209 protein-coding genes, 1 tRNA gene and 1 riboswitch (2 of these 211 cut by a window edge) are annotated in these 230,686 nt (G+C 59.9%); of the genes, 94 read left to right on the forward strand and 116 right to left on the reverse strand.

Annotation, left to right across the window (positions count from 1 at the left end; translation table 11 throughout):
- The 4 genes from gpmA to AWB64_RS03985 all read left to right on the forward strand — a co-directional run.
- Window positions 1-663, forward strand: partial view of a 2,3-diphosphoglycerate-dependent phosphoglycerate mutase gene (gene gpmA / locus AWB64_RS03970; RefSeq protein ID WP_060817333.1) — the 3' portion only. Its footprint begins 84 nt before the window's first position; 663 of the gene's 747 nt are visible here — the last part of the coding sequence; its start codon lies off the left edge, out of view; its stop codon occupies window positions 661-663.
- A 440-nt stretch (window positions 664-1,103) separates the two neighbouring features.
- Window positions 1,104-2,681, forward strand: a complete 1,578-nt coding sequence (locus AWB64_RS03975; protein ID WP_060817334.1) for a S41 family peptidase — start codon at window positions 1,104-1,106, stop codon at window positions 2,679-2,681.
- Between the two features lie 132 nt (window positions 2,682-2,813).
- Window positions 2,814-3,572: a HesA/MoeB/ThiF family protein gene (locus AWB64_RS03980; RefSeq protein WP_060817335.1), complete on the forward strand. Its 759-nt coding sequence runs from the start codon at window positions 2,814-2,816 to the stop codon at window positions 3,570-3,572.
- Window positions 3,573-3,687: 115 nt separating this feature from the next.
- Window positions 3,688-4,914, forward strand: coding sequence for an autotransporter strand-loop-strand O-heptosyltransferase (locus AWB64_RS03985; RefSeq protein WP_060817336.1), 1,227 nt, complete (start codon window positions 3,688-3,690; stop codon window positions 4,912-4,914).
- Here the strand turns inward: AWB64_RS03985 and ptsP are convergent.
- The 7 genes from ptsP to AWB64_RS04025 form a co-directional block, all read right to left on the reverse strand.
- On the reverse strand, window positions 4,902-6,662 hold the full coding sequence (gene ptsP, locus AWB64_RS03990) for a phosphoenolpyruvate--protein phosphotransferase (protein WP_208603240.1): 1,761 nt from the start codon (window positions 6,660-6,662) through the stop codon (window positions 4,902-4,904). The two genes, AWB64_RS03985 and ptsP, sit on opposite strands and share 13 nt — an antisense overlap.
- A gap of 209 nt (window positions 6,663-6,871) precedes the next feature.
- Window positions 6,872-7,141, reverse strand: coding sequence for an HPr family phosphocarrier protein (locus tag AWB64_RS03995; RefSeq protein ID WP_060817338.1), 270 nt, complete (start codon window positions 7,139-7,141; stop codon window positions 6,872-6,874).
- Window positions 7,142-7,193: 52 nt separating this feature from the next.
- A complete protein-coding gene (locus tag AWB64_RS04000) occupies window positions 7,194-7,682 on the reverse strand; it encodes a PTS sugar transporter subunit IIA (protein ID WP_060817339.1) in 489 nt (162 codons plus the stop codon).
- 300 nt (window positions 7,683-7,982) lie between these two features.
- Window positions 7,983-8,957, reverse strand: a complete 975-nt coding sequence (gshB, locus tag AWB64_RS04005; protein ID WP_060817340.1) for a glutathione synthase — start codon at window positions 8,955-8,957, stop codon at window positions 7,983-7,985.
- A gap of 159 nt (window positions 8,958-9,116) precedes the next feature.
- Entirely contained in the window at window positions 9,117-10,406 is a 1,290-nt protein-coding gene (gshA, locus tag AWB64_RS04015) for a glutamate--cysteine ligase (protein WP_060817342.1), read from the reverse strand.
- Between the two features lie 286 nt (window positions 10,407-10,692).
- Window positions 10,693-12,180, reverse strand: coding sequence for an ammonium transporter (locus AWB64_RS04020; protein WP_060817343.1), 1,488 nt, complete (start codon window positions 12,178-12,180; stop codon window positions 10,693-10,695).
- Window positions 12,181-12,215: 35 nt separating this feature from the next.
- Window positions 12,216-12,554, reverse strand: coding sequence for a P-II family nitrogen regulator (locus AWB64_RS04025; RefSeq protein WP_031364354.1), 339 nt, complete (start codon window positions 12,552-12,554; stop codon window positions 12,216-12,218).
- A gap of 469 nt (window positions 12,555-13,023) precedes the next feature.
- On the opposite strand from AWB64_RS04025, the gene AWB64_RS04030 reads away from it, so the two are divergent.
- Both AWB64_RS04030 and AWB64_RS04035 read left to right on the forward strand, forming a co-directional pair.
- Window positions 13,024-13,290 carry an accessory factor UbiK family protein gene (locus AWB64_RS04030; protein ID WP_060817344.1) on the forward strand — a complete coding sequence of 89 codons (267 nt, stop codon included), beginning with the start codon at window positions 13,024-13,026 and terminating at the stop codon, window positions 13,288-13,290.
- Between the two features lie 104 nt (window positions 13,291-13,394).
- Complete coding sequence (locus AWB64_RS04035; protein WP_060817345.1) at window positions 13,395-14,972, forward strand: YifB family Mg chelatase-like AAA ATPase; 1,578 nt, start codon at window positions 13,395-13,397, stop codon at window positions 14,970-14,972.
- Between the two features lie 377 nt (window positions 14,973-15,349).
- Here AWB64_RS04035 and AWB64_RS04040 read toward each other — a convergent pair whose 3' ends face one another.
- A complete protein-coding gene (locus tag AWB64_RS04040; RefSeq protein WP_244163923.1) occupies window positions 15,350-15,865 on the reverse strand; it encodes a hypothetical protein in 516 nt (171 codons plus the stop codon).
- Between the two features lie 292 nt (window positions 15,866-16,157).
- Between AWB64_RS04040 and AWB64_RS04045 the strand changes: the two genes are divergently transcribed.
- Window positions 16,158-16,694 (forward strand): peroxiredoxin family protein, encoded by a 537-nt coding sequence (locus AWB64_RS04045; protein ID WP_060817347.1) that lies wholly within the window; start codon window positions 16,158-16,160, stop codon window positions 16,692-16,694.
- Between the two features lie 107 nt (window positions 16,695-16,801).
- Here AWB64_RS04045 and AWB64_RS04050 read toward each other — a convergent pair whose 3' ends face one another.
- From AWB64_RS04050 to AWB64_RS04075, 6 genes are all read right to left on the reverse strand, one after another.
- Complete coding sequence (locus AWB64_RS04050; protein ID WP_060817348.1) at window positions 16,802-18,142, reverse strand: sigma-54-dependent transcriptional regulator; 1,341 nt, start codon at window positions 18,140-18,142, stop codon at window positions 16,802-16,804.
- A 24-nt stretch (window positions 18,143-18,166) separates the two neighbouring features.
- Entirely contained in the window at window positions 18,167-20,200 is a 2,034-nt protein-coding gene (locus AWB64_RS04055) for a sensor histidine kinase (protein ID WP_082850360.1), read from the reverse strand.
- A gap of 46 nt (window positions 20,201-20,246) precedes the next feature.
- Entirely contained in the window at window positions 20,247-21,539 is a 1,293-nt protein-coding gene (locus AWB64_RS04060) for a dicarboxylate/amino acid:cation symporter (RefSeq protein ID WP_244163924.1), read from the reverse strand.
- 460 nt (window positions 21,540-21,999) lie between these two features.
- Window positions 22,000-23,001: a lipoyl synthase gene (gene lipA / locus AWB64_RS04065; RefSeq protein WP_060817350.1), complete on the reverse strand. Its 1,002-nt coding sequence runs from the start codon at window positions 22,999-23,001 to the stop codon at window positions 22,000-22,002.
- Between the two features lie 13 nt (window positions 23,002-23,014).
- The gene (gene lipB, locus AWB64_RS04070) at window positions 23,015-23,788 is read right to left on the reverse strand and encodes a lipoyl(octanoyl) transferase LipB (protein ID WP_060817351.1); all 774 of its coding nucleotides are present in this window, start codon (window positions 23,786-23,788) and stop codon (window positions 23,015-23,017) included.
- 61 nt (window positions 23,789-23,849) lie between these two features.
- Window positions 23,850-24,176, reverse strand: coding sequence for a DUF2917 domain-containing protein (locus tag AWB64_RS04075; RefSeq protein ID WP_060817352.1), 327 nt, complete (start codon window positions 24,174-24,176; stop codon window positions 23,850-23,852).
- A gap of 125 nt (window positions 24,177-24,301) precedes the next feature.
- On the opposite strand from AWB64_RS04075, the gene AWB64_RS04080 reads away from it, so the two are divergent.
- The gene (locus AWB64_RS04080) at window positions 24,302-25,288 is read left to right on the forward strand and encodes a transcriptional regulator GcvA (RefSeq protein WP_060817749.1); all 987 of its coding nucleotides are present in this window, start codon (window positions 24,302-24,304) and stop codon (window positions 25,286-25,288) included.
- On the opposite strand, the gene AWB64_RS04085 is transcribed toward AWB64_RS04080, so the two are convergent.
- The 9 genes from AWB64_RS04085 to AWB64_RS04125 all read right to left on the reverse strand — a co-directional run bounded on the left by AWB64_RS04085 (window position 25,272) and on the right by AWB64_RS04125 (window position 33,305).
- Window positions 25,272-25,544: a DUF493 family protein gene (locus AWB64_RS04085; protein WP_060817353.1), complete on the reverse strand. Its 273-nt coding sequence runs from the start codon at window positions 25,542-25,544 to the stop codon at window positions 25,272-25,274. The two genes, AWB64_RS04080 and AWB64_RS04085, sit on opposite strands and share 17 nt — an antisense overlap.
- A gap of 96 nt (window positions 25,545-25,640) precedes the next feature.
- Window positions 25,641-26,852 (reverse strand): D-alanyl-D-alanine carboxypeptidase family protein, encoded by a 1,212-nt coding sequence (locus AWB64_RS04090; RefSeq protein WP_060817354.1) that lies wholly within the window; start codon window positions 26,850-26,852, stop codon window positions 25,641-25,643.
- A gap of 434 nt (window positions 26,853-27,286) precedes the next feature.
- Window positions 27,287-27,919 (reverse strand): alpha/beta hydrolase, encoded by a 633-nt coding sequence (locus AWB64_RS04095; RefSeq protein WP_060817355.1) that lies wholly within the window; start codon window positions 27,917-27,919, stop codon window positions 27,287-27,289.
- Between the two features lie 10 nt (window positions 27,920-27,929).
- Window positions 27,930-28,262 carry a (2Fe-2S) ferredoxin domain-containing protein gene (locus AWB64_RS04100; protein ID WP_060817356.1) on the reverse strand — a complete coding sequence of 111 codons (333 nt, stop codon included), beginning with the start codon at window positions 28,260-28,262 and terminating at the stop codon, window positions 27,930-27,932.
- Window positions 28,263-28,328: 66 nt separating this feature from the next.
- Window positions 28,329-29,495, reverse strand: a complete 1,167-nt coding sequence (locus AWB64_RS04105) for a VanZ family protein (RefSeq protein WP_060817357.1) — start codon at window positions 29,493-29,495, stop codon at window positions 28,329-28,331.
- A 46-nt stretch (window positions 29,496-29,541) separates the two neighbouring features.
- Window positions 29,542-30,180, reverse strand: coding sequence for an ABC-type transport auxiliary lipoprotein family protein (locus AWB64_RS04110; protein ID WP_060817750.1), 639 nt, complete (start codon window positions 30,178-30,180; stop codon window positions 29,542-29,544).
- Between the two features lie 90 nt (window positions 30,181-30,270).
- Window positions 30,271-31,230, reverse strand: a complete 960-nt coding sequence (locus AWB64_RS04115) for an MlaD family protein (RefSeq protein ID WP_060817358.1) — start codon at window positions 31,228-31,230, stop codon at window positions 30,271-30,273.
- A gap of 63 nt (window positions 31,231-31,293) precedes the next feature.
- On the reverse strand, window positions 31,294-32,172 hold the full coding sequence (locus AWB64_RS04120; protein ID WP_060817359.1) for an ABC transporter ATP-binding protein: 879 nt from the start codon (window positions 32,170-32,172) through the stop codon (window positions 31,294-31,296).
- Complete coding sequence (locus AWB64_RS04125; RefSeq protein ID WP_060817360.1) at window positions 32,172-33,305, reverse strand: MlaE family ABC transporter permease; 1,134 nt, start codon at window positions 33,303-33,305, stop codon at window positions 32,172-32,174. The genes AWB64_RS04120 and AWB64_RS04125 overlap by 1 nt, the downstream gene beginning before the upstream one ends.
- Window positions 33,306-33,488: 183 nt before the next feature.
- Here AWB64_RS04125 and AWB64_RS04130 point away from each other — a divergent pair, with 183 nt between their 5' ends.
- From AWB64_RS04130 to AWB64_RS04140, 3 genes are read left to right on the forward strand one after another with little or no spacing between them, the layout of a single operon-like run.
- Complete coding sequence (locus AWB64_RS04130) at window positions 33,489-34,436, forward strand: biotin--[acetyl-CoA-carboxylase] ligase (protein ID WP_060817361.1); 948 nt, start codon at window positions 33,489-33,491, stop codon at window positions 34,434-34,436.
- Window positions 34,433-35,236, forward strand: coding sequence for a type III pantothenate kinase (locus AWB64_RS04135; protein WP_060817362.1), 804 nt, complete (start codon window positions 34,433-34,435; stop codon window positions 35,234-35,236). Before AWB64_RS04130 ends, AWB64_RS04135 begins: the two co-directional genes overlap by 4 nt.
- 35 nt (window positions 35,237-35,271) lie before the next feature.
- Entirely contained in the window at window positions 35,272-35,511 is a 240-nt protein-coding gene (locus AWB64_RS04140) for a hypothetical protein (RefSeq protein WP_060817363.1), read from the forward strand.
- A 12-nt stretch (window positions 35,512-35,523) separates the two neighbouring features.
- Here the strand turns inward: AWB64_RS04140 and rfaE2 are convergent, their stop codons facing one another.
- The 3 genes from rfaE2 to AWB64_RS04155 all read right to left on the reverse strand — a co-directional run bounded on the left by rfaE2 (window position 35,524) and on the right by AWB64_RS04155 (window position 38,484).
- Window positions 35,524-36,006: a D-glycero-beta-D-manno-heptose 1-phosphate adenylyltransferase gene (rfaE2, locus tag AWB64_RS04145; protein WP_060817364.1), complete on the reverse strand. Its 483-nt coding sequence runs from the start codon at window positions 36,004-36,006 to the stop codon at window positions 35,524-35,526.
- Between the two features lie 141 nt (window positions 36,007-36,147).
- A complete protein-coding gene (locus AWB64_RS04150; protein ID WP_060817365.1) occupies window positions 36,148-37,020 on the reverse strand; it encodes a ferritin family protein in 873 nt (290 codons plus the stop codon).
- Window positions 37,021-37,482: 462 nt separating this feature from the next.
- Window positions 37,483-38,484, reverse strand: a complete 1,002-nt coding sequence (locus tag AWB64_RS04155; protein WP_060817366.1) for a MerR family transcriptional regulator — start codon at window positions 38,482-38,484, stop codon at window positions 37,483-37,485.
- A 290-nt stretch (window positions 38,485-38,774) separates the two neighbouring features.
- Here AWB64_RS04155 and AWB64_RS04160 point away from each other — a divergent pair, with 290 nt between their 5' ends.
- From AWB64_RS04160 to AWB64_RS04175, 4 genes are read left to right on the forward strand one after another with little or no spacing between them, the layout of a single operon-like run.
- Entirely contained in the window at window positions 38,775-40,067 is a 1,293-nt protein-coding gene (locus AWB64_RS04160; RefSeq protein WP_060817367.1) for an NAD(P)/FAD-dependent oxidoreductase, read from the forward strand.
- Between the two features lie 17 nt (window positions 40,068-40,084).
- Window positions 40,085-40,930 (forward strand): DUF1365 domain-containing protein, encoded by an 846-nt coding sequence (locus tag AWB64_RS04165; RefSeq protein WP_244163925.1) that lies wholly within the window; start codon window positions 40,085-40,087, stop codon window positions 40,928-40,930.
- Window positions 40,931-40,937: 7 nt separating this feature from the next.
- Entirely contained in the window at window positions 40,938-42,227 is a 1,290-nt protein-coding gene (locus tag AWB64_RS04170) for an SAM-dependent methyltransferase (RefSeq protein ID WP_082850361.1), read from the forward strand.
- Between the two features lie 50 nt (window positions 42,228-42,277).
- Window positions 42,278-42,784, forward strand: a complete 507-nt coding sequence (locus AWB64_RS04175; protein WP_060817368.1) for a chalcone isomerase family protein — start codon at window positions 42,278-42,280, stop codon at window positions 42,782-42,784.
- 39 nt (window positions 42,785-42,823) lie between these two features.
- On the opposite strand, the gene AWB64_RS04180 is transcribed toward AWB64_RS04175, so the two are convergent.
- The 4 genes from AWB64_RS04180 to AWB64_RS04195 form a co-directional block, all read right to left on the reverse strand.
- Window positions 42,824-43,492, reverse strand: a complete 669-nt coding sequence (locus tag AWB64_RS04180) for a PhaM family polyhydroxyalkanoate granule multifunctional regulatory protein (protein ID WP_060817369.1) — start codon at window positions 43,490-43,492, stop codon at window positions 42,824-42,826.
- A gap of 47 nt (window positions 43,493-43,539) precedes the next feature.
- Complete coding sequence (locus tag AWB64_RS04185; RefSeq protein ID WP_060817370.1) at window positions 43,540-44,367, reverse strand: enoyl-CoA hydratase/isomerase family protein; 828 nt, start codon at window positions 44,365-44,367, stop codon at window positions 43,540-43,542.
- 22 nt (window positions 44,368-44,389) lie between these two features.
- Window positions 44,390-45,571, reverse strand: a complete 1,182-nt coding sequence (locus AWB64_RS04190; RefSeq protein ID WP_082850363.1) for an ABC transporter substrate-binding protein — start codon at window positions 45,569-45,571, stop codon at window positions 44,390-44,392.
- Window positions 45,572-45,660: 89 nt separating this feature from the next.
- Window positions 45,661-46,659, reverse strand: coding sequence for a fumarylacetoacetate hydrolase family protein (locus AWB64_RS04195; protein ID WP_060817371.1), 999 nt, complete (start codon window positions 46,657-46,659; stop codon window positions 45,661-45,663).
- Window positions 46,660-46,764: 105 nt separating this feature from the next.
- Here AWB64_RS04195 and AWB64_RS04200 point away from each other — a divergent pair, with 105 nt between their 5' ends.
- The 6 genes from AWB64_RS04200 to AWB64_RS04225 all read left to right on the forward strand — a co-directional run bounded on the left by AWB64_RS04200 (window position 46,765) and on the right by AWB64_RS04225 (window position 54,216).
- Complete coding sequence (locus AWB64_RS04200) at window positions 46,765-47,619, forward strand: IclR family transcriptional regulator (protein ID WP_060817372.1); 855 nt, start codon at window positions 46,765-46,767, stop codon at window positions 47,617-47,619.
- 212 nt (window positions 47,620-47,831) lie between these two features.
- On the forward strand, window positions 47,832-49,040 hold the full coding sequence (locus tag AWB64_RS04205) for a DUF3108 domain-containing protein (protein WP_060817373.1): 1,209 nt from the start codon (window positions 47,832-47,834) through the stop codon (window positions 49,038-49,040).
- Window positions 49,041-49,577: 537 nt separating this feature from the next.
- On the forward strand, window positions 49,578-49,835 hold the full coding sequence (locus tag AWB64_RS04210; RefSeq protein WP_056358215.1) for a BTH_I0359 family protein: 258 nt from the start codon (window positions 49,578-49,580) through the stop codon (window positions 49,833-49,835).
- 161 nt (window positions 49,836-49,996) lie between these two features.
- Window positions 49,997-51,094: a homocysteine S-methyltransferase family protein gene (locus AWB64_RS04215; RefSeq protein WP_060817754.1), complete on the forward strand. Its 1,098-nt coding sequence runs from the start codon at window positions 49,997-49,999 to the stop codon at window positions 51,092-51,094.
- A gap of 49 nt (window positions 51,095-51,143) precedes the next feature.
- Window positions 51,144-53,861 (forward strand): methionine synthase, encoded by a 2,718-nt coding sequence (gene metH, locus AWB64_RS04220; protein WP_060817374.1) that lies wholly within the window; start codon window positions 51,144-51,146, stop codon window positions 53,859-53,861.
- Between the two features lie 139 nt (window positions 53,862-54,000).
- Window positions 54,001-54,216, forward strand: coding sequence for a hypothetical protein (locus tag AWB64_RS04225; protein WP_060817375.1), 216 nt, complete (start codon window positions 54,001-54,003; stop codon window positions 54,214-54,216).
- Between the two features lie 99 nt (window positions 54,217-54,315).
- On the opposite strand, the gene AWB64_RS04230 is transcribed toward AWB64_RS04225, so the two are convergent.
- A complete protein-coding gene (locus AWB64_RS04230; protein ID WP_060817376.1) occupies window positions 54,316-54,642 on the reverse strand; it encodes a DUF1840 domain-containing protein in 327 nt (108 codons plus the stop codon).
- Between the two features lie 378 nt (window positions 54,643-55,020).
- Here AWB64_RS04230 and argS point away from each other — a divergent pair, with 378 nt between their 5' ends.
- From argS to AWB64_RS04250, 4 genes are all read left to right on the forward strand, one after another.
- Entirely contained in the window at window positions 55,021-56,805 is a 1,785-nt protein-coding gene (gene argS, locus AWB64_RS04235) for an arginine--tRNA ligase (RefSeq protein WP_060817377.1), read from the forward strand.
- 117 nt (window positions 56,806-56,922) lie between these two features.
- Window positions 56,923-57,681 (forward strand): SPOR domain-containing protein, encoded by a 759-nt coding sequence (locus AWB64_RS04240; protein ID WP_060817755.1) that lies wholly within the window; start codon window positions 56,923-56,925, stop codon window positions 57,679-57,681.
- Window positions 57,682-57,831: 150 nt separating this feature from the next.
- Complete coding sequence (locus tag AWB64_RS04245; protein WP_060817378.1) at window positions 57,832-58,485, forward strand: thiol:disulfide interchange protein DsbA/DsbL; 654 nt, start codon at window positions 57,832-57,834, stop codon at window positions 58,483-58,485.
- Between the two features lie 4 nt (window positions 58,486-58,489).
- The gene (locus AWB64_RS04250) at window positions 58,490-59,281 is read left to right on the forward strand and encodes an SDR family oxidoreductase (protein ID WP_060817379.1); all 792 of its coding nucleotides are present in this window, start codon (window positions 58,490-58,492) and stop codon (window positions 59,279-59,281) included.
- A 48-nt stretch (window positions 59,282-59,329) separates the two neighbouring features.
- Here AWB64_RS04250 and AWB64_RS04255 read toward each other — a convergent pair whose 3' ends face one another.
- Genes AWB64_RS04255 through AWB64_RS04270 form a run of 4 tightly spaced genes read right to left on the reverse strand, consistent with a single transcriptional unit; the run spans window position 59,330 to window position 62,978 of the window.
- Window positions 59,330-60,259 (reverse strand): PLP-dependent cysteine synthase family protein, encoded by a 930-nt coding sequence (locus tag AWB64_RS04255; RefSeq protein ID WP_060817380.1) that lies wholly within the window; start codon window positions 60,257-60,259, stop codon window positions 59,330-59,332.
- Window positions 60,256-61,470 (reverse strand): MFS transporter, encoded by a 1,215-nt coding sequence (locus AWB64_RS04260; RefSeq protein WP_060817381.1) that lies wholly within the window; start codon window positions 61,468-61,470, stop codon window positions 60,256-60,258. The genes AWB64_RS04255 and AWB64_RS04260 overlap by 4 nt, the downstream gene beginning before the upstream one ends.
- A 25-nt stretch (window positions 61,471-61,495) precedes the next feature.
- On the reverse strand, window positions 61,496-62,275 hold the full coding sequence (locus AWB64_RS04265) for an alanyl-tRNA editing protein (protein ID WP_060817382.1): 780 nt from the start codon (window positions 62,273-62,275) through the stop codon (window positions 61,496-61,498).
- A 4-nt stretch (window positions 62,276-62,279) separates the two neighbouring features.
- Window positions 62,280-62,978: a serine O-acetyltransferase gene (locus tag AWB64_RS04270; RefSeq protein WP_060817383.1), complete on the reverse strand. Its 699-nt coding sequence runs from the start codon at window positions 62,976-62,978 to the stop codon at window positions 62,280-62,282.
- A 547-nt stretch (window positions 62,979-63,525) separates the two neighbouring features.
- Between AWB64_RS04270 and AWB64_RS04275 the strand changes: the two genes are divergently transcribed.
- Window positions 63,526-64,140, forward strand: coding sequence for a helix-turn-helix domain-containing protein (locus tag AWB64_RS04275; protein ID WP_208603241.1), 615 nt, complete (start codon window positions 63,526-63,528; stop codon window positions 64,138-64,140).
- 120 nt (window positions 64,141-64,260) lie between these two features.
- Here the strand turns inward: AWB64_RS04275 and AWB64_RS04280 are convergent, their stop codons facing one another.
- The 13 genes from AWB64_RS04280 to motA form a co-directional block, all read right to left on the reverse strand.
- Entirely contained in the window at window positions 64,261-65,547 is a 1,287-nt protein-coding gene (locus tag AWB64_RS04280) for a DUF3443 family protein (protein ID WP_060817756.1), read from the reverse strand.
- A 27-nt stretch (window positions 65,548-65,574) separates the two neighbouring features.
- Window positions 65,575-66,105: a DUF2844 domain-containing protein gene (locus AWB64_RS04285; RefSeq protein ID WP_374728602.1), complete on the reverse strand. Its 531-nt coding sequence runs from the start codon at window positions 66,103-66,105 to the stop codon at window positions 65,575-65,577.
- Between the two features lie 235 nt (window positions 66,106-66,340).
- Window positions 66,341-67,039: a protein phosphatase CheZ gene (cheZ, locus tag AWB64_RS04290; protein ID WP_060817385.1), complete on the reverse strand. Its 699-nt coding sequence runs from the start codon at window positions 67,037-67,039 to the stop codon at window positions 66,341-66,343.
- 12 nt (window positions 67,040-67,051) lie between these two features.
- Window positions 67,052-67,447, reverse strand: coding sequence for a chemotaxis response regulator CheY (gene cheY, locus AWB64_RS04295; RefSeq protein WP_060817386.1), 396 nt, complete (start codon window positions 67,445-67,447; stop codon window positions 67,052-67,054).
- Window positions 67,448-67,526: 79 nt separating this feature from the next.
- The gene (locus tag AWB64_RS04300; RefSeq protein ID WP_060817387.1) at window positions 67,527-68,636 is read right to left on the reverse strand and encodes a protein-glutamate methylesterase/protein-glutamine glutaminase; all 1,110 of its coding nucleotides are present in this window, start codon (window positions 68,634-68,636) and stop codon (window positions 67,527-67,529) included.
- Between the two features lie 2 nt (window positions 68,637-68,638).
- Window positions 68,639-69,358 carry a chemoreceptor glutamine deamidase CheD gene (gene cheD, locus AWB64_RS04305; RefSeq protein WP_060817388.1) on the reverse strand — a complete coding sequence of 240 codons (720 nt, stop codon included), beginning with the start codon at window positions 69,356-69,358 and terminating at the stop codon, window positions 68,639-68,641.
- Window positions 69,355-70,281 (reverse strand): CheR family methyltransferase, encoded by a 927-nt coding sequence (locus AWB64_RS04310; RefSeq protein ID WP_060817389.1) that lies wholly within the window; start codon window positions 70,279-70,281, stop codon window positions 69,355-69,357. Before AWB64_RS04310 ends, cheD begins: the two co-directional genes overlap by 4 nt.
- A gap of 57 nt (window positions 70,282-70,338) precedes the next feature.
- On the reverse strand, window positions 70,339-72,135 hold the full coding sequence (locus tag AWB64_RS04315; protein WP_060817390.1) for a methyl-accepting chemotaxis protein: 1,797 nt from the start codon (window positions 72,133-72,135) through the stop codon (window positions 70,339-70,341).
- Window positions 72,136-72,185: 50 nt separating this feature from the next.
- Entirely contained in the window at window positions 72,186-72,716 is a 531-nt protein-coding gene (cheW, locus tag AWB64_RS04320; RefSeq protein WP_060817391.1) for a chemotaxis protein CheW, read from the reverse strand.
- A 44-nt stretch (window positions 72,717-72,760) separates the two neighbouring features.
- Window positions 72,761-74,995 carry a chemotaxis protein CheA gene (gene cheA / locus AWB64_RS04325; protein WP_060817392.1) on the reverse strand — a complete coding sequence of 745 codons (2,235 nt, stop codon included), beginning with the start codon at window positions 74,993-74,995 and terminating at the stop codon, window positions 72,761-72,763.
- An 85-nt stretch (window positions 74,996-75,080) separates the two neighbouring features.
- On the reverse strand, window positions 75,081-75,461 hold the full coding sequence (locus AWB64_RS04330; RefSeq protein WP_060817393.1) for a response regulator: 381 nt from the start codon (window positions 75,459-75,461) through the stop codon (window positions 75,081-75,083).
- A gap of 48 nt (window positions 75,462-75,509) precedes the next feature.
- The gene (gene motB, locus AWB64_RS04335; RefSeq protein WP_060817394.1) at window positions 75,510-76,481 is read right to left on the reverse strand and encodes a flagellar motor protein MotB; all 972 of its coding nucleotides are present in this window, start codon (window positions 76,479-76,481) and stop codon (window positions 75,510-75,512) included.
- Between the two features lie 42 nt (window positions 76,482-76,523).
- A complete protein-coding gene (gene motA / locus AWB64_RS04340) occupies window positions 76,524-77,384 on the reverse strand; it encodes a flagellar motor stator protein MotA (protein WP_060817395.1) in 861 nt (286 codons plus the stop codon).
- Between the two features lie 699 nt (window positions 77,385-78,083).
- Between motA and AWB64_RS04345 the strand changes: the two genes are divergently transcribed.
- Window positions 78,084-79,148: a glycosyltransferase family 4 protein gene (locus AWB64_RS04345; RefSeq protein WP_060817396.1), complete on the forward strand. Its 1,065-nt coding sequence runs from the start codon at window positions 78,084-78,086 to the stop codon at window positions 79,146-79,148.
- A gap of 193 nt (window positions 79,149-79,341) precedes the next feature.
- Here the strand turns inward: AWB64_RS04345 and AWB64_RS04350 are convergent, their stop codons facing one another.
- On the reverse strand, window positions 79,342-79,647 hold the full coding sequence (locus AWB64_RS04350; protein ID WP_060817397.1) for an H-NS histone family protein: 306 nt from the start codon (window positions 79,645-79,647) through the stop codon (window positions 79,342-79,344).
- Between the two features lie 293 nt (window positions 79,648-79,940).
- Here AWB64_RS04350 and aqpZ point away from each other — a divergent pair, with 293 nt between their 5' ends.
- Window positions 79,941-80,660: an aquaporin Z gene (gene aqpZ, locus AWB64_RS04355; RefSeq protein ID WP_060817398.1), complete on the forward strand. Its 720-nt coding sequence runs from the start codon at window positions 79,941-79,943 to the stop codon at window positions 80,658-80,660.
- A 349-nt stretch (window positions 80,661-81,009) separates the two neighbouring features.
- Entirely contained in the window at window positions 81,010-81,294 is a 285-nt protein-coding gene (locus tag AWB64_RS04360; protein WP_060817399.1) for a PXPV repeat protein, read from the forward strand.
- Between the two features lie 110 nt (window positions 81,295-81,404).
- Here AWB64_RS04360 and AWB64_RS04365 read toward each other — a convergent pair whose 3' ends face one another.
- Both AWB64_RS04365 and AWB64_RS04370 read right to left on the reverse strand, forming a co-directional pair.
- Complete coding sequence (locus tag AWB64_RS04365) at window positions 81,405-82,211, reverse strand: Cof-type HAD-IIB family hydrolase (RefSeq protein ID WP_060817400.1); 807 nt, start codon at window positions 82,209-82,211, stop codon at window positions 81,405-81,407.
- Between the two features lie 40 nt (window positions 82,212-82,251).
- On the reverse strand, window positions 82,252-83,154 hold the full coding sequence (locus AWB64_RS04370) for a glucosamine kinase nucleotide-binding domain-containing protein (protein ID WP_060817401.1): 903 nt from the start codon (window positions 83,152-83,154) through the stop codon (window positions 82,252-82,254).
- Between the two features lie 172 nt (window positions 83,155-83,326).
- Between AWB64_RS04370 and AWB64_RS04375 the strand changes: the two genes are divergently transcribed.
- From AWB64_RS04375 to AWB64_RS04385, 3 genes are all read left to right on the forward strand, one after another.
- Complete coding sequence (locus AWB64_RS04375) at window positions 83,327-83,974, forward strand: DNA-3-methyladenine glycosylase I (RefSeq protein ID WP_060817402.1); 648 nt, start codon at window positions 83,327-83,329, stop codon at window positions 83,972-83,974.
- 471 nt (window positions 83,975-84,445) lie between these two features.
- Window positions 84,446-84,871 carry a hypothetical protein gene (locus AWB64_RS04380; RefSeq protein WP_060817403.1) on the forward strand — a complete coding sequence of 142 codons (426 nt, stop codon included), beginning with the start codon at window positions 84,446-84,448 and terminating at the stop codon, window positions 84,869-84,871.
- A 111-nt stretch (window positions 84,872-84,982) separates the two neighbouring features.
- Complete coding sequence (locus tag AWB64_RS04385; RefSeq protein WP_060817404.1) at window positions 84,983-85,342, forward strand: hypothetical protein; 360 nt, start codon at window positions 84,983-84,985, stop codon at window positions 85,340-85,342.
- Window positions 85,343-85,497: 155 nt separating this feature from the next.
- Here AWB64_RS04385 and rpsU read toward each other — a convergent pair whose 3' ends face one another.
- Together rpsU and AWB64_RS04395 are read right to left on the reverse strand one after the other, a co-directional pair.
- Window positions 85,498-85,710: a 30S ribosomal protein S21 gene (rpsU, locus tag AWB64_RS04390; RefSeq protein ID WP_031357080.1), complete on the reverse strand. Its 213-nt coding sequence runs from the start codon at window positions 85,708-85,710 to the stop codon at window positions 85,498-85,500.
- A 363-nt stretch (window positions 85,711-86,073) separates the two neighbouring features.
- Window positions 86,074-87,021, reverse strand: a complete 948-nt coding sequence (locus AWB64_RS04395; protein ID WP_060817405.1) for an aldo/keto reductase — start codon at window positions 87,019-87,021, stop codon at window positions 86,074-86,076.
- Window positions 87,022-87,306: 285 nt separating this feature from the next.
- Between AWB64_RS04395 and AWB64_RS04400 the strand changes: the two genes are divergently transcribed.
- From AWB64_RS04400 to AWB64_RS04410, 3 genes are all read left to right on the forward strand, one after another.
- Complete coding sequence (locus AWB64_RS04400; protein ID WP_060817406.1) at window positions 87,307-88,521, forward strand: flagellin; 1,215 nt, start codon at window positions 87,307-87,309, stop codon at window positions 88,519-88,521.
- Window positions 88,522-88,703: 182 nt separating this feature from the next.
- Window positions 88,704-90,233 carry a flagellar filament capping protein FliD gene (fliD, locus tag AWB64_RS04405; RefSeq protein WP_060817407.1) on the forward strand — a complete coding sequence of 510 codons (1,530 nt, stop codon included), beginning with the start codon at window positions 88,704-88,706 and terminating at the stop codon, window positions 90,231-90,233.
- A 12-nt stretch (window positions 90,234-90,245) separates the two neighbouring features.
- Window positions 90,246-90,545 carry a flagellar protein FliT gene (locus tag AWB64_RS04410; RefSeq protein WP_060817408.1) on the forward strand — a complete coding sequence of 100 codons (300 nt, stop codon included), beginning with the start codon at window positions 90,246-90,248 and terminating at the stop codon, window positions 90,543-90,545.
- A gap of 108 nt (window positions 90,546-90,653) precedes the next feature.
- Here AWB64_RS04410 and AWB64_RS04415 read toward each other — a convergent pair whose 3' ends face one another.
- Window positions 90,654-91,664, reverse strand: a complete 1,011-nt coding sequence (locus AWB64_RS04415; RefSeq protein WP_060817409.1) for a sodium:calcium antiporter — start codon at window positions 91,662-91,664, stop codon at window positions 90,654-90,656.
- Between the two features lie 97 nt (window positions 91,665-91,761).
- A riboswitch (yybP-ykoY riboswitch) is annotated at window positions 91,762-91,937 on the reverse strand.
- A gap of 247 nt (window positions 91,938-92,184) precedes the next feature.
- On the opposite strand from AWB64_RS04415, the gene AWB64_RS04420 reads away from it, so the two are divergent.
- A complete protein-coding gene (locus AWB64_RS04420) occupies window positions 92,185-93,771 on the forward strand; it encodes an ABC transporter substrate-binding protein (RefSeq protein WP_060817758.1) in 1,587 nt (528 codons plus the stop codon).
- Window positions 93,772-93,820: 49 nt separating this feature from the next.
- On the opposite strand, the gene AWB64_RS04425 is transcribed toward AWB64_RS04420, so the two are convergent.
- Window positions 93,821-94,900, reverse strand: a complete 1,080-nt coding sequence (locus tag AWB64_RS04425) for an MBL fold metallo-hydrolase (protein ID WP_060817410.1) — start codon at window positions 94,898-94,900, stop codon at window positions 93,821-93,823.
- 111 nt (window positions 94,901-95,011) lie between these two features.
- Here AWB64_RS04425 and AWB64_RS04430 point away from each other — a divergent pair, with 111 nt between their 5' ends.
- The 15 genes from AWB64_RS04430 to bioB all read left to right on the forward strand — a co-directional run bounded on the left by AWB64_RS04430 (window position 95,012) and on the right by bioB (window position 110,713).
- A complete protein-coding gene (locus tag AWB64_RS04430) occupies window positions 95,012-95,464 on the forward strand; it encodes a MerR family transcriptional regulator (RefSeq protein WP_060817411.1) in 453 nt (150 codons plus the stop codon).
- A gap of 111 nt (window positions 95,465-95,575) precedes the next feature.
- Window positions 95,576-97,399, forward strand: a complete 1,824-nt coding sequence (gene aceK / locus AWB64_RS04435) for a bifunctional isocitrate dehydrogenase kinase/phosphatase (protein WP_060817412.1) — start codon at window positions 95,576-95,578, stop codon at window positions 97,397-97,399.
- Between the two features lie 5 nt (window positions 97,400-97,404).
- Window positions 97,405-98,190: a carbonate dehydratase gene (gene can, locus AWB64_RS04440; protein WP_060817413.1), complete on the forward strand. Its 786-nt coding sequence runs from the start codon at window positions 97,405-97,407 to the stop codon at window positions 98,188-98,190.
- On the forward strand, window positions 98,183-99,376 hold the full coding sequence (locus AWB64_RS04445; RefSeq protein ID WP_060817414.1) for an acetyl-CoA C-acetyltransferase: 1,194 nt from the start codon (window positions 98,183-98,185) through the stop codon (window positions 99,374-99,376). Before can ends, AWB64_RS04445 begins: the two co-directional genes overlap by 8 nt.
- A gap of 10 nt (window positions 99,377-99,386) precedes the next feature.
- Window positions 99,387-100,064: an SDR family oxidoreductase gene (locus AWB64_RS04450; RefSeq protein WP_060817415.1), complete on the forward strand. Its 678-nt coding sequence runs from the start codon at window positions 99,387-99,389 to the stop codon at window positions 100,062-100,064.
- Between the two features lie 48 nt (window positions 100,065-100,112).
- Window positions 100,113-100,721 carry a glutathione S-transferase family protein gene (locus tag AWB64_RS04455; protein ID WP_060817416.1) on the forward strand — a complete coding sequence of 203 codons (609 nt, stop codon included), beginning with the start codon at window positions 100,113-100,115 and terminating at the stop codon, window positions 100,719-100,721.
- Window positions 100,718-101,137, forward strand: a complete 420-nt coding sequence (locus AWB64_RS04460; protein WP_060817417.1) for a YchJ family protein — start codon at window positions 100,718-100,720, stop codon at window positions 101,135-101,137. The genes AWB64_RS04455 and AWB64_RS04460 overlap by 4 nt, the downstream gene beginning before the upstream one ends.
- Window positions 101,138-101,504: 367 nt before the next feature.
- Complete coding sequence (locus AWB64_RS04465) at window positions 101,505-102,758, forward strand: dienelactone hydrolase family protein (protein ID WP_060817418.1); 1,254 nt, start codon at window positions 101,505-101,507, stop codon at window positions 102,756-102,758.
- 1,190 nt (window positions 102,759-103,948) lie between these two features.
- The gene (locus AWB64_RS04470; protein ID WP_060817419.1) at window positions 103,949-104,845 is read left to right on the forward strand and encodes a hypothetical protein; all 897 of its coding nucleotides are present in this window, start codon (window positions 103,949-103,951) and stop codon (window positions 104,843-104,845) included.
- Window positions 104,846-104,871: 26 nt separating this feature from the next.
- A complete protein-coding gene (locus AWB64_RS04475) occupies window positions 104,872-105,123 on the forward strand; it encodes a hypothetical protein (protein WP_157766583.1) in 252 nt (83 codons plus the stop codon).
- 340 nt (window positions 105,124-105,463) lie between these two features.
- A complete protein-coding gene (locus tag AWB64_RS04480; RefSeq protein WP_060817759.1) occupies window positions 105,464-106,249 on the forward strand; it encodes an enoyl-CoA hydratase/isomerase family protein in 786 nt (261 codons plus the stop codon).
- Between the two features lie 48 nt (window positions 106,250-106,297).
- Window positions 106,298-107,689 carry an adenosylmethionine--8-amino-7-oxononanoate transaminase gene (gene bioA / locus AWB64_RS04485; protein ID WP_060817421.1) on the forward strand — a complete coding sequence of 464 codons (1,392 nt, stop codon included), beginning with the start codon at window positions 106,298-106,300 and terminating at the stop codon, window positions 107,687-107,689.
- On the forward strand, window positions 107,686-108,906 hold the full coding sequence (gene bioF, locus AWB64_RS04490) for an 8-amino-7-oxononanoate synthase (RefSeq protein ID WP_060817422.1): 1,221 nt from the start codon (window positions 107,686-107,688) through the stop codon (window positions 108,904-108,906). The genes bioA and bioF overlap by 4 nt, the downstream gene beginning before the upstream one ends.
- Window positions 108,903-109,628 carry a dethiobiotin synthase gene (gene bioD, locus AWB64_RS04495; protein ID WP_060817423.1) on the forward strand — a complete coding sequence of 242 codons (726 nt, stop codon included), beginning with the start codon at window positions 108,903-108,905 and terminating at the stop codon, window positions 109,626-109,628. The genes bioF and bioD overlap by 4 nt, the downstream gene beginning before the upstream one ends.
- Before the next feature lie 35 nt (window positions 109,629-109,663).
- On the forward strand, window positions 109,664-110,713 hold the full coding sequence (gene bioB, locus AWB64_RS04500) for a biotin synthase BioB (RefSeq protein ID WP_060817424.1): 1,050 nt from the start codon (window positions 109,664-109,666) through the stop codon (window positions 110,711-110,713).
- 77 nt (window positions 110,714-110,790) lie between these two features.
- Here the strand turns inward: bioB and AWB64_RS04505 are convergent, their stop codons facing one another.
- Window positions 110,791-111,789 (reverse strand): sulfate ABC transporter substrate-binding protein, encoded by a 999-nt coding sequence (locus AWB64_RS04505; RefSeq protein WP_060817760.1) that lies wholly within the window; start codon window positions 111,787-111,789, stop codon window positions 110,791-110,793.
- 92 nt (window positions 111,790-111,881) lie between these two features.
- Entirely contained in the window at window positions 111,882-112,502 is a 621-nt protein-coding gene (locus AWB64_RS04510; RefSeq protein WP_060817761.1) for an RBBP9/YdeN family alpha/beta hydrolase, read from the reverse strand.
- 223 nt (window positions 112,503-112,725) lie between these two features.
- Between AWB64_RS04510 and AWB64_RS04515 the strand changes: the two genes are divergently transcribed.
- Genes AWB64_RS04515 through AWB64_RS04535 form a run of 5 tightly spaced genes read left to right on the forward strand, consistent with a single transcriptional unit; the run spans window position 112,726 to window position 116,679 of the window.
- Window positions 112,726-113,667 (forward strand): 2-hydroxyacid dehydrogenase, encoded by a 942-nt coding sequence (locus AWB64_RS04515; RefSeq protein ID WP_060817425.1) that lies wholly within the window; start codon window positions 112,726-112,728, stop codon window positions 113,665-113,667.
- A gap of 23 nt (window positions 113,668-113,690) precedes the next feature.
- Complete coding sequence (locus AWB64_RS04520; protein WP_060817426.1) at window positions 113,691-114,614, forward strand: hydroxymethylglutaryl-CoA lyase; 924 nt, start codon at window positions 113,691-113,693, stop codon at window positions 114,612-114,614.
- A 57-nt stretch (window positions 114,615-114,671) separates the two neighbouring features.
- A complete protein-coding gene (locus AWB64_RS04525; protein ID WP_060817427.1) occupies window positions 114,672-115,172 on the forward strand; it encodes a YbaK/EbsC family protein in 501 nt (166 codons plus the stop codon).
- On the forward strand, window positions 115,172-115,774 hold the full coding sequence (locus AWB64_RS04530) for a DUF1289 domain-containing protein (RefSeq protein WP_075643248.1): 603 nt from the start codon (window positions 115,172-115,174) through the stop codon (window positions 115,772-115,774). Before AWB64_RS04525 ends, AWB64_RS04530 begins: the two co-directional genes overlap by 1 nt.
- A complete protein-coding gene (locus AWB64_RS04535; RefSeq protein ID WP_060817428.1) occupies window positions 115,771-116,679 on the forward strand; it encodes an MBL fold metallo-hydrolase in 909 nt (302 codons plus the stop codon). Before AWB64_RS04530 ends, AWB64_RS04535 begins: the two co-directional genes overlap by 4 nt.
- A 197-nt stretch (window positions 116,680-116,876) precedes the next feature.
- Here the strand turns inward: AWB64_RS04535 and AWB64_RS04540 are convergent, their stop codons facing one another.
- Complete coding sequence (locus AWB64_RS04540) at window positions 116,877-117,770, reverse strand: alpha/beta fold hydrolase (protein WP_060817429.1); 894 nt, start codon at window positions 117,768-117,770, stop codon at window positions 116,877-116,879.
- Window positions 117,771-117,965: 195 nt separating this feature from the next.
- On the opposite strand from AWB64_RS04540, the gene AWB64_RS04545 reads away from it, so the two are divergent.
- Entirely contained in the window at window positions 117,966-118,931 is a 966-nt protein-coding gene (locus AWB64_RS04545; RefSeq protein WP_060817430.1) for an NAD(P)H-dependent flavin oxidoreductase, read from the forward strand.
- 88 nt (window positions 118,932-119,019) lie between these two features.
- Here the strand turns inward: AWB64_RS04545 and AWB64_RS04550 are convergent, their stop codons facing one another.
- Both AWB64_RS04550 and AWB64_RS04555 read right to left on the reverse strand, forming a co-directional pair.
- Entirely contained in the window at window positions 119,020-120,042 is a 1,023-nt protein-coding gene (locus AWB64_RS04550) for a porin (protein WP_244163945.1), read from the reverse strand.
- 779 nt (window positions 120,043-120,821) lie between these two features.
- Complete coding sequence (locus AWB64_RS04555; protein ID WP_157766584.1) at window positions 120,822-121,268, reverse strand: hypothetical protein; 447 nt, start codon at window positions 121,266-121,268, stop codon at window positions 120,822-120,824.
- 511 nt (window positions 121,269-121,779) lie between these two features.
- Between AWB64_RS04555 and AWB64_RS04560 the strand changes: the two genes are divergently transcribed.
- From AWB64_RS04560 to AWB64_RS04600, 9 genes are all read left to right on the forward strand, one after another.
- The gene (locus tag AWB64_RS04560) at window positions 121,780-122,799 is read left to right on the forward strand and encodes a bile acid:sodium symporter family protein (RefSeq protein WP_060817433.1); all 1,020 of its coding nucleotides are present in this window, start codon (window positions 121,780-121,782) and stop codon (window positions 122,797-122,799) included.
- Window positions 122,800-123,120: 321 nt separating this feature from the next.
- Complete coding sequence (locus AWB64_RS04565; RefSeq protein ID WP_244163927.1) at window positions 123,121-124,170, forward strand: acyl-CoA dehydrogenase family protein; 1,050 nt, start codon at window positions 123,121-123,123, stop codon at window positions 124,168-124,170.
- Window positions 124,158-124,946, forward strand: coding sequence for a PIG-L deacetylase family protein (locus AWB64_RS04570; protein WP_060817435.1), 789 nt, complete (start codon window positions 124,158-124,160; stop codon window positions 124,944-124,946). Before AWB64_RS04565 ends, AWB64_RS04570 begins: the two co-directional genes overlap by 13 nt.
- On the forward strand, window positions 124,943-125,548 hold the full coding sequence (locus tag AWB64_RS04575; protein WP_060817436.1) for a class I SAM-dependent DNA methyltransferase: 606 nt from the start codon (window positions 124,943-124,945) through the stop codon (window positions 125,546-125,548). Before AWB64_RS04570 ends, AWB64_RS04575 begins: the two co-directional genes overlap by 4 nt.
- Before the next feature lie 201 nt (window positions 125,549-125,749).
- Window positions 125,750-126,781, forward strand: a complete 1,032-nt coding sequence (locus AWB64_RS04580; protein ID WP_060817437.1) for a LacI family DNA-binding transcriptional regulator — start codon at window positions 125,750-125,752, stop codon at window positions 126,779-126,781.
- Window positions 126,778-128,052 carry an AGE family epimerase/isomerase gene (locus AWB64_RS04585; RefSeq protein ID WP_060817438.1) on the forward strand — a complete coding sequence of 425 codons (1,275 nt, stop codon included), beginning with the start codon at window positions 126,778-126,780 and terminating at the stop codon, window positions 128,050-128,052. Before AWB64_RS04580 ends, AWB64_RS04585 begins: the two co-directional genes overlap by 4 nt.
- Window positions 128,049-128,969: a carbohydrate kinase family protein gene (locus AWB64_RS04590; protein ID WP_060817439.1), complete on the forward strand. Its 921-nt coding sequence runs from the start codon at window positions 128,049-128,051 to the stop codon at window positions 128,967-128,969. Before AWB64_RS04585 ends, AWB64_RS04590 begins: the two co-directional genes overlap by 4 nt.
- Before the next feature lie 91 nt (window positions 128,970-129,060).
- The gene (locus AWB64_RS04595; RefSeq protein WP_060817440.1) at window positions 129,061-129,291 is read left to right on the forward strand and encodes a hypothetical protein; all 231 of its coding nucleotides are present in this window, start codon (window positions 129,061-129,063) and stop codon (window positions 129,289-129,291) included.
- A gap of 109 nt (window positions 129,292-129,400) precedes the next feature.
- A complete protein-coding gene (locus AWB64_RS04600; RefSeq protein WP_060817441.1) occupies window positions 129,401-129,646 on the forward strand; it encodes a hypothetical protein in 246 nt (81 codons plus the stop codon).
- Here the strand turns inward: AWB64_RS04600 and AWB64_RS04605 are convergent.
- Window positions 129,643-130,266, reverse strand: a complete 624-nt coding sequence (locus AWB64_RS04605; RefSeq protein WP_060817763.1) for a glutathione S-transferase family protein — start codon at window positions 130,264-130,266, stop codon at window positions 129,643-129,645. The two genes, AWB64_RS04600 and AWB64_RS04605, sit on opposite strands and share 4 nt — an antisense overlap.
- A 255-nt stretch (window positions 130,267-130,521) precedes the next feature.
- Between AWB64_RS04605 and AWB64_RS04610 the strand changes: the two genes are divergently transcribed.
- Window positions 130,522-134,091 carry an indolepyruvate ferredoxin oxidoreductase family protein gene (locus AWB64_RS04610; protein WP_060817442.1) on the forward strand — a complete coding sequence of 1,190 codons (3,570 nt, stop codon included), beginning with the start codon at window positions 130,522-130,524 and terminating at the stop codon, window positions 134,089-134,091.
- An 89-nt stretch (window positions 134,092-134,180) separates the two neighbouring features.
- Here the strand turns inward: AWB64_RS04610 and AWB64_RS04615 are convergent, their stop codons facing one another.
- The gene (locus AWB64_RS04615) at window positions 134,181-135,500 is read right to left on the reverse strand and encodes a sensor domain-containing phosphodiesterase (RefSeq protein ID WP_060817764.1); all 1,320 of its coding nucleotides are present in this window, start codon (window positions 135,498-135,500) and stop codon (window positions 134,181-134,183) included.
- A gap of 430 nt (window positions 135,501-135,930) precedes the next feature.
- On the opposite strand from AWB64_RS04615, the gene AWB64_RS04620 reads away from it, so the two are divergent.
- Window positions 135,931-137,610 carry a Na+/H+ antiporter gene (locus AWB64_RS04620; protein WP_060817443.1) on the forward strand — a complete coding sequence of 560 codons (1,680 nt, stop codon included), beginning with the start codon at window positions 135,931-135,933 and terminating at the stop codon, window positions 137,608-137,610.
- A 276-nt stretch (window positions 137,611-137,886) separates the two neighbouring features.
- Here AWB64_RS04620 and AWB64_RS04625 read toward each other — a convergent pair whose 3' ends face one another.
- From AWB64_RS04625 to AWB64_RS04695, 14 genes are all read right to left on the reverse strand, one after another.
- Complete coding sequence (locus AWB64_RS04625; RefSeq protein ID WP_060817765.1) at window positions 137,887-138,207, reverse strand: hypothetical protein; 321 nt, start codon at window positions 138,205-138,207, stop codon at window positions 137,887-137,889.
- Between the two features lie 1,069 nt (window positions 138,208-139,276).
- Entirely contained in the window at window positions 139,277-143,731 is a 4,455-nt protein-coding gene (locus AWB64_RS04630; protein ID WP_082850365.1) for a DEAD/DEAH box helicase, read from the reverse strand.
- Window positions 143,721-145,754, reverse strand: a complete 2,034-nt coding sequence (locus AWB64_RS04635; protein ID WP_060817445.1) for a phospholipase D-like domain-containing protein — start codon at window positions 145,752-145,754, stop codon at window positions 143,721-143,723. Before AWB64_RS04635 ends, AWB64_RS04630 begins: the two co-directional genes overlap by 11 nt.
- On the reverse strand, window positions 145,751-147,157 hold the full coding sequence (locus tag AWB64_RS04640; protein WP_157766585.1) for a hypothetical protein: 1,407 nt from the start codon (window positions 147,155-147,157) through the stop codon (window positions 145,751-145,753). Before AWB64_RS04640 ends, AWB64_RS04635 begins: the two co-directional genes overlap by 4 nt.
- A 116-nt stretch (window positions 147,158-147,273) precedes the next feature.
- Window positions 147,274-147,906 carry an OmpA/MotB family protein gene (locus tag AWB64_RS04645; RefSeq protein WP_060817447.1) on the reverse strand — a complete coding sequence of 211 codons (633 nt, stop codon included), beginning with the start codon at window positions 147,904-147,906 and terminating at the stop codon, window positions 147,274-147,276.
- Entirely contained in the window at window positions 147,903-149,606 is a 1,704-nt protein-coding gene (locus tag AWB64_RS04650; RefSeq protein ID WP_060817448.1) for a hypothetical protein, read from the reverse strand. Before AWB64_RS04650 ends, AWB64_RS04645 begins: the two co-directional genes overlap by 4 nt.
- On the reverse strand, window positions 149,606-150,868 hold the full coding sequence (locus AWB64_RS04655) for a hypothetical protein (protein WP_060817449.1): 1,263 nt from the start codon (window positions 150,866-150,868) through the stop codon (window positions 149,606-149,608). Before AWB64_RS04655 ends, AWB64_RS04650 begins: the two co-directional genes overlap by 1 nt.
- Before the next feature lie 28 nt (window positions 150,869-150,896).
- Entirely contained in the window at window positions 150,897-151,805 is a 909-nt protein-coding gene (locus AWB64_RS04660; RefSeq protein WP_082850378.1) for an ATP-binding protein, read from the reverse strand.
- Window positions 151,806-152,382: 577 nt separating this feature from the next.
- Window positions 152,383-153,672 (reverse strand): glycosyltransferase family 2 protein, encoded by a 1,290-nt coding sequence (locus tag AWB64_RS04665; RefSeq protein ID WP_167353897.1) that lies wholly within the window; start codon window positions 153,670-153,672, stop codon window positions 152,383-152,385.
- The gene (locus tag AWB64_RS04670) at window positions 153,597-154,274 is read right to left on the reverse strand and encodes a glycoside hydrolase family 16 protein (protein WP_157766587.1); all 678 of its coding nucleotides are present in this window, start codon (window positions 154,272-154,274) and stop codon (window positions 153,597-153,599) included. Before AWB64_RS04670 ends, AWB64_RS04665 begins: the two co-directional genes overlap by 76 nt.
- 22 nt (window positions 154,275-154,296) lie before the next feature.
- Window positions 154,297-155,598 (reverse strand): nucleotide sugar dehydrogenase, encoded by a 1,302-nt coding sequence (locus AWB64_RS04675; protein ID WP_060817452.1) that lies wholly within the window; start codon window positions 155,596-155,598, stop codon window positions 154,297-154,299.
- Window positions 155,582-156,667, reverse strand: coding sequence for an efflux transporter outer membrane subunit (locus AWB64_RS04680; RefSeq protein WP_060817453.1), 1,086 nt, complete (start codon window positions 156,665-156,667; stop codon window positions 155,582-155,584). Before AWB64_RS04680 ends, AWB64_RS04675 begins: the two co-directional genes overlap by 17 nt.
- Before the next feature lie 66 nt (window positions 156,668-156,733).
- Window positions 156,734-157,741, reverse strand: coding sequence for a hypothetical protein (locus AWB64_RS04685; RefSeq protein WP_167353898.1), 1,008 nt, complete (start codon window positions 157,739-157,741; stop codon window positions 156,734-156,736).
- A 556-nt stretch (window positions 157,742-158,297) separates the two neighbouring features.
- Entirely contained in the window at window positions 158,298-159,542 is a 1,245-nt protein-coding gene (locus AWB64_RS04695; protein ID WP_060817456.1) for an EAL domain-containing protein, read from the reverse strand.
- Between the two features lie 251 nt (window positions 159,543-159,793).
- On the opposite strand from AWB64_RS04695, the gene AWB64_RS04700 reads away from it, so the two are divergent.
- A complete protein-coding gene (locus AWB64_RS04700; protein ID WP_060817457.1) occupies window positions 159,794-160,384 on the forward strand; it encodes a recombinase family protein in 591 nt (196 codons plus the stop codon).
- Window positions 160,385-160,386: 2 nt separating this feature from the next.
- Here AWB64_RS04700 and AWB64_RS04705 read toward each other — a convergent pair whose 3' ends face one another.
- Window positions 160,387-160,959: a recombinase family protein gene (locus tag AWB64_RS04705; RefSeq protein WP_060817458.1), complete on the reverse strand. Its 573-nt coding sequence runs from the start codon at window positions 160,957-160,959 to the stop codon at window positions 160,387-160,389.
- Between the two features lie 295 nt (window positions 160,960-161,254).
- Here AWB64_RS04705 and AWB64_RS04710 point away from each other — a divergent pair, with 295 nt between their 5' ends.
- On the forward strand, window positions 161,255-161,773 hold the full coding sequence (locus AWB64_RS04710; RefSeq protein ID WP_060817459.1) for a hypothetical protein: 519 nt from the start codon (window positions 161,255-161,257) through the stop codon (window positions 161,771-161,773).
- 8 nt (window positions 161,774-161,781) lie between these two features.
- On the opposite strand, the gene AWB64_RS04715 is transcribed toward AWB64_RS04710, so the two are convergent.
- The 17 genes from AWB64_RS04715 to AWB64_RS30760 all read right to left on the reverse strand — a co-directional run bounded on the left by AWB64_RS04715 (window position 161,782) and on the right by AWB64_RS30760 (window position 183,071).
- Window positions 161,782-163,416 (reverse strand): ATP-binding domain-containing protein, encoded by a 1,635-nt coding sequence (locus AWB64_RS04715; RefSeq protein ID WP_060817460.1) that lies wholly within the window; start codon window positions 163,414-163,416, stop codon window positions 161,782-161,784.
- 24 nt (window positions 163,417-163,440) lie between these two features.
- Window positions 163,441-164,460, reverse strand: a complete 1,020-nt coding sequence (locus tag AWB64_RS04720) for a WYL domain-containing transcriptional regulator (protein ID WP_060817461.1) — start codon at window positions 164,458-164,460, stop codon at window positions 163,441-163,443.
- Window positions 164,461-164,635: 175 nt separating this feature from the next.
- The gene (locus AWB64_RS32170; RefSeq protein ID WP_244163928.1) at window positions 164,636-164,992 is read right to left on the reverse strand and encodes an SIR2 family NAD-dependent protein deacylase; all 357 of its coding nucleotides are present in this window, start codon (window positions 164,990-164,992) and stop codon (window positions 164,636-164,638) included.
- Window positions 164,992-165,459 carry an SIR2 family NAD-dependent protein deacylase gene (locus AWB64_RS32175; RefSeq protein WP_244163929.1) on the reverse strand — a complete coding sequence of 156 codons (468 nt, stop codon included), beginning with the start codon at window positions 165,457-165,459 and terminating at the stop codon, window positions 164,992-164,994. The genes AWB64_RS32170 and AWB64_RS32175 overlap by 1 nt, the downstream gene beginning before the upstream one ends.
- A 13-nt stretch (window positions 165,460-165,472) precedes the next feature.
- Window positions 165,473-165,886, reverse strand: a complete 414-nt coding sequence (locus AWB64_RS04730; protein ID WP_060817462.1) for a hypothetical protein — start codon at window positions 165,884-165,886, stop codon at window positions 165,473-165,475.
- A gap of 77 nt (window positions 165,887-165,963) precedes the next feature.
- Window positions 165,964-167,514 (reverse strand): hypothetical protein, encoded by a 1,551-nt coding sequence (locus tag AWB64_RS04735; protein ID WP_157766588.1) that lies wholly within the window; start codon window positions 167,512-167,514, stop codon window positions 165,964-165,966.
- A gap of 34 nt (window positions 167,515-167,548) precedes the next feature.
- The gene (recD, locus tag AWB64_RS04740) at window positions 167,549-169,693 is read right to left on the reverse strand and encodes an exodeoxyribonuclease V subunit alpha (protein ID WP_082850367.1); all 2,145 of its coding nucleotides are present in this window, start codon (window positions 169,691-169,693) and stop codon (window positions 167,549-167,551) included.
- A complete protein-coding gene (recB, locus tag AWB64_RS04745; protein ID WP_060817464.1) occupies window positions 169,690-173,523 on the reverse strand; it encodes an exodeoxyribonuclease V subunit beta in 3,834 nt (1,277 codons plus the stop codon). The genes recD and recB overlap by 4 nt, the downstream gene beginning before the upstream one ends.
- Window positions 173,520-177,128, reverse strand: a complete 3,609-nt coding sequence (recC, locus tag AWB64_RS04750) for an exodeoxyribonuclease V subunit gamma (RefSeq protein ID WP_244163930.1) — start codon at window positions 177,126-177,128, stop codon at window positions 173,520-173,522. Before recC ends, recB begins: the two co-directional genes overlap by 4 nt.
- A gap of 200 nt (window positions 177,129-177,328) precedes the next feature.
- On the reverse strand, window positions 177,329-178,162 hold the full coding sequence (locus AWB64_RS04755) for an SIR2 family NAD-dependent protein deacylase (RefSeq protein WP_060817466.1): 834 nt from the start codon (window positions 178,160-178,162) through the stop codon (window positions 177,329-177,331).
- 88 nt (window positions 178,163-178,250) lie between these two features.
- The gene (locus AWB64_RS04760) at window positions 178,251-178,433 is read right to left on the reverse strand and encodes a hypothetical protein (protein WP_060817467.1); all 183 of its coding nucleotides are present in this window, start codon (window positions 178,431-178,433) and stop codon (window positions 178,251-178,253) included.
- 67 nt (window positions 178,434-178,500) lie between these two features.
- The gene (locus AWB64_RS31860; RefSeq protein ID WP_167353899.1) at window positions 178,501-178,644 is read right to left on the reverse strand and encodes a hypothetical protein; all 144 of its coding nucleotides are present in this window, start codon (window positions 178,642-178,644) and stop codon (window positions 178,501-178,503) included.
- A gap of 248 nt (window positions 178,645-178,892) precedes the next feature.
- A complete protein-coding gene (locus tag AWB64_RS04765; RefSeq protein WP_060817468.1) occupies window positions 178,893-179,099 on the reverse strand; it encodes a hypothetical protein in 207 nt (68 codons plus the stop codon).
- Window positions 179,100-180,007: 908 nt separating this feature from the next.
- Entirely contained in the window at window positions 180,008-180,292 is a 285-nt protein-coding gene (locus AWB64_RS31265) for a dynamin family protein (protein WP_208603242.1), read from the reverse strand.
- Window positions 180,293-180,510: 218 nt separating this feature from the next.
- A complete protein-coding gene (locus AWB64_RS04775) occupies window positions 180,511-181,164 on the reverse strand; it encodes an EcsC family protein (RefSeq protein WP_060817470.1) in 654 nt (217 codons plus the stop codon).
- Between the two features lie 351 nt (window positions 181,165-181,515).
- A complete protein-coding gene (locus tag AWB64_RS04780) occupies window positions 181,516-181,971 on the reverse strand; it encodes a hypothetical protein (protein ID WP_060817471.1) in 456 nt (151 codons plus the stop codon).
- A 731-nt stretch (window positions 181,972-182,702) separates the two neighbouring features.
- Window positions 182,703-183,071 (reverse strand): ADP-ribosylglycohydrolase family protein, encoded by a 369-nt coding sequence (locus AWB64_RS30760; RefSeq protein WP_082850381.1) that lies wholly within the window; start codon window positions 183,069-183,071, stop codon window positions 182,703-182,705.
- A gap of 685 nt (window positions 183,072-183,756) precedes the next feature.
- Here AWB64_RS30760 and AWB64_RS04795 point away from each other — a divergent pair.
- On the forward strand, window positions 183,757-184,215 hold the full coding sequence (locus AWB64_RS04795; protein WP_060817474.1) for a hypothetical protein: 459 nt from the start codon (window positions 183,757-183,759) through the stop codon (window positions 184,213-184,215).
- A gap of 254 nt (window positions 184,216-184,469) precedes the next feature.
- Here AWB64_RS04795 and AWB64_RS04800 read toward each other — a convergent pair whose 3' ends face one another.
- The 6 genes from AWB64_RS04800 to AWB64_RS04825 all read right to left on the reverse strand — a co-directional run bounded on the left by AWB64_RS04800 (window position 184,470) and on the right by AWB64_RS04825 (window position 188,390).
- On the reverse strand, window positions 184,470-185,684 hold the full coding sequence (locus tag AWB64_RS04800) for a tyrosine-type recombinase/integrase (RefSeq protein WP_060817475.1): 1,215 nt from the start codon (window positions 185,682-185,684) through the stop codon (window positions 184,470-184,472).
- A gap of 191 nt (window positions 185,685-185,875) precedes the next feature.
- Window positions 185,876-185,951: transfer RNA gene (locus AWB64_RS04805), tRNA-Ala, on the reverse strand.
- Between the two features lie 68 nt (window positions 185,952-186,019).
- A complete protein-coding gene (locus AWB64_RS04810; RefSeq protein WP_060817476.1) occupies window positions 186,020-186,382 on the reverse strand; it encodes a c-type cytochrome in 363 nt (120 codons plus the stop codon).
- The gene (locus AWB64_RS04815) at window positions 186,379-187,185 is read right to left on the reverse strand and encodes a BON domain-containing protein (RefSeq protein WP_060817768.1); all 807 of its coding nucleotides are present in this window, start codon (window positions 187,183-187,185) and stop codon (window positions 186,379-186,381) included. Before AWB64_RS04815 ends, AWB64_RS04810 begins: the two co-directional genes overlap by 4 nt.
- A gap of 19 nt (window positions 187,186-187,204) precedes the next feature.
- Entirely contained in the window at window positions 187,205-187,792 is a 588-nt protein-coding gene (locus tag AWB64_RS04820) for an SIS domain-containing protein (protein ID WP_060817477.1), read from the reverse strand.
- 169 nt (window positions 187,793-187,961) lie between these two features.
- Window positions 187,962-188,390, reverse strand: a complete 429-nt coding sequence (locus tag AWB64_RS04825) for a YraN family protein (protein ID WP_060817478.1) — start codon at window positions 188,388-188,390, stop codon at window positions 187,962-187,964.
- On the opposite strand from AWB64_RS04825, the gene rsmI reads away from it, so the two are divergent.
- The gene (rsmI, locus tag AWB64_RS04830) at window positions 188,389-189,288 is read left to right on the forward strand and encodes a 16S rRNA (cytidine(1402)-2'-O)-methyltransferase (RefSeq protein ID WP_060817479.1); all 900 of its coding nucleotides are present in this window, start codon (window positions 188,389-188,391) and stop codon (window positions 189,286-189,288) included. The two genes, AWB64_RS04825 and rsmI, sit on opposite strands and share 2 nt — an antisense overlap.
- A 78-nt stretch (window positions 189,289-189,366) precedes the next feature.
- Here rsmI and AWB64_RS04835 read toward each other — a convergent pair whose 3' ends face one another.
- A complete protein-coding gene (locus AWB64_RS04835) occupies window positions 189,367-189,996 on the reverse strand; it encodes a septal ring lytic transglycosylase RlpA family protein (protein WP_060817480.1) in 630 nt (209 codons plus the stop codon).
- A gap of 673 nt (window positions 189,997-190,669) precedes the next feature.
- On the opposite strand from AWB64_RS04835, the gene AWB64_RS04840 reads away from it, so the two are divergent.
- The 3 genes from AWB64_RS04840 (at window position 190,670) to AWB64_RS04850 (ending at window position 192,514) form a co-directional block, all read left to right on the forward strand.
- Window positions 190,670-191,314 (forward strand): MBL fold metallo-hydrolase, encoded by a 645-nt coding sequence (locus tag AWB64_RS04840; protein ID WP_060817481.1) that lies wholly within the window; start codon window positions 190,670-190,672, stop codon window positions 191,312-191,314.
- Window positions 191,311-191,961 carry a 3'-5' exonuclease family protein gene (locus tag AWB64_RS04845; protein ID WP_060817482.1) on the forward strand — a complete coding sequence of 217 codons (651 nt, stop codon included), beginning with the start codon at window positions 191,311-191,313 and terminating at the stop codon, window positions 191,959-191,961. The genes AWB64_RS04840 and AWB64_RS04845 overlap by 4 nt, the downstream gene beginning before the upstream one ends.
- 94 nt (window positions 191,962-192,055) lie before the next feature.
- On the forward strand, window positions 192,056-192,514 hold the full coding sequence (locus AWB64_RS04850; protein WP_031357026.1) for an Lrp/AsnC family transcriptional regulator: 459 nt from the start codon (window positions 192,056-192,058) through the stop codon (window positions 192,512-192,514).
- Between the two features lie 67 nt (window positions 192,515-192,581).
- Here AWB64_RS04850 and AWB64_RS04855 read toward each other — a convergent pair whose 3' ends face one another.
- The 3 genes from AWB64_RS04855 to AWB64_RS04865 form a co-directional block, all read right to left on the reverse strand.
- Entirely contained in the window at window positions 192,582-193,775 is a 1,194-nt protein-coding gene (locus tag AWB64_RS04855) for a cation diffusion facilitator family transporter (RefSeq protein WP_060817483.1), read from the reverse strand.
- A 215-nt stretch (window positions 193,776-193,990) separates the two neighbouring features.
- On the reverse strand, window positions 193,991-194,296 hold the full coding sequence (locus AWB64_RS04860; protein WP_060817484.1) for an H-NS histone family protein: 306 nt from the start codon (window positions 194,294-194,296) through the stop codon (window positions 193,991-193,993).
- Window positions 194,297-194,670: 374 nt separating this feature from the next.
- Window positions 194,671-195,336: a HugZ family pyridoxamine 5'-phosphate oxidase gene (locus AWB64_RS04865; protein ID WP_060817485.1), complete on the reverse strand. Its 666-nt coding sequence runs from the start codon at window positions 195,334-195,336 to the stop codon at window positions 194,671-194,673.
- Between the two features lie 180 nt (window positions 195,337-195,516).
- On the opposite strand from AWB64_RS04865, the gene AWB64_RS04870 reads away from it, so the two are divergent.
- Window positions 195,517-196,740, forward strand: coding sequence for an MFS transporter (locus AWB64_RS04870; RefSeq protein ID WP_060817486.1), 1,224 nt, complete (start codon window positions 195,517-195,519; stop codon window positions 196,738-196,740).
- Window positions 196,741-196,841: 101 nt separating this feature from the next.
- On the opposite strand, the gene AWB64_RS04875 is transcribed toward AWB64_RS04870, so the two are convergent.
- Window positions 196,842-197,987, reverse strand: coding sequence for a branched-chain amino acid ABC transporter substrate-binding protein (locus AWB64_RS04875; protein WP_060817487.1), 1,146 nt, complete (start codon window positions 197,985-197,987; stop codon window positions 196,842-196,844).
- 612 nt (window positions 197,988-198,599) lie between these two features.
- Between AWB64_RS04875 and AWB64_RS04880 the strand changes: the two genes are divergently transcribed.
- Together AWB64_RS04880 and AWB64_RS04885 are read left to right on the forward strand one after the other, a co-directional pair.
- Window positions 198,600-199,295 carry a dienelactone hydrolase family protein gene (locus tag AWB64_RS04880; RefSeq protein WP_060817488.1) on the forward strand — a complete coding sequence of 232 codons (696 nt, stop codon included), beginning with the start codon at window positions 198,600-198,602 and terminating at the stop codon, window positions 199,293-199,295.
- Between the two features lie 71 nt (window positions 199,296-199,366).
- Entirely contained in the window at window positions 199,367-200,839 is a 1,473-nt protein-coding gene (locus tag AWB64_RS04885) for an amidase (protein WP_060817489.1), read from the forward strand.
- On the opposite strand, the gene AWB64_RS04890 is transcribed toward AWB64_RS04885, so the two are convergent.
- The 4 genes from AWB64_RS04890 to AWB64_RS04905 form a co-directional block, all read right to left on the reverse strand.
- The gene (locus tag AWB64_RS04890; protein WP_060817490.1) at window positions 200,805-201,956 is read right to left on the reverse strand and encodes an SAM-dependent methyltransferase; all 1,152 of its coding nucleotides are present in this window, start codon (window positions 201,954-201,956) and stop codon (window positions 200,805-200,807) included. The two genes, AWB64_RS04885 and AWB64_RS04890, sit on opposite strands and share 35 nt — an antisense overlap.
- 23 nt (window positions 201,957-201,979) lie before the next feature.
- On the reverse strand, window positions 201,980-202,762 hold the full coding sequence (locus AWB64_RS04895; RefSeq protein WP_060817491.1) for a DUF1295 domain-containing protein: 783 nt from the start codon (window positions 202,760-202,762) through the stop codon (window positions 201,980-201,982).
- Between the two features lie 296 nt (window positions 202,763-203,058).
- A complete protein-coding gene (locus AWB64_RS04900) occupies window positions 203,059-203,244 on the reverse strand; it encodes a hypothetical protein (RefSeq protein ID WP_047895389.1) in 186 nt (61 codons plus the stop codon).
- A gap of 235 nt (window positions 203,245-203,479) precedes the next feature.
- The gene (locus AWB64_RS04905) at window positions 203,480-204,715 is read right to left on the reverse strand and encodes an MFS transporter (protein WP_060817769.1); all 1,236 of its coding nucleotides are present in this window, start codon (window positions 204,713-204,715) and stop codon (window positions 203,480-203,482) included.
- Between the two features lie 340 nt (window positions 204,716-205,055).
- On the opposite strand from AWB64_RS04905, the gene AWB64_RS04910 reads away from it, so the two are divergent.
- From AWB64_RS04910 to AWB64_RS04920, 3 genes are all read left to right on the forward strand, one after another.
- Window positions 205,056-205,268 carry a hypothetical protein gene (locus AWB64_RS04910; protein ID WP_060817770.1) on the forward strand — a complete coding sequence of 71 codons (213 nt, stop codon included), beginning with the start codon at window positions 205,056-205,058 and terminating at the stop codon, window positions 205,266-205,268.
- A gap of 86 nt (window positions 205,269-205,354) precedes the next feature.
- Window positions 205,355-206,446 (forward strand): serine/threonine protein kinase, encoded by a 1,092-nt coding sequence (locus tag AWB64_RS04915; RefSeq protein ID WP_060817492.1) that lies wholly within the window; start codon window positions 205,355-205,357, stop codon window positions 206,444-206,446.
- Between the two features lie 171 nt (window positions 206,447-206,617).
- Window positions 206,618-207,343: a PepSY-associated TM helix domain-containing protein gene (locus tag AWB64_RS04920; protein WP_060817493.1), complete on the forward strand. Its 726-nt coding sequence runs from the start codon at window positions 206,618-206,620 to the stop codon at window positions 207,341-207,343.
- Between the two features lie 69 nt (window positions 207,344-207,412).
- Here AWB64_RS04920 and AWB64_RS04925 read toward each other — a convergent pair whose 3' ends face one another.
- Window positions 207,413-208,534 (reverse strand): PepSY-associated TM helix domain-containing protein, encoded by a 1,122-nt coding sequence (locus tag AWB64_RS04925; protein WP_075643237.1) that lies wholly within the window; start codon window positions 208,532-208,534, stop codon window positions 207,413-207,415.
- Between the two features lie 637 nt (window positions 208,535-209,171).
- Between AWB64_RS04925 and AWB64_RS30765 the strand changes: the two genes are divergently transcribed.
- The 5 genes from AWB64_RS30765 to AWB64_RS04965 all read left to right on the forward strand — a co-directional run bounded on the left by AWB64_RS30765 (window position 209,172) and on the right by AWB64_RS04965 (window position 215,519).
- On the forward strand, window positions 209,172-210,497 hold the full coding sequence (locus tag AWB64_RS30765) for a CRISPR-associated endonuclease Cas3'' (protein ID WP_075643238.1): 1,326 nt from the start codon (window positions 209,172-209,174) through the stop codon (window positions 210,495-210,497).
- Between the two features lie 100 nt (window positions 210,498-210,597).
- A complete protein-coding gene (cas5c, locus tag AWB64_RS04945; RefSeq protein WP_060817498.1) occupies window positions 210,598-211,272 on the forward strand; it encodes a type I-C CRISPR-associated protein Cas5c in 675 nt (224 codons plus the stop codon).
- Window positions 211,269-213,080, forward strand: a complete 1,812-nt coding sequence (gene cas8c / locus AWB64_RS04950) for a type I-C CRISPR-associated protein Cas8c/Csd1 (protein ID WP_060817499.1) — start codon at window positions 211,269-211,271, stop codon at window positions 213,078-213,080. Before cas5c ends, cas8c begins: the two co-directional genes overlap by 4 nt.
- Entirely contained in the window at window positions 213,080-213,952 is an 873-nt protein-coding gene (gene cas7c / locus AWB64_RS04955; protein ID WP_060817500.1) for a type I-C CRISPR-associated protein Cas7/Csd2, read from the forward strand. The genes cas8c and cas7c overlap by 1 nt, the downstream gene beginning before the upstream one ends.
- Before the next feature lie 811 nt (window positions 213,953-214,763).
- Window positions 214,764-215,519 carry a glycosyltransferase family 2 protein gene (locus AWB64_RS04965; RefSeq protein ID WP_060817502.1) on the forward strand — a complete coding sequence of 252 codons (756 nt, stop codon included), beginning with the start codon at window positions 214,764-214,766 and terminating at the stop codon, window positions 215,517-215,519.
- A 67-nt stretch (window positions 215,520-215,586) separates the two neighbouring features.
- Here AWB64_RS04965 and AWB64_RS04970 read toward each other — a convergent pair whose 3' ends face one another.
- The 4 genes from AWB64_RS04970 to mgrA all read right to left on the reverse strand — a co-directional run bounded on the left by AWB64_RS04970 (window position 215,587) and on the right by mgrA (window position 221,102).
- Complete coding sequence (locus tag AWB64_RS04970) at window positions 215,587-216,606, reverse strand: XdhC family protein (protein ID WP_060817503.1); 1,020 nt, start codon at window positions 216,604-216,606, stop codon at window positions 215,587-215,589.
- Window positions 216,607-217,036: 430 nt separating this feature from the next.
- Window positions 217,037-218,434: a branched-chain amino acid transporter BcaP gene (gene bcaP / locus AWB64_RS04975; RefSeq protein ID WP_060817504.1), complete on the reverse strand. Its 1,398-nt coding sequence runs from the start codon at window positions 218,432-218,434 to the stop codon at window positions 217,037-217,039.
- Window positions 218,435-218,803: 369 nt separating this feature from the next.
- Window positions 218,804-219,574, reverse strand: a complete 771-nt coding sequence (locus AWB64_RS04980; RefSeq protein WP_060817505.1) for a ferredoxin--NADP reductase — start codon at window positions 219,572-219,574, stop codon at window positions 218,804-218,806.
- A gap of 484 nt (window positions 219,575-220,058) precedes the next feature.
- Entirely contained in the window at window positions 220,059-221,102 is a 1,044-nt protein-coding gene (mgrA, locus tag AWB64_RS04985) for an L-glyceraldehyde 3-phosphate reductase (protein WP_060817771.1), read from the reverse strand.
- A gap of 262 nt (window positions 221,103-221,364) precedes the next feature.
- Between mgrA and AWB64_RS04990 the strand changes: the two genes are divergently transcribed.
- Window positions 221,365-222,201 (forward strand): mechanosensitive ion channel family protein, encoded by an 837-nt coding sequence (locus AWB64_RS04990; RefSeq protein ID WP_063493157.1) that lies wholly within the window; start codon window positions 221,365-221,367, stop codon window positions 222,199-222,201.
- Between the two features lie 74 nt (window positions 222,202-222,275).
- Window positions 222,276-222,482, forward strand: coding sequence for a DUF3185 family protein (locus tag AWB64_RS04995; protein WP_060817506.1), 207 nt, complete (start codon window positions 222,276-222,278; stop codon window positions 222,480-222,482).
- Between the two features lies 1 nt (window position 222,483).
- On the opposite strand, the gene AWB64_RS05000 is transcribed toward AWB64_RS04995, so the two are convergent.
- Both AWB64_RS05000 and metK read right to left on the reverse strand, forming a co-directional pair.
- Window positions 222,484-223,248 carry a phytanoyl-CoA dioxygenase family protein gene (locus AWB64_RS05000; RefSeq protein ID WP_060817507.1) on the reverse strand — a complete coding sequence of 255 codons (765 nt, stop codon included), beginning with the start codon at window positions 223,246-223,248 and terminating at the stop codon, window positions 222,484-222,486.
- Window positions 223,249-224,073: 825 nt separating this feature from the next.
- Window positions 224,074-225,261: a methionine adenosyltransferase gene (metK, locus tag AWB64_RS05005; protein ID WP_060817508.1), complete on the reverse strand. Its 1,188-nt coding sequence runs from the start codon at window positions 225,259-225,261 to the stop codon at window positions 224,074-224,076.
- Window positions 225,262-225,550: 289 nt separating this feature from the next.
- Between metK and AWB64_RS05010 the strand changes: the two genes are divergently transcribed.
- The 6 genes from AWB64_RS05010 to AWB64_RS05035 all read left to right on the forward strand — a co-directional run.
- A complete protein-coding gene (locus AWB64_RS05010) occupies window positions 225,551-226,435 on the forward strand; it encodes a lipid A biosynthesis lauroyl acyltransferase (RefSeq protein WP_060817509.1) in 885 nt (294 codons plus the stop codon).
- A 104-nt stretch (window positions 226,436-226,539) separates the two neighbouring features.
- On the forward strand, window positions 226,540-227,424 hold the full coding sequence (gene dapF, locus AWB64_RS05015; RefSeq protein ID WP_060817772.1) for a diaminopimelate epimerase: 885 nt from the start codon (window positions 226,540-226,542) through the stop codon (window positions 227,422-227,424).
- Between the two features lie 29 nt (window positions 227,425-227,453).
- A complete protein-coding gene (locus AWB64_RS05020) occupies window positions 227,454-228,173 on the forward strand; it encodes a DUF484 family protein (RefSeq protein ID WP_060817773.1) in 720 nt (239 codons plus the stop codon).
- Between the two features lies 1 nt (window position 228,174).
- On the forward strand, window positions 228,175-229,095 hold the full coding sequence (xerC, locus tag AWB64_RS05025) for a tyrosine recombinase XerC (protein ID WP_060817510.1): 921 nt from the start codon (window positions 228,175-228,177) through the stop codon (window positions 229,093-229,095).
- A gap of 89 nt (window positions 229,096-229,184) precedes the next feature.
- Window positions 229,185-230,390, forward strand: coding sequence for a class I SAM-dependent rRNA methyltransferase (locus AWB64_RS05030; RefSeq protein ID WP_060817511.1), 1,206 nt, complete (start codon window positions 229,185-229,187; stop codon window positions 230,388-230,390).
- 174 nt (window positions 230,391-230,564) lie between these two features.
- Window positions 230,565-230,686, forward strand: partial view of a CobW family GTP-binding protein gene (locus AWB64_RS05035; RefSeq protein WP_060817512.1) — the 5' end (the start) only. The gene runs 961 nt beyond the window's last position; only the first 122 of its 1,083 coding nucleotides appear in the window; the start codon lies at window positions 230,565-230,567; its stop codon lies off the right edge, out of view.

The raw sequence follows: 230,686 nt of genomic DNA on the forward strand, positions 1-230,686 counted from the left end.
ACGGAACAAGGCGTGCGCGAAGCGCAGCAAGCCGGCGTGCTGCTGAAAGAAGCGGGCTTCAGCTTCGATATTGCGTACACCTCGGTGCTTAAGCGCGCGATCCGCACGCTCTGGCACGTGCAGGATCAAATGGACGAAATGTATCTGCCCGTCGTGCATTCGTGGCGGCTGAACGAGCGGCACTACGGCGCGCTCGCGGGTTTGAACAAGGCCGAGACGGCGAAAAAATATGGCGACGAGCAAGTGCTGGTCTGGCGCAGAAGCTACGACACACCGCCGCCGGCGCTCGATCCGTCGGACGAACGCACGTCATTCAACGACCCGCGCTATGCCAAGGTGCCGCGTGAGGAGTTGCCACTGACCGAGTGCCTGAAAGACACGGTGGCGCGCGTACTGCCCATCTGGAACGAGTCGATTGCGCCCGCCGTCAAGTCGGGCCGGCGCGTGCTGATCGCGGCGCATGGCAACTCCATGCGGGCGTTGATCAAATATCTGGACGAAATCTCGGACGACGATATTGTCGGATTGAATATCCCGAATGGCGTGCCGCTCGTTTATGAGTTGGACGAAAACCTGAAGCCGATCAAGCACTATTATCTCGGCGACCCGGAAGCAATAGCGAAGGCGCAAGCAGCCGTTGCTAAACAGGGCAAGGCGGGATAAGCAAGCCTATCGCCTTGGCTCCTGCGCGGGATATTCAGGATGGGCGGAGAATATCCCGTTGCGGGGTCGCGCTGTCTGCAGACGGCTCGACCGCTGCACGCCAATCGGCAAGCATCTTGTTTCAGACGTGAGTTATTACATCGGGAGAACCGGCGATAAGCAGGGTCACTTTTTCGCCCCTGGGCGCGGTTTATATCAATGGCTATAAACTGCGATCAGGTCATTTTGCTGCTGTCACTGCATGAACCGGGCTGACAATTACCGGGCCCGGCATTTGCGCTGGAATTACCGTTTTTAAACCGTGGCATCGAAAAAGAACCTACCCCACTACGCCGGCTGGGGCCGTTTAAGCTGCGTTTAAGTCGTGGTCCGGGGCTTGCAGTTATACTGCCCAGTCAACCACGATGCAGCCTAATCCGCTTCCGACCGCAACAGACTCTATGCGAAAGAACCTGAAAAACATCGGCCTGATCGCCGCGGGCCTTGCTACCGGCGCATTTGCCACGCTGCAACTCTCCGCATCCGCCCAGCAAGCCGCCACCGCGCCTCTTCCGCTAGATCAATTGCGGTTGTTTGCCGAAGTCTTCGGGCAAATCAAGCATGAATATGTCGAACCGGTCGACGACAAAAAGCTTCTCACCGCCGCCATCAAGGGCATGGTGTCAAGCCTCGATCCGCACTCGTCCTATCTCGACAAAACCGATTACGAAGAACTGCAGGAGCAGACCAAAGGTCGCTTCGCCGGGCTTGGTATCGAGATATCGTCGGAAGATGGGCTGATCAAAGTCATTTCCCCTATTGAAGATACGCCGGCGTTTCGCGCGGGCATTCGTCCGGGCGACCTGATCACGCGTATCAATGACAAGCCGGTGCGCGGCATGACGCTCGACAACGCCGTGAAGCAGATGCGCGGTGACCCGGGCACCAAAGTCACGCTGACCATCTTCCGCAAAACCGACGACCGGACGTTCCCGATCACGGTTACGCGCGCGCTCATTCGCGTGCAGAGCGTGAAGATGAAGATTCCCGCGCCGGGTTACGGCTACATCCGCATCACGAGCTTCCAGGAGCGCACGGTGCCGGATCTTGCCGCGAAGCTGCAGGATCTCGCGCGCCAGCAACCGGACCTGAAAGGTCTCGTGCTCGACCTGCGCAACAACGGCGGCGGGTTGTTGCAGAGCGCTGTCGGCGTCGCCGGCGCGTTCTTGCCGGACAATGCTGTCGTGGTGTCGACCAATGGACAAATTGCGGACGCAAAGCAGACTTTCCGCGATACCTACGACAACTATCGCCTGCCGTCATTCGACACCGATCCGCTGAAAAACCTGCCGGATGTCTTCAAGAAGGTGCCAATGGTCGTGCTGACCAATGCGTATTCGGCATCGGCTTCGGAGATCGTGGCGGGCGCGCTGCAGGATCACCATCGCGCGTTGATCGTCGGCAAGACCACGTTCGGCAAGGGCTCCGTACAAACCGTCCGGCCAATGACCGCCGACACCGCACTTCGCCTGACAACCGCGTATTACTACACGCCTAGCGGCAAGTCGATTCAGAACAAGGGCATTCGTCCTGACGTTCCGGTCGACCAATACGCGGAAGGCGATCCTGATGACGCGCTCGTGACCCGCGAAGTGGATTACTCGAACCACCTCGCCAACACGCAGGATCCGAACGAGAAGAAGGAACAGGAAGCCCGCGAAGCAGACCGGCTCGAGCAATTGCGCATTCTTGAAGAACAGAACGACAAGAAGACGCCTGAGCAACGCCGCAAGGATCGCGAGAGAAAGCCTGTTGAGTTTGGCAGCGCGGACGACTTCATGTTGAGCCAGGGTTTGAACAAGCTGGAGGGCAAGCCGGTTCAGGAATCGAAGTCGTATTCCGAGCGCAAGCTTGCGCAGGACAAGCCGGCGCCGTCGGCATCGGCTCCGATTGTTGTGAAGCCTGCCTTGCCGGCTACGCCAGGGTCGGACGCAGCAGCGCCCGCTTCGGCTCCGGTTCCGGCATCCGCCACGCAATAAGGTCGTTTTGGCCTGGATAAACGCCGCCCCATGTGGGCGGCGTTTTCGTTTCTGCCTCACCCTCGAACGCCACTCCTGACTTTTCCGTCTCGCGCTTAAAATGGCGTTTTCCGGTCATGCCATGAGCGCCCGATGAACGACGACCAGCTTCTCCGCTACTCCCGCCATATTCTCGTCGATGAAATCGGCATCGAAGCGCAGCAACGCTTTCTGGATGCGCACGTGATGATCATTGGCGCGGGCGGCCTCGGCGCTCCGGCGGCGATGTATCTGGCGGCGGCGGGTATCGGTGAAATCACGCTGGTGGACGGCGATTCAGTCGATCTCACCAATCTTCAGCGTCAGATCGTCCACTCCACGGCGTCTGTAGGTGAACCCAAGGTAGAGTCGGCCCGCAACACGCTTGCCGCGCTCAATCCGGACGTGAAGGTGAACATGATTGCCATGCGCGCCGATCCGCAATGGCTAACCGATCACGTCCCGAGCGCCACGGTCGTGCTCGATTGCACCGATAACTTCGTCACCCGCCACGCCGTCAACGCAGCCTGCTTCGCGCACGGCGTGCCGCTCGTCTCGGGCGCGGCGCTGCGCTTCGATGGCCAGATCAGCACCTTCGACTTCCGCTCGGCCGAATCGCCCTGCTACGCCTGCGTGTTCCCGCCCGACGAAGCGTTCGAGGAAGTCGCTTGCTCCACCATGGGCGTCTTCGCGCCAACGGTCGGCATTATCGGAACGATGCAGGCGGCCGAGGCGCTACGCCTGATTGGCGGCTTCGGGACAACGCTGCAAGGACGCCTGATGATGCTCGACTCGCTCTGCATGGAGTGGAACACCATGCGCATTGCGCGGCAGCTGGACTGTCCGGTATGTGGATCGCACGCGGCGAAATAGCGTCTTTCGCTTAACGCTCGCGCTTCGCGTCTCAAATTTAAGACTTCTCCAATTTTGCCGATGGTTCGGCCGCCTTATCGTGGGCGCTGAACTTTACAAGCAACTGGAGCAACACGTGAGCGAGACAGCAAACCAAAGCAAACAACGCGGCCGCAACGAAACCGAATTTGCTCGTCCGGGCGCGCTCGCGTTCAGGGGATCTGAAGGAATCCAATTCGACTTCAACTATGGATGTCGCGTGCAAGTGCCGGTGGATGGCTGGCGCGTCCGCATGACCGACCTGGACACGTTCAATGTCCTGCTGGACGAAGCCGTGGAAGCCAACACCGTTGTGACCAGCCGGCGCAAATACTTCGTGCGCTTCCTGCTCGAAGTATTCGATGGCGCGCGTCTGGTCTTCTCTCACGCATTCAATGCTGCTGGCAAGAAGGTGGCGTTGCGCATGGCGCCGCTTGCGCTCGGCGATTCGCTCGCGTGGCTGCCGGTCATCGACGCATTTCGCGAGCAGCACGGTTGCGAACTCCACATGCCGCTGCCGGCGCATCTGCAGCCGCTTTTCAGCGAAGGTTATCCGCGTCTTCATATTGAAACCGACGATGAACTCAACGAGCAGGCAGATACGTTCTACGCGACGTATTACATCGGTCTGCTGAAGCCGTTTTCCGAGCGCGATCATCAGCCTACGGATCCGCGCGTGAGCAACATGCAGGACATGATTGCGTATCTTCTCGGCGTGCCTTGCGAGGAGCGCCGCCCGAACGTGGTCATCGCCGATAAAACCCGCAAGATCCCCGGGCGCTATGTTTGCATCGCGACGCAGTCGACCGCGCAATGCAAGTACTGGAATAACCCGCGCGGCTGGCCCACGTTGATCGAACATTTGAAGAAGCTTGGCTACCGCGTGCTGTGCATCGACCGGGAAAAGTCGTACGGCAACGCCGAATACATGAACACGATGCCCGAAGGCGCCGAGGATTTCACCGGTAGCCGGCCCTTGCAGGAGCGCTTGAGCCTCCTGCATCACGCGGATTTTTTTATTGGACTGGGAAGCGGCCTGTCGTGGCTCGCGTGGGCCGCGGGCACGCCCGTGGTGATGATCAGCGGGTTCTCGCATCCATCCACGGAATTCCGCACGCCGTATCGCGTGATCAACTTTCATGGCTGCAACAGCTGCTTTAACGACACCACCGCCGAATTCGAATCATCGAACTTCGCGTGGTGTCCGCGCCGCTCGGACCCGGCCCAACGGTTCCAGTGCACGTCGATCATCACGCCGGAGTTTGTCATGCGAGTTGTCGATAAACTCATCGCCGACCGCAAGCTGGCGGCTCAGGCCTTTTGAAGCAGCGCGAGCGCAGCAAGCAGTTCCGCGGGTTCATACGCTGCGAGCACGTCGGCAACGGGCTTTTGCAGCGCTTTCAAATCCGCGCGCAGGATCTCCTGCTTCACGACCAGCAACTGGCTCGGGTGCATCGAAAACTCGGTCAATCCCATGCCCAGCAGCAGGCGCGTCACGCTTGGATCACCCGCCATTTCGCCGCATACCGATACCGGAACGCCCGCAGCCTTCGCCTCACGCAGCGTGAATGCAATCAGGTGCAGGACGGCCGGGTGCAGCGGGTCGTAAAGATGCGCGACGGCGTTATCCGCGCGGTCGATGGCAAGCGTGTACTGGATCAGATCGTTCGTTCCGATCGACAGAAAATCCAGCCGTTTCAGGAACAGGCGAACGGCAATCGCGGCGGCGGGGATCTCGATCATGGCGCCGACCTGCACGTTACGGTCGTAGCCAATGCCCGCGTCGTCAAGCTGGCGCTTCGCCTCGTGAATCAGGTCCAGCGTTTGATCGATCTCCTGCGCGTGCGCGAGCATGGGAATCAGGATCTTCGCCCTTCCAAACGCCGACGCGCGCAGGATTGCCCGCAATTGCGTCATGAACATCTGCGGCTCGGACAGGCTCCAGCGGATCGCGCGCAAGCCGAGCGCCGGGTTTTGCGCGGTCTCGTAGCCGTCGCCGCCGCCCATCGACTCAAGCGGCTTGTCGGCGCCCACATCGATTGTCCGGATGGTCACGGGCCGGCCGTTCATCAATTCGATGGCCCGCTTGTACGCCTCGAATTGCTCTTCTTCCTCCGGCAACTCGTCCTTGTGATTCATGAACAGGAATTCGCTGCGGAACAAGCCGACGCCCATTGCGCCTGCATCGAGCGCGGTCTTTGCGTCGTCAGGCAATTCGATGTTCGCGCACAAGTCGATCTTCGTGCCGTCGAGCGTTTGCGTAGGCGAGAACTTCAGGCGCTGCAACTTGCGTTGCTCGAGCACCTTTTCGCTCTGCCGGTACGAATACTCTTCCAGCACGATCGGCGCGGGATCTACGATCACAATGCCGTGATCGCCGTCCACAATGATCAGGTCGTTCTGACGGATCAACGCGCTCGCCTGCTGCACGCCAACCGATGCCGGAATGCCAAGGCTGCGCGCAACGATCGCCGTGTGCGACGTACGTCCGCCGAGATCCGTGACGAACCCCTTGAACGCCTGGGTCTTGAACTGCAGCATGTCGGCCGGCGCAATGTCGTGCGCGACCACGATCATATCGTTGTGACCATTGGTCGCAGCGCCGTCGACCACGAGCGCGGCCGTTGACGGCGCGCCGGCCAGCGCCTTGAGCACGCGCTCGACAACCTGCTGGATATCGGCTTTGCGTTCGCGCAGATATTCGTCTTCAATATCGTCGAAATGGCGGCTCAGGATTTCAAGCTGTTCGGTAAGCGCCCACTCCACGTTATAGCGGCGCGTTCTCACCAGATCGATGGTTTCATGAACGAGCATGGCGTCGTTCAGGATCATGGAATGGACGTTGATGAACGCGCCCATTTCGCTGGGCGCGTCGGCGGCGAGGTCCTCGCGCAGCGCGTCAAGCTCGGCGTGGACTTGTGCCTGGGCTGCGTGAAAGCGTTCAATTTCACCATCGATAGCATCCGGCTCAACCAGATAATGATCGACGTCGAGCGCGGCGGCCGCGATCAGATAAGCACGGCCAATGGCAATGCCGCGGGAGACTGGAATTCCATGCAGCGTGAACGACACGCGCACCTCTCTGGTTATGGTTGATCGCTGTTCTGTCGCGTCTGTCTCGGCCGGCAATGCCCGGCGATGCGATTGCGTGCCTCATTATAAATTCGAACGCGATCCGTCACCGTTTGCACCGCAGCAAGTTTTATCGATGAATAACACGGCCGCATAAAAAAAGCCGCGTAGAACGCGGCTCTTTCTTCGTGACTCGTGCGACGACCGTGTCATTGTCCTTCGCCAAATTTATCGGCAATCAGCGCGAGAACGGCCTTCATTGCCTCCGCCTCGTCAGCGCCTTCAGTTTCGATAGTTACCGTGCTGCCAATGCCCGCCGCCAGCATCATCACACCCATGATGCTTTTTGCGTTGATCCGGCGGCCATTGCGGCTCATCCATATCTCACATTGAAAACTTCCTGCCAGTTGCGTGAGCTTCGCAGAAGCACGCGCGTGCAGCCCCAGCTTGTTCACAATCGTTGTTTCTTGTTGCAGCATGATGCTCCGGCGCTAGATAAAGGGGCTGACTCGTGCAGGTGCTTTAATAAGATTAGTGACTGACTGCCTTTTCGGGTTCGCTGGCTATTGCCGCCGTTTTCACCGCGCAACTCGCCGCTGCGGCGGCGCTGGCCATAGCGCACGGATTGGCGGGTGTTGAAGCATCCAGTTCCTGAATGCCCTTCGAGCCGCCCTGCAGCGACTTCTCAGTCAGCGTTTCCAGCGGAGTGGTGCGGTAACAGACAGCGCGCACCAGCATGGGAAGATTGACGCCGGCGAGCACGCGAACGCTGTCGCTTGCCAGGCTCTGCGCAATATTCGCGGGCGTTGCACCGAAAACATCGGTGAGAACCACGGCGCCGTTCTCTTCCTTCAGACGGTCGATCTCGGAGCGCGCGAAGGCGCGGACCTCGACCGGATCGCAGTCCGGCATCACATCGATCACGCCGATGCGCGCGGGCAAACCGCCGTAAATGTGGGAGATACACTCACGCAGCGCCGAAGCGAAAGGTGCGTGAGCAATGATCAGAATGCCAGCCATATCAGAGTGTGCTGCCCCAAAACGACGAGATACGTCGGAAACCGTGGGAACCTGCTGTTTTATGCGCGCATTTACAACGCGACCGCAACATCGATCCGGATGCGAAAGCGCCGAATCAGCCGCCTACTGCAAGCTTAGTCGGATTTCGCACGCCTTGCGCAGCGCAATATGAAATGCGTTGCGGCAAGTTCTCACTCTCTGTTTCGGGGCCGGATCGCACCGCGAAACGAATCTCATGAGTGGCAGATTGTAGCAGTCCGGGCGGAATCAACAGCCGGAGCACCGTCCTGAAAGACGCCTCTAATTCTTGGACGCACTGGTTCCGACAGCACGCTCGAGAGCATCAATGAACATGCCCGCCACGTCAAAGCCCGTCTGATCCATGATTTCGCGAAAGCAGGTCGGGCTCGTCACGTTCACTTCGGTGAGATAGTCGCCGATCGCGTCGAGACCAACGAGCAGCAGGCCGCGACTGAAAAGCGTCTGCCCCAGCGTCTCTGCGATCTTGCGATCGTTCTCGGTCAGCGGTTGCGCCCGGCCCAGTCCACCCGCAGCCAGATTGCCGCGCACTTCATTGCCTTGCGGAATCCGCGCGAGCGAATACGGCACGGGCACGCCGCCAATCAGCAGGATGCGCTTGTCGCCATCGGTAATTTGCGGGATGAACTTCTGAGCCATGACGCTGCGCGCGCCGTTCCCGCTCAGCATTTCCACGATCGTGCCGAGGTTCATGCCGTCGGCCTTCACGCGGAAAACGCCCATGCCGCCCATGCCGTCGAGCGGCTTCAGGATCACGTCGCCGTGTTCTGCGTGAAAAGCACGCAGACGGTCGGCGTCGCGAGTCACGAGCGTCGGCACCACGAATTGCGGCCATTCGCCAATCGCGAGTTTTTCCGAATGATCGCGGATCGCCTGCGGCTTGTTGAAGATACGCGCGCCGGTGCGTTCGGCCAGTTCGAGCAGCCACGTGGACGTGACGTATTCCATGTCGAACGGCGGGTCCTTGCGCATCAGGACGGCATCGAACTGTTTCAGGTCGCGCAGTTCCGGCGTGCCCGCCACATGCCACGGCGAGCGGGCGGAATCGGCTTCGTCGCCCACTATGGACACGCGCTGCACCAGCCCTTCGACCTTGCCCGACACCCACGCCAGGTGCTGCGGCTCGCAGGCGTAGAGCGCGTGCCCGCGGCGCGCGGCTTCGGCCATCATGGCGTAGGTCGTGTCTTTGTAGATCTTGAAGTGATCGAGCGGATCGGCGATAAAAAGGATGTCCATAAGCGTCCAGAACGGCCGTTCGGCCTTGGTTTATTCAATGAAGCGGCGCAGGGCAATCCGAGCGGCCTGCAGTACGCGATTTTTAACACGTTGCGTGCGTTCGCGCCTGACGTGCAAACGGCCGCAACTCGTGCGGCCGTCGTCTTCCAGACATGAAGCTTAAACCTGAATCGCTTCCGGATCGGTCTTTTCCAGTTCCACCGATGCCGCCAGCAGCCCCAGCCGCGCCACCACGCCATACATGTAGAAGCGGTTCGGCGGCGCTGCGCCGGGTTTCGCCTGGGCGTCGGGCAGCGCGGTGTGCTCGAAGCCAAGCGGCACGAAATGCATGCCCGGCGCATTGAGATTCTGATCGCGGTCACGCGAATCGTGCACACGATAAAAGCCGCCGACCACATACCGGTCGATCATGTACACCACCGGCTCGGCGACCGCGTTCTCCACGCGCTCGAAGGTGTGCACGCCTTCCTGGACAATCACGTCGTGGACCTGCAAGCCGTCCTTCGCGTCGTTCATCTTGACGCGCTCGCGCTTGGTCAGCGCGGCGACTTCGCTAGCGTCGTGCACGGTCATCACGCCCTTGCCGTAGGTGCCGGCGTCGGCCTTGATCACCACGTACGGCTTTTCGCTGATTCCGTACTCGCGATACTTCTTCGCGATCTTCTTCAGCACGCCGTCTATGGCGTCCGCCAACGCCTGCTCGCCCGTGCGCGCCTCGTAATCCACGCCTTCCACATGCGCGAAATACGGGTTGATCATCCACGGATCGATTTCCACGAGTTTCGAGAATTTCTTCGCGACGTCGTCGTAGCAGGAAAAGTGGTTGGATTTCCGGCGCACCGCCCAGCCCGCGTGCAGCGGCGGCAGCAAATACTGTTCGTGCAGGTTTTCCAGCACGGGCGGAATGCCGCCCGAAAGATCATTGTTCAGCAGGATCGAGCACGGGTCGAAATTCTTCAGACCCAACCGGCGAGGCGTGCGCTCGAGCGGTTCGAGCACGATCTTCTGGCCGTCAGCCAGCGCGATGGTAACGGGGCCGTGAATGTTTTCGTCGAGCGTTCCGAAACGGATGTTCAATCCAGCCTGGCGCATGATGGTCGCGAGCCGCGCAACGTTTTCCAGATAAAACGCGTTGCGCGTGTGGCGCTCCGGAATCACGAGAAGGTTTTTGGCATCGGGGCAGATCTTTTCGATCGACGCCATTGCGGCCTGCACAGCAAGCGGCAGCACTTCAACCGGCAGGTTGTTGAAACCGCCGGGGAACAGATTGGTATCGACCGGGGCGAGCTTGAAACCCGCGTTGCGCAAATCCACCGAACAATAAAACGGCGGCGTGTGTTCCTGCCACTCCAGCCGGAACCAGCGTTCAATGGACGGTGTCGCGTCGAGTATCTTCCGCTCGAGATCGAGCAGGGGGCCGTTTAACGCCGTTACGAGATGCGGAACCATTGATGACTCGCGGACTTAAGAGGAAAGATTGTAGAGCAAATGCCTCACTTATTTGGGTATGAACTCCCTTTTCCCAAGCCTATTCGCACGGTTCATGCCGCCAATCGTCCCCCGCTGACGCGCGAAAAGGCGCAGAGCTTGCACAAAAACGGGACAAAAAAATGCCCGCCTTTGTGGGCGGGCAAAATCGCTGCGCTTGTCTCGGAGCCATGCTGCTCATGCTTGAGCGATGTTCAGGGTCGAAACCGCGGCCTCTCGCGCCCGGTTTCAACCCGTCCAACAACTTTTATTCGACGTGTTCGCCATGCAGCGTCACGTCGAGGCCTTCACGTTCCTCTTCTTCCGTGACACGCAGACCCATGACCATGTCGATAATCTTCAACAGGACAAAACTCATCACGCCGCTGTAGACCAGTGTCGTGAGCACGCCCTTGGCTTGCAGGAGGATGCTGCCGTCGAATCCGCCAATGTCCTTGACCGCGAAAATGCCGGTCAGCAGCGCGCCGAGAATACCGCCCACGCCGTGCACGCCGAACGCATCGAGCGAATCGTCGTAGCCGAGTTTCGTCTTGAGCCATGTTGCCGACCAGAAGCAGACCACGCCCGCCAGAATGCCGATCACGATTGCACCGGTCACGCCAACGAAACCCGAAGCCGGCGTAATCGCCACCAGGCCCGCGACCGCGCCCGAAATGATGCCGAGCACCGAAGGCTTACCCTTTGCCAGCCACTCGGCGAACATCCAGCCGAATGCCGCGAATGCCGTTGCGATCTGCGTGGTAAGCATCGCAAAACCGGCACGGCCGTCAGCCGCCACCGCCGAACCCGCGTTGAAGCCGAACCAGCCCACCCACAGCATGGATGCACCAATCAGCGAGAGCACCAGGTTGTGCGGCGCCATGACTTCGCGGCCGTAACCCACGCGCTTGCCAAGCACCAGACAGCAGACCAGGCCGGCAATACCGGCGTTGATGTGAACCACCGTGCCGCCCGCGAAGTCCAGGATGCCTGCGGTCGCCAGCCAGCCCGTCGGCTCCCACACCATGTGCGCGATCGGCGAGTAGACGATGATCGACCACAGCGCCATGAACACCAGCATCGCGGAGAACTTCATGCGGTCAGCGAAGGCGCCGGCGATCAGCGCCGGGGTGATGATCGCAAACGTCATCTGATAGACGAAATAGACCGATTCCGGAATGGTCGGAGCCAGATGGCTCACAGTCAGCGTCGTGGCCTTGTCGCCCTTGATGTAGTTCATGCCGTGCAGGAACACGCGCGAGAATCCGCCAATGAACGAGTTGCCCGGCGTGAATGCCAGCGAATAGCCGACGACCGTCCAGATGATCGTGACCAGGCAGCAGATCGCGAACGACTGCATCACGGTCGCGAGCACGTTCTTCTTGCGCACCATGCCGGCGTAGAAAAGCGCGAGGCCCGGGATCGTCATGAACAGCACGAGCGCGGTGGAGGTCAGCATCCAGGCGGTGTCGCCGGAACTGATCTTCGATGAATCCACGGAGAACGGTTCGGTCGGCGCAGCCGGTGCTGCTGCCGCGTCGGATGCGCCCGAAGCGGGGGCGGCGGCCGAGGCGGCTTCGGCGCCGGACGCCAGCGCCGTATTGGCGCTGACCGGAGATGCGGAATCTGGTGCGCTTGCAGGCGCCGCCGCGGCGGATGCAGCCGCTGGCGCCGATGCATCCTGCGCCATCACGGTGCCGGCGCTGACTCCCAGCAGCGACCCCGCCATCAACAAGGACATCAATAATTTGCGCATTCTTCTGTTTCCTCTTATCGCCGGTTCGTTTTTTCTTAGAGAGCGTCCGCGCCGGTTTCACCGGTGCGAATGCGAATGACTTGTTCAATCGGGGTGACGAAGATCTTGCCGTCGCCGATCTTGCCCGTGCGTGCCGCGCGCTCGACCGCTTCGATCGCCTGGTCGACGATATCGTCCGACACCGCTGCTTCAATCTTCACTTTCGGCAGGAAGTCGACGACATATTCCGCGCCGCGATACAACTCCGTATGGCCCTTCTGGCGGCCGAAGCCTTTTACCTCGGTCACGGTGATGCCCGAGACGCCGATCGCCGACAACGCTTCGCGTGCTTCGTCGAGCTTGAACGGCTTGATGATTGCGGTAATGAGCTTCATGTATCCCTCGCTGTGTGTCGAACAGAGTTGGCGCTTTCGCGCCTCAATCTGGTCCCATGCCTGATCCCCCGCCGCCTCGTGGCCGCCGCGAGCGGCGTATCACGCTCTACGCCGGCCGCCCGGAAAAGCGCGCACGGACAAGGCCCGGGCCACTAATGCAACTCGTATGCCATGCGCGTGTCCGGTATGCGCATCAGGGTTCTCGCGGGGCGGGACCCGAATTCGTAGACCGGGTGGCTAACGGCGCCCGGGTGTGCTGGCGCGCACCGTGGATCGTTGCTAGAGTGCACGCAAGGTCCGGTACGAAAGCTTGGTTTTGACGGTTTTCCCAATTTGCCGCAACACGCCGCGCCAATGTGCACCGTCTTTCGTTTTACGAAACATCGCGCACCAAATTGGATCATCCGTAATGCCGGGGCACTGAGCTAACAACGACTGCACTTTTATGGTGCGAAAGAGGAAAGACGGTATGAAACAGCCGAACGATGTATTCAATGACTTCCAGGCCAAGATGAGCGAGTTGCTCAAGAATTCGCCGGCCAAGGACATTGAAAAGAATATGAAAGCGATGCTTTCGCAAGGCTTCTCAAAGCTGGATCTGGTCACGCGTGAAGAATTCGATACTCAGACGCAAGTGCTGGTGCGCACCCGCACCCGGCTGGAAGAACTCGAACGGCGGGTAGCACAACTGGAAGCGAAGGCAGCGGGTTCAACGTCCTCAAGCGTTCAGGATTGACCTTATAAAGCATTGAAAGCGTGTCATCGGCCAAGCGAGCCGTGATGTTGAGTCAATAAAGCCGGCGCCTTGCGTTTGCGAGGCACAGGCAGCGGGGAAAAATCATGTCGCTTGCCGTGGTACGCAGCCGCGCGCCCGCGCCTGGGCGCGCGCCGGAGGTGACCGTCGAGGTTCATCTCGCCAATGGATTGCCATCATTTTCAATCGTCGGCTTGCCCGACCTCGAAGTCCGTGAAAGTCGCGAGCGCGTTCGTGCCGCGCTTCAGAATTGCGGTTTCGACTTTCCAGTGCGCCGCATCACCGTCAATCTCGCTCCTGCCGACCTGCCCAAGGAAAGCGGCCGGTTCGACTTGCCGGTTGCATTAGGCATTCTTGCCGCGAGCGGCCAGATTCCTGTTGAAGCGTTGCTGAATCGCGAATTTGCGGGGGAACTGTCGCTGACCGGCTCGATCCGGCCAATGCGCGGCGCGTTTGCCATGGCTTGCGGCGCCGCGCGGCAATACGCGAGCGCCGTGGTGCCGGAAGGCGCGCTCGTTCGCGACACGGACACACGCATGCCCGAAATATATCTCCCGTCGGCGAGCGCGGCGGAGGCGGCGCTTGTGCCCGGTATTCAAGTGTTCGGCGCACCCGATCTGCCCACTTTGTGTGCACATCTTTGTGGATCGGAGAACGATCGGCTCACGCCTGTTCGCAGCGCGGCGCTCGACTCTCCATTGGATCGTCGCGTGCCCTTGCCCGATCTTGTCGATGTCATTGGTCATCCCGGCGCGCGGCGTGCGCTGGAGGTTGCGGCGGCAGGTGGACATCATCTCTTGATGGTCGGACCACCGGGCGCAGGCAAGTCGATGCTCGCGGCCCGCTTGCCCAGCCTCCTCCCACCAATGACCGACGACGAAGCCCTGACTTCGGCCGCGATACTTTCTGCGAGCATGCTGGGATTCAGTCCGGCGCAATGGCGTCGGCGGCCGTTCCGGGCGCCGCATCATTCATCAAGTTCAGTTGCGCTTGTGGGCGGCCGCAATCCGCCGCAGCCGGGCGAAATCACGCTGGCGCATCTGGGCGTGCTGTTTCTGGACGAATTGCCTGAATTCGACCGGAAGGTGCTGGAAACGCTACGCGAGCCACTGGAAGCAGGGCGCATCACGATATCCCGGGCCGCGCATCAGGCCGATTTTCCGGCAGCGTGTCAATTGGTCGCAGCCATGAATCCGTGTCCGTGCGGCTGGCGAGGCGATCCGAACGGACGTTGCCGCTGCACGCCGGAAATCGCCGCGCGTTATCTGCAAAAACTGTCGGGACCGCTGCTGGATCGCATCGATATCCAGATCGAGCTGCCTGCGTTGTCTCCGGCGGAACTGTCGGCAAGAAGCGCTCTGGTGGGCGAGACAAGCGCCGTCGTGGCGCGCCGTGTCGCCGATGCCCGCAAGCGCCAGCTTCAGCGGCAGGGCAAGACAAATCGCGAACTTGACGGCCGCGAAGTCGATAGCGTGTGCCGCCCCGACGCGGCCGGCGAAACGTTGCTGCGCGAAGCGGGTGAGCGGTTTGGCTGGTCAGCGCGAGCGTACTACCGGGTGCTCAAGGTAGCCCGCACCATTGCTGATCTGGCAGATGCGGAAACGCCGAGCGCGGGCCATCTCGCCGAGGCGATTCAGTACAGGCGGGCGTTTGCTTCAACCTAAGGCCGGCAGTCTCTGCGGCGAAAGAAAATCACGTGTCAAGACTTGACTTATGCACACTGGACCGTTCCTTGTTTCCTTAACGTCAGATCAAATGCCGATTTTGGCAACACCTCGTAGTCGATTGATTTTAATGACTATTTAACATTGCCGAGAATCGAGGCAAAGTAACGGAAGCCGCACGGGACGGGCGCTTGCAGCTTGCCGGGCCATCTTTTCCACAAAGTTATCCACAGCCTCTGTGGATAGTTCAAAAAACTGAGATAAATCCGAGTTTTAGGCTTACATGCTTGTCTAGATTCTTAAAGGTGAAACGTCCCTTTGGCGTCAATCAACTAACGAAATGGCGGTTAAAAACGGGGATCGGCACCTGCAAATACTTAATAAAGCTTGAATGAAGAAAAAAACTGATCGACTTGCTCCGCCGGCGGCGCGTTCGTCGAGACGATCGCCAGTTGATACGCGTGCGTGCCCTTTGCGATAAAACGCGCGCGAATCTGGCGTGTTTCGCGACTCTGGCCGTCTTCGCGCGTGCCGTTCACCGCGATTTCCGAGCCTGGCAGCCGCCCTCCCGCAGCGACTTCGATCTCGACCGGATGCGCCGCTGGCGCAGCGTTCAGGTTGCGCGCCAGGCCATGCTGGAGAAAATCTAGAGCGGCTTGCTGCGTGGCGGGCTCTCCATTGGGCAAGTCAATCGTTCCGACGGCAAAAACCGCATCGCCTGCTTCGGCGGTCTGCATCTTCATGTGCATCGCCTTTCCGGCGATTTCGACGTCGCGCGCATCCGAACGGGGCTTGGCGGGGAAAGTCACTTCGTAGGCGTCGTCGTTGTTCTGGATCGTGCGCCAGTCGTAGGCCGGCGTGCAGGCAAGGAGCACCGCGGCCGTGGACAGCAAAGCGGTGGCTCTGAACAGCACGCGACGCAAGGCGGAGTATGGTGAGGATGCAGTTGCAGAAAATCGGTTCATTGGAAAGCAGCGAGAGAAAACGTAATTATCCGCTGCCTGCCTCAATGGTGCTGCTGCCATGCTGGGGACGCTTTTCCGGTAAAACGCTTTTCCGAGATTAGGGCTAAAATGCGCTGCATCCAGTAGTTCAGCAATATTCAGCAATGCGTGGCAACCGCGCGGATCTGCCGCAAAGCCGCTGCAAACAGACGCCTTTCAATCGAGTACGGCCGAGGTTTTCATGTCAGAGAATTCACAGGCTTCATCTGCGCGCGGCAAAAGCCCGCTGCGCTACATCGTCATGGCAGTCGTGGCGGGCGTGATCGCGTGCACCGGTTACTTCGCGTTTGGTGGGCAGCAACGCGTGCCGGATGCGACCTTCACGCTCTTGTCCGGACAGAAGGTTTCGACATCGACTGATCTCAAGGGCAAGGTCTACCTGATCAATTTCTGGGCGACGAGTTGCGAGACCTGCATGAAAGAGATGCCGGAGATGATCAACACGTACAACCGCTTCAAGGGCCGCGGCCTCGAATTTGTCGCCGTCGCCATGAACTACGACGCGCCCATGTACGTGAACAACTACGCGCAGACGCGCAACCTGCCATTCAAGGTCGCCATGGACGACGGCAGCGCGGCAAAGCAATTCGGCAATGTGCAGCTCACGCCGACCACGTTCGTGGTGGACAAGGACGGCAAGATCCTGAAGCGCTACGTGGGCGAGCCGACCTTCGCTGAACTCGATGCCTTGCTGGACAAGGCGCTGAACGCCGCGTGAGCGTGAGAATAAGCATGAGCCAAAACGGCTAAATAGAGCCTTACCGCAAAACGCCCGGCTGGACGATTCCAAGCCGGGCGTTTTTGTTTTCAAGCATCCAGGAATCCCTAGCGCTCGCCATCTCCCTTCGCAGCAAGCCCATAGCGCTTGATCTTCTCGTAGAGCGTCGCCTTGCCCAGTTGCAGCCGGTCGGCCGCCGCGGCCACCACGCCGCCACATTGCTCCAGCGCCTCGCCAATCACCGCGCGCTCGAACTGCTCCGTGCGTTCTTTTAGCGACTGCGTGGCGGCATCGATAGGAACGCCGGTTTCATCGATGATTCCAAGCACCATCCGGTCCGCCGCGTTGCGCAGTTCGCGCACGTTGCCCGGCCAATCGCGCTGCATCAGCTCGGCTCGCTGCCGGTCGCTCAGGAGCGGCGCGGCGCGCTCGTAGCGCACGGCGGCATCGAGGAGAAAATGTTCGAAGAGCGGCACCACGTCCTCGCGGCGCTCGGCAAGCGGCGGCAGCGTGATCGTCACCACGTTCAGGCGGTACATCAGGTCGCGCCGGAACGTGCCCGCCGCGATGTGCTCCGCCATGTCGCCTTTTGCCGCCGCGATCACACGGCAATTTGCGCGAATAGGCTGGTTCGAACCCAGCCGCTCCAGCACGCCGTCCTGCAACACGCGCAGCAGTTTCACCTGCAGCGCGAGCGGCATGCTTTCGATTTCATCGAGAAAAAGCGTGCCGCCGGACGCGTGCTCCAGCTTGCCGATACGCCGCTTCTGCGCACCGGTAAACGCGCCGGCTTCATAACCGAACATCTCGGATTCGAACATCTGCTCGGGCAATGCGCCGCAATTCACCGCAATAAAGGGTTTGTCGCGGCGTGGCGAGAGATCGTGCAGACTGCGTGCGATCAGTTCCTTGCCGGCTCCGGTATCGCCGTTGATCAACACGGACGCGTCGGTCGGCGCCACGTTCGCGATCAGCTTGCGAACCTGCTCGATCGCCGGACTGCGACCGATGATCCGCGGTGCCACGCTGCTCTGACCCGCAAGCTCGCGCCTGAGTGCGCGGTTTTCGAGCACGAGCTTGCGCCGTTCGAGCGCACGCCGGACCGCTTCGATCAACCGCTCGGAAGCAAACGGCTTTTCGATGAAATCGTACGCGCCGTCGCGCATTGCCTGAACGGCCATCGATATGTCGCCGTGGCCTGTGACCAGGATCACCGGCACTTCGGGCGCACGCTCGTGGCATTGGGCGAGCAATTCGAGGCCGCTTGCGCCCGGCAAGCGGATATCGCTCACGATCACGCCGGGAAAACTGGCGTCAATAGCGCGCGCCGCGCCCTCCACGCTGCCGAACGCTGCGACGTCGAAGCCGGCGAGCTGAAGACTTTGCACGCTCGCGCGCCGCACCAGTTCGTCGTCTTCGATAAAGATGACCTCAAGACCTGTTGTCATGGTTTCCCGTTTCTGCTCGATACGCTAGGCGCGCAACAAAGTAATGACGAATTCTGCGCCCTGCGACCGGTCCGCGTCTGCTTGCGTGCCGCCTTCGGGTCCGTCGACTTCGATTTGCCGCGCCACGTTGCGCGCGACCAGCGTGCCGCCGTAATCGCGCGCTATCGCCGACGAGATCGCGAGTCCAAGGCCCAGTCCATGCCCCATTTCCTTCGTGGTAAAGAACGGCTCGAACAGACGCGGCAGGATATCGGCAGCAATGCCGGGGCCGTTGTCGCGCACCACGATCTCGACCATGGTCTCATGGGTGAGCAATTCAATCTCGATACGCGGAACATCGCACGATTGCACCGCGTCCAGCGCGTTGCCAATCAGGTTGATCAGGATCTGCTCCAGCCGCAAATCCTCGCAGCGCACGTGAAGCGGCGGCTGATCGTCCGCGCTCAACGCGACTTTCACGTGCTTCAAGCGCGGCTGCAGCATGGCGAGCACGTTGCGCAATGCGCGGCGCACGTCGGTGCGCGCGTTTTTTGGACGAGCTTTCGCCACGAACAACTTGAGCTGGTTCGTGATCTTGCCCATGCGTTCGGTGAGCGCGGCGATCGCTTCCAGATTTTCATTCGCCGCCACATGATCGCCGCGTTCGATAAACACGCGAGTGTTATCGGAGAAACTTCGCAGCGCGGCAAGCGGCTGATTCAGTTCGTGCGTGATGCCCGCCGCCATTTGTCCCAAAGCGGCAAGTTTGCTCGCCTGGATGAGTTCGTCGTGAGCCGCGCGCAGGTCCTGCTCGGCGCGGGTGCGCTCGCTCACCTCCTTCGTCAGCAACGCATTCGCTTGCGACAAATCCGCCGTGCGCTCCGCCACGCGTTCGTTGAGCTCGGCGTAAGCCGTCTGCAACAGCGCGCGGCTGCGGATCATTTCGCGCACGCGCGCACGGCGCATGCGCCAATAAAACGCCACCGAACATAGCGAGATATACAGCAGCGCCGTAACAATGGTCGCGCTGCGCGCCGCATCCACGGCTGGCGCGAGCGACACCATCGTCATCAGGTGCCAGTCGGGCTCGCCGAGCGCGCGCTGCGTCGCGAGATAACTCGGCGCGTCGCGGCCACCGCCCACGCGCACGATCTGCGCGCCGCCCTCAAGCGTACGAACGATGGTCATCGGCAGCGGCGTGACCGGATGTTGCGCGTATTGCCGCGCCGAATAAACCGATGCCTCGACGTCCTTCGGCAACGGCCGCAGCGTGTGATATTTCCACTCCGGCACGGAGGAGAGGAAGATCACGCCGTGGTCATCGGTCACGAGCAGCGGTTCGGTGGCGTCCGCTCCTTGCAGCCATTCCAGGTTCAGCTTAACGACCGCCACGCCTATAATCTCGCGCGCCGCGCCCGCGGACGGCCCTTCCCTGAAAACCGGCTGCGAGATGAAATATCCGGGCTCGCGCGAAATGGTGCCCAGCCCGAAAAACCGCCCCGTCCCGCCGTTGAGGGCATCGACGAAATACGGGCGGAACAGATACTCCGCGCCCACGAAACTGTCCGGTCCGTTCCAGTTGCTCGCCGCCACGCAGCGCCCGTTGGCCTGGATGATGTATGTCGCGGTCGCGCGTGCGTGCGTGTTCAGGTCTTCGAGATAGCGATCCGCACGGGCCGCGTAGCGCGGGTTTGGATCGGCGAGAACTTCCTGCACGAACGGATGCCGTGACAACAGATACGGCAGATATTCGTACCGGTCGAGTGTGCTTTTCAGCTCGGCAGTTGTACGGTCGACGCGCGTCGCCGCATTCTGGCGAAGGTCATCCAGGCCGCGCTGCCACGCAATGCTCCACGTGAGCGCGCACACGCCGCACAGCGCCGCAAGAAGAACGAGGAAAACCAGCAAACGCCGCGTCACGGGAACGGGTTCCAGTCGGTTGGATCCCCCGATTGTGGCACGCGCCGCTTCGAACGACGCTTCAGACCCCGCATGTTCAGCAAAGCCCGCGTCCGCCACGCCGGCGTCGGTAAACGCACGCGGCGAAGCATCCGCCAGAGAATGCTTCGCCGCTTTCATGGCTGTTGGTTCCTTAGTGCGATCGGCTGAATCGCCGTGGCGACGATCAGGAAACCGTCTCGGCTTCGGTATCGACCGCGCCGTGCCTGAGCTGATCGCGCAGCTTGTTGCGGTCCAGTTCCTTTTCCCACGCCGACACAACCACGGTCGCGACGCCATTGCCCACAATATTCGTCAGCGCGCGGCACTCGCTCATGAAGCGGTCGATGCCAAGAATCAGCACCATGCCCGACAGCGGAATGGTCGGCACCACGGCAAGCGTTGCGGCCAGCGTGATGAAACCCGCGCCGGTCACGCCGCTTGCGCCCTTCGAGGTGAGCATGGTCACGGCGAGCAGCGTCAGTTGCTGCGTCCACGTGAGGTCGGTGTTTGTTGCCTGGGCAATAAACAGCACGGCCATCGTCATGTAGATGTTCGTGCCGTCGAGATTGAACGAATAGCCGGTCGGCACCACGAGGCCCACCACCGAGCGCGAGCAGCCGAGCTTTTCGAGCTTGAGCATCAGTTGCGGCAACGCGGCTTCAGACGAGCTCGTACCGAGCACGATCAGCATTTCTTCCTTGATGTACGCCACGAAGCGCAGGATGTTGAAGCCCACCAGCCGCGCGATGATCCCGAGCACCACGACCACGAACACGACCGATGTCAGATAGAACGTGCCGATCAGCTTGAGCATGGGAATCAGCGAACCGATGCCGTACTTGCCAATGGTGAACGCCATTGCGCCGAACGCGCCGATCGGCGCCAGCTTCGTGATGATGCGCACAATGCCGAACAGGATATGCGACAGCCCTTCGATAAACCCTGTCACCACGCGGCCTTTCTCGCCCGCCGTGGCAAGCACCGCGCCGAACAGCAGTGCGACGAGCAGGATCTGCAGAATTTCACCTTGTGCGAACGCCGACGAGATCGTGTCCGGAATGATGTGCAGCAGGAAGTCGGTCGTCGACTGGCCGTGCGCCTTCGCAGCGTACGAAGCAACCGCTTTGCCGTCGAGCGTGGCCGGATCGATGTTGAAGCCCACGCCCGGTTTCAGCAGGTGTGTGGCGGCGAGGCCGAGCACGAGCGCAAAGGTGGAGACGATTTCGAAGTAAAGCAGCGCCTTGCCGCCCACGCGCCCGACCTTCTTCATGTCTTCCATGCCGGCAATCCCGGTCACGACCGTACAGAAGATGATCGGCCCGATCACCATTTTGATGAGCTTGATGAATCCATCGCCGAGCGGCTTCATGTCGGTGGCGAGCGCGGGATAGAAGTGCCCGAGCGCAATACCGATGGCAATAGCCACCAGCACCTGCACATACAGGACTTTATAAAAAGGTTTCTTGACGGTTGTCACGGTGGTTGCGGGCATGGTCGGCGAATAGCGAAAGGGTGAAACAAAAACGCGCCGGCGCTCGATTGCGGCGATGCGCGTTTGGCGTCGGCAATGATCAGGTCAGGCTGAATGGGATGGGTTGCATCGAATCGTCTCCCTGTTTTTTTGCGGCCAGTTGGCCTGCCTTCCATATTGCAAGGTCAATGCCAGTTTTTGACCCGCGTGAGACGTTGATTTTTAAGGGTTTTTAGACGCCACGAAACGATAAAAATCCGTGTTTCCGGAATCCTGTATAAACACCGTCCGACGATCCGGACGACATTCGGGTAATCCCTTAGAGGCTTTAAATACGGGCTTTCCCGAGGTTTTGCCCGATCCGGATTCACGGTTCCAGTGCTCGCGATTTCCGGGCAAACAGACGCCGACAGGCATAAAAAAACCCACGTTTCCGTGGGTTCTTCAAGCATTGGTCAAAAAGAGCCTAGACCGCTCCGACCAGTCCCGCATCGTGAGCCTGCTGATCGGCGTGATAGCTCGAACGAACCATTGCGCCAACCGCCGCGTGCGTGAACCCCATCTTGTACGCTTCTTCCTCGTACATCTTGAACGTATCCGGGTGAACGTACGAACGCACAGGCAAATGGTGTTCCGACGGCTGCAAATACTGGCCAATGGTCAGCATATCCACGTCGTGCGCACGCAGGTCGCGCATCACCTGAAGGATTTCCTCTTCCGTTTCGCCCAAACCAACCATCAGGCCGGATTTGGTCGCCACTTCCGGATGCAGCGCCTTGAAGTCCTTCAGCAACTTCAGCGAATGCGCGTAATCCGAACCCGGACGCGCTTCCTTATAAAGACGCGGCACCGTTTCGAGATTGTGGTTCATTACATCGGGCGGCGCGGCGGTCAGGATACCGATTGCACGATCAAGCCGGCCGCGGAAATCCGGCGTCAGGATTTCGATGCGCGTCAACGGCGAGTGCTCGCGCACCTGCCGGATACATTCCACGAAGTGCGCGGCGCCGCCGTCACGCAGGTCATCGCGATCCACGCTCGTGATCACCACATACTTCAGCTTCAGCGCACCGATGGTGCGAGCCAGATTCAGCGGTTCGTCGGCATCGAGCGGATCGGGGCGGCCGTGGCCCACGTCGCAAAACGGGCAACGGCGCGTGCATTTGTCGCCCATGATCATGAACGTGGCCGTCCCCTTGCCGAAGCATTCGCCAATGTTCGGGCAACTCGCTTCCTCGCACACCGTATGCAGGTTGTGCTCGCGCAGGATCTGCTTGATTTCGGTGAAACGCGAACTGCCGGTCGCGGCCTTCACGCGAATCCACTCCGGCTTCTTCAGCTTTTCGATGGGGATGATCTTGATCGGGATGCGCGCCGTTTTTGCTTGCGCCTTTTGCTTGGCGGTGGCGTCGTAGGGAACAGCGAGCGATGCGCCCTGTGCTGCGATGTTTGCGGTTACGTCAGTCATTCGGTCGGTCCATTCAGACGGCTTGCGGGGTCCGCGCGCCGTTCTGCGGTTGGGCGGCGGTCGCGCTTTGTCCGCCGATGTGGTGAGTGAGGTTTTCAGCCAGCGTTTGAGCCACGTCGTTCCAGTCGGCCATCACGCCGAGCGTGAACATATCGACGGTTTCAAGTCCCGCGTAACCGCAAGGATTGATTGCGAGGAACGGTTGCAGGTCCATTTTCACGTTGAGGCTCACGCCGTGATAACTGCAGCCGTTGCGAATTTTCAGGCCAAGCGCCGCGATCTTCGCGCCCGCGTGGGCTTGCCGGGTAGCCGTCTCATCGACATCCCCTGCCACGTAAATGCCGGGCGCGCCCGCTTTGCGTTCAGTATCGAGATTATACGATGCAAGGGTTTCGATCACGCCCTGCTCGACTCGCTGCACGAGTTCGCGGACCATCAGCTTGCGCCGCCGCAGGTCTAGCAGCAGATACGCCACGACCTGCCCCGGCCCGTGATACGTGATCTGGCCACCTCGATCGACTTTTACAAGGGGAATGTTGCTGCCGGGATTCAAAAGGTGCGCGGGGTCTCCCGCCAAACCGAGCGTAAAGACAGGCGGATGCTCGACGAGCCAGATTTCATCGGCCGTGTCCGGCGTGCGCGCTTCGGTGAACGCGCGCATGGCGTCGAAACTTTCGGTGTACGGCTCAAGGCCGCGCCAAAGGACGTTGACCGTGGGCGTCAGCGCGCTTGGGGCGGCGCGCTCGGCGACAATTGAGGGGAAAGTTGTTACCGGCGTGGCGGACATGATTTCATTAGTTTACCGAAATCCCGCCGCCCTCGCCGGAGGACGAGTTCCCGGCCAACGATCAAACCGTTCGCCATCCGGACCTGAACCGGCTGGCCAGCCGTTCGAACCCGCGTGCAAGCCAACCGATCGCGCGCTGATCCGGCCGGGGCGCCAACGTGAAAACGACTTGCGCCGTGCGGCCCTTTTCGGTGCTCAGCCAAAGCCGCTCGCGTTCGCGCAGCTTCATCGAGTCCCCTGGGACCAGCCAATAGTCTTCGGTGTCGTTGCTGCGCGTGGCCCACACTGGCGCTCCCTGGACGCTCAGCTTGACGCTGCGGCCAATGCGCATCGGCACCGTTTCGCCGTCCGTGATCTCAAACATGATGCTTGTGGATATTTCTCGCATGACATCCTCCGCCAAAAATCGTGTTGATGAGTAGAAGATAGACTCAGCATGGCTTTACGCAAAACGAGCAATTTTCGTCGGTTTGTGAGATAAATTCACACATACACACATTCGGGCCGATGATCGTGGACCTACGCCAACTCCCCGCTCTCAATGCGTTGCGCGCTTTCGAAGCCGCAGCGCGACACGAAAGCTTCTCCCGCGCCGCCGACGAACTCTTCGTCACGCACGGCGCCGTGAGTCATCAGATCCGGGCGCTGGAAGCGGATCTCGGCGTGATACTTTTTGCCCGCGATGGCAAGCGCGTGCGGCTTTCGGATATTGGCCGGCAATACGCCACGGAGGTCCGCACGACGCTCGCCACGCTGGCCGAAGCCACGCGCCGCGTGCGCGCGGGGGATCGCGACCGGCGGCTGGTGGTCTCGATGCTGTCGTCTTTTTCCGCGCGCTGGGTGACGCCGCGTATTGGCGGGTTTATCGAACGGCATCCGGAGATCAATCTCGAATTGCTGTCGACGAATCAACTCACGGATTTTTCGCGCGAGGACGTGGATGTCGCCATCCGCTTCGCCAGCATCGGGAAATACGCCGGACTGCATTCGGAGGAATTGCTCGACGAAGTGTTTTTCCCCGCGTGTTCGCCCAATTTCCGTGGCGGCAAGCTGCCGCGCACGCTCGCCGAGATGGCGGACGCGCCGTTGCTGCGCTCGCACGACGAACTCTGGCGTCCATGGTTCGACGCAGCCGGGCTGGTGGATCTGCCCGAACCCAAGCGCGGTGTCTTATACGAGGATTCGTCGAATTTGCTGCAGGCGGCCATTCAAGGCCAGGGAATCGCGCTCGTGCGGCGGTCGCTCGCCATGCATGAAATCGTGGCGGGACGGCTCGTGCGGCTTTTTAATATCGATGGACCGAGTCCGTGGAACTATTACTTCGTATGTCCGCCTGCCCTTCTGGCAACACAGCGGGTGCAGACGTTCCGTACGTGGTTGCTCGATGAAATCATGCAGTTCAAGCAACTGTACGAGAGTACGCCGTCAGTATGCGGCGGGCCCCGGCGCGCGGCCAAGCCGCTGCTGGAGCCGCAGCAGAACCTCAAAGCACCACTTTGACCATGGGATGGCCGGTCAGCGCGCGATAAATATCGTCGAGATGCGCGCGGCTTAGGGCGCGCACGGTCACCGTCAATCCAGTGTACTTGCCGCCTGAGGACGGCCGCGTTTCGATGCGCTCCACGTCGAACTGATCGTCGAATTCGCGGATCACGGTAACAACGGCGTCGCGGAACTCGGGGTGCGTCGCGCCCATCACCTTGATTGGAAAATCGCAGGGGAAATCGAACAGCGCGTCGATATCAGGTGAGCTCATGGTGTTCTCCTTCACAGGACGCCCGGGCCGTCCGGGCGTCTTACAGCTTGCATAGATGGAGCCGGATCGCCCGATTCCAACTCGGCTGGCTGATGCTTACTTCTTCTTTTGCCACATCATCAACAACGAATCCCACGTCCGGCCAACGAAACCAGCCTGCGGAACATCCTGCAGCGCAACCAGCGGAAATTGCGCCACTTCCTTGCCATCGGCCATCATCTTGACGGAGCCAATCTGCTGTCCCTTCTTGATCGGTGCAACGATGGTGTCGTTGTGCGCAACCGTCGGCTTGACCTTGTCGCCCATGCCCTTCGGCACGGTGATGTATTGATCCGTCTCCACGCCGGCCTTCACGGCGTTTTCCGTGCCCTTGTAGACGCGCGGTGAATCGATCACCTGACCGGCCTTGTAAAGACGCACAGCGTCATAGGCCGAATAGCCGTAGTTGAGCATTTTCAGGCTGTCCTGCACCCGGTTGTGCTCTTTCGGCTCACCCATCATCACCGCGACCAGGCGGCGGCTGGCGTCGGGCACACCTTCCAGCGGGCGCTTCGTGGTTGCGATCAGGCAATAGCCCGCCGCTTTCGTGTGGCCCGTCTTGAGGCCATCGACCGTTGAATCGATCCACAGCAGGCGGTTGCGGTTCGGCTGCTTGATCTTGTTATAGGTGAAATCCTTCACCGAGAAGATGGCGTAATACTCGGGGAAGTCGCGGATCAGACGCGTGGACAGCACGGCCAGATCGCCCGCCGTGGTGTAGTGATTCGGGTCGGGCATGCCGTTGACATCGGCGAAATGGGTATTCTTCATACCGATCTGCTTGGCCGCCGCGTTCATCAGCGTGACGAAATTCCCTTCGCTTCCGCCCACGAGTTCGGCGAGCGCAATGGCTGCGTCGTTACCCGACTGAATGATCATGCCGTACACGAGATCGTGAACGGTCACCGGCTTGTTCGCCTCGATGAACATGCGCGACTCGTCCGTGCCCACGCGGCGCACGGCTTCGCTCGGCATGACGGTCTGCTCCATGTTGATCTTCTTCGACTTCAGCGCGTCGAAAACGAGATACGCGGTCATCAGCTTGGTGAGCGACGCCGGTTCCGAGCGTTCGTCCGGATTGCCGGAAGCAAGCACCTGGTTGCTGGTTGCATCGACGAGAACCCACGAACGGGCCGTTACGTCGGGCGGTGGAACCTGGGCGAACGCGCTGGACGCAACGAGCGCCGCGGGCAAAACGATCGCGGCAGCAACGGCACGGTGAACGAAGGAAGGAGCAACAAAGGACAAGCCGGAAGGGGAAAAGCGCATAGGTTCGGATCGGCAGAAAAGGCATCGGCGAGCCGGCGTTCTCCGGGATGTCCGGAGAAAACGCGACTCGCAGGTTGTACAGGCGGAAGGTCAGTCGGGCGGAGCGCCTGGCTTTAACGCGCGGCGCCGGGATTCGTTCGGACTGACCTCCGCGCGCTTCGATACTCAAGCGGCACATGGGCTTCGCGCAAGCCGCCGGCACAAGCCGCGACTCGCGTGCTCCATGCACTACGGCAAGCGCTGGCCGATCAACCTTGGCCGCGCAAAAGTCTGCGCCATTATACGCGTGCGGCATGTGCCTTTTGCCTGAGAAGCGGCTTGATTCAAATGGGATTCGTGAAAGCGAATGTAAAAACAGACGCGGCGCAAAGCGTTTGAAAGCCTTTGCGCCGCGCGCTGAATCTATCGGAGGATGCTGAATTTTTGAGGCGGTCTCAACGCCACGCGTCAACGATGATCTTCTTCAGTACATGCAACTTCCTGTGGAAGAAATGCTCGCCGCCCGGAATCACCACCACAGGCAATTCCTGCGGACGCGCCCATTCATAGACCGAGGCGATTGGAACGGTGTCGTCGACTTCGCCGTGGATCACGAGCGTGTTGTCGGGCACTTCGGCGACCGGCCAGTTGCTCGCCGCCGTACCGACCATCACCATGCGCTCGATCACTTCGCCCGACTCGCGCAATTGCTTTGCCACGTGCGACACCACGAAGGTACCGAACGAGAAACCGGCGAGTACGAGCGGCACGTCGGCCTGACCCGGCTGCGCGCGCATGTGGGCAAGGACAGCCAGCAGGTCGTCGCGCTCGCCGGTGCCGTTGTCGTGCTCGCCCTGCGTTTGCCCGACGCCCCGAAAATTCGATCGATACGTAATGTAGCCAAGCTGCACAAGCGTGCGCGCGAGCGTCTGCGCGACCTTGTTGTCCATGGTGCCGCCATAGAGCGGATGCGGATGCGCGACTAGCGCAATGCCGCGCGGCGCCGTGCCTTCAGCGGGCCGGTCCAGCGCGACTTCGATCTTGCCCACGGGGCCGTCGATCAAAAATTTTTCGGTCTGTGCATTCATCGCTTGAACCTCAGGCCGCTGGCTGGTCGATGAGCAAACGCTCCACGACCTTGCCGTTCACCAGATGCGAATCCACGATTTCATCGATATCCGCTTCATCCACGTACGTGTACCAGGTCCCTTCCGGATACACGACGATCACAGGTCCGAGTTCGCATCGTTCGAGACATCCCGCCTTGTTGATGCGCACCTTGCCGTCACCCGCGAGGCCAAGCTGCTTCACGCGTTTCTTCGCGTATTCCTGCATGGCCTGCGCGCCGCAATTCGCACAGCTCGGACGTGGAGCATCAGGCGCGCGCTGATTGAGGCAGAAGAACACGTGATATTTGTAGAAGGGATCCATTAGCTTGGCCAGAGAAGATGTGGGGATTTTTGTGACCTTTTTCGATTATAGCGAGCACTGCCGCAGTCAACTTTTCAGGCTCCCGCCGCGCCGCCGGCCGAGAAACGCGCGCTCGGCCGTCGATGCCAGCCAGCCCAGCGCGGCATACGGCCATACCCACGCGAGCCAGTGCGCGAGACCGTTGAAATGCAGATAACGCCCCTGGCGCCAGTCGGCGACGACGATATCGAAGTAGGGATTCACCGGCAGCAGGTTGACCAGAACAAGCGCCACGATCAACGCAATGCCCGCGAGCGTTGCGCGCCACGCGCGCGAGCATTGCAAAGAAAGGAGCCCGGCCGCCGTGCCAGCCGCGATGCCATATATGGCGCCGTCCGTGGCCCAGTCGAAGGTGAGGCCTGAGCGCGATTGCAGAAAGGTCGCGCCGGCTTTCGCGCATAGCGTTGCGATCACGAGGCCCAGCAGCAGACGCACGCGTGGGGCGCGCACGCGCATGGGCAACGTCGCGAGCACGAGCGCGGCAAAAAGGTTCAGCGACGTGATCAGCATTTCCCATGCATCGTCGGGAAGCCGACCGCCGAAACGCAGCGGCCACGCGGTCACGTTCCACGCGGCCGGAATCCATGACAGCAGCGCATCCTGCATGACCGGGTCGAGCTGTTGCCAAAGCAGGCGCGGCAGATTGCCGACGGCGAACAGGAACGGCGCGGGGTACATGGTCGCAAAAGGCCAGAGCGCCGATAAACCCAGCACGTAAGCCGCCTCACGTTCGAACCACATGAAGCGCAGGCGCCGCAGCGCGCCGCGATCGAGCAGCATGCTCGTGGCCGGCGCGGTGAGCGCGGCGCCCAGCAACGCACCCAGCGCGTTCGCCGCCAGATCCAGATTCGACGACACTCGCGTGGGCAAATACGTCTGCACGGCTTCCATGGCGCCGGATAGCATCGCCCCGCCGATAAACGCAAGACTCGCGGCCAGCACGCTGCGGTATCGCGGATACAGCGCCAGCACGGCCAGCGCACCAAACGGCATATAGCCGAGCACGTTGGTGATGACGTCGAACGCGGTGAGATATTGCGGCAGCGGATCGGTGAGATACGCGAACGGACCGATGCCCAACGACCGCCAGCCCGAAAACGGATACAGCGAGCCGTAGACAATCAGCAGCGTATAGACGGCAAGCGCCTGCCGCGACAACGCCGAAGGCCGGCGTTGCCAGTGCTTGAGGATCATGCAGGCCGCCTGGATGCGCGCGCTGCTGCGTTGACTGACGTACCAATCACTGCGATGCAACCAGCGGCTGCACGCCGAGCCACGCGGCCATTTGCGCGATCAGGTCGTCGGACGCCGCCGCGAGCGCCCGCGCGCCGCCTTCGGCATCGGGCGAATAGGAAGGCGCGCGCGCCACGAACGTGCGCTGACCGACCACCTGCCCATGCTGCGACAACGTCACGCGCGCCGATATCTCGCCGTGGCTCTTTTCGGGGGCATCGAACACTTGCTCGAAGTTGGTCAGATCGACCTGCAACATGGGCGCGCGCACGGGGTCGGAGCCGGTCAGCACGGGACCGCGCGATGCCAGCGCGGCACGCAGGCGCTGCGTCAGCAGGTCGGCGGGCGAACTGGTCCAGTGGCTGTCGGCATAACGGCCGATGCGCTGTGCATCGGCGTATTTCAGGCGATAGATAAACGCGTCGGTATCCAGATTCTTCGATGCGCTCACCGCCAGCACCTTCACCGGCGGCATGGTCATGGTGCCGGCGAGCGGCGCGGGGTCGCCAAGGTCGTATCGAATATTCGATACCGCCGCCGGGGGTCCCGATGCGCAGCCGGCCAGCATCGCGGCCAGGGAAAAAACAATGAGGCCGGCACGGGCGCGCGGCAGCGAGCGCAGCGCCCGCAAGATCGTGTGTGGCATCTCAATTTCCTGATTGAATTTTTTGAAAACCGGGCTCAACAAGCCGCGCAGCCAAGGCCCGAGGCTCTGGCCGCGCATTGAACAGCGGGCTCATTTCGACGCCGCCGCCGGCCATTGGAAACCCGGCTCGCCCGGACCCGGCGCCGGCTGTGGCGCGCCAAACAGCACGCTGCGCGGATTCCGGTTGAACGTGTCCGCGGCGTGATCGACGGAACGCGCCGCGCTGCCCACGTCGTCGGCCAGCGAATTCACGCGCGGCAAGGTTTCATAGCCGACTCGCGCCGACATCTCCTGTAACGACTCGTTCACTTCGTTCAGCACGCGTCCGGCGCGTTCCGCCGCCTCACCCGCCTTGTTCATGTTGGTGACAAACGGCCCGTCGGCGCGGCTCAGGTTATTTGCAAGCGTAGTCGTGGAGGCAAGCGTGCGGTCCAGTTGATGCAGCGTGCGCGGTAACTGCTGCGCCACGGGCCCCACTTGCTTGCTCAACATTGCAATGCCGTCAGCCGCGCCCTGCAGGCTTTTGGTCGTCTGCATGACCTGATCGCGCATGTCGTCGGACAGGAATCTGTCGGCGTCGTCGGCAATGCGCTCGAACTTCTTGATCAGCACGTCGCCGCGCTGCTGCAACTGGTCGAACAGCCCCGGGCGCAACGGCAGCGACGCCACCTGTTGTGCCGACGAAGGCAGCGGCGCCGGATTCTTGCCGGTGTCGTCGAGTTGCACGAACGCGATGCCCGTCACGCCCTGGAAACCGAGCGTGGCGAACGTGGATTGCGTGATCGGCGCGGTTTTATCGACCATGATGCGGATACGGATCTGACCCGGATGGCCCTGGTCGAACTTGATGGACTGCACCTTGCCCACCCCGAGACCGCGATAGCGCACGTCGGCGTCCGAATACAGCCCCGTCACATTGGTCCGCGCCACCAGGTCATACGGCACGCGCACCGTGCGGTCGACGTTGAAGAAGAACACCGCGACGCCGATAGCGACCATCAGTCCGATAGTGAACAGTCCGGCCAAGAACGCATGGGATTTGTTTTCCATCAGCAGGTTCCTTTATTTACTGCTTACCGCCCGAGCGCCAACGCATGCCGCTCATGAGAACGCCTAGAGCGCGGGGCCGCAGGGCGCGTCTTCAAGCGCGACCGCCGGCAATCTTGAGCGGCGTTCGGGCGGCAACGCCTGTAACGCGCGCCTGCCGCGCCGCCCAAGAAAATATTCGCGGATAAACGGGTGATCCACCGCGACCGCCTCTTCCACGGGCGCCGCCACCAGCACGCGCCGGTCGGCAAGCACCGCAACGCGGCTGGAAAGCGCGACCATGGTGTCCAGGTCATGCGTGACGAGAACCACGGTCAAACCCAGCGCGCGGTGCAGCGTCGCAATCAGGTCGACGAATTCATCCGATGCCTTGGGGTCGAGCCCGGCCGTGGGTTCATCGAGAAAAAGCAGTTCGGGTTCGAGCGCGATAGCCCGCGCAATGCCAACGCGCTTCACCATGCCGCCCGATAACGCCGACGGCATCTTGCTCATGTTCTTGCACGACAGCCCCACCATTTCGAGCTTGAGCATGACGAACTCGCGGATCAGGTCTTCCGGAATCTTGCCGAGTTCGCGAAACGGCTGCGCAATGTTGTCGTAGACCGACAGCGACGAAAACAGCGCGCCCTGCTGGAACATCATGCCGGAGCGCGTGCGCAGCATCCGCGCGGTTTCCGGATCCATCTTCGCCCATTCCTCGCCAAGCACGCGGATCGTGCCGGACGTGGGCGACTCGAGCCCGAGCATCTGCCGCACGAGCGTGGTCTTGCCGGAACCCGATCCGCCCAGCAGCGCCAGGATTTCGCCGCGCCGCACTTCGAGGTTCAGATGCTCGTGAATCACCGTGCTGCCGTAGCGCTTGGTCACATCCACCACTTCGATGACCGGCTCCGCCGTCACCGGAGTCGGCTTGTCGCGAACGGCCGAAGCGAGCGTTGCCGACATCAGATTCCCACCCTCTGGAAAAGGATCGCAAACACCGCATCCGCCAGAATCACAATAGTGATGGAGGACACCACCGAAGTCGTGGTGCCTTCCCCGAGGCTTTGCGAATTCGCCTTGATGCGAAAGCCGAAATGACACGCGGCAAGCGCAATCAGCATGCCGAACACCACGCCCTTGCCAAGCCCGATCCACAAATTCGCGACCGGCACGACCGACGGCAGCGAGCGCGCAAAAAAAGACAAGTCGATACCCAACACCAGCTTCGCCGCCAGCGCGCCGCCAAGCAGCGACACAATATTGGTCCACATCACGAGCAACGGCATGGCAATACCCAGCGCCAGCACGCGCGGCAGCACAATGCGCAGGCCGTGCGGAATGCCCATGACCTGCATGGCGTCGAGTTCTTCGGTGACCCGCATCACGCCGATCTGCGCAGTGATCGCGGATCCTGAACGGCCGGCGACCAGAATGGCGGAAAGCACCGGTCCCAGTTCGCGTATTACCGACAACCCCAGGATATTCACGATGTACTGGTTCGCGCCGAACATGCGCAATTGTTGCGCGGACAGATAACTCAGCACGATACCGATCAGGAACGCGACCAGCGCCGTAATGCCGAGCGCCTGCGTACCCGCGCTGTATATATTCGCGGAAATCTCGGTCCACGGAATCCGCTTCGGCCGGCGCACCAGACTGATCAGGTCCAGCACAAAGCCGCCGAACATGGCGAGGCCGCCGTACAGATGCTCGAAGAACGAAAACAGGAGCAGCCCGAAGCGCGTGATGGGGTCCGTCCTGTCCACGACTTCGGGCTCGTCGCGATTCGCGTCGAGCAATGCGACGCGCTCGAAGATTTCTCGTTGCGTGGCTGAAAGGGAAACCTGTTCCGGCAGCTTCCTGCCCCAGACGCGCCACAACGCCTGTCCGCCCACATGATCGAGCCGTTCGACAGCCAGCAAATCCCATTGCCTGATGGCTTCCTGACCCACGCCGCGCAGCCGCTCCACCACGCCGCGCCGCGCACTCGCGTGATCGCGCGCCAATGCGAGCGCCGTCCACTGGCCGGAAAGCCGGACCACCTTGCCCTGCAGGCCGGCCTCGACCTTGAGGCCCGGCGGAGTATCGAAGTTCAAGGCTCTAAAACGCTCGGGGTAGGGTTTCAGGGAGCACTCATTGTAGCGAAGCTGATGTGGAATCTCGCGAAAGGTGAGCGCGTTAGCCATTCGGCCGGGATTTGCGTGCTCCGCCCCGTGCAACAACCGTCGAGGCGGTTTGCGGCGTGCCGTCCGCGCTCGCCACGCCGCTACAATGCACGTATGAACTTATCCAATTCGTCTTTTCCTCTCGACGCCGCCTGGCGTATCGACCGCGAGCGGCTCATGTCGCTGGCCGCGCGGCCGGTGCGCGACTGGCCCATCGAGATCGTCGATGAAACGGGCTCCACGAACGCGGACCTGATGGCGCAGCTCAAGGAGCAGCCGCGTAACAAAACGTCAGCGTCGGCGCCCGACACGTTCTTGGCGCGCTCCACGCTGAAAGCCGCCGATGGCACCCCGTTCGTGCGCGTCGCCTATCTGCAGACGGCCGGGCGCGGGCGGCGCGGGCGCGCGTGGATTGCGCAGCCGGGCAATGCGCTCACGTTCTCGCTCGGCTGCGTGTTGCCGCGCCCGCTGGAAGGGCTTGGCGGACTGAGCCTCGCGGTCGGCACCGCCGTCCTGGAGGCGCTGAACACGTTGCCGCTGTCGGCATCGGCGAGACTCGCCTTGAAATGGCCGAACGACATCTTGCTCGACGATGGCAAGCTTGCCGGCATCCTGATCGAAACCGCGTGGAACACGCCACGGGCAAGCGCCGTGGTGATCGGCATTGGCATCAACCTGCACGGCGCGGCTGAACTGGCGGCGGAGCTCGACGAAGCGCAGCGTCGCAACGCGCTTCCCACGCCGGGAAACACGCCGGCGTCGTTGTCGCGCGCCTGGGCCGACGCAAATCTCACCGATACGCTCGCCGCCGTCCTGAACGCGCTGGACGCCACGCTCGCGCGTTTCGCCGCCGACGGTTTCCGCCCGTTCCGCCAGCAATGGCTCGCGGCGCACGCGTATGCGGGACGCGAGGTCGTGCTGCTGGAACAGGGCGTGGAAGTGGCGCGCGGGCTGGCGGTCGGTATCGACGACAACGGTCAGTTGCAAATAGACACCGCCGCCGGCCTGCGAACCGCCACCACCGGCGACGTCTCGCTCCGGCTCGCGGAGCAGCGGCCGTGAACGAAGCGCTGTTTTTGCTCATCGATGCCGGCAATAGCCGGATCAAATGGTCGATTACCACGTCCGCCGGCGAAACACGCCACGACGGCGCGTTCGAACACGACAGTCAAAGCCTGCCAGCCTGGCCGGACAATGTGACGCCGGCGAGCGCCTGGGTATCGAACGTGGCGGGATCGGGCGTGGGTGAACGTATTGCTGGTTTGATCCATGAACGCTGGCCCGGCTTGCCATCCACGTTCGTGCACGCCCGGCCGCAACAATCGGGCGTAACGAACAGCTATTCGGAACCCGCGTCGCTTGGCAGCGACCGATGGTGCGGCATGATCGGCGCGCACGCCGCGTATCCGGGCGAAAACCTGCTGATCGCCACGTTCGGCACGGCAACGACACTCGAAGCGCTGCTCGCCGATGGCACCTTTACCGGCGGTCTGATCGCACCCGGGTGGCAATTGATGATGCAATCGCTTGGCAGCCACACGGCCCAATTGCCCACCCTTCTCCCCGATACCGCCCGCGACGCGCTGGCATCGTCCAAGAGCGTTTTTGCCACTGACACGCGCGCGGCTTTATCGACTGGATGCTTGCTGGCGCAGGCTGGATTGATCGAACGCGCGTGGCATGATCTGCGCGCGCAATGGCGCGGCGAATTCCGCCTGATCTTGGGTGGCGGCGCGGCGAGCGAGGTGGCGGGCGCGTTAAAGGTGCCGCATACTCGTCACGACTCGCTGGTGCTTGCCGGACTCGCGTTGATCGCGCGCGAGAGCCTTTCGCTTACGGTTGAAACCCGTTCACCTGATTGAAACTTGATTGAACCCTGACTGATGGAGCGCTTTCCATGCTGCGCTGGCTAATCGCCCTGTTGTTCCTCGCAAACCTGCTGATGTTCGTGGTCGTGCAAGGCGTGTTCGGACCGTTACCGGCCGCCGGCGGACGCGAACCGCAGCATCTCGACCGGCAGATTCATCCTGAACTTGTGCGCGTGCGTCCGATCGGTCCCGAAGAAGCGGCGGATCAGGCCGTAGTAGGTGGTCCTGCGCCCGCCGCCGCGGTTCAAGCCGCTCCGCTCACGCAATAAAACTCGCCGCACTCAACCGTGCGCGCGCACCTTCTTGAGCAGCGCGGTTGTCGACCGGTCGTGCTCGAACGGAATGGCAAGCGCCTTGCCACCCCAACTGCGCACCAAAGCGGACTCGGCGAGCGTGTCCATGTCGTAATCGCCGCCTTTCACGAGCACGTCCGGATGTAACTCGCCGATCAGTTCAAGCGGCGTGAACTCCTCGAATTTCACCACCCAGTCGACGCTTTCCAGCGCGGCCAGGAGCGCCATCCGGTCGTCTTCGCGATTGACCGGACGGTCGTCGCCCTTGCCGAGCAAACGCACCGATGCGTCGCTGTTCACGCCCACGATTAGCGTTGCGCCCAGCGCTTTTGCGTCGGCAAGATAGGTTACATGCCCACGATGCAGGATATCGAAGACGCCGTTCGTGAAGACCACCGGCGCGGTCAGTTGCGGGCGCAGCGCGGCAAGCGCCGTGCGCGTCATGATCTTGCGTTCGAAAGAAGCGGCCATGGCGGGAACAATGAGGATTCTGGAAGGTGCGTAGTGTGCCACGCACGCGGCGACGCTTTGAAAACAAAACAGCCCGCGGATCGTGGACCGGCGGGCTGTTGATGTTAGGTCACGAAGAGTTGCACGGACCCAGGCCGAGGATCAGGCCGGCTGTTCCGACGCGCCCTTTGCGGCAGCCAGTCGCAACACCACTTCCTTGCGATACCTGTTCAACTCCTGAGCCGTCAGGAACGAACGCTCGAACAGGATGGACAGGTTGTGCAGGATCCGTTCGACGACCTTCTTTTCCCAGCTGTCGTCAAAGCGAATCTGCTCGTCGAGCCAGTGTTCGAGCCACTCCGGATCAGGCAGACGTGACTGGATGGTATCGCGCGGGAACAGCGCCTGATTCACGTGAAGATTGGTCGGATGCAGCGGCTTTTCCGTGCGTCGCGCCGACGCCATCAGCACGCCGATCTTCGCAAACGCAGCACGCGCAATGTCGCCGGTCTGCGCCATCGCTTTCTTCATGTAGCGCAGATACGCGCCGCCATGCCGGGCTTCGTCGCGCGAAATGGTTTCATAGATGTGCTTGATGACCGGCTCGGTGTGCCATTCCGCTGCGCGCCTGTACCAGTGGTTCAGGCGGATCTCGCCGCAGAAATGCAGCATCAAGGTTTCGAGCGGCGGCGCCGGATCGAATTCGAAGCGCACCGCGTCGAGTTCCTCTTCGGTCGGCACCATCTCCGGCTTGAAGCGGCGCAGATATTCCATGAGGACGAGCGAATGCTTTTGCTCTTCGAAGAACCACACGCTGATGAACGCGGAGAAGTCGCTGTCGTTGTGGTTGTCGCGCAGGAACATTTCCGTGGCCGGCAACGCGGACCATTCGGTGATCGCGTTCATCTTGATGGTCTTGGCCTGTTCGTCGGTCAGGAGCGCCGAATCGAACTTGTCCCAGGGAATGTCTTTCTCCATGTCCCAACGAACCGATTCGAGCGATTTGTACAGTTCTGGATAAAGCATCGTGTTCATAGTCCACCCCTGGTTTGCAACATAGTGCGACATTCTGTGTGTTGTAACTGTAGCCGGCTCGCGCGAACATTCGCGCTGCCAGCAGCGAAGCTTTCAATTTTACGCGGGAATCAGGCGCCCAGATGCAAAACCGGTAAAGAAGCGCCTGTCGCGTCTTTCTTGCGACCATTTGCCCGTTGCCATTCCGCTGCATGGAGCGGTCAGCAATGTCTACCGTGGGTGAGGAGCGAACCCTGTGCCTGAGGTAAGTACGAAGCGTGAGCTGTATGAAGCTCGATTAAAACTATTTAGAACATTCTTAAAAGCTGTCCCACGGCGCGCGGTGCAGTTGCCGCGTGAGCATGCCTTTCAGTTATGACAGCCGCAAGACGCGTACCGTTCCCTCTTGTGCGCGGGCATGAACCCGCGGATTGCATGCAGTCCTGATACACAAGCGGAGAACACGGCAAACAGCCGCGCCGATCATAGCATGGCGCTATGACGCCACTCAGCGACCGCGTCTTCAATCGGCGCAAGTCCCTTCACCATCAGGATGCCGTCGGGAAACTTGCGTCGCAGCGCAGGGCTGCTCCCGCCAACCCAGATAGCGACCGTGGCTGGCAAGGCCTGTCTCAGGTCGGTAAGTCCGTTAACTACCGCCTGCAACGGCATGGAGGCCGAGAAGGACAACGCGAGGATATCGACCTTGTGCGCGGGAATCGCGTCGAGAATGTCTTGCGTCGGCGTTTGCGTGCCGAGCGCAATGCATTCGCATCCGGCGAGCGTGAACAGGGCTTCGGCCATCAGGATGCCGAGACCGTGGGCTTCGCCCAGCATGGTCGTGAGCAACACACGCGGATGCGCACCCCGGCCGCGCAACGCTTCGGACAGCGGGCGCATCAGCGAGCGCAGCGTGACCTGCATTGCCTCACTGAAAAGATGCTCGTGATAGACCTGCAGCGTGCCGGCCGCCCAGGCATTGCCAATACGCGCCGACAGCGGCGCCGCCACGTCCAGCACGAAATGCTCGAGTCCTTCCCGCGTGGCGCGCTTGAGCAGCTCGAAGCGAAAGTCGTCGTAGCGGCCCACGCGCAGCAGTTCCACCAGCCGGTCCAGCTCGACGTCCGGCGCATCCTGTCCAATGCCCGAATCTTCGGCAAGTTGCTGCAACAGCGCGATGGATTGCGGCAACACCTTGCTCGGCCGATGACCCGCATCCAGCAGGCGCTTGACGAGCCTCAGCTTGGTCACCTGTTCCTGCGGATAGAGCCGCTCGCCGCCCGTCGAGCGCAAGGGTTGCGGAAAGCCATAACGCCGTTCCCACACGCGCAAGGTGTCCTTGGTCAACCCGATCTCATGGGAGATCGCGCCAATACCAATGCCGATTCCCACGCCGCTCCGCTCTTCAGCCGGAGCATCGCCAAACCCGTTGCCATCGCTCGCGCCGTTTTTGAGGGACGGATTGTTTTCCGGTGTATTTGTCATGGACAAAATGCGACCTAGTGGTTTAAATAAAAAAACTGAAATCGCCCTAGAATTCAATATTCATAGACATTCGTAGCGATTATCAACATGATTGATCATAGACGAATTCAACAATTTGTACCGGACAAATTCGGTCAAAACATGGACATTTAATTCCGCCGCCCTGCATCCAGCGCGGCGGCGGTTGCGTAAATCACATTGACCGTCGAGGAGCGACGCTGGACGTTTTCACGGCACAACAAAACGCACAGACGCATAAGACAAAGACAAAAGGCACACGGAGCACCGTCATGAAAGTTGCGGTAATTGGAGCGGGGATTTCGGGATTGGCGTGCGCGTACCGGCTGGCGAGGTCCCAGGCGGGTATCGATGTCACGGTGTTCGAGGCCAACACTTATTTCGGCGGCCATACGAACACGGTCGACGTAACGCTGGACGGCGTGACTCACGGCGTGGACACGGGCTTTCTCGTGTTCAACCACCGCACCTATCCGAATCTGGTGAAGCTCTTCCAGGAACTCGATGTACCGACGACCGCGACCGACATGTCGTTCTCCGTGGCCGTGACCAACAAACGGCTCGAATGGGCTGGCAGCGACCTGAACACGGTGTTCACGCAGCGCCGAAACCTGCTGCGTCCGGCGTTCCTGCGCATGCTCGCCGATGTCCTGCGCTTTAACCGCACGGCAACCGCAATGGCGCTTTCGGGCAAGGACGCCGAACTCGCCGAGCCAGTGAGCCGCTTTCTCGCGCGCGAGAAGTATTCCGTGGCGTTTCGCGACTGGTATCTGCTGCCTATGATCGGCGCGATCTGGTCATGTTCGACATCTCAGATGATGGCGTTTCCTGTTGGGACGCTGATCCGCTTTTGCCATAACCACGGGCTGCTGCAAGTCGACAACCGGCCGCAATGGCACACGGTCAACGGCGGCGCGCGCGAATATGTCCGGCGCATGCTGCCCGCCATCGGCGATGCAAGGGTCGAGCTTCCGGTGAGATCGGTGAGACGGGGAGCGTTGGGCGTCGAAATTGAAAGCGCGCGGGGTATCGAACGCTTCGATCATGTCGTGCTTGCGTGCCACAGCGATCAGGCGCTCGCGCTGCTGGCCGATCCTTCCCCCGATGAAACCGCCGCCCTCGGCGCGATTGGCTATGCGCCGAATCGCGCGGTGCTGCATACGGATGCGTCGCTGCTGCCGTCCGCGCGCGCCTGGTCGGCATGGAACTATGAAAGCCGTACCGGCGAACTTGGCGCAGAACCGCAGTTGTGCGTGCATTACCTCATCAACAAGCTGCAGCCGCTGCCGTTCAGCACGCCGGTGATCGTGTCGCTCAATCCGGTTCGCGAGCCGCGTGCCGAGACCGTGTTGCGCGAATTTGCGTATAGCCATCCCGTCTTCGATCAAGCCGCCATCGAGGCTCAACGCGCGCTGCCTTCAATGCAAGGCGCGCGCAACACATGGTTCGCGGGCGCGTGGACGGGTTACGGCTTCCACGAAGACGGCCTGAAGTCCGGGCTCGATGCAGCCGCGAAGCTGACGGCGATCGCGCTGAATCGCGACGAACCGGCGCTTGCGGCATGAAGGACATGAGCAAACGCATGAGCACGCGCATGAACGCGCCATCGTTCGATTCGCCCGACTTGCTGCTGGTTGGCTCCGTGCGCCACAAGCGTCTGCGCCCGGCACGCAACGCGTTTGCATACGGCGTATACACCGTGCGCCTGCCGCTTCGCGCCCGCGCTGAACGGCTCGCGCAAGGCACATTGAACGACTCGCGCGTATTCGCTCACAACCGCTTTGGATTGCTGAGCTTTCATGACATCGATCACGGCGTAGCGGGCCAGACGGCGCTGCAATGGATCGAATCGATGCTGCATGAAAACGGCATCCACGACTCCGACGGCGAGATCTACCTGCACACATTCCCGCGTGTGCTCGGCTACGTGTTCAATCCGGTGAGCTTCTGGTTTTGCGAACGCGCGAATGGCTCGCTGCGCGCCGTCGTTTGCGAAGTGAACAACACGTTCGGCGAACGCCATTATTACTTGCTCGATCCGGGCGGCAGCATCCTGAACGGCGCGCCGCTCACCGCGCGCAAGGTTTTCCACGTCTCGCCGTTCTGCAAGGTCGAGGGACGCTACACGTTTCGCTTCATGTTCGTGCCACCCAAACACGGCAAGTCGATGCGCTCGCTTGCGCGCATCGACTATGAAGACGGCGACGGTCCATTGCTGCTCACGAGCATTGCGGGAACAGCACGGCCGCTCGATACAGGCAACGTGCTGCGCGTGTTCTTCGGTTATCCGCTGATGACGTTTGGCGTCGTCGCGAAAATTCACTGGCAGGCGCTGAAGCTGTTCATCAAACGCGTGCCTTTCCTGAGCAAACCCACTCCGCCGTCAGCGAACGTTTCGCACGAGCGGGCCGAACTGCCGACCAGGTGACTTGCAAATGTCGACACAGCCCTCCTCTCCTACATCGCTTCGAAGTCCCGCGGTGTCGTGGTTTATCCGGCCGCTTCTGCGCACGCGCCGCGCGCTCTATAAACCCGCCGCCGCACGCGTGGTGCTCAGGTTGCTCGGGCAGTTGCAGTACGGCGTCCTCGATGTCCATCTTCCCGACGGCACCACGCGCCGCTACGGCCAGCCCGCCGATGAACCCGCTGCCGCGAACGCGCCGCACGCACGCGTCGTGCTCGCGAACTGGAACGTGTGCGCGGCGGCGTTAAAAAGCGGCGATATCGGTTTTGCCGAAACGTATCTGGCTGGCGACTGGCACACGGACGACCTCGCCGCGCTGCTCGACATCATGGTGCGCAACCGCACGGTCATAGAAACCGTGATCTACGGCTCATGGTTCGGAAAGCTCACGAATCGCCTGCGCCATCTGCGCAACGCGAATTCGAAGGAAGGCAGCCGGCGCAACATACGCGCTCACTACGATCTCGGCAACGCGTTTTATAAGCTCTGGCTCGACAGCACGATGACCTATTCGAGCGCCCTCTTCGACGGCTCGCCCGAACAGACACTCGCCGATGCACAACGCGCAAAATACCGGCGGCTCCTGAACGAATTGCAACTCGATGGCGTCGATCTGAACGTGCTGGAAATCGGCTGCGGCTGGGGCGGTTTCGCCGAACTCGCGGCGAGCGAAGCAAAGGCGCGCGTGACAGGCCTTACGCTTTCCACCGAACAACTCGCCTTTGCGCAACAACGCATGACGGACGCCGGCCTCGCTGATCGCGCCGACCTGCGCCTGCAGGATTACCGCGACGTTCACGGCCAGTTTGACGCGATTGCGTCCATTGAGATGTTTGAAGCCGTGGGCGAGGAATACTGGCCGGGCTACTTCGAATGCATCAAGCGCAATCTCAAGCGCGGCGGGCGGGCATGCGTGCAGACGATCACTATCGACAACACGTTGTTCGACCGATACCGCACGAGCACCGACTTCATCCAGCAGTATATTTTTCCCGGCGGCATGCTGCCGTCGCCAGCGGCCTTCGTGCAAGTAGCAGAACGCCACGGGCTGAAAGTAGTCAATCAGCTTTCGTTTGGCCGCGATTATGCACGCACGCTCAAGCTGTGGCGTAATGCGTTTGTGGCGCGCCTCGACGAAATCCGCGCGCAACGCTTCGACGAACGTTTTATCCGCCTGTGGGACTTTTATCTATGTTATTGCGAGGCCGCGTTCGCGCACTCGAACACCGACGTCATCCAGTTCACGCTGGAACACGCCTGATACGTCTGATACGCCAGGCTGGCCGCGCCATTGCGCTCGCGCTGCTGGTCTTGCCGCTTCACGCATTCGCCTTCGATGCCGCGCCGCTCGTGCGTCAGACCATTCCGCAAGCGCGCGTTCAGGGCGAAGGCGAACTGCGCATGTACGGTTTTCATATCTACGACGCAAGGCTTTACGTTGGGCCGACGGGTTTGTCGAGCAAGGAACTGACAGCGCGGCCGTTCGCGCTCGACATTGAATATGCGCGGGCTTTCAAGGGTGCGTCCATCGCCAAGCGCGGGCGCGAGGAAATGGACGACCTGAAACTCGCCAGCAAATCCCAGACGGCCGCGTGGCAGCAGGAAATGGAAAAGATCTTCCCGGACGTCCAGCCTGGCGATCACGTGGTTGGCGTATTCGTGCCCGAGCGCGGCACGACCTTTTATGCGGACGATAAAGTCATCGGCACGATTCCCGGCGATGACTTCGCACGCGCGTTTTTCTCCATCTGGTTTGACCCGCGCACGTCGGCGCCGGGGTTGCGCAATCAGTTGCTGGCGAATGGGGCGGCGCAGTAAGGCCACACCGAGTCCTTGCTCAACGCCGCTTCACAGCGGCTATTTCTTCGCCGCCGTTTTGGCTGGAGCCGCTTTCTTCGCAGCAGTTTTCCTCGGCGTTTTGGGCGCGGCGGCTTTTGGCGGTTCGTTGTCCTCACTCGTTGAATCCGATGCTACCGGTTGTTGCGCCATCGCAAGCGTAGCGAGATTGTTGAACTGCGACTGAAGCAGGTTCCACCAGCCAGCGGGATCGAAGGACGCGTCGTTCGCGCCTGCTTCGCTCGGCGCTTCCTGATCCGCCGCAGGCCGCGCTTCATTTGCGGACGAAGCAGGCCAAGCCGCCGCCGACGACGCCGACGCCCCGGCAGAACTCTTCGCGTTCTCAACCGATGTCTGCGCAAACGCGCCGAACGCACGCAGCGTGGCGAGCGTTGCGCGCTGCACTTCCAGCGCCTGAATCGCCGATTGCAGCATGTTCAGATTGAGCTTGAGCCATTGCTCGACCGCGCGCATATCCGTGATGCGTTTATCCAGTTCCTCGACGTTCGTAAGCGGCGCGAGCATGTCCGACATCATGGAAAGCGACGGCGACCCGCCCGGCGCAACTGCCGAGGCAAACGGGTTCATCTTCATCATGTCCCACATCTTTTCCATCATGTCGCCTTGAGGAAAACCGGACATGCCGGGGAAGCTTCCAAAGGGCGGCGTACCGCCGGGTGTATCGGTCATGAGACTTGCTCCTTGGTGCTGCGGGAAATATTCGGATAACGCCCGGTCTAAAACGGCGAGCCGCCCGGAAAATCCGGCGCGCGCTTCTCGCGCAGCGACTTGATGCCTTCCTGCACATCGGGCCCGGCAAAGCCCATGAATTCGAGCGCGAGGGATGTATCGAAGGCGGGGCCTGCCGAGCGCAGCCAGTTGTTCAACGCGTACTTGGTCCATCGGATCGCCGTTTGAGACCCTTGCGCCAGGCGATTCGCGACTTCGAACGCCTTGGGCAACAACTCGCTCTCGTCCACCGCCAGCGATACCAGCCCGATCCGCTCCGCCTCCTCGCCGCTCACCGGTTCGCATAACAGCAGGTAATACTTCGCCTTCGCCATGCCGCACAGCAACGGCCAGACAATCGCAGCGTGATCGCCGGCGGCGACGCCAAGCCGCGTATGGCCATCGATAATGCGCGCAGTTTTCGCCGCAACTGAAATATCCGCGAGCAACCCCGCGACGAGCCCTGCGCCGACTGCCGGGCCATGCATAGCTGAAACGATCGGCTTGCTGCAATTGATCACGTTGTAGACAAGATCGCGGGCCTCGCGCCAGACGCGCGCGCGGACATCGAAATCAGCGGCCATCTGCTCGACCAGATGCAGATCGCCGCCGCCCGAAAAGCCCTTGCCTTCGCCGCGAATCAGCGCCACGCGCGTGTCCGGATCACGATCTATATCACGCCAGATATCGGCGAGTTCGCGATGCGTCGCGGCATCCGCTGTCGCGAGCCCGCTCTTGTTCGCGCCCGCGCCGTTCATGATGATTTCGAGCACGCCGTGATCGTGCCGGCGCAATTCCAGCGACGTGTAACGGGCGTAAAGGGAAAGGTCGCTCATGGTTTTTTGTATGGATGAAAACTTAGCGCGGTTGATAAATCCACTTGCCGTTCTCGATTTCCGCGATCACGCGAGCCCGCTGATCCAGCCCGATATGATCGTTCGGCGTCATGTTGACCTGCCCGTTCGAGTCCGAAAAATTCTTCGTGTTTTCCAATGCGTCGCGCAATGCAGTGCGAAACTCGGGCGTGCCGGGCGCGCCCGCTTTCATCGCAATGGGGACCGCGCGGTTCAGCAGCATGCCCGCGTCCCATGCGTACGAACCGAACGCCGAGACCGTGCCCGCGCCGTACTTCGTTTCATATACCTTGATGTAATCGAGCGCGAGACGCTTGGCCGGATGATCGTCGGGCAATTGCGATGCGACCAGAACCGGACTTGTCGGCAAGAACGTGCCGTTGCAATCCGCGCCGCACACGCGCAGGAAATCGCGGTTCCCCGTGCCGTGATTATGATAGATCGCGCCCTTGAAACCGCGTTCGCGCAGCGTCTTCGGCGGCAACGCGGCCGGCGTGCCCGCCGCGCCCACGACCACGGCATCGGGCTTCGCCGCGATGATCTTCAGCACCTGGCCCGTGACGCTCGTGTCCGTGCGGTTGAAGCGTTCGTTGGCAACTATCGCGATCTTGTGAAGCTGGGCGAACTTGGACACCTCCGCATAGAACGTCTCGCCGAGCGCGTCCGCCTGGCCGATGAACGCCATGGTTTTCACGCCATGATTGCTGGCATGTTCGGCAATTGCCGAGGCCATCATTGCGTCGGTTTGCGGTGTCTTGAAGACCCAGTGGCGCCTGGCGTCTACAGGCTCAATGATCTTCGACGACGACGCAAGCGAGATCATGGGCGTCTTGCCGTCGGCGACGACATCGATCATGGCGAGCGAATTAGGCGTAATCGATGAACCGATGATCGCGTCCACATGATCTTCGGAGATCAGCTTCTTCGTGGTCTGGACGGCTTGCGTGGTGTCCGAGGCATCGTCGAGAACGATGTAGTCGACCGGACGTCCGCCCATTTGCTTCGGCAGCAACGCGACGGTATCGCGCGCCGGAATGCCAAGCGACGCAGCCGGTCCCGTCAACGACAGCACCAGCCCGATCTTCACAGGCGGCGTTTGCGCCCAGGCCGCCGCCGAACACGTGATCAATGCACCCGCCGCCGCAAACCGCCTGAAAACCGCGCCCCATTCGCCGCCTGAATGCATTGAAATCTCCTTGTTATGGACAATGCGGCTAAGTGTAGGGCGGCGCGGGATGCGGGCGCATCGGGCGAAACCCGTTACCGGGCGGCGTTTTATGCGCCTGAATGTTCGTGCAGCGCGACCACTGACTGATCGATGGCGCCGAAGATCGACTTGCCGGCATCGTCGAACATTTCGATCCTGACGCTGTCGCCGAACTTCATGAATTCGGTCGCGGGCGCGCCATGTTCTATGGTTTCAAGGCAGCGCTTTTCCGCTATGCACGCGTACCCGCGCTTCGCGTCCTTGTTCGAGATCGTGCCCGAGCCCACAATCGATCCCGCCCGGACGTTGCGTGTTTTGGCCGCATGCGCGATCAACTGGCCGAAGTCGAAGACCATGTCCGTGCCGCAATCGGGCTGGCCGACTTTCTTGCTGTTCCAGTGAACGATCATGGGCCTGTGCACGCGGCCTTCGTTCCATGCATCGCCGAGTTCGTCGGGCGTGACGGCGACCGGCGAGAACGCCGTGGCCGGTTTGCTCTGGAAGAAGCCGAAGCCCTTCCCCAGTTCCGCGGGGATCAGATTGCGCAGCGAGACGTCGTTGACAAGCATCAGCAGGCGCACATGCTTGAGCGCTTCGGCGGGCGCGGCGGCCAAGGGAACATCCGTGGTGATCACGGCGACTTCGGCTTCGAAGTCGATCCCATATGCCTCCGATGCACACACGATATCGTCCGTGGGACCGAGCAGATCGTCGCTGCCGCCTTGGTACATGAGCGGGTCGGTCCAGAATTCCGGCGGCATCTCGGCGTTGCGGGCGCGCCGGACCAGTTCGACGTGGTTCACGTACGCCGAGCCATCGGCCCACTGGAACGCGCGTGGAAGCGGCGCCATGCAGGCCTTGACGTCGAAGGTGAACGCGTGACGCGCGCGGCCCTGGTTCAGCGCATCCGACAAATCGAGCAACTGCGGCGCATAGAAATTCCAGTCGTCCAGCGCGCGTTGCAGCGTGGGCACGATTGCATCGGCGATGGCGGCCGTGCGCAAATCCCGCGATACAACGACCAGTTGGCCGTCGCGCGTACCGTCCTTCAGCGTGGCAAGTTTCATAGGGCGTTTCGACGTTTAGTGACGATGGAGGAAATCTATTTTACGATGGTGAATCGCGTCCAACCTAGTTTTTAACTGCCGGTTCGCGCCGGTATCGATTTCTTCATGTCCTCTCCCAGCCGTCCAGCATTGTCCTCGCCATTGGCACTCTCTGCGTCCGAACCGCCTGAAGCCGAGGATTCATCCGATTCCGCCGAGGAGAAGTTGCGGTCCGGCATCCAGTCCATCGAGGTGGGATTTCGCCTGCTCGACGTGCTGACCAACGAGCCGCGCGCCATGATGCTGCGCGACCTCGCGCGGTGCGCCGGCATGAGCCCGGCGAAGGCGCATCGATATCTGGTGAGTTTCCTCAGGCTCGGCGTGGTGTCGCAGGATCCCGTTTCGGGGCGCTATGAACTCGGCGGCTTCGCGTTGCAGATGGGTCTCGCGCGACTCGCCCGCGTGGATGGCGTGAAGCTCGCGCGCATCGCGCTGACCGGTTTGCGCGATCAGCTCGACCAGACGGTGGGGATTGCCGTGTGGGGCAATCAGGGACCCACGGTCGTGCACTGGATGGAATCGAGCCATCCGGCGAAGGCATCGTTGAAACTTGGCGATGTCATGCCGCTGTTGTCATCGGCGACAGGTTTGCTGTTTGCCGCGTGCCTGCCGCGCAGCAAGACGCAGGACATGATTGGCCGCGAACTCGCGGCCAAGCGGCAGACCATGGCGGATATCGAGCCTGTTCTCGCCGATATCCGCGCGCACGGCGCATCGCGCGTCGAGGGCATGCTGCTGCCCGGCATCCATGCGTTTTGCATGCCGGTCTTCGATTCGACCGGCGACCTTGCGCTCGGACTGATCGCGCTGGGTCACGAAGGATCATTCGATACCCGCTGGGGCGGCGAAGTCGATACCGCATTACGCGCGTGCGCCAGCCAGCTTTCCTACGAACTCGGGTACAAAGCGGGCGAGCGGTAAGATGTCAGCGCGCGATTTTTGATGCGCACGCGGAACGTCGAAGCGGGCGCGCGAGTCACATGGCGAGTCACATGAGATTCGTGCGTGGTTGTAGCGGTTGCTGTAGCGTTAGCAATAGTGCCCTTTACTGGATGGTCCATCTTGTGGCCCTTTGATCGCATGCACGCCGTTTCTAGTCGAACCTTTTCGCCCGAACGCTTTCGACTTAATTGATGCCGTTCTCCTTGCTTCGCCGCCATCGCGCCGTATGCGGCGCACCGTCCGATGATTCATCCACGTCTCCATCCTTCCGGTGGACCTTGTGGATCGCCGTGCTGCTCGCGGTTCTGGCTCTGCATTGGGTTGCGGGGCGCTGGGTGGACAGGAGCCGCAACGTATCGAATCCTGCTCCCGCCGAGCATGTTCCCGTGCAGGTAGAACTGCTTACGCCTAAACCCGTGGCGCAAGCACCGACGCCTCCAGTGCAGCCGCCGAAGCCCGCGCCGAAGCCTGCCGCGCCGCCGGCACATGCCATAACGACACCGCAGCAAACTGCAGAAGCCGCACAGGCGGCTCAAGCGGCCCAAGCGGCTCAAGCGGCGCAGGTAGCTCAAGCCGAACAAGCGGCCCAGGCAGCCCAGGCCGCGGCAAAAGCGGCAAGCGAAGCAGCGGCCGCGCAGGCAGCCGCCGCCGCGAAGGCCGCTGCGCCCGCTTCCGGAGACAAGTTCGACGTCCCGCCTACGGGGGAACTGCGCTACGACACGCTGATCAACGGTGTCATGAACCAGACCGGCACGATCCACTGGATCAATTCCGCGCAACATTACGAGATGGTTGTATCGATTTCATTGCCGTTCGTCGGTCCTTACGTGTATTCGAGCAAGGGCCATATCGATGGATTCGGCGTCGCGCCCGAGCAATATTCCGAGCAACGCGGGCGTCGCGCAGCGGACGTCACGGTCTTTGACCGCGCCATGAAGCAACTCGTCTACACGCGCACGCCGACCAATCAGCCGCTAGCCGATGGCGCGCAGGACCGGTTCAGCGTCGTGATGCAACTTGCCAGCCTCGTGCGCGGTTCGCCCGATACCTACAAGCCCGGCGTGGTCCGGCAGTTCAGCGTTGCAGATAACGACAGCAACGAGATCTGGCCGATAGAAACAGTCGGCGACGAAAACGTCCAGGCCCGCGACGGCAACGTGCAGGCGCGCCATTTCACGCGTTTGCCACGACGCGATGGCGACCGTCGACGCCTGGACATCTGGCTTGCGCCGTCTATTGGCTGGCTGCCGGTTCGCATTGTGCAAACCGAGCCGAACGGCATGCAAATGGAGCTGCTTTGGCGCGGGAAGCTGCAACCACCTTCGTCCACGCCGGGTGCAGGCATGCCAGATGCAACGCCTGATGCAACACCGGGCGCGGACAATTCAGACAAGCCCTGAATGACAGCATGTTTATTACGCTTCGATGCATTCAGGCATGTTAAAGATTGTGGCGAAAATGTCCGTTAAGAAGGTAAATGTGTGAAGAACCGCGCTGACGGAGCGTTACGGAAAGGCGCATCTTGAGGCGGTCGGACGCAGCAACGAAATGGATGCTGCAACGTAGGCGGAAGTTTCGCAAAAGTGGCCCAGCCTCCGCTGGATTTCGATCCGCGTGGGCAAGTGGAATTGAACGAGGCGCCTGAGTTCGTCGTTGTTGGTGAACATGATGTTGATTTCCCGCTAGCGCTATCCAAAGCGAGAGCGGGTTCAACACCCGGTGCCAAATACGAAATACTTGACGCCGCACATCTGTCCCCGTAGAAGAAATACTGCGTTTCGTGGCACTTCTGGAAACATTTTTGCGGGAGAATGTCTAACAAAGGTCCTCGATGGGCTTTCGGAACCAACGTCGAGGCCACCCCTTGAATTCCAACCCAAACGCTCAATGTAAGACGTAGAACGCCTTACGGGCAAACAGGAATAAGGAGTGTCGCCATGCAGATGATTTACAACAGCCCCAACTATTGCGTAGTTGAGTTCCCACCGCAGGACAATCATCTGGCAATGAAGGCGGGTGGTTACGAGATCGTGGACAAGACCATGCAGCGCGAAATCTTCATTGATGGCGCGCTCGCCGCACGATTTCGCGAGCACGTCCAGAAGCTGATGCAGGAAGAACAATCGCTCGAAGACGTCGATGAATTTCTCGGCCAGTTCGACATCCTGATGAATCAGCCGGTGATTCTTCATTAAAAGCAGTCCCGGCCAGGCAGCACGCACACGCGACACCGCTAAAACCCTGCCACGAAAGTGGCGGGGTTTTTTGTCCTTTACCGTTTTACAAAAGTGCCGCCAGAAGGCGTTTGCGCCTTTCTACAGATACAATGTCGGGCTATTCGAGCCTGTTTGGAGCCATGTCCGTCATGAATCCGTCCGCTGATCTGTCAAATGAGTCCGTCCCCGCGAAATCGGCCGCTGAACGCCGTCCCTATACCCGCGGCGCCATCTTGCCTGCGCTCTTGCAGCAGCGCATCCTGATTCTCGACGGCGCAATGGGGACGATGATCCAGCGCTACAAGCTGGACGAAGCCGCGTATCGGGGAGAACGGTTCGCTGATTATGACCGCGATATCAAGGGCAACAACGAATTGCTGTCGATCACGCAGCCGCATGTGATTCGCGAGATTCACGACAAATATCTGGCGGCCGGCGCGGACATTATCGAAACGAACACGTTCGGCGCCACGACCGTGGCCCAGGCCGACTACGGCATGGAATCGCTCGCGGACGAAATGAACGCGCAATCGGCGAAACTGGCGCGTGAAGCGTGCGACGCTTTTTCCACGCCGGACAAGCCGCGCTTTGTTGCCGGCGCGATTGGGCCAACGCCAAAAACCGCCAGCATTTCTCCGGACGTGAATGACCCGGCCGCGCGCAATGTCACCTTCGATGAACTGCGCGACGCCTATTACGCGCAGGCGAAGGCGTTGATGGACGCGGGCTGCGACCTGTTCTTGGTCGAAACCATCTTCGATACCCTGAACGCGAAAGCCGCCTTGTTCGCGCTCGATCAGTTGTTCGAAGACACGGGCGAATTGCTGCCGATCATGATTTCCGGCACGGTGACCGACGCGTCCGGGCGCATCTTGTCGGGGCAGACGGTCGAGGCGTTCTGGAACTCGCTGCGTCACGCACGCCCGCTCACCTTCGGCTTGAACTGCGCGCTGGGTGCGGCGCTGATGAGGCCGTACATCGCGGAACTGGCGAAGCTTTGCGACACCTACGTGTCGTGCTATCCGAACGCGGGTTTGCCCAATCCAATGAGCGATACCGGTTTCGACGAAACCCCGGACGTCACGTCGAACCTGCTGAAGGAATTTGCGCAGGCTGGACTTGTGAATCTTGCAGGCGGTTGCTGCGGAACAACGCCGGAACATATCGCGGAAATCGCGAAGGCGCTCGCGGATGTGAAGCCGAGGAAGTGGCCGTCGCATTATCGGGAAGCCGCCTGACAAGACCCAGGCACAACAGCGAAGCAATGAAGCAACGTTCAGGGACACCATGACCGATCACACCATGCGCCTCTCCGGCCTCGAGCCATTTAACGTCACCGAAGGGTCGCTCTTCATCAACGTGGGCGAGCGGACCAACGTGACGGGATCGAAGGCGTTCTCACGCATGATCCTCAACAACCAGTTCGACGAGGCGCTGGCCGTCGCGCGGCAACAGGTTGAGAACGGCGCGCAGATCATCGACATCAACATGGACGAAGCCATGCTCGATTCGAAAGCGGCCATGGTGCGGTTCCTGAACCTGATCGCTTCCGAACCGGACATTTCGCGCGTGCCGATCATGATCGACTCGTCGAAATGGGAGGTGATCGAAGCCGGTCTCAAATGCGTGCAGGGCAAGGCGGTCGTGAACTCGATCTCGCTGAAGGAAGGCGAAGAAGCGTTCCGCCATCACGCCACCCTGATCCGCCGATACGGCGCGGCCGCCGTCGTCATGGCATTCGACGAAGACGGCCAGGCCGACACGTTCGAGCGCAAGACGCAGATCTGCAAGCGCTCGTACGATTTCCTCGTGAACGAAGTCGGCTTCCCGCCCGAAGACATCATCTTCGATCCAAACATTTTCGCGATCGCGACGGGTATCGAAGAGCACAACAATTACGCCGTCGACTTCATCAACGCCACGCGCTGGATCAAGCAGAACCTGCCCTTCGCCAAGATCAGCGGCGGCGTGTCGAACGTGTCGTTTTCGTTTCGCGGCAATGATCCGGTGCGCGAGGCCATCCATACCGTGTTTCTGTATCACGCGATCCAGGCTGGCATGGACATGGGCATCGTGAATGCGGGACAGCTCGGTGTGTATGCCGACCTCGATCCCGAACTGCGCGAGCGCGTGGAAGATGTCGTGCTGAATCGTCGTGAAGACGGCACGGACCGCTTGCTCGAAATCGCCGATAAGTTCAAGACCGGCGCCGCGAAGAAAGAAGAGAACCTGGAATGGCGCAATCAGGACGTCGACAAACGCCTCGCACACGCGCTGGTTCACGGCATCACGAACTTCATCGTGGAAGATACGGAGGAAGTCCGCCTGCGCATTGAAGCCGCGGGCGGACGTCCGATCAACGTGATCGAAGGCCCGTTGATGGACGGCATGAACATCGTTGGCGACCTGTTCGGCGCGGGCAAGATGTTCCTGCCGCAAGTGGTCAAGTCGGCGCGCGTGATGAAGCAGGCGGTGGCGCATCTGATTCCGTACATCGAAGAAGAAAAGAAGCGCATGGCCGACGCCGGCGAAGACGTCCGGCCGAAGGGCAAGATCGTGATCGCGACCGTGAAGGGCGACGTGCACGACATCGGCAAGAACATTGTTTCAGTCGTGCTCCAGTGCAACAACTTCGAAGTGGTCAACATGGGCGTGATGGTGCCCTGCGCGACCATCCTGGCCAAGGCCAAGGAGGAGGGCGCGGACATCATCGGCTTGTCGGGGCTGATTACGCCGAGTCTCGAAGAGATGGCCTACGTTGCATCCGAAATGCAGCGCGACGATTATTTCCGCGGCAAGCAAACGCCGCTGCTGATTGGCGGCGCGACGACTTCGCGCGTGCATACGGCCGTGAAGATCGCACCGCATTACGATGGCCCCGTGGTTTATGTGCCGGATGCATCGCGGTCGGTATCGGTAGCGTCGAGCCTGCTTTCCGATGACGGCGCGACCAAATATCTCGTAGACCTGAAGACGGACTACGAACGCATCCGCACGCAGCACGCGAACCGCAAGGCCACGCCAATGGTCACTTACGCCGAAGCGCGCGCGAACAAGACGAAGATCGACTGGTCGAATTACGAGCCGAAAAAGCCGACGTTCATCGGGCGGCGCGTGTTCAAGAACTACGATCTGGCGGAGCTGGCGAATTACATCGACTGGGCGCCGTTCTTCCAGACCTGGGATCTCGCCGGGCCGTATCCGGCCATTCTCAACGACGAACTCGTGGGCGAATCAGCACGGCGTGTTTTCTCCGATGGCAAGTCCATGCTCTCGCGCATCATCCAGGGCCGCTGGCTGCAGGCGAACGGCGTGGTGATGCTGTTGCCGGCGAACACGGTGAACGACGACGACATTGAAATCTATACCGACGACACCCGCACGCAAGTCGCCATGACGTGGCGTAATCTGCGCCAGCAAACGGTGCGTCCTGTTGTGGACGGCGTGCAGCGCGCGAACCGGTCGCTGGCGGATTTCATTGCGCCGAAGGAATCGGGCGTGGCGGATTACATCGGCCTGTTCGCGGTGACGGCGGGACTGGGCGTGGAGAAGAAGGAAAAGCAGTTCGAAGCCGATCACGACGACTACAGCGCAATCATGCTGAAGGCGCTGGCGGACCGTTTCGCCGAGGCCTTCGCGGAGGCGCTGCACGCGCGGGTGCGCCGTGAATTGTGGGGTTACGCGGCCGGCGAAACGCTCGATAACGCGGCGATGATCGAAGAGAAGTATCGCGGGATTCGTCCGGCGCCGGGGTATCCGGCGTGTCCGGACCATTTGGTCAAGCAGGACATGTTCGACGTCTTGCAGGCGAACGAGATCGGCATGACAGTGACCGAGTCACTTGCCATGTTGCCGGCGGCGAGTGTCTCGGGCTTTTACATCGCGCATCCGGAAAGCACTTACTTTTCGGTCGGCAAGATCGCGGACGATCAGGTGGAAAGTTTCGCGCAACGCATGGCGATATCGAAGAACGACGCCGAGCGGGCGCTGGCGCCTTTGCTCTAGGCTGATACCGGGAATCACAAAAGCACAATATTGGCGAACTTTGTTCCGGTTATTTTGGTTTTCCTTACACTTGGAAGTGTGCGCAGGGTCGTCATGGCGACGGTCACGCACTCTTTAAACGTCTCGGAGAAAGTCGAAAATGATCAAGCTGACGCCTGTCCTCGCCGTAGCGGTCGCCGTGCTGTGTACATCGGGAAGTCCGGCTGCTTTCGCACAGGGCAATGCCCCGAAGCCCGGTACGGGTGCGAGTTCGAGCACTGCGTCGAGCTATTCGCCGCCGGTCACCGAACACAAGAAAAAACCCCGCAAGCCGAAAGCGAAAAAAAGCATGAGCGATATGCCGGCTTCGCAATAGGCGTTCAGGAAGTGCTGCATTGATCCGAATAAAAAAACCCCGCAATTTAAAAATTGCGGGGTTTTTTATGTGCTGTGTTAAGACCTGCAGTAACGGCGTTCAGACGCCCCAAAGAATGTCGCTGTTTGCCTGATGCGCGAGACGCATCATGTCGAGAAACGGATAAGCCCGCTGCGACAGCCCCACCGGAATCTCATGCGGCTCGTGGCCGGCTTCGCCTTCATGGAAATGGCCGTCGTGTTCGGCGCGTTCCTGTTTGTCCACTGCGACCGCTGCTTCCAGTTTCTGAATGCAGCCCGGCAATTCGTCGTGCGTAATGACGCCGCGCTCTCCAAGCCGTTTTCCGACGATGCCAAGCAAGTAGTCGGCGAGGTTATCGAGCATCTGCACGTCGGGTGCAGCGCTGGTTTTGAATGTGATCAGCATGACAAGGTCCCTTTCCTTTTGTTGGCCTGTTGTTGGTAGTGAGCGAGGTACGCGGCAATGTCCGGCCAAAGCAGCCCAGAGCGGCGGTCCATTGTTCCGGCTCCTGATTCTTTCCCTCGACTCGACCCTGATTCGACATATTAGCACCTGCTAAAATCCCGTTTTACCTGAGCAAATGTTGCGCCGGATACAGAAAGCCTGGTCCGTTGTGGCCTCCTGGACGGGCTCCAGCCTTGCCTCCAGACGAGAATATGCGCATGCGCGCGAGGCAGTCCTGTCCGACTGCCCGACCTCTGTTTGCCGCGTTCATTGCCGGTACGTGGTATGAAATACCGGCGCGCGAAACGAACGAACACATCACCGGATTTGAGAACCAGCATGCTGCCCGCACAAAAACATACCCTCGAAACGCTGCTGACCGATGCGGTCAGGCAGGTCGTACAGGCGTCGCAAGGCGCATCGGAAGCGAACTTCGTCGAGCCGGCCATCGTGCTCGAACGCCCGAAGGTCGCGGCGCACGGGGACGTGGCGTCGAATGTCGCCATGCAGCTCGCCAAGCCGCTGCGCGCGAATCCGCGGCAGTTGGCGCAGCAAATCGTGGATGCCGTGCTGAGCCTGCCTGCGGCGCTGGGTCTGGTGGAAGCGGCCGAAGTCGCCGGTCCAGGATTCGTCAACGTGCGGCTGACGGCATCGGCGAAACAATCGGTCGTGCCGGCGGCGCTCGCCGAGGGCGTGAATTACGGCAAGAGCACGCGCGACGAGGGCAAGCAGGTGCTGATCGAATTCGTCTCGGCGAATCCGACCGGGCCGCTGCACGTTGGCCACGGCCGGCAGGCGACACTTGGCGACGCCCTCGCCAACCTGCTCGCCACGCAAGGCAACAAGGTGCATCGCGAGTTCTACTACAACGACGCCGGCGTGCAGATCGGCAATCTCGCGGCCTCCACGCAATTGCGGGCGCGCGGTTTCAAGCCCGGCGATAAAGAATGGCCCGAGAACGCGTACAACGGCGAATACATCGCGGACATCGCGCGTGACTATCTGGCCGGCGCGACGGTCGCGGCCAAGGACGGCGCGCCCGTGACGGCGAAAGGCGACGTGGATGACCTCGACGCCATTCGCGTCTTTGCCGTCGCTTATCTGCGCCATGAACAGGATCTGGACCTGACCGCGTTCGGCGTGGCGTTCGACCAGTTCTACCTGGAGTCGTCGCTGTATAACGAAGGCCGCGTGCAGGCGACCGTCGATGCGTTGATCGCGGCGGGCAAAACCTACGAGCAGGACGGCGCGCTGTGGCTGCGCACGACCGACGACGGCGACGACAAGGACCGCGTGATGCGCAAGTCCGACGGCACGTACACGTATTTCGTGCCGGACGTCGCGTATCACGTGGCGAAGTGGCAGCGCGGCTTCACGAAGGTCATCAACGTGCAGGGCTCGGACCATCACGGCACTATTGCGCGGGTCCGTGCGGGGCTGCAAGGGCTTGGCATCGGCATTCCGAAGGGCTATCCCGACTACGTGCTGCACAAGATGGTCACGGTCATGCGCAATGGGGTGGAAGTGAAGATCTCGAAGCGCGCGGGCAGTTACGTGACGGTGCGCGACCTGATCGAATGGTCGGGTGGAATGACGCCGGGCGAAGAGGTGGCGCCCGATCAGATCGATGAAGACACCATTCGCCGCGGCCGCGACGCCGTGCGTTTCTTCCTGATCTCGCGCAAGGCCGATACGGAATTCGTCTTCGATATCGACCTCGCGTTGAAGCAAAGCGATGAGAACCCGGTGTATTACGTGCAGTACGCGCACGCGCGGATCTGCACGATTCTCGGCGACTGGAAGACGCGCTACGCCGGCGACCTCGCCGCGCTGCCGAACGTGGATCTCACGCCGCTCTCGAGCGAACGCGCCATGGCGCTGCTCAACAAGCTCGCGGAATATCCGGACATGCTGTCCCACGCCGCCGACGAACTCGCGCCGCACGCCGTCGCCTTCTATCTGCGAGACCTCGCGGGCGAATTCCACTCGTTCTACAATGCGGAGCGCGTGCTGGTGGACGAAGACGGCGTGCGCAACGCGCGTATCGCGCTGCTGGCCGCCACGCGGCAAGTGCTCGAAAACGGTCTCGCGCTGATCGGCGTATCGGCTCCCGTCAAGATGTGATCGAGGCGCCCGGCCGGTCCGGCCCGGCGCCTGTGCGACCGTTCGAGCCATGGCGCGGCCAAGGCCGCCGTTATAATCGACGCCCATTCAGAAGACTTTTTGCAGGTGATTCATACGATGGCAAAACCACGCAGCACGTCGAAGCAGTCGAAGCAAACCGGGGGCACTTTTCTCGGTATCGTGCTGGGCTTGATTGTCGGCCTCGCAATTGCAGTGATCGTGGCGTTGTACATCACGCGCGCGCCCACCCCGTTCGTGGCGAAGGTAGCGCCTGCCCCGAGCGACGCCGGATCGGCGCCCGCGAATGGCCAGCCCTACGATCCGAACCGTCCGCTGCAGGGCAAGACGCCGGGTCAGGCTGTGCCGCAAGCCGCACAGCCGGCGCCGCCGAATACCGCGCCGGGTCAGACGAACAACCAGACGCAGTCGTCGGGCATCCTGGACGAGCCGCAGATCGTGGAAGTGCCGCCCAGCGCCAACGGCACCGCCGTCGCGCCGAAGCCCGCCGCGCCGGCCGCCGTGCCGCCGGTTGCAACTGCGCCGAGCGGTTCCTCGACCACCGCGCCGGCCAAGAAGCCAGCGGATACACAGGCTTCGTCCACGGCCAAGGTCACGCCGCCCGCTCCCGGCGACGTGAACACCGGCTACTTCCTGCAAGTGGGCGCCTACAAGACGCAAGCCGACGCCGAACAGCAGCGCGCCCGTCTCGGCTTCCAGGGGTTCGAGTCGAAGGTCACGCAACGCGATGCCGGCAACGTCACGTATTACCGCGTACGGATCGGGCCGTTCACGAAGTTCGAAGACATGAACAACGTGCGTCAACGTCTCTCCGATGCAGGCGTCGATACCGCCGTCATCCGCTTCTCGAAGCAGTGATTCATTGGCAGGTTTCATGGGCCACGCCCGCCTCGGACCTACCGGGCGGGCGCGGCCACTTGACCGGGACAGCCGGCTCATAACCGCCCTTAAGCTTCCTTTAAGCGTCGTGTGTTCCCCTTTTGCCTCTCACGCACATTCTCGGTCACCATGAAAAAACTCTTCAGCGCCCTCGCTCTTTCACTCGGCCTCGCGGCCGGTTCCCTGAGCGTCATGAACGCCGCCCACGCGTCGCCAGCAGCGCCTGTCGCGGGCACCGACTACACCGTGCTGCAAACAGCGCAACCGGTCGAAGCACAGGGCAAGATCGAGGTGATCGAGTTCATGTGGTACGGCTGCCCGCATTGCAACGAATTCGACCCGTACCTGGAAGCGTGGATCAAGAAGCAAGGTCCTGACGTGGTGTTCAAGCGTGTGCCGGTCGCCTTTCGCGATGACTTCATTCCGCACTCGAAGATGTTTCACGCGCTCGATGCCCTTGGTCTCGCCGACAAGCTCACGCCCGCCGTGTTCAACGAGATTCACGTGAAGAAGGATTACTTGCTGACGCCGGAAGCGCAGGCTACGTTCCTCGCCACGCAAGGCGTCGACAAGAAGAAATACCTGGACGCATACAACTCTTTCTCCACGCAAAGCAATCTGCAGCGCGACAAGAAGCTGCTCGATGCGTACAAGATCGACGGTGTACCGACCATCGCCATTCAGGGCAAGTACGAAACGGGTCCGGCGACAACAAACAGCCTGCCGGGAACGCTTCAGGTCATGGATTTCATCGTGAACCAGATTCGCGCGAAGAAGATGTAAAAACGTGAACGCCGCCACGAACGACACGCCGGCCCGGCTGAGGGTTTTCATCACCGGCGCGTCGAGCGGCATTGGGCTCGCACTCGCCGAGGAATATTTAAAGCGCGGCGCGGTACTCGGTCTCGTTGCCCGTCGCGGCGACACACTTGCGGCTTTCGCCGCGCGCTTTCCTTCTGCATCGATCTCCCTTTATCCCGCCGACGTCCGCGACGCCGCCGCGCTAAGCGTAGCGGCGGAGCATTTTTGCGCGCTGCACGGCGGCGCCGATGTCGTCATCGCCAACGCGGGAATCAGCCGCGGCGCGCTGACGGGCCACGGCGATCTCGATGTATTTCGCGAAGTGATGGACATCAACTACTTCGGCATGGTCGCGACGTTCGAACCGTTTGTGGCGCGGATGGTTGCCGGGCGACGCGGCACGCTGGTGGGTATCGCGAGCGTGGCGGGCGTGCGGGGCTTGCCGGGATCGGGGGCGTACAGCGCGTCGAAGTCGGCGGCGTTGAAATATCTCGAAGCCTTGCGGGTGGAGATGCGGCCTGCGGGGGTATCGGTGGTGACGATCGCGCCGGGTTATATCCGCACGGAAATGACGCGCCGTAATCCCTATCCAATGCCCTTTCTCATGGACGCCGATGTATTCGCCAGGAAGACGGCCGATGCCATCGCGAACAAGAAGCGGTTTGCCACGTTTCCGTGGCAGATGCGCGTGGCGGGCGCGCTCCTGCATGTCGTGCCGCGATGGCTCTACGACCGGGCGATGGAGAAAGCGCCGAGGAAACCTCGGCCGGAGAAATAAGGACGGCAACGGCGAGCTACGTCAAAGCCTTTCGGCAACGCAGCAACTTCAGGCGGGCGTGTACCAAAGTCCATGGTCATACAGAAGTGTCAGCACCTTACTGTCTGCCCGCATGGTGGCCGCGAGCGGCATTGCAACTGACAAGCATGCAGCCGTGGTGTTGCCAACCAAGAATCCCGTCCGGCGTGCGAAATCAGATTTCGCGGCGGCGACATTTGCGTAGTCAACTGCGCGTGTCTCCTTGATCATGGCCCAGTCCAGGAACGGTGGCGCGACACCAACCGACATACCCTCCAGCTTGTGGTCCACAAAAACCGCGTTTCGCGCGTCACAGCCGTCCGGCTCTACAAGAATGACATCGACGCAATATCCAGCCGAGATCAATCCGTTCGCTATGCCGGTGAGACTCGCACCGGTTCCGGCACAAGCCACAAAAGTCAGCTTTCGCACATGTGGCCAGGCCGCGAGCTGATGTGCAATCTCTGGCGCTGTTTCCAGTTCGTGCGCGGCGACACTTGCCTTGTTGGCAAATTGATCTGTATAAAAATAGTGCCTGCCCAGTTCGTCCGCATGCTCGAGACGCCATTGCACGACGTCACGAGGCGTCGCGCCTTTCTCCATCATGGACGCGCCCACTAAACGGGCGCCCACAAACTCAAGATATTGCCGTTTGAGCTGGCTGAAACCCAGGCCTACTGCGAGTTCTACGCGGGTCCGGTGCGGCCGGCACGCTAGTGCCAGTCCGAACCCAAAGTTTCCGCCAGTTTTTTCAATTACGGTTGTTTGTCCGGGAACAATAGCGCCGGTCGCAATCGCCGAGTCGATGATGTACCGCGCCGCACGAACCTTGTGACTGCCGCCTGCGTTGTTGCACTCGAATTTTGCAAGGAGTCCGGGCAGAACCTCTAAAAGATCCGTAACTTGATGCTTTGCCGTAGGGGGTGCCTTTGCGTCAGGTGCGTCGATCACTGTTGTCATCTTGCGTTAATCGTTTTGCGCTTTAGAAGGATCGACCACACCAAGCCAAAGCCAAGTGCAGTTATACATAGGCAAAGCAGGTTGGTGTTTCGCCAGCCAATGGTCGTCTGCAAAATCGAGGGGGCAAATGCGCCAAGGGTCGCGCAGATGGCGATAACGGAATCATTGATTCCCTGGAATCGATACCGATCCCCGTCTGAGAGGTTGGCGGCGAGAAGTGCGCCTCCGCCCACGTAGCTCAGGTTCCAGCCGGCCCCAAGTAAAACCAGTCCCACCACCATTGCCCCATATCCCAGATTCCACATTCCCAGAAGCGACGCGGCAACAAGCAGCAGGAAGCCCGCGAGCAGCGGCTTTCTGAAGCCCACCTTTGAAATCAGCGCACCCGTAAAGAACGATGGCGCGAACATCGCAAGAACATGTCCTTGCACAGCAAACGTACTCGCTGTGAACGAGACGCACATTGCTTCCATGACCAGCGACGCCTGAACCATCAAGAGGTTCATGACGAAGTAGCCACTCGCAGACGCAAACATGGCAAGACAAACGGGTGGCGTCCAGCCAATAGATGAACGTGTCGACCGGACTGCGGACGGCACGAGCGACGCCCCCGGCCTCCAGATCCCTATCAGGCCGATGGAAATAAGGCCCAATACGATCAGGAACCCGTAACACAACGAAAACGGCGCAAAGCCAGCTACATTCTGGAAGCCGATCGATATCGCCGGACCTGTGACGGCCGCGAGAACGCCGCCAGCTACAACAAGGGATAGGCCCTTGGATCGCAAGGTAGAAGGCAAATTGTCAACGGCAGCAAAGCGATAGTAATTAGCAAAGGCAACGTAGCCACCGAGCAAACTGTGAGCTGCGACCAGCAAGATGAAACTCGAACGACTTACCGCGTAATACCCGAGCCATCCTGCGGCGATCAGCAAAATGGCGCCCAACAGGAAGCCGGCCTTACGCCCGAAGCAACGCATGATGTTGGCGGCAGGATAGGTGAGCAGCGCAACCGCCGCGAACTGAACGCCATAGGGCAATGTGGCAAGCGCCGGATTCGGAGCCAGTTCTGCGCCGACCAATGCAGCCACCGTAACGGAAATGACGGCAGCGGTCAGATTGACGGCCTGACATAGAAACAGTACGTAGGTGGAACTGGGAAGGCGCTCGACGGGCAGCTTCCGCTGTCCGGGGAGAAGATCAGTGCTCATACAAAAAGTCTCGTATTTTTTCGGGTTATCGATTCAGACTGTTTTGTGAGCGCAGATCGAATATTGCTTCGTTGAAGGTTGCGGCTAACCGCTCCTTGCCTTTGCCAAGGCTTTTGCGCGTTACCTGCATGGGTCCTATTGCCTCGGTCGAGCAAATATGTGTGCCGCCACAGGGGATCACGTTGCCCTCGCATTCCCAATAGCGGGCATCGGGAATCTGACTATGCGCATAAACGCGTACAGGGCTTGCACGCTGAACCATTGCATTGGCGAAGCGCTCGATCTCCAGTACTTCTTCGCTTGTGAACCGCGCCGCAATCCCAAAGTCGAACCGCGCGGCGTCGGGCCGGATATGGCACCCCAGCGTGGCGGCAATCGCATCTGGCCGCACGTTCGCCACGCCAAGATAAAGCAAGTGGGACGCAGTGTGGCTCAGTGACAAACGTGCCCGACGCAACCGGTCGATGCATACCACCACTGCCATACCCTCGGTGAGCAGGGCAAGTTGAGGCACATCGTCTTCATGCACAACGTGCTCAATGATTCCATCTACCTGAATGTCAGGAAAGTCCGGGATTCGAGCGCGGTTGCCATACATTTTTCGCGCATGATTGAAGCGAATCTGTATGCCGTCAGGAAGGGTCAACGTTCCGTGATCCGCGTCCTGTCCACCACCTTCGGGATAGGCCACTGTCGAATCGAGTTCCACATGATTTGCGTCGACCTTTACAACCCGGCCAATGCATTCCCATAAAGATGGATCTTCGTAGTAACGCTTATTTGTTTTACGATTAAGGGCGAACATGTTCTTATGCCTGTGCCGTGATCAGTGTGTTGGAGGCGGGGCGATATTGCCGTCTACGGGTGATCTGTAATTCACTTTTGAGCGTTACTACGGACCCAGGGGGAATGTCTTCCTTGATTACGCAGTGAGGCCCGATGAATACGTCATCGCCAACATGTACGTTCCCGAATAGTCGAGCGAACGCTCCGATCTGAACTCGATTGCCAACCGTGGGATGTCTCTTGTTCGATGCATTCCCGGCAATTCCGGTTGCGCCGAGCGTAACGCCGCCAAGCACGTAGCAGTCGTCGCCTATCACCGCCGTCTCGCCGATGACCGTTCCGCATCCGTGGTCAAGAACGAAGCGTCTGCCGATCTGGCTGCGAATATGGATTTCCGCCCCGGACATCAACTTTCCCCGGCACGAAATCAGCATTGCATTGGCGTGAAATTCGATCAGCTCCGCTTGATTCGCTGGCGCCATTAACAGAAGTGCGTGTGCAAGCCGATAGTGCACGACCGCCTTGTACGACGAGTAACCGAAAGCAATCGCTGTTGCTGCCCCTCGCGAAGCGGGGTCCTTCATCGAAAATGCTTCGAGGTCCTGCTCTGCGTCTAGAACTGCGAGTGCAAAGCACGGGTGACGCGTTACCTTTTCAATGAATCGCGGTGGGCAGCACTCCATCAGCGCGGCCTTGAGCAAATTTGTGACGATCTCTCTCATTATTAGTCCCGCGAAATAAGCGCTGGGTTCGGCCCTGCCTGCTCATTTAACCGCAGGTTTCCTGCGGCACGTGGCGGCCGCTTATGCAGTAAGACCTCGATTCTCGAAGTTGGATCTTTGCCGCAAGTTAATATTTATTACCCTCTGCGTCCTTTGTTCTCTGACAAACCAAAAATTCGTCAGAAAATGTTGCGGCCAACTAATACGTGATGCTTAGGGTCTACTATCGTAAACCTCGTGGCCTGGCGCGCTATCAGAAAACTGACCTTGAGTGAGGCGTCGCCTGGATAATCACCATGATAAAAAGGAAATGCCCTTGTCTCGAAATGTTGGCGATTTTGACCATTTGATTCGCACGACTAAAGCGGGTCCGTTTTATATAACATTGCTTCCGCGATGTTCGTACGAGGTCTCGTATCGTCCCAATCAATCCGCGGTAGGTTTCGCGTTCGAAAGCCAATCCGGCGTTCACGCGTTCGCCAGCGACAGAGTCACGCCTTTTCGCACCAAACCCAACAGCCTCGCGTTTGTACCGCGAGAATGCGAGGTGTTTTCATCGTCGAAAAACGGTGGCGAATATCTGCTTGTCGTTGACGAGGCAAATTCGCAAATCGAAAACCAGGTGCTGCGCCACTTCAACAACGTTATCGATCCGGCGGCCATCGCCGCGGCACAACGTATCAGAAGCGCGCTGCTCGGCAGCGCGCGGGAGGCGCTATGGGTAGAGGAAAATGCGGGCGTGCTCTTCGAGCGGATCCGGAAAGAACTCAACGCATCGTCGAAGGAAGCCCGGGAAGCCCGCTGGATGACTCCCGCGCGGCTCAAGCTGATTGACGAATTTATCGATTCCCGGATCAGTCAGGAACTGCGTGTTGCGGAAATAGCGGTCGCCCTGGGCCTGTCGGAAGGATTTTTTATTCGCGCGTTCAAGGCCGCTACCGGAAAGAGCCCGCACAGCTATCTTATCGACAGGCGGCTCGCGCATGCCCGCGTCCTGTTGCGAACATCGGCGCACGATCTGTGCGATGTTGCGTTGACCGTGGGATTCTCGTCGCACGCGCACATGACGGCCGCTTTTACGCATCGGCTTGGCGTGACGCCTGGCCGTCTGCGTGCCGCTATGGGTTGCAGGTCGGATTCGATCGCGACGAGGCGTAAATAGGCGTGCGCGCTCGCTGAACCGACTCTGCAACGTTGGACATCCGTTCAACGATTGCAAGTGCGGTTCACGCTGAGCTTTTCGACGTCACGCTCCTGGCGCGCAGCGCTCGCACGAAGCCGTTCAGAACGCCACGAAAGGCGAGTTTCCGTTTGTGCCAAATCCGAAATACACGTGCCTTCCGAAGAAGAACGGCAGGCCGAAGTCAAACAGCGTCGGGAACGAACCGATATTGCCCGCCAACCCGTTGAGCGCGTAGTTCGTGCCACTGCCCGCCAGCGTCTTCGCGTTGGCAACGGTGAAATTCACTGTGCCCGTTGTACCGTCGAGACCACGCACCGTCGATGACAAAGTCTGCGAACTTGCCGGGCAATAAAAGTCCGTGAAGGTCGTGGTACAGGCAGGCAACGAAGTGTCGTTGAAAAACAGCCCGTTCGAGCCCGAATCGACGATCGTCGTCACCGTAGCGCCCTTGTACGTGCCGCTCAGGTTGCCGAACGCCGACGAGCGAAACGACGTTGCGCCGGTCAGCGTGTTGTTGCTCTGCGTCCCGATCCCGAACACCAGCGTGCCGGTCACCGAAGCCGCCGCGCTCGCCACGGGTGGCAATTGCACGATCACGCCGTTGTTGTCCGTAGCGAACTTCGTCACCGGATTCACAACCTGGTTCGCGACCGCCACGGCCACCTGCGAACAGTTCGTGCCCGAAGGACACGAGTAGTAATTGCTGGTCACTGGATTCGTGCAGGCAGTCCCGCAATCCGTCGGCGATACACCCACGCCCAAGATTCCGTTCGCGCCCAGTTGCCGCGACGTACGCTCGTTGCTGCCATTGATACAACCCGACGCCGGGACCGTCGAGTCGGCCAGATCGCCCACGACCTGGACCGGAATGGCGCTCGCGGTTTCGCCGCCAATCTTCACGTCGGCGGTGCGCACGGTGCCCCACGTGAAGCCATCGGCGAATTGCGTGCACTGCGCAAGCTGGCCGCCGCTCGTCGACTGGTTGATCGGCAGGTTCGTGATGATTTGCGCGGCGGCGTCGCTGGCCAGACGCAGGCCATACGAGCCGGTATCGACCTGAATGTTGTCGATGGTCTGGCACGTGCTGGTCCCGGGCGCGCAGACGGTCACGCTCACGTTCGGAATATTGATGAAATTTTGCGCGCCGGGGCCAACAGTAATGGGCACCGTGTTCGCAGCCGTGGCCGCGATGGGCTGCGCACCGGGTGTGTCGCTGGAACCCGCGCCGCCGTTGTTGGCGCCTGGGCTGCTGACGGAATTGTTGTCGGAGTCGCCGCCTCCGCCGCCGCAGGCCGCAAGAAACAGGGACAAGCTGAGCACGGCGAGCCAGCGGAACAAGCCCGACTTGAAGCACAAGAGCGAAGATAAAGACGACGATGAAAACATCGGACGCATGGTTAAAGTCTCCGTCCGTTATTGAATGTCGCTGGCGCTGACGCCGGCAGGCAGGGCTTGCGGAAGATAAGCCTGGCCGACGAACGCGCCCATGTGGCCACCGGAACGGACAACGAGGGCGCTGCCCGCAACGCTCACGGGCCCGCGACCGCCGCCATTGGCGCGCTGGTTCTGGATGCCCTGGACGTATTGCGGGAAGTAGCTGCCGAGCAGTGTCGGCAAATCGGGGATTCGCGGGCCTTGCCACGCAATGCCGAACACCGTGCCGTCCGCGCCAACGTATTCATTGACAACGGTGCCCACGGGAAGCGTGGTGGTACGCACGGTGAAAGAACTTGCCGAGGCCGATGACGCCGCCGAAGCTGCTGACGCCGATGCCGCATGCGATACCGAATTGGTGACGGTAGCGCCGGAAGGCGCCGTCATGGGCGCGCCGCCGAGCACCGCGTAAGCGGGCGATACGGCCAGCAAGCCGAACGTCAATCCTGCTGCCAGGCTTACGAGCGCGTGAGCGCGCCGAAAGCCGGATGAAATGATCGAAGTATCCACTTCGCTTCTCCGTTCGATTATTTCAAGCGATGCACAATTTTGTCTGCTGAAACGCCGCACGCAGTGCGAACCGTTTGTCGAGACGTAAGTATGCCAGCCGAATGCGTCGATCTCGGGAAAGTGAAGATATGTTACGACGTGAATTTGGGTGAAATGGCTGAAACCGGTGTCGTTTTGACGCGCTCCGGGCCGATGTCATCCATGTACATCGCCCGGGCGCGTCAAAAACGCATGCTCAAAAACCGAGGCTGGCGAGCAGATCGTCGACCTGGGTTTGATCCTGAACCACGTCGGTGCGGCCTTCCGGATTGATTTGCGGGCCGTTCAGCAACGTGTCCGGCGTGCTCATTACGTTCGATGCTGCCAGCGCCGCCGCTTGCGCCGCGAACTGTTCGCGCCGTTCGGGCGCAATGTTCTCCAGCAGCACGCCAAGAAGCTGCTGTTCGATCACGTACACCACGTCGGTAATCTTCTTGATCACCTGCCCGGTCAGATCCTGAAAATCCTGCGCGAGCATGATTTCGAGCAATTGCGCGTTGGTCGCGACGGTGTGAACCGGCACTTGCTGGAGAAAACCGCGTGTATCGGCGAGTAAGGTCTTTACGTCCGCATTGTCCAGCGGCGCGCCGTACCACTGCTCCCAGCGGGCGTCGAGCGCCTGGGCGTCGCGCTGCATGGTTTCCTGCAGCGGCTTTGCGAGTTCGATGGCGTTCAGCGCGCGATCCGCGGCCTGTTCGGTCATCGTTGCGACATATTTCAGGCGATCGCGGGCATCCGGAACCATTTCGGCGGCGGCTTCCACTTGTTTGTCGAGGCCGAGTTCGCGCATGGAATCGCGCAGCGTGCGCGTCAACTGGCCAATGCGCGCCAAAATGCGATCGCTCGATGCATCCCCTTCTTGCTCAATCACCGTAAGCGCTTCCTGGGTCGTCATTTGGTTCACGATTCAGCTCCCGGCCTTGGCCATCTTTTCGAGAATCTTCGAGAGCTTCTCGTCGAGGGTCGCGGCCGTGAACGGCTTGACCACGTACCCGCTCGCGCCAGCCTGCGCCGCGGCAATGATGTTTTCCTTCTTCGATTCCGCCGTCACCATCAGCACGGGCAAGTGCGAAAGGGTCGCGTCGGCGCGAATCTGCTTGAGCATTTCAAGCCCGTCGAGGTTCGGCATGTTCCAGTCGGAGATGACGAATTCGAAGCCGCCACCACGCAGGCGCGCCAGACCGGCCGCGCCGTCTTCCGCTTCATCCACATTCGAGAAACCCAGCTCTTTCAGCAGGTTTCGCACGATACGGCGCATCGTCGGAAAGTCGTCGACGACCAAAATCTTCATGTTCTTGTCCATCTTCACTGCTCCTTGTATTCCGGTGTTTTCTTCTGGCGGCGCAAGACGCCGCACGGGTATTCGAATCTGGCGGGCGGGTTCAGACGCGCTGCGTGCGCTCGCCCATGGAATTGAGGCGCGCCATCACGCGCCGGGTCATTTCCTGCAACGGCGCGATCTCGCTCACGCCGCCGGTTGCAATGGCTTCGCGCGGCATGCCGAACACCACGCAGCTCGCTTCGTCCTGCGCGAACGTGTAGGCGCCGGCCTGCTGCATTTCAAGCATGCCCTGCGCGCCGTCGCGGCCCATGCCGGTCAGGATCACGCCAAGCGCATTCTTGCCGGCATGCTGCGCGGCGGAACGGAACAGCACATCCACCGATGGCCGATGCCGGTTGACCGGCGGGGCATCGGAGAGATGCGCGACGTAGTTCGCACCGCTCCTCGCGAGCACCAGATGGGCGTCGCCGGGCGCGATGTACGCGTGGCCCGGCAGCACACGCTCACCGTGCTCCGCTTCTTTTACGGCAATCCGGCACAAGCCGTTCAGACGTTGTGCAAACGACTTCGTGAAGCCCGGCGGCATGTGCTGCGCGATCATGACGCCGGGGGCGTCGGGCGGCAGCGGCAACAGGAGTTCGCGAATGGCTTCGGTGCCGCCTGTCGACGCCCCGACGATAATCAGCTTTTCCGTACTCACCAGCGGATTGTTCAGATTCGGCGTGGGCTTGGCCGCAGCGGCCGCGCCGCCCGCACCTGGTGCCGCGTGCACGACATGAGGCGTTTGCCGCACGCGCGCACGCGCGGCGGCGCGGATTTTATCGGCGAGTTTTTCCGAGTATTCCAGCATGCCGTCGCGAATGCCCACGCGCGGTTTCGTCACGAAATCCACCGCGCCGAGTTCGAGCGCGCGCAGGGTGATTTCCGAACCGCGTTCCGTCAGCGACGAAACCATCACCACCGGCATCGGCCGCAGCCGCATCAGCTTTTCAAGGAAATCGAGGCCGTCCATGCGCGGCATTTCCACGTCGAGCGTGAGCACGTCCGGGTTGTGCTGCTTGATCAGGTCGCGCGCGACCAGCGGATCGGGGGCGGTCGCGCACACGTGCATGTCGGGCTGCGAATTGATGATCTCGGTCATGAGGCTGCGCACGAGCGCCGAGTCATCGACGCATAACACGCTGATCTTCGGTTCGGTGCTCCGGGCCATTGTCATGCTTCCTCCGCCGTCTTCGCGCGGACGGTTCGCTGCAGGCCGGCTGCGGCACCGAACAATTCGATGCGGGGTTTATCGTGTGTTTTCGCTTTCGGCTGGCTGAACAACTCGACGCGCGCACGCGCGTTTGCCAACCGCTCGCTGCGTTCTTCTGGCGTTTGCCGCACGAGCGCCTTTTCGCGTTCGACCACGCCTGGATCTTGTTGCGTGATCAGTTTCTTGACCATCGCCTGGCCGGTTCGCGGCATGAATGCGACCTTGCGCGGATACATGCCCTGCAGGTCTTCAGCCACGATCCGGATCTTTTCCAGCGCGAGATAGCGGCGCACGAACTCGGAATTGCGGTCCCCGATATTGATGGTCGTCATGCCCGCCAGCACCGCGCCGCCGCCAAAGACTTTTGCCTCGAAACGTTCGCGCCGCCCGCCGCGCTTGATCATCTCGTTGATCAGCACTTCCATGGCGTACGCGCCGTATCGCATGGAATCCGAACTGGATTGCGACGCGTCGGCGCCGTCGTCGGGCAGCATGAAATGGTTCATTCCACCAATGCCCGCCGTCCGGTCATGAATGCACGCCGCCACGCACGAACCGAGCACCGTGACGAGCACCATGTTTTCGCCCGTCATGTAGAACTCGTTCGGCAACAGCTTCACGCCTGGGAGCTTGAAGTGGTTGTCGAAGTAAAGGTTCGTCGCGATCGGCAATGCGCTCATGCCAGTTCTCCGGCGAGCGCCTTTTTCCTGGCCGGCGCAGCAACGGAGTCGCGCGACAACGCGTATACCGTCTGGCCGCGCAGCTTGAACGCCTGCGTCACGTAAGTGAAGTTTTCCGAATGCCCGGCGAACAGCAGGCCGCCGCTTTTCATCAGCGGTTCGAAGCGCGCGAGGACCTGCGCCTGCGTGGGTTTATCGAAGTAGATCATCACGTTGCGGCAGAAGATCGCGTCGAACTGGCCCGACAGCGCATATTTCGAATCCGTCAGGTTCAGTTGCTCGAACTTCACCATGGCCCGCACTTCGGGGCGGATCTTCACCATGCCCGCGTGCGCGCCCGTGCCCTTCAGGAAGAAGCGCTTCAGGCGTTCCGCTCCGAGCGTCTTCACCGAGTCGAGCGAATAGACGCCCGCGTCGGCCTTCTGCAAAACCTGGCTGTCGATATCCGTCGCGATCACCGTGCAGTGGCGCGCAGCGGAATCGCCCAGTGTTTCCATCAGCGTCATGGCGATGGAATACGGTTCCTCCCCCGTCGACGCCGCCGAGCACCACACCGAGAACGGCTGCGGCCGGCTCTTCGCGAACGTGGCGAGAATCGGAAAATGATGCGATTCGCGGAAAAACGCGGTCAGGTTCGTGGTCAGCGCATTGGTGAACGCTTCCCACTCGGCGCTGTCCGGCTGCGCTTCGAGGCGATCGAGATAAAGACGAAACGTATCGATGTTGCACGCGCGCAGCCGTCGCGCGAGACGGCTGTACGCCATGTCGCGTTTATGCTCGGACAGCGAAATCCCCGCGCGCCGGTGAATCAGCTCGCGAATGCGCCCGAAATCGGCGCTGGTGAATTCGAAGTCGCGTTCCACTTCCGAACCGTTTCGGGTCCGGTCGCGGGAAGTATCGACGGGTGAGCGCGTTGCCATCATCTAGCCTTTGTTCTGCTGGAACGTGCGTTGGGCCTGCATGCTCTTCTGCCACTTGCCTTAAAAAGTTTCCCAGTCGCCGGCTGCGGTTGCAGCGAGCTTTGGTGCTTTCGCTACAGGTGCGGCTTCTTCAGAAGAAGCCGGAGTCACTGCGATAACCTTCGCAGTTACCTTCTCGTTATCCTTATTAACGGCGCGATTGGCCGCGACGTTAGGCCGCGAAACAACTTTTATCGGCGTGGTGGCGTGGGTTGCATTGGCCGGCGTGGCAACCGATGGTTCAACGCGTTCCTGCGCTGTGTCGCCACTGACTTGCCAGTGGCCAACCACATCCTTCAGCTTGCGCGTCTGCTCTTCAAGCGACGCCGCAGCGGCCGCCGCTTCTTCAACAAGTGCGGCGTTCTGCTGCGTGACTTCGTCCATTTGCCCGACCGCGCGGCTCACCTGTTCAATGCCTTGCGATTGCTCTTCGGACGCCGCGCTGATCTCGCCCATGATGTCCGTCACGCGGCGCACCGCCTGGACGATCTCATCCATGGTCGTGCCGGCGCGCGCCACGAGCTGCGAGCCGCTTTCGACCTTCGCCGTCGAATCGCCGATCAGCGACTTGATCTCCTTGGCCGCCGCCGCGCTGCGTTGCGCAAGGCTGCGCACTTCGCCCGCCACGACCGCGAATCCGCGGCCTTCCTCGCCGGCGCGCGCCGCTTCCACGGCCGCATTCAGCGCAAGAATGTTCGTCTGGAAAGCGATTCCTTCAATCACGCCGATGATGTCCACCACCTTGCTCGAACTCGATGAAATCGCGTTCATCGTGCTCACGACCTGTTCAACGACTTCACCGCCGCGCGATGCAATGTCCGACGCGTTCACGGCCAGTTGCGAAGCCTGCCGCGCGTTCTCGGCGTTCTGCTTTACCGTGCTGGTGAGCTGCTCCATGCTCGACGCCGTTTCCTGCAGCGACGCCGCCTGTTCTTCCGTGCGTTGCGACAGATCCGTGTTGCCGCTTGCAATCTCGCGCGCGCCGACATCGATGGATTCAGCGCCGTGATGCACCGATCCGACCATCGCGGTCAGGTTCACGCGCATGCGTTCGATACCCGCGAACAAGCGGCCGATCTCGTTGGTTTTATCGGTGTGCGCGGAGCGCGTCAGGTCGCCGCGCGCGATGCGCTCGAAGTGATCCACGGCTTCGTTGATCGGCTGCACGATCATGCCGCCCATCGCGAAGCGCGTGCCAATCAGGGTCAACACCGCGAGCACCATCACGCCCACGATCACCTGGATCAGCAACGCAATATTCGCCTGTGCATCCACGCGCAAGATATCGGCGTGTTTCTGCATGAAGTCCACGACCGCGGACGCCGCCGCGTCCTGCGCCACGAACATCGGGCTGATCTTCGTGTCGGCGATCGCGTGATATGCCGGCAGGTCGTTTGCGCGGATCGCGACAAACTCCGGTTCCACGCCTTCGCGCATCAGTGCGTCGCGCCGGGCGACGACTTCGTCCAGCATGGCTTGCGGCAAGGTCGGCTTCGGCGTGGCGAGGAACAGCTTCCAGTTCTCGTTGGATTTATCGAGCAGGACCTGGCCGCGATCGATCGCCTTTTTGGCTTCGTCGGTCTTGCCAGCTTCATCGAGCGAACGCACGCGATCAAGCGTCACGCGGGCTCGCAGCAGGTATGACGACGCGTCGTTGAGCGCGCGCGTCGAGACCATGTCGCCGTCGGCCAGCACGGACAGCGAATTGCCGGCCGCGTGCAAGCCGTTCAGCGACAGCGCGGCCACCACGGCGGCAAAGCCGACGAACAACAGGCCCACGAGCGTCAGCGTAGTACGAATCGACCAGTTCTTAAGCATGTCTTTCTTCCCGACCAGCGTGAGTTCAATCAGTTACGTGAAACGTGGGATCAAGCCGCGACGGAGTCGATCAACTCCATCTCCTTGCTTGTCATCAGCTTTTCGATGTCCATCAGGATCAGCATGCGGCCGTCGACCGTGCCGAGTCCCGTCAGATATTCGGTCGTGAGCGTCGCGCCGAATTCCGGTGCGGGCATGACCTGGTCGGCTTGCAGCGTAAGGACGTCGGAGACGCCGTCGACCACCATGCCCACCACGCGATGCGCCACGTTCAGGATGATCACGACCGTCTGGTTGTCGTACTCGACGCGCCCGAGATTGAACTTGATGCGCATGTCGACGATCGGCACGATAATGCCGCGCAGGTTGATCACGCCCTTGATGAACGCCGGCGCATTCGCGATGCGCGTGACGTTGTCGTAGCCGCGAATTTCCTGCACCTTCAGGATGTCGATGCCGTACTCTTCCGCGCCCAGTGTGAAGACGAGGAATTCCTGTCCGGCCGCTTCCGCCTGCGTGCTGACACGTTGAACGTCACGGCGCTGCGCCGCGGATGTAATGGATTGGATGTCTGCTGCCATTTTTAACTCCCGGAGTTGCGTTGTCTGGTTAATGCATCAGTGCGTCAATGCGTCAGCGCACCATGCGCCGTGCGGTTTTCTCGATTGAGCGCCGCCACGTCCACAATCAGCGCCACGCTGCCGTCGCCGAGAATGGTTGCGGCCGAAATGCCGTGCACCTTGCGATAGTTCGTTTCGAGGTTCTTCACCACCACTTGCTGCTGACCAACGAGTTCATCGATCAACATGGCAAAACGACGCCCCTCGGACTGAATGATCGTGATGATTCCCTGCGTGGGTTCCGTGCGCGCGTCGCTCACTTCAAACACCTGATGCAGCGCAACGAGCGGCAGGTATTCACCGCGCACGCGCACCACGCGCTCGCCGCCCGCGACGGTGTAGATATCGTCGGCAACGGGTTGCAGCGATTCCATCACGAAGTTCAGCGGCAGGATGAAAATCTCGCTGCCCACCTTCACCGACATGCCGTCGAGAATCGCAAGCGTCAGCGGCAATACGATCTTCGTGGTCGTGCCGCGGCCTTCGCGCGACTGGATTTCGACGTGGCCGCCCATTGCCTGGATATTGCGTTTCACCACATCCATGCCAACGCCACGGCCGGAAATGTCGGTAACCTGGTCGGCGGTGGAAAAGCCCGGCATGAAGATGAGTTGCCAGACTTCGTCGTCGGACATCGATTCATTGACCTGCATGCCCTGCTTCATTGCCTTGGCGAGAATCTTGTCGCGGCGCAGGCCCGCGCCGTCGTCGCTGACTTCGATCACGATGTTGCCGCCGTGATGCGCCGCCGACAGCACCAGTTGCCCCGCCGCCGCCTTGCCCGCGGCGCGGCGCGCTTCCACGGTTTCAATGCCGTGATCGAGCGAGTTGCGCACAAGGTGCGTCAACGGGTCGATGATGCGTTCAATCAGGCTCTTGTCCAGTTCCGTCGCCTGGCCGAACGTGACGAGTTCGACTTCCTTGCCGAGTTTCGCGGCGAGATCGCGCACGAGGCGCGGGAAACGGCTGAAGACGTAATCCATCGGCATCATGCGGATGGACATCACGGCTTCCTGCAGGTCGCGCGCATTGCGTTCGAGTTGCGCCATGCCGTTGAAAAGGCGGTCGTGCAGCGCGGGATCGAAAGTGCTCGTGGTTTCGGCAAGCATGGCTTGCGTGATTACCAGTTCGCCCACGAGGTTGATCAACTGGTCGACCTTCTCCACGCCCACGCGAATCGAACTGCCTTCAGACGCCGCCGGCGCCGCAGCAGCGCGAGCCTTGGGCGCTTCAGCCGGAGCCGATGCCGCCGCCACATTCGCGCGGGGCTCGGCGGCGGCGGTTGCGGCCGCCATCGGTTCCGTCTTCCCTGCGTCGGGTGCTTTTTCCGTCACCTCTCTGGTTTGTTCTGTTGCCGCAACCGCGGCCGGCGCTTGAACTTCCGACGCCTGCGATGCATTACCCCGGCCAATCGAAATCTGCGATTCATCGATCACGAAACAGCACACGGCGACAATGTCATCCGCCGACACATCCGAGTCCAGCCACAACGTCAGGTCACCGCCCGACTTCTTTTCCCCGACAACAGTCCCGAGGTTGCCAAGCTCTTCAGTCAGCAGAGCCTGGTCCTTTTCCCCTACCCCCCGAAGCGTAATTTTCAGATGTGGGCCGTCATCGGCTTCATCGTTTGCATTTGCCGATTCCGGCGCGGACGCAAACTCCGTCCAGCCGCCTTCTTCTTCCACGGCTTCGTTCGCCTGCTCGACTACATGCGCGGGCGGCTCGTTCGGGCCCAGCGCCATCGCGACTTGCGCGAGATCCTGCGCGATAGCGGCTTCATCGGCGAAAGACGGCGTGGGCTCCGCAGCGGCTTGCGGTGCGTGACCGGCGTGGCCAGTGTCGTCGCCCGCGTCGTTGTCGCGCAGGAATTCAAGCTTCGCGCAGATCGCCTTCGCGGCGGCCGCATCCGGTTCCGCGCTCGCGCGATACGCGCCGAGCTGATCCGACAGCACGTCCTTGGTTTCAAGAAAGGTATCGATCATGTCGCGGCGCAAGACCAGCTCGTTGTTGCGCGCCCGATCGAGCAGCGACTCAAGAATGTGCGTGGTCTCGGTCAGCGCCGAAAAGCCGAACGTGGCCGCGCCTCCCTTGATGGAATGCGCCGCGCGGAAGATCGCGCCCAGATCCTCGGGATCGGGGTTCGCCAGATCCAGCGCGAGCAGCAATTGCTCCATGTCGGCGAGCAGCTCGTCGGCTTCATCGAAGAATGTTTGATAGAACTGCGTAATGTCGAGTGTCATGCCTGGGTCACCACCGGATGCCTTGTCTGTCGTCGCTATGCGCGTCGTAAGTGCTGTGTGCTTTGTGCTGTTGATGCTGATACGTTCAGTGCGACTGCTCGGCGTCCGACAACGTCGCCACCAGCTCGGTCAGCATGTCGGGATCGATTGGCTTTTCAATCCAGCCCGTCGCGCCCGCTTCTCGCGCCGCCGCCTTGAACTGCTCGCTCGATTCGGTCGTGAGCACGAGGATCGGCGTGTTCGCGTACGCCCGATGCCCACGCAACTTCACGATCAGATCGAGGCCGCTCATGGCTGGCATGTTCTGGTCCGTGACGATCAGATCGAATTGCTCGGCGAGCGCCGCTTCGTAGCCTTCGGCGCCATCGGCGGCAACTTCAACGCGATACCCCGCCGCAACGAAGGTCGCGGACAGGACCTTGCGCATGGAAGCTGAGTCGTCGATGGTCAGAATGTTCTTGATCATGGTTGGTCGTTCCTGGTCCGATGTTCTTGAGGCGCGTCCCGAAGCTGGCTACTTGGCCGCCGGCCTGGCCGGCGCAAGCGCGCCCAGGTCAGGCGTGGCGTTGCCAGGATTCAGGGGATTGCTGGTGATCGTGGTTGCTGAAGAGTCGTCGCGCGTCATCGACTCTTCCGATTTGCGATTCAAAACGAGAATGCTGATGCGGCGGTTTTCGGGATCGAATGCGTCTTTCTTGTTCAGGTTCTGCGTGGATGCCAGACCGATCACGCGCAGCACCTTCGCTTCGTCCATGCCGCCCGAGATCAATTCGCGGCGTGAGGCATTCGCCCGGTCCGCCGACAACTCCCAGTTGCTGTACCCCTTCTCGCCACCAGCATATTGCGTTGCGTCCGTGTGACCCTGCACGACGATGCGGTTCGGCACGTCGTTGAGCGCCTTGCCGATTTCGCGCAGGATGTCGCGCATATACGGCTGCACGGAATTGCTCGCGAGGGCGAACATCGGGCGCTTCTGGGTATCCACGATCTCGATGCGCAAACCCTGTTGCGTCGAATCAATGCGAATCTGCTGCCGGAACTGACGCAAGACCGGATTCGCGTCAATCGCCGACATCAGCTTCACCTGCAGGTCATGCAGGCGAGCCTGATCGCGCCGCTCCAGTTCGCCTTGCGCGTCCTTCAGCGTCTGCTCGTCAATGCGGTTCGAGCGCCGCGTGCCGTCGCTCATGCGCGTCGTGCCTGGCTCGGGGCTTGAGATATCGCGGCCGCCGCCGTCGATGATGCTCGAGTCCATGCCGGTGCGCTGCCCGCCCATGATCGCGTTCTTGAGCGGCATGTTGAAATATTCCGCAATGCCCTGGCGCTGCACCGGCGACACGGCGCTCAGCAGCCACATGAGCAGGAAGAACGCCATCATCGCCGTCATGAAATCGGCGTAGGCGAGCTTCCACGCGCCGCCGTGATGCGCTTTCTTGCTCGATATGATCCGTTTGATGAAGATTGGGCGGTCGTTCTTGTTGGCCATGATGGATTCTCCGAAAGCGCGTGGTCGCGTGCAGGCGTGTCGTTATTTCGCCTTCACGCGGCGCACGTGTTCTTCCAGTTCGGAGAACGACGGACGCTCGGTGGAGAACAGCACCTTGCGGCCGAACTCGACCGCAATCGCCGGGGCATAGCCGTTCAGGCTCGCGAGAATCGTCACCTTGATGCACTGGAACATCTTCGTGGACTCGGCCACGCGCTGCTCCACCACGCTCGCAAGCGGCCCGATCAACCCGTACGACAACAAGATGCCAAGGAACGTACCGACCAGCGCCTGCGCGATCATCTCGCCGAGGATTGCCGGCGGCTGATCGGCCGACGCCATGGTATGGACCACGCCCATCACGGCCGCGACGATCCCGAACGCCGGCATGGCGTCGCCAACTTTATGCAGCGCCTGAGCCGGGCCTTCGCCTTCGGCATGATGCGTTTCGATTTCCTCGTCCATGAGACTTTCGATTTCGAACGCGTTCATGTTCCCGCCGACCATCAGGCGCAGGTAATCGGTCAGGAATTCGACGATATGGCGATCAGCAAGGATCTTCGGATATTGCGCAAAGATCGGGCTCTTGGCCGGATCGTCTATGTCGGACTCCAGCGTCAGCGTGCCTTCCTTGCGCGCCTTGGCAAGCAGCACGTAGAGCAGCGCCATCAACTCCATGTACACGTCCTTGTTGTACTTGGAGCCTTTGAAAAGCGTCGGGATCACGCGCAGCGTGGCCTTGATCGTCTTCATGCCGTTACCGAGGATGAATGCGCCCACGCCCGCGCCTGCAATCATCAGGATTTCAACCGGCTGGACCAGCGCGCCCAGATGCCCGCCTTCCAGCGCATAACCGCCGAAAACCGACAACAGCGTCACTAGTGTTCCGATGAAAATCAGCACAGTCGAATCCTCATGGTTGCAGCGGCGAAACCGCCGTTAAGTGGTTTACGGCACGAGGCTGGAAAACTTTGAAGGGAAATAGGAAGGCGCGGATTTCTGGCGCGTCTTTATTGGCGGGGGGTTTACCGTGTAAGGTGTGTGCGCCCTTCGAAGCCCGCCAGAGTTGGACAAAAATCGGGCAAAGATGCCGATTTATCCTGAATGTCCGGTTTAATGGACGTCATCGGCCGCTCGTCGTGGCGGAGTTTTATTACAGCGTGTTTCATTCGCGGTTTAACGGCGCCGTATCGGAATGACTTCACGCGCATGCGTCATATATTTCGGGTTATAAGTGCTAACCCTGTCTGGAAAGGGCTCGATGGCGCTGGCATGGGCATTGCATCCCAAGGCGTCCTGGGCTTGCGTCGCACGTTTCGAAACGAGTCGATATTTGCTCAAACACCCTGCCAGACAAGGGATTCAGCCTAAGTTCACGTTTCGTAACCGGCGGTGTTTCGCGCTGTAACAAGGTTAAGCGTTTGAAAAATGACTCGGCGATCACCGCAGTCATCCTGATAATGGGTCTTAAGGGATTACCCGATTTACCCGGGTCCGATTTAACGGGGGCGGCAGCATAGAGGCTGGCCGGTCCGCAAGGCTTCAGCGGTTTTCTATCGGAATTCCGTTGTTTGAAGCCGTAACGAACAGGAGAGTCACGTTATGCGTATCGCACAAATTGCACCTTTGCACGAAGCAGTTCCTCCGAAGTTCTACGGTGGCACCGAGCGCGTTGTCTCGTACTTGAGCGACGCACTGGTCGACCTGGGCCATGACGTAACGCTCTTTGCGAGCGGGGACTCGGAAACCAAGGCAACGCTCGATGCAGCATGGCCGCGTGCGCTACGCCTGGACCCGTCTATTCGCGACTGGAACGCGCCGCATGCGCTGCTGCTCGAGAAAGTGCGTCGCCGTGCCCACGAATTCGACGTACTACACTTTCACCTCGACTACATGCCGTTCTCGACGTTCTCGCAAATGGACACCCCGTTTGTGACCACGCTGCACGGCCGTCTCGATTTGCCAGAACTGCAACCGGTTTTCGACGCTTTTCCTGAAGCACCGGTCATTTCGATCTCGGATTCACAACGTCAGCCGTTGCCGCAGGCTGCCTGGTTGAACACGATCTATCATGGCCTGCCGCAAAACCTGCTGACACCGCAAACGCACAAGAAACCGGAGTATCTGGCGTTTCTGGGCCGCATCTGCCCTGAAAAGCGTGCCGATCTCGCTATCCAGATTGCAGCGCAGACTGGTTTGCCGCTGAAGATTGCCGCAAAGGTCGATAAGGTCGACCAGGAATACTTCAAGAGCACGATCGAGCCGTTGCTGTCGAGTGCGAATGTGGAATTCGTCGGCGAAATCAACGAGCAGCAAAAGCCGGAGTTCTTGTCGGGCGCCAAGGCATTGCTGTTCCCGATCGACTGGTCGGAGCCGTTTGGTCTGGTAATGATCGAAGCAATGGCCTGCGGTACGCCCGTGATCGCGTTTAATCGCGGTTCAGTGCCGGAAGTGATCGACCATGGCGTGACGGGCTTCATTTGCGAAGACGTTCAGGGCGCGGTAGGCGCGCTGCAACGGCTTGAAGAATTGTCACGTACTGAAATCCGCGCCCAGTTCGAACGTCGTTTCTGCGCAAGCACGATGGCGCAGAACTATGTCGACAGCTATACCGCACTGCTTCAAGCGGCAAAGCGGCCGGTGCTGCGTCAAGTTGCAATAGGTTGAACGGGAAACGCCGAGCAAATAGGCCGATGCAACGTCCATTTAGAAAAATGTGACATCGGCTGGATTTAATGCATTGAATTTACTTGAATTATCTGTATGGCAACGTGAAAAAATCCGCCCGCTCCGGGTGGATTTTTTTTGTCTTCGAACATGCTGGCCAAAATCTTTACGCTGACTGCTTCAGTACGCCGTCTCAGGAATGATCTTGATTAATCAAGAACCGCTCACGGCTTTTACCCACAATCCATTTCGGTGGTTTGCCACGACCGCTCCAGGTATTACCTGATTTAGGATCTTGATAAACCGGCGGCAATGGCTCCTTTTTGGGTGGCCTGCCGCGGCGCACGACTGTCAACCCCAAGTCCTGTGCCGTGAGGCCATACTCGACAATCTTTCTGCGGATATCGGCAAGTACCGCTTCCAACTCCGCGCGCCGCGCTTCTTCAGCCTGCTCCTGGAGTTTGGCGATTTGCGCCTTGAGCTCAGTGTATTGCGACATTTCTATTCCTCTCTAATAGGCAGCAATTATTGAGAAGACTAACGGCATCGAATAAAAGATGCAACGGTAGCCAATGCAATTGCAGAAAGTCTGAAACTAAATGAGAAGATTCTTGAAACTATAGAGCAATCTTAATAAGAGTTGCCTTAGTTCTCGTTGATTTGACAATTATTGACAACTAGTCGCGGCACTCGGATTACACTGCCTACCCGCTCCATTGATCGCAGAAAATATCAGCGGTTACATGCATCGGAAACGTTTCGGTTTTTTATATATTTTTAGGACTTCGAATCATGCGATTAGGACAGCGCCTCGGCGCAGAAATGTTTGGTACGTTCTGGCTCGTGCTGGGCGGCTGCGGAAGCGCCGTGCTCGCCGCTGGATTTCCTCAACTTGGTATTGGCTTTGTGGGCGTATCGCTCGCGTTTGGCCTGACCGTGCTCACCATGGCTTACGCCATCGGCCATATCTCGGGCTGCCACCTGAACCCCGCCGTGAGCGTTGGCTTGACCGTCGCCGGCCGCTTCCCCGTTCGCGAACTGGCTCCGTATATTGTGGCGCAAGTGATCGGCGGCATTCTCGGCGCATACGTGTTGTCGGTGATCGCCAGCGGCGCGCCCGGCTTCGACCTGGTGGCGAGCGGTTTCGCGACCAATGGCTTTGGCGACCAGTCGCCGGGCCACTACTCGATGATCGCCGCGCTCGTCTGCGAAGTGGTCATGACGTTCTTCTTCCTGTTCGTCATCCTGGGTGCTACCGACAGCCGCGCACCCGCAGGCTTTGCGCCGATCGCCATTGGCCTTTGCTTGACGCTGATCCACCTGATTTCGATCCCGGTTACGAACACGTCGGTGAATCCGGCACGTTCGACAGGTCCGGCGCTGTTCGTCGGCGGCGCGGCGGTGGAACAACTTTGGCTGTTCTGGGTTGCACCAATCATCGGCGCGATTATCGCGGGCGTGGTTTATCCGCTGCTGACTGGCGCAAAGAATCGGGCACTCGCTTCCGCCTGATTAAAAGCCATCTGATTGGATAAGAAAACGGGCGCTCGACGCCCGTTTTCTTATTGGTTTAAAGATTTCTTGGTCTTAGCGGCCACGTAATATGAAATGCTTGCGACAAATGTAATGCGCGTTTACTGCCTTTCAAATTCGGAAACGCTGGCCGCGGCTGCCATACTCCTGTCCAGGTGCTCTTGAAGCTTTACCCACTAAGGTCTGCGCCTCCATTTGACGAGCGCTTTCACGCGACGATCGTACTTTCACGATACTTTCACCCCGTAACAACTCGTCGATACTCGTAAGACTGCGGATGCGTACATTGGACTCATGCGACACGCGTCGCCCAAAAAAGGAGAACACCATGAAACGCATCGTCACTCATCTGCTGGTTGCAGCCGGTTTGGCCGTGAGCGCGGTCGGGGTTGCGCAAGCGCATACGGACCTGAATATTGGCTTGTCGCTGGGTGCGCCGGTCTACTCGCAACCCGCGCCAGTCTATGTACAGCCGGCGCCTTATTACCGTGCGGCGCCTTCATGGCATCGTCACGATGAACCGCGCTGGGGCGGACCGGATCGCGGACGTTGGGATCGCACCGGCTGGAACCATCGGGATGATTATCGCGGCGGATGGAATCATCGCGGGTAATAACTCCAGGTCCAGCATTTTGTGAAGCTTAAACAAGAAGGAGCGGCCATTCTCGAGGCGCTCCTTTTTTATTCCTCGCGTTAAATATCCGAGCTGAAATCCGCTCGGGGTTAATTGCTCATGCTGAACAAACTGCGCAATTGATGCGCGACGCCGGCCTCGAAGTTATTGCCGGTTCGCGCAATATCCGGCAAGCGTTTGACCAGATCAGGATTTGCGTTTTTCATCATGAACGGCCGGCCCGCTGTCTCAAGCAAGTCGATGTCGTTCATGTTGTCGCCAAATGCAACGCAATGTGCGGCGTCAATATCCAGCCGGTCCAGCACAAACCGCAGCGCCCGCCCCTTCGATACATCCGACGTCATCACCTCCAGGCAATCCGGCATGGAATACGTCACGTAGATGGATTCGCCAAACTCGCGCTCGAGATTTTCCGCGGTCACCTTCAGATCTTCCGGCTCACCGATATACAACACCTTCGCAATGTTCTCGCCACCGTGCCGGCGAAGGTCCATCACGTCGTAGTTGAACCCCGAGTCCTGGTGAAACTCGAGCAAGGTGGGCGCGTGGCGGTCGATCAGCCAGGCGTCGTCGGCGAAGAGATTCACAATGACCCGCTCGCTGCCGGCCAGATCCGGCTGGACGAGCCGGCGTACCGCCGAAGGTGCAATGTCCCGTGCGTAAATGCGCTCGTTGTCCGGTGCATGAATACGCGCGCCGTTCGACGTGATCAGGTATGCGTCGACACCCAGAACAGTGCGAATTCCGACCACGTCCCTGTAATGCCGCCCAGTCGCGATGATGAAGCGCACGCCCTGTGCTTCCAGTTCGCGAACCGTTTCGACGGTGAATGGATCGACCTGATGATCGCTGTTGAGCAAAGTGCCGTCGAGATCGGTTGCGATGATCGAATACATGGGAGAGCCGCTTCCTTTTAACCGTTAGGAACCTGACATTCTAGCGCGCGACACGGGATTTTCCGGCTGCGGCGCGACGAGCGAGTTGCAGCGCGCCTGCGGCCGAGTCAGCGAGCGGCGCGCGTAACCGGGCACGGAGCGTCTCGGGCACAAACGGTTCGAGTGGGGCTGCGAGGCCGCCGCACAACGCTACCGGCATGATTCGGCCGGGATCGAGCGCCCGCACCATTTTTTCGATTTCGCGACCGGCCTCCTGAAGCAGGCGCTCGGCAAACGGATGGTTTCGATGCTGGAAGACCGTTGGTGCGAGCGCGGCGTAACCAGTCTGATTTGCAGCACTCAACCAGACCACCAGACCATCGCGATCGCCTACGCCGGTGCATTCAAGCAGAGCGCGGGACCAGTCATCTGCAGGTGCGCGGCAATCCAGTACATGCTGCAAATGCACCGCCGCGCGCATGCCGAGCCACGCGCCACTGGCTTCGTCGCCGCTCGGAAAACCGTAGCCGCCTGCGATCCGGACTTGACCCCGGGAATCAAGCGACGCCGCGATACTGCCCGTGCCCAACGCTACGATCACGCCCGGCTCGCCGCCGTGCGCGCCCAGCAACGTAGTCAACGCGTCACTTTCGACAACAAGCGCGCATCCCTCCGGCGCACTTTCATGGAACTGTGCGAGCCACCCGGCGTGGTTGACGCCCGCCAGGCCGCAACCGAGTGCACATGCGCTCCACTCGAACGGCAAGCCGGCGGAGCCGAATGCGCGCGAAATGGTTGCATCGATTGCTTGCCAGGCGCGCTCGACGCCCAACGCGAGACCCGACGGGCCGCCGGTGGCGCGAGCGAGTTCAATGCCGTTTGCATCGGCCAGGACGACACGTGTGCCGCTACCGCCGCCGTCGACGCCAATCAGGTAAGAGTAGGAGTAAGTTGATGTAGTCATGCCGCAAGCTTAACGGCACGACGAAGCCACCGCCACTCGACCGAATGGGCTGGCAAATGTGCCGCCTCGCGTAGAGCATTCTGTCACTGACTAGGCCAATCGGCCGACTATTCCGGCCGACGCCTTGGGCCTATGCTGATCGAACGCCAACCATGCATCTCCAGAATCAGCCATGACCAATGCAAAGCAACCAGCTCCGGAACCTCGCAAAAACTCCGAACCGCACCGCTGTGGCTGGGTCAGCACGGCAGCGCTCGCCCAGTACCATGACACCGAATGGGGCGTCCCCTCGCACGATGATCGCCACCTGTTCGAAATGCTTGTGCTTGAGGGTGCGCAGGCCGGCCTGTCTTGGGCCACGATCCTCAACAAACGGGAAGGCTACAAAGCACTGTTTCACAACTTCGACGTAGATCGTGTAGCCGCTTTCACCGAGGAAGACGCCGCCAAACTGCTGCTCGACCCACGCATTATCCGGAACCGCGCGAAGGTCGCATCTGCTATCGCCAATGCCCGCGCGGTGCAGCGCATTCAGGCCGAGCACGGCTCCCTCGCGGCGTTCGTGTGGTCATTCGTTGGTGGCACGCCTATCGACACTCCGCGCGCCTCGTACTCGCAAGCGCCGGCATTCAACGAGGTATCGGACGCATTGAGTCGCGCGCTCAAGAAGTTTGGCTGCTTATTTGTCGGGTCGACCACCTGCTACGCCTTCATGCAGGCAACCGGCATGGTCAACGACCACGAGGCGACTTGCTTTTGCCGCTTGAGCCGTCAATCTGCGCACACGAAGCGTTTGACCGCCGCCAAAGCGCCAAATTAGTAAATTGATTGGCACGGTTTTATGACTTGGATATTGCGTTTTCGCAACGTTTTTCGCAGTTTTAGGCCGCCTCAGGGAAAATCCCGACCAGAAGCCTCCGGGATGGGTAAATAACGCTCTGAAGCCTTTACTACAAAGACTTTGCGGCCAGTCGTCCCTCGTGCACAAAGCCTTGCGTCATGTCAAAATTGCGGCCTACTGCGCGTGAGCACCCATTTTTTACCGGAAGAACGCTATAAATTCGGTGCAAGCGGCTCTTGGCAAGTGTCCAGCTACCTTGGAACTCGCCGAACGAGCTCAGCCAAGCGTGCCCAGACCCGGCGGGCGGTATTGCCGGAAGCGAACAACGCATCAAAAAATGCGGATTATGTGGTCGACCGCGCTAAAACGATCGGATTCGCGTCCGATACTGATAACGCTGTTTGATGACACCCACGAAGCGCCGCGATGTCGGTGCGGGGGATAAACAGAATGAAAAACCTCAACTTTTTGACGCATCAGGAAATCTTCGATCGCGCCGTGCATCACTTGTTTGGCCAAGGCCAGGCTGCGTTATTGCCGCGAGGCGGCGGCGCATACCGCGGATACTGCGGCGGATGTCCTGTTGGCAGTTTCATCAAGCCACGCGACTACATGACGGCAATGGAAGGAATACCTATCCGTTTCATCGACAAAGGTCCGGAGGCGGTTCCTTCGTACATGGATGTCGGCGTGGCAGCGTTGAAACGCGCGTTGCTGCGCTCGAACATCAATGTCTACGATCCGACCACAGTCGAATTGCTCAGTTGCCTGCAAAACGTGCACGACGTCTTCGGCAAATGGGAGTGGCGCGAGCGCTTTGCATCGATTGCGCGCCAGTTCAACTTGTCGGCGGACCGGTTGAAATCGGCGGCTTGAGGCAAAAGAATGCGGCCGGCTCCGTCGAGGTCCGGCCGGCCCTGCGCGGGTAGCGCCGAGCACGAGTACCAGCGGGCAAGCAACGCATTATTTAGAACAACGAGTCACGCAATGTTAACGGCAAGAGACATCTACGAACGCGTGAGCGCGCATTTGCTCACGCAGCGGGCTGTGTCGGAAGATGACAACGGTTCGTGCCGGCTACGCAGCAGCGACGGCCGCAAATGCGCTATTGGCTCACTGATCGCTGACGATGTGTACCGCCCGGATATCGAGGGCGTCGGCATTTCGTATTATAAAAATGCGAGAGACGGGTCGTTGTTGCGGGCGCTTTATGCGTCGAACGTGAATGCTTACGACCCCGAGATTGCCGAATTGCTGATCGAACTGGAAGAAGTCCACGACGACTTCGGCGTGGACGAATGGCCCCAATTGCTCGCTCGACTGGCAGAACGGCACGCATTCGTCTGATCGGCGTGCAGTAAGGACCGCGCAACCCGCGGAGGATCAGGACGCAAAACGCGAATGAAATATGCAAAAGCAAAGCGGCGATGCAACCCCATGCGGGGCGGCATCGCCGCTTTGCTTTGTCACAACCCCGCAACAGGGCCGCGACATGCCAGGAATCAGTGAAGCTTCTTGGGCAGCATCTGGCTACGCAGACGCTTGCGCAGGCGGCTAACTGCAGCCGCTTTCTTGCGCTTGCGTGCTGTCGTCGGCTTCTCGTACGACTGGCGTTCGCGAAGTTCGGCGATCAGGCCGTTCTTTTCGATGGTCCGGCGAAAGCGACGGATCGCAACGTCGAACGGCTCGTTTTCTTTCAAAACAATAGTGGTCATGGAAGTCCTAAATCGCTAATACGTTTTTCTGACTGCGCGGCGAAGCGTAACCAAGCAGGCTTACACCGCGCGCCGGCACTCCGATCGTCCACCCAACGCAGCAGACACGAGCAAAGCGGCCACGGAGGCCGGAAAAGAGAGAGGTGGGATTTCACCGCCGATCACGGCATGCGCATTCCCCTGGAATCCGGAACAGCGCACTTCGGGCCGCCAGACGTCGCGAAAAATGCGGCGTCATCGGGCAAAAATCTCGATTCGGGCGAGATGTTATCAGATCGCTGACGTGTCGCCAACCCCGCAAAGCCGCTCTGCGGGGCGCAACTCCATGAAAATCCGCGGTTTTTCAGGTTTTTATGCAAAAACTCACGCTGGATCGCTGACCTCGTTCAGCAGCGTGACATCTTCTGGAGAAAGGGTGATGCGCGTGGCTTCGGCGAGGCTTTCCAGTTGTTTGACCGACGTCGCGCTGGCAATCGGCGCGGTCACGCTGGGACGGGCGATCAGCCACGCGAGCGCGATTGTAGCGGGCGCCACGCCGTGACGATCGGCGACCTTGACTAGCGCTTCGATGATCGCCAAACCGCGATCATTCAGGTAGCCCGTCACCTTTGCGCCGCGCGCTGCGTTTTCGGTATCGGCTTTCGAGCGGTATTTCCCGCTCAGAAAACCGCTCGCCAGGCTGTAATACGTCACAACGGAAACCTTGTGCGCCGTGGCAACCGGCTCCTGATCGCCTTCATAACCCGCGCGGTCGTACAGGTTGTATTCCGGCTGCAACACCTGATAGCCCGCAATCCCCTCCTTCGCGGAAATCTTCAGCGCTTCTTCCAGGCGTTCTCCCGTGTAGTTTGAAGCGCCGATAACCCTCACCTTACCCGCCGCAATCAGCTTCTGGTAAGCGCCGAGCGTGTCGAGGAGCGGAGTTTTATCATCGTCGCGATGAGAGAAATAGACGTCGATGTAGTCCGTCTTCAGCCGCTTGAGCGAGTCGTTCACCGCCGCCTCGATGTTCGCCGCCGACAGCCCCGGCCGCGTGCTCAGCATGCCGACTTTCGTGGCAAGCACGACTTTGTCGCGCTTGCCGCTTTCTTTTAGCCACTTGCCGATGATCGTCTCCGATTCACCGCCCTGATGCCCGTCGACCCAGGCGGAGTAGACGTCGGCGGTATCGATGAAATTGAGGCCGTGGTCAACAAATGCGTCGAGCAGCGAGAACGACGTGCGCTCGTCGGCGGTCCAGCCGAACACGTTGCCACCGAAGACGAGCGGCGCGACCTTGAGATCCGAAGTACCGATGGTGCGGTGTTGCATGGCGGCTCCTGATGTGTGCGGTTGAGAGAAGTCCTCGAAAAAGAATACCCGTGAATCCTCATGCCCGCAGGCGGCGACCCATTGCAAAACCCTTACGGCAAACGTTTTTCCATGTTTTCGCTATTCCTTCTACAAATCGTTTTCTAATTCCTCAAGTTTTTTTCCAAGGGGCCGCTAACCCAAGTAGGCGGCCGGCTAACACGCTCGGAACCGCCAGGCAACAGGACGGCGTAGTAGCCAAAAACAGCCCTTTAGCTCACACAGCTTCTTCAGGAGAAATCCAAAATGATCGGTATTAACAGCAATATCAACTCGCTGGTCGCTCAGCAAAACCTGGGCAGCACGCAGAGCGCGCTGTCGTCGGCCATCACCCGCCTGTCGTCGGGCAAGCGCATCAACAGCGCAGCGGATGACGCAGCAGGACAGGCCATCGCATCGCGCATGACGTCGCAAATCAACGGCCTGAACCAAGGTGTGTCGAACGCGAATGACGGCGTTTCGATGACGCAAACGGCATCGAGCGGTCTGAGCCAGATCACCGACAACCTGCAACGTATTCGCCAACTGGCCGTGCAGGCTTCGAGCGGCTCGCTGTCGGCAACCGACCAGGCTGCGCTTCAGTCGGAAGTGACGCAGCGTATCAGTGAAATCAACCGCATTTCGTCGCAAACCACGTACAACGGCACGAACCTGCTGGATGGTTCGGCTGGCGTGAAGAGCTTCCAGGTTGGCGCGAACGTTGGCCAGTCGATCAGCATCGATCTGGGCGCATCGGCCAACGTATCGGCACTGAAGCTCGGCGGCGGTTTTCCGCAAAAGGGCACGACAGTCGGCAGCATCGACGGCCTGTCGTTGAATGACACGGGCGCGTTTGTCGCAGCCACCGCAGCTGCCCCCGCAGCTATCACGACGGTCAACGTCATTGCCGACGGCAAGGGCGGTTATACCTATACGGACCAGAACAACAAGGCGCTCGGCGACGGCACGGGAACCGAAGTCATCCCGGCGTCCGATGGCGGCGACGGTACGGCTACCTACAAGTTCACGGCTTCGAACGTCATCACGACCACGACCGCCGGCGGCAAGAACTCAAGCGTGCTGGCTGCTACGGCAATGGATACGGGAGGCGCCGCTACCGACCAGCAAAAAACTGAACTCGCTTCGTTCGACGCCAACAGCACGCCGCCGCAAGTGTCGGCGATCGACATCAGCACCGCCGACGGCGCATCGAGCGCTATCGAATCGATCGATAACGCGCTGAACAGCGTCAACGCACTGCAATCGGAACTGGGCGCCGTCCAGAACCGTTTCAGCTCGGTAGCCACGACGCAGCAAGCGCAATCGACGGACTTGTCGTCGGCTCAATCGCAAATCACCGACGCGGACTTCGCGCAGGAAACCGCGAACCTGAGCAAGGCGCAAGTGCTGCAGCAAGCAGGTATCTCGGTGCTCGCACAGGCCAACTCGCTGCCGCAACAAGTCCTGAAGCTCCTCGGCTAAGCATTTTTGACAGCGAGCTAACCGGCGCGCGCGACGCTACAATGCGCGCCGGCTGAAACACCCGCATCACAGCGGTAGTTGCAGCAAAAAAGAAGCATAAAACCGCTGGGAGGCTTGCCTCCCAGTTCGCGTTTCCGGGATTTATCGAGTGATTTCCGGCCCACGCCCGAACGGAGCAATGCATGAGCACGATACCCATTTCGTCAACCGGTTCCACCGTTGACCCGAACAGCGCGGTCCAGCAGGCCGCACAGTCGATCATTAGCGGCTCGACCGGGTCGACAATGGACGTGAACTCCCTGGTCACCGCGCTCGTCAACGCGAAAATCGCGGGCCAGACCGATACCCTCAATAGCAAGACCACAGCGGACAACACGCAGGTCACCGCACTCGGCACGCTGAAATCCGTCATGTCCCTGTTGCAGGCGTCTCTTTCGGCGCTCTCGGACGGCACGACGCTTTCAGCCTTCACCGCGACCGGCGACGGCAAGGGAATCACCGCAAAGGGCACCTCCGGCGCAGTGGCGGGCTCCTATTCCGTGCAGGTCTCGAATATCGCGACGTCGCAATCGATCACTTCGGGCGCATTCAAGACGACCGACACGCTCGGCACCGGCACGATGACTATCTCGGTCGGCGGCAAGAACATGTCGATCCCCGTCACGTCGAGCAACAACACGCTGGCAGGCATTGCATCGGCGATCAATTCGGCATCGGGCAATCCGGGCGTGACGGCCGCTATCGTGAACGGCACGGACGGTGCGCATCTGGTGCTGCGTTCGTCGGCGACAGGTGTATCGAACGGGATCAATGTCACGATCTCGGGAACGGCATCGGGCGACGCCTTGAACAGCCTCGCCGTGACATCGGGCACGGCCCCCGCACCCGCAAACAGCACGGAAACCGCCGGTAATTACACGGGGTCGGTGACCACGGTTGCATCGGGTAGCTGGACGCAGAGCGTAGCCGGCGAAGACGCAAACTTCTCGATCGCGGGCACGCCGGGAACTAGCGCAAGCAACACGATCACCACGGCGCTCAGTGGCGTTTCCATGACGCTGGATTCCACCTCGGTCGGCACCACGCAAACACTGACTGTCGCGCCCGATACGAGCGGACAGGCAACGGCGATCACCGCCTTCGTCACGGCTTACAACAACTACATGAGCACGGTCCAGTCGCTGACTTCGTTCGATTCGACCCAGGCGACAGGCTCGCAGGGCGGCGCGCTGCTCGGCGACTCGATGATGAACACGATCCGCAACACGCTATCCAGTGCCATCAGCGGTGCGGTCGGCACGGGCGCGTCAGCGGTCAATCTCGCTTCCATTGGTATTACGCTGCAGCCGGACGGAACGCTTAAGACCGACACCGACGCGCTGAACGCCGCGCTCAGCAGCGATCCGCAAACCGTCGCGACGTTGTTCAATTCGAAAAACGGCGTCGCCGCGAATATGAACAACGACCTGACGTCATTCCTCGCGACCGGCGGCATCATGGATACGCGCTCAAGCGCGCTGACCGCCGACCTGAAGAGCCTCACCGACCAGCAAACCCAGCTCACCGCCTACGCGGCGCAGTTGACGACGTCGTACAACGCGCAATTCACCGCGCTGAACACGCTGATGTCGCAATCGCAAAGCAATGCCAACTACCTGACGCAGCTCTTCGGCGGTACAAACAGCGCGGGCGCGCTTGCGACCAACAAGTAACGGAGCCAGACGATGAACCAGGAAGAACTGATCGCCCGGGCATGGGTGCTGACGGAAGCCATAGAAAGCGCAGCCGCCGATAACGACTGGCCGCGCGCCGCGGAACTGACGAACACACGCTCGCCGCTTTTGATGTCATTGCAAGCCGATCAGTCCGCCGACTCGATGGTCACGATTCGCCGGATCCAGGCGAGCATTGCCGCGATCATGCACGCGGCGACATCGGCGGAAACGGCGTTGATGAGGAATCACCGGCAAGCGATGAACCAGGCGAACGCCGCCAGCCGATATCAGCAAGCGGCGCGGTTCTGACGCCGCAATAAAGAGACAACGCAGAACAACAACAGATGCGCGGTAAGCACGACGCGCAATGTGATTGATGCCCGCTTCGGCGGGCTTTTTTTTGCGCGCCGGATAGCCCTAGCGCCCCAGTGTCAGCGCAAGGTAGAACGCATAAAGCCCGCCGTTCACGAGCAGCGCCCACAGCACGATTCCGCCTTTCTTCGCATTGAGCCGCAGCCATGCGGCGGCGGCGAGCGTGATCAGCACGCCGGTCAGCACTTCGACGCGCGGCTCCCAAGGCGTCAGCATGATGCCGATACCTGGCAGCAGCGTGCCCTGGAACACCATCGCGCCGGTAATGTTGCCGAATGCGAGCGTATCCTTGCCGCGCCGCGCCCAGATGATGCTGTTCACCTTTTCGGGCAATTCGGTTGCAATCGGGATGATGATCAGCGAAAGCAGCAGCGCCGATATCCCCAGTACATGCGACACGCCCTCCACGCCCGCAATAAACCCCTTTGCCCCGCCAACCAGCAGCGCAGTGCCGACCGCCATCTGCAACACGATGGTCGCAAGCGTCGTAGGCAAACCCAGGCGCGCGATCAACAGCCGCTCGGGCGCTTCCGTGCCGTGCCCCTTCTCCACCAGACCCGCGGACGCCCGGAACGTCGTGATCACATACACCACGTACACGCCGACCAGACCGGCAGCAAACAGAGCCCGCACTTCCCACGCGTGATGCGGGACGAACATCGCGCCGGCCGCGATCAGGAATGCACACAGGAAGAAGTTGAGATCGCGGGTAAAGCCGGTATGTTCGGGCGTGACGAGACCTTTGAGGCCGCGCATCTTGAGAACGGCGACCGCCATCAGGCAGGTGGACAGCGTTGCGAGCATCAGCGGCGCGCCAAGAATGGCGCCCACACCAATTTCCTCGTTGACCGCACGGCTTGCCGTGCCGCCCATCAACGCGATGATCGGCACCGTGGTTTCAGGCAACGCAGTGCCAATGGCCGCGAACAGCGAACCCGTGACGCCTTCGGATATGCCGAGTTTTTCGCCGAGATGCTCCAGCGCGTTGGTGAACAATTCCGATGCCGCCAGAATCACCACGAGCATGATGGCGAGTTGCAGGAATAGCAGTGTCATGCCGCACCTCGCAATGAGGCGTACTGGCAATAGCAACGCAAGGAGAGGCTTGTGACCGATGCAGGGTGTTTTTGTTTTGGAGACACGATGATTTCACGGTCGGACGTCAGCAAACCAGGGTGCTATCCCGCGCCGTCCGACCGTGAACGACAAGATGCACCCATGGTCTCGCCAAACCTGACCGGTCGAACGCGCCACGGCACCAGCCGAGTATGTTGACGCGTCCTCCTCCCATTGCGGAAGGAAGGCTACTCCCCAAAGACGGGCACGAGTTTAGCGTGCGCCCGCCGATTAGGCAAGGCGGCGCGGCGGCGTGAATCGTGTCCATATCGATATCCCGAATCGGTCGTTGTAGCGGAAATAACGTTTCAGTAAGCTACGGCGACGCGCCTTTGTTGCACGGAACCGTGTGCCAGAACGCGCCGTACAATAAGTTGCAATGCAGTCGCAACACCGCCTGAACGCCGCCGCATCAAAAAATGACCAATTAACCGACGACACCGTCAAAACGGGAGATCTCATGCGCTTCAGAATGCTCGCAGCCGCAGTCCTGGCCATCGCGCCAATGCTCGCGATCGCAAAACCGCTTACCGTGTGCACGGAATCGAGTCCGGACGGTTTCGATGTCGTGCAGTTCAATTCGCTCGTGACGACCAACGCGTCCGCGGACGTGATTTTCAACACGCTCGTTTCCTACGATGAAGTCGCGAAAAAAGTCACGCCGGCACTCGCCGAAAAGTGGGACGTGAGCGCGGACGGGCTGACCTACACGTTCCATCTGCGGCCGAACGTGGCGTTCCAGAGCACGGATTACTTCAAGCCATCGAGGAAACTGACGGCCGACGACGTGGTGTTCTCGTTCGACCGCATGCTCTCGGACAGCAATCCATGGCACAAGGTAGCCGGCGCAAGCGGCTTTCCCCACGCGCAATCAATGGGCCTGGTCAAGCTGATCAAGTCGGTGCAAAAGGTCGATGACAACACCGTGACGTTCGTGCTCAACACGCCGAACGCGACCTTCGTGCCCATCTTGACGATGGGTTTTGCATCGATATATTCGGCTGAATATGCCGATCAGTTGCTCAAGGCGGGTAAGGAAACCGACCTGAACGCGAAGCCCATCGGCACGGGTCCATTCGTGTTGAAAAGCTATACGAAAGACGCCGTGATTCGCTATGACGTGAACCCCGCGTACTGGGGCGCGAAGCCGAAGGTTGACCGCCTGATCTACGCGATCACGCCCGATGCCTCCGTGCGCGCGCAGAAAATCAAGGCGGGTGAATGCCAGATCGCGTTGTCGCCGAAGCCGCAGGACGTGATCGACGCCAAGAAAGGAGGCTCGATCAAGGTGGTCGAAACGCCGGCATTCATGACGGCGTTCGTGGCGCTGAACACGCAGAAAAAGCCGCTCGATAACCCCAAGGTTCGCCAGGCGCTGAACGAAGCATTCGATCGCACGACGTACTTGAAGACCGTTTTCGAGAACACGGCGACGCCCGCTGTAAATCCGTTCCCGCCGAACACGTGGAGCTATGACAAACAGGTCACGCCGTATGCGTATTCGGTCGATCGCGCGAAAAAACTTCTCGCCGATGCAGGCTATCCCAATGGCTTCGATACAACCATCTGGGTGCGTCCGAACGGCAGCGTGCTGAATCCCAACCCGAAAGCCGGCGCGGAATTGCTGCAAGCGGATCTGGCGAAGATCGGCGTGAAGGCGCAGGTCAAGGTGATCGAATGGGGCGAGCTGATCAAGGAAGCGAAGCAAGGCCAGCACGACATGTTGTTCATGGGCTGGGCCGGCGACAACGGCGATCCGGATAACTACCTCTCGCCGCTCTTTAGTTGCGCCGCGGTGCGCTCGGGCATCAACTTCGCGCGCTTCTGCGATCCGACGCTGGATCGTTTGATCGACGAAGGCAAGGGATCGGCGGATATCGGCAAGCGCACCAAGGCTTACACCGAGGCGCAGCAGATCATCCACGATCAGGCGCTGTGGATTCCGCTCGGTTATCCGACCGCATCCGCGCTCACGCAAAGCAATGTCAGCGGATATCGTGTCAGTCCGTTTGGACGACAGAACTTCGTCAGCGTGTCCGTGCAGTAATTGTTGTTCCTTGAAAAGCCGGGCGCCCTTTTAAAAGCGCCCGGCTTTTTTACGCTGGCGCGAAACGGATCACACCGTCAGCTTCCTGCGTACTCCGCACGAGTTCGCCTTGCAGCCATAGCAGATGCAAATGGGCCAACGCTTCGCCGAGCGCGAACGTCATCTGGTGTACATCGAGAGGACGCTTGAACATGATCGGCACAATATCCGCCGCGCTTTGCGGCTTGATCGCGCAGGCCTCGCGCACTTCCGCCAGGCGCGCGGCGTGATGATCGCGAAGCTGCCCAATGCGCGTATGCATGCCACGAAACGGCTTGCCGTGCGAAGGCAGGACAAGCGTGTCGGCGGGTAACGTTTCGTATCGGCCGAGAGATTCCAGGAACAGGGCCACCGGATTGCTCTCCGGTTCAATGGCAAACACCGACACGTTGGTCGATATACGCGGCAAAACCATATCGCCGGAAATCAACACGTTGTTTTCAGCGCAGTAGAACGCGCAATGTTCGGGCGAATGGCCGAAGCCCGTAATCACTTCCCAGTCGCGGCCGCCGATCCTGACCTTATCGCCATTGCGCAGACGGCGGAAATGCGGCGGTATGGACGGCACGAGCTTCGGGTAATACGTATCGCGTTTGCGCAGGGCTTCGAGCGATGCCGGATCCCGCATGCCATGCCGCGCGAAGTGCTGCGCGGCGCGTTCGCCGCCTGCGTCAGAACCGTCGCCGCTCGACATCACGCGGCCCATTGCGTATTCGCCGTGCGACATCCAGAGCCTGACTGGACCCCAGCGTTTCTTCTCGCCGCCGTTGCAGATCCAGTCGGCAAGACCGAGGTGATCCGGATGGCAATGCGTGACGATCACGCGCAGCACCGGCAAGCCGTCCAGCAATGAACTGAAGACGCGCTCCCAGTTGGCGCGGATGGTTTCGTCGGAAATACCGCAATCGATGATGGTCCAGCCTTTCACGCCATCGATTTCATCGCGCATGACCCAGAGATTGATGTGATCGAGCGCAAACGGCAACGGCATGCGTACCCAGAAGACGCCAGGCGTGACTTCCATTGCGTGGCCGGATTCGGGAAGCCGGTCGGCGAAGACGTAGTCCAGTTGCTGTTCGAGCGGATTCATGCGGGTCGATCTCCGGGTTGTCGATTCTTGCAATACCGCCAAGTTGACGCTAACGTTAACCTGCATTTTACAGCGGTTCTTAAAAGCCGTTCAGCGCACTTCCAGGTTCAAATGACAGCCACGCGTTACACCATTACAGAACTGGCTCGCGAGTTCGAGATCACGCCACGCGCGATCCGCTTCTACGAGAATCAGGGTTTGCTCGCGCCGGCGCGCGAAGGCACGAACGGCGTGCGGCGCGTGTATTCGCCGCGCGACCGCACGCGCCTGAGGCTTACGCTGCGTGGCAAACGGCTTGGATTCACGCTGTCGGAGATCAGCCGGTTGCTCGATCTCTACGATTCACCCACCGGTACGGTTGCGCAGCTGCACGCGTTTTTGGACACCATCGCGGAACATCGCGCGGTTCTGGAACGGCAACTGGAAGATCTGAACGCAACGCTTGGCGAACTTGCCGCGTACGAAATGCAAGGCCGTGCGCTGCTTTCGGCGAATGCTGAAAAACGGACGCGCAAGCTGGCCTCATCCTGTTCGCCGACGCAGAAAACCGTGAAGGCTGCTTGACGCGCGGCGCTCGTGAACAATCGTGAACGGTCATGGCGATACAATATCGCCCGGTTTGAAGGCACAGGAATAACGCGCATCACGCGACACCACACGTAGTGCAGGGTCGATATGAATCACTTTCCCAAGTTGCTGTCGTCGCAGATCGGCTTCGACGTCGCGCAAACGCTGCTCGAAGGATTCGATCGTCACTATCGCGTTTTCCGCGATGCGGCGATCGCGGCGAAGCATTTGTTCGAGGAAGGCGACTGGCATGCGCTGCAGCGGCTTGCGCGGGAACGCATTACGTCGTACGACGATCGCGTGGAAGAATGCGTGACGCGTCTGCAGGATGAATACGACGCCGAAAATATAGACGACGAAGTGTGGCAGCAGATCAAACTGCATTACATCGGCCTGTTGACGGCGCACCGCCAACCCGAATGCGCGGAGACGTTCTTCAATTCCGTGTGCTGCAAGATCCTGCATCGGTCGTACTTCAATAACGACTTCATTTTCGTGCGACCGGCTATATCGACCGAATACATAGAGAACGACGAACCCGCGGCCAAGCCGACGTATCGTGCGTATTATCCCGGCAAGGACGGCCTTGCCGCCACGCTCATGCGCATTGTCACGAACTTCCAGCTCGAGCCTGCGTTTGAAGACCTCGAACGCGATGTTCAATGCGTGATGCAAGCCATTACCGAAGCATTCGGGGAGTTCAAGGCCGCGCCGAATTTTCAGATTCACGTGTTGTCCTCATTGTTCTTTCGCAACAAGGCGGCGTATATAGTCGGGCGAATCATCAACGGCGATCTGATCGCGCCATTCGCCATGCCCGTGCGTCACGCGCGACCGGGCGTGCTCGCGCTCGATACCGTCCTGCTGCAACGCGAACAACTGCTGATCATCTTCAGCTTTTCGCACTCGTATTTTCTCGTGGATATGGAAGTGCCGTCGGCGTATGTGCAGTTCCTGCGCACCATCATGCCGGGCAAGCCGAAGGCGGAGATCTATACATCGGTCGGTTTGCAGAAGCAGGGCAAGAATCTGTTCTATCGGGACCTGCTGCATCATCTCTCGCATTCCAGCGATAAATTCGTCATTGCGCCGGGCATCAAGGGCATGGTGATGCTGGTGTTCACGCTGCCTTCGTTTCCGTATGTGTTCAAGCTGATCAAGGACAACTTTCCGCCGCCGAAGGACACCACGCGCGCGAAGGTCGAGGACAAGTACCGGCTCGTCAAGCGGCATGATCGCCTGGGACGCATGGCCGACACGCTCGAATACTCCAGCGTGGCGCTGCCGCTCTCGCGTTTGGACGACGCGTTGCTCAAGGAACTGATGAAAGAAGCGCCTTCGATGATCGAATACGAAGGCGACAAGCTCGTGATCCGGCACGTGTATATAGAGCGCCGCATGACGCCGCTGAACCTGTATTTGCAGAACGGCTCGCCGCACGAAATAGAGCACGGCATCAAGGAATACGGTGACGCCATCAAGCAACTGATACAGGCGAACATTTTTCCCGGCGACATGCTGTACAAGAATTTTGGCGTGACGCGCCATGGCCGCGTGGTGTTCTACGATTACGACGAAATCGAATACCTGACTGACTGCACCGTGCGCCGCGTGCCGCAGGCGCGCACCGACGAAGAGGAGATGTCGGGCGAGCCGTGGTACACCGTAGGCCCGCATGACATCTTCCCGGAAACGTATGGAACGTTCCTGCTCGGCGATCCTCGCGTGCGCGACGTCTTCATGAAACACCATGCCGATTTCTTCGATCCGGCTCTCTGGCAAAAGCATAAGGAACAGATCCTCAACGGCGAACTCGCCGATTTTTTTCCCTACGAACGCAGCATCCGTTTCATCGTTCATTATCCCGAGCGTTTTCCCGACGGCGCACCCGCTCTCGCGCTGCATGAAATCCGCGACACCTACCCGCATTGAATGCCATGTCCAACATCGATAAACCCGAAAGTCCCGATAACAACCCGCTCGCGCATCTGTTCAACAACAACCTGCAATGGGTCGAGCGCAAGCTCTCCGAAGACGCGGAGTATTTTTCCCGCCTCGCGCATCAGCAGGCGCCGGAGTATTTGTGGATCGGCTGCTCCGACTCGCGCGTGCCGGCGAACCAGATCATCGGCTTGCCGCCGGGCGAAGTGTTCGTGCACAGAAACATCGCGAACGTGGTGGTGCACTCGGACCTCAATTGTTTGTCGGTGATTCAGTTTGCTGTCGATCTGCTGAAGGTGAAGCACATCATGGTCGTCGGGCACTACGGCTGTTCCGGCGTGGGCGCGGCGCTGGAGGGAAGGCGTGTCGGTCTCGCCGATAACTGGCTGCGCCACGTGGAGGACGTGCGCGACAAGCACGCGGCGCTGCTCGACGAATGGCCGATGGGCGTGGCGCGAAATCGCCGCCTGGTGGAACTGAATACCATCGAACAAACGGTGAACGTGTGTCACACGACCATCCTGCGCGATGCGTGGGCGCGCGGCCAGGAAATCACCGTGCACGGCTTGACCTACGGCGTGCACGACGGCCGCGTGCGCAACCTGGGCATGATGATCGGCGGCCCGGAAAAGGTCGAGCCGACCTATCAGCATTGCATCGCGGCGCTCGCGCGCGGCGGTACGCATTCGCTGGAGAACGACGTGCTTACGTCGGACGCCGCCGGTCTTGGTGACGTCCCGGCTATTGTGAAAGGTGTGATCAAGGAGCTGAAACATGAATGATCTCGTAGCTGATCCCGTGGTGATCGTCTCGGCTGCCCGCACGCCGATGGCCGCTTTCCAGGGCGATTTCGCCAGCGTCACCGCGCCGCAACTGGGCTCGGTTGCAATCCGCGCCGCCGTTGAACGCGCGGGTCTCAAGCCCGATCAGGTCGACGAAGCCGTGATGGGTTGCGTGCTGCCGGCGGGCCTCGGGCAAGCGCCTGCACGGCAAGCCGCGCTCGGCGCGGGTTTGCCGTTATCCACCGGTAGCACGACCGTCAACAAGATGTGCGGCTCGGGCATGCGCGCCGCCATGTTCGCGCACGACATGCTGCTCGCGGGTTCGGCCGATGTGATCGTGGCGGGCGGAATGGAAAGCATGACGCAAGCGCCGTACTTGTTGCCGAAAGCACGCGGCGGCATGCGCATGGGCCACGGTCAGGTGCTCGACCACATGTTCCTCGACGGCCTCGAGGACGCGTATGAAAAAGGCCGGCTGATGGGCACGTTCGCCGAGCAATGCGCGGGGTCGTACAAGTTCACGCGGGAAGCGCAGGACGCGTTTGCCATCGAATCCCTGACGCGCGCCAAGCGCGCGAACGAAGACGGATCGTTCGGATGGGAGATCGCGCCGGTGACGGTCGCGGGGCGCAAGGGCGATACCGTCATTAATCATGACGAGCAGCCGTACAAGGCGAACATCGACAAGATTGCGACGCTCAAACCCGCCTTCGCCAAGGACGGCACGGTGACGGCCGCCAATGCATCGTCCATCTCCGATGGCGCCGCCGCGCTCGTCATGATGCGCGAATCCACGGCCAGGCGGCTCGGCGTCGCGCCGCTCGCGCGCGTGGTTGGCCACAGCACCTTCGCGCAGGAACCGGCGCTGTTCACCACGGCGCCCGTTGGCGCAATCCGCAAGCTATTCGAGAAGAACGGCTGGCGCGCAAGCGAAGTCGACTTGTACGAGATCAATGAAGCGTTTGCCGTCGTGGCAATGGCGGCCATGCGCGAACACGATCTCCCTCACGATAAAGTCAACGTCAACGGCGGCGCCTGCGCGCTCGGACATCCGATTGGCGCATCGGGTGCGCGGATTCTCGTCACGCTGATCGGCGCGTTGCGGCAACGCGGCCTGAAGCGCGGCGTGGCGAGCTTGTGCATTGGCGGTGGGGAAGCGACGGCAATGGGCATCGAATTGACTTGAAGGTGACGCCATGAAAACGGCATTGATCGTGGGTGCATCGCGCGGACTCGGGCATGAATTCGTGCGCGCATACAGGCGCGATGGCTGGCGCGTACTCGCCACGGCGCGCGACGCGGTGGCCATCAGCGGTCTTGAAGCGATGGGCGCCACGACCTTCTCGCTCGACGCAACCAAACCAGAGCAGATCGCCGCGCTTGGCTGGCAACTCGACGGCGAGAAGCTGGATGCGGCGATCATCGTGTCAGGGGTTTATGGTCCGCGAACGGAGCATGTGGAAACTATCCTCGCGGAAGATTTCGATGAAGTCATGCACACGAACGTCCGCGGTCCCATGCAGTTGCTTCCGATTCTCCTGCCGCTCACCAACGCCGCCCACGGCGTGCTCGCGGTCGTGTCCAGCAAGATGGGCAGCATTGCGGAGATGAACGGCACGGCGGGATGGTTGTATCGGGCGAGCAAGGCCGCGTTGAATGCGGCGCTGAAAGCAGCTTCGCAGGAAGCGCGCGGCGCGACGTGCATTGCGTTGCATCCGGGCTGGGTTCGCACGGATATGGGCGGGTCGACGGCCGCAATAGATCCGGCGCACAGCGTGGCCGGCATGCGCGCGGTGATTGCGGCGGCGGCTGCAGATCGCGCCCGGTTCAATGGCAGTTTCGTGCAGTACGACGGCACGCCGATCAAGTGGTGACACGCGGTTCCACGGCGAATGTTTCAATCACACGAACGAGGACATGAAGTGACGTATCAAGTACATGGCGTGGCGTCGTCGGGAAATTGCTACAAGGTGCGGCTCGCGCTCGAACAACTGAAGCTGCCGTATGTGTGGCACGAAGTGGACATGATGAACGGCGCCACGCGCACCGAGACATTTCGTCAGATGAACCCGAACGGCAAGGTCCCGGTTCTGCAGATCGATGCAAACACGTGCCTCTTCGAGTCCGACGCCATTCTCTTTTACCTCGCCGAAGGCACGCCGCTGCTGCCAACGGACCGGCTTTCCCGGGCGCGCGTGCTGCAGTGGATGTTCTTCGAGCAATACAGCCACGAGCCCAACGTGGCGGTCGCACGCTTCATCCTTCAATTCACCAGGCGCCCCGACGATCCGCGCTTGCCCGAGAAGACCGCGGGTTCGTATCGGGCACTGGACGTGATGGAAACGCATCTGGCCACGCGCACTTATTTCGTCGATGAGCAATACAGCATCGCGGACATTGCGCTGTATGCGTACACCCATGTCGCCGATGAAGCCAACCTCGATCTCGGCCAATATCCCGCCATTCGCGCGTGGCTCGCGCGGGTGAAAGCGCAGCCGCGTCACATCGAGATGCCGGGTGTCGACGCATGAACCCGCCGGTGGAATGTCCGTGCGGCGGAGCGTCGCCCGGAGCAAGTGTCGAGCACGCGCCGAGCTACGCTCAATGTTGCGGACGCTTCATAGAAGGCGGCGAAGCGCCAGCGACGGCAATGGAACTGATGCGTTCGCGCTACACCGCTTACGTGATCGGCGACACGGCCTATCTGCGTGATACGTGGGCTGACGCCACCTGTCCGCCCGGTCTCGACGCGTCGGCCGATAGCAGCACGCGCTGGCTCGGCCTGCAGATCAAACGCCATACGCCCATCGATTCAAATCACGCCGAGGTCGAATTCGTCGCCCGTTACAAGACTGGCGGGCGGGCGCATCGGCTGCATGAAACCAGCCGGTTCGAGCGCGATGACGCCGGCCGCTGGCGTTATATCGACGGCGATCCTCGTGACTGAAACAACTCGCGTGGCCTTGGCCATACATCGCGGCAAATATTTCCTTAACGGCTGCTTTCGTCGAAAAATTAGTGTTGCGCGCGGGTACTTTCTAATTGCGCCAAATGATTTTGTCCGGGTACTCTGTCTTTTAGCCAGCCGTTGGCGAATCGGTAGCAAGCTATTGTTTCATAAGCTAATTACCGGCCCACGGACTGACGTGCATATTGAAGCCCATTGTCACGCCTGTTCGGGGCATGACTTCACGGACCGCCAGGCAATACTGTTCTCTGCAGTCAGAGCGCGCGGAACTGATGGATTGTGACAATAAGCCGGCTCGCGTTTTAGCTAATCAGCAGCGGGGTCGAAAGCAGGCGGAGTTTCGGGGATGGCATTCAGGGAAGCGGTGTCGGGTTGTTTAGTGGTATGTGCGGTGGCGGCAACGCTGGTGGCAGTGTCCACTCGGGCGTCTGCAGAACCGTTTCCCGGCGCGCAGCAATATGCGTCGCTCGAAGCACCCGCATTTGGCACGGTGACGCCTGCCTTCGATCCGTCGCTTCCGGTTGTCGATGCGAGCCTCAACGAGTCGGTCATCGAAATCCCGTCGGGCGATGTGACGCTCGAAACCACCCTGTTCAAGCCCAACGGCGCAGGCCCGTTCCCGATGGTCGTGTTCAACCACGGCAAACTTCCTGGCAACGCACACGACCAGCCGCGCGCGCGTCCGCTTGCGCTGGCGCGTGAATTCGTGCGCCACGGGTATGTGGTCGTCGTGCCAAATCGTCGCGGTTTCGCCCAGTCTGGTGGCGAATACACCGGGAACGGATGCAACGTCGAAGCCAACGGTTTCACGCAGGCGCGGGATGTGGCCGCGACTGTGGCTTACATGGGCAAGCAGCCGTTTGTGGACAGCAAGCATGTGGTCGTGGCGGGTGCGTCGCACGGCGGTCTGGTCACGATGGCTTACGGTGCGCGCGATGCACGTTCGGATATTGGCGTGCGTGGTTTGATCAATTTCTCGGGCGGTCTTCGGCAGGATGAATGTCCGAACTGGCAGAAGAATTTGACCAGTGCGTTTGGCGAGTATGGCGAACATGTGAAGTTGCCGTCGCTGTGGATGTACGGCAGCAATGATTCGGTCTGGCAGGGATCGCTTCCCGACGACATGTTTGCGTCGTACACGGCGCATGGCGCGCGGGCGGACATGGTGGATTTTGGGGCGTACAAGAACGATGCGCACCGGCTGGTGGGTGATCGCGATGGCGTGCCGATCTGGTGGCCGCGGGTGAAGGCGTTCCTCGCCGATATTGGCATGCCAACGGACTTGCAGTATCAGGTTTCGTATCCACAGGCGCCGTCGCCGACGGGTTATGCGAACGTGGATGCCGTGGCGGCGGTGCCTTTTCTCGATGAACGCGGTCGCGAGGGGTATGAGAATTTCCTGCATCAGTATTCGAGTCGCGCGTTTGCCGTGTCGGATTCGGGAGCGTGGTCGTGGGCCGAGGGCGGCGATGATCCCATGGCCGTTGCGCTCGATGGATGTCAGAAGCAGAGCACGGAGCCGTGCAGGCTTTATGCGGTGAATAATGCAGTGGTCTGGAGTGAGCGCAGTGCGGCGCAGACGCAGACTGCCTCGAGGTAGGGGGGCAGGGTTGGGGGGCCTGCTTTTTAGGGCTTTGCGCGTTCCCTGTTCGTTGTTCCTCTTTAGCACTGTTAGCCACTATCCGTGGCGGGACTTCATTTCTTTTTCCAACGGCGACAAAGAAACGAAGCAAAGAAAACGCCTTCCAACCGCTAATTCTTAAGTGGACCAAGCGTGCAGTGATATCTGCTTGGGACTTCAGAAGAACCCTCGACGCCATAACCACCAACACCTGAAACCCTCCCCCTCCGAACCGCTACATCCACACGCTTCGCCACTCGTGTTCTCGAGCAAGCACACGACCCCACGAAACCAGTACGGCCAAACACCCCGACGGCGAAGCGTGTGGGTATCCGATTGTTGAACAGTTGACCACAATGGACGCACAAGCCATCTTGGATTTCGTCGCGCGGCGCTTGCTTAGTCAGGACACGGAGTCGAGAAGCGACGCAGCGTTAGGACGCGCGTATCGCGCGCGAAAACGGTACAGCGTGCGCTGTACTGTAGGTTGCTTGATTCCGGCTACGCAGTACCGGATAGCCTTTGAAAGCTATTGAGTAGTAACCTTTACCACCGACCGTGACGTTTATTCGCTAGACCCGCTGTTCGTCAATTTTCTAACCCGGAATCTTGATTTGCTGCCTTCGTTGCAAGCAGTACATAACCACGCGCCTATATCGATTGGGGCGGCTGCGCTATCACGTACCGCGCAAGGCTTTTGGTTATGGGATCGCATCATACTCAAACATGCGCAACGCCTAAACACGTCCCGGCTCTTGTTCCCGTTACCCCGCTGGTAACAATGAGGCTCGAAGACGATGTTGAAGAACCAGAAGCCAAGCAGACGTGCCGCGCCGCCCGATGCTGACCCGATGCCACGATCACGCGCCGCCGTGCCCGACGCGGCGCGTCTAACGTTCGAATGCCTGCCATCCGATCAATTGCTAATCGTCGCTCAGGTGTCGGCGTTAGCTCCGGTCTCGGTTTGACGTGGCGGCGCGGTGTGAGAAAAGGGATTTTTCCCGCTGGCGTGCGTGTCTCGCATAAGCCGAGCTTTTGGCGCGTGGGCAATTTCCGCGCACTACTCAAAACCTGATGTCCTGACCATCAAGCCGCGCGCTCTTTTATGAGATGGGCGCGCGGAAAAGTACGTTAGCGTAGCGGCTGTCGCAACAACGAAAATAACGAGAATGACAACCGAACTCATGAGATACGAGGGCCATCGATTCTTGCTTTATAAAAAATGGGACTACGCGCCGAATGGCAGGACCCCAGAACAAACGGAAGCGCTTGAAGCCGGTAAAGCGCTGTTCAAAGCCGCCAATTTCGAGCATTGGGCGAGCCAGCCGGAACTGGTTGCACGCGTTCAAAAGTTCCTTGTCGAGTCGATTCCCTCCTACCGGGCCAGTCCCTACGGTGATCGACCTGACGACATCATCAAGGCGCTCTGCTGGGAAGTGCGAAACGAAGCAGCTGTAATCGTGCGCGCCAAGCCAGAATACATTGCGCATGATGGCTTTGCTCCAAAGCGCGAGTTCGACTATGCCGCGTATAAACGCGACCAGGACGAACGCGGACGCGCTTACATGGCGCGCTCGAAAGCGTACTCCGATGACCTGAAGGCGTATAACAAGTCAATCGATGATCGTATTAGGCGCGAAGCGAACGCGCTAAAACCGTACCGGCATATCGAAACCGTCACCGAGGCAGGGGAACGCAATCTGGCCGCGTGGGCGAAGCGCGACGCACTTGCTGCGCTCGCTTCGGCGGCGTCTATGGTCGCATCTTCGTTGCCGTCGCGCGATGACGATGTTTTTGACTTGGGCGAAGTGTCGGAGATTGGCTCGGGCAGCACATCGCTAGGCGACGCCGCGCCGTTCGAGTACGCCAAAAACGCGACCAGCAATGATGTAATGTCGATTGCGGCGCGTGGGGTTAGTGAGGCGCATGAAGCGGAATGCTTCGCAAATTACGAAACAGATATGGACTTGTGTGCTGCGGGCCGCGCTATGTTCCAGAGTCCCGCTTACTATACTGAATGTAAAGCTCGCGCTTTCGCCAACTATCAGCAATGCAGGGGTTATTGATGCAATCAAAACGTCAGACGTGCAGCGTGTCCATCTATAACGAAGAAACAAACGCAATTTCTACGTTTCATGTTCCGCTGGATGCTATTGCCGGGGTGGTGGCAAAACACACAAGTTTTGATGTGCCACTCGATGATTTTCACAACCGAATCGATGACGATTTCGCGCGTCGTTTCGGCGGAATGATATTGCTTGCGCTCGCATCCAGATCGCAGTTTTTAAAAGACCATCTTTCTATCACAACAGGAAACAGTACCGAAACTCGATTAAAAGAGTAAGTGTCTCTTTAGCTTCGCATGTTCGCGGGCCTTACTTCGTTGGACAAAGAAATGAAGTCCCGCCACGGACAGTGGCTAACAGTGCTAAAAATGACAGCTAGAACAGAACGCGCGAAGCCCTAAAAAGCAGGACCCCGCCGCCCCCCCACAAACCCCGAACTTCCGAGCAAATCCCTCCGCGAAGCCGACCACTACTACGAAGTTAGCACCAAAGACAAAAAACCCCTTCCCGCGCACCGCGCCCCGCACTCTCCCCAAAAACCGCAATTCAAAACCCCCAACAAAAATTTAGAGATAATCGACACACCGAAACACCCCTGGCGAAGCCACCATGCCCGATATGAACCTGCAGCGCCTAACCGTCACCGCCGAAGGCCACGTGGCGCGCGTCACGCTCAATCGGCCCGACGTGCGCAACGCCTTCGACGAAGCCACCATCGTTGAACTGACCGCCGCATTCCGCGCCCTCGCCGACGACGCCTCAGTTCGCGTAATCGTCCTCGCCGCAAATGGCCCCGCGTTCTGCGCCGGCGCCGACCTCAACTGGATGAAACGCATGGCGGATTACTCGGACGCGGAAAATCGCGCCGATGCACTCGGCCTGGCAACCATGCTCAACGCCATCCACACATGCAATAAACCGGTAATCGCACGCGTCCAGGGCGACGCCTACGCCGGCGGCATGGGTCTCGTCGCCGTCGCGGATATCGCCATCACCGCGGATTCGGCCCACTTCTGCCTCTCCGAAGCAAAACTCGGCCTGATACCCGCGACCATCGCGCCGTATGTCATCCGGGCAATCGGCGCGCGCGCATCGCACCGGTATTTCGTGACGGCGGAACGTATCGATGCCGCCGAAGCGCTGCGCATCGGCCTCGTGCATCAAGTCGTCACGGCCGAAGACCTGGATGCAACCGTGGACGCAGTCGCCGCGGCTATCGCGGCGAACAGTCCGAACGCCGTGCGCGAGTGCAAGCAACTGGTGGTCGATCTGGCCGACAAACCCATCGACGACACGCTGATCTCGGACACCGCCGACCGTATTGCACGAATTCGCGCCTCGGACGAAGGCCGCGACGGCGTGCGCAGTTTTCTGGAAAAACGCAAGCCGTCGTGGCTTGCATGAATGTAATCGGGAACGCCGCCCGACCTGCGGATCGCGCCGTATCGCGCAATGCAGCCGGACAGTTCTCATGGAGTCGTTTTGAATCTGAACAACCAACCAACGCCGGCAACCAATGACTGGGTTGCCCGCTCTCTTCGCGTCGTATGGCATCCGTGTACGCAAATGAAGCATCACGAGCGCACGCCGCTTGTGCCCATCGCGCGCGGCAAGGGTCCGTGGCTGTACGATCACCAGGGCAACCGTTACCTCGATGCCATCAGTTCCTGGTGGGTCAACCTCTTCGGACACGCCAATCCTCACATCAATGCCGCGCTGAAGGATCAACTCGACACGCTCGAACACGCCATGCTCGCGGGCTGCACGCATGAACCCGCGGTCCTGCTCGCCGAACGTCTGAGCGCGCTCACGCAGAACACGCTGGGCCACGCCTTCTTCGCATCCGATGGCGCGTCGGCGGTGGAAATCGCGCTGAAAATGAGCTTCCACTTCTGGCGCAACAACGGCCACGCGGAGAAACGCGAGTTCGTGTGTCTGGCGAACAGCTATCATGGCGAGACCATCGGCGCACTCGGCGTAACCGATGTCGCCTTGTTCAAGGACGCGTACGATCCGCTGATCCGCAATGCGCACGTGGCGACATCGCCGGATGCACGCAACGCGCGCGAAGGCGAAACCGCGCACGATGTCGCTCAGCGTGCGCTCGCCGACATGAAGACGCTCTTCAACGCCAAGGCTTCGCAACTCGCGGCCGTTATCGTGGAGCCGCTGGTTCAGTGCGCGGCGGGCATGGCCATGCATGATCCTGCCTATTTGAAGGGACTTCGCGCACTTTGCGACGAATACGGCGTGCATCTCATCGCCGATGAAATTGCAGTGGGCTGCGGCCGCACCGGAACCTTCTTTGCGTGCGAGCAAGCCGGAATCTGGCCGGACTTCGTGTGTTTGTCGAAGGGAATCAGTGGCGGGTATCTGCCGTTGTCGATCGTGCTCACGCGCGATGAAATCTACGCCGCGTTCTACGACGACGACATGACGCGCGGCTTCCTCCACTCGCACTCCTACACGGGAAATCCGCTTGCCTGCCGCGCGGCCGTAGCGACTCTGGATCTCTTCGATACAGCAAACGTGCTTGAAGAAAATCATCGGAAATCGTCGGCGTTGCGTGCCGCGTTGAGTCCGTTGCAGGATCATGCGCACGTGAAAAACTTGCGCCAGCAAGGGACGATCTTCGCGTTCGACGCTGTAATCAAAGACCCGACGCAAGCACGCACGTTCTCACGGCGTTTCTTCGAAAACGCCTTGAAACAGGAACTTTTATTGCGTCCGATAGGCACGACCGTCTACCTGATGCCGCCATACATTCTCAGCGACGACGAACTCGCGCTGCTCGCCGAACGCACGCGCACCGTTTTCGATGCAACGCTCGCGGAGGCCGCATGAATGAGACATCGGCTGCGTTGTTCGACACGCTGAAACAAGGTCTCGCCAATATCGATCGCAATGGATTGCGTCGCCGGCGTCGCATTGCCGATACCGCCTGCGCCGCGCACATGACGGTGGATGGACGCGAGATCATCGGCTTTGCGAGCAACGATTATCTTGGCCTCGCGGCGCATGAAACCTTGCGCGAAGCCCTGGCCGAAGGCGCGCGCAAATACGGCGCGGGCAGCGGCGGATCGCATTTGCTCGGCGGCCATTCGCGCGCGCACGCGAAGCTCGAAGACGACCTCGCGGCGTTCTCCGGCGGCTTCGTGAATCAGGCGCGCGCGCTTTACTTCAGCACCGGCTACATGGCGAATCTCGCCACGCTGACCACGCTCGGCGCCTTGGGCACGTCAGGCGGCCGCGACACGCTGATGTTCTGCGACGCGTTGAACCATGCATCGCTGATCGACGGCGCGCGTTTATCGCGTGCTGACATTCGCATCTATCCTCATGCCGACGCCGGCGCGCTCGACGCCATGCTCGATGCATCGCGCAATGAGGGCGGCGCGAAGATCATCGTCACGGATTCGGTATTCAGCATGGACGGCGACATTGCGCCGCTCGCGCGCCTGCTCGAAATCGCAGAACGATACGGCGCGTGGCTCGTGGTCGACGACGCACACGGCTTCGGCGTGCTCGGCCCGCAAGGACGCGGCGCGCTGGCGGAAGCCGCGCTGCGCTCGCCGCATCTGGTTTATGTCGGCACGCTGGGAAAAGCGGCCGGTGTGTCGGGCGCGTTCGTGATCGCGCATGAGACCGTGATCGAATGGTTCGTGCAGCGCGCGCGGCCGTATATCTTCACGACGGCGTCCGTGCCGGCGGTGGCGCATGCGGTATCGGCGAGCTTGAGGATTATCGGCGGAGAAGAAGGCGACGCGCGGCGGGCGCATCTCGCCACGCTGATCGACAGTACGCGCGCAATTTTGAAACGCACACAATGGCTTCCGGTGGACTCGCATACCGCGGTTCAGCCGTTGATCATCGGCAGCAATGAAAAGACGCTGCAACTCGCCGCCGCGCTCGACGAACACCGCATGTGGGTTCCGGCGATCCGGCCGCCTACCGTTCCCGTGGGCACGTCGCGGCTGCGCATTTCGTTGTCGGCGGCGCACAGTCACGAAGACCTCGCGGCGCTCGACCAAGCCTTGCAAACCCTGAGCAATCGATCATGACCGCGCCACTCTCACTCTTTGTCACCGGCACCGATACCGAGATCGGCAAGACGCTCGTTTCAGCCGCGTTGCTGCACGGATTCGCCGCGCTCGGGCTGCGCGCCGCCGCGATGAAACCCATAGCCGCGGGTGCGGTCGAACGCGACGGGCAATGGCATAACGAGGACGCCGATCAGCTCGACGCCGCCGCGAACGTCGCGCTGCCGCCATCCATACGCACGCCGTTCATGCTCAAGGACGCCGCCGCGCCCCACATTGCGGCGGCGCGCGAGAACGTATCGCTGGATATTGCGCGGATTGTTGACGCGCACCAGTTCGCCGTCAAGCAGGCGGACGTGGTCGTGGTGGAAGGCGTGGGCGGATTCCGCGTGCCGCTCACCGACGTCCACGATACCGCCGACCTTGCGTTCGCATTGCATCTGCCGGTCGTGCTCGTGGTCGGCATGCGGCTTGGCTGCATCAGCCATGCATTGCTGAGCGCCGAGGCCATTGCGGCGCGCGGATTGCAACTCGTCGGCTGGGTCGCGAACCAGATCGATCCGGACATGCTGTTTCCCGCAGAGAATATTGAAGCAATCCGGTTGCGGCTCGACAGCCAGTACAACGCGCCGCTGCTCGGCACCATTCCTCGCCTCTCACCTCCCGATGCGCCGACGGCGACGACATATATCGATACATCCCTGCTGCTGGACACATTGCGTTCAGCGGCGCCGGGCCAGTAATTCATCGTTATCCGCACAACGAAAAGGATCATCACATGACGCAATTGCAAACCGCCGATACTCCGTCTCAAGCCGCCTCACCGCAAACGCTGGCGCGCTGGCGCGTGGCCGATATCGTCGCGCTGTACGACCTGCCGTTCAATGACTTGCTGTTCCGCGCGCAGACCGTGCACCGTGAACATTTCGATGCCAACACCGTTCAGCTCTCCACGCTGCTCTCGATCAAGACCGGCGGTTGCCCGGAAGATTGCGCGTATTGTCCGCAGTCGTCGCATCACGATACGGGCTTGAAAGCCGACAAACTGATGCCCGTCGATGAAGTCCTGAAGGCCGCCGAGATCGCGAAGGCCAACGGCGCAACGCGCTTTTGCATGGGCGCGGCGTGGCGCAATCCGAAGGATCAGCATCTGGAGCCGATTGCCGACATGATTCGCGGCGTGAAGGCGATGGGTCTCGAAACGTGCGTGACGCTCGGCATGCTGGAAGCGCATCAGGCCACGCGTCTGCGCGACGCGGGCCTGGACTACTACAACCATAACCTCGATACATCGCCGGAGTTCTACGGCCAGATCATCTCCACGCGCACGTACCAGGATCGTCTGGACACGCTCGAACACGTTCGCGATGCAGGCATCAACGTGTGTTGCGGCGGCATTGTGGGCATGGGCGAATCGCGGCGCGAGCGCGCGGGATTGATTACGCAACTGGCGAACATGGAGCCGTATCCGGAGTCCGTGCCCATCAACAATCTGGTGCAGGTGGAAGGTACGCCGCTCACGGGGACCGCACCGCTCGATCCGTTCGAATTCGTGCGCACGATCGCGGTTGCGCGCATCACCATGCCGAAGGCGATGGTGCGGTTATCGGCGGGACGGGAGCAGATGGATGAAGCGCTGCAGGCGCTGTGCTTCATGGCCGGCGCGAATTCGATTTTCTACGGCGACCAGTTGCTGACCACGAGCAACCCGCAAGCGGAAGCCGACAGGAAATTGCTGGAGCGCCTGGGAATGCGCGCCGAGGCTTCACAGCAGATGGAAACAGCGGACGCCTGCGACGCGAAGTGCGGGCATGCGCAGGTGCAGTAACACGCGCATCCGCCAGTAAATAAAGAGGCGTTCCAACTTGCGTTGGAACGCCTCTTTTTTCTTCCCCGTTGCGGCTCTTAATTCCTGTCCACGATCACCTGATCGAACGTCCCGCCATCGGAGAAATGGGTTTGCTGGGCTTTCTGCCAGTTACCAAAAACCTGTTCCACCGTAAACGTCTTGATTGGCTTGAACTCGCTTGCGTGCTTCGCCAGCACTTCCGCATTACGCGGACGCAAATGATGTTGCGCGATGATTTCCTGCGCCGCCGGCGTCCACAAATATTCCAGATATGCCTGCGCCTGCTTGCGCGTGCCGCGCTTGTCCACGACCTTGTCGACCACGGCAACCGGCGGCTCAGCCAGCAAGCTCACCGACGGATACACCGCGTCGAAATCCTTGCCGCCCGCGCCCGTATCCATCAGCGCAACCTCGTTTTCGAACGTCACGAGCACGTCGCCAATGCCCCGCTGCGTGAACGTGGTCGTGGCTCCACGCCCGCCCGTATCGAGCACGGGCACGTTCTTGAAGATGGCCTTCTCGAACGCTTGAGTCTGCTCGTCGGTAGCGCCTTGCTGTTTCTTGTAGCCCCACGCCGCGAGATACGCATACCGGCCATTGCCCGATGTCTTCGGATTCGCGATCACCACCTGCACGCCCGGGCGCGCGAGATCGCTCCAGTCCTTGATGTTCTTCGGGTTGCCACGACGCACGAGAAACACCATGGTCGTGGTGTACGGCACCGCGTTGTTCGGGAAATGCGTGCGCCAGTTGGCCGGCACCAGGCCGCCGCGCTCGACCAGCAGGTCGATATCGTTAGGCTGGTTCATCGTCACCACGTCGGCCTGCAGGCCCTGCATCACCGACAAAGCCTGCGCGCTCGACGCCCCGTGCGACTGGCGCACGGACAGCGTCTCGCCGTTCTTCTGCTTATAGTCGGCAATAAACGCTGTATCGATGTCCTTGTACAACTCGCGCGTCACGTCGTATGAAACATTCAGCAACGATGTGTCCGCATATGCGAACGTGGTCAAACCCAGCGCCGCGATTGCAGCCCAATGCTTCAAACCCGCCATGTAGCCCCCGATTGTTCGAATAGTAAAAACCGCCGCCAGCGGCGATTCTATCGAAAACATTCGAAGGGTCGGACCGCAAGGCGTCGGATGCGTTATCCATACGCCGGTTGTTCGAAGCGCTCGAATACATCGCGCTCCACTTCTTTCTTCTCGAAATGCGACGGCGCGGCGCAATGAATCAGCGTATCGACGAAATACTTCGCGCGCGGCCACGGACCGAAACCTGCCGCCGTGTTGATATGGCCGGCATCGCCAAGATTGACGAGCGCGCTGCCAAACTGGCTGGCAAGGCGCAATGCGTCATCGAACGGCATCCACGGATCGGTCTGGCTCGCAATCAATACCGACGGCACGTTCAAGCGCCGCGCCTCGAACGCACCCGCGAAGCGAAACTTGTCCGGACTCGCCGGCGCGACGAACAGGACGCCCACTACAGCGTCGCCGGTCAGCCCTTCTGCAATCGCATGCGCCGCCGCGAGGCAACCAAAACTATGCGCGGCAAGAATGACGCGGCCGCGGACGCTCGACACGGTATCTGCCACGGCTTGCGCCCATGTATCGAGCTGGGGTGCGTCCCAGTCGTCCTGCACCACGCGGCGCGATTTCGGCAATTGCCGCTCGAGCCACGTTTGCCAATGCGCGCCTTCGCTGCCGTGCAAACCCGGCACGGTGACGAGTCGCGGCGGCCAGGCGGATGTGCTGCATGAACTCATATGAACCTCGCTGCGGCCAAAAGCCCGCATGGTGAGGATCCATTCTGCTGCGAGCCGGCGTTCGCGCGAACCAACTTATCGTCATTTGGTTATCGGCGCGGGCGTACACGGCCGGTTATTGCCGCAGCGCGTTTTCGCCGGCGAGACCGTAAAATGGCCTGAATCGCGTGCAATTCGCGCCTTTTAGCCACCCGCGCCTTTCTCCAGTGAACACGAACCTTCAATGAAGATCCTTTTCTACGAGCACAACGCCGATACCGCGATCTGGCTTCAAGATCTTTCCCGCGCGCTTCCGGAAGCCGATATCCGCCTGTGGGAACCCGGCGACGCCGATCCCGCCGATTACGCCGTCGTCTGGCGCGCGCCGCGTGAACTGTTCGCGAATCGGCCGGATTTGAAGGCCGTGTTCAACCTCGGCGCGGGCGTGGATGCAATTCTCGATATCGAGCGCAAGGAACCCGGAACGTTGCCGCCCAATGCCTTGCTCGTGCGTCTGGAAGACAGCGGCATGGCGCAGCAGATGGTGGAATACGCGAACTACACGGTGCTGCGTTATCTGCGCCGAATGGACGAATACGATGCACTCCAGCGCGACCGCCGCTGGGAAAAACTCGAGCCGCATGCGCGCGGCGAATTTGCCGTGGGCGTGCTGGGCATGGGCGTGCTGGGCGCGCGCGTGGCGCAAACGCTGACTACGCTTGGCGTACCGGTTCGCGGTTTCAGCCGCACGAAACGCGAGATTGAAGGCGTGCAGACGTTCGCGGGCGCAGAGCAGTTCGATGCTTTTATCGATGGCGCGAAGATGCTCGTCAATCTGTTGCCGCATACGCCGGACACGGAAGGCATCCTGAACGCGCGCGTGTTCGAGCGGCTTGCGCGCGGCGCGTATATCGTGAACCTGGCGCGTGGCGCGCATGTGGTGGATAACGATTTGCTGCACGCCATGCAATCCGGCCAGATCGCGGCGGCCACGCTCGATGTCTTCCATCAGGAACCTTTGCCCGATAATCACCCGTTCTGGACCACGCCGCGCATCGCGATCACGCCGCATGTCGCCGCCATTACGTTGCGTGAAGAAAGCATCGAACAGATCGCGGCGAAGATCCGGGCGCTCACGCGCGGTGAACCCATATCCGGCATAGTCGACGCGAAACGCGGCTACTGATGCCAGCCAAAAAGGAGACAGGCATGCTTGCGCCTAAAGTGAAAATCGTCGAAGTCGCGCCGCGTGACGGCCTGCAGAACGAGAAGGAATTTGTGGCAACCGGGATCAAGATCGAACTGATCAACCGGCTGGCGAAAGCGGGATTGCAGAACGTGGAATCGACGTCGTTCGTATCGCCGAAATGGGTGCCGCAAATGGCCGATGCCGCCGCCGTCATGGCCGGCATCGACCGGCGCGCGGGCACCATCTACTCGGCGCTCACGCCGAACATGCGCGGCTTCGAGGCCGCGCTCGAAGCGAAAGCCGATGAGATCGTGATCTTCGGCGCGGCGAGCGAAGCGTTCTCGCAGAAGAACATCAATTGCGGCATCGCTGAAAGCATCGCGCGATTCGAACCGGTGGCGAAGGCCGCGAAAGAAGCCGGGCTGCGCCTGCGCGGCAGCATTTCCTGCGCGCTAGGCTGCCCTTATCAAGGCGACGTGCCGGTGGCCTCGGTGGTCGATGTCGTCGAACGCATGAAAGCACTGGGCTGCGATGAAATCGATATTGCCGACACCATCGGCGTGGGAACGGCCGGGCTCACGCGCGAGGTGATGGCGGCGGTATCGAAGGTATTTCCGCGTGAGCGCCTCTCCGGCCATTTCCACGATACCTACGGCCAGGCCGTTGCGAACGTCTACGCGGCGCTACAGGAAGGCATCGAGATATTCCATGCGTCGGTGGCGGGTCTCGGCGGTTGTCCGTACGCAAAAGGCGCGACCGGCAACGTCGCGACGGAGGACGTGGTCTTCCTGCTGCATGGACTCGGCATTGAAACCGGCGTGGACCTGGATCAACTCGTGGATATAGGCGACTTCATTTCGCGGGCAATCGGCAAACCGAGCGCGTCGCGCGTGGGACGCGCGCTGCTCGCGAAGAAGCGCGACGGCGTGACGCCTTGCGTTTGATTGCGCGTGCTTGACGGCGCGTAACCCGTCACCTCGAACATTCTGGAACTGAACCTAATGAACGAAACACTCGACGCCCTGCCCGAATCCGCCCGCCGCGTAGCCCGATTGCTCAGCGAACGCGGCCATGCCAAACCCGTGGTCATGCTGGCGGAAACCGGCAAGACATCGGCGGAAGCGGCAGCCGGACTTGGCTGCTCGGTCGCGCAGATCGCCAAGTCGATCCTGTTTCGACGCAAGGAAGACGACGCACCCGTGCTCGTGATTGCGAGCGGCGCAAATCGCGTCGATGAAAAGAAGGTCGCGGCGCGCGTGGGCGCTCTCGGCCGCGCCGATGCAAAGTTCGTCCGCGAAAAGACGGGTTATGCAATCGGCGGCGTCTGTCCGATTGGCCATGTCACGCCGCCGGTGACGTTGATCGATGAAGACCTGCTCGCGCTCGAAAGCCTCTGGGCCGCCGCCGGTCATCCGCACGCGGTGTTCAACCTGACGCCGCAGGAACTTGTCGCGCTGACGGGCGCGCCGGTCGTGGACGTCGCGTTGCGCGAGACGGCATGATGAGCCAGGCCGTGGCGTCGCCGTGCACGGACGTGTGCAGGATGAATCCGCGCACCGAACTGTGCGACGGCTGTTTTCGCACGATCGATGAAATCGCCGGATGGTCGTCCTTCGATGACACGCAAAAACGCGCCGTGCTGAATCTGGCGTCCCGGCGGCCGCGGGTTGTGCGCATTGGCGAGCGGTTGGAAGCCACGCTGGATTTGCCGCCGGATTCCATCAAGTCGTTCGCCACGTTAGTGAACGACCAAAACCCGCTGCATCACGACGACGCCTACGCCAAGGCCAGCCGCTTCGGTTCGCTGATTGCATCGGGCACGCAGCCGACCGCGCATTTGATGGCGATGCTCGCAACGCATTTTTCGGCTTACGCGCAACCGCTCGGCCTCGAATTCGGCATCAAGCTCGTGCGGGCGGTGAGGGCGAACGACGTGCTGACAATGCGCTGGCGAGTGATCGACGCCCAATGGAAAACCAGTCTCAACGGTGACCTCGTGAAGCTCGAAGGCGAGGCGCAGAACCAGCTTGGCGAGACGGTGGTGAAGGCGACGGCGACTATCGTGGTGATGCCCACAACAGCGCAGTGGGAGAAGCGCGAATGATCCCGTTTCCGGCTTCAATGCGCGTGTTCGAGCGCGGCTGGTTATCGTCGAACAATGTGCTTTTCATCGATGAAAACCGCACTGCCCTAATCGATTCCGGCTATTCGTCGCACGCGGCGCAGACGCTCGCGCTCGTGCGCAACTCGCTTGGCTCCGGACGCGCGCTCGATCTGATCGTGAATACGCATTTGCACTCGGACCATTGCGGCGGCAACGCGATGCTGCAAGCGGCCTTCGCGTGCGAAACGCTGATTCCGCACACCGAAGCGCAAGCCGTGCGCGACTGGGACGAAGACAAACTCACGTTCCGCGCAACCGGACAAACCTGCGAGCGCTTCAGTTTCAGCGGCACGATTGCTCCGGGCGCGACGCTCAAACTTGGCGGCATGGACTGGTCCGTGCTCGGCGCGCCCGGCCACGATCCGCATTCGCTGATGCTTTATTCGGCGGAGGAGCGCTTGCTGATTAGCGCCGATGCCCTCTGGGAGAACGGCTTCGGCGTGATCTTTCCAGAACTGGAAGGCGAAAGCGGCTTCGCGGAACAACGCGCGGTGCTCGACATGATCGCGACGCTCGACGTGCGCGCGGTCATCCCGGGCCACGGCGCGCCGTTCACTGATATTGCGAAGGCGCTGGATATGGCGTCATCGCGCATCGATTACTTGCGTGCAGATCCTGAGCGCAACGCGAAGAACGCGCTGAAGGTGTTGATCGTATTCAAGCTGATGGAGTTGCGTTCCATGCAGATCGGCGCGCTCTTGCTGATGGCCGATCAGGCGCGCGCCATGCGCGCTGCCGCAAACATGCTCTCCGGCGACCGCACGCAACTGATACGCAAGTATCTCGGCGAATTGCAGGCAAGCGGCGTGGTGAAAGTGGAAGGCGAGACGGTGACGGTCGTCTGAAACGCGTCGCTTGAACCGACGCCAACATCAAAAGAAAGCCGCTTGTCCGCAATCGATTGAGTATCGAGAAGCAGGTCCAAGCGGCGGAATTTCGTCGACGTGATCAGCGCCTGAAGCATCCTAACGCGCCACTTTTTGCGATGCATCGGTGCTTTCCCTACAGACCGATAACGCCCACATGAACGCGGGATGACACGTCATGCGCGCTCGGTTGCCTCGAAAAACGCGAGTATCTCCGTGAGCAACTCTTCGGGGACTTCTTCGGGAATGTAGTGCCCGGAAGGCAGCGCGCGACCGCTGACATCGCGCGCCACGCGCCGCCACTCGGCGAGCGGCTCGAAACATTGTTCGATCACGCCTTCCTGCCCCCACAGCACACGCAGCGGACACGCGATCTTGTTGCCGCACTCCAGATCCGCGCGATCGTGCTCAAGATCGATACTCGCCGACGCCCGGTAGTCCTCGCACATGGCGTGCACGGCTCCGGGCTGGCGCAGTGCATCGCGATACGCCTGCAGCGCGTGCGGCGCGAATGGCGCGAGGCCCGCGTGACGGCTGCCCATCACACGTTCTACATAAGCGTCGGGATGCGCGCCGATCAGCAACTCGGGCAGCGGCTCCGGTTGAATCAGGAAGAACCAGTGGAAATAGGCGGTTGCGAAAGCACGATCCGTTGCTTCGTACATGGCGAGCGTCGGCGCAATGTCGAGCAGCATCAGGCGGTCGACGGCCTGCGGATAATTCAGCGCCATCCTGTGAGCCACGCGCGCGCCGCGATCGTGCGCGCAGACCATGAAGCGCTCGAAGCCGAAGTGCCGCATAACGGCAATCTGATCGGCGGCCATGACGCGTTTCGAGTACGGCGTGTGATGTTCGTCGCTCGGCGGCTTGCCAGACGCGCCATAACCGCGCAGATCCGTGGCGATCACCGTGAAATGCTGCGCCAGATCATGCGCGAGCCTATGCCAGATCTCATGCGTCTGCGGATGGCCGTGCAGCAGCAACAGCGGCGGTCCGTCGCCGCCCTTGACGCCGGCAATGTCGACGCCGGCGGCATCGAAGGTAAACGGTTGGTAGTCTTCGAACGACATGGCGTCAATATCCGATGATCCGATGAACGGGAAAACGATTGTAGGCGCCCTCGACAATACTAGACTGCGCTAAAGCCCATACCGGCGTAGAACCTGAAGACTTCTTCAATTCGACGCGATCATGTGCCTTGAAGCTTCGCCTATAATCGAACGATCGTTCGCATGAAAATTCATATCATTCAGGAGACTTGTGCCATGGCCCTTCCCGCCGCTTTGCAACACCTCGCCCTCCCCGTCATTGCGTCGCCCATGTTTATTGTCAGCTATCCGGAACTCGTGCTCGCGCAGTGCAAGGCGGGTATTGTCGGCTCGTTTCCGGCGTTGAATGCCCGGCCGGCCGAGTTGCTCGATGAATGGCTCACGCAAATCAACGAGGGTATCGAGGCGCACAAGGCGGCCAATCCGGGTTCGCCGGTCGGGCCGATTGCGGTGAATCAGATCGTGCATCACTCGAATGCGCGGCTTGAGGCGGATGTGCGCGTGTGCGTGCAGCATCGCGTGCCGATTTTCATCACCAGTTTGCGCGCGCCGGTGAAGGAGATGATCGACGCGGTGCATAGCTACGGCGGCATTGTGCTGCACGACGTGATCAATCTGCGCCACGCGGAAAAGGCGCTGGAAGCGGGTGTCGATGGCCTGATCCTGGTCGCTGCAGGCGCCGGCGGCCACGCGGGAATGACGTCGCCGTTCGCGCTCGTGGGTGAAGTGCGGCGTATTTTCGATGGACCCATAGCGCTGTCCGGGGCAATCGCCAATGGCGGATCGATCCTGGCCGCGCAGGCGATGGGCGCCGATTTTGCGTATATCGGCACGCGTTTTATTGCCACGCGCGAGGCGCATGCGCTGGAAGAGTACAAGACGGCAATCGTGGGATCGAAGGCGGCGGACATCATTTACACGAACCTGTTCACGGGCGTGCACGGCAACTACATTCGCCAGAGCATCTTGAACGCGGGACTCGATCCGGATGCGCTGCCGGCATCGGATAAAAACGCCATGAATTTCGGCGATGCCGCGATCAAGGCCAAGGCATGGAAGGAAATCTGGGGCGCGGGACAAGGCGTCGGACTGATGGACGATGTGCCGAGCGTGGCGGAACTCGTCGCGCGTCTCAAGCAGGAATACGAGGGCGCGAAAGAGCGGCTGGGGATTGCGGGCTGATTGACTGCTACGTGTTGATTTAAAAAATCCCCGCCCGGCGTTGAACTGCACGCCGGGCGGGGATTTTTGTTCCTGCGGCTTGCTCGCGTCAGAACTTCGCGCGAACCCCTACGCCGTACGTGTTGCCGCTCGACATGCTCGTGTATTTGTCGTTGAGATAGGCCGCGTAGACATCCGTGCGCTTCGACAGCGGATAGTCATAGCCGATCGCCCAGCTTTTATGCGTCTGATCGAGTCCGCCGTTGCTGCGCGAATAGGCGTATGACGCCATGATCGAACCCACGCCGACCGGAACCGTCACGCCGCCTTGTCCGGTGTTGACGTGAAACGTACCCGGATCGATATCGTTCTTCGTGTACATGTACTGCGCGAAGAACTTGACGTACTTCATGTCGTAGGACGCACCGAGTTGCGCCACGCTCTGGCTCTTGTAGCCCGGCACGAAGGTCGACAGGTCGGTCGGCGCGGAGCTGAAGTTCACATACTGATAGACGCCGGTCGCAGCGAACGGACCGTGGAAGTAGAGGAACTGCGCACTGTATTTCTTCGCGCCGTTCTCTCCAGCTTGATTGCCAAGCCCATACATCACGCTACCCGACAAGCCGCTGAAGTCCGGCGTGGTGTACTGGACCGAGTTGTTCCAGCCTGAATCGCCGACTACGCCCTGATCGGTCGTGTACGTCGGGAACGTGCTCTGGCCGAGAAACACGTGGTACACCATTGGCGAGAACGTGTAGGAATCGATGAACGGATTGAACAGAATCGTCGATACGAACAGTTGCGTCGTCAGCCGGCCTGCGGTGACAGTACCGTATGGCGACTGAATACCGACATACGAATTGCGTGCGAAGAAGGTGTCGCCCTGGAAGCGGCCGTACTGACCGTTTTGCGCCCGGAAGAAGCTTTCCAACGTGAAGATGGCCTTGTATCCGTTACCCAGGTCTTCGCTGCCTTTCATGCCCCAGTACGACGTCGACATACCGCCGCCGCCCACGTTCCAGGCCCGGTCGCCGCCTGGAAACTTCGTTGCGCCCACCCATTCGTCAACCTGCCCATATAACTGGACGCTCGACTGCGCGTGGACGGAACTGGCGGCAAGCAAGCCGAACATGCCAGCGGTAACGGTCGCCTTGGCCGCGGCTTTCAGCACACGGTTCACGGTTGGCTTCATGGACTCTCCTGTTGTATCGACGTTAAAACCGGGCGGCGAGCAATGGTTGCCTCGCTTTGGACTGTTTTTTAAATGTCCGTTATGGACAGCCCGATTCACGGTATGACTCAAATCGAATGACTCGATGTCTGACTCGTGATGCGGCATAAGGGCATTACTATTGGCTCCCGCTAAACTGCTCTTGCCCAAGAGGTGCGCCGATAGAGCTCTCTCAGGGCGGGACCATCTTTACGGATCATTTTTCCGGACAAAAATAACTTTGCTTATGCCGCGTATAGCGATTCGAATACATTGCGCGTGATGGACTTACATGACGCGCATTCCTGCCCGTCTCCAGCTTCCGAACGCGGTACTCGAACGCATGCGGTAATAGCCCCGCGCAGCATACGGCACGGTGCGCAAGCGCCATTCGACCTAAAGCAGACATTTAAATAAGACTAGAAAAATCAGATAAGCACATTGTTAGTGCAGACAATTTTGGGAGGAAGGGTGCTGTGATCTGCAGATAAAAACTGTGGCGTCATTACGTCATTGCCTGGCTGCAAGTAGACGGAGGAATTGTTTTTTGTTTCGGACCGGAAAGGGAGCGAAGTTAATCGCTGCATTCATGAATTGAGATTCACAAACGAATAGACGTGCTCATCGATTAATGTGCTTATGCACTATCACGGACGTTTTTATTGCGTCTCGCTGGCTCACTCAATGAACAGCTTTAACGATTAATTCCGGTAAGTGGAATTTGCTGGCGAACGCGAATCGTCGGATTGGTGGCCGGATGCACGCGGGGTGCTCCGCTCTTCGTTGTAACGCGCGATGTCCGCCCGGATCGAGCCGCCACCGCGCAACTGTGCGCCTTGCTCGGCACGAGGACCGCCGCGAACTTCGGCACTGATGGGTGTGAGTCCCGATCCAGCCGCTACCCGCTGATAGCCGAAAGGCTGAGCACCGTTATCGGCATCTTCGACGCGCAGTGCGCGCTGATTCACTGCTTGCCATGGGCCGGGAGTTTCCACGCCGTGACTGAAGACGCCGCGCGTAACCGCCGCGTCGTTCGAGCCCACGCCGCCGGCAGATGCCACCGGCGCATACATGGTCGACGCCGCAACCACGCCGGCTGCGGCGGCAAGCATCAAGCAACGGGCGTGGCGATTTCGGATGAGCGACATGTCGATACTGCAAAACGTCCGACGCGGTTCGAGCGTGCTTTTGAAGGTGGCGCCTCTTTGCATCGCTGACCGGCTGGTGTCGGATGTTCAGGACATTGCAGTCTTCCAACCGCGCCCTGCCAACCGGTCTATCACTCAATTTATTGTGCTCGAAGACCGGCGTCGAGCCAAAAAGTGTTAGGTCTTCCTGATGGTTGTAACACCATGTTACTTCACACTTTTTTGCCAATTTGAGGTCGGTGCGAGCCCCGGTTTGTATGAACAAACTCTTTCCAATTTGCTGTAGAACCGCGGGTATCTTCTGGCTCCATCAGATGCCACGAAACGTCGAAATTCATGCATAAATGGCATTAATAAATCACTTAAATGAATTTGCTTATTGAATCGCTATCCGGCGAAAATAGCGGTCTCGACGCGTTTTCGAGCGGCTCCGGTCGCCTGCATGCGGCGGCAGCCTTCTTCCCGTAGCCGTTATGCAACTTCACGCACTGCAAACTTCCAAGAATTTCCGATGACCCGCCCTAAGTTCCTTCCCGATAATTTCACCCTTGCACTCGTTGGCACAGTGATCCTCGCCAGCCTGCTGCCATGCCGTGGCGCCGCTGCGGTCGGCTTCAACTGGTTGACGAACATCGCGGTCGGACTGTTGTTTTTCCTGCACGGGGCAAAGCTGTCGCGCGAAGCCATTGTTTCGGGCATGACGCACTGGCGCTTGCATATCGTGGTGCTACTGAGCACGTTTGCACTGTTTCCCATACTCGGGCTCGCGCTGAAACCTGTTCTCACGCCGCTCGTCACGCCCGCGCTCTATGTGGGCATCCTGTTCCTTTGCACGCTGCCTTCCACCGTTCAGTCGTCCATTGCATTCACTTCTATCGGCAAAGGCAACGTACCCGCGGCGGTGTGCGCGGCGTCCGCGTCCAGCCTGCTTGGCATCTTCATCACGCCGGCCCTGGTGGGGTTTGTGGTAACGGACAACGCCGGCCGCGCGGGTTCGGCGTGGCATACGGTCGGCAATATCGTGCTGCAATTGCTGGTGCCGTTCATAGCGGGTCAGTTGCTGCGCCCGGTAATAGCCAAGTGGCTCGACAAAAATCGCAGTGTCCTGCGTTTCGTCGACCAGGGCTCGATCCTGCTTGTTGTGTATGTTGCGTTCAGCGAAGCCGTCAACGAAGGCATCTGGCACACGATTTCCCTCAAGACCCTTGGCGGGCTGGTTGTGGCAAACGTCGTGCTGCTGGCCCTGGCGCTCTTGGTAACAGCTTTTGCCAGCAGGCGGCTCGGGTTCAGCCGCGCCGACCAGATCACCATCATCTTTTGCGGATCGAAGAAAAGCCTGGCGTCGGGCATTCCCATGGCAAAAGTCATCTTCGCTTCGCACACGGTGGGCGCGGTGGTGCTGCCCTTGATGCTGTTCCATCAAATCCAGTTGATGACGTGTGCAGTCCTCGCTCAGCGCTGGGGAGCACGCGATACCTCCAACGAGCAAGCGGACCAGCCTCAGGCAACCGGCGCGCGGGTTCGCCAATAAAAGCAGGACCCGCGCGTCAGCCGGGAACAATGCGACGACCTGTTGCATGACTTCTCCCTGAAAAGCTTAAGCATCAAGCCGCCACGTGCGGCTTTTTTGCTATTTAGGACGTGTTTAGACGTCCTGTCGACTCGGCCGGACGGCCATGAACTGAAGAAGTCTCAAATAAACGAGCGTTTCGCTCCTGTTCAAGTCATATGCCGTTTGGCGGACTGGTGGCCGGGCATGTGGCTTGCCACACTTGCTGACAACACACCGTTACAGCCAGGGATTGGCCCGAAGCGATTCCCATCTTATTCATCGAAGCGCCCAGGATTCACCATGCAAAGAATGACTGACGGCATCGCGACTTTGTCCGCGCTCGATCCGTTTTTGCGCGAACTTCGCTTCAAGCGAGGCTCCCCTGACGATACCGCGCACGCGCTCCAGGCATTGATCGACGCGGGCCTCGACCGCCTGCCGCTTCCCGGCCAAGGCGCAACGCTCGAGCGCTGGCGCGCCCTTGCCGCCGTCGCCGCGTGCGACCTCGCGCTGGTCAAACTGTTCGAAGGTCACACTGACGCGCTCGCGATCATGGCGGAAATTGGTGATGGATTTGTTCCAGCGAATGGCCAGGCATGGGGCGTCTGGGCCGCCGAACCGCCGGCAGCACGACTCGCCGCAAAGGCAGCATCGAATGAGCAGCGGGAAAACCTCACGCTTCACGGCTCCAAAGCGTGGTGCTCGGGCGCGGCGGCGTTGAGCCACGCGCTGGTTACCGCATGGAACGAACGGGACGAACCCATCCTCGCCGCCGTCGATCTGCGCCAGCCCGACGTCCGTGTCACGAACGAGGGCTGGATGGCGGTGGGAATGTCCGCAAGCGCTAGCGTCGACGTTCACTTCGACAACGCGCGCGCCACGCGAATCGGCGCGCCGCGCGCGTATCTGGAACGCGCGGGTTTCTGGCATGGCGGCGGAGGTATTGCAGCGTGCTGGTTTGGCGCCGCGGCGGCTATCGGCAACTTCGTGAAACAGGAAGCAACGCGCCGCGCCGATCCCTACAAGCTCGCCCATCTCGGCGCCATCGACACCGCGCTTTCCGGCACGGCCAGCCTCCTGCGAGAAACGGCCGCGCAGATTGACCGCGAGCCGTATGCGGACGCCATGCCAGGCGTTTTTCGCGCGCGGCTGGCGGCGGAAAAGGCAGCGGCCGAAGTGATCGAACGTGCGGGACGTGCCCTTGGCGCTGCGCCACTTTGCCGTAACCGCCATTTCGCCAGCTTGATGTCCGATCTACCCGTCTTTATCCGGCAGAGTCATGCCGAACGCGACGAAGCCGCGCTTGCAGAACGGATTGTCAAAGAGGAAAGCAGCGCATGGAACCTGTAGTGACTCACGTGCCAAACGAAAAGGAAAACGACCGGGCAATCAAGGGACGTGGCACGTCAGAAGCCGCGTGGCAAAGCACGGACCAGCTTTCGACCCTGCCCGAAGTCGAGCCAGAAACGCTTGTGCCGGTTGGCGCGCGCGCTGTAATCGTGGCCCCGCATCCCGACGATGAAATCCTTGGCACGGGCGGGTTGCTCGCACGCCTGTCCGACCTGGGCCGCAAGGTGCTGATCATCGCGGTCACGGACGGCACGGCGAGCCATCCCGATTCACCTGAATGGCCGGCCGCGCGCCTCGCCGCCACGCGGCCGCAGGAAACGCGCGACGCCCTGCAACGCCTGCGCATGCGCCATGTCGCTTTGGTCCGGCTGCATCTGCCGGATGGCGGCGGCGAAATCTTCGAATCAGACCTGTCGAGAGCGCTGGAGGCGCATCTGGAGCCCGGGGACGTGGTGTTCGGAACGTGGCGCTATGACGGCCATCCGGATCATGAATCGGTGGGTCGCGCGGTAACGGCCGTTGCGGCTGCGCTGGACCTGCCATTCGTGGAGGTGCCAGTGTGGACATGGCATTGGGCCACGCCCGATGACTCGCGCGTGCCCTGGAGCCGCGCGCGCCGTATCGTGCTGGACGAAGCGACACTCGCCCGCAAAGTTCACGCGCTGAAGGCGTTTCGCAGCCAGATAGAGGCCGATGGCTCCACGGGCCGCGACGCGATTCTTCCCGAGCATGTACTGGAACGTCTCACGCGGCCCTACGAGGTTGTCCTGATATGACCACTGAGCCGAACGCTCGCGAATATTTCGCCGGGCTTTATCAACGCAGCGACGACCCGTGGCTGCTGCGCGAGCGTTGGTACGAACGCCGCAAGCGGGCATTGACCCTCGCCGCTTTACCCGACGAACACTACCGCCGTGCCTATGAACCGGGCTGCGCAAATGGCGAATTCACGGCGGAACTGGCGACGCGCTGCGACTCGCTTCTCGCGGCGGATCTGAATCCCGCCGCCGTGGATCTCGCGCGCCGCCGGGTGGCGCATCTACGTCACGTAGAAGTCGAACAACGCGCGATGCCCGACGACTGGCCAGACGGCGAATTCGATCTGATCGTCATCAGCGAAGTGGCGTATTACCTCACCCTGGATCAGTTGAACCTGCTTGCCCAACGGGTGACGTCATCGCTGGCAGAGGGCGGGACGGTCATTGCGTGCCACTGGAGGCGGCCTATCGAAGGCTGGCCTCATACCGGCGATCACGTTCACGCCGAATTGCACACAAAACTTCTGCTCCCGGCGCTATCGCACTATTCGGACGACGACCTGGTGCTTGACGTGTGGTCGTCGAACAAGGCATCCGTACATCAGCGGGAAGCGCGCTGAATTTCATTTACTAAACAAAGAAGACAACCGAAAGCCTTATCGAATAAACGTTTACGGGTTTTCTCTAGCACCTGTCCGGGAAAAGCGTCCATCGGTTTACTATACAATCGCCACGATCATGCGAATCTCACTTCGTCGGTAAACATCCGGCACGTGAGATTTCATAAACCATAGAACACGCATGCGGAGATTGAAAGACAGATGGGTACAACCATTCGTGATGTCGCGCGCGCGGCCAGCGTGTCGATTGGCACGGTATCGCGGGCGCTGAAAAATCAGCCGGGTTTGTCGGAGGCAACGCGCGAACGCGTCGTGGAAGCGGCCCGGCAACTCGGCTATGACGCCGCCCAGCTTCGTACGCGCATCCGGCGCGTGACCTTCTTGCTGCATCGTCAGCACAATAACTTCGCGGTCAGCCCCTTCTTCTCGCATGTCCTGCACGGTTTCGAGGAAGCGTGCCGTGAGCGGCGGCTGGTTCCGTCTGTCCTGACCGCCGGTCCAACACACGACCTCGCGCAGCAAATGCGGCTTCATGCGCCTGACGCTGTTGCGGTCGCTGGGTTTATCGAACCGGAATTGCTTGCTCACTTGCGTTCCATGAACCGGCCGGTCGTGCTGATTGATCTGCACGCGCCAGGATTTCGTTCCGTGAACGTGGACAACACGCGCGGCGCGGCGCTCGCGATGCAGCATCTCTTCGCGATGGGCCGAAAACGCATTGCGTTCATTGGCGGATCGCTGGCGCATTACAGCATTGCGCAACGGGCGATGGGGTACAGGCTCGCGTATTTCGAAGCCGGCATGCTTTTCGATCCCACGCTGGAGATGACCACGCAACCGGCCATCGAGGCCGATATCGCCGCAGCCGACGCCATGGAACGGCTTATCGCGCAAGCTCACCAGCAATCCAGGCCGCTGCCGGACGCGGTTTTCGCCTATAACGATGCAGCGGCGCTCGCCGCCATGCGCGTCTGTCTGGCGCACGGGCTGCGGGTTCCGGAAGACGTCGCGTTCGTCGGTTTCGACGATATCCCCGCCGCCGCGCAGAGCACGCCGCCCCTGACCACCGTCACGGTAGACAAGGAAGCGCTCGGCCGGCGCGGCGTGGACCTGCTGCTGGAAACCGCGCAAAACAGCGACGCGGACACGAACATCACCACCGACACGCTTGTGCCCGTGCGCCTGATTCCCCGCGCGAGCTCGGCGACAACACGGACACAGACATCGGTATGAACTCAACCGCGTTCCAGGTGGCGGACCGGGCCGAACCGGATTTCCGCAGCCGCGATTTCCTGCTCGATCACGTGCGCCACACCCTCGCGTTTTATGAGCGCACGGCCCGCGATCCGTCGGGCGGTTTCTATCATTTCTTCAAGGACGACGGCACGGTCTACGACCACACCACGCGCCATCTGGTCAGCAGCACGCGCTTCGTCTTCAATCACGCCATGGCCTTTCGCCATTTCGGCGGCCAGCATCACCAGGACAACGCGCGTCACGCGTTCGCGTTTTTACGCAATGCCCATTGGGACGCGGCGAACCAGGGCTACGATTGGGAAATCGAGTGGCGCGACGGCGCTAAACGCACACTCGATGGCACCCGGCATTGCTACGGCCACGCGTTTGTCCTGCTCGCTTGCGCGCACGCCGCCATGGCCGGTATTGCCGAAGCGAAGCCTTTGATCGATGAAACCTTCCAGTTGATGGACCAGCATTTCTGGGACGCCGAAGCCGGTCTTTACGCCGACGAAGCCACGCCCGACTGGCAGTTGTCGCCTTATCGCGGGCAGAACGCGAACATGCACGCAACCGAAGCGCTGCTCGCCGCGTACGAGGCGACCGGCCACGTGCTCTATCTGGATCGCGCGGAGAAGATTGCCGGGAACATCACGCTGCGCCAGGCGCGTCTCGCCCATGGTCTTGTCTGGGAACACTTTCATGCGGATTGGTCTGTCGACTGGCATTACAACGAGTCCGACAGTTCCAATATTTTCCGCCCGTGGGGTTTCCAGCCCGGCCACCAGACGGAATGGGCGAAACTGCTGCTGATACTGGAGCGGCACAGGGCGTTGCCCTGGCTAGCGCCGCGCGCCATAGAACTGTTCGACGCCGGCTTCAACCGCGCGTGGGACGAACAGCACGGCGGCCTTTACTACGGATTCGGCCCCGACGATTCCATCTGCGACCACGATAAATATTTCTGGGTGCAAGCCGAAACCTTTGCCACAGCCGCGCTGCTCGGCAAGCGCACGGGCCTGGAACGCTTCTGGGATTGCTACGACGAACTCTGGCGTTATTGCTGGGCGCATTTTGTCGATCACAAACATGGCGCGTGGTTCCGCATCCTGACATGCGACAACCGCAAATATGGCGACGAAAAAAGCCCTGCCGGAAAGACCGATTACCACACCATGGGCGCGTGCTACGAAGTGCTGAACGCACTCGCTCCGGCCGTTGCGCCCCAGACTGACGACACCGCCGAAAAAGAGACGGCCAAACAATGAACGCGACGACCTCGACCTCCGCCTTCCCTCAATTCGTTTCGGCCGGCGATATTCTCACCGACCTGATCCGCACCGGCCCGTCCAACTGGCTGTCGCGTCCGGGCGGCGCAGGATGGAACGTGGCACGCGCCGTCGCGCGGCTCGGTCTGCCGACGGCATCGGCCGGATCGCTCGGCACCGACAATTTCTCCGATGAACTCTGGGACGCGAGCGTGGCCGCAGGTCTCGACATGCGCTTCATGCAGCGCGTGGAACGGCCGCCGCTTTTGGCAATCGTCCACAAGACGCAACCGCCGACCTACTACTTCATGGGCGAAAACGGCGCGGACCTCGCGTTCGATCCGGCGCTGTTGCCCTCCGGCTGGATGGACTCAGTCAAGTGGGCGCACTTCGGCTGCATCAGCCTCGTGCGCCAGCCGCTTGGCGACACGCTCGCGCAGCTCGCCGCGCAACTGCGCGAACACGGCGTGAAAATCAGCTTTGACCCGAACTATCGGAACCTGATGGAGCACGGCTACGAACCGACCTTGCGCAAAATGGCGGCGCTCGCCGACCTGATCAAGGTCTCCGACGAAGACCTGCAACGCCTTTTCCCCGACATTGCAAACGAAGCCGACGCGCTCGCAAAAATCCGCGCGATGAATCCGCAAGCCACCGTGCTCGTCACGCGCGGCTCGGCACAGGCAACACTGCACGCCGGCGAAGAAAGCTGGAATGCAACGCCGCCGAAAGTCCAGGTCGCCGATACGGTTGGCGCGGGCGACGCGTCCATCGGCGGCCTGCTTTACAGCTTGATGAAGCGCCCGGGCGGCTGGCCCGAGCATCTGCGCTTTGCATTGGCCGCTGGCGCCGCAGCCTGCCGGATGTCGGGCGCGCATTCGCCTTCACTGGAAGAGGTCGAGGATTTGCTGGCCTGAAACGTGCGCCTGCCTGGTGAACTCGAGACGGTAATACGCGCGATAAACACGCGTGCTAGCATCGTTTTCAACCTTCGGCCGGGAGCGCATCATGGAAGACACGATCTACACGAAAGGCATTTACACCGCGACCATAGGCGTTCGTCCCACGGACGACGGTCAGTTCCAGGGCGTGGTCACGCTGGTGCGGGACGACGGCGGGGACGGTGAGGATTCGGAACCGAAAACCTACGATGTCGCCGCCACATCGCTTTCCGAAGAAGAGGCTCTTGAAGAGGCCCGCGCGCTCGCGCATCGGATCTTGGGCGAAATCGAACTCTGAACGTGTGCGGCGGCCCGGGATTTTCCATGCCGCCCTTTCTGCCTGAATCCGTTTGAATCCGTTTGAATCCGTTTAGATCCGTTTAGATCCGTTTGGAGGGAGACTCAGCATGTCGGAACAACTCTTTCTCTATGGCGTTTACTCCATCCACGTTCGTCCCATTGAATTGCAGGGAACGCGCTGGGATGCCGAATACGAAATCCGTCATCTCGACAAGGCCGTGCAGTCGTGGAAAACCGTCGGCGGTGACAATGGTTTATCAAGTCCAACCGACGCCATAGACGCCGCGCACGTGCAGGCCGTCGCCGACATTGAAGCCGGCGCAGGAATCCCCAAGCCAAAGACGTTTCCTTAACTCCTGGACGCAGCCGCCGCTTTCTGCGCTTCTGCTTTATCAATCGATACCGCGCGCTCGTGCGCCTCGCGTGCACTCGCCCGTTCGACATACTCGGACAACACGCCGCCCGGCTCTATCAGTTTTGCCATGTACGCAATCTGCAGCGTGCTTGCAACGAGGATATCGGCGGCTGTGAACCGTTCGCCAAGCAGCCACGGCCCATGCGCAAGCGCCGACTCAATTGCCTTCTCCACGCGGCCGAGATCGCCCCAGCCAAAACTCACGCTGTTTCCCGGCGCCCCGATCATCTTTTCGGCCATCGCGGGTTCGAGGCATGCGCCGGTGAAAAACATCCATTGAAGAAAACGGCCGCGCAGCGGGTCGCCGGACGCAATGCCCAAGTTGGATTGAGGGTATTTATCGGCGAGATAGAGGAGCACCGCGCCCGACTCCGCGACGCAAGTGCCGTTGTCGTCCAGCGCAGGCAGCTTCGACATGGGATTCACTGCACAGAACGCCGGCTCGTTCTGTTCGCCCGCGCGGATGTTCACGTAAGCGAACTCGTAAGGCACGCCTAACTCCTCAAGCATCCATAGCGCACGAAACGCGCGTGTTTTCGGCCAGTAATAGAGCTTCATGAGCGAATGGTCCTTTTCGTGGCGCCGCATTGTCCCGCAGCAAGAGCATTGAGATTACCCGCTCCCGAACGCTTTGCCGTGCGGGTTAACCACACGTTAGCCATTCGGTCAGCTTTTTCTGCTCATCCGCGGCAATTAAGATCGGTTTCATTGCGCTGAAGCGCGCATGGGCTTGATAAACGCAAAAAAACTCCGTTTATGTCGAGGAAGAATGAAGATATCCCTCAAATCCAACGATAAAACGCCGGAGACTTCATGAACGCGCGTGTGCCTTTTGCAGAACATCCGCCGCTTGCCGCCTATCAACTCACCGATAACCTCAACGCAAGCCAGGGCCGAATTTTCCTCACCGGAACGCAGGCGCTGGTCCGCCTCGTCCTGATGCAAAGGCAACTCGATCGCGCTGCCGGATTGAACACCGCCGGTTTTGTAAGCGGCTATCGCGGGTCTCCGCTCGGCATGGTCGACCAGCAGTTGTGGAAAGCAAAGAAATTGCTAGCGTCACACGACGTGCGCTTTCTTCCCGCAATCAATGAGGAACTCGGCGGCACGGCTGTACTAGGCACGCAGCGGGTCGAATCCGATTCCGAGCGCACGGTCGATGGCGTGTTTGCAATGTGGTATGGCAAGGGCCCGGGCGTCGATCGCGCCGGCGATGCGCTCAAGCACGGCAACGCATACGGCTCGTCGCCGCACGGCGGCGTGCTGGTCGTGGCTGGCGACGATCACGGTTGCGTTTCGTCGTCCATGCCGCATCAGTCCGACCAGGCAATGATCGGCTGGCACATGCCCGTGGTAAATCCATCGAACATCGCCGATATGCTGGAATTCGGTCTCTACGGCTGGGCATTGTCGCGTTTCTCGGGTGCGTGGGCGGGGTACAAGGCGATATCGGAGACGGTGGAATCCGGCTCGACTGTCGACCTCGATGCGCTGCAGACCATTTTCCCCGCGCCGGAAGGGTTCATCGCGCACGAAGGCGGATTGCACAATCGCTGGCCCGATTTGCCGAGCCTGACCATCGAAGCGCGTCTCGCCGCGAAGCTCGACGCGGTGCGCTATTTCTCGCGCGTCAATTCCATCGACAAATGGATCGCCCCAAGCCGCCACGCGAACGTTGGCATTGTGACGTGCGGCAAGGCGCATCTTGACTTGATGGAGACGTTGCGCCGTCTCGACTTGAGCGTTGCTGACCTCGACGCCGCCGGCGTGCGGATCTATAAGGTGGGTCTGTCGTTTCCGCTCGAAACCACGCGGCTCGACACGTTTGTGGAAGGCTTGTCGGAAATGCTGGTCATCGAAGAAAAAGGGCCGGTGATCGAGCAGCAGATCAAGGACCATTTGTATAACCGGACACAAGGCGCGCGGCCGATTGTGATCGGCAAGAACGCGCAGGATGGCGCCACGTTGTTGAGCGCACTAGGCGAATTGCGCCCGTCGCGCGTGCTGCCTGTTTTCGCCGAGTGGCTTGCACGGCACAAACCGGCGTTAGACCGGCGCGACAGGGTCGTTGACCTGGTTGCACCGCAAATCCTCTCCAATGCCGCCGATACCGTCAAACGCACGCCGTATTTTTGCTCCGGCTGCCCGCACAATACATCCACCAAAGTGCCTGAAGGGTCGATCGCGCAGGCCGGAATTGGTTGCCACTTCATGGCGTCATGGATGGAGCGCGACACGACCGGCCTGATCCAGATGGGCGGCGAAGGCGTGGATTGGGCATCGCATTCCATGTTCACGAAGACGCCGCATGTCTTCCAGAATCTCGGCGACGGCACGTACTTTCATTCGGGAATCCTGGCTATCCGCCAGGCGGTCGCGGCGAAGGCCAATATCACGTACAAGATCCTGTACAACGACGCCGTGGCGATGACCGGCGGCCAGCCCGTGGATGGCAGCATTTCCGTGCCGCAAATCGCGCGGCAGGTCGAAGCGGAGGGCATCGCGACGCTGGTCGTGGTCAGCGACGAACCCGAGAAATACGACGGTCATCACGATCAGTTTCCAAAGGGCACGACGTTCCACCACAGAGGCGAACTGGACGACGTCCAACGCCGGCTGCGCGACATCCCTGGCGTGACCGTCCTGATCTACGACCAGACTTGCGCGGCGGAAAAGCGGCGTCGCCGCAAGAAAGGCGAACTTCCCGATCCGGACAAGCGCTTGTTCATCAACGAAGCCGTGTGCGAAGGCTGCGGCGATTGCGGCGTGCAGAGCAATTGTTTGTCGGTGGAACCGGTTGAAACCGAACTTGGACGCAAACGGCGCATCGACCAGTCCTCGTGCAACAAGGACTACTCGTGCGTGAACGGGTTTTGCCCGAGCTTTGTTACGCTGGAAGGCGCGAAGCTCAAGAAGGCAGCCGGCAGCGGCTTCGATCCCGATGCGCTTGCGGCCCGCGTCGATGCGCTGGGGGAACCCACGCTCACACTCGATAACGCGCCATACGACATCCTGATTACCGGCGTTGGCGGCACGGGCGTGGTGACGCTCGGCGCGCTCATCAGCATGGCGGCGCATCTTGAAGGCAAGAGCGCGTCCGTGCTCGATTTCATGGGCTTTGCGCAAAAAGGCGGCGCGGTGCTTTCATTCGTGCGCTTCGCCGCCACCGATGCCTTGCTGAACCAGGTTCGCATCGATACCCAGCAAGCCGACGTGCTGCTCGCGTGCGACATGGTCGTGGGTGCAAGCGCCGATGCCTTGCAAACTGTCCGGCATGGCCGCACACGCATTGTCGTGAACACGCATGCAATCCCCAACGCCACGTTTGTGCAGAATCCGGACGCGAATCTTCACGCCGGATCCTTGCTGGAAAAGATGCAGCACGCGGCGGGCGCGGAGCGCATGAACACGTGCGATGCCCAGGCGCTGGCGACGCGTTTTCTTGGCGACACCATCGGCGCAAATATCTTGATGCTGGGCTATGCATGGCAGTTGGGGCTCGTGCCCGTGTCGCACGCGGCGTTGATGCGCGCTATCGAGCTGAACGACGTTGCTGTGCCCATGAACACGCTCGCGTTCAACATCGGGCGCCTGGCCGCAGCGGATATCGAGGCGCTCGAATCACTGCGTAAAACCGCAATTGCGCCCCGTGTCGAGATGAATGCAATGCCGCTTGACGCATTGATCGCGGATCGCGAAGCGCGGTTGCTGGCATACGGTGGTTCGCACTATGTGACGCGATACCGGTCGCTGGTTTCGGCTACTGCCTCCTCGGGAAACGATGCCGTGACGCGCGCCGTCGCCACGACGTTTTATAAGTTGCTCGCCGTGAAAGACGAATACGAAGTCGCGCGGCTTCATACCGACCCGGCGTTCCGCGCGGCATTGGAAGCGCAGTTCGAAGGAACCGCGGGGAAGGACTTTGCGGTGAAATTCAATATGGCGCCGCCGGTTTTATCGAAGGCGAAAAATGGCGGTGCGCCGCGCAAGATGACGTTCGGGCAGTGGTTGTGGCCAATGCTCGGTGTGATGTCGAAGGTGCGTGGCTTGCGGGGTACGGCTTTCGATCCGTTCGGCCGGTCGCTGGAACGCAAGATGGAGCGCGAGCTTCCGGGCGACTATGAAATCACCATTCAACGCGCGCTAAAGGTGCTGACGCCGGAGGACGCCAGGGATGTCGAAACGCTCGCGCTGCTGCACGAACGCGTTCGGGGATACGGGCATGTGAAACTCGCGAATCTGTCGATGGTGAAGCGCCGCGAACGCGACTTGGCAACGAAGCTGGGAATTACGGTACAGACGGGACGCCACGTGAAGGCATCGCTGGATGAAGTCAAGGGCGCTGGCGCACTAAGGGGAATTCCGGTTGTGGTGGCGAAGTGAAACAGGCGTGAGCCGAAAATCAAACAGCCCGTGCGGGCGATCCGATTGCGATCTGATCGCACCCACGGGCTGTTTCGTAAAGGCTCGACTTACTCGTCCTCCACTGGCTCCCAGTCGATATCCCCGCAAAGCACGACCCGTTGCCCGCCCATGCGCGTCTCCACCGACAGCGTCACGCAAGGCAGCGCCTCATTGATCGATAAATAAGGCTTCGTCACATGTACGCGATCCGGCGCGCCAAGCGCTTCCCGGAAATAAGGCCGCCGCAGCCAGTTCGCGCCCTGTGCGTCGATCAACGGCAGCAGTCGCGCCTCGTGTGCCGCCCGATCCGCCCGGAGCACCACGTTCCGGCCTGCTTGCCGCCCATTGGCATCAAGCAGAAAACATCGTGCGGCGTTATCGAGCGCGAGGAAATTCCAGCAGACTTCCTCCAGCGGCTCCCCCGCGGCCAGACGCTCGGCCGCGCGTTCGAAAGCGCGCACGTAAGGTTGCAGGCGGGTCGCAACGCGCCGCTCCTTCGCCTCGGTCTGCAGGCGAAACCGCTCAGTCAGTTCGCTCATCAACGTGTGCGCCTGAGGCGCATCGGCGAGACCCGGATTGGGCCGGCCGAAGAAAAAACCCTGCACGAAGTCCGCGCCGCTTGCGAGCGCCAGTTGCGCCTCGTGCTCGGTTTCCACGCCTTCGATCAACACCAGCTTCCCCGCCTCGTGCAGCAGCGAAACTACGCCGCACAGGATGGCCTCCATATTCCGGCGATACTTCGCATGGCTCGCTCCATGTAGCGTATGCGCCGACTGCGCGGCATGCGACAACATCACCCGATCCAGCTTGACGATGTCCGGATCCAGTTGCCAGATCCGTTCAATGTTCGAATGCCCCGCGCCAAAGTCATCGAGCGCGATCAGAAAGCCGTGATCGCGAAAATGCTGCACGGCTTCGGCGAGTTTCTCGATGTCGTCCGCCCGATCCTCCAGCACTTCGAGCACCACGCGCCGCGGCTCAATATTCAGCCGCTTGAGGTTCGCCAACAGCGCTGCCATGTGATACGGCTCGGTCAACGCGCCCGGATGTACGTTCAGGAAAAGCCATTCATTCTGCGCGCCCAGCACGTTGAAATTCTCGAGATGCAGCGCCTGAGCCAGACGATCGAGCTGCATTGCCTCGCCCACGCGCGCGGCCTGGCCGAACACATCGAGCGGCGACACCACGCGGTCAAGCGCATCATGTGCGCGCAACAACCCTTCGTAGCCGACTGCCCGCATGTGTGAAAGGCTGAACACCGGCTGAAACACGCTCGACAGCGTCAAATTCGCATGCTCGACCGAATAGCGGTCGAATCCCGACGTCACGCTCAATTCAAAATTGCGTGGCGATACTGGCTTGATCTTTTCCGGATTCGCTATTGCCATCTTGCCGTCCCCGCGCGGATGCACGTCTGCGTTTTCCGTTCGCGCATTCCATCCTCTCGCAGTCCGTCCTTTTTTATTACCGCAATCGATTGCGTTCCCACTCGCTCCGCTCGCGCCTTGAATCCTGATTTCATACACTGCCCTCGATTATCTTTAAGCGGGGAATCTACGTGTCCCGTCTCTTTCGATAAAGCAAGCTCCGTGCTCACGCGCCCTCACAGGTTTGCCGATCTTTCACGGCGATGTGCACCGAGGCGAGACGCCTGCTACACGGAACGGCGTGCGATCCGCACCACCGCAGTGCACATTTCAGTTTTTGCGGTCTCAGCCTGGTTCAGACCCAAGAAACACGTCCAAGATAAACTTTGGTCCTTTGTTATCACAAGAGCGTGTCGGGATGAAGTACCCGCGCGCCTACTGCTCTGAACCTATGGATATCGTTTTCACCGTTCTCATCCTGATGCTGGCTGTGGCGTTGTCCGGCTACATCACGAGCGCGCTTGCGAGCAAGCTGCCGTTCACATTGCCCTTGCCGCTGATCCAGATCGCAATTGGCGCATGCCTCGCGTGGCCGGGTTTCAGCTTGCACGTCACGTTCGATCCCGAGCTTTTCATGATGCTCTTCATCCCGCCGCTTTTGTTCGCCGATGGCTGGCGTATCCCGAAGCGCGAGTTCTTCATGCAACGACGCGCGATCCTGCTGCTCGCGCTCGGCCTTGTGTTCATGACGGTGGGAGCGCTCGGCTGGTTTCTCCACGTGATGATTCCTGTCATGCCTTTGCCCGTTGCGTTCGCGCTCGCGGCAGTGTTGTCTCCGACAGACGCAGTCGCGCTCAGCGGCATAGCGGGCAAAGGACGCATTCCGGCGAACCTGATGCACATTCTCGAAGGGGAGGCGCTGATGAACGACGCGTCCGGTCTCGTCGCGCTGAAGTTCGCCATCGCGGCCGCGCTGACGGGCGTGTTCTCGTTGCGGGCGGCATCGATCAGTTTCGTAGTGATCGCTGTCGGCGGCCTTGTGATCGGCGCGGCGATCAGTTGGCTCGCGACCACTATTCCACGGCGGATCGTGAAGATGTCCGAAGACGATGACCCTGCCGCCGGCGTCATCCTTACGTTGCTCATTCCGTTTGCGGCCTATCTGATCGCGGAAAAACTTGGCTGCTCGGGCATTCTCGCGGCAGTGTCAGCCGGCATGATGATGAACTTCCAGAGCCTGCGTGAAATCGTCCCGACGGCGTCGCGCATTCGCATGACGAGCACCTGGACGATGATCGAATTTGTTTTCAACGGCATGGTGTTCATTCTGCTTGGCCTGCAGTTTCCGCACATCATTGGACGCGCGTTGATCGAGGCGCATCACGATGGTCTCTATCAAGTCGGCTTGCTGCTGGGGTATGTGGCAGCAGTGGTCATCGCGCTTTACGGGTTGCGCTTCGCGTGGGTCTGGGTGCTGCGCTGGGTCGCGAGCCGCGGCGCCGCGAAGCACGGCGTAGCGAACGCGGTGCCGGGCGCGCGCACGCTTGCCATGACGACAATTGGCGGCGTGCGGGGCGCGGTCACGCTCGCGGGCGTCTTGTCCTTGCCCGAGGTTCTGCCAAACGGGACGGCGTTGCCGGGACGCGATCTTGCCATTTTCATTGCATCGGGCACGATCTTGATGTCGCTGCTGATCGGCGTGATCGGCTTGCCGTTGTTGATCAATGGACTCAAGCGCCGCGGCGATCCGCACGCAGCCGAGGAGCGCATCGCGCGTCGCCACGCGGCGCAGGCAGCGATCCGCGCAATCGACGCAGCGCAGGAAAATCTGACTGGCCAAATGGATGAAACCGGCGCGGCACACTGCGCGGATTCGACGGCGCGCGTGATGAGTTTGTATCGGCGGCGTCTTGAAGGGCTCGGCGATGAAGAAGAGTCCCGCCGTGCCGCTCGACAAAGCGAGATGGTGGAAACGAAGCTGAAAATGGCTGCGTTGCGTGCGGAGCGAGCAGAGCTTCTAAAATTGCGCACGCGTCAGGCCATCAACGATGAAACGCTTAACAAGCTGATGCGCGAGATTGATTTGTCCGAGACCGCAATCGTGACTCGGAAGAAAGGGGCGGGGGCTTGAGGGAAGGTTTTGATTGGATCGAAGATTCGATACGATGATCGCGGAGCCATCGCTTTCAACGGTTGTTGCAATTCATTAATGGGATTAATGGCCGTTTCAGCGTTTCAAGGTAAAACGCTGACTCGACTTCTCAATAATTGAGATGTAAAGACTTTAGGCAAACCAGCCGTAAAGTTGCGCACTTGTAGCAATTACCACAGCCTATGCAAGGTAAGCGCATGCCGCTCTCGACCTGCGCTTACCCCTATTCACGGCTGGGGGTCAACTTTGCAACTATTACTGGCCAGCGGCCGGCGATACTACGCTCGGCGTCGCCAAAGTATTGTTGCTCTTGGGCGGCGCGCTGGAGCCAGAGGTCGTGTTGCTGTTCGTGCTACTCGGCAAACCTGAATTCGGCGACCGGTTGCCCATGCCGCTGTCCGAGTTAGTCGCGCCCGGTGTGCCGTACCCGCCTGTTGCGCTATTCGTCTGATTTGCCGGGCTGGCCGTGCTGCCCGATGTGCCGCCACCTGATCCGCCGCCCGCCTGTGCATAAACACTTCCCGACAGCGCAAGGGCGGCGACGGCCGCGATTAGCGTACTCATTGCCTTGTTCATGATCCGTCCCTCCTTGATTGGAATGGAATTCAGCCACAGACGGTCAATCGCCTGCTTGAGCATGATGAGAGCAGTTACCGTGCCGCGGGTATTTATCGCAACATTGTTTAGTGTTGGAGCGCGCGACTTTAATCTGCGTTTCAGGAGTCCGTTGCGTTGTTCAACAGCGCCGCGTGCGTTTTCTACGCTGGCCAGAACTGGGCAGATGTAATTGACCGATAAGGTCTCCCGTTGGAAGCGGCAACTACCCGGTGACTCATTTCAGTTCCCGTGCAAAGAAGGCCGATGCTTTTTTAGCGGCACCTATTCGCTTGGTCGGGACAAACAGACCGCTACGGCCGACGTCCAGAAACAACGAAGCCGACCCTAGGTCGGCTTCGTTGGAAAGGATATCGTTGCACTTCGTGAGTCAAGACTATCCTTGCTGCAAAAATACGGCTTTTGCTTGAAGGCGTTTGAACACTTATGAATTCCTTGGTGGAGAGGAGGAGGATCGAACAATCTCGCTGAGGCAAACGGGACGGGCATCACGCTCGCCAGAAATTCCAGAGATGCCCCCAGAGAACGGCTTCGTGAGGGTTCACTTGAAAGTGCGATCGAACTCCCGACCGTTTTGGCTTGACAGACAGCGAGGTTTTGCACCGCACGTCGCTGGCACCAGTCCACAGTACTCCGTGACAAAGGATATCGCAACGGTTTAGTCAGAGCCGCGCTGTTAAGTTGGAAGCAGCGAAATCTCGCCCCTGAATCGTTAGAAAATTCCAACTCACGCTGAGTCAAACAGTGAGTATGCTCAACCCGTCAGCCACCCGTTCCGGCAGCGATGACCGAAGCGGTAAGCGTCACGGCCTGCATGACGGGGCCGCCAGGTCTAACTCAATAGTCAGCACCGCCGGCCCATTCCGGACGGCCTCGGTATTGATCGATAGACAGACCTCACATTCGAGTAAGAGAGCCAGTCCTATTCCGAGAAAAGAAAGCGGGGGCACGCAGGAATCCGGGTACCGCCAGCGTGGCCGCACGCTATGCCCTGCTTCTGACGACGACCCGATGTTGAAAACGCGTCCCCTCACAAATCCACTTTCACCGCACCGACTGCCTCGACAAACGCATCACGACAGGCCTTCTTCTGGAAGTTGGCTAGCGCCTGCATCTTCATCCGAACGGTTTGCCACGCCTCCAGCAGTTCAGTCCGAGCGCTGTCCCACGAGCCCGGTGCGTGATACACCGCCAGGAAGCGGTACTTATCGCCTTTCCAGGTGAAAGCACGGCACCCGTCGGAGGGCTCTCCTTCCCATGCGTCCATCGAGACGTGAGGAAATTCATGAAGTTGCGATAACGGTAAAACCGGTCTTTGGCCTTTCGAAATTGGACTTGCAGCTAGTTCCCACAGCATTTTGGGTCCTGCAAACACGCTGCCACCCGACATTGCATCGTTAAGGTCCAAATAAGCCTGCAAGCGAAAATGCTCGGCTCCATCGGTGCTCAAACGCAGGACACCGCCTTCCAGAAACTCAAGGGGTGTCACGGTCAATCGGCGCTCCGCAGAGTCCCCGCCCCCCTCATACAACGCGTCCAGAACCGCGTCGAAAGCTTCCGAAAACCATGCCCGAATCCCGGCAAGCACCTGTCCACAAACCATCAGATCTTCGTGTTTCATATTCGAGATGTCACCGTCTTTAGTGTTGTTGAGTAGCCGCGAAACATGAATGTCACCACCGCCAGAATAGGCCGCGCTCAACGTATCGACAGAGGGAAAAGCACACCGCGACCGATACGTAGCCTCCACATGCTCGGCCGCGTTTGTAACCATACTTCGGTAAAAAAGTGCCACCCGTCCAGCGTGTCCAGCGAGTTGCGCGAGCAGGCGCCACTCGGCGCCGCCGGCCTCGCGCACCATGGCCGCGAACCAGACGATGCCCGCGTCCTCCATCAGATAACCCCATCGCCGCTCGCGGTTTTGCCCTGCAAGCCATCGCGGCACGTTTTTCCCATCCTGGATCTCGCGCACCGCGTCGGTTGCGCATACGGCCGCACGCAGCAACCAGAACTCGCCGCCGATCGACTCAAGCAGCACCTTGCCGGCCACGCTCCCAGCAGCGGTGAAGGCGAACGACACGTCTACCTCGCAACCAACCGTGTTGCGCGAACGATCGAATGCGAACCGGCTGTCGGGTACGTGACGCACGCCCCATGGACCGCCGTCGCGAAGCGCCGTGGCCGGAGAGCCGGCCAGATCGGCAGCGAACGGAACCAGAACCTCTTCCGTGCACCGGATCTGCGGATCCTTCGCGGACGCTCTCGAGAGCCGCAGGACATTCGATCCGCTCGTGACCACGCGTCGCACACGCGTGCTATCGAACGCAGGCAGGTACACGGTCGATTCCAGCAAAGTTTCGTCGGCGAGTTGCGTGGGCCGCACGTTCTCGCCCACGTGCTTGTGCCGAATCCCGCGCGCCAAGGCGATCGGCACCGCTACGTCCCCGTCCTGCACAAACTTCGCGCTGTCAGGATAGAACACCGCATCGCCACTCTTCGCGCCCGTTGCGGCTGTGACGAGTATCGAATCATCGGCGCCGAGCGAGTTGACATCGAGTTCGCCGATTTCTTCCTTACGTTTGCCAAGGTCCATCCGCAGGTCGCTGGCGATCTTCCCCCTGATCACGCGGTCTACCTGATAGCGGTCAAGCGTACCGTCGAGATACGGGAATGCCACACCGAGGCGCGGCAGCCCTTCAGTTGTGCCCGGTTGCGCGCTCGCGTAGTGTTCGATCCGTCGCCCGATCAGGCTCCCGAGGCGGTCGATCCGTCCGATACGCTGCTCAAGGTCGCCCGACGTCCACGCGACACCGTAATGCACGATGTTGTCGCAGAAGAGGTGCATGTCGACGCCTTCCTTGAGCACGTCCGTGCAGACAAGCACATTCGGGTGGGTCGGAAACTTGAATTGCGTAACGGCGTTCTGGTTCTCCAGCCGGCTCGATCGTCCGATCACCGGCGACATCAGGCGAAACGCCATGTGAACGCGTTCGCGGCAAATTTGCTCCCAGCCAACCGCCGTTCCGCTGCGCAAACATTTATCGACGATCAGGTCGAAATGTTCGATCCAGCGCCGGAACTTCTCCTTCCAGTTGGCGATATACGTCGCCAGCCCATCCAATACCGGCGTCTGGGCGCTCTCGAGCATCCACAGCAGCTTGTCGGGCAGTTCGGTTGCACCGTCAGGTGTGTTCGAGACGTGCGTGTTGAGGATGTAGAGATCGACAATGAAGTCGGTCTGCCGCATCGACTGCAGTACGCACAGTTGCAAGGCGGCGAGCTTCCACGCATCGGGCGACGAATGCGTAGTGTTTGCGAAAAGCCACGCGTGCGTGTTGTCGTCGCGAAGTTGGGTCACGCGTTCTACGCCCAGAATCGCCGCCAGGAAACGCAGCCAGCGTTCACCGTTCTTTACCCAGATTGCTTCGTGCGCTTGACCTGATTTGTCATTGCTGTCTTCGGGGCGTTTCAACAGAAATCCGCGCAGGGGCTTCTGCGATGGATCCTTCGCGCTCAGAAGCCGCGACCCGAATGACACCAGCTTCCCGTGGTGCTCCTTGATACCCGAGGCCCGTTTCAACGCTTCGAAGTAAGGCAGGCTGACCGCATCGCGAAACTGGCTGCCGCGCACGGTTGCGCCTGACACGCCGAAATCGTCTTCCTCGTCACCGTCGAGCGACTGAGTGGGGATGTCGATGCTGTCCTCGTCAAGCACCTCGCCTGAGTCATCCACCCGGTTCCACCAGGACGCACTCGAATCCCACAATGACTTGCCCCGCTGCTCGAAATCCGGTTTGATGAGCAAAGCTCGCCACACGGCAATCCGCTGATCGACCTGCTGCTGGAACCGCACGTTCAGCAGATCGCGAATCTCCTCGACTGTGTCGATACGACGGACGAACACCAGCGTCTTGTCGTTGCCACCGTCTTTCAGACTGTGCTCGAAGAGTTCGTCGGCAGTTCGGTTCAGCTTGGCGTGAGGCAACGCGACAGACTGAGATGCGAGCAGTTGCGCGCGGTTCTGGGGCGTCATCGCTTTCACAAAACTGTGGTTCAGATCGTCGATGACGGTCCGGTCCAGCGCCGCATTCGGCTCGTCGTTCTGTTTGCCCTGCTTGCCGTCGCGAGCCGCCTCATACTCACGTGGAACCTCAGGGGCGGCCACGGCAGCCCTCCTGCGTCCGATGATCCGCCCAACGGACGTCGAGAGCGACTCGAACGACGCACACTCGCCCTGCCGGAACCTGTTCTGCTTGCCCGCAAGCGCGCCGACCAGATGCTTTTGGACGAGTGCCATGGTCAGCGAAAGGAACGGATCGTCGGCGCCTGAATACCGCACGCGCTCGTATTTCCGGTACTGGATTTTGCCGTAACGATTGTCCTGTCTATCAGCATAGGTGCGCGTGCGGCGCACCATCATCTGGCGGAGCAGTTCCACCACGTCGGGCTTGGTGCCAGGCTGCGAATCGAGTTGCCAGGTGACGCGACTGCATCTGGCCTGATGTTCGCAATCTCCGCAGTCGCGGGGGATTTGCACGGCGCCCTCGCTACCGCCGGCTTCAGCGACAGGCACCTTGCGGCATAAATAGGTGTCGAGGCTCCTGATATCGCGCGTGCTGGAGTGCAATGGCGTGGCGCTCATGAAGAGCCAGCGGTCGACATGGCGCCGAAAGATCTGGGCGATGTGCTGATTTTGATAATTACCTGTGTGACGCAGGTATTGTGCTTCGTCGAAAATCACGAGGTCAAGCGGCTGGTTTGGCCTCGGTTCGCAGTTTTCGTCGATTGTCGTGCCGTTGGTCAGCAACGCTCCAATGCGTCGACAGTAAGCCGCGGCGAGCGCGTGTGTCGCGTCCTCCTTCCACGTATCCGAGCGCTCGGAGAAACTTTCAGCGATTGCCTTTTCGTCCTCATCCAGCTCCCCTGGGTCCGCCACCCCGACGAGCGCCGCATAGTCCGCCAACATCGATTCGGGATCCGCGCCTTTGAGCGTAAGCGGCCGGCTGAAAGACGAATACCGCAGCAAGTGAATCCGTGCATCACCGAGCCGCATCGCTTTGATGAAATCGCGCAAGTTGTGGTGGAAGTGCAATTCCTCGAGCTGGCTGGCGTCGGCGGAACTAAGGAGCCGATCATCCAGCAGCTTGTAACAGGTGCGCAGGAACTCCGACCATTCGCTTTGCCACTGGCGCTGCAGCGTAGCGCTCGAACAGACGATTACCACCCGCGAATCCGGCTTGCGCAGGAATTGCGTCGCGATTATGCCCATCGCCTGGCGCGTCTTTCCCATGCCGACTTCGTCGGATAGATAGGCGAAGCCCTTGTGCTCGAGAAGATGCCAGAGTCCAGCGACACCTTGGCTTTGCAGCCTGGCCTGCAGACTGGCCGTCTCCGGGCCTGCCGCATCGTGTCCGTCGAAGTCGATGTACGACCGCACCATTCCCGCAGTTAATCGTGCGGGGATGAGGTTTTTGTTATTCGGCATGCGCTACTCCGATTTCCTGACTGATCTCCTTGCTGATCTCGCGGTGGAACCAGCCGAGGAAGTCTTTGATCCGCTCAGGCGTCGCCGTCCCGAACATCGAGGTGAACGATGGTGAGTTGCCGAGCAGTGACACCATGTCTTCGTGAAGTTCGTCGATCTTCTCGTCGATATCTTTCCGTAACGACGGGCTCGACACGTACTGTCCGGCCGCATCCAGTCGATCCACGACGTCACGCATTTCCGTCAGTTGGATATACCGGCCGATCTTTTCCTCGGGGGTCGTGGCAGGTTGTAGCGTTATTGCGCGGTACAGATTCGTCGCACCATATGGCGCCTGCTTGTCATAAGGATCGCGCTTTTTACCCGCGCTGCCCGGCTTCTGGTAGTACTCAAGCAACTTCCACGTGCCTTGGAACAGCCCGAAGAAATCGAACGTCGGCTCGGCCGGCTCCTCTTCGCCGTCGCCACCGCCAAGGCCAAGCGCAGCACGTTCACGCATCTTGCTGTCTGAGGCATCGGGATTGAGACTGCGTAAGAGTTCGAGAACTTTCTTCAAGCGCGGACGCGGCTGGTAGCCGAGTTCGTCGGGCAACGCGTTCACCTGCGTGACGAGACCTCGAAATGTCGCTGTGTCATCTTTACCAGACGTGTATACGACGGAAAACGAACGCACCGGCTGGGCGCCCTTGAACGGCAGGGGCGGCATCACCTGCGTTTCGCCTGCCGGCATCACGGCAAACTGATGCTCGAAACCATCGGCGCGCAGGACGATATCGCGAATCGATTGGTCGCTGGTAATGGTCAACTGAGCGCAAAATACGCGCGCCCTCCAGTCACACAGCACGATGGCCTCGAAAGGCGGAAGAGTCGGTGCGTTGTCTTCATCTTGTCCCGGCTCGGATGGTGCGAGTTCGCCTTCGTCCAGCAGCTGAAATTGGCGGTTCCAGAGATCGGGGGCATTCTTCAGTTCATAACGAAGCATCGCCTCGACGTTCGCGAGCGACTGGCCTTGAGGCGCAAGCATCGCTGCCTGCGTGAAGTTCGCAGAGCCAATGCACAGCACGCGCGCTTCGTTAGCGTCTTCGAGTATCAGCGCTTTAGCGTGCGTGTAGCGCTCGCCGTCCTTGCTGAATTTGCGAAATCCACGCCGATAACCAGGCGATGCGCTGAGCGTTTCGACTGGGAACCTGTACTTGCCGTCGGCATTGAGCGACGGCACGAAGAGGCATTTCTCGACTCCGAGCTTTTGAACGAGCGTTTCGACGCCGCTCCAGTATGGAGATACAACTGTCGCGGAGCGCCACGGCCGCGATCCTTTTAGCGTGTTAAGCAATGAATGTCGCGTATCGCGCTCAAACGGCAGGGACAGATGCAACGTCGGCATGTTTGAGGAGTCCGGCGCGAGTTGGCTAGCGTCGGAGAGCGCTTCGAGCAACGCCGTGAGGATCGCGCGCACATCGCCTTCTTCCTCGTGCGGTTGGCCGCCCGTAGATGCGAAGTGGCGCTCCGCCTGGCTGGCGAGCCATGCGAGCAAAGGGCGCAACTCGTCGGCGTGCTGGCGTGCCACGGCGGTCATGCCGACGACCTCGCGATTCACCGCCCAGCCGGACAGTGTGAGATTGCCGCTGCCAACGGACAGCCACAAACCCTTTTCTTGCGTTTGCTTCAGCGTGCCGGCCATCAGCATCAGCTTGGGATGGAAGCGGCCTACGGGGAGCCCGACCGGCAGCAGACCGTAGCGCATATCGCCTTTCGGCTCAGGGCACGTCGAACGATCGCAGGCAACCAGACACTTGATGACACTCAGATCTTCGTTGATTACGTAACGCGTTTCCGATGTCCCTTTCAGTTCATCGACGGTATCTCCTACCAGCAGCGGCAACACATTTGCCTCGAAGAACTGCGACACGAAGTTAAATGTCGTGAAGAGAACGTAGCGTGGATGGTCCGTCGAGAAGCGGTCGCGGATATGTTCGAGCGTGCCGCGCATCACGTGATCGATCTTGGCTGGCGCCCCGCTCATACCGGCTCTCCAAAAACTTGCGCATAAATATTCGATGCGGTGTTGAGGTAGTAGTCGTTCATCCACGGAAAGCCGTCGACAAGCCGCTTTTTCGCGTCCTGCCGATCGCGGTCGCCTGCGACCGGCAGCACGATAACGTCGCCTTCGATCAGCACCAGGGGATCGCGCCCGCGTTCGGTCATACACCGCTTGTGATAGTCCACTAGCTCGCGCGTGAACGCGATCAGACACACGCGGCGCGCCGCGGAATTCGCGGCGGGAACGCTGGCTGCGAGGATGTCGGCCAGCATCTGCATCTGCTTCATCCGAGGTGTTTCGAGCTCACTTCCGAGTCGCTGGAAGGCCGCAGCACGCTCGCGCATCTGAGAGAACACCTCTTCGAGTTCGCGTGCGAGTTGCTCAAGTTTCTTGCCGGGCGATCCGCGCAGAAAGTCGAAAACGTCCTGCATTACTAATAGGAACGGCTCGCAGCGGAGCACGCTGTCGATGTCGTGTGCCAATTCCTCTGACTGAAGAAGGCGAATGCGCTGTTCGATGCGCAGGCCCTCCATATTCGTTGCTCGTCTCAGCGCCAGGAAATCGCGCGCGAGGGTTCGCTGGAAGTCTTGCCCGAATAGACACTCCTGCAGTATTGGCAGCAGGCAGTCATAGTCGAATATCCGCTCGAGCGCCTTCGAGAGCGCTGTGCCATTAAGGTAGCGATCCGGCTCGAGAGCGGTCTTCGCATTCGCAAGAGGGCCTGTCAGCGCGCCAAGCAGTTCATCTGTGGCTTTCGGAGTCCAGTGACGATTCAGTTCTTTGCAGACTTCGGGTTCGACTCTCCAGTTGTCGTCGATCAGACCTGCGCGTCGACTGGTGCCACGGTAATACTGGTACAAGCCGTTCGCGACGGTCTTGCCGGTCTTGGTCGTGACATAAAAATCCTTCCCTTCGGCGGCGAGCGTGTTGTTGCCGAAGCAATAAGGGCGCTTGTTGTGATAGAGCCAGTATTCGACAAGACCTTCCATTAGCCGGAAGAACTTGCGGGGCGCATCGTCACCCGCCAGCAGTTGGCGAAATTTCTCTTGCTCATTGGCGAGCCACTGAATCAGGACGACGGCCTTGATACCGTTGACTTGCCCGACGGGCGACGCCAGGTGAGGGACGAGCTTTCGTCCGAATGCGCTCCACACCGGCAAGAGCCCGAGTGGATCACGTCCGCCGGACGAGCGGCTTAACGCAGGATCGGGATCCGTGAAGTAAGGCAAGGCGATGGCGATGCCGTCGGCAGCGCTGCTGCGGTCGAGTTCAGTCATCGAAAGGGAATCAGATTCGTGGCGGGAAGGGGGCGATTGACACGGCCATTGGTGTCGCTGGGTTGCGTTTTCGAATGCATAGTCTTGGGATTTGACTAACGTCCTCACCAAATCCTTTAGTCACCACTCCAGCTGTGCCGTATCGGCAACGGTTGCCGTGATTTTGTATTCGCCACGCAGGTCGATCGACTTCTGGTCCAGGCAGCGTGGCGAGCCGACACTGGTTACATGCTGAAGCTGACTTCCACCCGGCGATTCCTGGAGTCGCCCGGATCGACTCCCGGCAGCGGACGAGAGTCTCCGAACCCCGCCACAACGACGCGTCTTGCAGCATTGGCATCGAGCGTGTTCGTCAACAACTTGCGCGCCTCGCGGGCGCGGGCCGCTGACAGCGTGTAATTGTCGTCGTACACGGTGCAGAAGCGGGCGAAATCGACTACAGGCTTTTCGACGGGCAGATTGTCGGTATAGCCTTCGACGACAATCTGCCCGCTTTGCACCTGCTGCAGATAGCGGACAATTTCCGGCTCGACGCTCTCGAACGCAACCTGGGCCTGCTCAGTGACGCAGGCGCTGCCCCGCGCGAAGACGTTGTCCTTGAGCGTCATCTTGTTCGCCTGCATGTCGAACGAGACCAGGTTCGACGCACCGTGCTCATCGAACGAGCGTTTGATGTCGGCGAGAATCATCCCAAGACGCTGCTGCTTCGTGACGGCGCTTTGCGCAAGCTCCTGCTTATGCTTGATCGCTGCATACTGATTCTGCAGCACAGCGACGACGAGTAGCAGCATGACGACCGCCATCGTGCCTGCCATCAGGTCGGCAATCGACACCCATTCATTCGGCTTTTCTTTCATGAGAGGCTGGCGCGTCGCGTGCGTTCAGTCGTGGTTTTGGTAGTGCGCCGGGCACGCTCGGGAGCCGCCTTGATCCGCTGCGCTGGGGCGCTGCGCCTGGAGATTTCCTCGAATATCTTGCTCATCCTGACATTGCCTTCGGACACCGAGGTCAAACCGAGTTGAATCGGTTCGGCAAGGTTTTTGATCATCTCAGTGGACTCGGTCACGGATTCGGACAACGCGTCAGTCAGCGCGCTCAGTGAAAAGGATGTTTCGGCCTGCAATTTGGCCGAATCATTGATGGCGCCCTCGACAGTTCCACTGACCTTGTCGAGTGTCTGGCTCACCGAACTCGACAATTGGCTGACCGACGTCCTGATGCCCTCAGTTGCCGTTTCCAGTTGCACCCCCATCTTGTCGAGCGTCTTATCCACGTTGGTCGACATCAAGGTGACGGAGTCGCGGATGCCGTCCGTCGTCGCCGCCAGCTTCGTGCTCATGTCGTTGAGATTGCTGTGGAAGCTGCCGTTCATCGACGCGATGCTGTTTGCGAGGCCTTCCTTCACATCGCCGAGGACCGAGACGATCTGTTGTTGCAGCTCGCCGATAGCGACCTGCAATTGGTCAGCGCTGCCGGACATTGCCTGTGCTGCCGTCGACATCGTCTCGCCCGCTTCGCCGAGGCGATCGATATTCTCGATATTCGCCTTGACGAAGTCTTCAATGGCTGTGCGCGTATGCTCCGCGTGCGTGGTCGCGACGCTGATTTGCTCCGTTTGGGCGTCGAGCCTTCCGTGGATTGCCTTGGTCGCCGCGACCCCTGCGCGCGAGACGTCGGTGAGACCTATCAGCATCCGCGAGTGCTCGGCGAACTCCGCCTGGCGTCGCTCGTCGTGTTGCTGCATGTGAGCGGCCACGCGCTGCATCGCGGCGCCGACGATTGCGCTGAACTGCTGAGTTTGCGCGTCGAGTTTTTCATGCGTGGTGGCGGTCCCGGCGACGCTCGCACTCGCCGCTTCGTTCAAGCGCTGAAGAAGGGCGGCGTGTTCGGCAGACTCCGCGCGTCGTTGCTCATCCATCTGCATCAGGCCGCCGACGATGCGCTCGCCCACGGTTTCCAGCGTAGTCACGAGGCGATCCTCCGCACGCGCCTTTTCTTCCGTTTGCAGACGGGCGACCTCGGCAGCGTGGGTCTTCAGCGTCGCGACGCACCAGCGCAGACGCCGGTCTTCATAGCCGTTGACGACAGTCCACGCCTTCAAGGCGAGAAACGCCATGATCCCCCACGTAGACGTCTTAAACTTGGTTCCGAGGCCCTCCATCATGCCCTTGAGGTTTTCCATCGTGTCGTCCATCGAGACGCTGGCCGCGTTCGAGTGCTGCAGGATGTACGACGCCTTGTTCAGGGCAATACCGAGGCCAAGGAACGTGCCGAGCAGGCCGAGGATCAGCAGGATGCCCGGCATGATGTCGGCGAGCTTCTCCCAACGCGTCGCGACGATGTCGCTCAATTCGTGGCTCGATCCGTATTCGGCGGCCAGCACGTCGGTCTGCGCACTGTCCGTCCGGCGGTGCCAGTTCGTCTCCCATCGACGCTCATTGGCACTAAGCCTGACGCCGACGATAGTGAAGGCGAGCAGAAGCCCCATTACCGAGGAAAAGACGACCTGCAGGAATTCTCCCCGAGGGAGCAGAAATGTGAAAATGTCTTGAATCATCAGCCGGCCACCATCACAAGTTGCTCCGCGCGTGCTTTGCTCGCCGCCGCGAAGATATTGGAAAAGTCGTTGATCAAGGAGAGTTCCGCTTCAGGCAGATCGCTGAAGCGCTTCTTGCTCTGCACACAGTCGATCACGATCTTGCCGACACTCACCGCGCTCTCGGCGAGCCAGGAGAGATCCTCTGCTTCAAGCCTCGCCTCGTCCTTTTCGATGATTTGCAGGAAGCCTTCCGCGGCCTGGATGAGAATCTGGAACTCGCTGTTCCGGCTTCTATCCTCGATGATTTCTTCGTCAAGCTGCTTGACCTGGGCACGTAACGACTTAAGTGTGGCCTGCTCGGCTTCGCCCAGAAGATTCATCTTGTCGGAGAGTTCGAGCTTCTTCATCTGAACCTTGTTCTTTGCCAGTGCGCCCTCCTTGCCCGTCTGCTGGTCACGCTCGGCTTTGAGGTCGTTGCCCCACGCGACGACCATTTCCTCGAACACGAACGCGATCAACGGCTTACCGTAGCGTTTCTGCACGATCTTCTCTAATCGCGCGGCGTCGACATCACTCAACTGCGGATTCTCGTCCAGCAGGTTTGTACTGACCTGAATAAGGAACATATCGTTGTCGCTGATCTTCTCGATGTCGCTGAGCTTGCGAATCTTCTTCTCGGCGTTCGCGAGCAGGCGCTGCGCCGCTCTCAGGCGCAGGTAGTGGTCTATGTCTTCGATCACACTGTCGTTGAGCAGTTCGTCGATGCGAGTTCTGAGCAGAATGGAATTGTTGATAAACTCGGCAATCTTGACGCCGCGCTGCAACTCCTCGGGCGCCATCTCCTTAGCCTTCGCCAGCACTTCCTTATATGCTTCTGCGGCGTCGATTTCTTCTTGCGTCTGGTAGTGTCGCCGTGCTTCCTTCGCCATCTTGATGGCCCATTCAATGGCGGCTGCAATGCGCTTGGCGAGCGGATGCTCGTCGATCGTGCTCACGAAATCGAGCACCTTGGCAACCGCGGCTGCGGCAGCCCTGACCTCGGGGTGCGGTATCGTGAGAGCGGCCGCCGCGGCCGCATCACGCGCCTTCACGAGCCATGGCTTGACCACGGTCCAGACTTTCTTGATCTCGGCGACGGCGTGCTCGGCCTCGTCGGCGAGGAATATAACAACCTTGCCGGTCACTTCCTTCGCCTTGCGAATGACCGGGTTGATCACCTCGTTGACGACGAAATCCTTTGCTGCCCGAAACGCGGAACCTACGATGGAAAACAAGCCCATGGCTACCCCGATGAATGATGTATTTGATCTATGAATTCAGGCCGAGCAGCCGGGTCGCCGCCTGCGTGGATGCCGCGAGCGTATGGCCGCCTGACGCGACATTCGCGCGAGCATTGAGGATCTGCGCTATGGCTGAAGCGATGTGAGTCGACGTGAGTTGCGCAGCGTGACGCGTGTGCTGCGCGGCGAGAATCGCCTTTGGTAAAGCAAGCCGCATCGCGTTGCGAATATCGCGACCGGAGAAACCATCGGACAGCGTGGTGGCTTCTTCGATGATTGCATCGCGCGCTTCGCCGAGCGGGATGCCGGATACGAGCATGCGCGCCCACAGCTGCCGGCGCCCATCGATATCCGGGAGCTGGAACGAAACGTGGTGAGTGATCCGGCCGAGAAACGCCTCGTCGTAGTTGCGCGCAAAATTGGTCGCGAAGACGACGACACCTTCGAAGCGCTCGAGTTCGATGAGAAGCGTGGAGCGCATCGAGTTCACTTCGTTGTCGATGCCTTGCGTGACCGACGACAGACGCTTGCCGAGTAGCGTGTCGGCTTCGTCGAAAAAGAGCAGCGCGCCCGCCTCATACGCGCTTGCGAAGGCCGCCTGGATGTTGCGCGCCGTTTCACCCATGAACTTGCTTTCCAGCTCAGCGATGCTGATCTCGATGATCGGCAGGTTGAGCACACCAGCGAGCGCATCGGCCGCCATGGTTTTACCGGTGCCGGGCGGGCCGTAGAAATTCAAAATCGTTGAGCGCCCCATCGGATCGACCGCGCCGAATCCCCAGTCCAAATAGATCGTTCGGTGAAAGCGTATTTTTGCGAGGCTCTCCTCGAATTCGAGACGTGTGTTAGCTGGCAGAATGAGATCGTCATCCAGCTTGAAGCGTGCTTCCCGGCAAGAGAACGATGGCACCGGCTCAAGTGCGGTGTGAGTGGTCATAGATAGTTGAATACGCGGATTGATCAGCGTCAACGCGGAAGGCAGCAATTCCCATATTTGCCTGACGCCATTACATAGGTGTTATCGACAGACTTAAGCGGATCTTTAGTAATCTGTGCGTTCGCGTCCAAATGCGTGGCCTTACCCAGACGCCGGCTGCAATCCAGAGGCGGCAAATTATGCGATTCGCATTGAATATGCCTCGCCGTGGTGATCGGGCGGCGCCCGAGCCACTTCAAGAGAAAGACGACACGAACGCAGCGCATCGTACGACGCAACTTGGACATTTCGTGTCCCATTGGAATCCGACGCGACGGTATGCTCCATCTGGCCATCGACGGATGGTGACCCAGTGATAGCATCGCAAGCGCCTTGATGGCAGCTAGGCTCGCACGGTGGCGGAAACGTTCCACGGAGAAGGATTCGCTCTGCTGTATCGCAAACTTCTCACCCTGCTGTGTACTCTGACCGACGGAAAAGCTCCTGCTGGTCGAGTGAACAGCACCCGCGACCAGCCCCCCCCGCATGTGCGACGTCGGCCGTCTGGTAACGAGCCGCACAATATTCCTTGTGCTGCTCAAGTCTTTTTGGACGATGTACCCCGCGTACCCCACTCCCCGACGTCGAACGTACAGAGCGCAACGAGGGTAATCAGAAAAGAGTCCGCGATAAACCACATCCCAAGTGCACCGATGATCAATGGATTCACTTTCTGTTCAGGGTTATGCCACCGGACGTACAGGTTGTAGAGCAAACCGATTAAAACCCACAATCCGAAATAAAGTTGCATGTCGCGCAGAAGGTTTTCCGCAAGCCAACCCGACGCCAGACCGTAAATGCACATCGCGGGCCAAAGCACTTGCAGCGCGCCCGGGATCAGGAGATTCACAACTGTCAATGGATGCAGCACTTCGAGGTTTGTCCAGAACTTCCGCACTGTCCAGAACAGGTCGCGCAGTCCGCTGCGCCGCCAGCGCAACTGCTGCATGAATAGTTGCCTGAAGTTGTTCGGCGCCGCCGTCCAGCATTGCGCGTTGATGTTGATATAGGTCTTCAGGCCTTTCAGCAACAGCAGATGCGTCATGTAGCGATCCTCGCCGTCGCGCACACCGACACCAAACCAGTTCCGGCGCTTCACCTGCTCCTCGATGGCCTCGAAATGTTCGCGCCGTACCGCGAACAGGCACCCCGAGATACAGATCACGTTTCGCGTCCAGTTCTGCAACATCTTCATGATCTGGAAGCTGTAGTAGTAAACGACCGTCTGACATTGAGTCAAGACGTTCTCACGCGCGTTACTGATACCGACCCGGCCTCCCACTGCACCGATCGTCTCATCCAAGAAGCAAGCTGTCAGTTCTGCGATGGCGCGCCTGTCGAAAATGCAATCGGAGTCGATGCAGATCAATATCTCGCCCGACGAATGCGACAGGGCATGCGAGAGCGTCTGGTGCTTGCCAGAATTGACCGGGTTACGGAACGCCCTTACGTTCTTCCAGCGCCGCGCGGCGCGTTCGATCCATTCGAACGTGTCATCGGCAGAACAGTCGTCGACGGCGATGACATCAACCTTCTCCATCGGATAATCGCTGGCAAGAATGCTTTCTATCGTCCGGAACACATGCTCTCCTTCGTTGAAGCAAGGAAGAAGCACGCTCACCCGCGGCTGCAAAGCGTAGTTTTTTTCCAGAAACGTTGATTTCGCGCCGAACCGCAACATCAGCGTCACGCCGAAGTTCAGCACCATCACCATCAGCGGTAACGCAAAAATCAACTGAACAAATGTATCGGTCACAGTGGCCTCAAAGACTTGATCATGAACTCGATTTCCTGCTGACTTCGTGGGTACGGCCGTCTGAATAGCCACAGATTGATGACCAGCGTCTGTGGCCGATCGGCAATATTGCCTCGAAAGCTCACTTCACGACCTTGCTGCAAAGGCGACTCCCAGCTCACTGAATCACGTTGCCAGTTAAAGGCGAACATCGAGTGCGTGATATTTTCCTGCACGCTCAGCGCAGCATGACGCTTGCCGATACCACTGCGATTCCACACCGTGTAGTTGACCTGCGGCGCATTCGCTTCGCCCCAACGCGCGATTTCGATGTCAATCTCGTTGGTACCATCCGGACCGACATCCGCGGGCGGATACATAAACACGCCGAACACGACGTCCGGATCGACGCTGCCGATAGGGCCGCGAACATCGAATGCGTACCGGCCAAAACCGAATCGTCTTGTCGACTCGAGTTCGACGCATGCAAACCGGCCGTCCGGCAAGCGCGCGATCTTCAGATGCAACCATCCATCCGCATCGACCCATGCGCCATCTGCATTCCATCGGTCCGAAGCGCATGGTTTGCCCGCCCCCGTCCGGACGCGCCATTCGGTGCCTGCCCACTCGATCCCCCTCGCCGACGCCGCCGACACGCACACCAGCGCAAGGATCGCGCAAAGCCGCCTTTTCATCGGATTCACCTCTCGCGCAAGTTCAGGCTCGCACCAACGTGACATTGTGCGGTTCGCTGCCACGGGCCAGTACGCCCTTCACGTCTGTGACCACAGCTCCATGTCGTGGGTGAATGTGCTGGAGAATCATGTTCCAACCGCCGTGCACGAATTCGGTGTGAGCGACGGCCAGCACCACGGCGCGAGCTGGTTCGCGTCGTTCGAAACTCGTAAGCCTGATGCCGTATTCCCGCTCCACCTCTTTCGGGTCCGCGAGAGGGTCGATTACCTGCACGTCGATGCCCCAGCTCATGAATTCCCGAACGAGTCCCACGGCTTTCGAATTGCGAATGTCGGACACATTCTCCTTGAACGTAATGCCCAGCACGGTGATTCTCGAATCGAGCGGCAGGCCGCGATGACGCATCGCCTTCAAGGTCTTTTCCGCGAGAAGGCCCGGCATCTTATCGTTCACTTCTCGTGCCGCAAGGATCAGCGACGGTATGTAGCCCACCTGCGCGGACCGGTGCGTCAGATAGTACGGGTCGACGGAAATACAATGACCACCGACAAACCCCGGTACGTACCGGTGAAAATTCCATTTCGACGCAGCGGCGTTGATTGCGTCATGCGTGTCGATGTCGAGCCGCGAAAAGATTTGCGACAGTTCGTTCATCAAGGCGATATTGACGTCCCGCTGAGTGTTCTCGATCACCTTGGCCGCTTCCGCGACCTTGATGTTTTCTGCGCGGTATGTCGTCGTAATCTTCGAATACATACCGTCGATCAGCTCAAGCGTTTCCTGTGTGTCGCCTGACACGATCTTCGTCGTGGAAGTGAGCGTATGAACCTTGTCGCCGGGATTGATGCGTTCCGGCGAGTAAGCCACCCAGAAGTCCACGCCATGCTGTAACCGGCGCTCACCCGTAAGTTCGTCCCGGTGCTCCAGCAGCGGTACGCAGATGTCCTCCGTCACACCGGGATACACCGTGCTCTCGTAGACAACGGTCGTGCCAGCCTTCAGGTGCCCCGCAATTGTCTTCGTTGCGCCGATAACGGGACTGAGGTCTGGCACGTTTGCGTCTGTGACGGGTGTGGGAACGGTGACTACGATGAGGTCGGTGTCACGCATTGCCTCACCGGCATCGCTTACGAGGCGCCAGTTCGCAGAGCGAAGATCGGCCTCTGCGAGTTCGCCCGTCCTGTCGCGGCCAACAAGCAGTTCGGCGATCCTGATACCGTCGATATCGTAGCCGGTCACATCGAAATGCCTAGAGAGTTCGAATGCGAGCGGGCATCCCACGTAACCCAACCCGACAACCAGAATCTTATTGATCTTGCGCATAGTTCTGAGACAGTAGCGTGATTTGCAAGCGTGTCAGATGGACTTTCATGGCGGCCATGGCGAGGCTGACGCGCACCTTCGATTTCATCCTTAGCGCTTCTGGCGAATCCAGCTTGCGCAGCCGCTCGTACTCTTCGCTCAGGCGGCGCTGTTCATCGATCAGGTGCGGCAGGATCCCGTTCTGCACGCTCAAGAGATCTGCCGTGCTTCTTTGCAGTCCGTCGACTTTCTGTGCAAGCTCGTCATTCAGCTGTCGCCGCATCGTCATCAGCGAATTCGTCGCGTTATCCAGCTTTCTGCCGTACGACATCGCGTTAAAGTTATAGGTGAAGGTGACGGAAACGAACGGTTGATATCCCGTCGACGTGTTGAACGGTGCGCCCGAAATCGGCTTTTGCACACCACCGATCAACGACACATCCCATGCCTGTAACTTCTGCTTGTGATTCAGCTCGTCCTGAAGGGCCAGCGTCGACTCGTCGATCTTCGCCATCGCCTCCTTCAGATCAATTTTCGGAACGTCGGGAATCTGCTGCGACGCCACGTCAGTTTTCGCGGCAATGTACTGCGTGTTCACCTGGTCGCGCTGCTGCTCGAGCGTCAGCAGGTCCGACAACGTCCCGTTGCCGGTGCGCAGACGCTTTTCTGTCGACGCGATCTCTTCGTCCAGGATATCGAGCACGTCCTTCAGATCCGCTGCCTGCTGAACGGCAATCTGCTGTTTGATAGAAGACATGCCATATTTGACGACGCGATCAACACTGAGCGTGCGGCTGTACAACTCGCACTCCAACTCCGCGGCCCGCGTCGCCGACCTGCCCTGCAGATCTTTCGACAGGCTTTTCGACAGACCGATCACGACCTGTTTGAGCGACGGATTCGAGTCCGATTGCCCCAGACGGCCAAAACCCTCGACGCCGGAATCCAGCGTGCGTTCGGCGTCCGCCTGGTCCTGCACGTACTGGCAATAGGCCCGCTTCTCGCCTTCCGACGAAGTCTGCGCAAACGCACTAGCGCTCAGCGTACCGATCAGCGCGAATACAAACACTTTTTTGATTTTGGATGACATCAATTCGGCTATGGTATTACGAGAGAGATTTCTCAATCGGCATGCGGTAGTAGATTGACCGACCTCCTAAAACAGAAGCGGCTTGTGTCCGATAAAGACGACGGGCGACTGTTCGGCAAACTTCACCGAAAAACTCACTCGCGCAAACTTGCCCTTGATATCCGTCTTGAACAGGGGCTGTCGCGCATATTCCTCGGCCTCGTATACGTGCTCGATGGCGCCCACTCTCCGGCACATGACAACCTGGAGATAACAATCAAACACGGGCGCCCCCGGCGTCGCATTGACGAGGTTGTCATATGCGACGAAGACAACGGGAACACTGCGAGTCAACGCCAGGTAGTACGGCGAGCGCTTTGCGACGTCTAATACGCGCTCCGCATTCGCCACTGTTGCGCGCAACTGGTCGACCGATTGGCGCGCCGTTTCGGCGTCGACGCTGGCTTGCGCGAGCGTCATCCGCAATTGCGCCTCATTGCTCAACGATTGCAGCGCACTCAGCGACGATGCCTCCCCTCCACCAAGCGTCCTACTTGCAGCAGCTGCCGTGCGCGCCTGTTCCCGGAGCGTGATCTCACTGATGTGCGTGTCCGTTATCGCATTGATCGCAGACTGAATATTGAGGCGCCGCGACATGGCCTCGTCTTGGGTAATCAGACCGGCTGTCAGATCGGATTCGACGGAGGCTAGCATCGGCCTCACATCGGACGCGGCCTTTTCAGTTTGTGTCGCGTCGATGCGCTTTCTGCTCAACGCAGACCGTAGATCGGACTCGCTTAGCGCGAGTGCGTGCGACTCGCTATGCGCCGCGGCCTCGAATCGCTCGATGAGCTTCCGCGTGTCGGCAATTTGTTCATTGATCACGCGATATTTTTCAGACGCCGTGGCGAGGTCGACACGGTTCTTCAGCAACTCGGCCTCGAGCGCAGATACCTGAGGCTGATACGCCAACACCTTTTCCTGCGTCGGCGACAGGACGATCGGCGCGGACCAGTTGCGATTGACGGCGTAGAAGCCCATCAAAAACAGATACGAAAGGACGCCTATCACGATCACCAGAAGAATTCCGGCCATCGTCACGCGGTAAGTGGAAACAATTGTGTTTTGAAAGCGCTTGAAGTTCATTGAACGATGTACTCTTTTTCGCCTGCTGGCTTTTTATTTTCAGCCCATGCGAACGGCGGTTTTCACCGCGCGCGATGGATGAACGAATCTGCTTTATTTGCGCTGCTCATCGGGTCAAGAAAACACAACCCGATATACTGTAGCCACCGATCGGGACACTTCATGTCCAAAATGAGAAATCGCGCCTCTCTTAAGTTCGGCCTCGTTCCGTGTCCCTCGAAGTGCGCGAACTTGTGGTGCGCGCTCTGCAATTCCGGTTTAGCTCCGCGCACGTCGCATGTCAGGTACTTGACACGCGTTCGTTCGATTGCTGCGAGTACGCATTGTGCGTGGCCGTCCAGACAAACGATGTCTTTATCGACGCTATAAAAAAGATGAAGACTAAAGTGGAAAAGTTGGTTTGACGAATAGACGTCCGCGTGATGCTGCAGACGCTTTCGACGCGTGTCATATCTTCTTTGAGCCGGTTACCCCGCATGTTCCGGATCAAAACCACTGACTTGCGTTACCGATTCTCTACCCCGTTCGCATACCTGGAATACAAATAGCCTTGCAGACCTGTTGCTCCGCTTGCGCAGGCCGTCCGAGCATCGCCCGCCGTCTCAATTCCCTCAACAACAACCGATGCGACGCAGACTTTCGCGAACCCGATAAGTTGGACCAGACGCGCAGCCGCTGTCTTGTCGTGACGGCACGCCGACATTAGAGAGCGGTCGAGCTTGACGATGTCGACACCGAGGCTGACGAGGTTTCGCAAGCTGCCGAAGTCGTGCCCGACATCATCGAGCGCAACCCGGCAACCAAGCCATTTGATGACCGAGACAAATTCACGGGCAGCGTCGAGATTGGCGAGGGGAAAGGTTTCTGTGATTTCTATCGTCAGGCGCGATGCAACTTCAGGTTCTTCGACCAAGGTGACGATGAGCGACGCCCACCATGCATCGATTGCTGCGCTTGCAGCCGATACGTTGCACCCCATTCGCGCGTCGGGGTTCGCTCTCAACCTGCCGATGATCGACTCGACAACCCACCTGTCGAGACGCCGCACCACCCCCAGACGCTCGAGCGCGCGCACTTCCGAACCGATCCGGCAGCGCTCGTCACGACTATCGCCTGTCTTGCTTAGCAGCGCTTCGTGATAATGCGTCGTCCCGGGCTCCTTCGCGTCGCATATGCGCTCGAGTTCGAAGTCGAGCTGGCGTTCGTCCATTGCGCGGAACACCCGTTCGGCCACTTGAGTATCCGCGAGGAACTGTTCGCGCCATTCGTCACCAGACTGCATTTCTGACGCTCGCGCGGCATTGACGGAATCGATATCGAAGGGCTCTTCGGCGAAGTGGGCAACATTCGCCTCGATCACGGGGAACGCGACAGCGGAGCCTGACCGCACGGGACGATCTGCAAGATCAGTCAGAATACGATCCAGCAGAAGCGAGGGAAGCGTGCCAAAACCGCGATGGGGGTCTTGCATACCCGACGACGCGTCGAACACGAACAATATATGCTCAGCGCTCATCGCCACTGTGCCAGAGTGTTGCCTGCACAATTCGCGGGCCCGCTCGCGGACCACATGGCGCACCGTTGTGGCGAACATCGGACCGTAAGCGCGCTCGATCTGCGGAAGATTGACAAATGTCGCGACGATGCACAGTGCCGCGGGCCAGTCGCTTCTCGCAGCCGGTCCGATGCCGAAGCGTTTCAGCAGCGACGCGAGCTCCGGCCGAAGCCCAGGTAGTCTTTCGTGACTCATTGCGCCGAACCCATCCCGCCGCCGCGCAGACCAGCCCCGCAGCGGGGTACAAAAGGGTTCCTTTGTGTCACGATCCATCATAGTTCAAGGCTTCAGAAAAACCAGAGAGAAAACATGAATCTGCTGTGCCCGCTGACGCGGCTTTGTGCGGCGACAAAAGGGAACCTTTGTGTCAATGCATGAAGACCACTTTCTTGCAAGGTATGCATGCACGCCGACGCCAGGGAGATAAGTTTCAGCGAGGCACTACAATGAAGATCGGCTACGCTCGCGTTTCGACGGAAGAACAGAACCTCGATTTGCAGATCTCGGCGCTGACAGCAGCAGGCTGCGAACTGCTCTTTCGCGATCATGGCGTGTCGGGCTCGACGTTCCGTCGTCCAGGACTGGATGACACGCTCGCGCAACTCGATCGCGGCGACACGCTAGTCGTATGGCGCCTCGACCGCCTGGGCCGATCATTGATGAAGCTGGTTGAGCTGATCGAGACGCTCAATATGCGGGGCATCCGCTTTCAATCGCTCACGGAAGCGATCGACACCACAACGTGTAGCGGCATGTTCATCTTTCACATGATGGCTGCCATGGCTCAATTCGAACGGACGCTGATCAGCGAACGGACGCGCTGTGGTATGCAAGCGGCACGCGAGCGTGGCCGTCAAGTGGGACGGCGCGCCGCGATGACTTCAGCGCAATGCGCGGAGGCGCTTGCGCTTTCGCGCACCGTGTCTGTTGCTGAACTTGCCGTGCGGTTCAGTGTGCATCCGCGCACGGTGCAACGCGCGCTGCGCAATTCGACCTTGCCGGCTCCGCCATCGGAATCATGTCGCGACCAGGAATAGCGTTACGCCAGCCGACGCGCTTCGAGCCCATAACGGCGCAAGCTGCGAAGCAGCGTGCGTGGGTGGACCTCGAACCGTTGGGCAACGATATCGGACGAATGCAGCGTCAGCAATTGCTGGGCTTCGACGCACTCGGTCTGAGTCATCGCGCGGCGTCTGCCGACGTGCTGCCCGCGCGCTTTAGCGGCGAGCATGCCGGCCCGCGTTCGTTCGCCAATCAGCGAGCGCTCGAATTGCGCGAGCGCGGCCATGATATGAAACAGCAGCGTCCCACCCGGCGAAGTCGTGTCGATGCACTCGGTGAGAGAAGCAAACTGAACGCCTCTTACGCCGAGCTCGTCGACCAGTTCGACGAGCTTCGTCAGCGAGCGCCCCAAGCGGTCCAGACGCCACACGACCAGCGTATCGCCTTGGGTCAGCGCAGTCATCGCCTGGCCGAGGCCGGGGCGAGAGAATCTTGCACCCGAGATCCCCGAATCGGTGAAGATGTCATCGCAGCCCGCCGTTTTCAACGCTGCAAGTTGCAGGTCGAGATTTTGATCATCGGTAGAAACTCTCGCGTATCCAATTCTCATTCTTTTTGGAGTTGTGCAGCACGGCCAGACCCGGCAAGCGAACCTGAACCGGGCATCGCATCGTTGCGCCTCTGCGATGTGCGGTTGGACACTACGACCACGCAACATTGGACATCATCGATGGAGCTCGATGAACAGTCTGTTTGTCAAATGGCCGGACGTGGACTATAGAAATCGAACAGGACAAACTGTGTCCAGATTGATCGCGCACATCGTCAACTCGTTTGGGACATGATTTGACTCAAGGGTCCCGCACACTGCGCACTCAGACAACGACCGGGAGTTCCCCACACACATGACTAAACCGACCAACACGATTCGCGCAGGCGCAACGCAGACCGATCGCAATGCAAGCGGTATCGGACAGACGCTGTGCATTGCGATGCGGCTTTGGGGGTATGAAGAATCGGAGGTTCAGTCGTGGATGAGAGAACTGCCCAGACTGAACGGCGCGATAACGTGGAAGATTTCTCATGACAGGCTTGCACACGGCGCCGACGTGGTCGTGCACATCGTCAAGCCTTCGCGTCGCGCAAGCGCCGCGCTCTGCTGGAATTGCGCAGGGGCCAACTACGCCGTATCGCAATCGCTGGCGGAGTGCGGGATTGAAATGATCCTGTTTGAGGGTAATTCGGATCAGTTGCCACGCAAGCGCACAGGTCATTGGGCAGCGGCCGGCACGTTGTCGCCGAAGGCCGCGCTCGGCCGTTTGGGCTGCCTGATCGCGGCTTCCTCTACCCGTCAGCCGCTGATGCCTGCCGTCGTGCGGCGCGATCTGCTCAGCATGATCACGCCGCAACTCGACGCAGCCTGATGCGCGCTTTAGCTCATTCTCTTGAGCAACAGCGCCGCAGCCGGCTCTGACATCACAACAATCAGCTTCATCGTCGCACGCGTCGCACCAACGAAAAGACGCCGGAACGCCGCGTCGTCGAACTGCTCGAAGTCGACCTCCGTCAGAATCACGCAGGGCGCGCTTTGCCCCTTGAAGCGATAGACCGTTTCGACCGTGACGTCGCCATCGCGGTAGACCGGTGCGCCGTGCTCGTCGTACGTCCCCGTGAAGCTGCGCAGCGCGTAACGTCCGAGCCGGTCGAGCACGGGCAACAGTGACTTGTCCCGGCCATTGAAGGTCAGCAGCGCGATATCCGCGGGAGCAAAGCCCGCGGCGACCGCCTGCTCGAGTGCTCCACGGGTCGCCTGTGTCGCGCTGCTGCCGGAATACGTGATCAGGGCAACATCCGACTCGGTGAACGGCCCCGCGGCTTCAATCGCCATGGGCGCGCCCGCCAGCATACCGAGAAAGCGCACGACGTCGTGCGGACTGCGATGATTGGCCATTGCGCGCACTTCGACCCAGCCTGGCAATTCCACACTCTTGCGCAGGTACAGGTTCTGCATCGGATCTTCCAGCCACCAGAATCGCCCGCTCTTGCGCAACACTCGCTCGATCGGCAGCACCCATTCCTGACGGAAATCCTGACCTTCATCGACGATAACCGTATCGAAGCATTCGGCGTCATCCGGCTGGTAAGCCAGCAACGCACGTTCGAGCGACTTGAAGACGCGCTCGTCAGCAAAATCGATCGGCTGCCCCATACGCGTCGCCGCCTGCTGGCAAAGCTGGTGATAAGTGAGCACCGTCGAACCGACAGGCGCGATGCGCCGGAGGTGATCGGCAAGGGGCCGGTTGAAGCACAGATAGAGCGCGCGCTGTCCGGCGTTGACGGCATCGTCGAGAACGCGAAGGGCAAGCTGTGTCTTGCCCGACCCGGCCGTACCGATCACACGCAACCTGAACGGCTGAAATTCGATCGACCGCGCCCACGTCGCAAGGCCGCCCGAGACGCGCGTCACGAACTTCGTGACCTCGCCGATCATCGCGCGCACGTCCGGCGTCAGCGAGAGCTCGTCGGCAAGAAACGCATGAATGCGGCCAAGACAAGGCAACGGCGGTTCGTCAGCGGGCAGAATGGCCTCGACCAACGACACGAGGTCGTCCCTGCGCGCGGCGTCAACGATCCGCGTGGGATTGACGCCGGATATCGCCGGATACTTCACCCGGTAGTCCGGGCAGTACAACATTTCTTCAAGCCTGTAGTTTTGGCCGCCAAATGCGGCCTTGAAGCGGCCATGCATTCCACCGATAGTTCGTGCGATCTGCGAAGACACGCTCTTGCTCTTGCCCGCATACAGTTTGGTGAGCCCCTCAGGCGTCTCCTCCAACCCGCCCGACTTCTGTTCAATCACGAGTACGCGGCCCGCCGGACTCACGACCACGAAGTCGGCCTCGCCGAATATTGAAAACCCTTTGTTCAACTGCGTCCAGTGAACACCGTGATAGACGGTATAGGTATCCGGCAGACCGCGTTGCAAAACGCTGAGCGTTTCGATTTCACGCTGCGCGGCGCCGCTCACCAGCTGGTCGCTCCAGCCGGCAGGGAATATCTGAGCCATGCTTAAATGCCTCTCGCGCAGTGGCTATTGGCCGTACATTCTTGCCAGTTCGCCGGCTTCCTCGGCAAGCTCGGCGCGCAGGCTCGCGGGGCCGATCACTTCCACGTATGGCCCGAACGAGCGCAACCACCAACGCAACCTCTGACTCAGCATGACGGTTCCCTGCACATGCAACACGTCGTCTTTGCGCGTGCTCTTCTGATCCTTCGACATGGGCGCTTCAAGCAGATGATCACCCGCTCCGCTGACAAACTTCAGCTTGAGCTGCACTTCTTTTTCGACCATGAAGTCGAAGCTGCGTTGCTGCTTGACATACGCATCGAGCGAAAACGACGAAGGATAGGCAAACGATTCGAGCATTGCTGCGGCGCGCGAGAGACGGTCCAGGCGATACATCGTGGGATTGGTCTTGCCTTCCGTGCCCGCCACCAGGTAGACCAGTCCGCCGACCTCGACGAGCCCGAACGGCAATACAACCTTTGCGCGATCGTTATCGGTGTTGTGGCGCGGACGATAGACGATCTCCAGCTTGCGCTCTTCGAACAACGCTCTCGAAACCGTTCCGAACAGTTCGCGATCGATCACGGGATAGTGCAGCGCGAAGCCACCGCTCTCCACGGCAACCTTGCTCGTCCAGCGCGAGTATTTCCGCTCCGTTTCGCTATTGGTCTTCCGCAGCCGCGTGTCTGCAATTTCAAACATCGCCGAGAGCGACTCTGCCACCAGTTCCGGGATCTGCCGCGAAGAGAAGCGTCTGAGGGTCTGCAACGCCAGTGCTTCATCGAAGCTCATCAGCCCGCCGCCTTTGGCCGCCATGCCGCTCGCCCCCGCCTTTTTGCGCCATATGGATGCGGTTCCGCGCTGGTCCATCTCGACGAGACCTTCTTCCTCGAGCTTCGCCAGATGCCGGTGTATCGTCTTCGACGAAGGCATGTCCGGCACGGTATTCGTCAGACGCCGATGGATTTCGGGAGTGCTGAGATAGTTGCTTTGCGTGGCTGCGTCGGGAAGGACGCGCATGATTTCGCGGTCGATGTCAGACATTGAACGATTCGGTCGTTTGGATGGATGATCTTGGGTATATCGGCACCTTTTGATCTTTTCTTGAGTGCGCGTGAATATGTTGCCAGCCCTCAACACCGACGCAAGTCAGGCTCGCCTATTGGCCTATGCGAAGGATGCATCCCTTGCATGGGCCAACATGAACGCTGGCGCGAGATCAGGGCGCGGCTAGCGCCGCGTCGATTGCCGAGAGCACGTCGAGCGCCGTGCCGCGCATGCCGACGCCCTCGCCCGCCACCTCGCTTTCGTCGAGATTGATGCGGATCAGCGGGCCGAGTACGGATTCCGCAAACATGCGCACGCTCGGCACTGCCGTTCCCGCGCCGAGTTCGATCACCACCGGTCTTTGCACGGTGCGCAGCCAGATACGCAACCGTTCCCATTGCGCGGAAGTGCGTGTCTCGACCCAGAAGCCGTCGTCAAACAACAGGAAGTTCGGCCGCGCGAGATGGCCACAATGCGGGCAGCGCGGCAACGAGGAAGCACCAAGCGAGTCGATATCGACGCCATCCATCACGCTACCTGATGGCCAGATCGCGTCGCCGCATGGTTTGTCGCACTGCATGAAGTTGATGGTGCCGTGACACTCCAGAACGCGCGCCTCGTCGTAGCCCGCCGCCTGAAAGTGGCATCGACGTTGCTTGTAAAAACGAAGGCGCCATGACGCGCACCCTCGGCCCAGCGCTTCAGCATCGCGTAGCCCGGATGGGGTTTCAGTTGCCTGCACACCTGAAGGGCGCGCCCATAGAATCGCCAGGCGTCGACGGGCTTTTCGACGAAACAGTCGCCCTGTGTCAGCGAGCCGACGTCGCGCTCAGTCATGCCCACGGGCAGTAGTGACGTCCACAGTCCGTCCGTGCCGCGAAAGTCGGGCAGACCCGAGTCCACGCTCATGCCCGCGCCTGCCGCTATCACAATGCCGTCCGCGTTGCGGATCCAGTCTGCTGCGCGTTGAATGTCGGTGCTATTGATCATCGTCATTTTTTTCGTTGTATTAGAAGCGTTCGGCCCAGCGTTCCCAGAAGCCCGGCTCGTCATGGTGTGCGTTCTTTTGCGCATCGTCGAGGCCGATTACGAGGAAGCGCATATGTGGCATGCGCAATGAGCCGTCCGGATACTCGAGGAATGCCTCGAGCGCGCGGTACGACGGATTGCTGGAATCGTACGGAACATCGATATAGATCGAACCGCGATAGCTGACCATCATTCGTTCGTCCGCGACTTCTCCGCAGGGCTGCCATGCGTACCCCTGAGCACCGAGCCACTCGACGATGGCCGCTCGCGCCGGATGCGATTTGCAATGATGCGGCGACCGCTCGCCGGAAGGATCGTCGAAGAAAGTCACGAACAGCGCGTCGCGTTGCTTGCGACGCGCGATCGCGTCGATATGGTCGATCATCTGCGGCATGACGTGGGTCCGTGCTGAAAGGGGACTCACATCGTGGCAGCTTGTCGGGACATTTTATGTCCCGACCATCATGACTGCTAGCGTGGATCGAGGTCTCGACCGTTTCGGTCGACACCGAGCCTGTTGCGGAAGTACTCGAAGCCGTCGCCAAAGAAGCGGTGGAAGAACTCTGTCGGCCGGTTCCTCTCGTCGAGCAAGCCGAAGTGTCTGCCAACACCCCGGCCGACCGACAACAGCGTATTCGCCGAATTCTCGGTGCCCGCAAATTCCTTTCGGACGAGACGTTCGTTAGGCGTTTCGCTCGACGCAACGAGTGCACAGTATCCAGCCAGACCCGCGCAAACGATGCAAACCTGTCTGCGTTCGTCACACTCAATGAACTGCTCCTCGCCATAGTTGGCGACGACAAGCGCTTTTTCTCCGCCCTCCTCGATCGACCGGATCTCGTCCGGTGAGCGTGCGAAGAGATCGAACTCAGGTTCACGAAAAGGATAGCAGTAGCTCCGAAATGAATTCCTGAAGCTCGAATAACGATCAGCCTGTGCCGGACTCTCCAACCATTGCCTGAGGTCCTCGGCGCCATGCTCGCCCGGCGACGTTTCGAGATACTCCCGATATGCCCGCAATACCGTACTGAAGGCATGCCCGGTCGGCACGTAATTCCCGCTTCGCTTCGAATGCCGGCGCCCGTGCCGGACGCCCCTGGCTGCACTGGCCTCGCCGCCGTCCGCCAGACTCGCGAGGTCATATCCGATCATGAAAAGCGCCGCCTCGAATGCGTGACAACGTGCAGCGAGATGACTCGCGACATCGCTCGCAGATTCGTTGACGAACAGCTTCGTCTGACCGAGAACCGCACGTATGATCCAGCCCGCGCGCAATTGCCAGCGCGCCCATTCCTCGCGGGGCACCTGACGCTTGTAAAACTGCGGCGACGCCGTAAAACCCAGCTCACCGGGATTTCGAATCTGCCGTCCACGCGCCGGCCCCGATGGAAAACCCAACGCATCATGCTTATTACCATTGCTCCTGGCGTCGCGCCTGAACATCTCGAACAGCATCGCCAGCGCAGCGCCGACACGGCTGTCGTAGATCGGTGAGCCTGTCGTATCGAGCAGCGCATGAATCTTGGTCAATCCCGAGTCGAAACGTTGCACATTGCCCGCGTGCAATTCGTCGAGCGTCTGGTCGCCGTCGAGCGCAAAGAGCGGCGCCAGTTCGCGCAGATATGCACACCACGCGTTTTCCCGGACCTTCGACTCGATGAAGGGAATCGCGCCCCGCACGCCTCCCCAGCGCAGCACTTCGCGCGCTGCAGCGCCCGCGGCAAGTTCGTCGCCATTCGCGACGCTCTCGCGCAGCCACGCACTCAGACGTTCGAGCGAGGTGCGCGTCGATGTCCAGTCGCCAGACTCAACCGGCTTGCCAGTGCGCGGATCGAACCAGGTGGCTCGCCAATGGTAGTGCGCAAGAACCGCTTCGATACCGTCCACCTGTGTATCAATTCCGCCTGGGACAAACTGGCTGTGTGCAAAGCGTAACCGGACGGGCAGCGTCGGCAGCCGCTCGGACAGCCACGCTACGAAAGCTCTCACGCCAGGTTGTGCAAGAAACGCATTACGGTTCATCAGTCAATTCCCCTCAAATGAATTTTTCAAAACGTCACTGAAAATCGAATCCCGCGGAAAGCCCGCTCGCCCGCCGCACCTGCGCATCAACAGCGCGTTCGATAATCGCCATGCCACCCACGCTGGCGATCGTCAGATAGCTGCGCGCACGCGTGATGCCCGTGTAAACGAGTTCGCGAGTCAACACGGGGCTATGGGTGTCGGGCAGCACGAGCGCGGCGTGCGTAAACTCCGAGCCCTGCGATTTATGGACGGTCAGCGCGAACACCGTTTCGACGGCCTGCAAGCGGCTCGGCAGCACCCACTTGACGCGCCGCGAGCCGTCGCCCGCAGCGAACACGACCCGCAGGCTCCAGCCGCCATCGGGCGCAGGCAGCGCGAGCGTGATGCCAATGTCGCCGTTCATCAGTCCCAGTTCGTAGTCGTTGCGCGTCACGAGAACTGGCCGGCCCAGATACCACTCGCCCGTCGCCGCGATCAGCCGCTCCTCCTGCAGCAGATGTGCGACGCGCCGGTTCAGTCCTTCGACGCCCCACGCTCCGCGCCGCAACGCGCACAACAACTGAAACTTACCGTGTGCTTCGAGCACGACGTTCGCCCACGCATCGAGCGTCGCCTGATCGGCGTCATGCGCCGGTTGCTTGTCACGCAAGGTCTGCAAATAGTGGCGATAGCCATGCCGCGCACTGGCGTCAGGCTTGCAAACACCTGCTTCACAGCTCACCTGGGCGCCGCCCGCCACGCCGTCCACGACGAGCGCCTTGAGTGCTGCGTCGCCCTTCTCGATGGACTCGATTAAGGTGAGATCGGCGTGGCCGCGCGCCCAGACGCTCGCAACTTTTTTCGGCTTGCCGCTGTTGACCGCTTCCGCCAGTTGACCAATGCCGCTTTCCGATGAAAACCGGTGACTGAAACGCAGCATCGCAATCGACTGATCAAGCGCGCTGCCCGACTCGTCGACGAGCTTGGCATCGATGCGCTCGCCCGTCGCTTCCTGCAGCCACACCTGGGTCGCGCGCGTGTAGTGGCCTTTGCGCGCGCGCTGACACAACTCGCCGAGCACGGCACCCGCTTCCACCGAAGCGAGCTGGTCCTTGTCGCCGAGCAGAATCAGGCGGGCGTGTTCGGGCAGCGCATCGAGCACGGCGTTCATCATCTCCAGATCGACCATCGACGCCTCGTCGATCACCAACACATCGAGCGAAAGCGGATTGCCCGCGTGATGCCGGAAGCGTCGCGTGTCGGGCCGCGTGCCGAGTAACCGGTGCAACGTCATGACGGCCACGGGAATCGCTGCGCGTATCGCCTCGCCTTGTGGAAAGCCGCCGAGTGGCAGACTCGCGACCGCGTTAGCAATCGACTCATTCAAGCGCGCGGCCGCCTTGCCCGTCGGCGCCGCGAGGCGAATGCGCAGCGGCTTGCCTGTGCCGCCCGCGAGCGTCTGCGATTGCAGCAACGCGAGCAGCTTCACAACGGTTGTCGTCTTGCCCGTGCCCGGTCCGCCCGTAACAATGCTGAACGCGCTACGCGCGGCGAGCGCACAAGCGAGTTTCTGCCAGTCGGCGTGCGCATCGCCCTGCTTTGCCGATGCCGGTGGCGGTGCCGGAAAGAGCGTCGCAAGCGCATCGCGCAGACCATTGGTGTCCAATTCGCTTTCAAGCTGGCCTGCCGCTTCGAGGCGCTGGCCAATCGCGCGGCACACATTCTGTTCGTATTGCCAGTAGCGGCGCAAATAGAGCCGCGTGCCGATCAGCACCAGCGGCGAACTGCCTGCGCCGTCGCCAACCAGTTCGGAATGAACGAGCGCCGCCCGCCAGCGCTCCAGCGTGATGTCCGCCAGCACGCTCGAAGGCAGCACGATGTCGTGGTCGGCTTCATCGACGTCACGTACGGAGAGCCCGTCGGGCGGAAGCGACAGCACGGAGGCGGGATCCGCAAGCGTCGCAGCAAGATCGAGGCACGCGTGGCCTCGGCCCAACTGATGGCTCGCAAGCGCTGCCGCGAGGATAAGCAGCGCGTGCGCATCCTGTACCTCGCGCGCGAGAAATCGCGCGAAGGCGGCATCGACGTCGCGCAGCCAGCCGCGCTCAACCCAGCCTGCCAGCATCCGCTCGACCTGCTCGCGGCTCTCCGCGTGCCGAACCATCATGAAGGAGGCTTCAGAAAGAGTCGTGGTCATGCAGCCTCCCGATCGGCGAACCCAGCGTCGCCCGTGAACAGTGCGTCCAGCCGTTCGATCAGCTCGCGCGGCGGCCTCTCGGCGTATATACCCTGCGTCGACGCATTCAGGCCGCGCAGGAACAGGTAGACAGCGCCGCCAATATGCGTGTCATAGTCGTAGCCGGGTTGCCGCGCCTTGAGCAGCCTGTGCAGCGCCAACAGGTACAGCACGTATTGCAGGTCGTAGCGCGAGCGCAGGATCTGCGCGCGAATCCGCTCCGCCGTGTAAGCGGCGTCGCCGGAGCCGAGCCAGTTCGATTTGTAGTCGGCGACGTAGTAGCGGCCTTCATGTTCGAACACGAGATCCATGAAGCCCTTGAGCATGCCGTTCAGTTGCGCCGGTTCGATCGCGGTGCGTTCGGCCTGGCCGACCGTGTATTCGCTCACGAGCCGGTCGACGGCCGCCGTATCGACGCGATGCGCGGCGAGCCAGAATTCCATTTCGCCAATCGATGCACTCAGTTCCGACAGCGTGATCGAGGTCGCATCGACACCGTGACCGGCTTTCAACGTCAGTGGCGTCGTGACGATCTGCGCAATCCATTGCGTCAGCGGATCAATCCAGCGCTCCCAGCCGCGTACGCTGCAACGGCGCGCGATCACTTCGCGTAACGGCCCGATGTCCGCCGCGACCTGCCTGAACCCGTGTTGTGCGGCCCATTCGAGCAGATCGTGCAGGAAGCTGCCTTCGTCTGAGCCGCGCGGGAAGTCGTGCAAGGCGCGAGCGGACAGTTGCGTTGCGACGCGGCGCAGCGGTTGCGTGGACAAGGCCGTGTCGTCTTCCTCGATCTCCACCTCGGCGTCGCGCGCTTCAATGAATTCTTCTTCACGCGACGTGTCGGGCGCCACGCGCGCGCCGTGGCTCAGCTTCTTGAGGCTCGAATAACTCTCCACCGACCATGGCTCGCGCATCACGCGTACCGACTCGCGAGCCTGGCCTTTTTGCGACACCTGGTGCTGACGCGCGAGCTTTTCATGGCCTGGCTCGGGTGCCGGCGTGACCGCGATGTCCGTCGACGCGCCGAATGCCTCTTCGAGGCAACGCACAAGATTGCCTGCCGCCAGCGTCTTTCCACCGTTGAGCAGATAGCCAATCGCGCTGCGCTCGAATTCCTTGAGTTCCGCCATGCCAATCCACGTCCCGTAACGGGCGCGCGTCAACGCCACATAGAGCTTGCGGAGGTCTTCGCCTAGCCGCTCGCGGTCAACCTTTTGCAGCACGCCGCCCATGTCGGTGAGCGAGACCTGCAGCGCGCCCTGTTCGTCGTGCCATTTGAAGGGCACATCCTTCGGGTCCGCTGGACGGTGTGCGCAAATGAACGGCAGGAACACGAGCGGATATTCGAGGCCCTTTGACTTGTGAATGGTCACCACCTTCACGAGGTCACCGTCGCTTTCCAGACGGACCTGCCGCGCGTCTCCGCCACCATTGCCATCTGCCGCCGCCTCGCGCTGTTCGGCGAGATAGCGGATCAGGCCATGCTCGCCCTCGATCATCGTGCTGGCCTGCTGCAGCAGTTCGGCCAGGTGCAGCAGGTCGGTCATGATCCGCTCGCCGCCCTGCAGGCCCTCGCTATCGTGGGCATGCAGGCCGAGCAGGCGCGCGGGCACGCTGAAATCGTTCAGCAGGCGGCGCAGCATCGGCAGCACGCCCTGACGGCGCCAGCACTCCCGATAGCCGCGGAACTGCAGCACACACGCCTCCCACGCCATCTCGTTGCCGTACAGCGCATCGAGCTGGACCCAGCCGAGCCCGAGCGTAGCGGTGGCCAGCGCGGTACGCACGAGCCGTCCGTCATCCGGGTCCGCGCAGGCCGCGAGCCAATGCTGCAGTTCGGCCGCCTGCGGACTCTCGAACACGGAGTCCTTGTCGGACAGATAGACCGTGCGCACGTCGCGTTTCGCGAGCGCCTTGCGGATTGCGTCGGCCTCTATGCGGTTATTGACGAGCACGGCCATGTCGGCGGGGCGCAGCGATCGCCGACGGCCAGCGTTACCCGCTCCCGCAAACCCGGCGCTGTCGCGCTGCCCGAGATCGAGCAGACGCACCATCTCCGTCGCACAACTTTCCGCCATGCGGTCGATATACGTGGACTTGGCGAGCGGCTTGCCGTCGCTCGATGCCGGCAGCCACCATGTCGTCAATGCGCGGGGTGTTTCACCGTCAACAACAAACGCATCGTCGCGCCCTTTCGCGCCGACCTGGATAAACGGCACAGGGTTGCCGTCGCCCGTGCGAAAGAGAAACGCGCCCTCGCCTTTGTCGCGCTGCTCCGCGAAGTTGAAGCAGTGATTCGTCGCATTGACCATCGCATGCGTCGAGCGAAAATTCGTCGCGAGGGTATAGAGCTGCGTGCCGCACGAGCGCCGCGCCGCGAGGTACGTGTAGATGTCCGCGCCACGGAACGCGTAGATTGCCTGCTTCGGATCGCCGATCAGAATGAGCGCGTTTTGGGCCTCGTTATTGGCCTCGCCTTTGACCTCGCCATTCGCGCCATCGTTGGCCGGTCGATAGACGGCATCGAAAATGCGGTACTGAATCGGGTCGGTATCCTGGAACTCGTCGATCAGCGCGACGGGGAACTGCTTGCGGACGATGCCGGCAAGACGCTCACCGTTCGGGCCATGCAACGCGGCCTCGAGGCGCGTCAGAAGATCGTCGAATCCCATCTGCGCGCGCCGCCCCTGTTCCAGCGAGAAACGCTCGGCCACCCAACGGGCCGCATGCGACAGGAGATCGTCGCGTGCGTCCGGCAACGCGGCGATTTCGCCGCGCAACTTCGCGAGCGCATCGAAGCCGGGATGCGATGGGGGTGTGCCATGCTGACAGTGTCTTGCGAGCGCTTCGTGTGTGAGTCTGCCCCCCGCGGTATCGGTCAGGTTGGGCCTCGTCTTCAGCGGATCGTCGGCCCATCCAGCCAATTCTTTTAGCCAGCGGTCGCAGGTGGCTTGCGCAAACTCTCTGCCCAATTGCCCATCTGCGCGCGCGGCATCCAACACGGCCTTCATCTGCAACGGCAGCGTCTTCCACGGCACCTTGATCGCGGCGAGACGGCGCGCGAACTCTTCGCGTGCCGCCTGCAACGCGTCAGCGGGCGCGGACGCGTCAGCCAACTGCGGCGCGACGTCGATCAGATTGCGCAGCTTCTTCTGCAAGTCCAGCGGACCGCGTACCCATTCGGCGACAGTTGCCGCGTCCGCGGCATCGAGCGGCGTCATGAACGTGCGCCAGTAGTCGCGCACGACTTCGGCGAGCAGGTTGCTCTGGTCGGTTTCGAGCGTCTGGGTAAACAGGCTGTCGCTGTCGAATGCGTGCTCGCGCAGCATGCGGTTGCACCAGCCATGAATGGTCGATACTGCCGCTTCGTCCATCCACTCCGCCGCAAGCTGCAGGCGGCGCGCGCAGCCCGCCCACTGCTGCTGCGGGTATGCCTCCCGCAAAGCGTGCAGCAGATCTGTCTCACCCGGCCCGAGGGCCGTCACGTCGTCCGGGTCAGCCTGGAAATACGCCGCCGCTTCCGTCAGCCGTGCGCGGATACGGTCGCGCAGTTCCTTGGTTGCGGCGTCGGTGAAGGTCACCACGAGAATCTCGGGGGGCGTCAATGGACGCGCATGCGCATTAGACGCACCGTGTCCTAGCACGAGCCGCACATAGAGCATCGCAATCGTAAAGGTCTTGCCGGTGCCCGCGCTGGCTTCGATCAGACTGCGGCCGGACAACGGGAAGCGCAGCGGCTCGAGCGGCTGCGGGGTCTGCATCGCATTCGTCAGATGGATCGGCGCGTTCATTCTTTAGCTCCTGCGTTGTTCTTCACTGCGCCGATGAGCGGCCCGAGCAGCGTCGCGGCGAGCGACGCAAACTCACCACTCGCGGACAATGCATCGAAGTCGGGATACGCGCGGCGCAGGCTTGCGCTCCTGTCCATCTCTCCTGGCGAGTAGCCGCCGTTGTACTTGTCGCGCGCGGCCTTGTCGGCAGCCACCAGATCCTGCTCCGACCGCGCCTCATCGCGAGGCGCGCCGCCGCTCGCAAACAGCCATTCGAAGGCCGACTCCACGGCAAGCGGCAGCGGCCTGCGCATCCCTTCTTCCCACGCGCGCAGCAACGCACCAAGATGCGCCGCGGCCACGTCCTCCTTCAGCGGCGGGAGCTCGACCGTCCCCTTCTTGCTGACGATCACAGTCGTCACGCAGCGGCCTTCGAGATTCGCCGCCAGATGTTGCACCCACGGCCCAATGAGCTTCGGATAGCGATACCGCCTTGCCCTCGCGTCGACGAGTTCACTCGTTTCGAGCAATAGGCGCGCGAGCTTGCCACCGGCGTCGGCGCGCCACTGGCCGAGCCAGTCGGCGATGGCCAGTGGTCCGTGTTCGCCCGCCATCTGGAAGCCAATCTCGTGCTCGCGCGCGATAGCAACCGGCCAGCGTTCGAGCTGCGCGCGATACTCCGCGAAGAGCTTGTCCATCGGCTCGATGAGGCTGGCTCTCGCGAGATCGCCGAAGCCGCCCGCCATCACGTCGCCGCGGCGGCGGATAACTCCGAGGCGCACCTCGAGCGCGGCGACGATGGCGGCTTCATCCTGGTCGCCTCTGTGAACTTCGGTGGCCTGCGCGCGGATCAATTCATCCTGCAACTTCCATGTATCGAGCGCGTTGAGTTCGAACGGCTCCTGGTCGTCGCTTGCCTCTTCCTGCGCATCCAGCGCAACGCGCAAGCGCTGGCTGAAGAACGCCTTGACGGGGCTCCTCAGGAAGTCCGCGAGTTCGCGCAGCGACAAAGGCTCGTCGCGCGCGACGGCGTCAAGCGGCGTGTCCGGCGCAGATGCGCGCATACCGTTTTCACGCGGCGCGGAGCGCCACTCGGCGGCATACGTGAAGAGGGGCGAGCTCGTCGCGGCAGCAGAATCCACGGGGAAATACTCGACGCTGAAGGGCTGCAGGCGATGCTCGACTGTCAACGATTGGATGAGCGCATGGCGGTCGTCATGGCTTGCGTGCAAGAGCTGCCAGCCTTGGGCGAGATGGTCGCGAAGCTGGCCGATCAGCACCGACGGCGGGCGCTCACTGTTGTCGTTGATGCTGCGTCCGACCCACGACACGTGAAGATAGTCGCGCGCCGACAGCACCGCTTCCAGCAGCAGATAGCGATCGTCCTCGCGGCGCGAACGGTCGCCTGGCCTGTAGTGGCCGTGCATCAAGTCGAAATCCGTCGGCACGCGCGTACGCGGATAGTCGCCGTCGTTCATGCCGAGCAGGCACACGAGACGAAATGGGATCGCGCGCATCGGCATCAGCGTCGCGAACGTCACCGTGCCTGCGAAGAAACGTTGCGACAGACCGCCTTCGTCAAGCTGGTTCAACCAGTAGTCGCCGACGACGGAAAGCGGGAGCGCGTCGACGAGACCCGCTTCCGCGCAAGCGTCGAGCCACGTTTGCAGAATGTTGTCGAGGCGCGCGAGCGTGTACGCATCGTTGCCGTCCTCTGCGCTGAAGAACGCTTGTTTTATCGCACGCAGACGTTCGCACCACACGGCGGGCGTCGCCGGTTCGCGCAATGCCTGCCATGCATTGTCGAGTTCGTCGATTAGTCTGACGAGCGGCCCGAGCAGCGCGGCATCGAGCCCGCCCACTTCGCCGAACGGCTCGATATCTCGCCACGCGTGCGCGTCGCCGCCGACGGCATAGCCCAGCAGCATCCGGCGCAGGCCGAACATCCAGGTATGCGGCGCCGCTGCGTGATCGTCACGCGGCAGGTCGAGGCTCGCGCGATGTTCGGCGTGCAGACCCCAGCGCACGTTCGCGCCGCGCATCCACGCGCGCAGCGTCGGCAGATCGCTTTCGTCGATGCCAAAGCGCCTGCGCAGGGCGGGAACGTCGAGCAGGTCAAGCAGATCGCTAACGGTCACGCGCGAGTGCGGCAAGCCGATTAGCATCTCGAGCGCGCCCACCAGCGGGTCCGCCTTGCGCTGTCCGCGATCGGCAACGCTGAATGGAATATAGCGTGGGTCTTCGCGATCAAGCAGTCCGAACACCGATTGGATATGGGGCGCGTAGGCCTCGATATCAGGCACCATCACAATAATGTCGCGCGGCCCGAGGCTTCGATCGGCGTTGAACGCCGCCAGCAACTGGTCGTGCAGAATCTCCACTTCGCGTTGCGCGCTGTGCGCGACATGGAAACGGATCGAGTTGTCCGTGGCGGGATCAACGGGTGGCCATTCGGTTTGTGTCTCACGCAACGGACGTAGATCACGGATGTCGTCCTGCAATTGCTGAAGCAGGCTCGCCGCATCGCGCTCCTCGAACAGGTCGATACGCTGACCGATGCCCGCAAATTGCGGACGATAGCGATCGCGCGCTTCGGCACTGTCGAACTCGTCGAGCAGGCCGATGAAGTCGCGCCCCTGCTTGCCCCACGACGCGAGCAAAGGATGCGCGTGCAGATGCAACTGGTCGGAGGGCAGTTCTGTGGGCGCGCCTTCGCGGCGCTGTTGTCGTGAGTGTTGAGCGCGCAGAAGCTCCTTGTCGGGCACGATGTCGGCCCAGTAGTGCGCGCACGGATTCGGCACGCACATCAGCACCTGGGTCCAGCGCGCCAGCGCAGCCAGCGCCTCCAGCGACTGGCGCGGCAGACTCGAAATGCCGAACACGATGACCCGCCGCGGCAGGCCAGCCGGGCGCGCGTCGCTATCCCATGTCACGGCGCGTCTCAGGAATGCCTCGTGGACAGCGGCTCGTCCGCCGTTCGACATCGCGTCCTGCGCCACGCCGCCATCCGTCGTATGCGCCACATCGGCAATGAGTTCGCGCCACAGGTCCGCCTGCCAGCACTGTTCCCCGGGCAGCGGATGCGGGTCGCCTCGCGCGTCCAGCACAATGTCGTCGCCCCGGGCCCAGCACGCCAGCCAGTCGGAGCGGTACATCTGGTACTGGTCGAACAGATCGGCGATGCGCTCGGCGAGCTGGAAACGCTTGCGACGGTCGTCGTCGTGGCTGATGAAGCGCCGCAGAGGCTCGAACGCGGGACGGTCGATGAGCGCGGGCAAGACCCGCATCAGCCGCCAGACGAGACGCGATTCGTCGAATGGCGAAACCTCGGCCACCGCCGACGCGCCCAGCACGGCGCGATACGCCTGCCAGATGAAGCGCGAAGGCAGCGAGATTTCCAGCGCCGCCGCGATGCCGCAGCCACCGGAGCCTGTCGCGGGATCGCGATCGGCGGCGAGCGCGAGCTTCAGCCATTGTGCAATGCCATTGCTCTGCACGAGTATTGTCTCGTTCTCGAGCGGCGCGAGCGGGTAACGCTTCATCCATTCGACAAGCAGATCGCGAAGACGCTCGGATCGGTTGCCGTGGATGAGCATCAGCCCTGGAGAAATGGAATTCGAGGTCAAGAAAAGCTCCATGAGCGCGAGCAAACAAAATCGGCACACTCGGGCGATGCGTGTCCGGATTCCGTTTGCGCAATGCGCGTGGTCGTGAGTTGACTGGTGCTATGCACGTCTGCAGGCGGCATCACAGCGCGGCATTGTCGTCATGTCGCAAAAATGCGCCGGTAGTCGACGGGTCCGCGGCACCCACCCTTGTCTCGATGTCATCGGGTCTGCGTGCCAAGGGAGTGGTCGATCGCGATGAGAGTTTCGAGCGCGCTGCCCCGAATGCCAACGCCCATCGCCGGATCGATCTGTGGCTCGCGAGCATTGATGCGGATGACGCGCGGCCCGCATCGCTCGCTGAAACGGCGGATGGTCGGCAGCGCAGTGCCTGCGCCGATCTCGACTATCACTGGCCGTTCGACAGATGCGATCCAGCGCTGAAGACGCGTTTCCTGTTCATCCGTGCGCCTCGGCAGCCAGGCGGAATCACCGAACATCAGGATGTTGGGACGGGCGATTCCGCCGCATATTGGGCAACGTGGCAACGCACAGAGAAGGCGGCAGGACTTCTCGTCGAGTTCTGGCTCGAACCCGGCTGCGGGCCAGGTGCGCGAGCAGCAAGGCGCCATGCATTGCATGTAGTGGATCGAACCGTGACACTCCGCGACAAGTTCGTCGGCAAAGCCCGCGCGCTGAAACTGGCCATCGACGTTGCTGGTGTAAACGAATGCACCGTGCGGCATGCGCTCTGCCCAGCGTCTGAGGATGGCGAAGCCAGCGTGCGGCTTAATCTCGCGATACAGCTTCAGGCGATGGCCGTAAAACCCCCACGCCAGCGCGGGGTCTTCGTGGAACGATGCCGGATTGGCAATCGCTTCGAAGCTGATCTGTGCCGTGCCCAGCGCGGGATAGGCGCGCCACAGCCCCTCATTGCCGCGAAAGTCGGGCAGCCCCGAGTCCACGCCCATGCCCGCGCCTGCTGTCACCAGCAGGCCGTCCGCATCGTGCAGCCAGGCAGCGGCCTGCGCCATTGCCCGTTGTTGTTCTCCCATCACGTTCGGCCCTCGTATCCCCGTCTGCGTATTGCCCGCTGCTGCGTATTTGTCGAAGTGCCGCGATTCCGTACGACGGCTTCAAACGTCAGCCGCCCTTGAGACGGTGCAAGGTCAGTTCGGCAAGCGCTGCAGCGCCGTCCAGCGGGCCCGCCACGGTTCGCTCCAGGTCTTCACTGCCACATGCCGCGCATTCGCCGGGCAGGACCACTGCGTCGCTGCGCTGCGGATACACATGACGGCAGCCGCATGAACGACACGTCAGTTTCATCGGGGGAGCGGGAATTGGCATGACGAGGACGCGCGCCGGAAAAGCGATTCGACGCTGGGTTGGCAGGTCAAACTGCGCCGGACGTGGCGTTCTGTGCGTCGCGGCGCACCTTTTCAATGTACTTGCCAAGCGCGACCGTCGACAGAATGCCGGTGGCAAAGACAATTGCAAATGCTGCGAGGCTTTCCAGCGGAGAATTGTTGTTTAGCATATCGGTCTCTTCCAGGTTAGTACGGCGTGTTGATGCCGCCAATGTCGCCCCCGCTCTCACGAGTTGCACGGCGCGAGGCATGTTCAACTGAGTTCACGCAGATAGTTTGCATGGCGCTTTGGACAAACGACGTCCTGATTGCACGAGCCGATACCTTGTTACACCTGCGCATTTACGGCACATAACTGAATTTCTTTAAGTATTCGCTCACAAAGTTTTGCTTGTGAATCGCAGCGAGCGTGTCGCCGCTATCTGACCGTGCGCCAGATCAACGCCGAAAGCTGATTGCCCGTGCCGATGATCCGGTAGTGGCTGTCGCGTGTCAGATCGGACTTCGGGTCGTATTCGCCGACCCGGTTGTAACGCGCGTCGCGGGCAATCTGTTTGCCGCCAGACTCGGTCACGATGGTGCCGATGATGTGATAGTGGTCGTCTCTCAGGTATTCGGTGGCCATTAGTGCTCCCCGTAGCGTCTGGATATATGCAGGCATTGCGATGACCGGACTATAGGCGCGCATTGGGACAATTCGCGTCCCGAAGGCTTCGACAAAGCACAAGGGCGCCGTGGCTTCGCCTGAAAGAGTTTGCGCAGGTCGTCGCAGGATATAGACGCTGATTCGAGACAATGAAGTTGGTCATAGCTGCCTCTCGTAGGCTGCCGTTTTAAAGGGACAATGTTTTTCACCATCGGTTGGGGCAGAGTCGGTCACGGATTGTGTGGGACAACCCAACCTCGCCCTCTACGCCATATCTCAAAAGATCAACGTTAGCGGTCGACTCACTACCGTGGTTCGAGCCGCCATGGCTATACGGACTGTTTTTTGTGCGGATCAGCAACTCGAATGGCCGCCTGAGCGCGAAGATGAGAATCCCACTACCCGCGAAACCATATTTCAGGTGTGTTCAGTCGTCCAGCGAGTAAGGAATTCCCACTGCCAACAAAAGATCTTCCACATTCTCGTCTTTGTCCACTGCATTTCGTTTTCCGGCTTGGGCAGTTTCAATTTGTACGCAAACCCGGTCCAGTCTCCTGGAGTCCCGCCGAACGATATTTCAGAAAGGACACCGTCAGGCGGGACTCGTTACGAAGAGCTTACGGGACTCGCGACGAAGATTTTCGCTCGTACAGTCGTTATCAATAATGCGCTTCGGAATTGAGATGCAGTGGCAGGTTCGGCTGTTCAGCGAGTGGTGAATACGCAAACCCATAGTAAGTTCGGCCTCCGTTTCTGGATTCGCCGATTTGACGAACGCGTAAATGCACCATCGTTGTGGACATCGAATGTTCCGAGTCAACTGCGACATCACGACACCCTCACTGCCTCAAAGGAGACGCATGAACGCTTCTGGGCCATACCAACGGTCACTCGCGGATATCGGCAAAGCGAAGCTCGGCGGGCAGGGCCGTTTCGGGCGTGATCGCAACCGGCAGCAGATTATCGCCAGTCACCGTGTTGATGAGCGAGGACTTGCCCGGGCTGAACGACCCGACCACAGGAACGATCAGTTGCTGAATAAGGACGCTGCCCAATATGCACTGGATGCGCTGGAAAGGCGTGTCGAGAGCCTGGCGAGCAACACCACCTGGAGCGTCGACCAGGTCGTGGAGCCTTTTCAGACGATCAATCGGTAAAGCTTTGGACTTCAACGTGGGTGGAATTGCCGTTGGAAGACTGACGTGTAATGAACGCGGATGGGCAAAGATCGCTGTCAAAACGGGAATCAGGAACTGGCTTTCGTCGGTACGTACTTCCTTTACATACCGACGGCCGTGCGCATAGCCTGCTGCCCCTGTTTAGCCTGGTTCCGACCGACTGGAGTCCACGTTATAGGTAGCAAACTGGTTATTTAAGGTGTGACATTCGCTCAGGTTTCCACGACCTCATGGACGATCTTTCCTGTGATAAAGATGTCACGTGCGGCATTACCGATCATGTTAGTAACCGTCGCGTCAAACGCCCCGCCGATCACGCCGCCGAGGAACGGCACCATCTTTGTCAGATTTACGACACCTTGGCTCCCCGCCTTCGTCACAAGCCGAAACCCGACCGCCTGATTGATCTTCGTGATAACGGCACCGCTGATCTTGTTGATCGCGAGCTGTACGGCCTTCTGACCTACCTGAACCCCCACGTCTCGCAGAATTTCCATCGTCGCATCGCCTGCGAGACACGCGAGAACCAACGTACGAACCTTGTCGCTCCTGAGATCATGTCCGCCCATCTTTGCGATGGCCGCGATCATCCGGATCTGTAGATACAGCACGGAAGCGAGATTGGCCGGGATGGCTACCGGCAACGTGGCGAATCCACCTAATCCGGTCACAAACCCCGCGGCACCCGCTTTCGTGTTCTGCCAGCGAATCAGGGAATTCACCTTGTCGACGAGGGGACCTTCCTCCTTCATGTACTCGTCGGCCATTTCCTTGGCAGAATCGGTACCCATAGCGCCGTCGACAGCCTTGTCATAGGCCCAGTGCAGCACTTCGATGATTTTCTCTTTTGTTATCAGGTCACTCATTCTCGGTCACATGTTGTTTGGATTTTTCAGGTAGACGGATGCAGATGTCCGCCGCTCTCATCTACTACTAACGGCTCCCAGTAGAAAAAACTTAACTGTGTACTCAGCCGGTGCGCTGGACTGCGAGAGAACGGCAAACGTCGCATGCAACATCTGAGCAGTCCCTACCGACGAATGCCGATGACCCCGCTGGTCATCAAAGAACAGATTCGGCGTCAACCCTGACAGAATCCGGGCCATTTCCATCCCACCCAGAGAAGACGGTTGGCCGGAGCGACGCGCCCTAACCATTCAGCATGGTAGTCACATACGGTCTCTGACTACAGATGTGTCTGGTGAATTGTGCCAACCTCAGTTCAGCGTTATGGACACTTCTTGCGTCGAACGCTTGTTGAAGTCGATCAGTCCGCTTTCGTTATGAGACTGCACCACGTACTGAAGCATTGACCCAAATCGTTGAACAATCGCAGCAAATTGTCCAGCAATCAAACCCTGCGCATACGGCATGGCATATGACACCGTCAAATCCTCATCGGCGTCGAGACTGAACACCGGAAGAAAAATCTTTCCGTTCAGTAGATGTTCAAGGTGCACCTTACTGGCTTTTGATTCTTCATTACGCAACGGGAGAAAGCTCCACAAGCGGATAAATTTCGGGTCGTCTACAACCGAGACGCTGTACCAAATACCCGATTCGCTCTTCAGGCCGATGCGATTTTCATCAACACTTACAATTGAAAGTCCACTATCAGTCAAGCGATCCGACAGCAGTTCAAGCGTTATCTGGTCCTCAGTCCATACAAGCATCGCAGCCTCCCGTTGTATATGCAGTAGACACCCCGAACAGCGCACCGAAGGTCAAGGATTCTTTACGCTAAAGATCGGAAGATGCACTGAGATGTCTTCATGCGATATGTATCGCTCGAACTTCGCGCAGCCGTCGGGCCATCGGCCATAAATTTTCTAGGAGCAGTCAGCACCGTATCGAAGTCGGCATAGTCACCGTACGGGGGATTGTCCGCCATATGTCTTGCTCGCGCCAAATAGAAGTCGGGCTGGTCGGGTGTGAACGTTCCAGTTGCCAGCGTGTTCTCGATATGAAGCGCAAACCTTGTGGAGCCGGGTTTGCTAAACATGAGAAGGATATCGGTCTCGCTTTCGAGCCGCCGGGTTTCGGTCGAACCTGTCGCTGGGTCACGGAAGGCAACAGACATGCTGCGCCACGGATGGTCGGACTGTAACGAATAATAGATGGCCCCGTCCCCGTGAATTTCGTGCGAGTCAGAAACCAGTCAGCGAAGTCTCTGGAAAACCTGAAAGCATCTCCGCTAGCCCTGTCGAGCACCTTTTCCGCAATTTCGCTCATGACCTCCCCGGTATTTCTTGTTGTACGAATCTGCTTTTACGTCAGAGCGAGAGCGATCATCGGCTTTCGAAACTGAATCGTCAAGACTGACGAGGCCAGCGACCCAACGCGCAAACGTTTGTCATGCCTGGTCCCACCATATGGCAAGTCGCTATTGCGAATCGCCGCCTATCTACCGCGCCCTAACGCTTGCCAGGAATCGGACAGCCAACGGTTCAACGATCTTGACACGCCGCAACTGCTTCAACCATCGAGCAGGAATGCCATCGATGCCGTATTTGATACCGGTCAGACCATTCGCCACGGCCGAAGTCGTGTCGGTGTCGTGTCCTAAAAGAATCGCAGTCCGCACAGCATCTTCGAATAAACCTTCTTCCAATGCCTTGCGGGCCGACCAGGTCGTATCGAGCACGTATCCGGTTCCTGATGGTCGGTCCGTTTTCGCAAGCGTCTGAGAACGTTCAGTTCCGTCAGAAGATCCTGACCGGCGATTTCTGGAACGTGATCGAGTGGACCGGAAGGCACTATTGGCGTTGCGCATGACATCAATCACGCGGGCTATGCTCGCTGTCACGTTCGCCCAAATGCGCACCTTCCCTAACGAATCGTTGGCACACAGTCGGACCAGGATGCTTCGCCAACCATACGCAAAGATAGCTCGATGAGTGAATGGCGCCCGAAACCGGCGCTAGCCTATCCTGCAATACCTCCATTTCCTTCTATTTTCATCGCGCAATTTGAAACGTTTTCCTGAGCGGCGACAAACGCTGCCAAACTGGCGCGGACCGGGATTGCCGGTCTCGTGGAAAGAATGTGGTGGTATTTGCCTTCGGCCGTTCGATGCAGCGCAGACATGCAAGGAACGGGACCAGATACTCCGCTAAAACTGATTCGCAACAATATGGGGAGCCGCATCACAAGCGAATTCGATACGACAACCACCCACCCCCAAATACGTTCTGAGTTATCCAGCGCGGCATAGTCGCTCGAAAGCTAAACCGTCTCGTCGAAGTCCACGGATAGCCCTGCGACAATGCATGTCCTGAAGCCAACGTTGTTGCTCCGCCACTGACCGAAAAAAATTCGTCGTTCCGATGTGTCTCGTTGTCGTCCAAGGTGTACTGCGAACGTCCACAAGGCGCGCGAGTACGGCGTTGACGTGCCAGCCAACGGCATGCAGCATCGTATAGAAACACCCGATCACCTGATGGAAACGGAGGGACACCATGCCTGCACCGAAGATGTACACGAAAGCCCAATGGGATGAGTTCGCCCGGCTGCTCGATGCGCTACCTGAAAAATCACCTTCGGAGCGGCGTATCACGGTGCGGGATGCGATGCCGAACGTGCGCGCCCATATCGATTCGGCTCGCGCTAAAGGCTATTCGGTCGAGCAACTGATAGAGCAAGCGAAACAGGCGGGTATCGATGTGACGACCAGTGCACTTCGATACGCAATGCAGGAAACGAAGAAGCGAAAGGGAACCGGTCGTCGACCGGATGGCGCATCCGGGGCTCGCGGGTACACGAATACTTCCCACAACCAATCGGCAAAGCGCACAACCGGTCAGCAAACCAGTCTTGCACCTCAGGAAAAGACGGTGCGCGAAGACAGCAAACCCGGCTCGATGGTCATCCAGGATGCGTTCAGTTTCAAAATCAACCCCGATATCGAAGACCTTTGAACCAGACAGCAATACAAACGGACCAGCACGTAGACGTCGTCACAACGCACTCTAACGCGACCCAACGATGCGTGAACTCGGCCGGAGCCGCGTAGTAGATGGAAAGCGACATGGATGTTCCGGCGCAAACATTTATCTTGAGCCGCCGATCGCACAGCATCTACTTTGAACGGGCGTTCCGCGACTCAGTTTCCTCGGGAAGAAAGCCCTGAACCAAGCGCTGACCAGAAACTGATCCCGCCAGGATCTTCGTCTCAAAGACCGCGCGGCCGGATCGGCCCGACCTCCGCCCCTGCCTTTAGTCGATCCAGGTAATCAGCCCATGCCTGCATCATCGCGACCCGGTCGTCGATAAACCGTGTCCGGTTATAGGCGCTGCCGAGCGAGTCAGGAACTCGATGGGCCAACTGGTGCTCGATGACTTCGGCCGGAAACCGAAGTCGCTCGTGCAGGATGGTCCGAGCCATGGCCCTAAATCCGTGGCCGGTGATCTCGGTTTTCGTGTCGAAGCCCAGCCGCTGCAGGGCAGCATTGATCGCCGCACCACTCATGGCTTTTCTGCGATCGCGGCCGGGAAAGACGCAACGCCATTGGCCGGTTTGTGCCTGCAACTCCTTCAGGATCTCTACAGCTTGGTTAGCCAGCGGGACCAGATGCTCGGTCTTCGTCTTCGAAACAGTGGAGGACCATGCGCGCCGCTCCAGATCAATCTGCGCCCACTCGGCCTGCCTCAGCTCTCCGGGTCGCACGAACAGCAACGGCGCAAGTTGCAGCGCCGCGCGCACGACCAGCGTCCCGGAAAAGCCATCGAAGGCGCGCAGCATTTCGCCGACCTTCTGTGGATCCGTAATCGAGGCGAAGTGGGTATGCCGGTTTGGCCGCAGCGCGCCGCGCAAATCGGCGCTCACGTCACGCATCGCGCGCCCGGTCACCACGGCGTAGCGAAAGATCTGACCGCAGTTCTGCTGAAGCCGATGTGCAGTGTCGTGAGCGCCGCGCTTCTCGGCACGGCGCAACACTTCAAGGACTTCAGGTGGACTGATGTCGGCAATGGGACGCGAGCCAAGCCAAGGAAACAGGTCCTTCTTCAGTCGCCCCATAATCTTCTGGGAGTGGCTGGGCGCCCAGTCGGGCGCCTGCTGCTCGAACCACTCAAGCGCGACCGCCTCGAACGTGGTGGCGGCGTTGAGCCGCGCCAGGCGCTTCTTGTCCTTCTTGGCCTGACCGGGATCAATACCATCGGCAAGCATCGCGCGGGCTTCGTCGCGCTTTTTTCGCGCATGGGCGAGCGTGACGTCGGGATATATACCTAGCGCCAGCCTCTTCTCCCGATCGTTGAATCGATATTTCAGGCGCCAGTATTTGCCGCCAGACGGAGAAATCTCGAGATACATTCCGCGGCCGTCGGAGACCCGGTACGCCTTCTCACGAGGCGCAGCCCGGCGAACTTCCAGATCGGTAAGAGGCATGGAACACCTCCCATTGCATTGGGGGCACAAATTCTGGCCACAGGGAAAATCTGGCCTGATGCCCCCAAACCTGCGCCGAAAGGCCCCCGGCTGTCAACGGAAACCATGATCCCAGAGTGGAAACAAAAACCCCGCGAGCCTTACGGGACGCGGGGTTTCGGGAATACTTTGGAACTGCCAGGAACATCTGATGGTGGAGAGGAGGAGGATCGAACTCCCGACCTTCGCATTGCGAACGCGACGCTCTCCCAGCTGAGCTACCCCCCCATCGTGGAAAAGATTCTAGCACAGCCTAAGGATCGTCTGACAAGCATCCGACCCTGCAAACCGATGCGTTACTTTGAAGGCGATCCAGCCAGAATCCAGCCAACCACCTTCGTGATATCACCCGAGTCCATCGAACGATGAGACGGCATGGGCAACATGCCCCACACGCCGCTGCCGCCGTCCCTCACCTTGGTTTCAAGCCGCGCCAGCGCTTTCGCGTCGCCCTTGTATTTCTCCGCGATCTGCTGAAACGATGGCCCGACAAGCTTCCGGTCCACAGCATGACATCCCATGCAGGCATTCTTGCGCGCGATGTTCATGGCATCGGCGGGAGAAACAGCAGACGTTGGCATATCAGCAGCGACAGCACCGTGGGCCGCCGCAATCAGAACAACCGCAGCGGCCACGCTCCCCAAAAACCACCGCTTCATTTTGCCGCCGGCGCAGGATTGCCCGGATGCACGTCCGAGTTTTTCACAGGCGCGGATGACGTTCCATCAAGCGGCTTCGAGCTCACCGACGAATCCGGAACGGCGCCGACCGTCGGGTTATCGTCGATAGGCGTGACCACCGGCGCGCTCGCGCCCGACGCAGCCGCCGCCGACAACGCTTGCGCATCCTCCGGCTTGATGTACTGGAACACCTTCACGACCTGATCCACCCCAGGCACTTGTGCCGCGACATTCGCACCGGCCGCGCCCTCATCGCGCGTGACAAGTCCCATCAGATAGACCGTATTACGCTCGCACACGACCTTGTAGAAATTCGCGCGCAGATCCTTCTCGCCAACCAGCGCACCCTTCACGCGACTTTCGAGATAAGCGTCGTTGGTCCGCGACGACAACGAACTTGCTCCCTGAACAGCAAGCTCGTTCACGATGCTGTTTACATTGTTGATGTTACGCACGACTTCCTCGGCCTTTTGCTTCCATTGCTCGGCGGGCACTTCGCCGGTCAGCAGCACACGCCGGTTGAACACGGTCACGCTTACGTGCGCCTGATCGGGCAGGCTTTCGCCAATGCGGGACTTCGCCTTGACCTGGATCTCGCGATCCTCGGTTTGCGCGCCGAGCGTGCGCCGGTCGGTTGCGACCAGCGTGCCCCCGCCAACCGCGCCACCCACCGCGCCAATGGCAAGAAGCGCGCAACCCTGCATGCTCAGCGCGACGCCCGATATCAGTCCAGCCAGCAACGTGGCCTTGGCAAGCGTCGATTTGACGCGTGTCGTGTTCATCAACTCGTTCCCCTTGAGATCATTCGTCGCCCAACAGCATCGCGTCGATGCCATCGCACAGGCAATGAATGGTTAACAGATGGACTTCCTGGATTCGCGCCGCCCGCTCGGACGGCACGCAGATTTGGATGTCGGTATCGGCGAGCACTTCGCTGATCACGCCGCCGCCGCCGCCAGTCAGCGCAATGACGAACATCTCGCGCTCATGCGCTTCCTGGATTGCGGCCAGCAAGTTGACCGAGTTGCCCGAAGTCGAGATGACAACCAGCACGTCACCCGCCTGGCCAAGCGCCCGCACTTGCTTCGAGTAGATCTCTTCAAACGCGGAACTGTTCCCGATGGCCGTCAGCGTCAGCGCGTTTGCGTCGAGCGAAATGGCGGGCAAACCCGGCCGCTCGCGCTCGAAATGACCAACAAGCGTGGCGGCGAGCCGCTGCGCGTTGGCCGCCGAGCCGCCGTTACCACACGCGAGAATGCGCGAACCATTGGCAAGGGCGCCGAACAACACGTCGATGGCAGCGGCAATGGGGAACGCAAGCGTGTCGATTGCTTCGCGCTGGACGGCCGCGTTTTCGCGGAAATGCTGCTGGATACGTTCGACAGACATCGACTCTCGGTTATCGGCCGCAACTAAGCGCGGTGGTTCAGTGATGGATTGCTTCAGCGATTTGCGAGCCCTGTGTCCCAGCGCCTCTTTGCGCCAATCCACCATTGCCCCAAGCTCCGCGCAGTTTACCGCACTCGTTGTCCGCATCATCTAAAGATGTAAGCAGGCTTCACCAGCAGTCGGCACGAAAAGCATCGCGTAACCAGACTATCCGGCCCGCGTCGAAGGCAATGACATCAAAGCGGCACGCGGGCAGCGCACCTCGCCACGTCATCAGATAATGCTGCGCGGCAAGCACGAGCCGCCGCTGCTTATGCGCACCGATACTCGCCGCCGCAGCAGCAAACTGGCGGCTTCGCCGCGCGCGCACTTCCACGAATACGAGCGCCCGCGTGCTGCCGATCTCGCGCATCACAAGGTCGATCTCGCCACCGCGACACACGAAGTTGCGCGCGACAAAGCGCAGCCGCTGGCGTTGCAGATATTCCAGCGCGCGCTGCTCGAACGCGTCTCCGACTGTTTTCGACATTCCGCCCCCAAAAAAGTTGTCTCGCGGCGCATGGCACAATGACGCTCTTCGCCTGCCACCCGCCCTCATGACTCCACTCTCCGAACTGGCTCATGGCCAGCAGTTTCCGGCTGGCGCGCTCTATATTGTCGCGACGCCTATCGGCAATGTCGCGGACATCACGGTGCGCGCGCTGCACGTGCTTGGGCTGGTCGACCGGGTGGCCGCGGAAGACACGCGCAATACGTCGCAACTGCTTTCGCGCTACGGCATTTCGAAGCCGACAATCGCTGTACACGAACACAACGAACGCACTGCCGCCGAGCATGTGATCGCGCATCTGCGTAACGGCGAACGCATTGCATGTGTCTCCGATGCCGGAACGCCAGGCATATCGGATCCAGGCGCAAAACTCGTCGACGCCGTGCGCGAAGCCGGTTTTCCGGTCATTCCGTTGCCGGGCGCAAGCGCGCTTACGACTGCGTTGAGCGTAGCCGGCGCGTGGGTTCACACGTTTTCGTTCATCGGCTTCCTTGCAACCAAGACCCGCCAGCGCGACACGCAGTTGCAGTCGTTGCTCACGCACGCGTCCGCACTCGTCTTCTACGAGGCGCCGCATCGGATAGTGGAAACGGTGCAGGCCCTTGAACGCGCGTTCGGTGGCCACCGGAAGTTGCTGATTGCCCGTGAGCTGACCAAGTTACATGAGAGCGTCCATCAATGCACCCTGGCCGAAGGGCCAACGTGGTTAGCCGCCGATGCCAACCGGCAACGCGGTGAATTCGTATTGGTGGTGGAAGGCGCGCCGCACCAGGAAGCCGCCGAGAACGCGCACGATGCGTTGCTCGAGACTTTGCTGGAAGAACTATCGGTAAGTAGCGCAGCGCGGCTGGCGGCCACGTTGACGGGCACATCGCGCAACGTGCTGTACACGCGCGCGCTCGCCATGGATAAGGCACGCAACCGCGAGAAAGATGAACGCGAATAACGCTTCTGAGGGTGGTGAAATAAAAAAACGGGCCGTGGAAACGGCCCGTTTTGGGTTCTGCTCAAAGCATAACGCTGCTTAATCAGTCGTCGAAATGGACGCGAGCGATTGTTCGCGTGCCAACCGCGCTTCCTGCTGCGTCAAGCCTTCGATCTTCACTTTTCCAACACCGGAACTGCGCATGCCGAGAGCAGCGGCAGCGGCATAGGACAGATCAATCACGCGGTTGCCCACGTACGGACCACGGTCGTTGATCTTGACGACCACCGACTTTTGATTGCTTTCATTCGTCACACGAACCCATGACGCGAGCGGCAAGGTGCGATGCGCCGCGGTCATTGCGTGCATGTCATAACGTTCGCCGCTGGCGGTCTTGCGGCCATGAAAGCCACGGCCGTACCAGGACGCGCGGCCCTGCTGCTCGAATTCACCGATGTTCGGACCCGCGGTAATCGGCTCCGCGTTGGCAAGCGTCGATGCATCTGACGACTTGCTGGTCGCCGAAGGAACCGAGTTCAGTTGGGAATCGTAAGCAAGGGGTGCCGAGACGCGAGCGGAGCTGAACTTCGGAGTTGCCGTGCTGCTGGCGACCTGCGCTCCGGTTTTCAGGGCGCTGGCCTGGTCAACACCGGTAGGTGGCATCGCGCAACCCGTCAGGATTGCTGCGACAAAAAGACTCCCGAGATGCCGAGTGAGTCGTAAATTCATAGACGTGTAATCAACGGTTCGAGCCGCCCTTCCATCCGACAATTTTCGGACAGCACTAGGCGGCTCAAGGCTTTCCACGCGACAGCAAACATCGCTCGCAAATTCGAACGACGTGCTTATCCACGGGAACGGCGTACCTCGCCGCAAATGCCCGGTTATTTTTCACGTCTGGCGCAACCTGTCCCCGGCAGCCTGACCAGACCCCACATGCCGCCATCGAACGTGACAAACACGCTCTTGCGCGATGAACTGCACAGGAACGGCGGCGTAGGCCCCATCCAGCATTACGGCAGCTATGGCCGTTGGCGGGTACATCGCACCCGGCTGGACAAGACGTGTGCGTCGAACGGATCGACGCTTGATTGCGATTTCAAAGCAGATGCTTCGAACTGCGTACTTGATGGCAGTTGTAAAAAACGCTGGTGGCGCTTCTTAGCTGCCCATTGATGGCATGCTCAAACCATGCACAACTAAGCGGATTATACCCAGAGACGACTGCGGGTCCTCTGTTTGCGCACAATTTGTTACTTATTCTCTCGAAAAACGTAAAAATTACGTAATTTGCCCGTTTTTTAGGCAACATCTTATCCTTTCGGCTAGCGCAAAGTGCGGCGGCGCAGCCCCGGTTTGCGCCCGTTACAATGAACGTTTTACACGCGCACGGTCGCCACCTATGAAGGTCACCCTGATTCCCGTGACACCGTTTCAGCAAAACTGCTCCATTGTTGTGTGCGAGGCAACCCGGCGCGCGGCGATCGTGGATCCGGGCGGTGATATTGATCAAATCATTGAGGCGGTCGCCACGCTTAATGTGACCGTGGAGAAGGTGCTGCTTACCCACGGCCATCTCGATCATTGCGGAGGTGCGAAGGCAATTGCCGATCACTTTGGCGTCGGAATTCATGGACCTCACAAGGAAGATGCTTTTCTGATCGACCAGTTGCCCGAGCAAACCAGACGTTTCGGCTTCGGTGAGGCACACGCGTTCACACCGGAACGTTGGCTGCAAGAAGGCGATTCGGTGCAGTTCGGCGAAGAGGTCATGGAGGTCTATCACTGTCCCGGCCACACTCCGGGCCATGTCGTGTTCTTCAGTCGAGCGAACCGGCTTGCGCTGGTAGGCGATGTCCTCTTCGCGGGATCAATAGGGCGAACGGATTTTCCGCGTGGCAATCATGCGGACCTGGTGCGCTCGGTTCAGGAAAAACTCTGGCCGCTCGGCGACGACGTGACGTTCGTTCCGGGTCACGGTCCCACTTCAACCATTGGCCACGAACGCCGGACGAATCCTTATGTCGGCGACAGGAAAACCGCATGAATGCTGTGATCCCCGAAATCTATGTCAGCACAGACGTGGAAGCGGACGGACCTATCCCAGGGCCTCATTCCATGCTCAGTTTTGCATCGGCGGCTTATACGGAACACAAGGAACTGATCGGCACGTTTTCGGCCAATCTCGAAACGCTTGAGGGCGCCGCGCCGCACCCTGTTCAGGCCGCATGGTGGAAAACACAGCCTGAGGCGTGGGCCGCGTGCCGGACAGACTTGCAGCAACCGCTCGCGGCGATGCAGGCGTATGTGAAATGGGTCGAGGCGTTACCCGGCAAGCCTGTGTTCGTTGCTTACCCGGCGGGGTTCGACTTCACCTACATGTTTTGGTACATGATGCGCTTTGCTGAACGCTGCCCGTTTTCGTGGTCGGCGCTCGACATCAAGACGCTTGCTTTTGCGCTTACCGATCTTCCCTATCGGAAAGCCATCAAGCCGCGCTTGCCGAAGCACTGGTTCGACGATCTCCCTCACACCCACGTGGCGCTGGACGACGCTGTAGAACAAGGCGCACTTTTCTGCAACATGCTGGCTGAGTTGCGCGCGCAGCGAGCCACACGGGCATCGCTGAAAACCGCGGGCGAAACGTCCAGCAGCAACGACGACGAAGGACAAAACGCGCAGTCCGGGCAGTGAGTTAGGGAATATTGCTCACGACTGGCGTTTGAGATTGCGCATCCTTTCTGCCGCCTCTACTATTGGAGTTGGTAACGGCCGAAAGGAGGCGCAGTTGACTCTCGATACGTTCTCACAAAAAATCCTGCGTCTCCTGCAATTGGACGCCCGCCGTTCGGTTCAAGAAATATCCGACCAAGTGGGGCTGTCCAGCACACCTTGCTGGCGGCGCATCAAGGATATGGAGCAATCGGGCGTGATTCAGCGCTATACGGCGCTGCTGGATCGAGAGAAGCTTGGTCTGCACGTCTGCGCGCTCGCGCATATCCATCTGACACGTCATACCGAGGGCGGCGTCGAGCAATTCGAACGCGAAATCACTACGTGCCCCGAAGTAACCGAGTGCTACAGCACCACAGGCGAAGCCGATTACATTCTGAAAATCGTCGCGCCGGACATCAAGTCGTATGACGCATTTCTGCATGATCGCATTTTCAAGATTCCAGCCGTAGCGCAAGTACGGACCAGCGTGGTACTGCGTGAAATCAAATTCGACACCCAATTGCCGCTCTGAATCTGTAGTCGCGCATCGCACCGGTACTCACGGCCACGCTCGGCCGGCAGGAGGCATGGGCAACGCGTCAATCGGCCCGAAAGTCGGCCGCATGCGCCTTCTCGGGCGCCGATAGCTCTGGCTGCAAACTCTTCGCAAGGCGAATTCGGCGTGCGCCAAGTTTTTGCTTGAGTGCGTTGAAATCGACTTGCCTGAGTTTCGTGAGTTGGTCGTTGCTCAAATTGGCGGGAAGCAGCACATCGATTTCAAATCCGCTGCTCAGATAATGCAGATCCAGATGATCGAAACCAATCTCCTGCGCGCTCAGTGCCACGCGCACGGCGCCGGTCGCCGCCAAACGCGTTGGCAATCGCGATGAGACCGGGCTAATGTCGTCGTTTTCCGGATCCACGTGAATCAGCGCGTCGACCACGCGATTACTCATCAATAAGCTCGCACGCGCGGATTCCGCAATGTAGTGGCCCTCCGAGACCGAAATCAGCGGATCGACCAGAATATGGGCATCGACAATAGCGAGGTCACCCATTTTTCGTGTGCGCAATTCGTGCACGTCGCGCACACCCGGGGTTTCCATTAACAATGTACGCAATTTCGCTGTTTCAGCCTGATCCAAAGCGCGATCGGACAAATCCTGCAACGCGTCCCATCCGAAAGTCCAACCCATTCGGGCCACCATAAATCCCACGATTGCCGCCGCGATCGGATCAAGCAGGCGCCAACCCGCCATGCTGCCGATAATCCCGATTGCCACGACCAGCGAAGACGCCGCGTCCGAACGCGCGTGCCACGCATTTGCAATTAGCATGGCGGATCGGACACGCTCGGCCGCGCGCAACATATAACGAAATAAAGCTTCTTTGGAAACAAGAACGATGACCGCGACAACCAGTGCGCTTACATGGACTTCGGGAATGTCTTGAAGATTGGTGATACGTTCGCCCGCCCGCCATAACATGCCGATCCCGACCGCGATTAACAACGCGCCGAGAAATAATGAAGCAACTGTTTCATAACGGCTGTGACCGTAGTTATGATCCTGATCGGGCGCCGCCGCACTCTTTTTGTTAGCCAGAAGGACAACGAAATCGGACACCAAATCGGCCAGCGAATGAACACCGTCGGCAATAAGCGCCCGTGAATGCGCGAATACGCCTACGACAATCTGCGCAGCCATCAACACGCTATTCAGCGCGATGCTGGTGAAAGTGGTTTTACGCGCCACCTCCTGCCGGTCGGCGGTGCGTGCTGTCGATAGAGACATTTCATTGCTCAAAGTCCTGGCATGAGTAATCTTACCAAGATGTCCCTTCAACAGGCGGTCTCGCCGCAATAAAATCCTTTTAAATCATCGATTTAAAAGAAACGGGACGCGTTCTCACTCAAACTCGAAGCACTCGCTCGACGCTTTCATTAGCAGATCAGATACAAAAAAAGCCGCACTGCTTTACGCATGCGGCTTTTTTAATATGGAAAGACTTATTTCTGGATCAAGAAGTTGTCGCGCTCTTGCCCGGCAATCCACTTTGGCGGCTTGCCACGGCCCGACCAAGTGCTGCCGCTGTCCGGATCACGATACTTCGGCGCCACGCCTGCACGAGGACGTGCAGCGTTTTTCAGATTCTTACCGCCGCGACCGCCCGCCAGTTCGGCAAGCGTAATTCCGTAGTCGGTCATTTTCTGCTTGATTTCATTGAGAACTTCAGCATATTCCCGCGACTTCGCTTCTTCGATTTGTCGTTCGAGATTCTCGCGCTGTGCGAGAAGTTCCTTGTAAGACGGCATGGTGTTTTCCTTTGGTTTGCAGTGTACGAGTCAAGCGCCCGCTTGGGATATATTGTAAAGCCTCTCAATAGAACGCAGATTAACACAACCACGGCTTTATGCGCGTTTCAACACATTCGATTTAAATCAGTTCAGCCGAACGGGCGTGCGTAACATTTGGTGCGATTCTTTAAATGGTGCAAAGTCTTCCATTCATCCTACTTACATCTTTGAATGAATCCGGAAAATCTTTCACAAAATGAGAATACTGTTAAAATGTGTCGCCTCGAACTTCCATTTGATGAAAGGTTTCGCAGAAAACCCTTCACAGCGCGCTCACATTTTGTAATCACGCGACATAAATGCACATGAATGTTGTTCGGCCCTTCAGACAATCACCTATGCCGTTCAATACAATCAATTAGCGCTGCGTTCAATTCGGCTTGCGTCTCTTTCGGTTTATCGAAGGTGAAACGATTGCGCACTCCTGAGCTTCTGAGGTCACAACCGTATTTGTCGACTCCAAGTAGTTCAAGTTCCTGCGGTCTTTCAGATGAATCGGAAAATAATGCCAGCAATTCCGATTCACTTTGTTCCGATAATGGCTCAAGCTCGTCAAGCACGCTTCCATCCAGCCAGCCCATCGCGCCAAAGCCACCTATATAACGCATGCGCTCAATAGACAGCACCCAGAAAGTGAAGTCACCGAGTTCGAGGTATCGGGCGGCATCGGGGTGATATTGCAGATAACGCTGCGACAATCGAGTCACGGAATCGGCGGGTGCGGGAGAAAACGAACCGAGCATGGTAAGACGCTGGCCTTCGAGAACCGCATTGGAGGATGAATGCGCGATCAGGAAACCGGCCCGCGCGTCGGACTGCAGATTTCGCGTGTGTTCGGCCAGATGGCTGATCAAAACCATGGGCACGTGTCCGGGCGTGGGCGCAAACGGTAATGCCGTGGGATACGGATAGCCATGCGGCTCGCGGGAATGCGTGGCAAGCGTGCCATTGGGCGCTTGATGCAGGAGGTGCAACGGCGCGTGCGACGGGATATTCAAGGCGAACCTCACAACAGAGCAACGGAGCTAAAGATGGCGGACCTACCTCTGGAATCTTAGTGCAGCAGACATGCAGGGCGCGGAACCGTTCTATAGAATCGAAATCTTCGCCGGGCGAAAACCGCATCCATACGCTTTGACCCGGCTTTCAAAACGAAAAATAACGAGAGAGCAATTTCAGTGTCCGAATCAGTTTGCAGCGCCAATGCAACCGGCCGGGACGCCGTGCAAGCCGTGCATCGGCGGCTGCCGGTCGCAAAGCGCGAGCGCGCCCGATACGCCACCATGGCCGTGTTTTTTATCGCGGGGATGTTATACGCGTCGTGGGGCGTTCATGTTCCCACCGTGCGCGACAAGTTTCACCTGAGCCCAGGCGCGCTGTCCATCGCGTTGCTGGCGGTTGCGGCCGGTTCGATCATCGCAATGCTCACCAACGGGCCGTGGATCAGCCGCGTGGGCACGCGCCGCGCGTGTCTTGCGGGCGGGATCGGCATGACGGTGTTCGGGTCGCTGATTCTCTTGGCGCCGTCTTACTGGCTTCTCGTTCTCGTGCTGGCGCTGTTTGGCTTCAGCATGGCCACGCTCGACGTCGCCATGAACGCCGAAGCGAGCGCGGTCGAGGAGGCGCTGGAGCGCCCGATCATGTCGTCGCTGCACGGCATGTTCAGCGTTGGCGGTATGGCGGGCGCTGCTGTCGGCGGCGCGATGCTTGCGCACGGCCTGCCGCCGGTTGCGCATCTCGCTCTCGCGTGCGCGGTGAGCCTGGTTGTGCTGCTTGTGTCGATGCCCAATGTGCTACCGCATGTTCCCCACGCCGCCAGCGCACATGGCGGATCGTCGTCGAATCGATGGCGCTCGCGGGCCTTGTGGGCGCTCGGCGCTCTGGCGTTGATTGCGTTGATTGCCGAAGGCGCGATGTACGACTGGGCGACCGTGTATATGCGCGACGTCGTGCTGGCAACGCCGGCGCTTTCGAGCGCGGCGTACGCAGCCTTTACAGGCGGCATGGCGGCAGGACGTTTCGGCGGCGACGCCGTGCGCGCCCGCTTCGGCGCGCCGCAATTGATATTTGCGAGCGCGGCGCTGGCGTTCATCGGCATGGTGGCGGCGCTCGTCGTACCGAGTGCGCTGGTCACAATGGCCGGCTTCACCCTGATGGGCTTGGGACTCGCCAATATGATGCCGGTTCTGTTCGCAGCAGCGGCGCGCGTGGATGGCGTAAGCCCGGCTGAGGGGCTGGCGCAGGTCGCCGGGCTGGCTTACTTCGGCTTGCTGTTCGGGCCGGTGCTGATCGGCGGCGTGGCGCAAATCAGCACCTTGCCGATCGGGTTGTCGGTGGTCGCCGCGTGCGCGGCGCTGATCGCGCTCGTGGGGCCAAGGATAATGAAGCAGCTCAAGCTATAAAAAAAACGCGCTGACCTTGCGATCAGAGCGTTTTCAGCATCTGCGAACTTCGACGGCGGCGCGATCAACAGATCGAAAAATCGAACACGCCGCCCGCCAGATTACATCTTGACCACGTCCAGCAGCGTCTTCTTGCCTGCCTTGTAGTCGTACAGCGAGATCACGCCGTGCTTCAGGTCGCCCTTCGAGTCGAAGGTCGTTTCGCCTATCACGCCCTTGTAATCCGTATTCGGCATTGCCGCAACGATCTTCGCCGGATCGGTCGAGTTGGCGCGCTTCATTGCATCGACAATGATGTACACCGCGTCATACGTGAACGGCGCGTAGATCTGGATCGGCGCGCCAAAACGCTTCTGGAACTTGGCCGCGAACGCCGGGCCGCCTTCCATCTTCTCGAGCGCCATGCCGGCTTCCGAGCAGACTACGTTGTCAGCCGCGTCGCCTGCCAGGTCGGCCAGCTTTTCCGTACATACGCCGTCACCCGCCAGAACCTTCGCGCGCAGGCCGAGTTGCTTGGCTTGCTTCGCGAACGGGCCGCCGGTTGCGTCCATGCCGCCGTACATCACCGCGTCAGGATTCTCACCCTTGATCTTCGTCAAGATGGCGCGGAAGTCGACAGCCTTGTCGTTGGTCGCGTCGTGCGACATCACGTTCAGGCCGAGCGACTTGGCGGTCTTTTCAAATTCGTTCGCGAGACCCTGGCCATAAGCCGTCGAGTCGTCGACAATCGCCACGCTCTTCATCTTCATCGTCTTCGCGGCGAAGTTGGCGAGCGCCGGACCTTGCTGGGCGTCGGTCGCAACCACGCGATACGTGGTCTTGAAACCTTGCTGCGTGTAGGTCGGGTTGGTAGCCGACGGCGAGATCTGGACAATGCCCGCGTCGCTATAGATCTTCGACGCCGGGATACTCGTGCCGGAGTTCAAGTGACCGACCACGCCAACGACCTTGTCGTCGACCAGCTTCTGGGCAACTTGCGTTGCCGTGCGCGGGTCGCCCGCGTCATCTTGCGGATCGAGTTGAAGCGTGATCTTCTGGCCGCCGATCGTCAGACCCTTGGCATTGATTTCTTCAACTGCGAGGCGCGCGCCGTTTTCGTTGTCCTTGCCCAGGTGAGCAATACCGCCGGTCAGCGGTGCAACGTGGCCGATCTTGACGACCTCGTCAGCCGTAGCGGATGTTGCCATCGAGGCGAACAGCAGCGCTGCGGCGCTGATCGGCAACAGTTTGTGAAGCTTGGTGTTCATGTAAGTCTCCAGTTTCGGTCCCAAAAACAACGGTGTCGCCCTGTGCCCCGCCTTTCATCACGGTGGTTCAGCCCCGTGGACGACCACGCCGGATGCATCGTCATGCACTTGGCAAGTCCTTCAGCCAGCCGTTTTTGACAGCCGTCATCCGTACTGCGCGCAAGTGTAGGGTTGTCAAATTAATTTGGGGAAGTTTTTTAGGATAGTGGTGTTGCTACTAATAAGAGAATAGTTGAGAAGCGACTGGAAATGTGCTGGTGCAGTGCGCAAACGTCCTGTTCATGCGGTTCTTCAGAGAGCGGGCGGTTTGCCGGGTTGACCCGGGCGCGGGCGCCGGCTGGTTTTATCGGATAGTGCCGATAATATCCGCCTATATGAATCGTATCGATTCGGGCACTTAAAAGAACATTAACTCTAGAGCGTTCCAAACCGCAGCCCGGTCAAGCCAATTTCTCGGGTCGATTCCTACAGACGCGTTACAGGGCGGCCCTCCGCGAGCAAGCCACATGGAATGGTGGCACACTGCCATGCTGCGTTTTTCGCTCGTTTTCCGGCTTGGTTTTCGCCGCCTACTACGCTTGACTATTCAGGCATCCAGTCAGGAGCTTCACTATGACCGTCTCATCCCGATGGATCGACATCCCCGCCAATGGCGACAGCTTCCAGGGCTATCTCGCGTTGCCCAAGGCAGGCAAAGGCCCGGGCGTGGTGATCATCCAGGAAATCTTCGGCGTGAATTCGCATATCCGCGCCGTGGCCGACCAGTACGCCGCCGATGGCTACGTGGCGCTTGCCCCGGACATTTTCTGGCGCATCCAGCCGCGCGTGGAGCTCGGCTATGACGGCGCGGATCGCGACAAGGCCATGGAACTGCTCGGCAAGTTCGACCTCAATCTGGCAGTCGCCGACGTCAGCGCCGCCGCCGATGCATTGCGCGCCCTGCCGGAAGTGACCGGCAAGGTCGCGGCCGTGGGCTTTTGCCTGGGCGGGCGCCTTGCGTATTTATCGGCGGCGAAGGGTTCGTTCGATATCGCCGTGGCCTACTACGGCGGCGGCATTCACACGCAACTCGACCAGGCCGATAACGTCAAGGCGCCGATCCAGTTCCACTACGGCGAACTCGACGCGCACATTCCCGCCGACGCAGTCGACGCCGTGAAGCAGCGCTTCGCCGGCAAGGACGCGCAGGTCTTCACGTATCCGGGCGCGGATCACGGCTTCAACTGCACGGATCGCGCGTCGTACAATCAGAAGGCAGCGGCGCTTGCGCACGGCCGCACGCTGACGTTCCTCGGCGAGCATTCGTAACACGGCGCGAGTGGCGCCCTGGGACTGCACGGCCGCCTGACGAAGACGGAACAAAAATACAAGGGGAAACCGTGCAGTCCGAGTATCTCGACTATGACGCCATCGGCCTGGCGGAGCTTGTGCACACGGGCCAGGTCAGCGCGCGCGAACTGATCGATACCGCCATCGCGCGCGCGGAAGCCGTCAATCCGGCAATCAACGCCATCGTGCTGAAGGATTATCAGGCGGCCCGCAATCGCGCGAGCCGCTCAGTGCGCGACGGCGCCAACTCGTTCGGCGACGGTCCGCTCGCGGGCGTTCCCTACCTCATCAAGGATCTTGGCGCGCCGGTCGCGGGCTTGCGCATGTCCATGGGCAGCCGCCATTTCCAGCACTACATTCCGCGGGAAGATTCGCCCATCGTCGCGCGGTCGAAAGCCGCCGGACTCAATATCTTCGGCAAGACGAACACGCCGGAAATTGGCCAGATGCCGTACACAGAACCCGATCTGTTCGGCCCGGCGCGCAACCCTTGGGGACTCGACTACACGCCGGGCGGTTCCAGCGGCGGCGCGGCGGCGGCCGTGGCGGGCGGTGTCGTGCCGCTCGCTCATGCAGCCGATGGCGGCGGCTCGATCCGCATTCCGGCGTCGTGTTGTGGTTTGTTCGGCTTCAAGCCGTCCAACGATGTCCAGCCGCAACCGCTGCCGGCGCCCGGAGTTCTATCGGTGGATCATGCCGTGTCGCGCAGTGTGCGCGATAGCGCGATGCTGCTCGACCTCACGTCCTCAGGACATGCCGGCGCGTTTTCCCGTGCGCTCAGCGAGCCGTTCACGCCTTTGCGCATTGGCTACATGGCTGAGCCGCAACTGGCGGCGGGGTTATCGGCGGACGTAAAAGCCGCGCTCGACGATGCCGGCAAGCTCGCCGAATCGCTGGGTCATCACGTTGAACCGGCGTCGTTCGGGCTTGATTTCGATGCCATCGCGCACGCGTTCCTGGTGATGTGGTCGGTGCTGGCCGAAGAAATCGTGCTGCAAGCCGACAAGATCAGCGGTCAGAAACCGAAGCGCGGCGAGTTCGAGATTGCGTCGTGGGCAATGGCGCATATTGGCCGCTCGATTGGCGAGAAGGATCTGCCCGCAGCGCTCGAGTTGCAGCGTCAGGTCACGGCGAAGATGGACGCGCTGATGACGCGCTACGACGTGCTGCTCACGCCCACGCTCGCCGCCGCGCCGTTCAAGATCGGCGCGAAGCAGCCAACGCAATTCGAGCGTTTTCAGATGGGCCTGTTGACGGCGGTTCCGGTGGAATCGTTACTGCGGAGAATGTTGGCGGTATCGGCAAAGAAGGCGTTCGACTGGGCCGGCTGCACCGAGCTTTTCAACTTTACCGGCCAGCCCGCGATGTCCGTGCCGCTGTACTGGAACGCGCGCGGCTTGCCAATTGGCGTGCAGTTCGCCGGGCGGCGCAACGGGGACGCCGCGTTGTTCACGCTGGCCGCGCAACTGGAAGCGGCGCGGCCGTGGTTCAACAAGCGGCCGACGCTGATCGCCGCGCGTTGACTTGCTCCATGCTTCGCCGGGTAAACCGATAATGCGCGATGCCCCATTCATTGCCCTTCGCATAGCCAAACAACTCGGCCACGGCCATATAAAACATGCGCCAGCGCTGGAACCACACCGGCGCATTGGCCGCGCCGTACGTCTGAACCAGCAGCGGCATCAGCTCGTCGCGCGCCGCATCGAGATTCTCGAGCCAGTGATTCGCGGTCCTCTCGTAATGCATGCCGCTCACCCACCATTGCCGGTCGATCGTCAGATCATCCTGAAAATGCAGCAACAAGGATTCCGATGGCATGGTTCCGCCGGTGAAAAAGTACTTCGACATCCAGTCGCTGCCGTCCTTCACCTCGAAGTGATAAGCCAGCGTCCGATGCGCGAACACATGCACGAAAAGCTTGGCATCTTCGCGCATCCAGCCCGAAATCTTGCTCAGCAATAACCGGTAGTTCTTCATGTGCTCGAACATCTCGATCGACAGCACACGATCAAAACCCTCGCCGAGCAATCCCGGCTCAAACTCATAATCAACGATATTGCCCGTCACCACATTCAAGTTCGCCAGGCCGCGCTCGGCCGCCGCCGCTTGAATGAACTCGCGTTGCCCCTGTGAATTCGACAGCGCGACAATCTTCGAGCGCGGATACTTTTCGGCCAGCCACAATGAAAGCGATCCCCAGCCGCAACCCAGGTCGAGAATGCGCTGGCCATCGTAGAGTTGAGCGCGCACGGCGTATTCTTCGAGCATCGCGGTTTCGGCTTGATCGAGCGTTTCCGAACCCGTTCTGTATAGACAGCATGAATACTTCAAATGCTCACCCAGATGAGCGTGAAAAAAACCGGCCGGCACTTCGTAATGCTGTGAATTGGCGGCCTGCGTTTCTATCGCGATGGGGCTTGCGCGCAATTCATCGATTAAACGATTAAAACGCCTGGAACGCGCTTCGCCATCGTTTATGCCTTCATCGCGCAGACGCTGTTTCATTAGCCGGCGCATTCCCAGGCGCACCAAGGCATCTGGAATCCGGCCGCGTTCGCACCAGTCGATCAGCCAGCTATCCGCAGGCGCTTTTTGTTCTTGCGGCTGTGGCATGGCCGCTTGGGATGACAGGTCGCTCATTGAATACTCCTGGCTATTATTGTTTATGGCTGACGCGGCGGCCACGGAATCAATGCGCTGGTCGTACGCATGTAATCGGCATATCCCGCGCGCTTTTTAGCCGACTCCGCTTCCACCATAGGCACGCCCGACACTTTCATCAAGAGCCACGCCATCAATACGGGCGGCAAAAGCATCGCGAATATCCATGGTCCACTACCGGCGGCGAGCGGAATGTACGCCACCCAATGCACGCATTCAAAGAAGTAATTTGGATGACGCGAATATCTCCATAAACCCGCTCGACATACCTCGCCGTGATTGGACGGATCGGCCTTGAATATCCGCAATTGATGATCGGCCAGCGCTTCGCCCGCAATCGATACAACCCAGATCAATACCGCCAATGCAACCCATATGCCGCTTGGCGGCGTCAAGCGATAAGCCGGGACGAAAAACGCGATGGAAAGCAGCATCGAAATGACGACTTGCAACTGGAAGAACCAGAACATTTTCTTGTTGGCGTCGGCTCCCCATTGCACGCGAAACTTGTGATAACGCGGGTCTTCGTCGTGGCCGGCATTGCGTTTCCATAAATGAACGCCAAGCCGCATGCCCCACACAAGCCCGCCAATTCCCACGATAACTCGCGTATCCGGATCGCCCCGAGCGAATACGGCGATGAACACCGCGAGCAGGCCGAGCGACATGGCCCAGATGGGATCGATCATCCCGGCATTCTTCGATTTGACCTGCCACGCCCAGACCGCTGAAAAAATGGCGATCAGCGCAACAAATGCAATCACGGCAACAGTGAGCAGTGGCATGGAATCCTCGATGTCCTTTTATCTTTGAAACCGAATTGGCATCGACTGGGACAGTGACTGGCTCTATTTACGCGCGTCGTGAACGGACGGATGCGCAAAGGCATTCAAGAGGGCGTATCAACGGTCAGCGTTCCAGGCAGATACGAGGAACGTGAGCATGGGACATTCCCGAATGAGTTAGACGGGAAGTTAAGCAGGAACACAGGAACGACGCTTTTAAAGCGTCGAATTCCTGTCCAGCGTGCACGGCCAATCGATTGATTTCGATTTACCGCGCGATTTGAAATTTCGGGCGTCTACACAAGCGCCGGTAATCCCTCGACCAACAAAAACGCGACAAGCACGCCGAGCAGCGCGCCAAATACGCGCAATGTGTTTTTGCGGAACTGCGTGGCGCAAGGAACTGCTCCAAGAAAGAGAATCCCCGCGAGCGCCATCGGGATGATCAGAATGAAGTCGCCGATCGTGAAGTAGGTGGTCATACTCGTCTCCCATCGTCCGTGCTCAGCGTCCACCTGAATGCGTGGAACGTCGCACGTTCAACTTGAGTATAGGCCGCGCTTTTCGCTTTAAACATGCTGCATTGCGCAACAGCGGCGCGCCGATAATCGCTCGCCTTACCTGACGGGGCCTGGCGCAACGATCTTTTAAGCAGATACGGAAAAACCCTTGTATGAAGATATTTACGAATAACTTTCGATACCTTCACGCGTGAATTTAAATGATTGTCCGCCGTTCTTGTCGACGCAAATATTCCGCGCCGCCCAAACCGATAACCAGCAATACAAAGACAAGACCTATCACGCCGCGCCAGCCCTCGATGGTCCAGAAATAGCCGCCCCACGAACCAAGCACACTTGAGCCAATGTAATAGGCCAGCAAATACAGTGCGGCGGCCTGCCCTTTCGCACCTTTTGCGAGCAGGCCAACCCAGCCGCTTGCAACCGCGTGGCCGGCGAAGAATCCGAAGGTCATGCACGCAATTCCCACGATCACCATGGGCAACGATGTCGACAATGTCATCGCCACGCCCGCGATCATCAAGGCGAGCGCCGCTATCAGCACGCGGCCGCGTCCGAAGACATCGGCCATTTTTCCGGACCACGGCGACGCCACCACGCCCGTGAGGTACACCACGAAGATCGCGCCGATTTCCGTCTGGCTCAAGTTGAACGGCGCGGCAATCAGCCGATACCCCACGTAGTTATAGAGGGTGACGAAGCTGCCCATCAGCACGAAACCCATCAGGAACAGGAACGGCAGGCCGCGATTTTTAAGATGCCCGGACAATGCCGTCCGATGATGCGCGAAACCCATTCCCGCGCGCGGCACGAAGCGCCGCGACGGCGGCAACAGCGCGCGAAATGCGAGCGTGGCGAGCAGCCCCAACACTCCGATCCCGCCAATCGCCACCCGCCAGGAGAAGAAGTCCGCAAGAATCCCGCTGATCACGCGCCCCGACATTCCGCCTATGGCCGTCCCGCCGACATAAAGCCCCATCGCGAGGCCAAGGCCATCGGGATGCACTTCCTCCGCGAGGTACGCCATGGCGACCGCCGGCACGCCGCCGAGCGCCAGCCCTTCGAGCGCGCGCACGACCAGCAGACCGTGCCAGCTCGGCAAGAACGCCGCGATGATCGTCAGGAGCGACGCCGCGGTCAGGGACAACGTCATCAATTTGTGCCGGCTCCATCCTTCGGAAACGAAGCCCGCTACGAAGATCGCAATCGCAAGCATGGCAGTTGCCACGGATACCGACAGCGCGCTCTGCGCCGGACTGACGCCGAACGTTTTGGTGAACTCGGGAAGGAGCGGCTGCACACAGTAAAGCAGCGAGAAGGTGGCGTAGCCTGCAAACAGCAACGCAATCGAAGCGTGCCAGTAAGCGCGCGATCCGCGTTCCAGATAAGGCGCGGGATCGATGGAATGCCTGGGCGCCGGCGATGAAGTCACGAATGGATTTCCAGTAGCGAAACGCGCAACGATACCGGGAACAATCGCATTTTGCCGAAGTGCGGCCCAAATGCTTTCAAGCAACTTTCGATGATCCGTTGCATTGCATTTGCGTCGTTTAGAAACGACGGGTGATTCAACTCAACCTCATCGATGCGCTAAAGTAGAGCAACCATTGAGCCGAAATCATTGGAATACGCCGCAATTCATAAGGCATCTGCAGGGTTCACGCGCGGCATTGCAGTCTCGTGCACAGGCCTTAAATCCTGTGCTTCATCCAGAACCGACCGGCACGCATCACATCACGCACGTTTCTGCCGGCACATTTCGGGGAGTCATCATGCAAATCGGTTCAATCGTTCGCTCCGTCCATATCGCCGTGCCGCAAGGCGCACGCGGCATTGTCATGCGGATTCTTGGCGACATGGCCATGGTCGCCTGGTATGCCGACGAGCCCGGCACGTCCGAGCTGCTCAATACGGAACCGTTCTTCCTCGAAGATCTCATCGATACCGGCGAACACGTCCGACCCACCAACGCGCTCATGCATTGAGCGCGTTCCCGAAGCCGATATGAAATAACGCGAATTAAGCGCGCATCGCTCATGCTTCTCCCGGCGATGCGCGTCACAATGCTGGAATGAACCCGAACCATTCCGATGCATCGCGTACGCCAGACGAGAACGCCAACTCCGCTGACGGCCGCTCAAATCCACCCGCCCCGGACGGTCGCTCAAATCCACCCGCCCCGCCCTTCGCCGATCTCACGCCCGAGCGCGTGCTCGATGCGCTCGACAGCGTCCTGATGCCCCTTGGCGAGCGCACGGATGGTGGCATGCTCGCCCTCAACAGTTACGAAAACCGCGTGTATCAGGTCGGCATGGAAGACGGGCCGCCGATGGTCGCGAAGTTTTATCGGCCGAATCGATGGTCGGACAACGCCATTCTCGAAGAGCACGCATTCGTGTCCACGCTCTACGAACGCGAAATTCCAGCCGTGCCGGCACGCGTGATAAACGGCGCGACGCTTCATGGCTTCGAGGGGTATCGGTTCTCCATTTTCGAGCGGCGTGGCGGGCGTGCGCCGGATATCGACCGGCCGGAAACGCTGGAATGGCTGGGACGGTTTATCGGGCGGATTCACGCGGTCGGACAGATCGAGCCGTACGTTGAACGGCCTTCGCTCGATATCCAGACCTTCGGCTATGAGCCGCGCGACTTCCTGCTCGCGCACGAGTTTGTGCCGGCGGATGTTCGCGAAGCCTATGAAACCGTGGTGAAGATGGCGCTGGAAGGCGTTGAGCGCTGCTACGAGCGTGCCGGCGATATCAAAAACATCCGGCTTCACGGCGACTGTCATCCAAGCAATGTGCTATGGACCGACGCGGGGCCGCATTTTGTGGATTTCGACGATAGCCGCATGGCGCCCGCCATTCAGGATTTGTGGCTGCTGCTTCCGGGCGAACGCGCGGAGGCATCGCGGGCGCTCGGCGACTTGCTGGCCGGCTACGAGGATTTCTGCGAGTTCGAGCCGCGCGAACTGCATCTGGTCGAGGCGCTGCGCACGTTGCGGCTGATCCATTACGCCGCGTGGCTCGCGCGTCGGTGGAACGACCCCGCTTTTCCGGCAGCATTTCCCTGGTTCAACACGCAACGGTATTGGGAAGACCGGATTCTGGAATTGCGCGAGCAGGTTGGCGCAATGGACGAAGGCCCGCTTTGGCCCGTGTAATCCTCCGTATCTAAAACGGCGCGGCTCTCCTTACAAAATCGTTGAAGAATTCGTTTCGTCGTGTAATGATAACAATTCTCATTTGAGAATTAATTTATCGATGCGTGTCCCTGCGCGTTGGTAACCGCGAAACATCCGAAACTTCCCCTGATTGCACGACTGGAGAGACGCGTGAACGCGCCCGACACCCTTGAACCCGCGTCCAACGCAATCACAATGCAATATGCGCCGCACAGCGGCAGGCTCATTGACGACGCCGAGCAAATATCCCGCAAGCAGCGCTCACGCCGCGCCACGTTTATCAAATGGCTGCGCAAGGTGCACGGCTGGGTGGGTTTGTGGGGCGCGGTGCTTGGGTTGCTGTTCGGCTCGACAGGCTTCCTGCTTAATCATCGTGCGGGGCCGCTGAGGATTTCGAGCGGCGAACCGCAGGTCTCGCAAATGCAACTGGCTTTGCCACCACAAGGCCTCAAGTCCCCGATGGAACTCGGCAAATGGCTCAAGAAAGAACTCAAGATCGACGGCAATCTTGGCCGCGCAAAACGCGAACCGGCGCATGCGGTGGGCTGGGGCGACCAGAAAACCATGCAGCCTGAGCAGTGGACGGTGGCGGTGGCGTCGCCGGGCGGGTCGGTATCGGCGGAATACTGGGTGGGGAATGGGCTTGTATCGGTGAAGAAAACCGAGAACAGCTTTCTCTCGACCATGAGCAATCTGCATAAAGGCGTGGGATTGAGCGTGGGATGGGTGCTGCTGATCGACACGCTCGCGGGAAGCATCATTTTGCTTTCGCTGACGGGCGTGTTGCTGTGGACCGAGTTGAACAAACGCAAGACCGTGGGCGCGGTGATCGTAGGCGCGTCGATTGTTGCTTTGGTCTGGATGGCGTTGATGTAACGTCCTGTGTTGCTTGATTCCAGGTAGAGCCCCGCTTCGTGCGGGGCTTTTTATTGTGGGCTGGTTTCGTCAAGCAGGCTGCGCTTTGTTTTTATTGCCTCGCGAAAGCCAGAGATACAGGCCGCTTCCCAAAACGATAATCGTCAGTACATCGAACGCTGCCCAGAATATTTTTAGTGGCATGCCGCCGAAATCGCCAAAGTGCAGTGGCTGGGAACCGAGCAGCAGTTTCAGATACCACGGCAATTCGCGTGAATCGGTGAGCGCGCCAGTTTCAGCATCGATAAGAACCGGGCGCAGCATTCGCGTCGTCAAAATGCCGTCGCCGCGCATGAACACGGTGTAATGGTGCGGACTGCTGAAGCGCGTGCCGGGGAACGCGACGAACGATGGGATCATCGATGGCGCTGTATTGCGCGCGGTGTGTATCGCTTCATCGATGGACGCCGTTGCCGCGACCGGCGGCTTGCCTTGATAGGGCGCCAGCATTTGCGCGAGTTGATCGTTGCGCCATGCGTCTAGCAGAAGATCGGCGAGCGTGTTGATGGAACCTGTAGCGCCGACGAGCAGCGCCCAGATCAGCGTCAACATGCCGAGCGCATTGTGGCCGTCGAGCCATGCAATGCGCCGCGATTTTTTCATGCGCACGCGGCCCAGCCCGACCTTCTTCCAGAACGGCAGATAGACCACCACGCCTGAGACGATCGCGGCGACGAATGTCATGCCCATCGCGCCGAGGAACAGCTTGCCGGGCAGGCCCGCGAACATATCGACGTGCAGTTTCAGCAGCACAAATTTCAGCGATCCCTTGCCGGGCGGCGCGCCTAACGCCTGAGCGGTGCGGCCATCGATGGTCGTGCTTTGGGTGTCGTCGGGCGGGGTATCGGCGCGCGGCGCGGTGACGATGACCGGCAGCATGGGTTCGTCCGGCTCCCAGATCATGTATTGCGGCACATGGCCGTGGTTTTTCGCCAGCGCGGATTTCAGGACGGAGTCGTAGCTTGCGCGCGCGTTTGCCTGGCTCGCGGGGAGTTCGGGGGCTTCGATGGCGTCGCCCAGAAGCACATCGAGTTCGTGGCCAAACACGAGCGGCAAGCCGGTGAGGCACAGCAACAGCATGAAGGCCGTGCACACGATACTCGTCCATCGATGGACGAACGACCAAGTGCGGAGGGACTTTGGGGAGAGCATGAGATCGAGTAAGGCTTTTGCGCGGTAATGTGGACTCAAATGAGAATCATTATTGTAACTGCAATTGGGCAGTGTTTCGGTTTGCTTAGCATTACTTCGGTCACATTGGGATGGGGTAACATCTGGCGCGGTCGCTGGGCAGGGTTGCCAAGGATGGTGTGAAGCCGATTGATCGGAAGTCCGTGGAAACGCGAACCGGTAGCGGCCAGATTTTTCCGGGGAGGTTCGCGGAAAGTAATGGATTTATAGCGGGGAAACAGGTGGTTGGATGGGATGGGGTCGCGCCTTCGCGGGCGCGCGGGTTGACGCTCTCGCACGTCGACTTCTTTCGATACGGCGGAGTCTCGTCGTTGCGGTCCAGTATGCAGAAACACGATGCCGCGCCACATATCGACGCGGTAAGAGGCCGCATCCACATTGATTCGCGGATACAACCTGCATCAAATTGAGATATCTCAAAATCTACGCCGGACGACCCGCGCCTCGACCACGCATACAAATTATTACCATTAAACCTAATTTTAAGATAGCGCTGATATTAAGCTGTTCTAAATGCTGACTTAACACCGGAAACGTCAATCCAACCCGCTCGTTTCCAATAAATAAAGCCCGCCAACTATTCGAGAGGCCAGCGCCCGTGACACAGGTCTTCCACGCACACTCGACGTCGAATCCTGACGAAGGCGACTGGCAAACACGTCCGGATCATCCCAACGCGGTGGGCAAACTCGCGGGCCAATCGGCCAGACATTTTGGCGCAGCCGATCTTGCGGAAACCGCTGGAAAACTCCACGATCTCGGCAAATACACGGATGCGTACCAACAGCGGATCCGAGGCGGTCCACGCGTCGACCATGCAACTTGGGGAGCAAAAGTCGCGTGCGAGAGGTATGGCGCGTTAGGGCGGATGTTGGCCTACGGCATCGCCGGCCACCACGCAGGAATGGCAAATGGATGCAACCCCGGAACACGTACCCCGCTCGACGGCCGGCTGGCTGCAGACCTTCCCTTGCTGTTCAACGACTATATGAAAGACCTGACGTTGCCAGCAGCAGCAAAGGAGATGGAGCCAACCGCGTGGCGGCCAAACAAGGAACGTCCGCAATTCCAGCTTTCCTTGCTAACCCGAATGATCTTCTCGTGCGTTGTTGACGGCGATTATCTCGATACCGACCGCTTCTATTCCAGAATCGAAAACCGGCCATTCAATCGCGATACTCCAAAGCCCACGCTTATCGAATTGCGTGCGAAGCTGGATACTTATTTAAGCGCATTCAAGGTCGTCAATCCCATCGACGCAACTCGCGCCCAAATCCTCACGCACGCCCGATCGCATGCAAACGATCGCATTGGCATGTTTTCGCTGACGGTCCCAACGGGCGGCGGAAAGATGTTGACGTCGCTGGCGTTCGCACTCGATCGCGCTATCGCACACGGTCTCGACCGCGTCATCTTCGTGATTCCGTTCACAAGTGTCGTTGAGCAAAACGCCGCTGTGTTCAAGAAAGCCTTCGGCAACCTCGGCGATGCTGCCGTGCTGGAGCATCACAGCGCCTTCGTTCCAACGCCTGGCAATGATGCCGAGGCTGCGGCGATGTTACGCGTCGTAATGGACAATTGGGATGCGCCGGTAATCGTCACGACATCGGTGCGACGGAATTGCGGGTTTCAAATTCGATCTTATCGATCAACTGTTTCAAATGATCGACAGCATACAAATGCCGGTGATCATTCCCGCCGACGCCGAATGCAAAGCCTTGCTGAAAGACCTCGAACACACGGAAAACTGTGGCGGCATAGCGCGCAAGCTTCAGCCGTATCTCATTCAGATTCCGCATGGAGCGTACAGCGCGCTTGCCAAGAGCGGCGCCATACAGCCAGTTGTCGAATACAAATATGGCACGCAGTTCATGCAATTGATCACCATGGATATGTACAGCGACCGTTTTGGTTTTCGGCTTGACGGCTCAATGCTGCTTGATCCAAACAGCCTCATTCAATAACCCGGTTTCCAATCTGTAGCCTCAGGCAACGACACACAGCTTTATATAAAGGAGACAACCGTGGCATACGGAATCCGCTTGTTGGTAGAAGGCGAAAGGGCGTTGTTTACGCGCCCGGAGATGAAAGTCGAACGCGTGTCCTACGACGTCATCACGCCGTCGGCAGCACGAGGTATTGTGGAGGCAATTCACTGGAAGCCGGCCATTCGCTGGGTCATTGATCGAATCCGCGTGCTTAACGAAATTCGCTTCGAAACCATACGTCGCAATGAAGTAGCCAGCAAGATTCCGGCATCGAACGCGCGTTCGGCCATGAAAAAGGACACTTTGGACGGCCTCGTCAATTATGTCGATGTAGACCGCCAACAACGCGCCGCGTCCATTCTTAAGAATGTGGCCTATGTAATTGAAGCGCATTTCGTGCTCACCAATAAAGCAGAAGAAGGTGATTCAATAGGTAAGCACCTCGATATCTTTAATCGACGAGCGCGCAAAGGCCAGTGTTTCCACATGCCCAGTTTCGGCGTGCGTGAATTCCCGGCGAATTTCCGGTTACTTGAAGACGACGAGCAGACGCACTCGCCACATGAATCGTTGATCGCGGAAAAAGATCTCGGCTGGATGCTGCACGACATTGATTTCGATAACGCCATGACACCGCATTTTTTCCGCGCGTCTATAAAAGATGGCTGGATTGAAATTCCGGCGCTCCCGTTCGCCGAGCGTGCGGCATGATTATCAAATCACTTGCTGAATATTACGAACGGCTCGCGGCACAGGGCAAGGTCCCGGCCTTTGGTTTGACACAGGAGAAGATCGGCTATTCGATTCTCTTGGACCATGATGGCAAGGTTCGGGACATCGTCAATCTAAGCGATCCAACAGAAAAGAAATCGAAGTGGCTGATGCTGACAGTTCCGGCATCTTTCAAGCGCTCGGGTACCGCACCGCCACCGTTCTTCTTGTGGGACAAATCGGCGTTTGTGCTCGGCGTCGAGCAAAAAAAAGATTCCGACGTACCCTCAGTGAATGCCCGGTCGCATGGTGCGTTCAAGGCGCTTCATCTGGAGCGTCTCGCCAATGCCACTGATGCGGGCCTCGTTGCGTTACGCAAGTTCGTGGAGGAATGGGTTCCCGAACAATGGCAGCAGTGTGAGGCTCTCGTCAAACATGGCTCGGTCATATTTAGCGCGAACATCGTGTTTCGGCTCGACGGTGAACAGCAGTACATCCACGAGCGTGCCGCCGCGCAGGAATTGATCAAGCGATACAGCGCAACAGATGACTCGCCGCTCGGCCTGTGTCTGGTGAGTGGTGAGACGCAACCCATAGCGCGGCTTCATCCGGCTATCAAGGGTGTTTGGGGCGCGCAGTCGGCTGGCGCGTCAATTGTATCGTTCAATCTCGACGCTTTCGATTCATATGGCAAAGATCGTGGCGCGAACGCGCCTGTATCCGTGCACGCTGCTTTTGCCTATACAACCGTATTGAATTACTTGTTGATGCGTGATCCGCGTCATCGTCAATGCGTGCAGATCGGCGATGCAAGTGTCGTTTTCTGGGCCGAAGCCAAAGATCAGCAGCAACAGGACGTTGCCGAAAACCTTTTCTTTAGTGCGCTGGAACCGCCGCCAAGTGATTCCGCCGAAGCTTCGAAACTTTTGCAGGCTCTTGACGCGGTTGCGGCGGGACGCGCCATGCATTACCTCAATGTGGATCTGGATCCCGCGACCAAAATATTTGTGCTCGGCTTGTCACCGAATGCCTCACGGCTTTCAGTGCGCTACTGGTTCACCGAGGGCCTCGGCAAATTCGCACAACGACTCGCGCAGCACTACGGCGACCTTGCCATAGAGCCGTTGCCGTGGAAAACGCCTCCCGCTGCCTGGCGTTTGCTGGCATCGATCGCTGCGCAGGAAAAAACTGAAAACGTGCAGCCAGTGCTCGCGGGTTCATTGATGCGTTCGGTACTAAGTGGAGAACGCTATCCGCGCACGTTGTTAAGCGCGGCGATCATGCGCATGCGAGCCGACCACGATATTTCCGGGTTGCGCGTTGCATTGTGCAAAGCCGTTTTAACCCGGGATCAGCGTCTCGATGACAAGAATCACCATCAGGAGGTATCTGTGAGTCTAGATAGAAATGTCACCACGCCGGGCTATTTACTCGGGCGGCTTTTCGCGGTACTGGAAAGCATTCAGGAGGCTGCATTGCACTCGGTCAACGCAAGCATCAAGGATCGATATTACGGTTCAGCTTCAGCCATGCCTGCAGGCGTCTTTCCTCTTTTAATGCGAGGTGCTCAGAATCACCTGTCGAAGGCGCTGAAAGATCCCAAGAGCAAAGGACTTGCGGTATCGCTGGAAAAAGAAGCGCAGCAGATTATCGAGGGATTGAGCTCTGAACTTCCGAAGACGCTCCGGCTAGAAGATCAGGGGCGCTTCGCTATTGGTTATTACCACCAGCGCAATGAGCGCTTCCGGTCAAAAGCGGACAAGAACGAAACCCGGAACAAGTTGGACGAAACATTGGAGACAATTTAATGACCATTATTGCAAACCGCTACGAATTCGTTTATCTGTTCGACATCACCAACGGCAACCCAAACGGCGATCCCGATGCGGGTAATCTTCCGCGTCTTGATCCTGAGACCAATCTGGGACTGGTTACTGATGTCTGCCTGAAACGGAAGATCCGGAATTACGTTACGCTGGAAAAAGATAACAAGCCGGGCCACGCTATTTACATGCAAGAGAAGGCGGTTCTGAATCTGCAGAATAAACTCGGATACGAAGCGCTTAACCTGACTCCAGCGGACAAGAAGTTACCCAAGGATCCCAAAGACGCCGAAGCGCTGACCAAATGGATGTGCACGAATTTCTTCGACATCCGCGCGTTTGGTGCAGTCATGAGCACCGGCGTGAATTGCGGGCAGGTCCGCGGTCCGATCCAGTTAGCCTTTGCCAAGTCCATCGAACCGGTCATGCCAATGGAGGTTTCCATTACGCGCATGTGTGTGACGAACGAGAAGGATGCGGAAAACTCGGACCGCACCATGGGCCGCAAGCATATTCTCCCTTACGGTTTATATCGGGCGCATGGATTCATATCGGCGAAACTCGCGGAGCGCACAGGTTTCACCGAGGACGATCTCGAACTCGTGTGGCGTTCGTTGACCAATATGTTTGAGCACGACCGCTCTGCTGCACGCGGTGAAATGGCTGCGCGCAAGCTTATCGTTTTCAAGCACGAAAGCGCATTGGGCAATGCGCCGGCGCATATGCTTTTCGATGCAGTGAAGGTAGACCGAGTGACAGAAGGCTCTGAACTTCCGGCGCGACGTTTCGCCGATTACACCGTGTCTATCGATAAAACGAAGGTTGCGAATGGTGTAGAAGTTATCGATCGAATTTGATCCGATGACAAGCGCGCCCTTCTCCGGTGGTTTTACTTTGTTGGGAATAGTCGGGAGCGCAGGATCGAACACGTTGGCGCGAAAGAGTCCGTGGATTTTTAATGCGCCTTTGATTGGTTGATTGGTCGGTGTTTGGTCGGATACTTGAGCGGCTGCGAACCTGAGGTGACCGGGGTTTTGCGGCGAGGTTTGCACAAGTCAAATGGCGTTGATTTTGTTCGGAATCCTTCTAATTGTGGCGGGAAGTTTGGAGATCGCAAGAGATTGGTTTATCGACAGACGATGGTTCGCGGAATCGCAGAATTTTAGGTAGATAAATCAGGACGTCGAGTGAGGTGTGGTCGCGCTCTTCGTAAGCGCGCGGGTTGAAACTAATGGGTGAAAACTCAATTCTTTGCGCTACAACGTCGCGCCTTTGCGGGCGTGCGGGTTGAAACATCGTGTCGAACAGTTTCACGCCTTGCGGGATGTGGTCGCGCCCGTTGCGGGCGCACGGATTGAAACAACTTGGAACGCTGCCGCGCTGTTGGGCAATTCATTTCGCGCTCCTCGCGGGCGCGTGGGTTGAAACCCTTCAAAAATGACAAAGATGTTGCGGACCTTGTCGCGCCCTTCGTGGGGGCGCGAATTGAAAACATCATGACGCCTGGCAATATCGAGCCTAATCACTGTTCTCACTTGGCCCAGCGCCATGTACCATTACATTCGTCGCCAATCCGTCATTGCCTCAAAAATAGCTTTAACAATCCTAACTATATCGCCAATTTATTATCGAGCGCGAAATGAACCACCATAAAGACTGACAGATCTCATGCCTTCCCACCACGTCCTAATCTGCCTTCCTACTTACGGTGAAGAAGTTCACATCAACTTCGCTTTCTCATTGCTCGACCTGACGCGGGCATTAACCGATTCCGGATCGACTTACGAAACATTGCACGTAGCGTCGTCGCAGATCATTCGAGCACGGAACTTCTTTGCCAATTATTTCCTGAATCATCCGAATTTCACGCATCTGCTATTCCTCGATACAGACATGAAGTTCCCGGCTTCATCTGTCCTGAGACTGCTGGCCGCGGACAAAGCGATCGCAGGCGTTGCCTATCCTTTCCGGAGAATGAATCTAGAGGGAACAATATCGGCAGACGATATTGGCCTGAGCATGAGCGACTGGCTTCAAAAGCACGCGGACTACACTGTCAGTCCACTCACGGACAAGGACGGAAGCGTGAGTTTCACAAATGGATTCATTGAAGCCGAACACGTTGGGACGGGTGTTTTTCTTGCGCAACGTGAGGCGTTCGAGGCAACGATACCGTTCACCGAATGCTTCGCGCCTCCGCAACAATACGCATCGATGATTGCAAATAATAAGTTCTACGGATTTTTCGAGACGGTCGAAGAGAAAGGGGTTTATCAGGGAGAAGATATCTCGTTCTGCAGGCGAGCCCGTCAGGCCGGGCTATCGGTTTGGGCGCTCATCGACTCCACCGTCGTTCATTACGGTATGTCGGAAGTTTCAGGACAATGGCTACAGGCCATGAAACTTCGCGGCAATATTGCTTGAATGCTTATTCGCCGCGCTTAAAGCAGTCCGGCCAATTTAAAGCGCGGTAATATCCCAACATCCAATCTCAGATTCCGCAAATCTCTCCGGTTCCTTCAAGTTCCCGCGCCGCCTTCGCGCCTTCAACCTGCAAGATCGTTGGTAAAGAAACGCCGTTTTTCGCGGCCGTCACTTCCGCAAGAATCGATACCGCGATCTCAGGCGGCGTTCTGCTGCCAATATAAATCCCGACAGGACCATGAAGGCGCGATAACTCGGCATCGGAGAGATCGAATTCTTTCAGGCGCTCGCGACGCGCCGCATTGTTTTTCCGCGATCCCAATGCGCCGACATAAAACGCCGGCGTCTTCAACGCTTCCATCAACGCGAGATCATCGAGTTTCGGATCGTGCGTCAATGCAATGACGGCGCAACGCTCATCCAGTTTCATTTCCATCACGGTATCGTCGGGCATGGTACGCACGATTTTCGTGCCGGGCACATCCCACTCGTCCGTGTACTCCTCGCGCGGATCGCAAACTGTCACGTGATAATCCAGTCCGACCGCGATGCTGCACAAATATCGCGACAACTGCCCCGCGCCGATCACCAGCATTCGATACCGCGGCCCGTGAATAGTCGAAAGCGTGGTTTCTTCGAAGGTAACACCGTCTGTTTCCTCTGCCGGCTCCAGTTTGACGGCGCCCGTATTCATATCGAGCGTGCGCGTCACCAGTTTTCCGGCGAGCACCGCATCGCACAATTGCGCGATGCCGCTTTCCATCGACAACGGTTCCAGCACAAGCTGGATGGTTCCACCGCAAGGCAGTCCGAATCGATGCGCTTCTTCCGCCGAGATGCCGTACTTCACGCTTTCGGGCTTCGTCTGCTCAATACCGCGCTGCCTCACGCGCTCGATCAAGTCGTCTTCAATACAGCCGCCCGACACCGATCCCATCACCGCCCCGTCATCGCGCACGGCGAGCATCGCGCCCTCGGGCCGGGGCGACGAGCCCCACGTCTTCACCACCGTCACCAGCAATACGCGATGCCCGCGTTCGAGCCATCGCGCACTGTTTCTCAGGACTTCGAGATCCACGCTGTCCATGATTTCTTCCCCTTCTTCTCTTCACCTTCACCGCCGGCCGCCGTTTGTTCGAGCTCGCCGGCAGCTTCGTCATTCTGAGCCAGTCACGCGCTGAACCGCTTGAAAACTCACCCGGGATTCTCCTCGCCGCGCGATGTCTCGGGGTGATTTCCGGTCGCCATCACATGATAGAAGTAGAGCATAGCGCTGGAATATGCGCTCGTCGGACCAGAAATCACTAGCGAGAAGCCGCGAAGGGGCCGGTGTTACAACTTTCCGGTAATTTCCGATCCTCGGTCATCGCCCGAACGCACGGTTCCGAAGGCTCTGGCGCGCAGGTCAGCCCACGTGCGGTGCTATGCCGTTTGAGTTCACTGCGGTGAGCGGCATAAAACCGCCGCCACGCTGGCCAGCAGCAAGACTACGGATATGAATTTTCATCGCGCGACGTTCACTCCGTCCCAAGTCCCAGTTTCGAATGCTTACGCGAATATCCAAAGTAGATCGCCAGGCCGATCGCGAGCCACGTCACAAACGCGACCCACGTTACGGCCTTCAAATTCAGCATCAGGAACAGGCATGCCGCCACGGCGAGAACTGGCACGACCGGCACGCCCGGGCACCGGAACGCACGCGGCAAATCCGGATGCGTGCGGCGCAGGACCAGCACGGCGATCGATACCATCGAAAATGCGGCCAGCGTGCCGATATTGATCAGTTCCGCCAGCACATTCAGCGGCACGAGCGCACCGATCAGGCCGAAGAAAATGCCCACGAGCCACGTCGTGAAAAACGGCGTTCCGAACTTCGCATGCACCGTCGACAATCGCTTTGGCAGCAAACCGTCGCGCGACATTGCGTAAATGATGCGGGTCTGGCCGTAGCTCATGACCAGGATCACGGTCAACATGCCAAGCACCGCGCCCAGATCGATGAAACCCGCCACCCACCGTTGTCCCGCGACCTGCAGCGCGTAAGAAACCGGATGCGAGATGCTGGCGAACTGCGCCGCCGGCACAATGCCCGTTACGACTGCCGCGACCGCCACATAAAGCACGGCGCACACCGCCAACGAAGAGATGATGCCGATCGGCAAATCGCGTTTCGGATTCTTAACCTCTTCAGCCGCCGACGACACCGAGTCGAAGCCGATAAACGCAAAGAACATCACGGCGGCCGCGCCAAACACGCCGTCCCATCCGTTTGGCATGAACGGATGCCAGTTCGCCGGCGTCACATGAAACACGCCAACGCCGATCACCATCAGCACGACCGCGACCTTGATCGCGACCATGATGTTGTTCACGCGCGCCGATTCCTTGATCCCAATCGACAACAGCGCTGTGATCACCATCATCACCAGGAACGCGGGCAGGTTGAACAGGGTGAACTGCCCGGGGACGGCGCCGGGCGCGGCGCTCAGAATGACCGGCAGCGAAATGCCAAAGCCCGATAACAGCGACTGCAGATAACCCGACCAGCCAACGGACACCGCCGAAGTCGCCAGTCCGTATTCCAGCATCAAATCCCAGCCAATGACCCAAGCGGCCAACTCGCCAAGCGTGGCGTAGGAATACGTGTAAATGGATCCGGCCACAGGAATTGTCGATGAAAACTCCGCGTATGCGAGCGCCGCGAGTCCGCACGCAATCGCCGCGAGGATGAACGACACCATCAGCGCCGGCCCCGCTTGAACCGCGCCGGTTCCGGTCAGCACAAAAATCCCCGTGCCAATGATCGCGCCCACGCCGAGGAATGTCAGGTCGAGCGCGCCGAGCGTCTTTTTTAATCCGGCGCGTTGCGCGCCGGCGAGCATGTGCTCGATGCTTTTCTTACGGAACAGGGACATGAACAGAAAACTCCTAAATCTCGGGCGCAGGCAGGCGCAAAAACAATTGGAAAACCGGAGATTTTATCGGAGCGCGGAGAATTCGCGTTGCAAAACGTTGCGAACAATGGATTTTTGACTTCTTTTTGGCAGCGTGCTTGGAGTCGAAATTTATAAAAATTGCGCAAATTTATATAAATTAAACCAATTTAACTTTTGTAATTTGAATCGATGGCAAAAGCCGCTTTTGGAGGCATTTCGCCGCAACGGTGAGTTGCGTATTGCGCCAAGTTCCCGCGCGCAGTCAATGAAGCGAATTGACGCCGTCAAACGAAAAAACCGAAGCGCGAGGCTTCGGTTTTGTTTTCCCTGCACACGCCAACCGCGACTTCAGCCGACGAAAGCCTTCTCCACCACGTAATGTCCCGGATGATTGTTGCTGCCTTCCTGGAAGCCCATTTCATCGAGGATTTGACGCGTGTCGCGCAGCATGTGCGGGCTGCCGCAAAGCATGACGCGATCGTTTTCGACCGAAAATGGCGCCACGTCCAGATCTGCGAACAACTTCTTGGTTTCGATCAGATCCGTGATCCGGCCACGGTTCGCGAATTCTTCGCGCGTCACCGTCGGGTAATAGACCAGCTTTTCCTGGATCAACTCGCCCAGATGCTCGTGTGCCGGAAGGTGCTCGGTGATGAAATCCTTGTACGCGAGTTCATCGACGAAACGGCAAGTGTGCGTGAGAACGATCTTGTCGAAGCGATCGTAGACGTCCGGGTCCTTGATGATCGACATGAACGGCGCGAGGCCCGTACCCGTTGAAAGGAGCCACAGCGTCTTGCCCGGCAACAGATTGTCCGCGACAAGCGTGCCTGTCGGCTTCTTGCCGATCAGAACCGGATCGCCCACCTTCAGGTGCTGCAGACGCGATGTCAGCGGGCCATCCTGCACCTTGATGCTGAGGAATTCGAGATGCTCTTCGTAGTTGGCGCTCGCGAGGCTGTAAGCGCGCAACAGCGGCTTGCCTTCGACTTCGAGACCCACCATGGTGAACTGGCCGTTTTCGAAACGGAACGCGGCGTCGCGCGTGCAGGTGAAGCTGAACAGCGTGTCGGTCCAGTGATGGACGCTCAGAACGGTTTGAGGATTAAGGTTGCTCATGGCTTCATGGATAGTGCGGAATCAGGGCGGCGCAGTAGTGCGTGCCGGCGGCCGTTCGGACAACTGGGCGCAATTGCGACGACAACACCGGAAAGGCGCAACGAAAGCAATGCTGCGGGTGGCCGGACGTGCACACGCAAAATTCCGGCGGCACGCGCCAACCGGGCCTGTAACTGCAAAGGCCCGCGCGCCCGGAGCGAATGTTCCGCATTCCCCGCTGCCGCACGCGTAATCTGCTATTTTACCGCACACGGGAACCAAGGGTTCGAGAGCGGATATCAAGACGTTTGGAGCCGCATGATAGCAACTGGATGCGCCGGGCAAGGCAAAAGCCCTGCTGCCATCAGGCTGCCGGCGTCGTTCGAAGACGCCAGGGACGCGCCAGCAGACGGGCAGGTTGCCCAAGCGTCGGGGCTGGCGTTATGGCGAGAAAAAGCCGCGCTGAGTTGCCGCGGCTTCGTGGGCGGTTACGTCCCCAGGCGCGTCAAACGCGCTGATCCGTCGATGGTTTTTCCCACAAGTTGATGCCGCCTTCTGTCGCGTGCTGATCGATTTCCGCGAGTTCTTCCTTCGTGAACTCCAGGTTCTTCAACGCGCCGACGTTTTCCGTCACCTGTTCCGGACGGCTCGCGCCGATCAGCACCGAAGTCACGCGGCCACCGCGCAGCGCCCACGCCAGCGCCATTTGCGCGAGGCTTTGACCGCGCCGCTGCGCGAGGTCATTGAGCTTTCTCACATGCTCGATGTTCTGCGCGCTCAAATGCTCCTGTTTCAGCGATCCGCCGCCCGGCTTGTTCACGCGCGCGTCCGCGGGAACGCCGTTCAGGTACTTGCCCGTCAGCAGCCCTTGCGCCAGCGGCGTGAAAGCAATGCTGCCGGCGCCGATGTTGTCGAGCGTATCGAGCAGCTCTTCCTCGATCCACCGGTTCAGCATGTTGTACGACGGCTGATGAATCAGGAGTGGCACCTTGTGCTCGGCCAGCAATCTCGCCATCTCACGCGTCTTCGCCGGCGAATACGACGAAATCCCCACATACAGCGCCTTGCCCGAATGGACGGCGGTCGCGAGTGCGCCGGCGGTTTCTTCAAGCGGCGTGTCGGCATCGAAACGATGCGAATAGAAAATATCCACGTAGTCCAGCCCCATGCGCTGCAGGCTCTGATCCAGCGACGCCAGCACATATTTGCGCGAGCCGCCGCCCTGACCGTACGGGCCCGGCCACATGTCCCAGCCCGCCTTCGACGAAATCAGCAATTCATCGCGATACGGCTTGAAATCGTCCTTGAATAAACGCCCGAAATTGGTCTCGGCGCTGCCGTACGGCGGCCCGTAGTTGTTCGCCAGATCGAAGTGCGTGATGCCGAGATCGAACGCCGTGCGCAGGATGTCGCGCTGCGTGGAAATCGGCGTGGTGTCGCCGAAGTTGTGCCAAAGACCCAGCGACAACGCCGGCAACTTCAGCCCGCTTTTGCCGCAGGTGCGGTAAGCCATCTGCGAATAGCGCTCAGAAGCTGCTTCGTAAGCCATGACGTAATCCTCGAATCGATGATGTGGGAAAGGGTTTTGCAAGCACAAACGAGAAACGATCGCGCGGCGCGTCAGCGGGATCATGTCGTCTGACATGCGCCGGGTCTGCCATGTTATCGAATCGTGGGAACTCGTGTTGGCCTTGACCTGAAAGACGCCAAGGCTATCCCGATATTCGGAACCCTGGCCGCATGGCTAACGCGGGGAACGATTTACCTGCCGCTTGAGCCCAACCCTCTTCACTAAAACAAGGAGAGGTTTCATGGACCCGCTCGACAAACTACGCCCCGTCTACAACTTCCTGATGACCGCGGGCGTGTCGTATGGCGTCGACTTGCTGATGGCCATACTGATATTGCTGGTCGGCTGGTGGATTTCGAACCGCGTTGCCAACGCGGTCAAGCGCGCGCTCGGGCGCACCAACGCCGACGCCACGTTCACGCCCGTGATGGCGAGTCTCGTGCAATGGTCTATCCGCGTCGTCGCGATTGTCGCGGCCCTGGGTAAATTCGGGGTCGCCGCGGCCAGCATCCTGACCGTGCTCGGCGCGGCCGGACTGGCGATCGGCCTGGCGCTGCAGGGCACATTGCAGAACATCGCGGCCGGATTGATGCTGTTGCTGCTGCGGCCTTTCAAGGTAGGCGATTACATTGAAGGCGTCGGTGCGACGGCGGGAACGGTCAATGAGATCGGCCTGTTCACCACGCGCCTGACCAAAAGCGACGGCGTCATCATGTTCGTACCGAACAGCACGATCTGGGCGAATCCGGTCACAAACTTCACCTCGAACGACCGCAGGCGCGTGGTGCTGAACGTGGTCATTCCGGAAGATCAGAACATTGAGGAATCGCTGGCTTCACTGAACCGGATCGTCGCAACCGACCCACGAATCATCAACGACGAAAAGACGAAACCGTGGATTGCCGTCTCCGAATACACCGATACCGGCGTGAAACTGAACGTCGGCGTATGGACGAGCCGGGCCGACTATGCCAACGTGCAAGCCGACTTGTTGCGCCAGATCAAGCCGGGGATCAAGCCAGCAGAATCGCCAGCCGATGCGCCAGCCGGCATATCGCCCGGCGCTGCGCCGGCCTGATCATGTTTGCCACGGCGCTGGACGCATCCGGCGAGGTTCAATAAGCTTCCGGTCCAGACATTGACGAGACTCTTATGACCAAGGCGATTTCCATTGCGCTGCTCGTGGGCGGCGTTGTGCTGCTGTATTTTGGCGGCCAGTCGTTCCACTCGCTAAGCAACGACGTGTCGCGCTTCTTCACCGGATCGCCCACGAACAAGACCATCTGGCTGATCGCCGGCGGCATGGTCGCCATGCTTGCCGGGCTTATCGGCCTCGCGATTCCGGGCAAGCGCCGCTAAGCTAGATCAGCGGCACGTCTTCCTTCGATGCCGAACGCGTTCCCGGCAACGGCAGGTTGCTCGCGCCGCGATAGGTGTAGACGAGCGAGAATTTCACGGCATCGGTGAGATTCTTGCCGGCGGAATGCAGCGTGTTGCAGTGGAAAAACACCACGTCGCCAGCGTTCAGTTTCGGCGATACCGCGCTGTGGATCAGCGCCGCGTTCTCGGGCAGGTCGGAGCGGAAGAACTTGGCGCTGTCAAAGCGATCCGACGTAAACGGCAGCTTGTGCGACATCGGCACGAACCACAAGCCGCCGTTCTCCACGGTTTCCTGACCTAGCGCGACCCACGCCGAAACCAGATCGTCCCGCTCGAAATTCCAGTACCTGACATCGCGATGCCAGCCAGTCAGGCTGCCGTATGCGGGATGTTTCGTCATGACGCAGTTGTGGTGCGCGCGCGAAAGCGTCGGCGTCTCGCCGAAATAGATTTCCATCCAGCCGCGCACGTCGGGCGAGGTCGCCCAGTTTGCAAACAACGGATCGCGGCTGTACGCGTCGAGCAGCCTGCGCACGGTATGGCCGCCCGGCGCGTCTTTCGAATTCGGTGCGCCGGGATATTGCAGGTCGGCTTCGAACTCTACCGGTGCCACCGCTTGCGCCAGTTGCAACCGCGCGGCTTCGCGCATGGCTTCGCAACGCTCGGGCGTGACAAGCCCAGGCACCACGACATAACCGTTTTCCCGCAACTCGCGGACTTGCTCCAACTTCGATTGATTCGGCATATCGGCTCACAGGGGAATACACTTTGCCGGCTGGCCGCCGTTTAAACAGACAGCGAGGAACCGGCAAATTAGGGCGAATACGCCGATTGTAAATCGCCACGGCAAGTCCAGCGTGGCGCAACGCGCCGCCCACCGATCATTTAGCCCTGCGGGAAAGTGCCGACTTCCGGCAGTAACAATTCTTCGATAACCTGCCGTGCATTGAGAGAGCACATCGAAAACCGCTTTCGATGAAAATCTATTAAATAAGTGCGCGATTCAACTCAGCAACTTTTCTTGTGTTCAATTGCTCGAACTGTTGAACGCTTTTTTTGATACGACTACTGTCGGGTATCGCCTTGGCAAACCCGAGTATGTGAGACCCATGAATATCCGTTTCGCCAATCGTCTTACGCGTGCTGCTGTTCGCGCGGCACGCCCCGCAGGACGCCGAGTCGTTCGCGCCTTGCGCCACCATTCGGCGCGTACCCAATTACTTGCAGGACGGTTTGAAAATTCCCATCCAGTCGATGGTATCCGTTCCTGGTTTCATGGTTTCTTTTCAAATCTTCGATTAAGGGCTGCATCGCGACAATCAGCGCTTAAAGCTTTATTGCGAAAGCGAGTGCAATTACGCGCACCGGTTTCAAAACCTAAACCAGTGCCTGGCGCAATAAATATGTCAAGCCGCCGGCCGCGCAGGCTTTCCGCCAGCGCCGGGTGGTTTGCATTTGCCGCACGTTGATCGTTTCTGGAATCGAAAAAGTAAGACGCGCTTAAACCAAAGTAAAAAAAGCCCGCCGGAACGCTGCAGCGTTCCGGCGGGCTTTTTTATGCAACGATTTCTTAGGCCGTTTCCGTCACCGGTTCCGTACCGGCAGCTTCTGCCAGCAACAGCGCCTTGTCGGTCGCTTCCCACGTGAATTCCGGTTCTTCGCGGCCGAAGTGACCGTATGCCGCCGATTTTTCGTAGATCGGACGCAGCAGGTCGAGCATCTGGATGATGCCCTTCGGACGCAGATCGAAATGCTCGAGCACGAGTTCCTGGATCTTGGCATCCGACACGCGGCCCGTGCCGAACGTGTTCACCATGACGGACGTCGGTCGAGCGACGCCAATGGCGTACGACACCTGGATCAGGCATCGCGAAGCCAGGCCAGCCGCGACAATATTCTTCGCGACATAACGTCCCGCATACGCAGCCGAACGGTCGACCTTCGACGGATCCTTGCCCGAGAATGCGCCGCCGCCGTGAGGCGCTGCGCCGCCGTATGTATCGACAATGATCTTGCGCCCCGTCAAGCCGCAATCGCCTTGCGGACCGCCGATCACGAAACGTCCGGTCGGATTCACCAGGAACTTGATGTCGCCCTTGATCAACTCGGCCGGCAGCACAGGCTTGATGATCTCTTCGATCACCGCTTCGCGCAGCGCCTTCAATTCAATATCCGGCGAATGCTGGGTGGAGAGCACGACTGTATCGATGCTGTGCGCCTTGCCATCCACATACCGCACGGTGACTTGCGACTTCGCGTCCGGACGCAGCCAGTCCAGGCGGCCGTCGCGACGCAGATTCGCTTGACGCTCCACCAGACGATGCGACAGATGAATAGGCAGCGGCATCAATTCGGGCGTTTCGTCGCATGCGTAGCCGAACATCAGGCCCTGGTCGCCTGCGCCCTGGTCGAGGTTGTCGTCGTGCGCGGCATCGACACCCTGCGCGATATCCCGCGACTGTTTGTCATAGGCCACGAGCACCGCGCAACCGCGATAGTCGATGCCGTAATCCGTGTTGTCGTAACCAATACGCTTGATTGTGTCACGCGCGACCTGGATGTAGTCGACGTTCGCTTGCGTGGTGATTTCGCCCGCGAGCACCACCAGCCCGGTGTTGCAAAGCGTTTCGGCCGCGACGCGCGAGTACTTGTCCTGCGCCAGGATGGCGTCGAGGATGGCGTCCGAAATCTGGTCGGCTACCTTGTCGGGATGGCCTTCAGAGACGGACTCAGATGTAAAGAAGTAATTGTTTGACACGCTTCAGACTCCAGTTAGGTACGGGTTAGCTCACGTAGCCGACTTCGTTTGGAGTCTGAAGCGGCGACGCTTTAGCGGAAAACATGGTCCGAAACGCACCGTCAAGCACGTTCCGGCTTCGCCCCGCAAGTTGTCCATTAACTCGGCGAAGGTTTTATTATAGCGGCTTCTCTAATTTGTCACAGGCCGACCGTTTGCTGCCAATCAAGATAAACCCTCATCCACGCAATGTCCGGAACGCTTCCCGGTACGGTGAAAGATTCGTCCTCACGACTCTCGGGAGCGTCGCATGGCAGGTCGCATAGGGGTCGCGCTCGCGGTCGGTTTGCTGAAGCTGCTGGCGCTCATTCCGTACGGTATCACCGCGCGTTTCGGCGACGCACTCGGCTGGCTGCTTTATCAGATTCCGAGCCATCGGAAACGGATCGTGCACATCAATCTGACGCTGTGCTTCCCGGAATGGACGCCCGAACGCCGCGAAGAAGTCGCGCAAAAACATTTCAGGCACGCGATCCGCAGTTATGTGGAGCGCAGCGTGCAATGGTTCGGCTCGGCCGAAAAGCTCGCGAAGCTGATCCAGGTGGAAAGCGAAGTCGATCTGCTCGACCCCGACATGCCACCGACCTTGCTGCTCGGTTTTCACTTTGTCGCCATTGAAGCGGCGTCCGTCTGGATCAACCACGAACTGCACCGGACCTGCGGATCGCTGTATCAACCGATGTCCAACAAGATGCTCGACGACGTGGCGAAGAAACAGCGTGGTCGTTTCGATGCCGAAATGGCAAGCCGCGCCGACAGCGCCCGGATCGTGCTGCGCTGGTTGCGTGATCGCAAGCCCGTGATGCTCGGCGCCGATATGGACTACGGCATGCGCAACTCGACCTTCGTGCCGTTCTTCGGCGTGCAGGCCTGCACGCTTACCGCCGTTGGCCGACTGGCCAAGACCGGCCACGCGCAGATCATGCCGTTCGTGGGCGAAGTACTGCCGAACTACAAGGGTTACAAGCTCAAGGTGTTCAAGCCGTGGGACAACTACCCGACCGGCGACGACGATGCGGACGCGCGCCGAATGAACGCGTTCCTGGAAGAACAGGTACGCCTCATGCCCGAGCAGTACTACTGGGTGCACAAGCGCTTCAAAACGCGGCCACCGGGCGAACCCGGCTTTTACTGACGATTCAGTATCGAGGAAACGGCCCGTGATTGCTGCATGAATCCGGGCCCATCCCCCATTCGGCCTAGTGTATGCGTATCCTTCGCGTCACTTACAATAGCGACATGAAACTCGAATTCACGAAAATGCACGGCGCGGGCAACGACTTTGTCGTGCTCGACGGCTACTCCAAACCGCTCTCATTGAGCGCGGCGCAAGTGCGCGCGCTCGCGGACCGGCACTTCGGCGTGGGCGCGGACCAGTTGCTGCTGGTTGAGAAGCCGGACATCGACGGTGTGGATTTCAAGTACCGCATTTTTAATTGCGATGGCGGCGAGGTCGAACATTGCGGCAACGGCGCTCGCTGTTTTGTGAAGTTTGTTCGCGACCGCAAGCTTACAAGCAAGATGAGCGTGCGCGTCCAGGTGCAGCAAGGTGTGATCGTGTTGACCATGCAGGAAAACGGCGACGTGGTGGTGGACATGGGACGTCCCGAGTTCGAACCCGCGCGGGTGCCGTTCAATGCTGAAGGACTGGAAGGCCGCACCGAAGGCGCCGATACGCTTTGGCCGCTCGACGTGCAAAACGAAACACGCTGGATTTCTGCCGTTTCGATGGGTAACCCCCACGCTGTGCAGGTCGTTGCAGACGTAGAGACTGCGCCGGTACTGACTGAAGGCGCTTTGATCGAACATCACGCGCGTTTTCCGAATCGTGTGAACGCTGGCTTCATGCAGATCGTGGACCGGGGAGCCGTAAAGTTGCGAGTCTTCGAGCGTGGTGCGGGCGAAACGCTTGCTTGCGGTACAGGCGCTTGTGCGGCCGTTGCAGCGGGCATCCGCCGCGGTCTGCTCGATTCGCCGGTGCGGGTCCAGACACGCGGCGGCATGCTGACCATCACCTGGGACGGCGCGCGCAATCCGGACGCTGCGCTTTTCATGGCCGGCCCGGCCACCACCGTATTTCAAGGCGAGATCGAGCTTCATTCCGACCTTGCCACAGCCGACTGACCGCCAGGAACCCGATGTTGCCCGATACCATGACCGAACGAGAAGTCGCTGACTATTTGCTGGCCAATCCAGATTTCTTCGCGGCCCACGCTGAACTGCTGGGAACCATCAGGCTATCCAATCCGCACGGCAAGTCGGCCGTGTCGCTGCAGGAACGGCAGATGGAAATGCTGCGCGACAAAAACAAGCAGATGGAGCGCCGGCTCGCCGAATTGCTGCGCTACGGACACGAGAACGACAGCATTGCGGCGAAATTTCATCGGTGGACAATCCGCGTCATGTCCGAACGCGATCCGCACGCCCTGCCAAAGACCATTCCCGCGGGCCTCTGTGAAATCTTCGAAGTTCCGCAGGCGGCGCTGCGCGTGTGGGACGTAGCGGAACCGTACGCGCAAGCCGAGTTCGCAAGGACGACAAGCGAAGAAGTGCGCGCCTTTACCAGCGGCCTGACAACGCCGTACTGTGGCGCGAACACCGGCTTCGAAGCCGCGCAGTGGTTGACCTCGGCGAGTTCGGCGTCGGTGGCTTCGGCTACCACGGACGGCGTTGTCGATACCGCGAACACAACCGAGTCCATCGCGTTGATTGCGTTGCGCGATCCGTCGGCCGGCCCGGAGGCGCCCGCGTTCGGCCTGCTGGTGATGGGTTCGCCCGACCCTCGCCGTTTCCACGAAGGCATGGCCACGGACTTCCTGTCGCAGATCGGCACGCTTGGCAGCGCCGCCCTTAGCCGCTTGCTGCCCCACTGACATGATCGCCGATCCGGTAGCCGCCTATCTGTCGATGCTCGAACATGAGCGGCGGTTATCGGAACACACGCTGCGCGGCTATACGCACGAACTCGACGAGCTGAAGAAGCTCGCCAACGGCCGTGCACTGGAATCCCTCACCGCAACGGATATGCGCAGCGCCGTCGCCCGCGCTCACGGCGGCGGACTGTCGGCACGCTCGATTGCGCACCGGTTATCGGCTTGGCGGGCGTTTTACCGATGGTTCGCCGAGCGCGTGGAAATGCCGGCAAACCCCGTTGCCACGGTGCGAGCGCCAAAACGCGCGAAGAGCTTGCCCAAGGCGCTTTCCGTCGACGACGCCAACGCCCTAATGGAAGCGCCTCAGGCGGATACGCCCGAGGCATTGCGCGATCACGCCATACTCGAACTGTTTTATTCGTCCGGTCTGCGTCTTGCCGAACTGGTCGGGCTCGACGTTCATTTCGTGCAATCTGAAGGGTATTCGTCGGCGGGCTGGCTCGACCTGGCGAGCGCCGAAGTGAATGTGCTCGGCAAGGGCAACCGCCGACGCTCCGTGCCGGTCGGCAGCAAGGCGGTCACCGCATTGCGCGCGTGGATCGAGGTGCGCGGGCAGTTTGTGAAGCTCGACCCGCATGCGCTGTTTTTGTCGGTGCGCGGCAACAGGATGACGCCGAACGTGGTGCGCGACCGCGTGAAGCGCATGGCCTTGCTCGCCGGCGTGCCTTCGAACGTGCATCCCCACGTGCTGCGGCACTCGTTCGCCACTCACGTCTTGCAATCCAGCGGCGATCTGCGCGCCGTGCAGGAACTGCTCGGCCACGCAAGCATCACGGCGACGCAGGTTTATACGTCTCTCGACTTTCAGCATCTGGCGCGCGTCTACGACCAGGCCCATCCTCGCGCTAAAAAGCGAGACTAACGCAACGCTGCCCGCTCGCCTGCACAAGTGGCCAGATACATCAAAGCGTGGCTGCTCCCTACCCGTCAGCGCGTTCACAAGAAGGTCGAATGAACACCATTACGCTGAAACCGGCGAAAGACAAGTCGCTCGCGCGCCGCCATCCGTGGATTTACGCGAATGCCATAGAGCATGTGGAGGGCAAGCCCGCAGCCGGCGCGACCGTGCTGATCCGTTCGCACGAGGGCCGGTTCCTGGCTCGCGGGTCGTACAGTCCTGTGTCACAGATACGCGCGCGCGTCTGGAGTTTCGACGAAACGGAGCCCATCGATCACGCCTTTTTCAAGCGGCGCGTCCAGCGGGCGATCGCCCATCGTCAAACGATGGTGCGCGGCACCGGCGCCACCCGGCTGATTTTCGGCGAGGCGGACGGGCTGCCGGGGTTGATTGTCGACTACTACATTGCCGACGATGAAACCCGGCGCGGCCAGTTGGTCTGCCAGTTCATGGCGACCGGCGTGGAAATGTGGAAGGAAGCGATCGTACAGGCACTGGTTGGCGCAACGGGTTGCCCGAACGCATACGAACGCTCCGATGTCTCCATTCGACAAAAGGAAGGTCTCGAGCCCATTACCGGCGTGCTGGCCGGCGATTCTCCGCCGGAGGCGCTCATGATCGCGAACGAGGGCGGCGTCCGTTATCACATCGACGTGGAACGCGGCCATAAAACGGGCTTCTATATCGACCAACGCGACAACCGCGCGCTCGTCCGGGAATATGCCGCCGAGCGCGACGTCCTCAACTGCTTTTGCTACACGGGCGGTTTTTCGCTCGCCGCATTGAAAGGCGGGGCAAAGCGCGTCGTCTCGATAGATTCTTCCGGCGACGCGCTCGCCCTCGCGCAGCTTAATGTCACAGCGAACGGGTTCGACCCGGCGCTCGCCGAATGGCTGGACGCCGATGCCTTCAAGACCTTGCGTCGATTGAATGAGGAAGGCCAGCGCTTCGACCTGATCGTGCTTGATCCGCCCAAGTTCGCGCCATCGCGAGAGCATGTGGACCGGGCCGCGCGCGCTTACAAAGACGTCAACCTGACCGGGTTCAAGCTGTTGCGCCCGGGCGGCCTGCTGTTCACGTATTCGTGCTCGGGCGCAATCGACGCCAATTTGTTCCAGAAGATCGTGGCGGGCGCCGCCGCCGATGCGAAGGTCGACGCGCGCATTCTGAAGCGCCTCGGCGCGGGCGTCGATCACCCGCTTTTGACCGCGTTTCCCGAAGGGGAATACCTGAAAGGCCTATTGTTGCAAATCGCTTGAGCAGCCATAGTTGATAGCTCAGACAATCCGATAAAAAGCACCCTCTTGACAAGTATGTTTCAATAATTGGCTGACTGCGTGTTTTCGAGGCCGGTTCCGTGTCCCCGGACATCCCGCGCCGGCAAGAAACACGCTGCACGAACAACCTTTGACTCCAGAGAACAGGCGACCATCATGATTCCCGTTACCATCCTGACCGGCTTTCTGGGCAGCGGCAAAACCACCCTGCTCAAGCGCATCCTGAATGACCAGCACGGCATGAAGATCGCCGTGATCGAAAACGAGTTTGGCGAAGA

The sequence above is a fragment of the Caballeronia sordidicola genome (genome assembly GCF_001544455.2).
In the GTDB taxonomy this organism is placed as follows: domain Bacteria; phylum Pseudomonadota; class Gammaproteobacteria; order Burkholderiales; family Burkholderiaceae; genus Caballeronia; species Caballeronia sordidicola.

Bases quoted from the DNA above. Each gene is read 5' to 3' on its own strand.
- AWB64_RS04585 (WP_060817438.1), top strand. From the start codon at position 126,778: ATGAACTCAACCGCGTTCCAGGTGGCGGACCGGGCCGAACCGGATTTC.
- AWB64_RS04170 (WP_082850361.1), top strand. From the start codon at position 40,938: ATGTCGACACAGCCCTCCTCTCCTACATCGCTTCGAAGTCCCGCGGTG.
- AWB64_RS04255 (WP_060817380.1), bottom strand. From the start codon at position 60,259: ATGACAACAGTGATCGACGCACCTGACGCAAAGGCACCCCCTACGGCA.
- AWB64_RS04350 (WP_060817397.1), bottom strand. From the start codon at position 79,647: ATGTCGCAATACACTGAGCTCAAGGCGCAAATCGCCAAACTCCAGGAG.
- AWB64_RS04225 (WP_060817375.1), top strand. From the start codon at position 54,001: ATGATCAAGCTGACGCCTGTCCTCGCCGTAGCGGTCGCCGTGCTGTGT.
- AWB64_RS04855 (WP_060817483.1), bottom strand. From the start codon at position 193,775: ATGTCTCTATCGACAGCACGCACCGCCGACCGGCAGGAGGTGGCGCGT.
- AWB64_RS04055 (WP_082850360.1), bottom strand. From the start codon at position 20,200: ATGAAAGCGGCGAAGCATTCTCTGGCGGATGCTTCGCCGCGTGCGTTT.
- AWB64_RS04860 (WP_060817484.1), bottom strand. From the start codon at position 194,296: ATGCCGTCTTACAAGGAACTTCTCGCACAGCGCGAGAATCTCGAACGA.
- AWB64_RS05030 (WP_060817511.1), top strand. From the start codon at position 229,185: ATGAACACCATTACGCTGAAACCGGCGAAAGACAAGTCGCTCGCGCGC.
- AWB64_RS04990 (WP_063493157.1), top strand. From the start codon at position 221,365: ATGGACCCGCTCGACAAACTACGCCCCGTCTACAACTTCCTGATGACC.
- AWB64_RS04510 (WP_060817761.1), bottom strand. From the start codon at position 112,502: ATGAGTTCATGCAGCACATCCGCCTGGCCGCCGCGACTCGTCACCGTG.
- AWB64_RS04215 (WP_060817754.1), top strand. From the start codon at position 49,997: ATGTCCGTCATGAATCCGTCCGCTGATCTGTCAAATGAGTCCGTCCCC.
- AWB64_RS04550 (WP_244163945.1), bottom strand. From the start codon at position 120,042: ATGTTCGGCTTGCTTGCCGCCAGTTCCGTCCACGCGCAGTCGAGCGTC.
- AWB64_RS04415 (WP_060817409.1), bottom strand. From the start codon at position 91,664: ATGACACTGCTATTCCTGCAACTCGCCATCATGCTCGTGGTGATTCTG.
- AWB64_RS04590 (WP_060817439.1), top strand. From the start codon at position 128,049: ATGAACGCGACGACCTCGACCTCCGCCTTCCCTCAATTCGTTTCGGCC.
- AWB64_RS03975 (WP_060817334.1), top strand. From the start codon at position 1,104: ATGCGAAAGAACCTGAAAAACATCGGCCTGATCGCCGCGGGCCTTGCT.
- AWB64_RS04190 (WP_082850363.1), bottom strand. From the start codon at position 45,571: ATGCATTCAGGCGGCGAATGGGGCGCGGTTTTCAGGCGGTTTGCGGCG.
- AWB64_RS03995 (WP_060817338.1), bottom strand. From the start codon at position 7,141: ATGCTGCAACAAGAAACAACGATTGTGAACAAGCTGGGGCTGCACGCG.
- bioA (WP_060817421.1), top strand. From the start codon at position 106,298: ATGCAGCCGGACAGTTCTCATGGAGTCGTTTTGAATCTGAACAACCAA.
- bioF (WP_060817422.1), top strand. From the start codon at position 107,686: ATGAATGAGACATCGGCTGCGTTGTTCGACACGCTGAAACAAGGTCTC.
- AWB64_RS04460 (WP_060817417.1), top strand. From the start codon at position 100,718: ATGAACCCGCCGGTGGAATGTCCGTGCGGCGGAGCGTCGCCCGGAGCA.
- cheY (WP_060817386.1), bottom strand. From the start codon at position 67,447: ATGGACAAGAACATGAAGATTTTGGTCGTCGACGACTTTCCGACGATG.
- AWB64_RS04115 (WP_060817358.1), bottom strand. From the start codon at position 31,230: ATGGAAAACAAATCCCATGCGTTCTTGGCCGGACTGTTCACTATCGGA.
- mgrA (WP_060817771.1), bottom strand. From the start codon at position 221,102: ATGGCTTACGAAGCAGCTTCTGAGCGCTATTCGCAGATGGCTTACCGC.
- AWB64_RS04030 (WP_060817344.1), top strand. From the start codon at position 13,024: ATGAAACAGCCGAACGATGTATTCAATGACTTCCAGGCCAAGATGAGC.
- cheD (WP_060817388.1), bottom strand. From the start codon at position 69,358: ATGAGCGCATTGCCGATCGCGACGAACCTTTACTTCGACAACCACTTC.
- AWB64_RS04100 (WP_060817356.1), bottom strand. From the start codon at position 28,262: ATGGATCCCTTCTACAAATATCACGTGTTCTTCTGCCTCAATCAGCGC.
- AWB64_RS04380 (WP_060817403.1), top strand. From the start codon at position 84,446: ATGAAAAACCTCAACTTTTTGACGCATCAGGAAATCTTCGATCGCGCC.
- xerC (WP_060817510.1), top strand. From the start codon at position 228,175: ATGATCGCCGATCCGGTAGCCGCCTATCTGTCGATGCTCGAACATGAG.
- recD (WP_082850367.1), bottom strand. From the start codon at position 169,693: ATGACCACGACTCTTTCTGAAGCCTCCTTCATGATGGTTCGGCACGCG.
- AWB64_RS04210 (WP_056358215.1), top strand. From the start codon at position 49,578: ATGCAGATGATTTACAACAGCCCCAACTATTGCGTAGTTGAGTTCCCA.
- AWB64_RS04580 (WP_060817437.1), top strand. From the start codon at position 125,750: ATGGGTACAACCATTCGTGATGTCGCGCGCGCGGCCAGCGTGTCGATT.
- AWB64_RS04680 (WP_060817453.1), bottom strand. From the start codon at position 156,667: ATGTCATCCAAAATCAAAAAAGTGTTTGTATTCGCGCTGATCGGTACG.
- aqpZ (WP_060817398.1), top strand. From the start codon at position 79,941: ATGCGATTAGGACAGCGCCTCGGCGCAGAAATGTTTGGTACGTTCTGG.
- AWB64_RS05000 (WP_060817507.1), bottom strand. From the start codon at position 223,248: ATGCCGAATCAATCGAAGTTGGAGCAAGTCCGCGAGTTGCGGGAAAAC.
- AWB64_RS04240 (WP_060817755.1), top strand. From the start codon at position 56,923: ATGGCAAAACCACGCAGCACGTCGAAGCAGTCGAAGCAAACCGGGGGC.
- AWB64_RS04230 (WP_060817376.1), bottom strand. From the start codon at position 54,642: ATGCTGATCACATTCAAAACCAGCGCTGCACCCGACGTGCAGATGCTC.
- AWB64_RS04000 (WP_060817339.1), bottom strand. From the start codon at position 7,682: ATGGCTGGCATTCTGATCATTGCTCACGCACCTTTCGCTTCGGCGCTG.
- AWB64_RS04695 (WP_060817456.1), bottom strand. From the start codon at position 159,542: ATGAGTCACGAAAGACTACCTGGGCTTCGGCCGGAGCTCGCGTCGCTG.
- AWB64_RS04315 (WP_060817390.1), bottom strand. From the start codon at position 72,135: ATGCTTAAGAACTGGTCGATTCGTACTACGCTGACGCTCGTGGGCCTG.
- AWB64_RS04595 (WP_060817440.1), top strand. From the start codon at position 129,061: ATGGAAGACACGATCTACACGAAAGGCATTTACACCGCGACCATAGGC.
- AWB64_RS04610 (WP_060817442.1), top strand. From the start codon at position 130,522: ATGAACGCGCGTGTGCCTTTTGCAGAACATCCGCCGCTTGCCGCCTAT.
- fliD (WP_060817407.1), top strand. From the start codon at position 88,704: ATGAGCACGATACCCATTTCGTCAACCGGTTCCACCGTTGACCCGAAC.
- AWB64_RS04095 (WP_060817355.1), bottom strand. From the start codon at position 27,919: ATGAATGCACAGACCGAAAAATTTTTGATCGACGGCCCCGTGGGCAAG.
- AWB64_RS04630 (WP_082850365.1), bottom strand. From the start codon at position 143,731: ATGCCGAATAACAAAAACCTCATCCCCGCACGATTAACTGCGGGAATG.
- AWB64_RS04645 (WP_060817447.1), bottom strand. From the start codon at position 147,906: ATGAAAGAAAAGCCGAATGAATGGGTGTCGATTGCCGACCTGATGGCA.
- cas8c (WP_060817499.1), top strand. From the start codon at position 211,269: ATGATTATCAAATCACTTGCTGAATATTACGAACGGCTCGCGGCACAG.
- AWB64_RS04260 (WP_060817381.1), bottom strand. From the start codon at position 61,470: ATGAGCACTGATCTTCTCCCCGGACAGCGGAAGCTGCCCGTCGAGCGC.
- AWB64_RS04660 (WP_082850378.1), bottom strand. From the start codon at position 151,805: ATGACCACTCACACCGCACTTGAGCCGGTGCCATCGTTCTCTTGCCGG.
- AWB64_RS04105 (WP_060817357.1), bottom strand. From the start codon at position 29,495: ATGATCCTCAAGCACTGGCAACGCCGGCCTTCGGCGTTGTCGCGGCAG.
- AWB64_RS04710 (WP_060817459.1), top strand. From the start codon at position 161,255: ATGACTAAACCGACCAACACGATTCGCGCAGGCGCAACGCAGACCGAT.
- AWB64_RS04795 (WP_060817474.1), top strand. From the start codon at position 183,757: ATGCCTGCACCGAAGATGTACACGAAAGCCCAATGGGATGAGTTCGCC.
- AWB64_RS04450 (WP_060817415.1), top strand. From the start codon at position 99,387: ATGAAAACGGCATTGATCGTGGGTGCATCGCGCGGACTCGGGCATGAA.
- AWB64_RS05010 (WP_060817509.1), top strand. From the start codon at position 225,551: ATGGCAGGTCGCATAGGGGTCGCGCTCGCGGTCGGTTTGCTGAAGCTG.
- lipA (WP_060817350.1), bottom strand. From the start codon at position 23,001: ATGACTGACGTAACCGCAAACATCGCAGCACAGGGCGCATCGCTCGCT.
- AWB64_RS04035 (WP_060817345.1), top strand. From the start codon at position 13,395: ATGTCGCTTGCCGTGGTACGCAGCCGCGCGCCCGCGCCTGGGCGCGCG.
- AWB64_RS04575 (WP_060817436.1), top strand. From the start codon at position 124,943: ATGACCACTGAGCCGAACGCTCGCGAATATTTCGCCGGGCTTTATCAA.
- AWB64_RS04360 (WP_060817399.1), top strand. From the start codon at position 81,010: ATGAAACGCATCGTCACTCATCTGCTGGTTGCAGCCGGTTTGGCCGTG.
- AWB64_RS04670 (WP_157766587.1), bottom strand. From the start codon at position 154,274: ATGAAAAGGCGGCTTTGCGCGATCCTTGCGCTGGTGTGCGTGTCGGCG.
- AWB64_RS04560 (WP_060817433.1), top strand. From the start codon at position 121,780: ATGACCCGCCCTAAGTTCCTTCCCGATAATTTCACCCTTGCACTCGTT.
- AWB64_RS04715 (WP_060817460.1), bottom strand. From the start codon at position 163,416: ATGGCTCAGATATTCCCTGCCGGCTGGAGCGACCAGCTGGTGAGCGGC.
- AWB64_RS04730 (WP_060817462.1), bottom strand. From the start codon at position 165,886: ATGCCGCAGATGATCGACCATATCGACGCGATCGCGCGTCGCAAGCAA.
- AWB64_RS04845 (WP_060817482.1), top strand. From the start codon at position 191,311: ATGAATGCTGTGATCCCCGAAATCTATGTCAGCACAGACGTGGAAGCG.
- AWB64_RS04540 (WP_060817429.1), bottom strand. From the start codon at position 117,770: ATGTCGTTCGAAGACTACCAACCGTTTACCTTCGATGCCGCCGGCGTC.
- AWB64_RS04555 (WP_157766584.1), bottom strand. From the start codon at position 121,268: ATGTCGCTCATCCGAAATCGCCACGCCCGTTGCTTGATGCTTGCCGCC.
- AWB64_RS04385 (WP_060817404.1), top strand. From the start codon at position 84,983: ATGTTAACGGCAAGAGACATCTACGAACGCGTGAGCGCGCATTTGCTC.
- AWB64_RS04600 (WP_060817441.1), top strand. From the start codon at position 129,401: ATGTCGGAACAACTCTTTCTCTATGGCGTTTACTCCATCCACGTTCGT.
- cheA (WP_060817392.1), bottom strand. From the start codon at position 74,995: ATGACACTCGACATTACGCAGTTCTATCAAACATTCTTCGATGAAGCC.
- AWB64_RS04280 (WP_060817756.1), bottom strand. From the start codon at position 65,547: ATGTTTTCATCGTCGTCTTTATCTTCGCTCTTGTGCTTCAAGTCGGGC.
- AWB64_RS04775 (WP_060817470.1), bottom strand. From the start codon at position 181,164: ATGAGTGACCTGATAACAAAAGAGAAAATCATCGAAGTGCTGCACTGG.
- AWB64_RS04760 (WP_060817467.1), bottom strand. From the start codon at position 178,433: ATGAAACTGACGTGTCGTTCATGCGGCTGCCGTCATGTGTATCCGCAG.
- AWB64_RS04025 (WP_031364354.1), bottom strand. From the start codon at position 12,554: ATGAAGCTCATTACCGCAATCATCAAGCCGTTCAAGCTCGACGAAGCA.
- AWB64_RS04625 (WP_060817765.1), bottom strand. From the start codon at position 138,207: ATGAACAAGGCAATGAGTACGCTAATCGCGGCCGTCGCCGCCCTTGCG.
- AWB64_RS04820 (WP_060817477.1), bottom strand. From the start codon at position 187,792: ATGTCTGTCGAACGTATCCAGCAGCATTTCCGCGAAAACGCGGCCGTC.
- AWB64_RS04140 (WP_060817363.1), top strand. From the start codon at position 35,272: ATGCTGCGCTGGCTAATCGCCCTGTTGTTCCTCGCAAACCTGCTGATG.
- AWB64_RS04185 (WP_060817370.1), bottom strand. From the start codon at position 44,367: ATGAGCGACCTTTCCCTTTACGCCCGTTACACGTCGCTGGAATTGCGC.
- can (WP_060817413.1), top strand. From the start codon at position 97,405: ATGTCCAACATCGATAAACCCGAAAGTCCCGATAACAACCCGCTCGCG.
- AWB64_RS04780 (WP_060817471.1), bottom strand. From the start codon at position 181,971: ATGCTTGTATGGACTGAGGACCAGATAACGCTTGAACTGCTGTCGGAT.
- AWB64_RS04525 (WP_060817427.1), top strand. From the start codon at position 114,672: ATGAACGAAACACTCGACGCCCTGCCCGAATCCGCCCGCCGCGTAGCC.
- AWB64_RS04675 (WP_060817452.1), bottom strand. From the start codon at position 155,598: ATGCGCAAGATCAATAAGATTCTGGTTGTCGGGTTGGGTTACGTGGGA.
- cas7c (WP_060817500.1), top strand. From the start codon at position 213,080: ATGACCATTATTGCAAACCGCTACGAATTCGTTTATCTGTTCGACATC.
- AWB64_RS04155 (WP_060817366.1), bottom strand. From the start codon at position 38,484: ATGACAAATACACCGGAAAACAATCCGTCCCTCAAAAACGGCGCGAGC.
- AWB64_RS04970 (WP_060817503.1), bottom strand. From the start codon at position 216,606: ATGGACAGCGTGGATCTCGAAGTCCTGAGAAACAGTGCGCGATGGCTC.
- AWB64_RS04705 (WP_060817458.1), bottom strand. From the start codon at position 160,959: ATGAGAATTGGATACGCGAGAGTTTCTACCGATGATCAAAATCTCGAC.
- AWB64_RS04245 (WP_060817378.1), top strand. From the start codon at position 57,832: ATGAAAAAACTCTTCAGCGCCCTCGCTCTTTCACTCGGCCTCGCGGCC.
- AWB64_RS04980 (WP_060817505.1), bottom strand. From the start codon at position 219,574: ATGAGCAACCTTAATCCTCAAACCGTTCTGAGCGTCCATCACTGGACC.
- AWB64_RS04150 (WP_060817365.1), bottom strand. From the start codon at position 37,020: ATGAACACGATGCTTTATCCAGAACTGTACAAATCGCTCGAATCGGTT.
- AWB64_RS04480 (WP_060817759.1), top strand. From the start codon at position 105,464: ATGAACCTGCAGCGCCTAACCGTCACCGCCGAAGGCCACGTGGCGCGC.
- bioD (WP_060817423.1), top strand. From the start codon at position 108,903: ATGACCGCGCCACTCTCACTCTTTGTCACCGGCACCGATACCGAGATC.
- AWB64_RS04965 (WP_060817502.1), top strand. From the start codon at position 214,764: ATGCCTTCCCACCACGTCCTAATCTGCCTTCCTACTTACGGTGAAGAA.
- AWB64_RS04300 (WP_060817387.1), bottom strand. From the start codon at position 68,636: ATGGCCCGGAGCACCGAACCGAAGATCAGCGTGTTATGCGTCGATGAC.
- AWB64_RS04995 (WP_060817506.1), top strand. From the start codon at position 222,276: ATGACCAAGGCGATTTCCATTGCGCTGCTCGTGGGCGGCGTTGTGCTG.
- AWB64_RS04530 (WP_075643248.1), top strand. From the start codon at position 115,172: ATGAGCCAGGCCGTGGCGTCGCCGTGCACGGACGTGTGCAGGATGAAT.
- AWB64_RS04840 (WP_060817481.1), top strand. From the start codon at position 190,670: ATGAAGGTCACCCTGATTCCCGTGACACCGTTTCAGCAAAACTGCTCC.
- rpsU (WP_031357080.1), bottom strand. From the start codon at position 85,710: ATGACCACTATTGTTTTGAAAGAAAACGAGCCGTTCGACGTTGCGATC.
- AWB64_RS04915 (WP_060817492.1), top strand. From the start codon at position 205,355: ATGAACCCGAACCATTCCGATGCATCGCGTACGCCAGACGAGAACGCC.
- AWB64_RS04075 (WP_060817352.1), bottom strand. From the start codon at position 24,176: ATGCGAGAAATATCCACAAGCATCATGTTTGAGATCACGGACGGCGAA.
- AWB64_RS04130 (WP_060817361.1), top strand. From the start codon at position 33,489: ATGAACTTATCCAATTCGTCTTTTCCTCTCGACGCCGCCTGGCGTATC.
- AWB64_RS04655 (WP_060817449.1), bottom strand. From the start codon at position 150,868: ATGGGCTTGTTTTCCATCGTAGGTTCCGCGTTTCGGGCAGCAAAGGAT.
- rsmI (WP_060817479.1), top strand. From the start codon at position 188,389: ATGACTCCACTCTCCGAACTGGCTCATGGCCAGCAGTTTCCGGCTGGC.
- AWB64_RS04090 (WP_060817354.1), bottom strand. From the start codon at position 26,852: ATGCGCTTTTCCCCTTCCGGCTTGTCCTTTGTTGCTCCTTCCTTCGTT.
- bioB (WP_060817424.1), top strand. From the start codon at position 109,664: ATGACGCAATTGCAAACCGCCGATACTCCGTCTCAAGCCGCCTCACCG.
- AWB64_RS30760 (WP_082850381.1), bottom strand. From the start codon at position 183,071: ATGCGCAACGCCAATAGTGCCTTCCGGTCCACTCGATCACGTTCCAGA.
- AWB64_RS04165 (WP_244163925.1), top strand. From the start codon at position 40,085: ATGAGCACGCGCATGAACGCGCCATCGTTCGATTCGCCCGACTTGCTG.
- AWB64_RS32175 (WP_244163929.1), bottom strand. From the start codon at position 165,459: ATGACGATGATCAATAGCACCGACATTCAACGCGCAGCAGACTGGATC.
- AWB64_RS04835 (WP_060817480.1), bottom strand. From the start codon at position 189,996: ATGAATTTACGACTCACTCGGCATCTCGGGAGTCTTTTTGTCGCAGCA.
- AWB64_RS04410 (WP_060817408.1), top strand. From the start codon at position 90,246: ATGAACCAGGAAGAACTGATCGCCCGGGCATGGGTGCTGACGGAAGCC.
- AWB64_RS04900 (WP_047895389.1), bottom strand. From the start codon at position 203,244: ATGACCACCTACTTCACGATCGGCGACTTCATTCTGATCATCCCGATG.
- AWB64_RS04345 (WP_060817396.1), top strand. From the start codon at position 78,084: ATGCGTATCGCACAAATTGCACCTTTGCACGAAGCAGTTCCTCCGAAG.
- cheW (WP_060817391.1), bottom strand. From the start codon at position 72,716: ATGGCAGCAGACATCCAATCCATTACATCCGCGGCGCAGCGCCGTGAC.
- aceK (WP_060817412.1), top strand. From the start codon at position 95,576: ATGAATCACTTTCCCAAGTTGCTGTCGTCGCAGATCGGCTTCGACGTC.
- AWB64_RS04800 (WP_060817475.1), bottom strand. From the start codon at position 185,684: ATGCCTCTTACCGATCTGGAAGTTCGCCGGGCTGCGCCTCGTGAGAAG.
- AWB64_RS04045 (WP_060817347.1), top strand. From the start codon at position 16,158: ATGTCAGAGAATTCACAGGCTTCATCTGCGCGCGGCAAAAGCCCGCTG.
- AWB64_RS04890 (WP_060817490.1), bottom strand. From the start codon at position 201,956: ATGAGCGACCTGTCATCCCAAGCGGCCATGCCACAGCCGCAAGAACAA.
- AWB64_RS04310 (WP_060817389.1), bottom strand. From the start codon at position 70,281: ATGATGGCAACGCGCTCACCCGTCGATACTTCCCGCGACCGGACCCGA.
- AWB64_RS04205 (WP_060817373.1), top strand. From the start codon at position 47,832: ATGCCGTTCTCCTTGCTTCGCCGCCATCGCGCCGTATGCGGCGCACCG.
- AWB64_RS04565 (WP_244163927.1), top strand. From the start codon at position 123,121: ATGCAAAGAATGACTGACGGCATCGCGACTTTGTCCGCGCTCGATCCG.
- AWB64_RS04050 (WP_060817348.1), bottom strand. From the start codon at position 18,142: ATGACAACAGGTCTTGAGGTCATCTTTATCGAAGACGACGAACTGGTG.
- AWB64_RS04365 (WP_060817400.1), bottom strand. From the start codon at position 82,211: ATGTATTCGATCATCGCAACCGATCTCGACGGCACTTTGCTCAACAGC.
- AWB64_RS04195 (WP_060817371.1), bottom strand. From the start codon at position 46,659: ATGAAACTTGCCACGCTGAAGGACGGTACGCGCGACGGCCAACTGGTC.
- AWB64_RS04615 (WP_060817764.1), bottom strand. From the start codon at position 135,500: ATGGCAATAGCGAATCCGGAAAAGATCAAGCCAGTATCGCCACGCAAT.
- AWB64_RS04810 (WP_060817476.1), bottom strand. From the start codon at position 186,382: ATGAAGCGGTGGTTTTTGGGGAGCGTGGCCGCTGCGGTTGTTCTGATT.
- AWB64_RS04700 (WP_060817457.1), top strand. From the start codon at position 159,794: ATGAAGATCGGCTACGCTCGCGTTTCGACGGAAGAACAGAACCTCGAT.
- AWB64_RS04270 (WP_060817383.1), bottom strand. From the start codon at position 62,978: ATGAGAGAGATCGTCACAAATTTGCTCAAGGCCGCGCTGATGGAGTGC.
- AWB64_RS04020 (WP_060817343.1), bottom strand. From the start codon at position 12,180: ATGCGCAAATTATTGATGTCCTTGTTGATGGCGGGGTCGCTGCTGGGA.
- dapF (WP_060817772.1), top strand. From the start codon at position 226,540: ATGAAACTCGAATTCACGAAAATGCACGGCGCGGGCAACGACTTTGTC.
- AWB64_RS04395 (WP_060817405.1), bottom strand. From the start codon at position 87,021: ATGCAACACCGCACCATCGGTACTTCGGATCTCAAGGTCGCGCCGCTC.
- AWB64_RS04570 (WP_060817435.1), top strand. From the start codon at position 124,158: ATGGAACCTGTAGTGACTCACGTGCCAAACGAAAAGGAAAACGACCGG.
- AWB64_RS04425 (WP_060817410.1), bottom strand. From the start codon at position 94,900: ATGAATCCGCTCGAACAGCAACTGGACTACGTCTTCGCCGACCGGCTT.
- AWB64_RS04085 (WP_060817353.1), bottom strand. From the start codon at position 25,544: ATGAGCTCACCTGATATCGACGCGCTGTTCGATTTCCCCTGCGATTTT.
- AWB64_RS04620 (WP_060817443.1), top strand. From the start codon at position 135,931: ATGGATATCGTTTTCACCGTTCTCATCCTGATGCTGGCTGTGGCGTTG.
- recB (WP_060817464.1), bottom strand. From the start codon at position 173,523: ATGAACGCGCCGATCCATCTGACGAATGCGATGCAGACCCCGCAGCCG.
- AWB64_RS04720 (WP_060817461.1), bottom strand. From the start codon at position 164,460: ATGTCTGACATCGACCGCGAAATCATGCGCGTCCTTCCCGACGCAGCC.
- AWB64_RS04445 (WP_060817414.1), top strand. From the start codon at position 98,183: ATGAATGATCTCGTAGCTGATCCCGTGGTGATCGTCTCGGCTGCCCGC.
- bcaP (WP_060817504.1), bottom strand. From the start codon at position 218,434: ATGTCCCTGTTCCGTAAGAAAAGCATCGAGCACATGCTCGCCGGCGCG.
- AWB64_RS04880 (WP_060817488.1), top strand. From the start codon at position 198,600: ATGACCGTCTCATCCCGATGGATCGACATCCCCGCCAATGGCGACAGC.
- motB (WP_060817394.1), bottom strand. From the start codon at position 76,481: ATGGCCAACAAGAACGACCGCCCAATCTTCATCAAACGGATCATATCG.
- AWB64_RS04330 (WP_060817393.1), bottom strand. From the start codon at position 75,461: ATGATCAAGAACATTCTGACCATCGACGACTCAGCTTCCATGCGCAAG.
- AWB64_RS04925 (WP_075643237.1), bottom strand. From the start codon at position 208,534: ATGCTCTCCCCAAAGTCCCTCCGCACTTGGTCGTTCGTCCATCGATGG.
- AWB64_RS04430 (WP_060817411.1), top strand. From the start codon at position 95,012: ATGACAGCCACGCGTTACACCATTACAGAACTGGCTCGCGAGTTCGAG.
- AWB64_RS04895 (WP_060817491.1), bottom strand. From the start codon at position 202,762: ATGCCACTGCTCACTGTTGCCGTGATTGCATTTGTTGCGCTGATCGCC.
- AWB64_RS04605 (WP_060817763.1), bottom strand. From the start codon at position 130,266: ATGAAGCTCTATTACTGGCCGAAAACACGCGCGTTTCGTGCGCTATGG.
- AWB64_RS04200 (WP_060817372.1), top strand. From the start codon at position 46,765: ATGTCCTCTCCCAGCCGTCCAGCATTGTCCTCGCCATTGGCACTCTCT.
- AWB64_RS04825 (WP_060817478.1), bottom strand. From the start codon at position 188,390: ATGAGGGCGGGTGGCAGGCGAAGAGCGTCATTGTGCCATGCGCCGCGA.
- AWB64_RS04375 (WP_060817402.1), top strand. From the start codon at position 83,327: ATGACCAATGCAAAGCAACCAGCTCCGGAACCTCGCAAAAACTCCGAA.
- AWB64_RS04520 (WP_060817426.1), top strand. From the start codon at position 113,691: ATGCTTGCGCCTAAAGTGAAAATCGTCGAAGTCGCGCCGCGTGACGGC.
- AWB64_RS04910 (WP_060817770.1), top strand. From the start codon at position 205,056: ATGCAAATCGGTTCAATCGTTCGCTCCGTCCATATCGCCGTGCCGCAA.
- gshB (WP_060817340.1), bottom strand. From the start codon at position 8,957: ATGGACATCCTTTTTATCGCCGATCCGCTCGATCACTTCAAGATCTAC.
- AWB64_RS04755 (WP_060817466.1), bottom strand. From the start codon at position 178,162: ATGGGAGAACAACAACGGGCAATGGCGCAGGCCGCTGCCTGGCTGCAC.
- metH (WP_060817374.1), top strand. From the start codon at position 51,144: ATGACCGATCACACCATGCGCCTCTCCGGCCTCGAGCCATTTAACGTC.
- AWB64_RS04470 (WP_060817419.1), top strand. From the start codon at position 103,949: ATGACAACCGAACTCATGAGATACGAGGGCCATCGATTCTTGCTTTAT.
- AWB64_RS05020 (WP_060817773.1), top strand. From the start codon at position 227,454: ATGACCGAACGAGAAGTCGCTGACTATTTGCTGGCCAATCCAGATTTC.
- AWB64_RS04545 (WP_060817430.1), top strand. From the start codon at position 117,966: ATGGCCCTTCCCGCCGCTTTGCAACACCTCGCCCTCCCCGTCATTGCG.
- AWB64_RS04180 (WP_060817369.1), bottom strand. From the start codon at position 43,492: ATGACCGATACACCCGGCGGTACGCCGCCCTTTGGAAGCTTCCCCGGC.
- AWB64_RS04765 (WP_060817468.1), bottom strand. From the start codon at position 179,099: ATGGCCACCGAATACCTGAGAGACGACCACTATCACATCATCGGCACC.
- AWB64_RS04650 (WP_060817448.1), bottom strand. From the start codon at position 149,606: ATGATTCAAGACATTTTCACATTTCTGCTCCCTCGGGGAGAATTCCTG.
- AWB64_RS04420 (WP_060817758.1), top strand. From the start codon at position 92,185: ATGCGCTTCAGAATGCTCGCAGCCGCAGTCCTGGCCATCGCGCCAATG.
- AWB64_RS04735 (WP_157766588.1), bottom strand. From the start codon at position 167,514: ATGAACCGTAATGCGTTTCTTGCACAACCTGGCGTGAGAGCTTTCGTA.
- AWB64_RS04370 (WP_060817401.1), bottom strand. From the start codon at position 83,154: ATGACTACATCAACTTACTCCTACTCTTACCTGATTGGCGTCGACGGC.
- AWB64_RS04815 (WP_060817768.1), bottom strand. From the start codon at position 187,185: ATGAACACGACACGCGTCAAATCGACGCTTGCCAAGGCCACGTTGCTG.
- AWB64_RS04465 (WP_060817418.1), top strand. From the start codon at position 101,505: ATGGCATTCAGGGAAGCGGTGTCGGGTTGTTTAGTGGTATGTGCGGTG.
- AWB64_RS04505 (WP_060817760.1), bottom strand. From the start codon at position 111,789: ATGGCGGGTTTGAAGCATTGGGCTGCAATCGCGGCGCTGGGTTTGACC.
- AWB64_RS32170 (WP_244163928.1), bottom strand. From the start codon at position 164,992: ATGGATGGCGTCGATATCGACTCGCTTGGTGCTTCCTCGTTGCCGCGC.
- AWB64_RS04515 (WP_060817425.1), top strand. From the start codon at position 112,726: ATGAAGATCCTTTTCTACGAGCACAACGCCGATACCGCGATCTGGCTT.
- cheZ (WP_060817385.1), bottom strand. From the start codon at position 67,039: ATGACGACCCAGGAAGCGCTTACGGTGATTGAGCAAGAAGGGGATGCA.
- AWB64_RS04875 (WP_060817487.1), bottom strand. From the start codon at position 197,987: ATGAACACCAAGCTTCACAAACTGTTGCCGATCAGCGCCGCAGCGCTG.
- AWB64_RS04120 (WP_060817359.1), bottom strand. From the start codon at position 32,172: ATGTCGGCAACGCTCGCTTCGGCCGTTCGCGACAAGCCGACTCCGGTG.
- lipB (WP_060817351.1), bottom strand. From the start codon at position 23,788: ATGTCCGCCACGCCGGTAACAACTTTCCCCTCAATTGTCGCCGAGCGC.
- AWB64_RS03980 (WP_060817335.1), top strand. From the start codon at position 2,814: ATGAACGACGACCAGCTTCTCCGCTACTCCCGCCATATTCTCGTCGAT.
- rfaE2 (WP_060817364.1), bottom strand. From the start codon at position 36,006: ATGGCCGCTTCTTTCGAACGCAAGATCATGACGCGCACGGCGCTTGCC.
- AWB64_RS04635 (WP_060817445.1), bottom strand. From the start codon at position 145,754: ATGAGCGGGGCGCCAGCCAAGATCGATCACGTGATGCGCGGCACGCTC.
- AWB64_RS04535 (WP_060817428.1), top strand. From the start codon at position 115,771: ATGATCCCGTTTCCGGCTTCAATGCGCGTGTTCGAGCGCGGCTGGTTA.
- AWB64_RS04160 (WP_060817367.1), top strand. From the start codon at position 38,775: ATGAAAGTTGCGGTAATTGGAGCGGGGATTTCGGGATTGGCGTGCGCG.
- AWB64_RS04685 (WP_167353898.1), bottom strand. From the start codon at position 157,741: ATGGCCGGAATTCTTCTGGTGATCGTGATAGGCGTCCTTTCGTATCTG.
- AWB64_RS31860 (WP_167353899.1), bottom strand. From the start codon at position 178,644: ATGCTAAACAACAATTCTCCGCTGGAAAGCCTCGCAGCATTTGCAATT.
- argS (WP_060817377.1), top strand. From the start codon at position 55,021: ATGCTGCCCGCACAAAAACATACCCTCGAAACGCTGCTGACCGATGCG.
- AWB64_RS04110 (WP_060817750.1), bottom strand. From the start codon at position 30,180: ATGCCACACACGATCTTGCGGGCGCTGCGCTCGCTGCCGCGCGCCCGT.
- AWB64_RS04265 (WP_060817382.1), bottom strand. From the start codon at position 62,275: ATGTTCGCCCTTAATCGTAAAACAAATAAGCGTTACTACGAAGATCCA.
- AWB64_RS04400 (WP_060817406.1), top strand. From the start codon at position 87,307: ATGATCGGTATTAACAGCAATATCAACTCGCTGGTCGCTCAGCAAAAC.
- gshA (WP_060817342.1), bottom strand. From the start codon at position 10,406: ATGGTTCCGCATCTCGTAACGGCGTTAAACGGCCCCCTGCTCGATCTC.